Origin of the sequence: [Bacteroides] pectinophilus (genome assembly GCA_025146925.1) — a bacterium.
GTDB classification, from domain to species: domain Bacteria; phylum Bacillota; class Clostridia; order Lachnospirales; family Lachnospiraceae; genus Bacteroides_F; species Bacteroides_F pectinophilus.
In genome coordinates, this window is the sequence record CP102260.1 from 1,514,458 (window position 1) to 1,685,000 (window position 170,543).

The following is a 170,543-nucleotide window of genomic DNA, read 5'->3' on the forward strand; positions in this document are numbered from 1 at the left end:
AATGCCAAGACACAGCGTATTGGCGTATGCAATGCATGCGAGTCACTTGTTATACATTCAGCTGCAGCTCCTGTGGCTATACCAGCAATAGCAGACATACTTTCAAAAAGTAATGTGCAGATGCGTGGTGATGACAGGGCATGTGCCATTGACGCACGTCTTATACCTGCATCCGAAGAAGACTGGGGACGCGAATATCTTGATTATATAATATCAATAAAGACCGTTGACAGTATAGATGAGGCAATTGAGCACATTAACCGTTACAATACCGGTCATTCAGAGTCAATCATAACAAATGATTATAATAATTCGCAGAAATTTCTGAATGAGATAGATGCGGCGGCTGTATATGTTAATGCCTCAACAAGATTTACAGACGGATTTGAATTCGGATTCGGCGCTGAGATCGGGATAAGTACACAGAAGCTTCACGCCAGAGGTCCTATGGGGCTTAAGGCACTTACGACCCGGAAGTATATTATATACGGCAGCGGTCAGATACGCTAATTTAATAATCTGCATATATGATGTAATGTACGGAAGGGGGAACTTCAATGCTTCAGATAAATAACAGCAGTGAACTTCAATATTTCCTTGATGTTCTTGACTTAATCGGACAATCAACGGATGATTATCTTTATTTTTATGATCTTGATAGGGATTATTATGCCATTTCAGAGCGCGCAACAAGGGCATTTGCATTAAAAGATTCCAGATTCTACAATGCTTCTTCAGTGCTCGGCAATCTTTTTTATCCTGATGATGCTGAATATGTGCTTAAAGATATTGAACAGATACACAAAGGGATTCGTAAAGAGCATAATATTGAATATCGCTGGCTTGACAAATATGGTAATCCTGTATGGATTTGCTGCCGTGGTTCCGTTATACAAAAGGAGGACCATCCTGCATATCTTGTGGGAGTAATAACCGAGCTGGGAAAGCAGAACAGAATTGACAAGATAACAGGTCTGTATAACAGCGGTGTCCTTCGTGACAGAATAACATTCATGAGTGAAGTTGGAGAAAGTCTGGCAGGCCTTATGATTATCGGAATTGATAACTTTAAGGGCATTAATGACTGGCATGGTTCATCCGCAGGAGATGAGATTCTTTACAAAACTGCAAGATTTATTGAGTGTGCCATTAATGATGCAGTCGGCAATGCCGGTCAGGTATTCAGGCTGGACGGCGACATGTTTGCCATATTTACAATGGCACCGGAGATAACAGGCAATTCCGATGGCTTCAAAAAAATATATAAAGACATACGGAGCAGAGTTGACGCATATATGGAAGAATCTTCTTACAGATGCTTTTATACAATATCTGCCGGATCAGCAATATTCAATATAGCTTCAACAACAGCTGACAATGCTATAATGCGTGGAAAGTTTGCCCTTCACTGTGCCAAGCTTGCAGGCAAGAACAATTATGTAGCCTATAATGAAGAGGTTCATAATGAATATATAAAAAAGCTTGATATACAGGAAGAGTTAAGGCGCTCGATTAATAATGGCTTTGAAGGCTTTGAAATTTATTACCAGCCTATCGTTAATCCGGCTACCAATACACTTTATGGTGCTGAAGCACTCTTAAGATGGAACAGTTCTAAATATGGTTTCATCTCTCCGGCACTGACCATTCCGATTCTTGAGTCAAGCGGACTTATAATTCCACTTGGCAAATGGATTACATTGACTGCTGCCAGACAGTGTGCAAAGTGGCGTGAGACATATCCTGATTTCAGGATGAATATTAATCTGTCATTTGTACAGCTTCTCAAAAGCGACGTACTTCGTGACATGGTTGATAAGATTGACGAAGTTGGTGTACCACATGATAATATCGTATTTGAAGTAACCGAAAGCGGACAGCTTGAGTCCAACAAATATACAAGGAGTGTACTTGGAGGATTCTCAGACAGTAATTTTAAGCTTGCAATTGATGACTTCGGTACAGGATATTCTAACTTAAGATATGTCAAGGATATGATGTTCGGCCTGATAAAAATAGACAGGCTGTTTATTCAGAACATTGATGAGAATGAATACAATTATATGCTTGTAAAGCATGTAACTGACCTTGCGCACAGTCTTAATCTTAAGGTATGCATGGAAGGCGTTGAGACCTCTAAGGAGCTCAAAACTGTGATGAGTCTGAAGCCTGACTGCATACAGGGCTATTATTATGATAAGCCTCTGTGCCGCAATGATTTTGAATGCAGATATATGCATTATAACAGTCTTGTCAAAACTGTTATAACGGATGACCTATAATATTTAGAATGGATTTATTTAGCGATGGAAGATTTTAACAACTTACTTAAGGATATTGATTTATCAGCTGAAGCACCTAAGGAGGAGCCACAAAGACAGTATTATTACATGGCAAAGGCGCGGGAATATGTAAAACAATTGTCTAAGAGATTGGGCCATACGCCAACCTGCCATATTGCAACCTTTGGCTGCCAGATGAATGCCAGAGACTCTGAAAAACTCATGGGAATACTTGAGCAGATAGGATATGTTGCAGCAGATTCAGAGAATGCTGATTTTGTTCTTTACAACACATGTACCGTCAGAGAGAATGCTAACCTCAAGGTATATGGACGTCTCGGACACCTTGGTGCAGTAAAGCGTTCCAATCCCGATATGATGATTGGCATGTGCGGATGTATGATGCAGGAACCGGATGTTGTCGAGAAGATACGCAAGTCCTACAGATTTGTTGATGTTGTATTCGGTACACATAACATATATAAGCTGGCTGAGCTCCTTGTCAGCCGTTTCGAGTCTGAGGGAATGATTATTGACATCTGGAAGGATACTGACAAGATTGTTGAAGAACTTCCTAACGAACGCAGATTTTCTTTTAAGCAGGGTGTTAATATAACTTTTGGATGCAATAATTTCTGCAGCTACTGTATAGTTCCTTATGTGCGTGGACGTGAGAGAAGCCGTGAACCTAAAGACATCATAAGAGAGATTGAGTCACTTGTAGCTGACGGAGTTGTTGAAGTTATGCTTCTTGGACAGAATGTTAATTCATACGGACGCAGCCTTGAAACCCCGGTTACATTTGCACAGCTTCTTCAGGAGATAGAAAAGATTGACGGTCTTGAGCGCATCAGATTCATGACACCGCATCCTAAGGATCTGTCCGATGAGCTTATTGAAGTCATGAAGAATTCCAAAAAGATATGTAATCATGTACATCTTCCGTTGCAATCAGGAAGTTCCAGAATCCTTAAGCTTATGAACAGACATTACACTAAGGAGCATTATCTCGAACTTGTAGAGAAGATTCGCCGCGAGATACCTGATGTTTCCATAACAACAGATATCATTGTAGGATTTCCGCAGGAGACTGAGGAAGATTTTCTTGAGACTATGGATGTCGTTGAAAAAGCTCAGTATGAGAGTGCATATACATTTATATATTCCAAGCGTACCGGTACACCGGCTGCTTCAATGGATGGACAGGTTCCTGAAGATGTTGTTAAGGACAGATTTGACAGACTTCTTGAAAAGCTGTCAGGAATATCTGCAAAGCATATTGACAAATACGTTGATACAATTCAGGATGTTCTCGTTGAATCAGTCAATGACCATGATTCATCACTGGTAACCGGACGAATGCGCAACAATACGTTAGTACATTTTCCGGGAGAAAGCGGACTTGTTGGAAAGATAGTCAATGTCCATCTTACAGAAGGTAAAGGCTTCTATTACTTTGGAGAGTTAAGCGACAATTAGATTGGAGAATGCAATGCCTCAGTATACACCAATGATGCAGCAATATCTCGAAACCAAGAAAGAGTATAAGGACTGCATCTTATTTTACAGACTTGGAGATTTTTATGAGATGTTCTTTGATGATGCCGTAACTGCATCCAGAGAACTTGAACTTACACTAACAGGAAAAGATTGTGGACAGGAGGAACGCGCACCTATGTGTGGCGTTCCTTATCACGCTGTGGAGTCTTATCTTAACAGACTCATTTCAAAAGGTTACAAAGTAGCAATATGTGAACAGGTAGAAGACCCTAAGACTGCAAAAGGTATCGTTAAGAGGGAGGTTATCCGTGTCGTTACTCCCGGAACTAATCTTAACATGCAGGCTCTTGATGAATCGAAGAATAATTATCTTATGAGTATTGTATACCTTGGCGACGAGCTCGGTGTCTCTGTAGTTGACTTTTCTACAGGTGACTATTTTGTTACTGAAGTCAGCTCTGGCAATATTCTCATTGATGAGATTAACAAATTCGTTCCGTCTGAGATAATCATTAATGAGTATTTCGCAATGAGTGGAATAGACCTTGACCCGGTCAGGGAAAAGCTTGGCATATCTGTATCAGCACTCCCTAACTGGTACTTTGACGAATCGCTGTGCGTAAGAAAGCTCTGTGAGCATTTTCATGTATCAAGGCTTGACGGACTCGGACTTGCAGACTATTCAACAGGTATTGTCGCAGCGGGAGCACTGCTTCAGTATCTTCTTGAGACACAGAAGAATTCTCTTGAACATCTTACAACACTTATGCCTTACACAACCGGCAAATACATGCTTATTGACAGTTCTTCAAGGCGTAATCTGGAACTTGTCGAGACTCTTCGTGAGAAGCAGAAGAGAGGATCACTGCTTTGGGTGCTTGATAAGACAAAGACTGCTATGGGTGCAAGACGTCTGCGTGCGATGATTGAGCAGCCTCTTATCGACCACGATGAGATAATTAACCGTCAGGATGTCATAGCTGAATTCAATGATAATGTTATAACACGCGAGGAGATACGTGAATATCTGAATCCTGTATATGACCTCGAGCGTCTTATGAGTAAGATAAGCTGCCGCACCGCTAATCCAAGGGATCTGCTTGCATTCCGTTCATCACTGCAGATGCTTCCGTATGTAAAAGACCTTATCAAACCTTTTAATTCCGTGCTTATGCAGAAGATATATGAGAAGCTTGATCCTCTTGAGGATATTTATCAGCTTATAGACTCAGCAATAGTGGATGATCCTCCGATAGTACTAAGAGAAGGCGGTATCATAAAAGAAGGCTACAACGCACAGGCTGATGAGCTTCGCAAAGCAAAGACCGACGGCAAGACATGGCTTGCCGGACTCGAGGAGCGTGAGAAGGAGCAGACAGGCATCAAGAACCTGCGTGTAAAGTACAATAAGGTATTTGGATATTACCTTGAGGTAACTAATTCTTACAAAGACCTTGTTCCTGATAACTGGGTAAGAAAGCAGACATTATCTAACGCAGAACGATACACAACCGAGGAGCTTAAGAATCTTGAAGATGTAATTCTCGGAGCTGAGGATAAGCTGTATGCGCTTGAATATGATCTGTTTGTTGATGTCCGTGATAAGATTGCATCACAGGTTATGAGAATCCAGTCTACAGCCAAGGCTATCGCTGAAATAGACGTATTTGCATCCCTTGCTCTTGTCGCAGAGCAGAATAATTATGTGCGTCCCAAGATTAATGACAAGGGACTTATTGACATAAAAGATGGAAGACACCCGGTTGTTGAAAAGATGATAAGCAATGATATGTTTATTGCCAACGATACGCTTCTTGATAATAACGCCAACCGCATATCAATTATTACCGGTCCTAACATGGCAGGTAAATCAACCTACATGCGCCAGACCGCACTGATAGTTCTCATGGCACAGGTCGGCTCCTTTGTCCCGGCTTCATCTGCCAACATAGGCATTGTCGACAGGATATTTACAAGAGTAGGTGCATCAGATGACCTTGCATCAGGCCAGAGTACATTTATGGTTGAGATGACTGAGGTTGCCAATATACTGCGCAATGCAACAAGTAAGAGCCTTCTTATTCTTGATGAGATTGGCCGCGGCACAAGCACCTTCGACGGGCTGTCGATTGCATGGGCAGTTGTTGAGCATATAAGCAACAAGAATCTTCTTGGAGCCAAGACTTTATTTGCAACACATTATCATGAGCTTACCGAGCTTGAAGGAACGCTTGGCGGTGTCAATAATTACTGTATCGCGGTTAAGGAACAGGGCGATGATATCGTGTTCCTCCGCAAAATAGTAAAGGGCGGCGCAGATAAGAGTTATGGCATTCAGGTTGCCAAGCTTGCCGGGGTACCCGATTCTGTAATTGCAAGGGCGAAGGAGCTTGTCAATGACTTAAGTGATGCAGACATCTCGCAGAAGGCAAAAGAGATTGCACAATATGACAAGAAGAAGCCTGATGAAAAATATATCCGCAAGAACGAACTTGAAGTCAATCAGATGTCTCTTTTTGATACAGCAAAGGACGACGATATCGTGGATGAGATAAATTCACTTGATATAGGCAACATGACGCCTATTGACGCACTTAACACGCTTTATAAGCTCCAGAACAAGATTAAGAACCGCTGGGGAAGATAATGCAGACAGAAAGGAAGAACAGCAGTGCCTATTCAGATACTTGACCAGAATACAATCAACAAAATAGCCGCTGGCGAAGTAATAGAGCGTCCGGCATCGGTTGTTAAGGAATTAGCGGAAAATGCAATTGACGCCATGGCTACTGCCGTCACAATCGAGATAAAGGACGGCGGTATATCATTTATCAGAATAACCGACAACGGCTGCGGAATAGATAAAGGTGAGATACCGATGGCATTTTTACGCCACTCAACCAGCAAAATCAAATCCGTTGAGGATCTTATGTGCGTGCGGTCGCTCGGTTTCCGTGGTGAGGCATTGTCAAGTATAGCTGCTGTTGCACAGATAGAGCTTATAACCAAGACAAAAGAGGCATTTACAGGAGTGCGCTATGTAATAGAAGGCGGTAAAGAGCAGAACATGGAAGACATCGGTGCGCCTGATGGGACAACTTTTATTGTCCGCAATCTTTTTTACAATACACCTGTACGACGCAAGTTCCTGAAGACAGCCACAACCGAAGCCGGGTATGTAAGCGCTCTTGTTGAACACCTTGCATTCTCACATCCTGAGGTCTCATTCCGTTTCATCAATAATGGACAGAACAAATTATACACCTCCGGCAACGGCAGCCTTAAGGACATTATATACCATGTAAATGGCCGCGATATTGCCACTAACCTTCTTGAAGTCAGTGCGAAGACGCAGGATATTCAGATATCAGGCTTTATCGGCAAACCGATGATAAGCCGCGGCAACCGTACTTATGAGAATTATTTCATAAACGGACGTTATATCAAAAGCAATATAATAACACGGGCTATTGAAGAAGGTTATAAGGGGTACATAATGCAGCACCAGTATCCGTTCACAGCTCTGCATTTTACAATAGAACAGTCCATAATAGATGTTAATGTTCATCCGACCAAGATGGAGCTACGTTTTTCGCAGAATGAATTTGTATATGATTTTGTGCTCAATGCAATCAGGAATACTCTTTCCGGACGCGAGCTTGTTCCTGAAGTCCGTCTGAGCCGCAGTGAAAATGTACCTGTTAATAAGACACGTCCGGCTGAACCATTTGAAGTTAAGAGAATGGCTGCCGAAGCTGAAAAAGATAAAAAGAACAGTACTGCCGGATTAACTGCTGCTCTTGCAGCCACCGGACACACCCTGAGGCAGGCATATGTGTCAGATACAATCCGGCCAAAGCAGCTCAGGGAAGATCCCGCAGAATATAAAACAACTGCTGCAATTGAACCTTCCGCTGCACCGGCAGCCAGGCCGCCGGAAGCTCCGGTTACTGAGACGTTACAGAAGTCTGCATCCCCTGCACCCGAACAGTTATCTTTAATCACTCCGGATGATACCGCATCAATTCCAAAGCCTGTTCTTGTAGGGCAGGTATTCGATACATACTGGATTATCCAGTTTGAAGATAAGATGTTTATAATGGACCAGCATGCCGCACACGAAAAAATTCTTTACGAACGGACAATGCACAGACTTGAGAGCGGCAGCATAGATACGCAGATAATTGCTCCTCCTGTTATTCTCAGCCTTAATATGCGCGAAAAGGAAGTAGTTTCACAGAATATTGATATTTTCACGAGGCTGGGCTTTGAGATTGAAAGCTTCGGAGGCAATGAATATAAGGTTACAGGAATGCCGGCCACTCTGCCTTCACTTGATGACCGTGAGCTTCTTATGGATATCATCGATTCATTAATGGAGGAGGGCGGTGCTTCATCAAAGCCTGAGCTTATAACACAGCGTGTTGCTTCAATGTCCTGCAAGGCAGCAGTTAAAGGTAACATGAGGATGTCTTTTGCAGAGGCGCAGAACCTTGTAGAGGAATTAATGAACGCCGATAATCCGTATAATTGCCCTCATGGACGTCCTACGCTTATATCTATGTCAAAATATGAGCTGGAAAAGAAGTTTAAAAGAATTGTGTAACTTGTAAATAATGTATTTTTCGTAATACACTCCACTTATATACTTGTAATATAGTTGTGTGGGGTGTATTACTTATATGGCTTTAAATTATATTGATATTCAAATTGATATGAGGGAGTACATATGGGAAAAATTACTAAATCTACAAAAAGAGCCCCGCTTATTGCAGGTGTAGCCCTGTGTGTGGCCGGTCTGATATGCTGTATTATTTTTCTGGTGACATCATTCAAAAAAGCAGATCTGTCCAATGATATGACAAATCTTCAGAATTCCGCATCTGTAGCTGCATCTGAACCACAGTCTGTGCCTTCGATATTTCCAACAGCCAATGTTGATATTCCCCAAAAAAATCTTAACTTTAACGAACTTCAGAAAACCAATCCTGATATATATGCATGGATTTATATTCCCGGAACGTCAGTAGATTATCCGGTACTTCAACATCCTACAGATGATACTTTCTATCTAGAGCACAATATTGACGGCAGTGCAGGACTTCCGGGCTGCATCTATTCTGAACTTCTTAATGGTAAATCATTTGATGACAGGAACACGGTTCTTTACGGACATAATATGCGCAACGGAAGTATGTTTGCAACATTGCACAGATATGCAGATAAAGATTTTTTTGACACAAACAGATATATTTATATATACACTGAAAAAGGTACTTATGTTTACGAGATATTCGCTGCATATACCTACAGCGACATACATCTCTTAAAAGGTCTGGATATTACATCTGACGAAAAATTCGCAGACTATCTTGAGTCTGTTCTTGCAATCAGAGGTATGGGTAACAATATTGATAATTCACTCAATATAGATTCATCTGACAGGATAGTCACACTGTCAACGTGCACCAGCAATGATACCAGACGTTTTCTTGTACAGGGGGTATTGCTTAATGGAAGAGAAAGATAACAATACAAATGAATTAGAAGAGCTAATATTAGAAGAAATTGACATTAATGAAGATCCTGATGAGTCTGATGATTCCCAGAATCTTACTGATAAAAACTCTGCAGCGACAAGGAAAATTCTAATAATGATGATGACGATGATGATACACCTGTAACAATAGCTTCTAATACTACAACTCCTGTTGTAACACCTGCCACAACAACACCTGCTGTTGTGGCACCTTCAACAGCAACATCACCAAAGACTGGTGACGCATTTCCTTATGTTCTTGCACTTGCAGCAATGTGTTTCGCAGGTGCGGCATTATGCATCAGAAAGTCATCAATGACAAAGTAATTTATATACGATAGTTATAGCCGATTTCATTATAAATCACCCACCCGGATTAATGAGTGGGTGATTTTTCATATTTCCAATATATTATCAATTATGTAACAATTTTTTGTAAAAATTTGTTCACAAAAAATTTAAATTCTATTGAAATAAATATGCATTAATGATATGCTTGATGTAAATTGGGAATGATTATTGTGCAATTAGCACAATGACATCCACGGAAGGAGAGAACAAATATGAGGAAGATGCTCAAAAGAGGTGTTGGAATTGTATTGGCAGCAGCATTAGCAATTGCTCCATTGCCAACATTCAGAGCAGCACAGGCATTTGCCGCAGAAGGGATTTCATTTACTGAAGTTGGCGGCTATGCAGAGGGTGCTTATGCAGAATTTACTACAGGACTTTCTGCAAAGGGTTACAATGCATATGTTAAAAAGTCATCACAGGCTGATTCAGCATATGTGAAGCTTGATAATGAGCTTATACGTGTTTATCCGGATTATATCCGTGTAGATGCTGTAGGTCTTGAAGCAGGCGATTACGTTATTAAGATTGTTCCTGTGTATGGCGGAACAGAGAAGCCATCTGAAGCTGCAGCCACTGCAGCGCTCAGCGTGTACAGCCATGACAGAACCGGCTTTGCATGGGTTGATGGTACGGCATCAGGTGCATATAATGAAGACGGAACTCTTAAGAGTAATGCCGTTGTAGTATATGTGACAGAGGAGACAAAGGATACGGTATCTGCAACAGTCAGCGGAACAGTATGCTCAGGTGTACAGAATATTCTTACAGCATATAAGAAGGCAAAGACTAATGCAGCACCTCTTGATATCCGTATAATCGGCAATATTACAGATCCGGCTGTACTTGACAAGGGTGATCTTCTTGTAGATGGTGTACTTGCAGGTCTTACTATTGAAGGTATCGGTGAAGATGCAACAGCTAATGGCTGGGGTATCAGAATTAAGGGTTCGTCTAATGTTGAGGTCCGCAATCTTGGAATTATGAACGTCAACAGTGGTGAGGGCGACAATATAGGACTTCAGCAGAATAATAATCATGTATGGGTTCATAACTGTGATTTCTTTTACGGACATGCAGGAAGTGATGCGGATCAGGTTAAAGGGGATGGTGCACTTGATACAAAGACATCTACCTTTATAACACATTCATATAATCATTTTTATGATAACGGTAAATGTAATCTTCAGGGAATGAAGTCTGAGAAGGAGACTAATTATATTACATATCATCATAATTGGTATGACCATTCAGATTCACGTCATCCTCGTATCAGAACCTGTTCAGTACATAGTTACAACAATTACTTTGATGGCAACGCCAAGTATGGTGTAGGTGTAACAATGGGTGCATCTGCATTTGTTGAGAATAATTACTTTAGGAATTGTAAATATCCGGTGCTCAGCTCAGGTCAGGGTTCTGATAAGGTTACAGGCGGAACTTTCTCAGGTGAGACCGGCGGTATAGTTAAGACATTTAATAACTACATTGAAGGTGCTAAGGCATTTGTAACATATCAGGATAATAATACTGAATTTGATGCATATGCGGTATCATCAGCTGACGAGCAGGTTCCATCATCGGTTAAGACACTCAGTGGCGGAACAGCGTATAACAACTTTGATACTTCATCAATTATGTATTCATACACAGCACAGTCACCTGAAGATGCTAAGGCAGCAGTAGTTGCAAGAGCGGGACGTGTTAACGGCGGTGACTTTAAGTATGATTTTTCCGGTAAGACATATCAGCAGAAGGATGGCAACGGAGTTATGCAGACTGTAACTGCAGACGAGTACTATCATGTTGATGATGAGCTTAAGGCTCTTGTAGTTAATTATAAGACATCACTTGTGGCTGTAGGCGGTAACCCACTTGGTGGTGGCGGAAGCACAACTCCTGTTAAACCGACAAAGCCTTCAGAGTCAGAGACCAAGTCTACTGAAGCTGGGACTGAAGTATCAGGTTCTACAGGTTCAACAGACACAACAAAGCCTTCAACAAATCCTGGAACAACAACAGGAAGTTATGTACATAACTTTACTGCATCAGGTACAACAAGTTCAGTATATACAATAACAGGCAGCCTGGCTAATAAGGGCACCGTTAATTATGCAGGACTTACACTTTCTAAGTGCCTTAAGATGGAGTCTTCTACAAGTATTAAGTTCGCAACTCCATCATCAGGTAAGCTTATTCTTGTATTCGGTGGTTCAACAGCCGCTTCAGGAAAGGCAGTTAAGGTTAACGGAACTAAGTATACATGCGGTTCAGACGGAATTGCTACAATAGATATCAGCGGTTCTAAGGATATTACAATTACAAAGGGCGATTCAATAAATCTGTTCTATATTAATTATGTAACAGAGGGCTCTTCTGAGAATCCAAGCAATCCTGCTACCGAGCCTTCAACTGAAGCTCCTACTCAGAAACCTACACAGGCTCCTACCAAGCCGGCTGACAAGAAGAATGGTCTTCTTAAGAGTGACGATGGCAGCTGGTATTATTATGTTGATGATGCCATAGACACTTCAAAGACCGGTCTTGTTCAGAATAATGATGCATGGTGGTATGTCGAAGGCGGCAAGCTGCAGAGTGATTACAGGGGATTCGTTGAGAACAGTGCCGGTAAGTGGTATGTGGTAAATGGTAAGATTAATACTGATTTCACAGGTCTTGGCAAGGATGGTGATGACTGGGTATGCGTAAGGGCAGGCAAGGCTGACAGCTCATACACAGGTCTCGTTAAGAACAGTGATTACTTCTGGTATGTAAAGGACGGTAAGCTTGATACTTCTTATCTTGGTACAGTAACCAATGACGGAGGTACATGGTTTATTATCAACGGCAAGCTTGATACATCCGTAACAGGAATCAAGAGTGACAAGACTGATTTCTGGTATGTAAAGGGCGGCAAGGTTGATACAGCATTTGAAGGCGTTATTGAACAGGGCGGAAGCTGGTGGTATGTAAAGGATGGCAAGGTTGCCAAGGACTATAAAGGCCTCTTCACTAATGATGCCGGTACATGGTATGTTGCAGCCGGTAAGATTGACACTGATTTCACAGGTCTCGGCAAGGATGGTGATAACTGGGTATGTGTAAGAGCCGGTAAGGTTGACAGGACATATACAGGCCTTGTACAGAGTAGTGGAATCTGGTGGTATGTAAGTGATGGCGTACTTGATACAAGCTACACAGGCATCCAGACTAATGATGGTGGTTCATGGCTTGTAGTCAAAGGTAAGCTTAACACAGACTACACTGGAGAATACACTGTTGATTCTACAACTTACAATATTGTTAATGGTAAGGTAACAGATTAATAAAAATAAAGGAGAGGGTAAAATTATGAGAGCTAAGAAGTTCTTCGCTGCATTCCTTGCTACAGCACTTACTGTGTCAGGGTTTGCAGTAGGCTCTCCGGTTACTGCTAAGGCAGCATCGGCAGAGTTCACAAGTGTGGGTGGATTCAGTGAGACAATCTATGCACAGATATCTGGCGTTAAAGACGCTGATGTTACGGGTGTTTCCTACAGCGGAACAGCTTCCGGAGAACTTACGGGACAGGATCTTGAGTATCTTGTAAGAGACAAGAATGGAGGAGTGCGTGTCGACATTCCGGGAGTAAAACCCGGTACATATACACTCACAGTTACAACAAAGAGCGGGACTATCACAAAGAGCGGCATCAGTGTTGATGCACAGGACCGTTCAGGATATGCACATTTTAATTACACTGCAGGTGTAGGTGCATACAATGATGATGGTACACTTAAGGACAACGCCATTGTTCTTTATGTGACAGATGACAATAAGAACAGCGTTGAATTAACTTACGGCGGAACTACTGTTAAGGGTATCGGTAACATCCTTAACTCAGTAGGTAAGGAATGCGGTGAGGCAGGCCACGAAGGCCAGTGCAAGAAGACATCAGGCAACAAGACAATTTATGCAAAGGCCAACACAAACCAGGGTATCATCCAGAAGCTTGCGGAGAATAATGTACCGCTTGTTGTGCGTTTTATCGGAACGGTAAGCGACAGCGGTCTTTACAAGAGAGGTACTTTCAATGCCAGCACAGGTCTCATTGACGGACTTACAGCATATGACGGGGACGACTTCGGCGGTTCTGTAGGTGATAACGGACATATGGCACGTATCAAGTCAGGCAGGGATATCACTCTTGAGGGTATCGGAACTGACGCAACAATTGACGGATGGGGCTTCCATTTTATGGCGGAGAGTGCACAGCCTGACCTTGGCAAGAGCTTTGAGGTCCGCAATCTCAAGTTCATCAACACACCTGAGGATGCCATCGGCATGGAGGGTGTTCAGGCATCAGCCAATGTCAATTCAGATCTTTCAGCCAGCGTAGAGCACTGCTGGATACATAACAACGAGTACTACTGTCCGAGCATATCCAACCCGGCAGAATCGGATAAGTCAGAAGGCGATGGCTCAGTTGACTTCAAGAGAGGCCAGTACTTTACATGCAGCTATAACTACTTTGAGGGCTGCCACAAGACAAACCTTGTAGGTTCATCAGATTCCAGCCTCCAGTATAACCTTACATACCACCATAATTACTGGAAGTTATGTAAGGCAAGGGGACCTCTTACGCGTAATGCCAATGTCCATATGTATAACAACATATATGAAGGACAGACAGACTATGCAATGAATGTAAGAGCCAATGCGTACATTTTCTCAGAGTATAACCTGTTCTATATGTGCAAGAATCCACAGAGAGTAGATTCGGGTGCAATCAAGAGCTACAATGACTCATTCTCAAGCTGCATCAATGATATGGGCGGAACAGTAGTAGAGAATAAGACAGACCCGGTTGCCAACAGCTGTAAGTTCGCGGCAAAGGGAATTGACTACAGCAGGTTTGATACTGATTCATCACTTTCATATATCCCGACAGGCGATTATGAATTACAGACAAGCATTACAGAGGCACACAAGGCTATCGCATCCAGAACGGGCGTGCTCAAGGAGAACCCTGTAGCTGCCGGGGATGTGTCAATGTCTTCAATATCATATGTACCGAGTGGTGTTACGCCTGTTAATGTAACTGAACTGCCTTCAACACTGACACCCGGCAAGCTTAATAAGACAGTATATGCATTCACTGTCGGCGGTACGGTAGATGTGACAGTTAAGTATGCAGATGATACACTTGCAGGAACAGGTGCGTTGGTTAATGAAGCAGGAGAATGCTTCCTCGTTGCAAGCGGCACGGCAAGGAATCTTCCTGCCGGAACATACATTATCCAGCCATACAACTTCCAGCCGGGTGATGGCAAGACGATGCAGTCAGGAACATTCAAGCAGGTAACGATTGATTCACTTGAGATTACATCAAGTGATCCTAATGCTCATTACCACAAGTATGAGCTTGTTGAGACAATAGCTGCTACATGTACTTCTGAAGGAAGTAAGATTTACAGGTGTTCATGTGGAGATACCAAGACAGAGCCGGTTGCCAAGCTTGATCACACATATGGCGCATGGACAGTTACAAAGGAAGCAACAGAGACAGAGACAGGACTTAAGGTCCGCAAGTGTACTGTATGCGGATGTGAGGATTTCCAAAAGATTCCGGCTAAGGGAACATCAGGCGGCGGTTCTTCAGAACCGGCAGAGGCAGGTGCATATGCACACAACTTCACAACAAGCGGAACATCAAGTTCTGTATACACAATAACAGGCTCAACCACGACAAGCAAGGGAAGTGTGACATACGCAGGACTTACCCTTACGACAGCCCTGAAGATGGAGTCCAAGACAGGCATTACATTCACAGCTCCTTCAGATGGTAAGCTTGTCCTTGTATTCGGCGGTTCAACTGCTGCATCAGGCAAGACAGTCAAGGTTAACGGAGATAGGTATACATGTGGTTCAGATGGAATTGCTACAGTTGAAGTTAAGGCCGGAGAGGTTACTATAACAAAGGGCGATTCAATTAATCTGTTCTATATGAACTTTGAGGCTGACGGTTCATCGACAACGGATCCTACCGAACCTGCTAATCCGGATATACCAAGTGCTGACAAGAAGAATGGACTTCTTAAGAGTGACGATGGCAGCTGGTATTACTATGTTGATGATGCCATAGACACTTCAAAAACCGGTCTTGTTCAGAATAATGATGCATGGTGGTATGTCGAAAGCGGCAAGCTTCAGAGTGATTATAAGGGATTCGTCGAAAACGGTGCCGGTAAGTGGTATGTGGTAAATGGTAAGATTAATACTGATTTCACAGGTCTTGGCAAGGATGGTGATGACTGGGTATGCGTAAGGGCAGGCAAGGCTGACAGCTCATACACAGGTCTCGTTAAGAACAGTGATTACTTCTGGTATGTAAAGGACGGTAAGCTTGATACTTCTTATCTTGGTACAGTAACCAATGACGGAGGTACATGGTTTATTATCAACGGCAAGCTTGATACATCCGTAACAGGAATCAAGAGTGACAAGACTGATTTCTGGTATGTAAAGGGCGGCAAGGTTGATACAGCATTTGAAGGCGTTATTGAACAGGGCGGAAGCTGGTGGTATGTAAAGGATGGCAAGGTTGCCAAGGACTATAAAGGTCTCTTCACTAATGCTGCCGGTACATGGTATGTTGCAGCAGGTAAGATTGACACATCATTCACAGGTCTCGGCAAGGATGGTGATAACTGGGTATGTGTAAGAGCCGGTAAGGTTGACAGAACATATACAGGTCTTGTACAGAGCAGTGGAATCTGGTGGTATGTAAGTGATGGCGTACTTGATACAAGCTACACAGGAATCCAGACTAACGATGGCGGTTCATGGCTTGTAGTCAAAGGTAAGCTTAACACAGACTACACTGGCGAATACACTGTTGATTCTACTACATACAATATTGTTAATGGTAAAGTAACAGATTAACTCTATTGCCAAATAATAAGAGCAGCTCTATAATCTATATAGAGCTGCTTTTTATTTGTGCGCTCTGTATATTTATTTGCTCATAAATCAAAAAGATTGGATTACATTTTGCATGACTATATTACAGAATATACTTTTTAGTACTGGCAATGGATTTTCAGACATATTATGCTGTCGTACTTCCGGAACTGTTATCTGCAACAATTACTCTGCACATATGGGCAGAGCATCAGTAATTACTACAGATACATATTTTAATTTTTTTGATAGTTCTACATGGAACAGATACACCGGCTGCAGTCAGATAAGCTTAAATATACGCATAAAAGGTAAGGCATTAATAAGTATCTATGATGAGACTAATTCATGCCTGCAGACATTTGATGTTCATTCAGCTGACACGTATAATGGTGTTACAATTAAACCGGATACCGGTTGCGCACAGGGGCTTTATTTAAAAATAGAAGCTGCCGATATATGCGATATTGAAAGAGCGTTCTTTTATACAGATGATGACAGCGTTGCAGTCAATGACAGCGTTGCAGTCAATGATATTGAACTTGGCATAATAATATGCACATATAAAAGAGACGAATACATAAAGCATAATCTCAGGCAATTATATGAAAGTGAATTTTTCAACACTTCAAGTCCTTTATATGGCAGGATGAAAATATGTGTTGTCGACAATGCCTCTGAGCTTCCGTTATACGATGATAATAATATCTGCATAATTCATAATGTTAACAATGGCGGTGCCGGAGGATTTACAAAGGGAATTGAATATTTCAGGACTATCCCCGGTATTACCAATGTAGTATTTATGGATGATGATGTTGAATTTGTCAATGAGACCTTCTACAGAATGTATTCGCTGTTATCTCTGTTAAAGCCTGAATATACGGATGATGTTATTCAGGGAAGAATGTTCCGGCTTGACAACCGAATCATTCAATATACGGCCGGTGAGATATGGAATTACGGAGATATCAGGCATGTTGGATTTGATAAAGATATGTCTGACAGATCGTGCCTTAAAGACATGAATACATCATATGGAGAATATGCGGGATGGTGGCTTGCATGCTATCCGGTAAATTTTATTAAAAAAAATCTCCCTATCCCTTTCTTTTTGCATTGTGATGATGTAGAATATGGTATTAGGTGTGCTCGCAGGTTAATAATTCTTAATGGAATTAATGTATGGCACGAAACTTATGAATACCGGGTTACTCCGACTATAATTTATTATGATATACGCAATACACTTTTTGTTAACCACATGCATAATATGTTTGACGCCAATCTGGCTATACAGTCATGGAAAGACCGGATATCGTACTTTCATGTGCAAAAAGAATATAAGACTGAATATATGGCTATACGTGCAATGAATGATTTTCTAAAAGGCGAGCAGTGGCTTATGTCCGTAAAGCCTGAGAGGCTTCATCGGAAGCTGTGCAGGGTAAGGAGACTGTTCAGATTACACAATACTGTTTTCTGGCGTATTGTACAGCTAAAATATGCATTAAAATATAATATGAGGGAGAAACACAATGACGATACAGGAGCTGGCAATTCCACATGCTGATATATGTGACGAATTGAAACTCTATTTTAATGGAGGCAACTTCAGTATTACAGATAATACCATTGTAATAGATGCTAATGGTAATGTTGATACTGATACATACTTTAATTCATTTTCAATCAGAAAGTGGATGAAATATACCGAACTTAAGAACTTAACCTTGACTATTGACGTAGAAGGTGAATGTTCAATATATCTTTGTTATGCATGGATTGACAAAACTAACATAATCCGCAGGGCAGGAGATAATAAACCCGCATTTATCAAAGAATCATCCGCGCGCGAAAGCTTAACTCTTACATATCCTGATAATTCAGAGGGGACTATCGCTTATTACAGAATTGCATCTGAAAATGGTCCGGTAAGAATATATGCTGCCGGTTACAGTTCAGATTTGTCAATTACAAACGATGTCAAAGTTGCACTCGGAATATGTACATATAAACGTGAAGATTTTGTATATAAGAATATAGCAAGTCTGAAGTCTTCAATACTTGATAATGCATCTTCAACACTTTGCGGCAAGGTAAAGGTTATCATATCTGATAATGGCTGCTCTCTTGATAAGGCACAGATTTCAGATAAAGACATAACATGTGTGGATAATCTGAATCTTGGAGGAAGCGGCGGCTTTACACGCTGTATGATTGAAGCCAAGAAGCTCATGGTATCAGATAATATCACACATATCATTCTTATGGATGACGATATTGTATTTGACCCTCAGACGATTGAACGTACATATACATTGCTTTCACTTCTCAAGCCTCAATATTACAGCAACGCAATGATAGGCGGCGCCATGCTTATTCTTAACGACATGCCTAAACAGTTTGAGAATGCAGCCTTATATCATGGCGGAATGCTGAAGTTTGAGAATAAGAATATTGATCTGAGAACTATCCGTAATGTTCTTACCAACGAACGCCCGAAGGATGTTAATTATAATGCATGGTGCTATTGCTGCATGCCTCTGTCTGTAATAACCGATGACAATCTTCCGATGCCGTTTTTTATACATATGGATGATGTTGAATACGGTGTGCGTAATAAGTTTGAAGTCATTACAATGAATGGAATTAATGTATGGCATCCGTTTTTCCAGAATCAGCGTCCCGCATCAATAGTATACTATGATGTGCGCAACAAACTTATAACAATGGCAGAGCTGGGCGGCATGCATATAGAACGGTATGCATCATTCTACCTTGAGATGTTTCATAATTATATATTCAATTATGACTACAACAGGACAATTCTTGCCTGTCAGGCAATTCTTGATTTTTGTGAAGGGATTGATGCATTCAAGGCAGCAGATGCCCTTGAACTTCAGAGCCGGCTGTCCGGATATAACCAGCCGTGGCTTGATGATGACGATGGCAGTGTACTTGCAGGAATAGATAATTCTGAATCAGTCAATTACGTTTCTAAAAAAGGCCTTCTGATTAATTATCTGCTGCCTGCCAAAAAAGAGTCAATTACTGTCGATTGCAGTATTAATAATGCTTACCCATACAGAGCCAAGCAGCTTATTGTATGCAACCGCCGGCAGAATAAGTATTGCGTATACAAAAAGAGCCTGTTAAAGCTTATTCATGCAAAACATATGTGTAATAAAGCCAAGAAAGCCATTCGTACAACTATCCTTGACTCAAGCTGGGAATGGCATGACCGTATTGGTGAGATTACTAATATTGATTACTGGAAAAATTATTTAAAAATTAACTAACAAGGATTAAGGAGCTAATACACATGGGCAATAAAGTTTTGTCGGTTGTCATACCGGCATATAACATGGAAAAGTACATTAAACAGACGCTGGATTCACTCATATGCGATGGGTATATGGATAAGCTTGAGGTACTCGTCATTGATGACGGTTCTAAGGACGATACGGCAGCTATTGCCAAAACATACGAAGACAGATATCCCGGGACATTCAGAGTTATCTCAAAAGAGAACGGAGGTCATGGTTCTGCTCTTAATAAGGGAATAGAGCTTGCCACAGGCAAATATTACCGCCCGCTTGATGCTGATGACTGGGTTGATACTTCTGCATTAAAGGCTGTTATAGCTGAGATGGAAGCTCATGATGCGGATATGGTTCTGACTAACTTCAGGAAGGTCTATGAGAAGACGCAGAAGACAGAGAATGTCAGGATATCTAATGTGTGGAACCGCAAACAGATTGACGAAGGCAAAGCCGTGCCAAAGCCTGGTCGAAAAGTTCTTATATACGGACAGGTTTATGATTTTGATAAGGAATTATTTGATTATTCAAAGCAGTACCTTTTCCACTTTGTATCATACAGAACACAGATTCTCAAAGATAATAATATACGTTTTGACGAGCATGTATTCTATGATGATATGGAATATGACATATTCCCGCTTCCATATGTTAAGACAGTTCTTCCGATTGACAGGTATCTTTACCAGTACCGCCTTGAAAGAGAAGGTCAGAGTGTTGACCAGTCATCATTTGCCCGTAACAATAAGCACAGGCGTAAGATTGTGGAGCATATTACGGAATACTACGTTAAGAACAAAGCTTTGTTCAGTCCTAATGTATACAGCTATCTGAGAGAAGATATCCTCTGGAAGATAACAAGACAGTATGATATATATCTTACCCTCATGAAGAATAACTCGGAGACATGCAATGAGCTTATGGGCTTTGCAAGAACAATACAACGGATTGACGGGAATATATATAATGAGACATGCAGCCGTCGTATCAGGCTTATAATGAACAGTAACGGCATCCTCTTCCCGCTTATTGCAAGCCGCAGCATACAGCAGCTTAACTGGAAGTATAAGCTCTGGAAGAACCCTAATCCGGCTGCTAAGGCATGGACAATGGAATCAGATAAGCCTATGCACAGAATGATAACTCGCAGAAGAATATTAAAAGCGCTTCATCTGACATGGCTTAATAAGGATATGCGTAATATCAGCCGTTTCAAAAATATCCACAAGGGAGAACGCTGTTTTATTACATGTCCCGGTCCGTCTATGACAATAAAAGATCTCGAGCTTCTTAAAGATGAATATACAATAGGTGTTAATTCCATAACAAAAGCATATGCCTTTACTGACTGGAGGCCTACATATTATGCTCTCGTTGACAGCTATGCTTTTGGCAAGACTCTCAGTGAGAAAGAAGTACCCGGCAACACTTTCTGCCAGCGTGAAGCATTTTTCCACTACAGAGTTAATCCAAAGACCCGCAATGGCAGAGAAACTCACCTCTTAATTGATTATTCCAATCATCGTCCTGACTGGATGGCGAAGCACAGGATTAAATACAGTGATGATATGAGTGTATGCGCATATGACGGATTTACAGTTACCAACATGGCTATACAGCTTGCTATATATATGGGCTTCAGTAAAATCTATATAATCGGTGCTGACTGTGATTATTCACAGCCAAAGATACATTTTATTGAGGTTGAGGATGATAAAGACAAGATATCAGGCGGATGGCTCCCTGCTGCCAATGACCTTGGAATTGAAGGCTATAAGGCTATGAAAAAGTTTGCTTACAAGCACAGCTGTGAGATATATAATGTTACACGCGGCGGCAAGCTTGAAGTATTCTATAGAGACAATCTTGAAAGAGTGTTACGCAACAAATAATTAACGTCAGATAGGAGAATGTCATAATGAAGGTAGTATCATTTATTCCAATTAAACTTAACAACCAGCGTCTTCCGGGCAAGAATCTTCTTGACCTCGCCGGAAGACCGGTCTGCGATTATCTTTTTAATACAGTTGCAGGTATTGATGAAATCGACGAGAAATATGTATATTGCAGTGATGAAAAGATATGCCCATATATTCCTGATAAGCTTACTTTCAAGAAAAGAGATGCCCGTCTTGACGGATATCTGGTAAAAGGGCTCGAGATAATTGAAGCATTTGTAAATGATGTAGATGCAGATATATATGTTCTTACACATGTTACGCAGCCTTTCACAAAGGCAGATTCCATCCGCAATGCTCTTGCCAGGGTGGTCAGTGGTGAATATGATTCTGCATTCAGTGCTGTTGCTCTTCAGGATTATATGTGGTACAAGGGCAAGCCATTCAATTATGACCTGACTGATATAGTAAGAACTCAGGAGCTTGAGCCTGTATATATGGAGACGGGTGCATTCTTTATATTCAGGAAAGAAGTATTTACTAAGCTCCACAGAAGAATTGGCGAACATCCTTACATATATGAGATTGATCAGTTTGAAGCAGTTGATATCGACACACAGGAAGATTTCGATTTTGCAAAGGTAGTAGCTGAATATTTAAAACGCAATAACTAAAGGACTTTATAATGAAAAATATTAGCATATTAGACTGTACATTACGTGATGGCGGAAGAGTTATAAATTGTGAATTTTCGGACGACGAGATTCGTGATATCTCAAGAAGACTTTCCGATTCCAATATAGACATTGTCGAAGTCGGATTTTTAAGAGACAGTAAAAAAGTTCATTTTGAAGGAAACAGTACATTTTTTACAGACGTTAACCAGATTGCTCCGTATCTTGACAAGTCATCCGGCAACTGCATGTATGTAGCATTTATTGATTACGGCATGTTTGATTTTGATACTCTTGGTCAGTGTGACGGAACATCGGTTGATGGTATCCGTGTCGGTTTTACGAAGAAAGATTACTATTCTTCAAGAGATGACATTATCCGCTGCCTTAATATTGTAAAAGCCAGAGGCTATAAGCTCTTTGTCCAGGGTGTTAATTCGCTAAGTTACAGTGACAAAGAAATGCTTGATCTTGTCGACCTTGTGAATGAAGTGCATCCATACAGCTTCGGTATCGTAGATACCTATGGGGCAATGTACGAGGATGATCTCCAGCGTATATACGCACTTATTAATAATAATATGCACAAAGACATCTGCATAGATTTTCACTCACATAATAATTATCAGCTCTCATTCTCACTTGCCCAATCAATTATCAGACTGAGTGACAGTGTGCGCCATATCATCATCGATGCAACGCTTAACGGTATGGGCAAGGTAGCAGGTAACCTTAATACAGAACTTATAGTCGATTATATGGTCCGCAAGCTTAACTGCAATTATGACTTTGAGCAGATTCTTGACATAATTGATGACTACATCTACCCATATAAGGAAAAAGATTTCTGGGGATATTCTATTCCGGCACTTATCGGAGGAATGTATCAGTCCCACCCTAATAACGTGCTTTACCTTACAAACAAATTCAGGCTGCAGACCAAGGATATTAAGAATCTGCTTTCTATGATTGAACCTGCCAAGCGCACACGCTATGACTATGACAACATTGAGCGTATATATCTTGAATACAGCGGTAATAAGATAGATGATTCCGCAACTATATCAAAGCTTACACAGGAATTAGGGCAGAAAGAGATTCTGCTCCTTGTTCCGGGACACTCACTTGTTGAATATTCTGAACAGATAAATGGATATATAGCTGAACATAATCCTGTATGCATATCGGTAAACTTTGTCTCAGAATACAGTAATTATGCATTCTGGGGTAACTCAAAAAGATATGCTCTGCGTAAAAACAGGCGTCAGGGCGTTACGTCCATAGTAACATCTAACATTAATTCAGATAACGATACAGATATGATGGTTAACTACTACAGCCTGATTGACCGCAGATACGTTAATTATGAGAATTCAACCATAATGCTTCTTAACCTTCTTAAGAAGATTGCACCTGCCTGTATTACAATAGCAGGCTTTGATGGATTTAATGCCAGTCGTCATAATAATTACATTGATGACAGTTTTCAGAATGATCGTCATGCTGATGACTTTGAACAGCTTAATAATGAGCTTCGTGACATGTTAAGCTCATATGCCGGCTGTATGAGTGATAACTGCTCTGTTAAATCTATTACTCCGGGCATTATTACAGATATATTAAAATGAGAGGATTAACCATGAAAGATTCCAATATTAAGCTCCTGATTATGGATGTTGACGGAACACTCACTGACGGAAAAGTCTATATGTCCGAACATGGCGAACTGTTCAAGGCATTTGACATAAAGGATGGTCTTGGAATACACAATATTCTTCCGGCCAGCGGTATTACACCTGTTATAATAACAGGACGCCGCAGCAACATTCTTAAGCTCAGATGTGATGAAATCGGAATAAAGTATCTGTATCAGGGTGTATCCGACAAAACCGGAACTCTTGATAGTCTTTTATCAGAGCTTGCATTAGATTATTCTAATTGTGCGTACATCGGAGATGATATAAATGATCTTTCATGCATGCGCAAGGTTGCACTCGTTGGCTGCCCTGCTGATGCAGTACGTGATGTTATCAGTATATCCGATTTTGTTTCTTCAAAGAATGGCGGCTGTGGTGCCGTCAGGGATTTTATAGAATGGTTAGTTGAATAGGGGATTAACAATTATGATGGAAATATCAACTTTGGGTACAAAAATATGTGATGATGCCATACATTATTCAAATGGCAAAATCGTTAACAAAAACAGATTTGTTGAAATATCTCCATTTACACTGGCGGATGAATATTCATTTACAGAGTCTGACAATATAATTCCGGATATAGATGTGCAAGAGACAAATTCTTACCTTAAAGATATATTTTTAAAAGAACTTCATGGTGATATTGTAAAAGACCTTGTATCATCCAGTGCTGAATACATTGTTATCGATCTTCTTATCTGCAGATTGTTTTTTAATGAATTTACATTTGAAAACGGACGTACATTCCGAATAACATTGAGCTCTACGTGTCGTGCCAATCTTGATACATTAAGAAAATACCTTTGTGACAAGACAGGACTGGCAATCAGATCCGAGCGGATTATTAATCCTGCAAAGCTTAGTGAGGAAGAGCTTACAAAAGAACTGTTGAATTTTATCAATCTGCTCAGACTCAGATTTGCCGGAAAAAAAATAATATTATTAAATACGCGTGCAGTGTATCATTACCTGAATACAAAGCTTGAAGTGCTGCTTATTAATAACATTAATAATTGTGCCGATATGAACATTTTCTTCAAAAAATGCACGGATATATTTACAAAAAATTATTGCTGCACACAGATTGATATGCCTCAGAATCTCATATGTGACACACGCATAAAGTCAGAGCTTTGTTTTCACTATTCATACTATTATTATGATTATATAAATTCATGTCTTAAGTCAATTAACGGGAATACATATGATAATTCTCAGAAAGACACGCTTCTTAACCAATATGAGCTGCGCCAGCTTGCCGATATTGAAGACGGCTCCATGAAAACACTTGCTTCATTGACATTTTTAAGATATAAAGGACGAAAGTTAATACTTATCGGAGACAATCTTGCCTACGAATACTGGCTAAAAAAAATGTACGGCATTATTGTAGCAAAGCGCATACATTATACCGCTGAATCAACATTTGAATCAGTATATGAACAGCTTAATGAAACTGCTTATCAGTACAAAGATTATATATGTGTAGTTCCTCATATATATACAGGCACTGATGTGCTTAAAGCTGTATGGACATGTGGTTTTGCAATGCAGTCCGACTGTATAACAGCTATCCATCAGCCATACACACTTAAGAATTTTGCCGGAGAATACACCGATTGCTATAATAATCACATTTTGGCTGAATCTCCGGTTACTCTTGAAGTCAAGGGCAGTGGATCTCATGTGTCAATAGGACACGGTGTCCATGCATTTAATGAACAGCTGCGTTTTATAATTCTTAATGACGTTACTCTTGCAATTGGTAAAAGGACATTTACCTCTAAAAGCAAAGTTATTACATCAACTATTTATGACGGCGGCAAAGTTATAATTGGTGACAATGTTAATTTGGGCAATAATGTACATATAAGATGCAGTTTCTTCGACAATACCTATATCGGAGATAATACAGTAGTAGGTGATGATACAGTAATATTCAACGGCGACGGGCATGCAATAATAAGTGTTGACACCGGGGAGAATATTAACTATGACCTGAATAACTCACCAGAAGAAAAACATATTATAACAATTGGTTCTAATGCCACAATAGGAAAAGACTGCTTTGTTTTATCCGGTTCATTTATCTCTGATAAATCAATCGTACGTGACAAATCACTTGTGAACAAAAGGTTTGATTGTGCTGCATTAATTGCAGGCCATCCTGCACATCTTATAAAGAAGTTATAGAATTAACCGGGAGTGTATATACATGAAGATTGCTACTTTAGGCTCCAGAATTATCGATGACGCTGTTGTCAGTTCAAAAGCCGGGAATCATAATGACAATATTAAAAGAATCGTCGGAATCTCTCTCTTTTCTATTAATTCTGATTCTCTGTTAAATGAAAACGAGCGTTGGAATATCAAAGAAAAGAATTCATACCGCAAAAATATTTTAACAATGGATCTTAATAAGTCAATAATGCAGATTCTTGCTAAAACACGTTACGAACGTCTTTTTATCGACTTTGCTGACTCTGCCGGAGATATCTGGCAGTGTACGCTTACTGACGGTCGTATTTTCAGATGTACTTATAATGATATATTCAGAAATAATATTACATACATAAAAGAATCTATTATTGCCAAATCAAAATGTTCAATAAAAAATGAGGTTATTATAAAGCCTCTTGAATGGAACGATGCTGAGCTTACTGCCGAGGTTACAAGATTAGCTTCCGAATTCCTTGCTCTTGATGTATCAAGGACTGTTCTTTTCAATCCGTATATTCCATTCAGATATAAGGTTGATAATTCCATAAATAACAGTCCGTTTCCTCAAAAAGTATCTGACATTAATGCATTCTCTGAAAGGTGCTTTAAAAAGCTTTGTGATATAATGCATTGTCAGATGATTAACCGAACTGATTTTGTGCTTGGCGGTTCACGCTATAATGATGTAGGCGGACTTTCTTACACACAGGAATATTATGATTATCTCAACAGATGCGTAGATTCAGCACAGACGGCTGAACTTGAGAATACTTATATACATCAGCTTCAGTCATCTGTGGAAATGTGTTTATTAAATAATAATTCCAATAAAATAAAAACACTGAATGGCTCACGCAAATTAATTCTGATATGTGAATCAGAGGAAGTTTATGATTATTGCAAAGAAGAATTAGGCATACCATGCACTTCTTACATAAAGTATTCTGATGCCGTCACAAAAAAACAGTGTCTTTGCCACAAGCTTTCAAAACTGCATGGAAAATATGATGAATATTTTATAGTAATTGCGCACCTTACACGTGACAGCGCAATCTTGAAATTATTATGGGAAATAGGATTTACTCAGCCTTTTGGATGCTATGTGCCTTCGGTTGATGAGTTCTGTCTCAACAACTTTAAGGGCTCATTTTCTGATATTTACCACAACATGGCAACTATAAAAAGCGAACATGTTCAAGCCCATTTTTCTGCGCACGCTTCTGAGATTACAATACATGAAAACTGTAATTTTAACCAGCGTCTGCTTGCATTCGTTCGTAATAGCTCTGTTCTTACTTTCGGCAAAGATATAAGAGCTGATAAATTAAGCACATCCTGTTTTGACTGTTCAGAAATTTCAATTGGAGATAGTTCCACCTTTGCAGACAATTGCTTTATTGTGACAGGAACGCCATTTACTAATATAGATATTGGCAGGGACTGTATGTTCTCAAGTAAAATTACCTGTCTTGGCGGTGACGGACATGCAATATTCGACATTGATTCAGGAGATAGGATTAATCTGAATCCTGATAACGTCCGGTCAGGCAAACTCAGCATTAACATAGGCAGCCATGTCTGGGTTGGATATCAGGCATTCATTATGAGTGGTGCGGATATAGGTTCGGGCACAGTCATCGGTGCCCGTACACTTGTAAGCAAACCTATACCTAATAATGTTATAGCTGCCGGCAAACCTGCTGCCGTAATTAAAAAGGATGTTACATGGCGCCGTGATCCGTTCAGCCACAATATTTATGATAATCCTGATTCATTGGAAGCTGAATTTATAAAGAGGACGGGAGAGTAGATATAATGTCTGATTTAAAACCGATAATTTTAAAAGCGTTTGTTGGAAGCTATTCTGATGATTTCAATAATCAAATTGAAACAGGAATACCTATTGATATTAATATATATGGCAGCAATAATTCTGTTATTATTAATGGCAGCAATAAAAGTATTTCATATAGCATTACAGTCTGCAATAATACCAATATATCTATTGGATATAATGTCTTAACCAACATGAATCGCAAGCTTGAACTCGTTGCAGAAGATAACTCCGATATATCCATAGGAGATAACACTTCGTTTGTTAACGGGTGCAGATTTTTTGCTGGAAACAGCAGTAAAATATACATAGGACGTAACTGCATGTTTTCTACTGATATTCTTGTATCATGTAATCCAGTTATTGCTGAAATTACTTCATGCAATAATTCTATAAATGTGAATGATTATGTGTGGGTAGGATGGGGGGCATCGCTGCAGCAGGGCTGCAATATTAACAAAAGCTGTATTGTTGCTGCTCAGGCCGTTGTTGAAAATGAAGTTCCTGCCAACAGCCTTATAGCAGGAGACCCTGCTAAAATCATACGCAGCAATATTACATGGCATCGTCACAATATGGAATATAATATTAATGCCGTTTCGGCTGAATACAGAACTATATCAAACACTTAAGGATTAAACATGAAAAAAGCGCTAATTGTTGCCGGTGCCGGAGGATTCATAACACATTTTGAATTAAGCGACATAGATATTCTTATCGACATGGGATATCATGTCATATGTGCTGCTAATTTTGATAACCCTCTGTACGAATTTGATATTGATACACTTAACAGACGCAATGTAACCATTTATAATATACCTATGTCTAACAGACCGTCAGACATAGTCAGCCATGTCAGGTCTTTCTTCTGCCTTAAGAGAATCATACGCCGGGAGAATGTTGACATAATACACTGTCATACACAGGTGCCGTCAGCAATATCAAGAATGTCTGCAGGAAGGACTAAGGCCGGTATTATATATACGTCACATGGTTTTCATTTCTACGGTAAATCATCACTGACGGTAAGAATTATCAAATATATAGAAAAGAAACTGGCAAAAAAAACTGACTGTATTATAACTATCAATAATGATGATTACAATAATGCATTAAAGCTTGCCTCCGGAAGGACTATCGTAAGAAAAATTCCGGGAATAGGAATTGATACAGAGCGTTATATTCCCGCTGAAGCGTCAGGAAAGTCTGTACGTGCATCATCCGGAATACCTGATGGCGCATTCTATATAATCTCTGCCGGCATGCTTAATGACAATAAGAATCATATTACTGTCATAAAAGCAATTGCTGCGCTTGATAATCCGAATATATACTATGATATATTCGGTGAAGGACCTAAGCGCCCTGAACTTGAGCAGGCCATTGCATCGTATGGTCTTACCGGAAAGGTACGTCTGCGCGGATACAGAAGTGATATGTATAATTATTTCCCCGCAGCGGACTGCAGTGTTTTTGTTTCAAAACATGAAGGTCTCGGGATGGCTGCACTTGAGTCGTTATCATGTGGTATACCTGTAATAGCTACCAACCTGAGCGGTACGCGTGAGTATATTATTAACGGTACCAACGGATTCTTTATTGATGCATGGAATAATGTCAGCCAGCTTGCCAATATCATAGACAGCTGTTGTACTGACAGACGCATATTGAAGAATATGGCACATGATTGCCGTAAGACGGCCACAATGTTTGACATAAGCATTTCAAGAACAATTATGAAAGAAATATATAATGATATCGACAAACGAACGAAGCACAACCGGTACAAATAAAAAAATTTCTGTTATAATGGGTGTCTATAACCAGAATAATTTCCGGATACTTTTTGATGCCGTTAATTCAATATTAAACCAGACTTACAGTAATTTTGAATTTCTGATATACAACGATGGTTCCAATCCGGAAGTATCTGAAGAACTACTCAGGCTTTCCGGACTTGACAAGAGAATACGCATATTATCATCGGCTGAGAATCATGGTCTGGCATATGCACTTAATGTCTGTATTGACAACGCAGACGGTGAATATATTGCACGAATGGATGATGATGATATATCACTTCCGGACCGCTTTGAAAAGCAGATTAACTTCCTTGAGAATAATCCGCAGTATTCATGGTGCGGAACATCTGCATTGCTTTTTGATAATAGCGGAATATGGGGCAGGCGCATAATGGTCGAGATTCCTGAGGCTGCTGATTATCTCAGATATTCACCATATATTCATCCCTCCGTTATGTTCCGTTCAGATGCTTTAAGAAAAGCAGGCGGTTATCATTCATCCGTCAGGACATTGCGCTGTGAAGACTATGAACTTTTCATGCGTATGACTATGGATGGTTATAAAGGCTTCAATCTTCAGTTACCTCTTTTTATGTACCGCGAAGATATTAATAATGTACACCGCAGAAAGCTGCGGTTCCGTATTGATGAAACGCGGCTGCGGTTATGTTATTTCAGGAAGCTGGGCATTTTATTTCCTTTTGGCTGGATATATGTCCTGCGTCCGCTTGCAGGCTTTTTTATCCCGGATTTCTTATTACATCATATCAAGAGAAATGAGACAGCATAATAATGATTAATAATAAATACGAAAACATTTTCAAAAAAGACAGGATTTATTCCTCTATTTTTTCAGAGCTGGACACTAAAAGTTCTATAACAGATGAGCAGCGGTATTTTTTATATGCATTTGCACCGTCTGTTCTTGAATTTGCCAGATGGATACTTAACTCAGCAATGAATAATGGTCATAAAAGAATATACTTTCTCGCACGTGACGGATATTATCCATACATTGCTGCAACACAGCTCTGCCAAGCCATGGAATATGACATTGAATGCAAATATCTTTCATTATCCCGTTATTCTCTCAGAATTCCGGAATTCCATCTCATGAAGGAGCAGTGCGTTGATAGAATATGTCTAGGAGGAATAGATGTTACATTTGAAAAGGTAATGAAACGCGCAGGGCTTACGGATGCTGAATGTCTGTCAATAGCAAAAGAGTGTGGCTATAAAGATTCCATGCATGATATACTTTCTTACAGTACAATAATGGAACTCAAGCCGGTTCTTCGCAGTAATAAGCATTTTCTCAAAATGGTATACTCGCATTCTGAACATGCATATTCAGACACAATAAGCTATCTTAGACAGGAAGGGCTTTTTGACGGTCTCAGTTTTGCGATTGCAGACAGTGGATGGATTGGAAGTATTCAGCAGTCATTGAAGAATCTTATCCATTCTGTTAATCCTTCAATTAATTTTGAAGGTTATTATTTTGGCCTGTATGACCTTCCTGATAAGGCATCGGCCAGTAACTACCATGCTTTTTATTTTGGACCCGGTAATCATATTTTACGGAAAATGAGATTCTGCAACTGCTTGTATGAAGCAGTCCTTTCTGCGCCCGAAGGAATGACAGTTTCCTATGAGTGCACTGATAATACTTACCGTCCCGTACTGGCAGACAGGTTCAATGTTAATCATGATTTAATAAAATATAACCAACAAGCTTTACAAATGTTTCTTGACGTTGTAATATCCAAAAAGGAGTTTTTAAGTTACACATGTCCCAGCTTATCAGGCAGGCTTTTGGAATGCCTGATGGCATCACCCGACATTACTGAAGCGGCTTACTGGGGAAATCTTATATTTTCAGATGATGTTATTGACTATCGCAGCCAGCGTGTGGCAAGACCTCTTACAGATGAAGATATCAGAAATCAGAGAATATTCAACAAAATCCTTAATATGCTTGGATTAAAGCATGACACTATTCATGAGAGTGCATGGATAGAAGGCAGTATTGTCCTTGGGCATAATAGACGGACAGATATGCTTCATGCTCATATGTACAAATTTCTTGTTTATTTAAAAAAATATATAAAGTGGGTAATAAAGTAATGAAAAAAAGTGAAAGTCTCAAACAATATTTCTTTGTATTAAGGCAGCTCGTATCAAGAGAACTTAAACGCAAATACGCAAGATCATATCTCGGTATATTATGGAGCGTGCTCAATCCCATGCTTTCCATGGCTGTCCTGTCAATGATTTTTTCTACAATGTTCAAGAAATCAATTCAGAACTTCCCGATATATTATCTCACGGGATTAATAATATGGCAGCTTTTCAGCACTGCAACTTCAACGTCCATTACTACGCTTGTTGATAACAGGCAGCTGCTTCTCAAGGTTAAGCTGTCCAAGGAAACATTCGTACTCGCGCGTGTTTTTACAGCCGTTGCCAATTTCGGATATACATTCATCGCATACATAATTATGTTATTTGTATTCAAAATAAAATTTAATCCGTATATGCTGCTTTTACCGATAGATGTGATTTTTCTTACGCTTTTTTCAATCGGGATGGCATATATTCTTTCTACATGTTATGTTTTTTTTGCAGATATTAATCATCTGTACTCCGTAGTTCTCACATTGTGGATGTACATGAGTGCAATATTTTATCCTATTGATTCTGTTCCGGTATCTATGCAGCTTATTATTGGTTATAACCCAATGTTCTCGTATATTAATTTTGCCAGGGACTGTGTTCTCAATGCAAAGCTTCCGGATGCCACTGACTTTACACAGATTGCTGCGTGGGGAATCGTTTCCTTCGCTATTGGGACTTATGTATTTAAGAAAAATGAAAATAAAGTTATGCAGGTAAGCTGATCTGTAAATATTAAAGAGGAATAAAATTATATGGAAAACGAAAAAAAAGAGACTAAACCCGCAATTATTGTTAATAACGTGTCAATGCGCTTTAAGATATCAACAGGCAATGTATCAGGCCTTAAAGAATTCATTATAAATAAAATCTCCCACAAATCCACATATCGCAAGTTTTATGCATTGCGCAATGTAAGCTTTGAAGTAAACAAAGGAGAGGTTGTCGGTATAATCGGTACCAACGGCTCAGGCAAGAGTACTCTGCTTAGAATAATTTCCGGAGCACTTAAACCAACAAGTGGTAATGTCGTTGTTGACCGTCGTAAGATTCAGCTTCTTACATTGGGAACCGGCTTTGATTCTGAACTTACTGCAAGAGAGAATGTATACCTTAATGGAGCAATAATCGGATACAGCAAAGAATTTCTTGATGCCAATTACGATAAGATTGTTGAATTTGCAGAACTGCAGAATTTTATGGATGAGAAAGTAAAGAATTTTTCGTCAGGAATGGTATCAAGATTAGGATTTGCAATTGCCACTGCCGGTAAAAATGCCGATATACTCATCTTGGATGAAGTTCTCAGCGTCGGTGACGAATTTTTCAAAGAGAAGAGTATGAAGCGTATAAAAGAAATGATTCACAGCGGTGCTACAGTACTCATTGTCTCACATTCGCTCAGCACAATAAAAGAGAATTGTACGAAGGTTATATGGCTTAATAAGGGCAAGCTAATGATGATTGGACGTCCAAAGAAGGTCTGTGATGCATACAGCCGCATGAACGTCCCGGGTGCCATAAAGACAAAATCTGCCCGTAAAAGTGACAGCAGCAAAGCCGCGCAGAATGCAGCAAAGAAAAATGTCCAAAAAGCAGCTCAGGGCAGGGACAATCAGGGAAAAACTGTGCGCAAGCTTGGTTTTATAAAAAAAGGCAATGATTTTATACTTGTCAAGAATGGCGTCCCAGATCTGAAATTCACCGGACTCATTAACATATACGAAGCATGGTGGTATGTTGTGGAAGGCAGGCTTAACCTCGAATATACAGGTCTTGTATATAATGCCGGATTTTACTGGTATGTGTCACGTGGTAAGATTGATGTCACATTTTCAGGCAAAGTAATGCATGAAGGCAAGGAATATATTGTAAAGCTTGGAAAGGCTCTGGGATGATTGCAAAGATTAGAATATCTGTTTACAACCTTTTAGTTAACAGAAAAACCGGAATATGTAAACGCTACCATAAATTTCACGATAAAGCCCATGGAGTTAAGAAAATATTTTCATGGCTTTATCTTATTTGCCTTAATTTCTGCTATTATATATTATTCTGTCATTTTCTCGGTGATGACATACAATGTGCTGTATATGAGAGGAAAAAGCTGCTTATTGATAAAAGTGAATCCGAAGCAGCATTTGAAAGAATTATTCCGGCAGACAGACTTATTGAAAAGCTGTCCGCGTATGATATTGTATCTTTTGATATATTTGACACATTAATATTCAGACCATTTTCTGCTCCATCGGATCTGTTTTATCTGTTAGGCTGTCAGACACAGATGCTTGATTTTAAGAATATAAGAACAGCCATGGAATCCTCCGCACGATACAGAATGTATAAAAACTCCGGCACATATGAAGTTACAATATTCGATATATGGAAAGAGATTGAGGAACAGACCGGTCTTTCTTCATCATATTGGAAAGAAGAATTAGACCTTGAGAAAGAATACTGCTTTGCAAACCCATATATGCAGAAGGTCTTCAATTCCCTGATTGAAAAAGGCATAAAAGTTATTATAACATCTGATATGTATATTCCGTCCTCATACATGGAAGATCTTCTTAAGTCATGTGGCTATACCGGCTATGACAGGCTTTTTGTATCATGCGACCTGAAAAAGAGTAAGGCTGACGGACAATTATATACACACATAAGATCACTTTATCCCGGATCTTCATTAATACACATAGGGGACAACTACAAAAGCGATTATATAATGGCACATAAGCATGGTTTTGATACATTTTATTATCCCAATGTTAACGGTTCCGGCGAACGATACAGAGCTTATGATATGTCTCCTGTGATCGGCGGGGCTTACAGAGGGCTTGTTAATACCCATCTGTATAACGGAGCTCTTCAGTTCTCCCGTGAATACGAATATGGATTTATATATGGCGGATTATTTGTGACAGGCTATTGCAATTTCATACACAATTACGCTACTCATCACAGCATTGACAAAGTTCTCTTTCTTTCCAGAGACGGAGATATATTAAAACATGCATATGATATAATGTTTCCCGGAAATTCCTCAGTATATGTACACTGGTCAAGGAAAGCAGCGACAAAGCTCACAGCAGGAATCAACCGCTATGATTACATCCGCAGATTTTTGTACCATAAAGTCAATCAGAATATTCCTCTAAGCGACATATTTGCATCCATGTCACTTAGCAAAGATTTAACCGGTACATTTAACCTGAATACTGATGAATGCCTTACCAATGCCAATGTAGAAGCTGTCAGGCATATTCTTCTTGACAACTGGGATGCTGTCGTTGCTGAATACAAAACAGAAAGTAAAGCTGCCTCCCAATATTATAAAAATATTGTCAAAGGCTGCCGAAAAGTATGTGCTGTGGATATAGGATGGGCCGGAAGCGGTGCGGTTGCACTTAATAATCTTTTCAATAAAGAATGGGGCATTGATTGTGATGTAACCGGGATAATTGCGGGAACCAACACACTTTATAATACTGATGCAGATGCAGGAGAGCCGCTACTTCAGTCCAAAAGACTTGTGTCTTACATGTATTCCGCTTCATTCAACCGTGACCTTATCAAAAAGCATAACCCAAATCGCGGTTACAATCAATTCTGGGAGCTTCTGCTTGCTTCTACCGACAGACAGTGTACCGGATTCGGCTTTGACTCTGATAATAATGCCGTACCCCTCTTTGGCAGGTGCGACATTAATCAGGACGGCATACTAATGATACAGAATGGCATAATCGACTTTGTAAAACTATACGGCAATCATTTTGGAAATAGTTTTTTCTACAATATATCAGGACGTGATGCATACGCACCTATGCTGGCTGCAGCATCAGATAATGAGAAATATCTTCGCAGCATTTACAGCAATTTTAATGTTGAAGCCAATGTAATATGATTGAAGCAGCTGCCAATGAGCAGGAAAGGAGTGTACAATCTGATATGAATTTATATATGATCATCAAGCGTATATTTGATATTGTAATATCTGTATCTGCTCTGATTTTTCTGACTCCGGTATTTGCAGTAATTGCAGTTTTAATATACCATGAAGATCATGGAAAGATATTCTATACATCCAACAGAGTCGGATTAAATGGCAGGATATTCAGAATCTACAAATTCAGAAGCATGAAGATGAATGCTGACAATCTGGAAGATACTCTTAATGAGAACGAGATAGAGCAGTACTTTAAAGAATTTAAGATTGTTAATGACCCAAGGATAACACGCATTGGCAGGGTTCTTCGCAAGACCAGCCTTGATGAGATTCCGCAGTTTTTTAATATTCTTAAAGGTGACATGTCACTTATAGGTCCCAGACCTATACTAAAATCAGAGCTTAACAAATATTATCCGGCCAATCAGGATAAACTCCTAAAAGTAAGACCGGGGCTTACCGGCTACTGGCAGTCACACGGCCGTAATAATGTAAGCTACAAAAATAATGCGCGTCAGAATATGGAGCTTTATTATGTAGACAATTGTTCATTTATATTTGATATAATAATTTTTTTTGAAACATTCATAGCTGTTTTTAACACACGCGGAGCCAATTAGATTTGACCGCAGTTTCAGGAGCAACACATGGACACCAATTCATTGCAGATTATAGTAATAATAGTTATTGTGATACTTACGTGCATATACGTATATGTACGCAACAAAAAGAATGCTGCTGCCGCGATTGAGCGGCGGATAACAAAAGAATGGGGAAATATTCCTTCAAAAAAATATACTTCTGACAGTTATTCCAATATATCTCATTATTTTCGCAACAGTACCGGTGTTCCGGCTCATGTTATTGATGACATAACATGGAATGACCTTGGAATGGATGACATATTCCGCCTTATCAACAACACTTATTCGTCAACCGGTCAGGAGTATCTTTATAAGCTTTTACGCACTCCATGTGCTGAAGAAGAGGTCCTGAAGGAATTCGGAACTCTTGCAGACATTTTTGGAACTGACGAAGCACTTCGCAAAAGCATGCAGCGTGCCTATATGAAGCTTGGCACATCAAGAAATATCTCTGTTTCAGATTATCTTGAAGTAATAACCGGCCTTGAGCCCGAAAGTAATGCAAAACACTATGCCGGATGGGCTGCCATTACAGCTTCATTTGCACTTCTTGCCTTCAGTCCTGCTGCCGGAATAGCTGCAATATGCATCGTCATAGGATATATTGTTGTGTCATATTACAAATGCAAAGCGCAGATTGATCCATATCTTGCATGTGTCAATCATATATTAAAGCTGGACGAGTGTTCATCTGACGTGATATCCGTAATATCTTCACATGACGGGCTTGAAGATTACGTAACACAGCTTTCACAGCTTCACCACATAATGGCAGCAGACCTCAAAGGCTCAGGTATTCTTGGAGCATCCTCAGGTCTTGACGGTTCAGTTGCCGCCATGCTGCTTGATTATGTAAGAATACTGACACATCTTGATATTATCAGATTCAATAAAATGATTAAAAAAATTGCTCTTCATAAAGAACAGGTCTTCCTGATGATGGAGCTTCTCGGCAGACTTGAATCAGCCATTGCCGTAGCTTCCTTCAGGCAATATCTTGACAGTAATAACGGCTGGTGTGAACCCGGGCTTTCGCACAGCAGCATCAGGCTCAATGCAGAAGGTTTATATCACCCTCTTATAAATAATCCTGTTGCCAACTCCATTGATGAAGAACACTGTGTTCTTATTACCGGCTCCAACGCTTCGGGAAAGTCAACATTTCTTAAGACAATTGCAATAAATGCAATCCTTGCACAGACAATATACACCTGCACGGCGGCTTCTTATAGTGCCGGTTATTACCGTATATATTCATCTATGGCACTCAGGGATGACATAAGCCGCAGCGAAAGCTATTACATGGCTGAGATACGTTCACTTAAAAGAATAATGGATGCTGCCCGCCAGCAGGATTCATGCCCGGTTCTGTGTTTTATCGACGAGGTTCTGCGCGGAACCAATACAGTCGAACGAATCGCAGCATCCGCACAGATTCTTAAATACATGGCAGAACGCCGCGTCCTGTGCTTTGCAGCTACCCATGATATCGAGCTGACTGAGCTTCTTGAGAGCTGTTATTCCAATTATCATTTTCAGGAAGAGGTGCTTGATAATGATGTTAAGTTTAATTACAGACTGTATACAGGCAGGGCAGCTTCACGCAATGCCATAAAACTTCTGTCAATAATGGGCTATGATGATGCAATTATTGCAAGTGCGGAACAGATGGCATCAGACTTTATAAAAACAGGCAAATGGAGGAATATATGAATGTAACAATCTATACGGACGGTGCAGCCAGAGGCAATCCCGACGGTCCGGGAGGCTATGGAACGGTCATTCATTATGTCGACCCAAAGGGTGAACTTCATGTTCGTGAATTCAGCGCCGGCTACAAAAAGACTACCAATAACAGGATGGAGCTTATGGCTGCAATTGCAGGTCTTGAAGCTCTTACCAGACCATGTAACGTTAATCTTATATCAGATTCCAAATATCTTGTAGACGCATTTAACCAGCACTGGATAGAAGGCTGGATCAAAAAAGGCTGGAAACGCGGTAAAAATGAACCGGTCAAAAATGTTGACCTGTGGAAACGTCTTCTTGAAGCCATGAAGATTCACAATGTTACATTTACATGGGTTAAAGGACATGCGGGACATGAGATGAACGAACGCTGTGATGAGCTTGCAACAACAGCTGCCGACGGCAGTAATCTGCTGGATGACATAGCAGCCGAATGATAAATTGCTTGAAAATACATATAATGAGTGATAGAATAAATTAGATTGATAATGTATTTATGCGCCTTTGCGCAGAAATGAGGTATTTATGAATATATGGTCTGTGGCTTCGGCCTCAATGGGACCTGCCGTTTTAGCAGGTGATTTTATAGGTGAGTCAATTAAGTTTGTTATTTATCTTGCGGTTATCGTATGTGCATTTACTGCAGGTGCCAAGCTCCGCAAGCATGTAGATGCCAAGAAGGCATCCAAGTAAAGAACAGATTTTATTATATTTTGGAGGATTGTTAAAGTGCAGAAGTACGGTGTTAATGAATTGAGAAGAATGTATCTCGATTTCTTCGAGAGCAAGGGACATCTTAAGATGAAGAGTTTTTCACTGGTCCCTCATAATGACAACAGCCTGTTGCTCATTAATTCAGGAATGGCTCCTCTCAAGCCTTATTTTACAGGTCAGGAGATTCCACCAAGACGCAGGGTTACGACTTGTCAGAAGTGTATCAGAACAGGAGATATCGAGAACGTAGGTAAGACTGCAAGACACGGTACTTTTTTTGAGATGCTCGGTAACTTCTCATTCGGTGATTATTTCAAGACAGAAGCAATTCACTGGTCATGGGAATTTCTTACAGAGGTTGTGGGGCTTGATGCCAGCCGCCTTTACCCATCAGTATACGTTGACGATGATGAGGCATTTGACATATGGAATAAGGAGATTGGAATTGCTCCTGAGAGAATATTCAGATTCGGCAAGGAAGATAACTTCTGGGAACACGGTTCAGGCCCATGCGGTCCATGTTCAGAGATTTATTATGACCGCGGCGAGAAGTACGGCTGTGGTAAGCCCGGCTGTACTGTAGGCTGTGACTGTGACCGTTACATGGAAGTATGGAATAATGTATTTTCACAGTTCAACAATGACGGACACGGTAACTATTCAGATCTTATCCAGAAGAACATCGATACGGGAATGGGCCTTGAGAGACTTGCCGTTGTTGTTCAGGACGTAGATTCAATCTTTGACGTAGATACACTTCAGGCTCTCCGCAACAAAGTGTGCGAGATGGCCGGCGTAACATATAAGGAAGACGAGAAGACGGATGTTTCAATCCGTGTTATTACAGATCATATCCGTTCAGTAACATTCATGGTTTCTGATGGAATCATGCCATCTAACGAAGGACGCGGATATGTATTAAGAAGACTTCTCCGCCGTGCTGCAAGGCATGGACGCCTTCTCGGTATAGAGGGCAAGTTCCTTTCAAAGCTCTGCGAGACAGTAATTGAAGGTTCTAAGGACGGATATCCTGAACTTGATGAGAAGAAAGCTTTTATCTTCAAGGTTATTGATCAGGAAGAGGACAAGTTTAATAAGACTATCGATCAGGGTCTTGGAATACTTGAGCAGCTCGAAGCTGACCTTGTAAAGACAGGTAATAAGATTCTTTCAGGCGCTGATGCTTTCAAGCTTTATGACACATATGGATTCCCTCTTGATCTTACTAAGGAGATTCTTGAAGAGAAGGGCATCACAATAGATGAAGAAGGCTTTAAGAGTGCAATGGAAGAGCAGCGTATCAAAGCCCGTACAGCGCGTAAGACTACTAACTACATGGGTGCGGACGCTACTGTATATGATGAGATTGATCCTGCAATAACAAGCAGTTTTGTCGGATATGACAAGCTCACTAACCAGTCTAAGGTATCTGTTCTTACAACTGAAGAGAATGTTGTCGAAGCACTCTCTGACGGTGACAGGGGAACTATCGTTGTAGATGAGACAGTATTCTATGGTTCAATGGGTGGCCAGGAAGGCGACAGAGGTGTTATAACTTCTCCTGAGGGTGAATTCCGTGTAGATACCACAATTCATCTTAAGGGCGGCAGAATAGGTCATGTCGGCGTTATGACCAAAGGCATGATTAAGACCGGTGATACTGTTACTCTTACTGTTGATGCTCCGGCAAGAGCCGCAACATGTGCCAACCACAGTGCAACTCACCTTCTTCAGAAGGCTTTAAGGGATGTACTCGGAACACATGTAGAGCAGAAGGGTTCATATGTTGACCCTGACAGACTCCGTTTTGACTTTGCCCATTTCCAGGCTATGACACCTGATGAGATTGCCAGCGTAGAATCAATAGTCAATGAGAAGATTGCAGAGGCACTTCCTGTTGTTACTAATATCATGAGCCTTGAAGATGCCAAGAAGACAGGAGCAATGGCACTGTTTGGAGAAAAATACGGCGATAAGGTACGTGTCGTATCCATGGGTGATTTTTCAACTGAACTCTGTGGTGGTACTCATGTTGCCAATACAAGCAATATCATGCTTTTCAAGATTGTATCTGAATCAGGTGTTGCTGCCGGAATAAGACGTATTGAAGCTCTTACAGGTAATGGCGTTCTTGCTTATTACCGCAATATAGAGAATACACTTGCCGAAGCCTGCAGGACAGCTAAGACTGAACCTTCTCAGCTCATTCACAGAATTGCTTCAATGAATGACGAGATTAAGTCTCTTTCTTCAGAGAATGAGAAGCTCAAGGCTAAGCTTGCAAACGAGGCTGTTGGTGATGTCCTTGCCAATGTTCAGGAGATTGGTTCATTCAGGTTCCTTCCTGTAAGTGTGGCAGATGTAGACATGAACGGTCTTCGTACTCTCGGTGACAACATGAAAGATAAGATTGGTTCAGGTATTGTAATACTTGCATCCACACAGGGTGACAAGGTTAATATTATTGCAATGGCAACTGATGATGCAGTCGCTAAGGGTGCTCACGCAGGCAACCTTATCAAAGCCGTAGCTCCTATTGTTGGTGGCGGTGGCGGCGGCCGTCCTAATATGGCACAGGCCGGCGGCAAAAACCCGGCAGGTATCGATGAGATGCTTGCTAAGGCAGCCGAAGTTGCAGCACAGCAGCTTCAGTAAGGAATGAGGGATAATGGGTAATTTTGAAGCTAATGGAAATTCCGAGGTAGAAAGCCATATGAAGAAGCATCATTCTAAGTTAAGCACAGTACTTATTTCTTTAATCTTTGTTGCAGCAGCAATTGCATGGCTTATTCATGTACCGACCGGAATTCTGCTTACAATAATAGGCGGAATCGTATTCGGACTTACCTATAAGAATTGAATATTTTGCTTTTAAGAAGCTCATGCTCCGGCACTCCGGTGCGTGGGCTTTTTAATCATACATAACGAAATGGGGAACTATGCAGAGATTACTTATTACAAAATTCAACGGACAGACCCTGTGCGCTGTATGTGACCAGATGACAATACGTACAGTCCGGGTCATTGAGGATGAATCAATACTTGGCAATATATATGTCGGAAGAGTTGAGAATGTTGTCAATAATATAAATGCAGCATTTATTGAATATGCCAGAGGGAAAAAAGGTTATTATTCTCTTACGGATAATGAGCATCATATTTTCCTTAATCCCAAGAATAATGACAGGATGTGCATTGGTGACCTTGTTCTTGTACAGGTGTCAAGAGAGGGTGTCAAGACCAAGGAACCGACACTTACCGGCCGTATAGGCATAACCGGAAGATATTGCGCACTTACTCTGGACTGCAAATCAGAGAATTCGTCCGTATTTATTTCCAAGAAAATTACCGATGAAGACAGGCGGTCTTATCTCAAAGGAATTGTAAAAGATGCAATGAATAATGCATTGAATGCATACACAGCTTCATCGGTTAATTCCATACCGACTGCCTCTGACATGCATTTTAATATAATTGTAAGAACCAACGCAGAAGATGCTCCGGAAGAACCGGTAACAGCCGAAGTGTCAAGAATTGTAACAACAATGTGCGATATACTTAAAGATGCCGTTACGCGTAAAGGTCTCACAAGAATGTATTCTCCTGAAGAGAGCTGTCTGGAAGATGTGCAGAACATGCGTGCCACTAATCTTGAAAAGATAATAACAGATATTCCTGAAGTTTACGACTCGGTAAGACGGTATCTTGGTGAGAACGAACCGGGAGAAGCTGCCAAGCTTGAATTTTATGATGATATGCAGCTGCCTCTTAACAAACTTTACAGTGTTGAAAGTCAGATCAGTACCGCGCTTAACAAACGCGTATGGCTTCCTTCCGGCGGATATCTTGTTATCGAACCTACAGAAGCACTTACCGTAATAGATGTCAATTCAGGCAAATTCACCGGTAACCGTAAGCTGAAGGACAACACATACCTCAAGATTAACATGGAAGCTGCAGTTGAGATAGGCCGCCAGCTCATGCTGCGTAATCTCTCAGGCATTATTGTCGTTGACTTTATTAATCTTAATACATTTGAAGAAAAGAAGGAGCTTATGTCTTATCTTGCTGATATTCTTAAGGCTGACACTGTCCCCACAAGCGTCGTTGACATGACCAGGCTTGGGCTGGTTGAGATAACACGCAAGAAAATCCGCAAACCGCTTCACGAGGTAATTGCCAGTGCCCAGCTATAATATTTTTTACAGCCGCATCAGAAATTATTTTGACGGCAATGAATTAAGACTGAATATACTAAAAGCCATCTACCGGGTTATGCCCCTAATAACCGCTGCCACATATATAGCTGTGCTTGCGCTGCTTTTTGTCAGGCATGATGCACGGCTGATACGTGTCACCTGTTATCCGTGTATTGTGTTTGTGGCAGCTTCAATATTCAGGAAATGCTATAACAGGCCAAGGCCATACGAAGGAAATGATGCTATAATTCCGCTTATATCAAAAGATAAAAAAGGGCAGTCGTTTCCAAGCAGACATGCTCTGTCAGCAGCTGTTATTGCATCAGCATGCTTCTATGTATATGTGCCTCTTGGAATTATCATTGCGGTAATATCTGTTGTAATTGCCATCACAAGAGTAATTGCAGGCGTACATTATCCGTCTGATGCAGCCGGAGGACTCATAATAGGTTATGGTTTGTGCGCACTGCTTTTCCTGTACATATGAATGTGCATATTAATGAATGAATAATTTTATACAAAATTTTATCGGGAGGTACAACATTATGCATTCACCACTTGAGATTGCCAAGAATTATGTTGAGATAGGAATTCACAAAGTAAGAATGTCCGCATGGAAGATGCTTGTTCTCGGAATCTTTGCCGGAATGTTTATCGGATTTGCCGGAATTGCTTCCACAACCGCACAGGCAACCATAGAGAATCCGGCTATTGCACGCCTTATCGGTGCGTGTGTATTTCCTGCCGGCATGGCTATGGTTCTGATTGCCGGAAGCGAACTTTTTACCGGTAACAACCTGATAATACTTGCCTGTCTTGAAAAGAAAGTTACGGCCGGACAGATGCTTAAGAACTGGGTGACAGTATTTACCGGGAACTTTTTAGGTGCGGCATTCGTAGCTTTAATGGTTGTATATGGACATATTCCGGATCTTTATAACGGACTTCTGGCACAGAAGATGGTCGCAGCAGCAGTAATCCGCGTTAATGAGACATTTGCGGAAGCACTTATAAGAGGAATATTATGCAACATACTTGTGTGTATTGCAGTATGGGCTTCATTTGCAGCCAAGAAGGTGTCAGGCAAGCTGATGATGAGCTTCTGGCCTGTCATGATTTTTGTCCTGTGCGGCTTTGAGCACAGCATTGCAGACATGTATTTTGGCATGGCAGGGCTGCTGTGTGCGGGAGAATATTCAATTGCAGCTCCTGAGCTTACATTTGCATCATTTATACTTAAGAATATTATTCCCGTTACGCTTGGCAATATTATAGGCGGTGCCGGAATTGTAGGTGCCGGTTACTGGGCTATGTATCTTAAGCACACACCGGGCACAGACATATCTATTGAAAAGGAACAGGAGGAAATTGACATTGCGGAAGAATATTAAGACAGGAACATTTTATACTAAGTATACCAGGGCGGCTTCTATAACGCTCGCAGCCGGCTTAATTGTATCAGGTCTTGCCGGCTGTGGATTTTCCAACATTGATTCGGCGGCTACACAGCCCGGTAATACGATTGTATCATCTGAGACATCAGGTGTCGCAGATAATCTTACAACCGGCGTTACAGACCTGTCAGATAAGACCGGTGCTTCCATGACATCCGGTGCTGTATCATCACAGGCAGCAACGTCAGCAGCTAACCGTACAATGGGAGTGTGCGGGCTTTATATCTATGACGAGGCATCAGGAGCACGCCGATTTGTAGACAGAACATATGCAAGTACATGGGAGAAAGGCAGGGACATTATGTGTTTTGAGGTATTCAACACAAGAGAGGCCTCACTTCCCGGCAAGGTGTTCAAATACATGTGGGAGCCGGTATGGTTCACTCCTGATGACGCTGCAAAGTACAGAATAGGCTACGCGGTTGACTTTACACTCAAAGACGGAACCAAAATCCATAAGATGCTTATTGAGCCTGAGGATACACTTGAATATAAAAAATATATGGAATTCTACATGTATGACGATTATCACCAGACACCGGGAGTGTGGTACAGCCATGTTGAACAGTCTGCTTATAATTCCGATACAATACTTACATCCATTAAGTTTACTGCCGGTCAGGAATATGACAAAATAGACGGCAAAGTAACACTTACTGCATTTATATACGATCCTGCAGCAGGGCAGTTTGATAAAGCAGGCAATTATACCGGCAGCGTATATTACAGTATTGATGTGGTTAACAGATAATGAAAGACTTAACTAAAGGTAATGACATAAAGGTTATTATACAGTTTGCAATTCCCATTTTCCTTGCAAATGTCCTCCAACTCACATACAGCTTTGTTGATACACGCATGGTCGGAGAGTTCCTCGGTGACCATGCATTAGCGGCTGTGGGGCTGACCAATCCTCTCAACACACTTATTGTCGGGCTTCTTACAGGGCTGACCAACGGTTTTGCGGTAATAACGGCAAGATTTTTCGGTGCACACGATGAGAACGGTGTCCGCAGGGCTGCGGCTGCATCGTATGTGCTTGGTGTCATATGTGCTCTTGTACTGACTGTCCTGAGCGTAACATTTTTGTATCCCATGCTCCGCATTCTTAATACACCGGACAATCTTATTGAAGATGCGCACAGGTATATAGTCATCATATTTGCCGGAATGATTATATCTGTATTTTATAATGTATGCATGGGCATTCTCAGGGCTATCGGCGATACCGTTACACCGCTTATATTCCTTGCACTTTCGGCAGTTCTTAACATCGCCGGTGATTATATATGTCTTGCCGTGCTTGACATGAATGTCGAAGGTGCTGCTTATGCAACACTTGTCTCGCAGATGGCTGCAGGCATTGCATGTATTATCTATTCCGTAAAGCGCTATGAATGCATATGCTTTACATGGCAGCAGTGCCGTGTTGACAGTGTTCTCGCACGTTCAATGATGTCCTCAGGATTTTCGATGGGCTTCATGAACTCAATCGTGTCTCTTGGTACGGTATCACTTCAAGGCGCGATTAATACACTCGGAGACAGCTATATAGTTGCACATAGTGCCGCGCGTAAGATAACTGAGCTGTTTATGATGATATTCTCCGTGTTTGGAATGACTATGGCAACATTCTGCGGACAGAATATAGGTGCCGGCCGCACCGACCGCGTACGCAGAGGAATATGGCACAGCATACTTATCTCATGGGTATGGTGTGTTATGACAGCAACTGCCGCATGGCTTGCAGGACCATGGTTCATACATCTTGTTACCGGCAGCAGTTCTGATGAAGTGCTTGCAACCGGGGCTTTGTACTTAAGAGTCGACACTCTGTTTTATTTTGTTCCTGCCGTAATTGCGATTATCCGTAATGCAATGCAGGGAATAGGAGACCATTCAACGCCTATAATTTCAAGTACGATAGAGCTTATCGGCAAAGTACTGATTGCCATAATGCTTGTACCATATCTTAGATATACTGCAATCATAATAGCTGAACCTATTGTATGGATACTCATGGTCATTCCTCTGATTGTGCAGATACTCCGCAATCCTGCCTTAAAACCGGAATAAACATTCAGAAATCAGAATAAATTTTCAGGAACCTATTGACATTTGCAGAATGAGGATATATTATATTCTAGTGTGCCGCTCAGTGAGGTCATAAGTTTATGTATTACATATTGTATAAGCATAACACCGAAGCTGGCGAGTAAAGATTATAGGAGGTACCATATGTACGCGATTATTGCAACAGGTGGTAAGCAGTACACGGTTTCAGAAGGTGATGAGATCAGAGTTGAGAAGCTTGGTCTTAATGCTGGAGACACTGTAACATTTGACCAGGTTCTTTTCGTGAATGACGGTTCAGCTAAGGTTGGCGATCCTACAGTTAAGGGAGCTACAGTTACAGCAAGCGTTGTTTCAGAAGGCAAGGGCAAGAAGGTCATTGTTTACAAGTACAAGAGAAAGACTGGTTATCATAAGAAGAACGGTCACAGACAGCTTTTCACAAAGGTAAAGATCGAGAAGATCAATGCTTAATTGTCAGGTGATATATTATGATTACCGTTACAATCTGTAAGAATCACGATGGTGACATTACAGAGTTTGAAACAAGGGGACATGCCGGTTACGACGATTCCGGTAAGGACATTGTCTGTGCAGCAGTCTCTATGCTGGTCATTAATACAATTAATTCCATTGAAGCATTTACCGATACTGATATGGAAGTTGAGAGTAGAAGTGACGAAGATGATGCACTGATATCCGCTAAGGTTACAGGGCATATGTCAGATAAGACAGCAGTATTGCTTAAGGCTCTTGAGTTAGGTCTTACACAGGCAGCCAAGGGCAATCCAAAGTATATTTCGATTACATTTAAGGAGGTGTAACCAATGTTAGAATTAAACCTTCAATTTTTCGCTCATAAGAAGGGTGTTGGTTCAACAAAGAACGGCCGTGATTCTGAGTCTAAGAGATTAGGCGCTAAGAGAGCTGACGGACAGTTCGTACTTGCTGGCAACATTCTTTACAGACAGCGTGGTACTAAGATTCACCCAGGCGTTAACGTAGGCCGTGGCGGTGATGATACATTATTTGCTTTAGTTGACGGTACTGTAAAGTTTGAGAGATTAGGCAGAGATAAGAAGAGAGTTTCTGTTTATCCTGTAGCAACTAACGAATAATTAATCACAGATTCTTGATGGAGCTACAAGTCTTGAGTGTGTTCTTGAGATTTGTAGCTTTATTTGTATATTAAAATTGTTTTGATTTGAGCCGCATCCGGCGGCAGAATGGATTTGAAAATGTTTGCAGACAGCGTTAGAATATTTATAAAATCAGGCAAGGGCGGCGATGGACATGTATCTTTCAGACGTGAGCTGTTCGTGCCTGACGGTGGTCCTGACGGTGGCGATGGCGGACGCGGAGGCGACGTTATATTCGTAGTAGATAAAGGACTGAATACACTTGGTGATTTCCGTCATAATAAAAAATATATTGCAGAGAGCGGCGAAGAGGGCGGCAAGCGCAGATGCCACGGCAAGGATGGCGAAGATCTTATAATCAAAGTTCCTGAAGGCACTGTTATCAAAGATGACGCAACAGGCAAAGTAATCACTGATATGTCAGGTGACAACATGCGCGAGGTTGTTCTTCGCGGCGGACGTGGCGGCAAAGGTAACATGAACTATGCAACAGCCACAATGCAGGCTCCCAAGTATGCGCAGCCTGGTCAGGAGGCGCAGGAGATATGGGTGCGTCTTGAACTTAAGGTTATTGCTGATGTCGGACTTGTAGGATTCCCTAATGTAGGTAAGTCAACATTTCTTTCACGTGTAACTAATGCCCGGCCTAAGATTGCTAACTACCACTTTACAACCTTAAGTCCTAACCTCGGAGTTGTCGACCTTGACGGTCACGGCTTTGTAATAGCTGATATTCCGGGTCTTATCGAAGGCGCTTCTGAGGGAACAGGTCTTGGACATGAGTTCCTGCGTCACATAGAAAGAACCAAGGTTCTTATACACATGGTAGATGCGGCATCTACTGAGGGACGTGATCCTATTGAAGATATTAACACAATCAATGCTGAGCTTGAGGCTTATAATCCTGATCTGCTTAAGAGACCACAGGTTATAGCAGCCAATAAGACCGATGTAATCTACTCTGATGATGAGAATCCTGTAGACAGGCTTAAAGCAGAGTTTGAGCCAAAAGGCATAAAAGTATTCCCAATATCGGCAGTCAGCGGCAAGGGCGTTAAGGAACTTTTATACGCAGTTCGTGATATGCTCGACAGTATCGACGAAGAGCCTACTGTATTTGCAAGAGAATTCTTTACAGAAGACATTCTTGATAACCCTGATGAACCGTTTACAATCAGCCGCGGTGATGACGCATCATTTATCATCGAGGGACCTCGAATTGACAGAATGCTCGGATATACTAATCTTGATTCTGAACGAGGCTTTAATTATTTCCAGAAGTTCATGCATGAGAACGGCATAATCGAACAGCTCAAGAATATGGGCATAAAGGAAGGGGATACCGTTAAGGTCGGCGGATATCTTGAATTTGATTATTATGAATAATCAGAATACGAATAATTTCAATGACTTAATCAATAATGAAAGGAGAAAAATATGGCTACAGCAGCAATGACAAGTAAACAGCGCGCATATCTTAAAGGGCTTGCAATGACAATGGATCCTATATTCCAGATAGGCAAATCAAGCATTACTCCTGAATTTGTCAAAGGCATTTCTGAGGCTCTTGATAAACGTGAGCTGATTAAAATAAGTGTTCTTCAGAATTGTGCTGATGACCCTAAGGAACTTGCCGAGATTATCGCAGAACGAACACGTTCACAGGTTGTTCAGGTTATCGGTAAGAAGATTGTTCTTTACAAGGAAGCTAAGGAGAATCCTAAGATTGTGTTGCCTAAGAAGAAATAACAGACCAACCGGAATATTCGGCGGAACTTTTAATCCTATACATCTGGGGCATATTGCACTTGCCCGACAGGCTTATGAGGAGCTCGGACTTGACAAAGTAATCATAATGCCGAGCGGCAACCCTCCTCACAAGCAGGGACTTACAATTGCTTCAGAATATGACCGGTGCAATATGGTAAGACTTGCAATAGAAGATTACCCTTATATGGAATTTTCCGATTATGAGATTACACATACAGGATACTCATACAGTGCATTAACACTGACTGAATTTGCAAAGTATTATTCCAATATATATTTTATAATTGGGGCAGACTCGCTGTTTCAACTTGATACGTGGTATCATCCCGAGACAGTCATGAAGTACTCTACAATTGTGGCAGCTAACCGTGATATGCATGCCATAACTGAACTTGAGGCAGCCGTAAGCAGCCTGGAGCAGCGTTACAATGCCAGAATAAAGCTTATACACATGAATGATGTTCCTATAAGCTCAAGTGACATACGCAGGCGTATCATGTCCGGTATGCCTGTTGATGGCATGGTCAGCGCCTCGGTTGCACAGTATATAAAAGAACACCATCTGTATTCAGGCTCTGATATTCCCGAATAATGGAGATTAACATGAGATCAGAAGATATAGAATATATTACAGAAAAGCTTAAAAAGAAGCTTACCCCCGGGCGCTTCACACATACTATGGGGGTGGCATACACAGCTGCATGCATGGCAATGCGTTTTGGTGAAGACATGGAGAAGGCCTATATTGCAGGACTTCTGCATGATTGTGCCAAATGCATATCTGATGAAGAGAAAATCAAAAAATGTGAACAGAATGGCATCGAAATCAGCCCAAGTGAATATGCCAATCCGTCACTTCTGCATGCCAAACTTGGTGCATGGTACGCATGGAACAAATACGACATACATGATGAACAGATATGCAGTGCAATAAGGTACCATACTACAGGAAGACCGGCAATGACCAAACTTGAAAAAATCATTTTCGTTGCCGATTATATTGAACCTAACCGCAATAAAGCCCCTGATCTTGACAGAATACGCAATGTATGCTTTGAAAATCTTGATATGGGTGTTATGACTATCGCAGAAGCAACACTTAAGTACATTGAGAATTCCGGTGAAGCAATTGACAACATGACAGCAGATACATTTGAATATTACAGTAAGGCCGTTAATGGCAATATTGCCGGCACAGCCGATCAACAGTGAGGTGACAACATGGCAGAGAATAATTCAAGGGAAATGGCACGAATCGCAATCGAAGCACTGAGAGACAAAAAGGGTGAAGATATCCGTGTTATTGATATCAGCAAAGTAAGCGTAATCGCTGACTATTTTATTATCGTAAGCGGCAATAACCCTAATCAGGTTCAGGCTCTCGTAGATAATGTCGATGAAAAACTGGCCGAAGCAGGATATACAACAGATAAGATTGAAGGCTCACAGGGCTCTTCATGGGTTCTTATGGACTACAATGATATTATAATCCATGTATTTTCAAAAGAAGACCGCCTGTTCTATGATCTTGAAAGAATCTGGAGAGACGGAACAGCAATAGACGCTGATGAAATCTGATAAACATCTGCGGTAATTCCAATACATTAAAATCAAAGGCAGACTAGTGAAACTACTCACTGGCCTGCCTTTTACGCATTCTTATAAAATTATGAGATATGGAGCCTTATAAGTCCTATAACCTTGCCAACAATCTCAACATTGTCTACGATAATCGGATCCATAAAGTCATTCTCCGGCTGAAGTCTGTAGTGACCGTCTTCCTTATAAAACCTCTTAACTGTAGCCGAATCATCAACCAGAGCAACAATTACCTCACCATTATCTGCTGTCTGCTGGCGTCTTACTATAATCATGTCTCCGTCATATATTCCCATATTAATCATGCTGTCACCCTTCACATTGAGCATAAACGTCTCACTATTATTAAGGAATTCAGCAGGGATAGGAAAGTAGTTCGTAATATTCTCAACAGCAAGAATAGGCTGCCCTGCAGCAACCTGTCCTATCAAAGGAACATTAACAACCTCACGCCTTGTAAGATTAAAGTTATCATCAATAATCTCAATAGCACGTGGCTTAGTAGGATCTCTTCTTATGTAACCATTCTTCTCCAACGTCTCAAGATGTGCATGCACGGATGATGTCGACTTGAGATGTACTGCCTCACATATATCCCTCACCGAAGGTGGATACCCCTTGTTGACTATCTGATTCTTAATATATTCAAGAATCTCTGACTGCTTCGCTGTAATTCTGCCGTAAGCCATATGTATGAACCTCCACTTCACTTATAAATTAATCTCGAATTGACTGTCTGCAAATAATGCATATAAAACTTCTGAATATATAATAACATAAATAAATAAATTACGCAAACAGATATTCAGAAAATTTGTTCGGAATTTTTCCGGATATCTGTTGACAAACGAATGTTTGAATGTTAATATCAATCGTGTAAAGTAAGAACAGCTATTCGATATTATGATTACATTTAATATATGTGGAGGGATATACATATGAATAATTCAGATTACACAGGCAGCAATTCAGAACATACATATTCATTACAGGCTGATTCTATAACAAAGAGCAGTGCATCCATTCGGATAGAGCAGCGCAGAAGACGTCAGGCATTACGTCGTCGTACCAGCCTGGCAGCTCTTATATGTATTGCTGTCATAATAGCATCCCTTAGTGCTGTTATCGTTGAAGCTGCCGACAGCAACAGCAGTGCATTAACATCAGACACACGCTACTACACAAGCATAACCATTGAAAAGGATGACACTTTATGGAGCATTGCCAGCTTATATGCGCCGGAAGGTGTTGACACAGGCCGCTATGTTAATGATATCCGCCGGGTTAACAATCTTCACAATGATACCATAACAGCCGGATGCAGCCTTATTATATATTATTATGCCGGTGAATAACAGCATCTCCTATATACATTCGTACAATGATTATCTGCCTATGTGCGTGTATGCTTATGTGCAATACGTTCATCCCAGCCATCGAACGTACCGTTCAATATTGCAGTGAATATGCGGTCATGTGTGCCCGGTAAGTCTTTGTTGAGAGACTTTATAAGATTCTTGGCATATTCTCTTCTGGTCTCACCATCTGCAGGACACAGGTTTTTAACAACCGGAAGATTATATTTATTCCTGAAGCCTATAACATCAGCTTCATTAACATATATCAGCGGTCTTATAAGCGTTAGTCCTGAACGCTCAAGGTACGTTACTGGCGAGAACGTATGGACACGCCCCTCCAGAAGAAGCGACATCATGAATGTTTCAATAACATCATCTTTATGATGTGCATACGCTATTTTATTACATCCGAGTTCTGCCGCCTTCTTATTGAAAGCACCTTTTCTGAGCTTTGCACACAGTGCGCATGGATTGCTTTCCCTGCGTATATTATAGACGATATCATATATATCAGTATCTATTACAGTATAATTAACATCTAATTCATCACACAGTCTGCTGATAGGAGAGAAGTCCATTCCTTCTATTCCGGCATTAACCGTGACTGCCTCAATCTCAAAGTTGTTTGGATAGAATCGTCTTAACCCATGAAGCGCATACAGAAGTGTAAGGCTGTCCTTTCCTCCTGATATTCCGACTGCGATTTTATCTCCGGAGTTTATCATTGAATAATCGTCAACCGCTTTTCGTGTATAGCTGAGGAGCCGCTGTAATTCCATAGTATTTTACCTCTTTCAATATCTGTATAGTCAATAACTATCATTATATCAGACATCCTGCCAATAACTAGACATATCATGATTTTTTTGTTAAAATTTTAAGCACAACAGACGGTTATAGATAACCTGTTTACAAGATTGTTTACGAGTCAATTAACTCAGAATGGAGATTAACATGAATTTTAAAGATATGGACCTTGCCGATAACCTTATTACAGCACTTAACGCACAGAATATTAAGCAGCCTACCGATATACAGCAGCAGCTATTTGCCCCTGTATTAGATAACCGTGATGTCATAGGATGCTCCCAGACCGGTTCCGGCAAGACTCTTGCATACCTTATACCGCTTTTCTGCAAAATTGACGTTGCCGATACACATGTTCAGGCCGTTATAGCCGTTCCTACACAAGAGCTTGGCATCCAGGTTCTCCGACAGATACAGCTCCTTGCCGGGAATGCATCAATGGACATAAGAGCAATAGCACTTGTAGGTGAAGGCAATATATCGCGGCAGATAGATTCAATCAAGACCAGACCACAGATTATTGTCGGAACTACAGGACGTATATTGAAGCTTATTCATATGAAGAAGCTGTCTGTCCATAATGTTAAGACACTTATTGTTGATGAAGCAGATAAGATGCTCGCCAAAGATAATATTGACGGACTTACGCAGCTTCGCAGATCTTTAATGAAGTATACTCAGATAATAATGGTTTCTGCAAGCATGGACAAAAAATCAATCCAGGCAGCTTCAGCTTTTAACTCAGAGCCTGTAATTCTCAATATTAAGGCCGACAAAGCCATTCCGGGTACAATCAGGCATATGTTTATTATTTCTGACCGCAGAAACCGTATAGAGACATTACGAAGTGTCATTAACGCATTATCACCTAAAAAAGGAATTATATTTGCCAACACCGCATATGACCTTGAAGAAACTGTTAATAAGCTCGTATATCATCATTATAAGGCTGATATGCTTTATGGTTCCAATGACAAACTGCAGCGTAAGAAAGCCGTTGAAGAATTCAGAAGCGGAAAGATTAATTTCCTTGTATCAACAGATCTTGCATCAAGAGGTTTGCAGATAGATGGAATTGATGCAGTCTTTAATCTTAATCTGCCTGAGAATTCTACCGAATATCAGCACCGTGCCGGCCGATGCGGGCGCAATGGCATGCAGGGTGTGTGTGTATCTGTAATTACGCCTAATGAAGTTGACAAGATCAAAGCTTATCAGAAAGAATTTGGAATAAATATAATTCAGCGCCGGTTATTTAAAGGAAAACTTGTTGCAAAGTAATGCGCACAGGGATATAATTAATTTATCGTAGTCCAACTTCGTTAAACTTGAGTTTAGCGAAGTTGGATGTGTAGGAATGGAGATTACTTATTATGGCAGGGACATACAGTGAGCAACAACGCATTAAGTATACTCAGAAACTTAATGATATTATGGATATGTTGCCGGATTTCACAAGAGATTACTTTTTCAGCCTTGAATATACCAAACAGCCGCGTACTAAGGTCGCTTATGCTATGGATTTACGTGGATTCTTTGAATTCATAAGAGAACGCAAGTATAATTCTTACGAGAGTCTGAAGCAGATTACACTGGTAGATGCCGAGAACATATCATCAACTGATATAATTGAATATCTCAGACATTCACGCCTTTATGTAAAGAACGGACGTGAGGTTACTAATTCGGAACGTGCGGCTAAGCGCAAGTTATCCTCTCTCCGCTCGTTTTACGGATATTATAATAAACAGGGATTAATGAAGAAGAATCCGGCATTTCAGGTTGATATGCCCAAGATTCACGATCAGGCAATAACACGGCTTGATGTCAACGAAGTAGCTGAACTTCTTGATAATGTTGAATCCGGTAACAGGCTCACCAAGAATCAGCTTGCCGCACACGAAGAACTCAAGACGCGCGATCTTGCACTTCTCACTCTTCTTCTCGGCACCGGCATACGAGTATCCGAATGTGTCGGTCTTGACATTAATGATGTTGATTTTGATAATGACCGTATCAAGGTAGTGCGCAAGGGTGGTGCTGAGAGCTTTGTCTACTTCGGCGATGAAGTCCGGGAAGCACTGCTTGATTATATGGATGAACGTTCAACACTTCAGCCGGCTGCCGGGCATGAGAATGCATTGTTCATATCCCGTAATAACAAGCGCCTGTGTGTACGTTCTGTAGAGAATCTGGTTAAGAAATATGCCATGACAGTAACAACCGTCAAACACATCACTCCTCATAAGCTGCGCAGCACATACGGAACTAATCTCTATCAGGAAAGTAACGATATATACCTTGTGGCAGATGTCCTCGGTCATAAAGACGTTAATACCACACGTAAGCATTATGCGGAGATTGTAGATAATAACAGGCGTAAAGCCCGTAATATGGTTCAGCTGCGTGAGAATGGCGACCATTAGACTTAATAATAATATGCCGGGCTTCCAATGTCTTTTACCCTCCTGTGAGCAGACTCACATGGGCTTAGACCTTAAGAATCCCGGCATTATTTATTTAACATATAGCCTAATATACTGTCACATAGCTGTAATATGCAAGATTAGTGCCAAAATTATCTTTGAGATGATATATCAGGGTATATGTTCCCCTGACAGTAGTATTAACACTTCCCGTAACAGTTATATAATCAGTTATGTCATTACCTTCTACATCGACTGCTCGCACACCATTCCACATATTATATGATGAACCGACAGGTATTGAATAATCCTGAACACCCGTCATATAATCTATCTTTGTCTCTACCGGCTTGATATTAAGAGAAGTGTCTGTAGGGTCATATCCGTTGCTGTTACCGGCAGATTCCTTCTTAGGAAGTGCTATCGCTGGCACCTCACCACTCTGTTCATATACAGTAACCTTGGTATCGAGCGCACAGTTCTCAAATATCCATTGTGCATCCGACGATGCAAGATAGATTGAACCTACTGTTGCAGGATTGCCCAGATTATTATATGCTGTCATATTAAGTGCATTACTGTTCTGGCTGTAATACGGAACCGAATGTATATAGCAGTCGCTGCTTATTCTGGTTGAATACTGTCCATATCCTCCGCTTGCAAGTGCCCTCCACACATTCTTCTCATATGTCTTATATGTACCGGTCTCAACAGAAGGATTAACTGAGCAGCGGAATGTCTTATATGCACTCACTACATCTCCTGCCGCTGTAATCTTATATACCGTGATAAAGTTCTCACTTTTATTAACCGATATCGAATACAATTCATTCTGTGCCACAAATGTAGATGCTTCTGTGGGACTGTCGGACGGCAATGTTACATTGGCATCATTGCTGTTATCCCCTGATTGGTTATTCTGTGATGACATCATATTGGATATTGCGTCTGAATTGGCAAATGTAAATCCTATTATCACGGCAAGCACTGCCAGAAGAATTATATATAGTTTGAAATTCGTGTGCAGTATTCCATTTTTAAATCGCTTCCATCGCGAATTAGTTGTATAGTTCATAAAACTCCTGTTTTTAGACAAAATTTAAGCTATTTCACAAATCAATATAATGCAAAATAGCTCAAATTTCAAGTGTTTTCACCGTTTATTCATTATAATTTAAGGATATCATCCAAAACAGCACCAATAATTAAAAATTCTTCTCGCGTAAAGCAATAAAATCCTTGATCAGTTCAATTGAACCCTCAACTCCAAGCTTACCGCTGTCAAGGCAGAGATCGTAACTCTTTGCATCGCCCCACTTCTTACTTGAATAATAATTATAATAACTTGCCCTGCGCTTATCTTCTTTCTGGATCATATCAGATGCCTTAGACTCATTCAGCTGATACTTCGTCATGATTCTCTTAACTCTCTTGTCCATATCTGCCTTGATATATATAGACATAGCATATGGATTATCTTCAAGCGCATAATCTGCACAACGACCAATAATAACACAGGATTCACGCTCTGCAAGTTTCTTGATTGCATCAAACTGTGCCAAAAATACCTTGTGATTAATAGGCATATCCGAATATGATGAAGTATATCCAAGCGAATATGTATCCATTACAAGTGAATACAGAAAACTGTTTGTTGGTTTTTCATCATGATTCTCAAATAATTCCTTGCAAAGTCCGCTCTCCTTAGCTGCAACAGCCAGAAGTTCCTTATCATAGCACCTGATTCCAAGTTCCTTGGCCAGCTTCTCACCAATCTCTTTACCGCCGCTGCCAAATTGTCTGCCAATTGTTATTACTGTTTTACTATTCATAAGGATACCTCCTTTTCTACATAAAGTTCCTTTTCATGTTTGGTATTATAACACAATTGTCCGCAAATTTCTACACAAATTGCAATATTTGTTAAAATTTCTACATTAAATTTTCATGCAAAATGCATGATGGAATAGTAATTGCACCACGCCCCAGTGATATGCCGGTTATATCCAGCTCTCTGCCACTTTTTCCGGACATTAGTATATTCAGCGAGTACTTCTGCGCCATTGGAAAATATTTTTCATCAATTGCAAACACTATCCCCAATGCCTCTGCTGCCTCCAGGTAGTCTGTTAATCCATCCACTTCATTATATTGGTAATCTCTTCCGGTTATTCCACATAAAACAGCATTGGCAAATAGTTTGGGATGACATGACCACATATCAAAATCAGCTACTTTTATCATGCATCTTGATGGTAATTCATTAAGAATATACCGCGCCGTTGAACCTATGCAGGCAACGCTGCGCACATGCCCTTCAAGCCTTCTTCTCTCACTGTCAATCCTGTAATCCGGCCTATTAATATCCATAAAAAATTCCCCCTTTTACCGGAGTATGTCCAGTAAATGGGAGAAATATTCAGGCAATGGTGCCTCAAATTCAATATATTGATTAGTCCTTGGATGAATAAATCCAAGAACCCTTGCATGAAGCGTCTGCCCCTGCAGTTTGTATGGAGAAACCGCATTGGAGTATACATCATCTCCAAGCAGCGGATGACCGATGCTTGCCATATGTACACGTATCTGGTGAGTTCTTCCCGTCTCCAGCTGACATTCAATATGGCTGAACTTTGAAAAATTCTCAAGAAGCCTGTAATGCGTTACCGCACGTCTGCCATTATCGCGGTCAATTGCCATCTTCTTACGGTCATTGTGGCTCCTGCCTATAGGCGCATCTACGGTTCCCGACTCCTCATTAAACCGGTTATATACAATCGCCTCATACTTCCTTGTAATCGAGTGTACGCTCAGCTGTGCTGATATTGCATTATGTGCAAAATCATTCTTACATGCAACAAGTACGCCTGTCGTATTCATATCAATCCTGTGCACAATTCCCGGACGCATAACACCGTTAATTCCTGACAGGTTATCTCTGCAGTGATACATCAGTGCATTAACAAGAGTTCCGGAATAATGACCTGCCGCAGGATGCACAACCATGCCTTTTGGCTTGTTAATAACAATAATATCCTCATCTTCATACAGTATATCCAATGGAATATTCTCAGCCTCTATCTGTGGTTCCTTAATGTCAGGAAGCGTTATATCAATAATATCAGCCTTCTTCAGCTTATAATTGGCCTTTATGTTACAACCGTTTACAAGAACATTACCATCCTGTATAAGCTTCTGCAGATAAGATCTTGACAGGTCAGACAATTCTTCCCGTTCCTGTGCCATATATCTGTCGATTCTGCTTCCTGCATCAAGCTCGTCAACATTAATTAAAAAATGTTCCATCTTACGACAATCCTCTCTTATCTCTGCGGCTTTCCCGGAAGCAGATATGCAAAATCTCCATCCTTATACACAAACAGGAATACAATGATAAATAAAACCGTCGCAGCAGTAACATAGATGTCAGCTATGTTAAATACAGGAAAATCAATGATTCTGAAATATATAAAATCTCTCACATATCCATACATGCATCTGTCAATAAAGTTACCAAGCGCTCCGGCAGCCAGCAGTGTCGCTGCAATATTAACCGGAACATATTTTTTTGTAAATGGAGTCCTTATAATCACATATACAATGGCAATCAGCACAAGCACCGTGAGTACCGCAAAAAATCCCTGCCTTCCTTCCAGCATGCCCCATGCAGCACCTCTGTTCTGCAGATACGTCAGTTCCAGCACACCATCTATTATCCTGAATGCAGGCCTGTTCTTAAGCCCCGCTGCAGCGAGATACTTCGTATACTGATCCACAGCAGCAAGGATTGCCGTAACAGCTGCAAATATAATTATCTTAATTCTGTCTTTCATGTCATTTTCCATCACTTACAATTATTCAATTATGCCATTGAGAGCCTCAAGCATCTCCGCATCAGTCACAGTCGTATCAAGAAATGCATGCCCAATGCTGTCGATAAGCACAAACTTAATCTTACCGGCATCCATCTTCTTATCGCTCTTAGATACAGCTACAACATCAGAGGCCTCTATTCCCGTAACGCTCATCGGGAAATCATACAGCTTAAGCATATCAACCGCATCATCTATATCCTCATCCGATATAAGTCCTCTTGCATTGCTTATCTTAAGTGCTGCGAGCATACCAAGTGCGACACACTCTCCATGATACAGGCTGAAATTCATAAGCTTCTCTATTGCATGTCCAAGTGTATGTCCAAAATTAAGCAGTGCCCTGTCACCCTTCTCAGTAGGATCCTTCTCAACGACTTCTCTCTTAATATTGCAGCTTCCCGCAATCATATATTCAAGTGCATCATAATCCAGAGCCTTTATTGCATCTACATTGTCACGAAGCCATCTGTAGTATGCAGAATCCTTAATAAGACCATGCTTTATAATCTCACCGAAGCCGGAATTGAACTGTCTCTTATCCAGCGACTTATGTACAGACATGTTCATATATACAAGCTTAGGCTGATAGAAAGCGCCAACCATATTCTTATATCCTCTGAAATCAACTCCGGTCTTGCCTCCGATACTTGAGTCTACCTGTGCGAGAAGCGACGTAGGTATCTGTATAAATGATATTCCGCGAAGATATGTGGCTGCCGCAAATCCAACAAGATCACCCGTTACGCCGCCACCAAGAGCTGCAAGCATATCCTTACGGTCAAACTTATTCCGTATAAGGAATTCATATACATCCTGTACCGTATTAAGGTTCTTATTGGCCTCTCCCGCTTCAAACGTATATACATATATACTGTTACCTGTCTTCTCAAGTTCTGCCTTCACTGCATCTGCATACAACGGTCCGACATGGCTTTCAGTAATTATACATATGCGCCTGTTCTTAATTCCAAGCTTTTCAACAGCTTCAGCCAGCCTTGAAAAATCCTTTTCAATAACAATATCATATATCGGCTCATCCGCTGTATTGTGTACTGTAATTAATCTGCTCATAATAATCTCCGTTCTGTTAATATGACAAACGGAAATGAGCCATTAAGGTTCATTCCCGTCAATAACTTCTATATGTATAACCTAATTAATAATCAAGATTCTGAGAAGTAACCTTATCTCCAAGTGAAGATGCGAAGTTAATCTCGCTGTTTATAAGGTCTGATAAATCTCCCGAAACACTGACATTAGGAGGTGTAATAATAAATATTCCTCCTGTTATCTTCTGAAGATTGCCTTCCATTGAATAACTTGAACCTGCCGAAAAATCAATAATTCTCTGAGCCACTTCAACTCTGACGCCCTCAAGATTAAGTACAACAGCCTTGCCATCCTTAAGCGTATCTGTAATCTCTCTTGCATCTTCTATAGACTGTGGTCTGATTACACACACCTCAAGCCCACTTCTTCTTGATGACTGCATAGGAACTACCTTATCCTTGCGTCCTCCGAACCTTGACGATGACTTATCTGTATCATCCGAATCATTAGCTCTTCCATTAAACAGAGATGCTCTTGATGACTTCCTTGGCTCATCATCATAGAAATCATCAACGTCATCGTATGCTTCCTCATCATTCATATCATCATCATAGTAATCGCCGCCGTCTAATCCCAGCTTACCAAGAATCTTATCAAACATTATACATCCTCTTCTTTCATTTATATATTGTAATCGCGATGTCCGAAGATGGCTGTTCCTACACGTACATGTGTAGCCCCCTCTTCAACTGCGACAACATAATCATTAGTCATTCCCATAGACAGAAAATCCATATGAACATTATCTATGTTTTTGGCGTTAATGTCAACAGATAAATCTTTCAATTTTTTAAAATATTGACGATTATCTTCAGGGTTATCTACAAAAGGAGCACTTGTCATAAGACCTTTTATATTAATTCCGGGAAGTTTGCTGATCTGTTCAACGAACTGCCCGACATCCTCTGTATAAAGACCGAACTTTGACTCTTCTTTCGCCACATTAACTTCCACAAGGATATCAACAGCAACATTCTTTTTTACAGCTTCCTTACTGATCTCTTCGGCAAGTCTTACCGAGTCAACAGAGTGGATCATCGCAACATTATCAACGATATATTTAACCTTGTTACGCTGCAGATGGCCTATCATATGCCAGTTTATATCACCCGGAAGAACTTTCTGCTTATCATTCATCTCCTGGACTTTATTTTCTCCAAACTCTCTTATTCCGGCAGCATATATCTGTTCAATGTCACTTACCGGCTTCGTCTTACTTACGGCAATAAGCGTAACATCTTCCGGATTACGTCCTGACCTCTCACATGCCTTTCTTATATTCTCCTGAACCTCATGAAGATTATCAGATAACATTTTATCAGCCTCCTAATAAATCATTTCATTCTCGTTTACATTGGATCCTTCAAGGATTATATGGTCATATACCGATATGCCGTACGATGTTCCCTTTCTGACAATACAATATTCCGAGTTCTGTTCCACAATCTCTATTGTCCTGAATATCGTGTAGCCGGTATTGGCACAGTATACGCCCTGAAGTGCTGCTTTTGTCCCGACAGTATACCTGTCCCGTGAATCAGTCTGCAGAATTGTATCGCCCTGGCCAAAAGAGTTCATGTCAACATAACACATATCGTCCTTTACCGCATATATATCAGCCGCAATGAATTCGGTAACCAGCTCATTGTTTACATAATGTTCACAAAGGAAGCCATATGTGCTTGTGTTACCTCCCGTTGTCATATATGACTTCGGTATCGTATAAAAATCTTTTTCAACAATTGAACTCAGAGGTATCTTAAGTCCGTTAGACGCAGATGCCTGAATCTCTATATCAATAAATCTGTCAGTGGCATACCTTATCATATACTTATCAAGTGAAAACCGTCCAAGAATAATATCATCTTTTTTAACGATGCTAAATGGCACCTCCGCCGTTATGTTGTCTTTTACAAAACGTATCTGAAGACTGTTCCTGCCGTTAAGCTCATATTTGTCGATGTCGCTTTGTGTAAGCTGGATATATATATACCAGTTCTCACTTGTAACCATCTTGTATGCAGGATTACCCGACACAATAATATCCTGCGACTTTAGGTTGTTTTTATTGTATTTGTCCTTTTTGAATGTATCCTTAGATATGTCATTCTCTGTAAGCGATTCGTATCCGTCAATTGAATATACGACAATTCCGCTTGTGTCTGCATGTATCGTCTGAAATAGATTCTGGCTGCCTGTACTGCTTATAATAGAGTCGAGATTCGACATGATATTCTCATTAATTGACTGAAGCACCGTAGAATTGAGGTCAGCCTTCAGATCATATACAGCACTGAAATTATCTCCAGAATAAGCAGTCTTAAATGAATTAAGCGTGGACTTTATAATCTTAAGATTCTCATCCGATAATGAATTAGAATCAGAATTAGATGCATCTGCAATAAGCTGTGCAACTCTTCCGGTCTCATCCACCGTGTAAACTATATCACCGACTTTAGCCTTAGTTCCTTCTCTCATATAATAATTAACATTGCCATTATATGCAGAATTCATAATCGATTCCTGCCTAACAGCAATGCCAGAGAATACCGTGTTTGCAGTAAGTGTTCCCGTATTAACGACATATGTCTGGACCTTACGTCTTGTCGCATACAGCCATACGAATGCAATCACATATATTAATACAATTATAAATATTATCAGTGCAGCTTTTGGCTTCTTTCTGAACTTCACAACATTGCCATTGCTTCTTGGCTGCCTTGATGCCATACCATACACCATCCCTTACTGATTACTGATATATCTCACGCCACTCCATATCACCTCTGTCGAGAGACTTGATAAGAAGCTCTGCCGTTGCAAGATTAGTTGCAAGCGGAATATTATACATATCACAGAGCGTAAATATATTATTCACATCAGGTTCATGTGACTTAGGTGACGGATCACGTAAGAAGATCACAAGATCTATATGATTATGTTCAATTTCAGAGCAAAGCTGCTGGTCACCGCCAAGATGTCCTGCGAGAAACTTGTGAACGCTAAGATTAGTTGCTTCTTCAATAAGACGCCCTGTTGTTCCCGTTGCAAATAACTGATTCTTGTTGAGGATGCCTCTGTAAGCAATACAAAAATTCTGCATCAGTTTCTTTTTTGAATCATGTGCAATTAGCCCGATATTCATCAGTGTTTTCCTCCATTTTCCACAGGACGGATTAAGCGTCTGTTTTATTATTTATTAAAATCAAGTACCGCATCTTCATCAACAGCATTGCGCTGCAATGAGATATTAAGTATAATTCCCATGCATATAGCAAGACTCATAAGTGAACTGAGCCCGTAGCTTATGAATGGCAGCGGCAGACCTGTATTAGGCAGAATCAGTGTTGTAACACCAATATTAATAAAGCTCTGGAATGCAATCCAGGAAGCTGCCCCGCAGCATACAAGCCGTCCTTCAAAATTCCGTGCCCTTACGGCTGCATACAGGCATTCACCTACAATCCAGGACAACAGAAGCACCGTAATAATAGAACCTACGAATCCAAGTTCTTCCCCAATTACCGAGAAGATAAAGTCTGTCTGGGCTTCGGGAATAAGACCTGCATTCTTGACTGAATTAGGATCATCATTATTAAGTCCCTTACCGGTAAGCTGCCCCGAACCAATAGCACGTACTGAATTCTCCTGCTGATAACGGTCATCCTCGTTCTCCTGTGCATCAGGATTCTTGAATGCAAGAATACGGTTAACCTGATATGGCTTGAGAAGCTTCTGGTTAGGAGTCTGTATATAGACAAACAGTGCAAGCACTATAGGAACCATAATCAGCAGCACTGTCAGCACTTTTTTGTAATCAATTCCGGCACAGTACAATACTGAGCATATTATAAGGCAGATGAGCAGTGTCGTTGACAAATCCGGCTGTGCAAATACCATTCCTACGGGAACAATAAGTGAAGCTGCCAGTATTCCAAGGAACTTCCAGGTATTAAACCTGTCCTTGAACATTGATATGACTTTTGCCATAAACAATATCAGAAAAAGCTTGGTGAACTCTGAAGGCTGCAATGTAATCCCATCAGCAATCTTAATCCATCTTGTTGCACCTTTTCCATTATGTCCAAACACCAGAACTGCACCGAGCAGCGCTATATTGACTATATATATAAGCCAGAAATACTTAAGTATCCAGTTATAATCAATAAATGATATTATAATCATCACAGCAAAACAGCCCGTTATACCTATTGCTTCTTTCATTGTATAGCTTGGCTTGGCACTGTTTACAAGCAGCAGCCCAAACAGCATCGTTGCAAGGATTGCTGCCGCCAGTCTGAAATTATAATAGCGCAAAGAATATTTCTTAAACATTAAAAATTACTCCGACTTCTGACCCTGACCCTTCTTCAGGTCTCTGATTGGAATATTAGCATATAATGCAGGAACCGAACCGTTATTATTCTCTGATTCAGTCTGCGTAATCTGTATATCCAGCCCCTCAGCGTCAATGATCATGTACTTTGATATTACTTTGATAATATCGTTTTTGATCATTTCCATAACTTCAGGAGAACAATTCGCACGGTCTGAGACAAGCAGGAGCTTAAGTCTGTCCTTAGCTACATCGCTTGAACTTTTTTTCTTAAATAAATCGAATACACTCATAACTTCTCCTTTATGTATATACAGCTTACTTCTTGAACAATGCTGATATCTTCTGCCATACGCTGCTCTTCTCATTAAGATCAAGCAGTGGAACTTCTTCACCGAGGATTCTGTGGCAGATATTCATATATGCCTGTCCGGCAAGACTCTCATCACCCACAAGAGGTTCACCATTATTAGTTGCAACAACGATATGCTCATCATCAGGAACAGCACCGATAAGATTAATTGAAAGTATATCAACAACATCATCAATTGACATCATATCGCCTCTTGATACCATATCCATACGGATTCTGTTAACAATAAGGTCTGTTCTCTTCATTGATTCAGCCTCAAGAAGACCTATGATACGGTCGGCATCACGGATTGCCGAGACCTCAGGAGTTGTTACAACAAGTGCACGGTCGGCGCCTGCAATTGCATTCTTGAATCCCTGTTCAATACCGGCAGGGCAGTCAAGTATGATATAATCAAACTCTTCCCTGAGTTCATCAGTCAGCTTCTTCATCTGCTCGGGTGTAACAGCATTCTTATCTCTTGTCTGTGCTGACGGAAGCAGATAAAGGTTCGGATAGCGCTTATCCTTTATAAGCGCCTGCTTAACACGGCAGTTGCCCTCGACAACATCTACAAGATTATATACTATTCTGTTCTCAAGTCCCATAACGACATCAAGATTACGAAGTCCTATATCCGTGTCGATAAGAACTACTTTCTTATTAAGCTTGGCAAGTCCGGTTCCGACATTGGCTGATGTAGTTGTCTTACCAACGCCGCCCTTTCCGGATGTAATAACGATAACTTCACTCATTTGGGTTAATCCTCCTGTTTAAATCATATGCGTATGTCTGCAAGGACATCGCGCTCGAGTTTTTCTATGTAAATGTTGCCCTCATCAACGTATGCAATACGCGGCTCATGAGTCTTGTTCTTTGCGCTATTACTTCCGTCTGAGCAGCGGGCAATTACATCTCCTATTTTAATCTGCATAGGCTCCATATCAATCGCCACGACGAATGCATCCTCATTACCGTCAGCTCCTGCATATATATTGCCTTTAAGTGAACCAAGCACAATCACATTGCCCTTGGCAATAACTTTGCCCCCGGGATTAACATCGCCGAGAATTATTATACTGCTCTCCGATTCAAGAATCTGACCGGAACGCAAAGTCCCTTTGTAAAACTGTCCGGTACTTGCAGCCATATCATCAAGCTTTGCCTCTACAGCGTGCTTGAAGTACGCATCTTTAAGTTCATCATTGTCAATGACACATACTATATTGATGTCAGATACCTCTGATATGATATCCAGAAGCTGTCGCTGCTGTTCATCATTAAGGCTTCTTCCCTCAAAAGATATTGCCATATTAGCTTTATCGAAGAATTTGGATGCGCCTGAGAACTTGTCCCTGACAGCTTCCTTAAGTTCATCAAAGGATACACTGTCATCAAGCACAACTACTATTCCGTGCTTGCTTCCTTTGATAACAACCGAATTATTCACCATTATCCACCTCGATATTTATTTTAACCTGCATACGTTAAATTTTAGCATAAATCACACTCAAAATCCATACAAAACTGCGTGAATTTTCGCATTTTTATACAAATTACTTGTCTAATCCCCAATATATTTTGTATATATCAGAGGTAAGCTTGGCAGCATTACTTGAAGCATATCCGTTAGGAATCAGAACCGATACAGCTACCTCAGGATTATCATACGGCGCATAACTTATAAATGTTATATGGTCAGCCTTGTTCGTATTCTCCTGTGCGGTACCTGACTTTCCGGCAGCCTGATAAGGAAGTCCCTTAAATGACGCCGTATTCTCAATCACGAGACGCATACCCTGATGAACAGCATTCCACGTAGATGAACTTACATTCATCGTATTGGAAACAACCGGTTCATTATCACGTATAACATTTCCGTTATAATCCGTTATCTTTGATACAAGTGTAAAATCGTGGCATACGCCTGATGTTGCAAGTGTCGATACATATCTGCACAAATTGATTGCCGAGTATGCATGTGTACCCTGCCCGATTGCTGATGCAACTGCATCCCTGTCAGACGGATGCGGATCCATCTCATATATCTCAACACCTGACTTTGTCGCAAGTCCGAGCTGCTCTGCATAATTCTTAAGCAGATCCGTTCCCTTTGTGCTGTTATAAGTTCCTCCTGATTCCATGCCAAGTCTGTGTCCTACAGTGTAGAAAAATACGTTACATGAATCACGTATTGCCGTCGAGACATTCTCGGCGCCATGAGAGCGCGGATATATCCAGCACTTTGGAGAAGGAGTAACTGCCGTATACTGTCCTGTACATACAATTGACTCACCCGTACTTATCACTCCCTGTTCAAGTCCCGTAATCGCCGAACATGGCTTAAAGATAGAACCCGGTGCGGTTCTGAGTGATGTTGCCTTATTAATAAGCGGCTTTGCCTTATCATTACGCAGCTGCTCATAGTAATCCTTATCGACAGTTCCTGAAAGCCGGTTATTGTCATATCCCGGATATGATACAAGTGCAAGCAGCTCCCCTGTATCAGGGTCTGCAACAACTGCTGAGCCGGAACACGGTTCAAGCGCAAGCTGTGCCGGAGTAATCGTCTTCTCAGTGATTGCATTTATCATGAAATCATATGCAGACATTCTTCCCGACGAAAGCCCTTCATAAGCACTCCCTGATGGTTCAAGAACCCCCTGTTCATAAAGCATCATGCAGACTTCCCAGCCCGATATACTTCCCGATGAAATCATATATCTGTATACCTTTTTACCGAATCCGGTATCATTACTGATATAATTGGAAATATATTCCAGCAGCGAATCATATGCCTCCTGAAGACTCGAATACTTCTCAGCCGTAAGCTTATCCATATCAATCCAGTTCTTGGTAAGCGCATATGTCAGAAGCTCCTTAAGACTGATTGACTCATTCTCATCCCAGTTGACATATACAGAATCATTGGTATCCATATTTTCAGTATTAATTATTCCATTATCAACAAGCACATTCTTATAAATGTAATAAATATAGACTTTCATCTCATCAGAGAGCTGTCCGTATGCTGTAGGTGAATCCGTAAGTTCGTTCATGACAGACGATATCACACTGTCCTGTCTTGTCTCAAACTTAGACTGGATTCCCTGTGCTATTGATGAATCAGACTGGGCTATCTTCTTGATAGATACAATATTATTATCAATCAGTGCAAAATAGACAGACTTAATCGGGATGAATATATCCTCTACCGAACCTGTATTGGAATTATATGTTATAGTCGTATCACCTGCCGTTATCTTAGACAGAAGAATCTCAACCAATTCATCTTCAATTGCATTGTAGACATCTTTCTGAAGCTGTGAATCAATAGTAAGATAGACATCGTGACCGGTCTGTGGCTGTGTATTATCTACGACTTCCGTAATACGGCCTACGCTGTCAACATATACCTTCTTACTTCCCTTTGTTCCCTGAAGTTCAAGTTCAAGAGCCTGCTCTATTCCTGACTTACCTACAGTATCATTCGATTCATACTGCTCATTCTGTGCCTGAAGTTCCTCAAGCTCACTGGATGATACATTACCTGTATATCCCAGTATATGTGATGTATATACACTGTCGACATACTTGCGGATATATTCTTCTTCAACACTTACACCGACAAGGTCTCTTGACTTCTCAAGGATTGCCGCTACAGTTGCATCAGACACTTCATACGCGATTGTAAATGTCATATATCTTGAATATGAGTTAGCAGCCATGTGTCTTCTCAGATTAATAATCTCAAGCTGATGGGCAAGCGGATAATCCTGCGATACCTCATACCTGTCACGAAGGTATTCATACACAGCATCAGCCGTTGCATTACGCTGTTCATCCTTAAGTGCACTTATTGTCTGTGCACCGTATATATCTCTTAAGAATCTGAGAAGTGCATTATCAGATTCCGTAAATTCAAGATGTCCGTCCAGATTAATTGCAATTGGGAGATCATTGGTAACAGAATCCCCATTCTCCTCAATTATATCAATTGTCTTATTGATAACTTCATTGATAGACTGATTCTTAACCTTATTGGATGTATAAGTTCCGCTGTCGCTTATCTTTACAGAGAATGCAAGATCATTATAAGCAAGAAGATTACCGTTACGGTCAAAAATCCTGCCACGTGTGGCAGGAACACTCATTGTCTTCTCCTGTGAATCCGTTACCGATTGTGCGTACACATCACCGTTAACTATCTGCAGTGAGAAGAGACGAACTAAAATTGTTACAAAAAGAAGGATAAATACCAAAACCAGTGGCAGAAGCCTTGACTTTAAGAAACTTAGAATGTACTCAAATATTTCCCTGATCATACTCTATAGCTCTCTTTCTTTCCTTACCCTCAAAATGTCTGTTAAGGGATACAATTATCCTGTATATCGCAATCGTGACAATTACCGTATATACAACCTCCGGCATTATAAAACGCTTAAGATAATACAGGACATCAAGTTTATTGTGCAGCAGGAAATTAACCACATATGACAGAAAACCATATATAAAATCACCTGCCCCTACCATAGCGATAGGCATTAAAAATTCCTTCTCCTCATATTTCTGGTAGAAACATCCGGCAAAATACCCGATAAACATCATTGCTATTGATGAAAGCCCGATTATGCTGTAGCTGAACAAATCGTATATTATTCCGCACACAAATCCCGTATATATTCCTTCTGTCTTACCATTAAGAAATCCGAACAAAACCGGAATGATTATCAGAAAATTAGGTGATATGCCACCTATAGCCAGCACTCTTCCGGCTGTACACTGAAGCACATAAAAGACAATTATCAGAAGCAGCTCACATATTTTTCTTTTCATGTACCGACCTCACTCGCCAATCTTAACTTTCTTTTCCCTGATTACAAGTACTTCCTGAAGATGTGCAAAATCAACAACCGGAACAAGGTATCCCGACTGTGTAAGATTATTGGAATCCGATGTTACGTCCTTTACATATCCTATAAGTATTCCCTCGAGGTAGTCATTACTTATGTTGGATGTAACAATCTTATCCCCGTCACGGATTACAACATCCTTCTTAAAATACTCAACACGAAGAAGCCCTGAATCCATAAGCTTTATATCGCCGTTGACAATGCAGTTGTCTCCGGTATCTATAAGCATGCCGCTGACCTTGCTGCTGTCATCTATAATTGAATGAACAGTTGCATAATTCTCGCCGACATCAGTTACAATGCCGACAAGTCCGCCTCCTGCAATAACATTCATATCAGTCTCTATTCCGTCACGGCTACCTTTGTCTATTGTAAATGTATTGAACCAGTTATCGCTTCCCTTGCCGATTACACGAGCACCGACCTTAGTGTAGCCCGGATACTTCTCATCAAGTTCATAAAGGTCACGAAGTCTCTCCAGTTCATAACTGTCCTGCTTAAGCTGGTTATTCTCCTCTACAAGGCTGTCGACCCTGTCCTGAAGCTCTTTGTTCTGGTCTATTACCTCTCCAAGTTCCTTCATCGTCTCAGCCTTATCGTAAGTCCACAAGCCGAGATTGTTCATTCCTTTCTGCAGAGGAATTACAACAGCCGATACAACAGTCCGTATAGGTGATATAAGGCTGTCCGTAAAGAATGACGCACCTACAAACAGAAAACATACCACCGTAAGAATAACCAGAATATATTTAGGTGTAAAAAATGTACTCAGTTTCTTTCTCATTGACAAACACCTGCTCTAAAATTAATTATTCGTAAATCTTTTCCTGTGGTGTATATGCAAGATGTCTGAACTGAGGGTTATTAACGACGCCCATAAGTCCGCGTACAACACTTTCAGAAGGATTCTCAACTATATTGACATTGAGATTGGTCTCTTCCTTGATAAATCTCTCAAGGTTGCTTATGTTAGATGTACCGCCTGTAACATAGATACCCATATTAATAATATCCGCTGCAAGTTCAGGCGGAGTTCTCTCAAGAATGACTTTGATTGAATCCATGATTGAGTGAAGCGGGTCGACAATCGCATTATAGATAATATCAGAAGATATATCCACACATACAGGGAGGCCTGATACTATATTACGTCCAAATCCCTTTGCAAATGACTCATCAACCTGTACGGCGCTTCCAAGCTGCTTCTTAAGATTCTCAGCTGTCTTGCTTCCGATTACAAGATTATAATACTTACGTACAGTTGTTATAATACTGTCATCAAGCTTGTTACCGCCAATCTTGACTGACTTGCTGAGCACAATGCCTCCAAGTGAGAGAACTGATATCTCAGTTGTGTCAGCGCCGATATTGACAACCATAACACCTTTGGCAGCAGTTACATCAATCCCCGCACCTATAGCATCAGCAACCGGCTTATCAACTATATAAACATTCTTTGCCTTAACCTTGGCATCAACAACTATCTCATAGAATGCACGCTTCTCAACTTCAGTAATATCTGTCGGAACAGCAATATAGAACTCCGAAGGACCCGTAAGCTTCTTGCTCTCACTCTGCTTCTCAGTAAACTTCTCAAGAAGTGTCTGCATATTCTCGATGTCTGCAATAACGCCAAACTTAACCGGATATGATACAACTATATTATCCGGTGCCTTCTCATACATCTCGAACGCTTCATCACCGAATGCAAAAATCTCAGTCTTATTGGCTATTGCAATTATATTCTTCTCATTGAGAATCTTATCCTTATCTTTTGAGAACATCTTAAAATTGCTTGTTCCTATATCAATTCCGTATACACCTGCCATCTTAGGCTCCTTTCAATTTTTGAAATTTTATTCATTAAGATTCATAAGTCCGCTTTCCTTAAGGCTTACGAATCTATTATCACCAATAATAATATGGTCAATAAGCGATATTCCTAACATCTCGCCGGCAAGCTGCACCCGCCTTGTTATAGCAATGTCATTACTGCTTGGCTCTGCATCACCGCTCGGATGATTATGCAGCATAACGATAAATACCGCACCGGCTCTTAACGCTGCAACAAATATCTCTCTCGGAGATACTATTGATGCATTAACGGTACCTGTTGAGATAATCTCATCCTTAATCAGCCGCAGCTTTGTGTCGAGCATGACAAGTACAAGCCTCTCGCATTCCGCATGACGCAGGTCTTCCATATAATAATCCGCGATTGATACGGGATTCCTGAAATCAAGCCGCCTGTATGCACACGATTTGGATATCCTGCGTGACAGCTCAATTACAGCCATAATCTGTAATGCTTTCACACTGCCTATGCCACGAATTGATACAAGGTCTTCATACCCTATCCCCGTAAGCCCCGCAAGGTTCGTACTTCCCGATCCGTTGCATGCCATATCAATAATGCCGGCAGCAAGTTCAATTGAACTTATCCCCGTTGTTCCTGTCTTAATTATAACTGCAAGAAGTTCTGCATCAGACAGTGCACCTGCTCCGTATAACATAAACTTCTCATACGGACGCATTGATGCCGGAAGGTCTTTGGTACGCCTGTTCTTCAGTCCCGTGTTATCATATACACTATTCATTCCTTATGCTAAAGGAAACAAAATCCGGTTAATTCGTTATACAGTTAATATCAACTATACAAAACGGTATATGACTGCAGCAATAATTATTCCGACAATACTTCCGATAGTAATCTTAATCTTGAGACCGAATGTTATAATAAGCACTCCGAGATCAAGTGTTGGTGCCGGGTCAGTAAATCCGAACGTCTGACCATAGCTGAGCCATCCAAGTGCCGGAATTCCGGCCGTAAGCTCGCTGATAAATCCACCGATTACAATACCGGCAAGAAGAAACAAAAATAATGCCCAGTTATTTTTGCCACGTGCTATGTTGCTCATGTCATTCTCACCTCATAACATAACTGCCTCACAAATGCAGATGCCGCATCAGCCACACCCTGCTTTCATTTGGCGCATCTAACAGTATAGCATATTATGCGTAATGTTGACAAGAAATAATCAGCTTTATAATAAACACATAATACCCGGCTATATCATTTTAATCAAGGAGTCCTTTAAGAAGATGAACGCGTATATATCCTTCCTCCGGATTCTTCTCCAATATACACTGCGGTATTGAAGGAATAAGAACTTCCTTACCGTCATTCATTCCAACCACATAGACATCATTGGCCCCCGTCTGCATAATATCCTTAAGCACACCAAGCTCCACACCTTCATCAGTCACGACCTTAAGTCCAACGAGATCGCATATAAAGAACTCTCCATCTTCAAGTTCAACTGCATTTTCTCTTGTAACAAGCAGGTCTTTTTTTACAAACTGCTGTATATCATTTATATTGTCATACCCTTTGAACTTGAGAATAACAAATTGTTTGAAGTACTTAACGCCTTCAATCTCAAGCTTTACAGGCTCTCTTTTCATATCAACAATAACTTCTTCAAGATAATCGAATCTCTTCGGATCATCTGTTGTCGGAAATACCTTTACTTCGCCGCGTATTCCATGTGTCGATGTTATTACGCCTACACGTAATGTCTGCTCCATGTATCCTCCATAAAATTCGAACCCCGAAAACAATGCTTTCGAGGTTCTTTCATAAATTCAAAGTACATTGCCGTTATACAATCTCGACAATCACTTTCTTGTCAGTCTTAGATGCTGCAGCCGTTACAACTGCACGAATGGACTTTGCGATTCGTCCCTGCTTACCGATAACTTTCCCCATATCTGACGGAGCTACCTTAAGCTCAACAATAAGAGCCTTATTCTTCTCTGTCTCAGTTACAACAACTTCATCAGGATTATCAACAAGTGCTTTAGCGATAATTTCAACTAATTCCTTCATACTTCCTCATTTCCGTCTGCGGTTGCAGACTGTACGGGATTAAGAGACACGGTCATTGCACTAAGGTACTCAGATCTTAGTGCGATAACCAATAATCACCCAAAAGTCTCTTGGATTACTTCTCAATTCCGGCAATCTTAAATACTCTTAAGACACCTTCTGTAGGCTGTGCACCGTTAGCAAGCCACTTCTTAGCTGCCTCTGCATCAATGTTAACCTTGCAAGGATCGTAGTTAGGATCGTAAGTACCGATTTCATCGATGAATCTTCCGTTACGTGGTGATCTTGAATCTGCAACGATGATTCTATAGAATGGAGACTTCTTCTCACCTAATCTCTTTAATCTGATCTTTACCATTGTAATTCACCTCCTGATATTTTGCTAAAAATGTATTATGCTAAAAAGGCAATTTGAATCTGCCCTTTTTACCACCGAATTGTTTCATCATGCCCGGCATCTGCTTCATCATCTTCTTCATCTGCTCAAACTGCTTGACTACTCTGTTGACTTCGCTTATGTCAACTCCCGCACCTCTTGCGATACGGTTCTTTCTTGACGGATTAAGAATGTCCGGTCTGCTGCGCTCCGCATTATTCATCGAAAGGATGATTGCCTCAGTGCGCTTAAGATTCTTCTCTGCTTCATCCATGTCTACGCCGTCTGTCTTAATCTTGCCGGCAAATCCCATGCCCGGAAGCATATTCATGATTGACCCGAGTCCGCCCATGTTCTTAATCTGACCCATGTACTCAAGATAATCATTAAAGTCAAACTCCGCTTTGCGGAGCTTCTTCTCCATCTCAGCCGCCTTATCGGCATCTATCTGTGCCTCAGCCTTCTCTATAAGCGAAAGCACATCGCCCATGCCAAGTATTCTTGATGCCATTCTGTCAGGATGGAACTGTTCAAGATCTGAAAGCTTCTCCCCCATACCGGCGTAAAGAATAGGCTTGCCTGTCACGGCTTTGATTGAAAGGGCGGCACCGCCTCTGGTGTCACCATCGAGCTTAGTAAGAATAACTCCGTCAATTCCAATCTTCTCATCGAATGAAGACGCTACATTAACTGCGTCCTGACCTGTCATCGAATCGACAACAAGTATCGTCTGGTCAACTCCTACGCTGCTCTTTATATTCTGAAGCTCAGTCATCATGTCTTCATCTACATGAAGACGTCCGGCTGTATCCAAAATAACAATGTTATTCCCGTTAGACTTAGCATGTTCAATTCCTGCCTTGGCTATGTCTACAGGATTCTGGTTCGTTCCCATGGCAAAAACAGGAACTCCCTGCTTCTCACCATTAATCTTAAGCTGTTCAACTGCCGCAGGTCTGTATACATCACATGCCACAAGAAGCGGCTTCCTGCCCTGAGCCTTGAACTTGCCTGCCAGCTTGGCTGTAGTGGTTGTCTTACCGGCACCCTGAAGACCTGCCATCATGATAACCGTAATCTCTGAACCGCTCTTAAGAGCAATCTCTGTAGTCTCTGAACCCATGAGCTTAATCATCTCTTCATTGACTATCTTGATTACCATCTGTCCGGGTGTAAGGCTCTCCATTACATCCTGACCGATTGCACGTTCCTCAACCGACTTAACAAACTGCTTGACAACTTTGAAGTTAACATCCGCCTCAAGAAGTGCCATCTTGACTTCCCTGAGTGCAGCCTTAACATCACTTTCGCTTAAGCGGCCCTTGCCACGGAGGTTTTTGAAAATGTTCTGTAATTTGTCTGACAAACTGTCAAAAGCCATCTAAAGCCTCCTAAAAAATCTTCAACATGTCATTGGAAATCTCATCAATTCTTCTCACACACTCGGAGTCACCCGTGTCGAAGAACTTCTTGGTAAGATCATTAATCTCTCCTACCATCTTCTTTGCATCCATAAACTTCTCCACGAGATGAAGCTTATCTTCATAACCTGTAAGAATAGCATTGCAGCGCTTAATCAGGTCATGCACTCCCTGTCTTGAGATGTCATACTCCTCAGCGACCTCACTCAGTGAATAGTCGTTAAAGACAACATCCGAATATACAGCCTTCTGATGCTCTGTCAGAAGTTCTCCATAGAAATCATATAACAATGTCTGCTCAAGAATCTTTTCCATAACAAATGATATAATACAATAGTGTCAGCAAGCTGTCAAGTATTTTTTCTTGACAGCTTTATTTTTATTCCGAGCGAAGTGCATCTATAGGGTTAAGCTCACTTGCCTTCCTTGCAGGCACCCATCCGAATATTATTCCTATTGCGGCTGAGAAGCCTACACCAAGTATGATTGCTCCGGGCTGGATTACAAAGTCAATCTTTATCAGGACTGCTGCCACATATGATATCAGCAGCCCAAGCCCCACGCCTATTATTCCTCCAATCATCGAAAGGAATATTGATTCAATCAGAAACTGCATCTGTATCCTCTTAGGCTCAGCGCCGAGTGCCTTGCGCAGACCTATCTCCCTGGTACGCTCAGTAACCGATACAAGCATCATATTCATGATACCTATTCCGCCGACAAGAAGTGCTATTGACGCAATGCCTGCAAGCATCGTAGTCATCATGTTCTGCATGGAACGCATAGTATCAAGAAGCGAATCCATGTTAAATATGCTGTAACTGTCATCTTTGTCATTGAACGCCTGATTAAGTACTTTTTTCAGGTCATTCGTAACCTGGTCAGAGAACTGTGTATCTCCTATGTAGATTTCAATGCTGTTAATGTTGGCACTTCCTGTCATCTTAAGCGCATTCTTGTAAGGGATCTTAACTGTTCCTCCGTCACTTGATGTCGTCATCATTGTTGACATAAGATTGGCATCATCTCCCTCAAGTCCTACAACCGTATAAGTATAGCCTCCGACTTTAAGTTTCTTACCGACCGGATTCTCACCGAAGAAAAATCTCTTGGCACAGTCCTTATCAATGACACATGTATACACATCACCTGCCATCTCCGCATGTGTCAGCGCACGGCCTGATATAATATTGTTATTATTCAGGAAATACGTTCCGTTCTTGCCTTCTACGTTAATGTCATCAACCTCGCCGTTACGTGCGCCCTTGCTTGTTGTGGAGACCGTAGGTGATACACCTGCGACATTGTCAATCGCTTCAATCTTAGCTATGTCGCTGTCTGACAATCCGGTCTTAAGCGACGTACCCGTTATTGATACAACCAGCTTGCCTGCGCCAAGATTTTCAAACTGCCCCATTACATTATCAGATACACCCTGAACTATTGTAATAAGGGCAATTACAGCCGTAACACCGATTATTATACCAAGTGTTGTAAGGAACGAACGCATCTTGTTGCCCTTTATATTCTGCATCGACATCCCGATGCTCTGCTTTAAAATATCCATATTGCTCCTTATCGTAAATATATTATGCAAATATATTTGTCAGCTTCAGTCATTACGCATCCTCAACTACACCTTCGCTTATATTACCGTCAAGTATTCTTACTATTCTCTTGGCATGCTGCGCAATGTGGACATCATGCGTAATCATTATTATGCATCTGCCTTCGTCATTCAGTTCATGAAAAAGCTCCATAACCTGCGCTCCCGTCTTCTGGTCGAGAGCACCCGTCGGCTCATCTGCAAGAAGTATTGTCGGATTGTTCACTATCGAACGTGCTATGGCAACTCTTTGCTGCTGCCCTCCTGACATCTGATTAGGATAATGATCCATCTTGTCTTTGAGGCCTACTTTTTCAAGCACCTCCATTGCACGCTGCTTACGTTCCTTCTCCTTAACATTGGCATATATCATAGGCAGCTCAACATTCTCAAGTGCCGTCTGTCTCTGAAGCAGGTGAAATGACTGAAATATAAATCCAATCTCCTTACTGCGTATGTGCGCAAGTGACTTCTCGTCCTGGTCAGCAATCTTACGTCCCGACAGTATATACTCACCCGAAGTCGGAACGTCCAGACATCCGATAATATTCATAAGCGTAGACTTACCTGAGCCTGATGGTCCGAGAACAGCCAGGAACTCCCCCTCTTCTACCGTAAGGTCAATTCCCTTAAGCACTCTTGATATTTCATCACCCATGACATATTCCTTCACAATGTTCTTCATTGTAAGTATTTCTTTAGCCATAATCAAATCTCCGTTTACTTATTTTGATGTGCTGCTGCCTGAATCTGTAGAAACACTGCCTGCGCTTACAGAGCCACCATACATATTCATCATCATATTCATCATCTCGCTCTTTGCCTTTACAGTATCACCTTCATTAAGTCCGTCTTTTATCTCAACATAAGAGCCATCACTTGCCCCTGTTGTTATATACTTTTTCTCCTGTGATTTACCCGAACCGACAAGTACATACGGCGTATTGTCGCTCTCGTAATACAATGCATCCATTGAAACTGAAAGTACATCCTTAACATCGTTATTTTTAAGCTTTACTTCTACTGACATTCCCGTTCTGATATATGAATCTGCCCTGAATTCAACGTCAGCCGTAAAATATGATACGCCCTTCTCTACAGTTGCTTTCTTTGATACATTGGTAATCTTACCCTCATAATCTCTCTTAAGAGCATCAACGCTGATTCCTACATCAACGCCATCCTCTACTCCAAGTATGTCATACTCATCAATCTTGATCGATACCTGTACCGTAGAATAATCAGTCACCTCAGCAACTGCCTTGGCTGTTGAGAGTGTGTCTCCCACCTTGACATTAAAGTCAGTAAGCGTACCGCTTATAGATGCCTTAATCTTATAATCTTCAAGCTGTGTATACAGATTATCAAGTTCCAGCGCCGCTACATTGTTATTGGACAAAGCCTCAACCTTTTCAGCTGCATTGGCATATGTCTGAAGAGTCTGGTCTGCCGCAACAAGTGCTGACTCATAGCTCTGCTGTGCCTGAAGATAAGACTCATGCCTTGAATTAACCGCATCTTCATACTTGCTTAAGTTAGTATTAACCGTATTAAATGTGCTAAGATAGCTCTTATACTGGTTATCATAGCTTAACTGTGCATTATCAACAGCAGTCTGAAGCGCATCCCTCTTAGCCTCAAGCATCTCTACATTCGCTTTTGCGCCTGCAAGTGAAGCTGCATTGGCAGGTGACGGATCTGCATCATATGCATCCTCGGCGTTAGATACGCCCTTCTCACACCCACGTATATCCGCTTCATTATCGTCATAATTCTTTTTAGCCTGTTCAAGCGCCGCCTTAACGCTCTCAAGCTGGTTACCGGCAGCAATCATTGATGCATCTATATTATTATCCAGTTCAAGCTTTGCACGGTTATAATCAGACACTGCCGAATCATAAGCAGTCTTCGCATTATCAAGTGCAGCCTTCGCCTGATTAATAGTTGCATTGTCTCCGTTATCTATTGAATTCTTATAATCCTCGTAAGACTTCTTAGCATCACGTATTGCATAGTAATTAGAAAGTTCAGTATTGGACAGTGATGCCTCCTTAAGCGCTATATTCTGGCGTATAGTCTTATCATCTATCTGGGCAAGCACATCTCCGGCCTTAACCTCATCGCCTTCCTTAAAATAAACCTGCGTAACTTCCCCCATAACCTTAGGAGTTATAGTCACATCATCTACTGCCTCTATATTACCAGTAAACGTGTGATATGTAACAATATCTCTCTTCTGTACCTTCTCATCAACGTACATCTGGTCTGCAGCCTTACCGCCTCCGACAACTGAAGCAGCAATAATTGCAATTATTACCACAAGTACAATTGCGAGTTTCCAGTGCTTTTTAAGTGTTTTAAGTATTTTCTTCATATACCGCTCTCATGTCAGCCCTGACAGCCTTCACAAATTCCTTTCTTCAAAATTATTTTGATAATATTAATATTATACTAATTCTTTTATAATGGCTAGTAATATATCGATTAAATATTTGTTAACAATTTGCAAATTCTTTAATTACTCCCGCACAAATCAAAAAGGCCACAGCTATATAACGCTGTGACCCGTCTTGTTGTTACATACAAGTTATATGCTTCGTTTTTACAGATTAGTCTTTACAAGCCTTGGACGCAGACCGCCTTCTTCAAGCTTCTTGATAATCTCGTCCTTATGGTCATGTCCGAATGCCTCGATTGTAAGTCTGAGCTCAACCGCCGCATTACGATTGATGCTTACGAACTGGTTATGCTCAATCTTAATTACATTACCCTTAGCATCAGCAACAATCTGTGCAACACGTACAAGTTCGCCCGGCTTGTCCGGAAGAAGCACTGATACAGTGAATATACGTCCACGCTGGATAAGACCATGGCTTACGATAGATGACATTGTTATAACATCCATGTTACCGCCGCTTAAGATTGAAACAATCTTCTTGTCCTTAACATCGATATGCTTAATTGCAGCAACTGTAAGAAGTCCTGAATTCTCTACTACCATCTTGTGATTCTCTACCATATCAAGGAATGCATCGATAAGCTCGTAATCCTCAACTGTAATTACCTCATCAAGATTCTCCTTAAGATATGGGAACAGCTTCTTACCAGGTGTCTGTACTGCAGTTCCGTCAGCTATAGTATTAACCGACTTAAGTGTTGTCACTGTATTCTTCTTAAGTGACTCCTGAAGACAGTTAGCTCCGGCAGGCTCTACACCTATTACCTTGATATGGGGATTAAGAAGCTTGGCAAGTGTTGAAACGCCTGTTGCAAGTCCGCCTCCGCCGACAGGTACAAGGATGTAATCTACTGTAGGAAGCTCCTTGATTATCTCCATTGCAATTGACCCCTGACCTGTTGCAACAGCAAGATCATCAAATGGATGGATAAATGTAAGTCCCTGCTCCTTAGCCATCTTAAGCGCATATTCGCAAGCCTCATCATATACATCTCCGTAAAGGACAACCTCTGCACCATAGCTCTTCGTGCGGTTTACCTTGATAAGTGGTGTTGTTGTAGGCATTACGATAACTGCACGGCAGCCATATATCTTAGCAGCATATGCAACACCCTGTGCATGGTTGCCCGCTGATGCCGTTATAAGTCCCTTTGCGCGCTCTTCGTCTGTAAGCGTGCTTATCTTGTAATACGCTCCACGCACTTTATATGCACCTGTGTACTGCATGTTCTCCGGCTTAAGATATACCTTATTGCCGCTCTGCTTACTGAAATATTCGCTGTATACAAGATTAGTCTTAAGTGTTACCTCCTGTACTTTTTCAGCAGCTTCTTCAAATTTTTCAAGTGTTAATTTGTCCATACTGGCCTCCATTATTATTAATTAATCATCTTCCCCTTCAGGTACATCAAAGATGGCGTTGACATAATCTTCGGAATTAAACTTCTGCAGATCTTCAATATGCTCTCCCACGCCGATATATTTGACAGGCACGCCAAACTCAGTCTGTATCGCGATAGCTATACCTCCCTTGGCAGTTCCGTCCATCTTGGTAAGGATTATTCCCGTTATATCCATTACGTCTTTGAACTCACGCAGCTGTGATAATGCGTTCTGTCCCGTTGTTGCATCAAGGACGAGAAGATTTTCCCTGTAAGCATCAGCATACTCCCGTTCAATGACTCTGTCAATCTTACGGAGCTCTTCCATAAGATTCTTTTTGTTGTGAAGACGTCCGGCAGTATCACACAGAAGAACATCCGCTTTTCTTGCCTTGGCTGCGGCAACCGCATCAAATATTACCGCTGCCGGGTCAGAACCCTCTGACTGTGCGATTATATCGCACTGACTTCTGTTAGCCCATTCTGTAAGCTGTTCGATGGCAGCAGCACGGAACGTATCGGCTGCCGCAAGAATAACCTTCCTGCCCTGTCCTCTCAAGTGTGCCGCAATCTTGCCGGCAGATGTTGTCTTACCGACTCCGTTAACACCGATAAGAATAATAATCGACTTGCGGTTTTCAAAATCATATGCGTTCTCACCAAGATCCATCTTCTCTTTGATTGTATCAATAAGAAGCTGCTTGCAATCAGCCGGATTCTTCACTTTGTTCTCATGAACCCTCTCTTTGAGTTCCTCAAGTATCTCCTCTGTTGCACAGACACCTATATCGCCCATTATCATTGTCTCTTCAAGTTCTTCGTAGAAATCATCATCTATCGAAGAAAATCCTGAAAAAATTGCATCCATTCCTGATGTTATATGGTCTCTGGTCTTAGTAAGCCCTTCTTTTAATTTACTGAATAATCCCATACATGTCCTCATTTCTCATTTTACTGTTTTCTGTCAGAAGCATCCAGCTCATTCTCAATAAGGTCAACCGACACAAGTGTTGAAACACCTTTTTCCTGCATCGTTATACCATACAGCCTGTCAGCCGCTGCCATTGTACCACGTCTGTGAGTGATTACGATAAACTGTGTATGCTTTGTCAGCTTATGCAGATATGAAGCATATCTGTCTACATTAGAATCATCAAGTGCGGCCTCAATCTCATCGAGAAGGCAGAATGGCGACGGCTTGAGATTCTGTATTGCAAACAGAAGTGAGATAGCCGTAAGTGCTTTTTCACCGCCGGAGAGCTGCATCATGTTCTGAAGCTTCTTTCCGGGTGGCTGTGAGATAATCACAATTCCTGCCTCAAGAATATCCTCTCCTTCAACAAGTTCTATCGTACCGCGTCCACCGCCAAACAGTTCCCTGAAGACTTTGTCGAACTCTGTCTTAATCTCTTCAAATTTAGCTTTAAACTGGATTCGCATTCCGTTATCAAGCTCATCTATTACAGTCATAAGACTCTGTTCTGCCTTAATGAGATCATCATGCTGTGTACTCAGGAAAGTATAACGCTCATTGACATCCTTATACTCTTCGATAGCATTTACATTGACATCACCAAGCGCACGTATCTGTGCCTTAACTGATGCAATTGTCTTCTTGATTGACGCGAGATCCGTCATCTCAGGGTCTCTCAGCTGTGAAGCCGAACCATATGTAATCTCATACTCAGACCACATGTAATCAACAAGTCCGTCTTTGGCAGCTTCAAGCTTTTCCTTAGCCGCATTAAGTCTGTAGCACTCTTTGTCAAGTGCACTGATAGTATTAGCGAGATTCTCTCTCTTATCAAAAAAGGTCTTGTTCTGCTCCGAAACTTCTGCACGCTTCTCTCGCAAAGCCGCAATACTCTTCTCGCACTCTTCAATCTTAGTCTGTGCAGCCTCAATTGCAGCCTTAGTCCGGGCAATCATATCTTCCTTGGCCTTAATCTCATCAGCCGTATTGGCAAGCTGTTCGTTAAGCCCCTTCTCCTCATTTTGGAGGTTCTCAATATCCCACTCTATTCGTGTTATATTCTCCTGAAGATATGTATCCTTTTGCTGAAGTGAATTGAACTGTACATGTATGCCTTCTGTTCTGGCAATATGTCCAGTTTCTTCATTACGCTTCGCTTCAAGCCGGCTGTTAAGCTCTGCAGCCTTTTCCTGTGCAAGCGTATTCTTATCATCAAGCGATGCAAGACTGCTTGTTACATCCGACAGTCCGCCTCTGATATCCTCTATCTGCTTATCAAGCTTTGCAGCCTCAGACGCACTTTCCTGATATGACGCAATAATCTCATCACGTTTCTGTGATGCCTGTTTATAATTCATCTGTGCCGTGTTATAAGCAATCTGCTGCTCGCGCATTGACTTACCCGCAGCTTCGTTATCCTCGCGGATTGATGCAAGTTTCTTACGTGTATCGGCAAGCTCGCCTTTCAGCTTATCAAGTCTGTCACTTATCTGTGCTGCAGAAGCCTTAAGCTCTTCAATCTCCCTGCGCCGTCCAAGAAGATTGCTCGAATTGCGGAAAGCACCACCGGTCATGGAACCGCCCGGATTAAGCTGTTCACCTTCAAGTGTAACTATTCGCAGTGAATATTTATACTTTCTTGCAATTGCGAGTGCATTATCAATATTATCTACAACGAGGATTCTTCCAAGCAGGTAATTAACAAGATTCTCATATTCAAATGATACTCTCACAAGCCTGCTTGCTATCCCGACAACGCCTTTCTCATTAAGGCATGCATCCTTCTCAAGAGTATTGCGCCCTGATATTGATGACAATGGCAGAAATGTTGCACGGCCAAACTTATTCTCCTTAAGGTATGCGATAAGTCCCTTGGCAGTCTGTTCATTATCAGTAACAATATTCTGAATTGTACCGCCAAGTGCAGTCTCAATTGCGACTTCATACTGCTTCTGCACCTTAATGATATCAGCCACAACTCCAAGTATACCGTCATTATCAGCCTTGCGCTCCATGACCTTTCGTATGCTGTTGCCATATCCGTCATATCTTTCAGCAATATTGCGGAGTGATTCAAGTCTTGATCTCTCGCGGTGATACTGCTGCTGTGTCTTATCTATCTCTGATGTAAGCTCTGATATCTTCTCACGGCATGAAGCTATTCCCGCCTCATATTCTTTTATCTGCCCGGTAAGTGAATTGACTTTATCCTGTATAAGAGACGCCTCATGTGCATATCCGTTGATAACTCCAATCTGTACGCTCTCATCACTCTTTCCCTGAATAACCCTGCTGTTGAGTTCTGCCCTTCTGATATTAATCTGCTCAAGCATCGTCTCGTAACGCTGGTTCTCAGTCTTTATATTACTCTTCTCATTGAGGATGTCATACATCTCATTCTGTGCAGCCTCAATCTCTGCCGTAAGCCGTGTTATCTCGTCAATGATAACCTTATGCTCATTCTCACTGTTATCCTGCTTAAGCTTTATCGCATCAAGTTCTTTGGCAAGCTCTTCGCGGTCTCTTAAAAAACCTGATTTCTGTGTCTCAAGACGTGCACACTCCTGATGAATTACGCCTATTCTGTCATTGTAATGTGACTCGTTGCTGCGTATAGTCTTAATCTGCTCACTCATTACATTCATCTGTCCGTTAAGGCGTCCCTTTTCGACGTCAGTTTCGGACTTAAGCGACATCTCATTCTCTATCTCAGTCTGTAATTCTGATAATCTCTGCTCTGCAGCCTCATATTCAGCTTTTGTGCTCTCATATTCCCTGTTCGACTTATCAAGGTCGTCTGCTGCTATAGTAAGCTTATTATCTATATCTGTCAGAGTTGCCCTTGTTGATTCCATCTCAAGGAGAAATGCATTAATATCATTAGTCTTGAGATTCTCCTTAAGCAGAAGGTACTGGCGTGCCTTCTCAGACTGTTTCCCGAGCGGTCCGACCTGCTTCTCAAGTTCCGACAGAATATCATTAACCCTGACAAGGTTAGCGCGCTCATTCTCAAGCTTCTTAACGGCAGCAGCCTTGCGCCTCTTGAACTTCACAATTCCTGCCGCTTCATCAAAAAGCTCTCTTCTTTCTTCAGGCTTTCCACTTAAGATTTTGTCAATCTGTCCCTGACCAATGATAGAATAGCCTTCCTTACCGATACCCGTATCATAGAAAAGTTCGGATACATCCTTCAGCCTGCATGTATTACCGTTGATCATGTATTCACTCTCACCGGAGCGGAACACACGCCTTGCAACAACAACCTCATCATAGTCAACAGGGAGTGCATGATCGGAATTATCAAGTGTGATTGCCACATATGCAAATCCAACCGGCTTACGCATCTGTGTACCGGCGAATATAATATCCTCCATCTTAGTTCCACGGAGCTGCTTGGCACTCTGTTCACCAAGAACCCACCTTACGGCATCGGCTACATTACTCTTACCGCTTCCGTTAGGGCCTACAATTCCGGTAATTCCGTTATTAAATTCAAAAACTATTTTGTTGGCAAAAGACTTAAAGCCCTGTACCTCGATACTTTTTAAATACATACTTCCCCCGATGTCTATTTTCTCAGTCTTAATATGGCATCATAGGCTGCCTGCTGTTCGGCAGCTTTCTTATTATGACCGCTTCCATGTCCGAGGACTGTGGAACCGTCGAGCACCTCTGCCGAGAATGTCTTACTGTGCTCAGGACCTTCCTCGCCTGTGATCCTGTACTCAGGCGTCTTATTGTCAGCCTGAAGAATCTCCTGAAGAATCGTCTTGCTGTCATAAAAAAGCTTCTTATTATCGAGGTCATTAAGTACATGTGCCATTATAAACTTCTTTGCAGGCTCAAAGCCTCCGTCAAGGTAAATGGCTCCTATAACCGCCTCAAGTGCATCAGAAGTTATCGAATCCCTCTGTCTTCCTCCTGTTGCATCTTCTCCTTTGCCAAGCATTATATACTTCTGCAGGCTGATATCTCTGGCGCAGAATGCAAGCGACGGCTCACAGACCATGCTCGCACGGAGCTTGGACAATGAGCCCTCGTTAACATCCTTATGTTCATTAAAAAGATATTCACTGCTCACAAGTTCAAGCACGGCATCGCCAAGGAATTCAAGTCTCTCATTATTCCCCGTCTTATTTATGCGAAGCTCGTTGGCATATGAACTGTGAGTAAGGGCATGCTTAAGCAGTGATACATCATCAAAGCTGTAGCCCATCGCCTGCTGCAGCTCATTCAAATCAGTACTATGATTCATAATTCCACCGTCTCTCATTTTTAAATGAGACTGAGCAAAGATACTCAATCTTTGCCAGTCTCATAACACCACATCTATCTGATTATGATTAGTTAAGAGCTTTCTTAATCTGCTCAACAGCATCGCCGACAGTAACAATCTTCTCAGCTTCCTCTGTAGGTATCTCTATATCAAAAGCTTCTTCTATTCCCATGATTATCTGGAATACATCAAGTGAATCAGCTCCAAGATCATCTACAAATGTTGACTCCATTGTTATTGAGTCAGGGTCTGTATTAAGAACCTCCGCAATAATAGCCTGTAACTTTTCAAATTCCATAATTATCTAATCCTCACTTTCCGAAAATCTCATTCATCTTATCATTAATTGCCTGCTCTTTGAACTTCCTGCACTGAAGTATTGATGTAGTTACTTCCTTTGCCTTGGCGTTACCATGTGTCTTAACCACAAGGCCTTTAAGACCAAGCATCGGTGCTCCGCCATACTCAGATGCATCGAATGACTTAAGTGTAGACTTAAGTGCATCCTTTATAAGGAGTGCTCCAATCTTTGACTTAAGGGATGACATAAGTCCCTTCTTAACTGACTTAATCAGTACCGAGCCGACGCCCTCATAGAGCTTAAGAATAACATTACCGACAAATGCATCACATACGATTACATCTGCACCGCCATTAGGTATCTCTCTCGCTTCAATACTTCCGATAAAATTAATATCTGGACATTCCTTAAGAAGCGGAAATGTTTCCTTAACAAGAGCATTGCCCTTCTCTTCCTCAACACCGACGTTAACAATCGCAACTCTTGGATTCTTAACCCCCATCACATTCTCCATGTAGATAGAACCCATTCTCGCCCACTGTACAAGGTGTGATGAGCGTGCGTCAACATTGGCTCCGCTGTCAAGCAGAAGACTTACGCCTGCTGCAGTAGGTATAAGAGGTGCAAACGGCGGTCTCTCAACACCTTTGATTCTTCCGACTATAGTCTGTCCGCCTACAAGTATTGCTCCTGAATTACCGGCCGACACAAATGCATCTGCCTCCCCGGACTTAACAAGTCCAAGGGCCTTAACTATCGAAGAATCCTTTTTCTTGCGGATTGCATTGACCGGATGCTCTCCCGTCTCGATCACTTCCGTAGCATTAACTACTGAAATCTGTTCCCTGTTATAGCTGCAGGATGAAAGAAATGCATTAATCTTCTCTTCCTGTCCAACCAGACACACATGAATGTCCGGAGCTTTATTAACGGCATCTATAGCACCCCTGATCATCTCATCAGGTGCGTTATCTCCGCCCATAGCGTCAAGCGCTACATTGACCGTATCAGCCATATAATCTCCATTCCGCAGGCACTGATGTGCCGCATTACATAAAAACTCACTTATAAAATATACTATATTGAGCCTTCAAAATCAATAGAAACAGACTCATAAGCTAAAAAAAATAAGGTTCCCACCGAAGTGAAAACCTTATTCTATAAACATTAATTACTCTGCAACAGAGACAACTTCCTTCTTGTTGTATGAGCCACAAGCCTTACATACTCTGTGAGACATTGTTAATGCACCGCACTTGCTGCACTTAACAAGATTAGGAGCTGACATCTTCCAGTTAGCTCTTCTCTTATCTCTTCTTGCCTTAGATGATTTATTCTTTGGACAAATTGACATTGTTACACCTCCTTACGATTGTTAAAAATATCTTGGATTACTGACATTCTTGGATCCAGGGAACTCCTGTCACAACCACATTCGCCATGATTAAGATTAGCACCACAGCGAGGGCATAAGCCCTGACAATCAGGTCTGCAAAGAGTCTTCGCAGGAAGATTAAATATAATCTCCGGATATACCAGTTTGTCTATATCAAGGTCATGGCCATCCATGAAACTCTGATCTTCGACTTCTATCCCTTCTGAATCCGATACATCCGCGATAATTACACGGTCAATCGTAAAATCAATGTCAGTTCTGACATCCTCCAGACATCTGTCACATGGAACTGCCAATGCAATATGTACATCAGCATGTATCGAAACCTTGCGCTTACCTGCATTGGAAGCTTCCAGAGTAAAAGGCTTTGCCTCAACTATAGGATATACTCCCGCAGAGCACTTGAATTCGTTCATATCCAATGTAACTTCATATGTTCTGGAATCGCCTTCGTTGGATAAAAGCTCTGATAAATTAATTAGCATATCTGCTCTCCACACACATTTTGTTATTATATACAAGATGTAGTGTTTTGTCAATAAAAATTATTTACTTTGTCAAATTACCACACCGGAAGCTGTATTATTACTTTACAAGAGCAAGTGTCTCTCTTGCAATTGCAAGCTCTTCGTTAGTTGGGATTACACAAAGCTTAACCTTAGAATCAGGTGTAGAGATGATTCCTTCAGTTCCGCAGGCCTTCTCACTTGCTGCCTCATCAAGCTTAACACCGAGGTATCCAAGGTACTTGGCTACCATCGGACGAAGCCATGCAGCATTCTCACCAACACCTGCTGTAAATGTAATGGCATCAACACCATTCATTGCAGCTGTGTAAGCACCGATGTACTTAGCAACTCTGTAAGCATAAGCTTCAAGTGTAACCTTGGCAATCTCATTACCTTCGTTAGCTGCGGCATTAAGATCTCTGAAGTCACTTGAGATGCCGCCTGACATACCAAGAACACCTGACTTCTTATTAAGAATGTTAAGCATCTCACTGATTGTAAGGTTCTCATGATTGCAAAGGAACTCAAGGATTGCAGGATCAAGGTCACCTGATCTTGTACCCATGATAAGTCCCTCAAGAGGAGTAAGACCCATTGATGTATCTACACACTTGCCGCCGATTGAAGCAGAGATTGAAGCACCATTGCCAAGGTGGCATACGATAACCTTAGCTGTCTTAGGATCAAGGCCGGCAAACTTGATTGTCTCCTTAGAAACAAAGCTGTGGCTTGTTCCGTGGAAGCCGTATCTTCTTACGCCATACTTCTCATAGTACTCACGTGGAATAGCATAAAGATAAGCCTTAGGCTCCATTGTTCCGCCGAATGCTGTATCCCATACTGCTACGTTAGGCTTGCCAGGCATAGCCGCCTCAACAGCCTCAATACCGATAAGGTTAGCAGGATTATGAAGAGGTCCGAGGTCGAAGCATTCTCTTACAACCTTCTTAACATCCTCTGTCACAAGACATGACTCAATATACTTCTCACCTGCGTGAAGTACTCTGTGTCCTACCGCTGCTATCTCATCTGTAGACTTGATAACACCGTGCTCTGCATCCTGTAAAGCATCAAGCACAAGCTTAACAGCAATGTTGTGATCCTTCATAGGAGTCTCAACAACATACTTGTCCTTGCCGGTTGGCTTGTGAGTAAGAATAGATCCATCGATACCGATTCTCTCTACAAGACCCTTTGCAATTACACTCTCATCATCCATGTTGATAAGCTGATACTTAAGTGAAGAACTACCACAGTTTAATACAAGAATATTCATATTTAATAAAATCTCCTTAAAATGTTGATAAATATCTGTCTGCTTATGTAAGTAAATTATGCATTCTGAGCCTGAACAGCTGTCATAGCTACTACACCAACGATATCGTCAGCGAAGCATCCTCTTGAAAGGTCATTAACAGGCATTGAAAGACCCTGAAGAACAGGACCGTAAGCACCTGCCTTAGCAAGTCTCTGAACAAGCTTGTAACCGATGTTACCGGCCTCAAGGTTAGGGAATACAAGTGTATTAGCCTTACCTGCAACAGGGCTCTGTGGGGCCTTAAGTGCAGCAACCTCAGGAACTAAAGCAGCATCAAGCTGAAGCTCACCGTCAACAGTGATATCAGGATACTTCTCCTTGGCAATCTTAACTGCATCTGCAACCATAGTTACTCTGTCATGCTTTGCACTGCCATATGATGAGAAACTGAGCATAGCAACCTTAGCATCCTTACCTACAAAGCTCTTGAATGAATCAGCTGAAAGCTTAGCAACCTCAGCAAGCTTCTCTGAATCATAGTCAGGGCTTACTGCACAGTCAGCAAATACGAACAGACCATTCTCACCGTACTCACAGTCCGGAACCTCCATAAGGAAGAATCCTGATACTGAGCTGATGCCCGGCTTTGTCTTAAGAAGCTGAAGTGCCGGACGAATTGTATTACCTGTTGAGTGACATGCACCTGATACAGCACCGTCAGCGTCTCCGCACTTGCACATAAGACATGCATAGTACATATAATCCTTCTCCATCTGCTCCTTAGCAAGCTCCGGAGTCATACCCTTCTTTGCTCTTAATTCTACAAACTTATCAATATATTTCTGCTTATTTGGATCATTGAAAGGATCAACGATTGTTGCACCTGAGATATCAAATCCCTCGCTGTTCTTAGCAATCTCTTCAGGAGTACCGATGATTATAAGATTAGCGATACCCTCCTTAAGAATCTTCTCAGCTGCCTCAAAAGTTCTTCTGTCCATAGACTCCGGTAAAACGATAGTCTTCTTGTCAGCCTTTGCTCTTTCCTTAATCGTGTCAATAAATGCCATGATCGTGATGCCTCCTTAAAAGTTATAATAATAGTAATAATACTGTCATTATAGTACAAAAAATTATTGTATACAAGCCATTATCCAAAAAAATACATTAATTTGCCTGCTAACTTTACCACTGACAAAACAATAAAAAGCGTATCTTCCATACGAAGATACGCCTGTAATTCACACTCTGCATACAAAACAGCCTTATTCATATAATGCAAATGCGGATGGCGGGACTTGAACCCGCACGATGTCACCACCGGCAGATTTTGAGTCTGCTGCGTCTGCCATTCCGCCACATCCGCAAGAACATTACACATTCTACCATATAGGGAATTAAAATGCAAGAAAATATTCAGACCATATTTTCCTTCCTCTACCACAGCGGCGGCAGTACATTATACACCCCATATCCCGCTATTCCCATAATCGCACATATAATATATATAACCAGCAGATGTACAGGGTAGAACGCATAGAAGAAATACTTCAGGTTTATGCCTCTGTTTTTATTGTATAATGCTATAGGTATGAATGCTAACGATGCGCTTATCTCCCACGCAAATGATACTGCTCCTGCAATAATCTGTCTCTTCTTATCAAATCTTGTCCAATACAGAATCATAATGCAGACAACTCCTATCGCAGCATAGTCCGTTCTCAGCACATATGATACATACATTCCTGCAATCATAATCAGAAATTCCAGTACAGGCTTAAGTCCAACAGAAATGCGTTCTGATTCTTCCGACATATCACATGCCCACATGCAGATAAGCCCTATAAGTAATGTAAAATACACATTCTGCGCCGATGTATCAACAATTCTGCCGCTTACAAACAGATCAAAAGGTATCTCCGATATAAGTGCAAATACAAAAAGGCGGGTGGCATATTTTTTGACATTATGCGTATGCATAAAGCCTTCCACGAGAAGGAAGCAGAATATCGGGAATGCAAGTCTTCCGATGTATCGCATAACTGAATACACATTATATACGCCGCCCGAATATATCCCCTGCATCGTTATTATTCTTCCGAGAATACCTGCACCGATATGGTCTGTAAGCATCGTGATTACGGCTATAATCTTGAGCGTACTTCCGCTTAATCCCTTACAATTATTCATCACCGATAATTCCCTTCAGATGTTCTATATATGCATTCTTCACATCCTGCGGTGATGCAATGCGCACTCCGCTTCCAAGCCCCACAAGCCATCCGAAGAACTGCTGGCTTACCGTAACCTTAACATGTGCTGTAAAATGCTCACCGTCATCCTTAAGCACATGCACATCCTTGCCAAAGCGGTCAATAATGACACCGATAAGAGAATTACTGCATCTAAGCGTAACATTTTTCTCAACGCCGCCAAACATTCCAAAAGTCTTTTTCCCGAACTGTGCCACATCAAAGTTGTCAAAAAGCTCCGCACCATTACGCGGTATTTCTGTAATTCTTATATCAATCATCTTGTCTACACGATAATGACGTATCTGTTCATTATCCTCGTCATATCCTACCAGATAGTAATTCTCATCATCCCACACAAGCGCCCATGGGCTTACGTTATATTTTCTTTTGTTGTGGCGCGGTTCAAGCTTTTTCTCAATCGTCCACTCGGTGTACATGAACTTAATCGCCGAATTGGCTGCTATGGCTGTATGTATCTTATCAACATTGTAATATATACTCTCATTCATAGTCTTTGGCCTGTTATTGACATATACCTGGCGCTGTAATTGTCCGGCCTCATAATGACTTGTCAGTCCTTCCAGCTTTTTTATCAGTTCCTGTGACTTCCTGGCTGTGATAAACTTCGATGACTGGACAGAATCCACCAGCAGCTTAAGCTCGGCAATTTCAAACTCTCTCTTGCCAAGATAATATCCTGACGGACGCATCTTTTTATAAATGATATCCATTCCGTACATCTGAAGGCACTCAATATCATCATACATACTTTTACGCTCGGCATTAACACCGTAACGTGCGAGTTCCTCAATAAGGCCCGGCATTGATATCGGGTGCTTCTCATCTGTCTTTTCATTAAAAATCTTGATCAGGTACAGAAGCTTCATTTTCTGATTTTGTGATTTTGGCATATGCATCTCCCATTCCGGCTTACATTCATTATCATCCGGTTCATTCTAAAAGCTTTTAAGCGGATCGCTTCCGTCATCGACCGTATTCTCTATCTTCCTGATTACAACATAATATCCCGCTTTGTCATTAATTTTTACATAGGCCCTGTCGCCAGCTTTATGTCCCATGAGGGCACTTCCAAGCGGTGAATCAATACTGATGAGATTCCTGAGGGAATTGCTTCTCACAGTTGTAACAATCTTATATGTATCCTCCTCATCATCCTCCTCAAAATATACCGTAATCGTATTGTTAAGTCCGACCTCGTCATCATTGGATTCATCTGATATAACCTTTGCCGTCTTAATCATTCTTTCCAGATATCTTATTCTGCCCTCATTCTTATTCTTGTCACGCTTCGCCGCATAGTACTCAAAGTTCTCACTAAGGTCGCCCTGCGCACGTGCATCCTTAACCGCTTCAATCGCATCCTTACGGACAACAAGCTTACGGTACTCTATCTCCTCTTCCATCTTCTTAATATCCTTGGCAGTCAGTTCATCATACATATATCCGTCCTCCATTCCGCATACAAATCAATAACCAAAATTCGGACAGGCTCATCAAAGCCTGCCCGAAGCAATTAAATATAATAATCTTCAGATTCTGTTACATTGACTTATAAAGCTCTTCATATTCCTTAGCCGACTTGCTCCATGAGAAATCAGCCTGCATTGCACGGTCAACAATCTTATTCCATTCGCGCTTATGACCGTAATACACACTCTTGGCATAATTGAATACTCCAAGCATCTCATGCGCATTGTAGTTAGCAAACGAGAAGCCCGTACCTGTGCCTTCATACTCATTATACGGTGCAACAGTGTCCTTAAGTCCGCCTGTCTCACGTACTATAGGCACCGTTCCGTATCTTAAGCTCATAAGCTGGCTGAGTCCGCACGGTTCAAACAGCGACGGCATAAGGAACGCATCACATGATGCATATATACGGTGTGACATCTCTTCAGAATAATAGATATTGGCAGATACTCTGTTACCATACTTCCAGTCATAATGACGGAACATATTCTCATACTTTTCTTCGCCCGTACCAAGAATTACAAACTGCACATCCTCAGCGCAGAGCTGATCCATAACGCACGCAATGAGATCAAATCCTTTCTGGTCTGTAAGTCTTGAGACAATACCCACAAGGAACTTATTCCTGTCAACTTCAAGTCCAAGATCCTTCTGAAGTGCAACCTTATTCTTCCACTTCTCCTTGCGGAATGTAACCTGATTGTAATTAGCTGTTATTGCTGTATCCGTCTCAGGATTATACGTCTCATAATCTATGCCGTTAACAATTCCTGACAGGACATTGGAACGTGCTCTCATAAGACCGTCAAGCTTCTCACCGTAGAACGGTGTCATAATCTCCTGTGCATATGTAGAACTTACCGTAGTAACACGGTCAGCATATGTAATTCCGCCCTTGAGATAATTAGCATCACCATAAGCTTCAAGCTTGTCCGATGTAAAATAATACTTGTCAAGTCCGGTAATATCCATTGTCTTCTTAAGATCCCACACACCCTGGAACTTAAGATTATGTATTGTAATTACAGTCTTAATATTGCTGTAATACTCTCCGCTGTTGAATCTGTCCTTAAGATATACAGGAATAAGCCCTGTCTGCCAGTCATGGCAGTGAATGATATCCGGTTTGAACCCAATTACAGGAATTGCAGATAAAGCCGCCTGACAGAAGAATGCAAACTTCTCAATATCTTCATGTATGTAGCTGTAAGGCTTAGGACCTCCGAAATAGAATTCATTATCTATAAAATAGAACTTTACGCCCTGATATTCCATCATAAATACTCCAACGTACTGTGAGCGCCATGCAAGATTAATATAAAAATGATCCAGATATGTCATCTGACTCTTATATTCTTCCTTGATGCACACATACTTAGGAAGTATAACTCTTACGTCAAACTCATCCTTATTAAAATACTTAGGCAGTGAACCGACAACATCTGCAAGTCCTCCTGTCTTGATGAATGGAACTCCTTCTGATGCAATGAACAGAATATTCTTCATGTAAGTATCCCCCTGTCTTAATATTACCAGTATCTCCTGATACCTGTTATTGTCATAATATTTGCTGATGCAACCTTAACGACATCTCCCGGTACGGAAGCATGTATTATCTGGCCTCCTCCTATATATATTGCAACATGGCCCGGATAACATATAATATCTCCCGGAAGCGCATTGGAAAGATTCGTGCCTACATTCTGACCTCCATATGCCTGTGCACCGCTTGAACGTGACAGCCCGATTCCAAACTGTCCAAATACATATGATGTATAGCCTGAACAGTCAAATCCTCCCGGTGCTGCTCCACCACTTCTGTATGGTGTTCCAAGATATTCGTATGCCTTCCTTACTATCGCTGCGCCAACCGATGTATCACCTGTTGATACATAAGTACTCTTAACCGAAGAAGCACTTGCTGCAGCACTTCTCGCCGCAGCTGCAGCAACAGCCCTGCTTAACTGAGAATCAAAATCCTTCACCTTCTTCTCAGATTCCTGAATAGTCGTATAAAGAAGTGACTGCTTGCTGGTAAGGTCATCCTGTGATGCCTGAAGAGTCTTCTGCTCTTTTTCAAGCTGTGCCTTCTGTTCCCTTATAGATTCAGAAGTACTGACCATCTCGTCAAGCTTGCCCCTGTCGTAATCATACACCTGCTGCATATATTCAGCCTTGTTAAGGACCTGGCTCATATCCTCTGCAGTAACCAGAGTCTCAACAAGTGAAGCGCTCTGATCTTCGTACATATACTTAATCCGCAGCTTCATGTCCCTGTACTGCTGCTTCTGAGTCTCCTCGGACTGCGCAAGCTGCTTTGAAACCTCATCTATTCTGGCTGCTGATTCAGCCATCTGTGTCTCAAGGTCATCCATCTGCACAAGAAGATATGAAAGTTCATTCTGGAGCTGGTCAACCTCATTCTGTGCCTGCTGCTTCTTCTTGTTAAGATCTGACACATCATCTGCGAATACTGTCATGACTGTCATGCTTGTTATCAGCATAACTGCCGCTGTTGTCTTAAAAAATTTACGAAACATATTGTATCAATTACCTCTTTAGAAACAATTTTTGCGTCTATGCGCAAATACGGAATGCACAAAAAATATGTGCCGGCATGCATATTAATGCCGTGAAGCCTGAATACATGCTTATTGGTACATTATAGTATATGTTGCGCAAATATTCAACCTTTCATTTTATGCCATATTCAAGCCTTAATTTATCCGATATGAGAGCAATGAACTCGGAATTAGTCGGCTTTCCTTTTCCGGTATTTATTGTATAACCAAACATTGAATTAAGTGTGTCCGTATTGCCGCGGTTCCACGCAACTTCGATTGCATGCCTTATTGCCCTCTCAACACGGCTTGGTGTTGTCTGGTATTTTTTGGCGATATCAGGATAGAGTATCTTGGTTATACTGTTTATGATGTCACTGTCATTGACAGCCATTATTATTGCATCCCTCAAGTACTGATATCCCTTTATATGCGCCGGTATTCCTATGTCATGGATTATGCATGTAACATCATTTTCCATGTTGCCCGTAACTGAATATGAATCCCGCGGCCTGCCGTTGTGCTTTACGGATGGTGTACCTGATATCCGGCTCTCTCCCGATATCCCGGTATGTACAGGATGCTTTGGCGCGTTGCCGTTGACTGCCTGCCACAGGTCATGCAGCCTTCTTACAAGAGCATGATTATCAAACGGCTTCATAAGATAATAGTCCGCCCCAAGTCCGAATGCCGACTCCGTCATACTCTCGTGTCCGACAGCACTAATAATTATAAATGCCGGATGTTTTTTGAGTGAAGTATCACGGCTTACCTGTTCCATTACCCCAAGTCCGTCCATCTTTGGCATTATCATATCAAGCAGGACTACATCCGGCTCCTTATCACGTATCATCTCAAGTGTCTGTGCACCGTTTCTCGCTGTACCTACAAGATTAAAATCTTCGTCGTTTTCAATAATGCTGCTTAACATACATACAACCGCATCGTTATCATCCGCAACCGCAATGTTGAGATTCTTCATAAAATTTCCCCCATATCTGATTTTCTGACAACATTGATTATACGTTCTCAAAATGTCTGCTGCAACAAGTGTATAATGCAGTATTCGACAAAACAATTTCCTTTATGTTGTGACATATTGCCAGTTTTTTTAACGCATTGCAGGCACATAATAACACCAAAAGGAGGTTATATTGTCATGCATAATTCATCTTCACGCCTGCATAGAAGCAGGCATTTACTATACAAAGTATTATTTATACTGACAGCCGCCATTTCAGTATATGCTGCCGCATTCACATTATCCGCATCAGTGTCAGACAGACTTCCTGCGACTATATGCCTGCGTGAAAACGAAAGCAAGACAATAGATTTTGACATCCCCATGACAGCCAGCATGGAGATAATGCAGAGTTCATCTGTCAGCAATGTATCTGTCCGGAATGTAAAAGCAGTTAATTTTCATGAACCGGTGTCATTTATTGCCGGTGAGGCCGGTGAATACCACATTAACGTCAAATTGATGGGACTATTTAATATTAAGACCGTCCATGTTAATGTCCTGTCAAAAAGCTCTCTTATTCCATGTGGTTTCCCTGTTGGAATATATCTTAAGACCGACGGAGTACTCATCGCGGGCACAACAGAATTCACAGACATTAATGGTCAGACTGTCATGCCATGTGCCGGTCTTGTAAAAACCGGCGATTATATAGTAAGTGTGAACGATTCAGCCATAACTTCAAAATCAGAATTCATGAGCTGCGTTAATTTATGTAACGGTTCTCCTCTTGTTCTCGGAATAAGGCGCAGTTCGCCTGCAGGCACAGATACCGTATACGTTCAGATTACACCGCAAAAAGATACCAAAGGGGAATATAAGACAGGAATATGGGTAAAAGACGATTCGCAGGGAATAGGCACCCTGACCTATATAGCACCGGACAGCAGCTTTGGTGCACTCGGGCATCCGATAAGTGACACCGACTCCGGCTGCATGCTTGCAATCAGAAGCGGTGCGCTGTACAATGCAAGGATTCTGTCCATTGCAAAGGGGCAGCGTGGTAAACCCGGGGAATTCATCGGTTCAATTAATTACAACGAATCAAACCGTATAGGAAACATTACAGATAACCGCAATAATGGCATATATGGATTTATCGACAGTTCAGATACACTTATATCTCAATACGGATTAAAACAGATGGACATAAGCTTCAAGGAAGATATAGAAAAAGGAGAAGCATTCATACAGACATTTGTATCCGGCAGATGCGAATTATACAGAATAAGCATTGATGATATCAGTTATAATGACAGCAGCAACCGTAACATAACATTCAGTGTTACAGACAAAAACCTTCTTGATATTACCAACGGAATTGTGCAGGGAATGAGCGGCTCGCCAATTATCCAGAACGACCGGATAATCGGCGCCGTCACTCATGTGTTTGTAGACGATTCTACATGCGGATATGGAATATTTATTGAAAATATGCTTAACTGAAGCAGCCGGCACTGCTATCAGCGGTGCACGGCACTCCGCATCTCACTTGCATTAGCCATGACAGCTTCAGTAAGTTCACTTCCGCCCAGAAGCCTTGCAAGTTCGCACACGCTTTCCTGTTCGTTAAGCCTCTTTATTGTTGTTGTAGTTCTGTTATCGGAAGCGGACTTTTCAATCATAAAATGTGTATCCGCCATAGCTGCAATCTGTGGAAGATGCGTAATACAGATTACCTGGTGCGACGCTGCAATGGAATGCATCTTAACAGCTACCATCTGTGCAGTACGCCCGCTTATTCCGGTATCAATCTCATCAAATATAAGACTGTCAATATCATCTTTTTCTGCCAGTGCAGACTTAATTGCAAGCATGATTCTTGACATCTCGCCGCCGGATGCAATCTTTGCGAGCGGCTTGAGGTCTTCACCCGGATTAGTTGCTATCATAAAGCAGATAGAATCATATCCGTTGGCTGTAACCGATGATCTTCTTGTGAATACAGCTTTAAACCTGCTGTCAAGGAAATTAAGTTCCTTAAGTGCAAGCGCTATGTCCGATTCAAGTCCCAAGGCAGCCTTTTTCCTGCACTCACTGAGACTTCCGCACATCTCATTCAGTATTACAAGTACTCTGTCAAGTTCAGACTTAAGTTCAGACTTTCTCTCATCAAAGTTCTCATACTCATCAAGCTTTCTTCTGCATTCTTTGCCGTAAGAATTAACTTTTTCAATTGTATTACCATACTTCATCTTAAGTCCGTTAATAAGGTCAAGGCGTTCCCGCGTCTCCTCATACACAGCTTCGTCAAAATCAAGACTGTCCATGTAAGATGTAAGATCCCTGCCGAAATCCTGTGTAAGCGAGTCAATCTCTGCAAGCAGCGTATGCAGGCCTGATGCTTTCCCATCAAGTGCCGCAACCGTCTCCATGCATCTTAAGCTCCGTCCGATGAGCGTTCCTGCCGTATCTTCTTCGCCTTCGTTCATCATCGTATTAATACCTGCAAGCTCACCCATTATCTTCTGGAAATTACTCATTCTTCTGAATGTGCTCTCAAGCTCTTCATCTTCTCCCGGCTTAAGTGCGGCATCTTCAATCTCCTGCACTTCATGAGCAAGGAAAGCCGTCTCACGGTTTCTCGCTTCATCATCAATATCAAACTCAGCATATGCTTTTCTGAGTCTGTCATACTCTGCATATGCCGAAGCAAGCTCTGCCTTAATCCTGCGCGCATCATCATCAAGGAACCTGTCAACAAGCTCAAGATGTCTCTCTTCGTCAAGCAGTGACTGATGTTCATGCTGCCCGTGAATATCAATGAGCAGCGATGCCATTTTCCTTACAAATGCAGCAGTGACCGTAACCCCATTGACCTTGATAACGCTTCTTGACGGCATTATCCTGCGTGATATTATGACATCACCTCCGTCACAGTCTTCAACTCCCAGCTCCTTAAGGCACTTTAACCTGTTATCATCATCAACGTGAAATGTAAGCTCTGCGAGTGCATACTCCGCCCCCTTACGGATTATGTCAGCAGATACTTTGCCTCCGAGTGCAGCATTGACCGACCCTATAATAATTGATTTACCTGCACCGGTCTCTCCCGTAAGGATAGTAAGTCCTCCGGTAAGATCAATGTCAGCTTCCTCGATAAGTGCCATATTGCGGACATGAAGATTGACCAGCATTGAATCCCCCCTATCTTTGTATTATGCGTTTTAACTTGTCCATTACTTTGAAAGTATCATCAACAGTGCGGATTGCACACATGATAGTATCGTCTCCGGCGATACATCCTACGATCTCGTTCCAGTCCATTGCATCAAGTGCTGCCGCTACAGCCATTGCCATTCCTGAAACAGTCTTTATGACAAGGATATTCTGGGCCATGTCCATTGAGACAAAGCCCTCCTTAAGAACACGAATGAATTTGTCATTCTTCTGAACGTCAGTTATCGGTGAAGCACTGTATCTTTGCTTTTCACCGTCACTTCCAACCTTGAACAGACGTAACTCCCTTATATCACGTGAAACCGTCGCCTGCGTAACACTGAATCCTGCAAGCTCAAGTTCTTTTGCAAGCTCTTCCTGTGTACATACAGGCTTATTGCGTATTATCTCAAGAATCTTCTGGTGTCTCTCTGACTTCATTACACTCTCCAAATCTATAACATATATAATTAATTATTCATCTTTCTTCTTACAATCTGAAGAAAACTCTGCTTTGTCGTCTTTATAAGGCGCACCTTGTTCTCCAGCTTTGTGATTACAAGCTTATCACCCGTTATCATCTTGCAGAACAGCTCGCCGTCAAATGAAGCCACTCTTTCCTCTTCAAGTCCTTTGTTATCGCTCATCTCAATGACTATTGAATTGTCCGCTCCGAGTACTATACTTCTCTTATTAAGTGTATGCGGGCATATCGGAGTTATCATTATTATCTCGGCATTAGGCTGTACAATAGGACCGCCTGCTGACAGACTGTATGCCGTTGAGCCTGTTGCTGTAGATACAATCACACCGTCAGCCGAATAAGAATTGAGATATTCAGCGTTGACAAAGACATCAAAATCTATTACACGGAGAATTCCGTTACGGTTAATCGTTATATCATTAAGAGCCGTATTCTCATAGATAAGCTCTCCATTGCGATATACATTGCCCTTGAGCATCATTCTTGTATCAAATTCATACTCGCCGCGTATTATTGCCCCAAGCGCTGTATACAGATCTTCTTTTTCTATATCCGTAAGGAAGCCCAATGTTCCTATGTTAACACCAAGAAGCGGTATATCCCTAAGGTGCAGATCCCTTGCAGCCTGTATGAGCGTACCATCACCACCAAGGACGATAACACACTCCACATCCTGCGGAATCAGATCCGCATTGGTATAACGGTACTTAGTATATGTAAGATCTTCCGAAGCATCCTGACACGCACAGTTCATTCCGAGACTCTTCAGATAATTCATTACCTCATGGGTAAATGAATAATCAGGATCTTTTGCCTTATTCGTAATAATGTAGAAATTCTTCATTCTTTAACCACCCACAATATATAGCATCATAATCGGGGCTTCTGCCCCAGCATCTATCAGTCTATAAATAATTTACAACACTTCATGTGCTTTTTCAACTATTTCATCAATGTTAATGTCCGGTGCATCATACACACCATCCATATGTTTCTGAAGGTGCATAAGATACTCAATATTACCCTCAGGTCCCTTCACAGGTGAAAAGTCAAGATTAAGCACTTCATAATGATTATCAATTGCAAACTGCATCACGCGTTCAATAACCTCCCTGTGAACGGCTTTATCACGCACAACACCATGCTTTCCGACCTGCTCACGCCCCGCCTCAAACTGCGGCTTTATAAGACATACCACCTGTCCGTCATCAGTAAGAAGATTATATACAGGCACAAGTACTTTTGTAAGCGAGATAAATGATACATCTATGCTTGCAAACCTGATTCTGTCTGCAATATCATCAGGCGTGACATATCTTATATTGGTCTTTTCCATGACAACAACGCGTTCGTCCTGACGGAGCTTCCATGCAAGCTGTCCGTTGCCTACATCAACAGAATATACCTTAACGGCACCATTCTGCAACATGCAGTCTGTGAAGCCACCCGTAGATGAGCCGACATCCATGCATACCTTGCCTTCAAGCGTAACATCAAAATTATTCATCGCTTTCTCAAGCTTAAGTCCTCCGCGGCTTACATATCTGAGTGTGCTGCCTCTTACCTCAATGGATACACTCTCATCAAACTTCTGACCGCATTTGTCCTCTTTGCTGCCGTCAACATAGACTATGCCTGACATAATAATGGCCTGCGCCTTGCTTCTTGTCTCGCTTAAGCCTCTGTTAACCATAAGTACGTCTAATCTTTCTTTCATCGCAAAACCTCATATCATATATCTTATATCTTCAGCTTCATCCGTTATTCTTCATATCTGCTATAGTTTCCATAATCCTGTCAAACACAGCCTCAGCATCAATTCCTGCTTCATGCTTAAGAATATCAACATTGCCATGTTCTATATAATCATCAGGAAGCGCAATACCCAATGTTCTTATATTAAGACCATTCATCTGTGTATATCTGCTTACTGCCTCTCCGAACCCGCCTGTATATACATTCTCTTCCAGAGTAACAAGCAGCTCATGCTCATCAGCAATATCACATATCATATCTTCATCGATTGGTTTAACAAACCTTGCATTAACTATGGTTGCATCTATATTATATTCCTTAAGACGTTCACCTGTCGTAAGTGCTGTCTCCATCATATTGCCAACTGCCATCAGGCATATATGGCTTCCTTCATGAATAAGTTCGCTCTTACCGTATTCTATCGGCTGGGCGTATTCTGAAAGCCCGGTATATGCACACCCTCTCGGATACCGTATTGCTATCGGTCCGTAAAAATGTTCCAGAGCGAACTCAAGTGCATTTTCAAGCTCCCATCCGTTCTTAGGTGCTATTATAGTCATATTGGGAATTACCGACAGGAATGACAGGTCAAATATTCCCTGATGCGTCTCTCCGTCACTTCCCACAAGTCCTGCCCTGTCTATTGCAAACACAACATGGAGCTGCTGCATACATACATCATGAAGTATCTGGTCGAATGCTCTCTGAAGGAATGATGAATATACCGCAAATACCGGTTTCATTCCGCCTGCTGCAAGTCCCGCCGAGAATGTAACCGCATGTTCTTCTGCAATCCCGACATCAAAAAACCTGTCCGGAAACCATTTTTTGAACTTGTCAAGTCCCGTTCCATCCGGCATGGCCGCAGTTATAGCAACGACCGATCTGTCATTCTTTGCTATATCACATATCTTTCTTGAAAATACAGCCGAATAGCTCTCGCCCTTTCCAACCGACAGTGATTTCCCAGTCTTTATGTCAAACGGTCCTATTCCGTGAAACCTGCTCGGATTCTTCTCCGCAGGTGCATAGCCATGACCTTTCTGCGTAACAACATGGACAAGAACAGGTGAATCTACTCTCTTTGCTATGTTAAATATCTTAATAAGCTTGTGTATGTTATGCCCGTCAACAGGTCCGAGATACTGTATTCCCATATCTTCAAATATCTGCCCCGGCACTATAAACTGCTTTATATTGCTTTTTGTCTTTTTAATCTTCTCTACAAGTGCGTCACCGTTAGGAAGCTTGTGAAGAGTATTCTTGACATCCTCCTTAAGGTCATAATAAGAATATGAAGAACGCACGTCATCGAGAATTCTTGATATACCGCCTACATTCTCGGATATGGACATCGAATTGTCATTAAGGACTATAATAAAATTCTTCTTAAGAGATGATGCATTATTAAGTGCTTCATATGCCATTCCTCCGGTGAGCGCGCCATCTCCTATGACAGATATAACGTGGTAATCTTCACCTGTTATATTGCGTGCGCTTGCATATCCGAGACCTGCCGATATTGACGTTGAACTGTGTCCTGTGTCAAATGCATCATAATTGCTTTCATTACGCTTAGGGAAGCCGCTCATGCCGCCATATTTGCGGAGCTTGTTGAACTGATTCTTGCGTCCGGTCAGAATCTTATGCGTATATGACTGATGCCCCACATCCCATATAAGCTTGTCCGTCGGAAGGTCGAATACAATGTGCAATGCCATTGTAAGCTCGACAACACCGAGATTGGATGCCAGATGACCTCCCGTCTTACTTATGCTGTCGATAAGGAACTGGCGTATCTCCTGTGCAAGCTGCTCATATTCTTCAGGATCTATTCTTTTGATGTCATTAGGTTTGTTTATCTTATCAAGAATCATATTAACCCTCATTCTTGCCTTTTACTATTAATTGTTACGGTGTATCATGTACTTCACGAGGTCTGTAAGGAAGCCTTCACCGCCTATACTGCATATGATATCAACTGCTTCATTGGAAAGCTCTGCAACATCCGATACTGCCTTGTCCATTCCGTAGAGTGTAACATATGTCGTTTTGTTATTCTTCTCGTCACTTAATACCGGCTTGCCTATGACTTCTGCGTCTCCTGTAACATCAAGAATGTCATCCTGTATCTGGAATGCAACTCCGACAAGGTCTCCCGCTTTCTCAAGCTTTGCAGTAACCTCATCTGGAGCGCCTGCAAGTATTGCCCCCGCCATAAATGCTGCTTCAATAAGTGCACCTGTCTTAAGCCTGAAAATGTAATCAAGCTGTCCGGCATTCATCGGCATGCCCGTGAGCTTCACATCAAGTGTCTGCCCGCCAACCATGCCATATATTCCTGCCTTTCCTGCAATCACCGACGCTGCACGTATACTGCGTTCCCTGTACGTATCAGTCATATCACATGCTGCCCTCAGCATAGTCTCGTAAGCATAATTAAGAAGCGCATCACCGGCAAGAATCCCCATATCTTCGCCGAATGCCGCATGCGTTGTAAGTTGGCCTCTTCTGTACATGTCATTGTCCATTGCCGGAAGATCGTCATGTACAAGCGAATACGTATGTATGAACTCAAGTGCCGCCATAAACGGATGAAGGACCTGCGCTGCACATTCTTCACTGCCCCCGCACAGCTTATATGCCTCAGACATAATAAGCGGACGTATACGCTTGCCTCCTGCCATAACACTGTAATTCATGGCTTTCTCAACTTCACATGACATAGTATCTTCCGCCGGGAGAAAGCCTTTTATAATATCATTAATTGCTTCTGCTTTGTTATTAAGCATATCTTTAAACTGCATCTGAATCACCCTTGTCTTCATCAAGCACTATTATCTGTTTTTCGACCTTATCAAGCTGCTGGTTACAGCTTTTGATAAGCTTCATGCCCTCGTTATATTTTTTAAATGAGTCATCAAGTGAAAGCGCACCGCTCTCAAGCTGTGATATTATCTCGTCAAGCTTTGCAAATGATTCCTCAACAGTTGCTGCTTTCGCCATCTGCTAACTCCTTTCATTACTGTCAGCTGCTGAAACTTCCGTTACACATGCCGATATAATTCCGTCAGTAACATTAACCCTGATATTATTGCCGGGACTGACATCGCCGATACTCCTCACAGGACGCCCGACATCATCTTCAACATATGCATATCCGCCTTTAAGCGCCGTAAGCGGAGACAGCCCATGAAGCTTCTCTGCCTTAATTGCAAGTTCATGCCTCTTAAGTGTCACAACCGACTTGATTGCCCTGTTAAGCCTGTCCTCATAATCAGCTGTAATCTGTCTGTTTTCATTAAGCTTTGACTCCGGACTCAGATACTTAAGCTTTGCTGCTCTTTGTTCAAGCATCATGCGCATACGCTCAAGCTTATAATTCATTGCACTGTTAAGTCCGGACCTGTACTGTTCTATCGCTCCTTCAATTCCGGTAATGTCCGCAACTGCAAGTTCTGCCGCAGCTGATGGTGTAGGTGCCCTCATATCTGCAACAAAATCAGCAATTGTAAAATCAGTCTCATGTCCTACCGCTGATATAATCGGTGTAGCTGCGTCAAATATTGCCCTTGCCACACATTCCTCATTGAACGCCCACAGATCTTCAATCGAACCGCCTCCACGTCCCGCTATTATTACATCAAGCCCCATGGAATCAAGCCTGCGTATTCCTTTTACAATGCTGTACTTTGCTTCATCCCCCTGGACTGTTGCAGGATACAGTATAAGCTGAACATACGGATTACGTCTCCTTGATATATTAATAATATCCTGGATTGCAGCTCCTGTTGAAGCCGTAACTATTCCTATCTTCCTTGCAAATGCCGGAATCGGCTTTTTATATTCCTGCGCAAACATTCCCATCTCTTCAAGTTCTGCCTTCAGCTGCTCGAACCTTCTGTAAAGATCTCCCATACCGGCAGCCTCTACAGAATTAACATAGAGCTGGTATCTTCCGTCACGTTCATATATATCAATTCTTCCGGACACATTAACCTTCATGCCGTTCTCAAGCCTGAACCCGACATTCTTCGCATTCCCCGCAAAAAGGACAGCCGCAATAGTGCCGGTCTCATCCTTAAGTGTAAAATATATATGACCTGACGTATGATATTTGCAATTGGAAATCTCGCCCCGGACAATTACCTTATTAAGGACAAAATCCTGCCGGAACATATTCTTTATATATAAATTAATCTGTCCGACTGTATAGGCTCTCATAAAAGCTTGGCCAGTATTCCGTTAACAAATGCCGGTGATGTGTCACCGCCGTATACCTTTGCAAGTTCTACTGCCTCATTAATTGCTACATTAGCCGGAATATCATCATCATAAAGCAGCTCATATACTGCAAGTCTTAGAATTGTGAGTTCAACCTTACCCATTCTCTCAAGCTTCCATCCTTCTGATACGGATTCAAGCTTTTTATCAATCTCAGGAAGCAGTTCTACTATGGCAGATACTCTCTTCTCCATATATCCGCGCTCTTCATCAGTTATATTGTCTATCGTATCAAGATAGAGTCCGTCCTGACTTGAAATTTCCGAAGAGTCATGGAACTCAACACGGAAAAGCATTGAAAAAATGTGCTTTCTGATAGTATGTCTTGTCATCTTAATCTCCATTCCCGCGCATCTGCTGCGCTGTTATTTGTCATTACTTCCTGTCACTTATATTATCGCAAAAAGGACCGCTTCACCCAATATGCGTGCAGCAGTCCCTTTAATACATTACTTAATATTAATCGTTCTTGTCAATGTCCACGCCTGCAATTCTGACATTGACGTCTGTTACATCAAGTCCCGTCATTGTCTCGATTGCTGATTTTACTCTGTCCTGTACCTTCGCACATACATCAGGAATTCCATAACCGTACTTAAGGTGAAGTGTAAGGTCAACACTCACGCTGGATTCACTTACGAATACCTTAACGCCTTTTGAAAGGCTCTTCATACCAAGTCTGCTGACAATCTCATTAGTAATATTGCCTGCCATCGATGATACGCCATCCACTTCTGTTGCCGCAAGTCCTGCAATAATTGCTACAACTTCATCTGCAACGCGTACCTCTCCGATGTTCACACTCTCATGTATTGTATATGATGTTCCTTTATCTTCAAATTCCTTAGTCATTCCAATACCTCCTCACACGGATATTATATACTTTTCATAATGTACTTATTATACTAGCAAATTCTAATTATTGCAAATACTAATTGTAATACGGTCCGCAGATACGCCTGATTTTCTTTTGACAATATCTTCTATCTGTGCTTTTTCACTCTCTGTAAGAGATGTTCGGTTCACAACGACATCTGCGCTTCCGTCAGATATGGATACCACGGAATCCGCAAAGCCCTTTGCCTCAAGGAGAAGTTCTGCTGCCATCTCCTTCTCCGCATAATCCGCAATTGCCGATATCTGCTTTACTGCCGTCTGACGTGCCGATTCGGAAAGCTTTTCATTATTCACTATTTCAAGAAGACTCTCCTTATTCTTGGCACGTATCTGTTCTCTGTTAAGCTTCGCCTCATTTATAATGCTTCCGGTAACCGTAGAGGATGTGAGCACTGCTGTTCCCGGCTCAACTATCGAATCATCCTCTATAACATCCGTATCCCGGTTCTTACTTATATCATCTGCTGAGACAGTCTTTGCTCCCGCACCTTTTGCGTCAAGCATCTCTCTGAGATTGCCGGAATAATTAATGTACCCGGCAACAGCAATCATAACTGCAAGCGCTGTTATAATAACCTGATTCTTACCAATAGACTTCTTCAATTTCATTACATCTCCTTTAGAACTTATTATGTTCGTCAATTCTATTTATTCATTCTGAGCACCTGAATCCTATGTACAGGAACATTAAGCAGAGCCTGCGCCGCTGCCGTTATGGATGATACCACCTCCGGATTATCTGCTCCCTGCGCTATAACGACAACTCCCTGTGCCTGTGGCTTTTTTTCCTGAATGACGTAAGGACTGTCCGTCCCCTGCTTTCCGTCTGTCAGATAACTCTTTGACGCAGAATACTCACGCGTATCTCTTGTTCCCCCGCTGCTGTCAGTTTCCTTAACCGTATTTTCCGACACACTTCCTTCTTCCGCCAGTACCTTTTCAGATGTCTCCTGAAATGTAATCATCACCTTCACCTTTCCGGCTCCGCTGATACTCCCGATAAATTCTTCAAGACGTTTCTCCGTGTATTCCTCATAATCATATACTCCACCCTGCGCCTCATATTCCGTACCATCAGAAGCACCTTTGGACGAAGCTGTTTTGTTCTGCGGAACAAATCCCAGCACAAGAAGAATCAGCGCTGCAATTATGAGAATGAATTTTTTCATTCCTATATTTTTAAGAATATTCTCTTTTATCTGATTTAATGATAACTTTTCATATTTCATACAAATCCCCCATTTTTGCAGGCACCGCAGACAGCTGTTTTATGGCATCTTAAGTTTGTACGCATGCCACGGTTACCTTTTCACTCTCAATGCCAAACTGTGACGATATATATTCCCTGAGTTCTTCACACTCTTTGTCAGCCAACGGCACATCGGATTTTTTGTTTATATTAATACTTTCAACTTTGATTGTATCATTTCTGCATTGCGACACCGTCGTATATACAGACTGTATTTTCCCGAAATCCGGGCTGTCTTTATCCAGGCAGATGTCTATCTTACAATCCTGTACATAAAGTGCATATTCCCATGCCTTTGTATCAATCATTTTTTTGAGTTCATCCATATACGGTTCTACAACTGTATTGCCGTCAATGCCTGCTGCCATAGTCCACATCTTCATGTCTGATGTATAAGCATTGCCAAGTTCCCCTGCAAGTGATGATGCCAGGTCAAATCTGCTTCCCGCAAGCGATATCAACGGTTCCGCCACAATTAATGCAAGTATTATGCCTGCAAACATTTTTACATGTTTCCTGCACGTCTTACCCGGTATCACAGCGACAAATATATCCGTCATTATGTAGAATATTACTATGCGCCGAACCCATTCCATTATGCTTTCAGTCATTGTCACGCTCCGTTTCCGGCAGGATTAGTCGATATACATATTATTGCAATTATAATAAATACGGTTGCAAGCGAACTTGCAACGAGTGACAGCATAAGCCGCATGGCATCAGCAAATCCCGTTATCATCTCAGCAAATTCCCTGCCGCACATTGGCTGCGTAAATGCCCCAACACATCTGTACGTCACCGTAAACATGGCAAGCTTTGCAACCGGGGCAGCGCATATTGTAACTATGACAATAAGTGACGCTGCACCCATCCCGTTTTTTATCAGTGCGCCTGCACCAAGAAGTACTGATGAAAGTGTGCTTACTCCGCCGCCAATCCCCGGTATCAGCCCTACCGCCCGCGTAAGAACACCCCTGTTCACTCCGTCTGCCATCGGTGCCACCATGCCCTGAATCAGATTTATTCCGATAACGGCTGCCATCGAGCTTTTTATTATCCATTTCAGGACCGTCATAATAAGTCCCGCTATTTTATCAAGTCCTCCTCCGGTTATCGCATCCGCAGCCATAATCATTACATATATGCTGCCTCCCGTTATGACCACATCCGAAAAGACATAATTAAGCACAAGCACCGCAAGCATAACGCCTTCCGAGAAAGCCGCTGCACTAAAATTGCCGCTGCATAACGCTACGCATGAAAGATATGCCGGCATAAGCATCTTAATAAATCCTGTGACACTTGCCAGCACGTCATATGCAATCCCGGCAGTACACGTATATGCTGCAGCCATAACAGTTACCGCTGCTATCCTTGACAGCTTTTTTCCGGTATCTGATACTGATGAATCTGCAAATACTGATGCAAAATTGGTGAAGAGTGCGGTAAACACTGCGATAATAAGTATCTGGCAGATACCCGTGACATTTTCTCTCAGTTCTGCGGTTGCTGCAATAACAATCCGGTTCCACAGCTGCGGAAGTGAATCAGCCACGCCGTTGCTTATGATGCTTCTCACAAGTGTTTCAAAATCAAGCCCGTCCACCTGTGTGTCGACAGATGACAGATTATATTTTTCAAGTACATCTAATACAGACTTCATAATGCAAGACACCTCTCTATCGAATCAACAAGTGCCATAATAACCGGCATTCCCGCTGCTATAACTGACAGCTTTCCAAACATCTCAACCTGCCCTGCTATGGCGTTGTAACCGCAGTCTTTGCATATTCCCGATGTTATTTCTGCAATATATGCAATCCCGGCCATCTTAAGCAGTATACTTATGTATTCCGATTTGATTTCCGTAAGCTTCTGCAGCCGTTCAAGAAGCTGGACAATCGTCTCTATACGTGCAATGCAGCATGCTGCAACTATTATTCCGGCACACAGCGGTACGAATATTGCAAACTCTGATTTTATCTGCCTGAGCATAAGTGCCACAATACATGCCCCCACTGCTGCCAGTGCAATTCTAAGCATACTCCGCCTCCTGTTCTGATAACTTTAAACCCAGTCAGAGTGAAAAAAGTTTTTTAATTGTTTCAAACAGATCATATATGTAAGGAACAATCCATAAAAGCACAAGCAAAAGCCCTGCCAGACTTACAAGGAATGCCTGCTCGTCCCTGCCGCTGTGTTTGAGCACCTGATTGATGACTGATACCAGAATACCGACCGCCGCTATTTTAAATATAAAATTTATATCCATCACAGACTCCATTTTTAACTAATCATTTTATATAAGGATTATGCATACAAATGCACCACATGCAATACTCAGCGTCTTCGCTGCACGGCACTGATTGTCCACATGTGCTGCCGCATCGGATATCTGTGTTTCAAGCACTGACATATACAGGCGGATTGAATCTGTCTGCATCTGTGCATTAAGATAGCCAAGGCTTTTTCCGAAGTTGTACAATTCTGCAATATCCGTATCTGTAAGATGCAGACTTCCTTCATGCCTATTTACGCAGCTGTCCCATATGTCAGATGCACGTTCCCCTTGTGCCTGACTTACAAGGCGCGACATATCCGCAAACATTTCCGATATCTCCTTATCAATACATCTTGCTGATGCCGCCTCAAAGCACTCAGCAAGTGCTGATGATGAATACGCAATCTCATTGTTAAGAATCATCATGCACCTTCGCAATGCATCAAGCTCAAGAAGTCTTTTTCTGTAACCGCAGGCAATCTGTCTGCCTGTAAGTACGGCTGATGCCATAACCAGCGCCATTCCACATATTTTCAAAAAAATATGTATCACAGAACCACCTCCTCTTCGATGCTTCCCGCGCCGCTGCTTCTTCCAAGCGTCACTATTCTTTTAAATACATTCATTGCAAGGAGTTCTGCAAACTGCGGCTTCTGCCTGAGCTCATCTGCATTATATGCGTGTGCCGTAGCTATAATGGAACATCCGCAGTTCATGACATATCTGACTGCTTCTATGTCATCCGGTGTGGCAATCTCATCAACCGCAATAACGCGGGGTGACATTGAACGTACAAGCATTACCATGCCTTCTGCTTTGGGGCAGCAGTCGAGCACATCCGTTCTTATGCCAAGATCATTCTGCGGTCTTCCGTTGTAACATGCTGCTATCTCTGAGCGTTCATCAACGACCCCTACCGTCTGGCCTTCATAGTAGCTGTTTCCATTGGATATCTGCCTTATAAGATCGCGCAGCATCGTCGTCTTGCCGCATCCGGGCGGTGATATGATAAGTGTATTTTCTATTTGGGTACTGTTATGAATAAAACCATAGACAGATGCAGCACAGCCCCTTATCTGATGTGCCACACGTATATTAAAAAATGAGATGTGCTTTATCGTTTTTATTTTGCCGTCCTGCATGACCATCTTACCGGCTAGTCCTACCCGGTGTCCGCCCGGAATCGTTATAAATCCCTGGCGTATATCATCCTCATATGCATACAGTGAGTGATTGCTTATAAGCTCTAACGCTTCTCTCATATCCTCAGGCGTTACAATGCACTGCTCCATAAGAATCTCAGTATTATCATATCTCAGTATCAGTGGCATACCTGTGCGAAGATGTACCTCTTCCAACCTGTCATATGATATCTGCTGTCTCAATATTGTGCTTCTGACATTCTGTGGAAGCACTTTTGTTATTTCGGAAATTCTGTGATTGTCCATATGTCCCTCCCGTTCTTTTTAGCATTATATGAACGGGAGAGCTATGGTATTACATGAAATTTAAAGACGTTTAAGAACTTCAAGAAGATAATCCCAGGTTCTCTTTGCAGACGCAATATCGAGTCTTTCCTGAGGTGTATGGATATCAAGTATATCCGGTCCGAATGACACGCAGTCCAGACCTCCTGCCTTTGCTGAGAGTATTCCGCATTCTACTCCCGCATGTATTGATTCTACTTTCATATCCCTGCCAAACATGTCATGATATGTCTCAATCATGCACTGCCTGAGCTTTGAATCAGCTGCATACTCCCATGCCGGATATCTTGCAGATATCTCACATTCTGCGCCGAATGCACCGGCAACACACTGCATCTTCGTCTCAAGATAATCAAGTGAAGATTCTTTTGAACTTCTGAGAAGATATCCTAGTTCAAGCCTGCCATCAGAATAATTCATCACACCAAGATTAAGTGATGTTTCAACCATACCCGGCATATCATGACTCATTGCGATGACTCCGTACGGAAGTGCCGTGATAAATGATGCAATACGCTGTGTCTGCCCTGCCTGTGTAACTGTCCCGTACTGTTCCGTCAGACCATTGTTATCAAGCTTCTCCAGTCTTACAGATAATCCATGGTCAGTACTTCTGTATTCATCCTTTATAATCTGTGTGAATTCATTCAGCGTGCCCTGAATCTTTGCGTTTTCCCCTGCATCGCAGCATACAACTGCCTGTGACGATGTAGGAATCGCATTGTCCTTGCGTCCGCCGCTAAGTTCTGCAATGCCTGTATCTGCATCCCCGGCAAGCATCAGAAGAAGCCTTGCCATAAGAACATCGGCATTAGCACGCCCTTTGTCTATCTCGCATCCTGAGTGTCCGCCGGTAAGACCGTCAATCGTTATTCTGTAAAATACGTCGCTCTCATCAGGCTTATGCGTGCCTGCATCAAGCGTGCACGATACATGGCTTCCTCCGGCACAGCTTGTAAGTATACAGCCTTCTTCCTCAGAATCTATATTAAGCAGCATATGTCCCTTAAGCATTGAGATATCAATGCCGCCTGCGCCCTCCATGCCGGTCTCCTCACTTACAGTGAACACAACCTCAAGACGCGGATGGCTTATACTGTCAGATGCAAGTATTGCAAGTGCATATGCAACCGCAATACCGTCATCTCCTCCAAGCGTTGTACCTGTTGCATGAAGAAATCCATTATCTATAGCCAGTTTAAGTCCATCTTTTCTGAAATCTATCTCTGTGTCAGCCGTCTTCTCACAGACCATATCAAGATGTCCCTGAATTATCACAGGTTCATGGTCCTCATAGCCTTCTGATGCCTCTTTTATTATAATGACATTATAAAGGTCGTCCTGATAGTATTCCAAGCCGTGTTCTTTTGCAAAACTGACGCAGTAATCACTAAGCTGCTTTTCATTATATGAGTCATGTGGGATTGAACATATCTTCTCAAAATATTCAAAAACCACTTTCGGTTCAAGTCCTTCTGTTACTCTCATAATAATCTCCATTCCGCAGGCACAATGTGCCGGAGGAATCGCGAGCCAAATGTCAGATTTGGCTCTGCGATAAATGCTATTTGTGGCGCCTGCAGCACAAATAGCTGTGTGAAAAATCAGATATCAATCTGTATTTTTCACACTAATCTCCATTCCGCAGGCACAAAGTGCTCTTAACTAAAGAGCGCCCTAAGTATGATAAATATAAATACTATGATAAATATTATCGTCCCCGACTTTCCCTCTGACTTCCTGCCGTTTTTTGGTTTCATCATAGTCATAGGTGCAGGCCGGTGATATTCATCGTGCCCCTTTGTAAAATCATCTTCATCTATAATAGTCTGCAGAATTCCGGGTGAAATTATACCCTGAGGAATTATCTCACCCTTAAAACTGTTGGACTTCATCAGCCTTATAAGCTCGCCTGTAGTTCTGTCATACATTGGATGCGTATCCGGCACTCTTGTCCTGTCAATAATATATTCCCATACAGCCGGGTACAGGTCATCTATATTCTTAAGTGTATTGGTAAGCTTCAACGTGAATGCAGCCTGCCTTAAAAGATGCATATACTCAGGTTTGTTGAGCAGATATCTCCATGCTGACATATTATTCTTTGTAATGTCATGTGTATAGACACGTTCAAACTGTCTGAAGAAATCTGCTGATTTATCTGATACGACACTGTCATCCTGTTCCGACATATATCTTGCAAGCGCCTTGTCCTTATAAGTACTGTTCTGCATCTGCTGATGCTGTTCAGGTACTGATGTACGCTGTTCAGGTATTTTTGAACATTGTTCAGGTATTTTTGAACATTGTTCAGGTATTTTTGAACATTGTTCAGGTATTTTTGAACATTGTTCAGGTATTATGGTACGCTGTTCAGGCATTACGGTACGCTGTTCAGGCATTGTGATGCGTTGCACCTGCGCCATAACAGGTTCGGCACCATAGAATACATCCTGCTTAACTCCGCCATACTTCTGCAGATTGGCAATAAGCTTTTTATTCTGGGCCGCAAAACCATATACCTTAAAATGCTCAATAAGATATTTCCATATATTATCATCAAGTCCGCTTACATTACTCATGTAACTGTCAAACTCTGTGATAAATGAATCAGTCCTCTGTAATGTCCTGTAATCGGAATCATCAATAACACTCTTCCATACCGCGTGTGAATTCTTAAGTTCACCGGAACATATATTGCCGATTATTATCATGAACTCATCAAGATATCTGTCATCGTTAAAATTAAAATCGAGATCCTCAGCCCTCTTTCCGTCCTTAACCGCAATCATTCTGGCTGCTTCCCTGAGTGCTTCCTTATATGTAACATACAGCCTTCTGTAGTCCGACGGATTGCGTTCCGGATTTATGCTGATAACCTGCTTTGTAAATGCTTCATTTATCGTTTTATAATCATCACACGGCTCAATTTTGAGCATTTTCCAATCTGTCATACTGTCTACCCCTCATTATCCGGTACAATCACCTTCGTTCCGCTTATTCCAAACACCTCTGTTGTTATAGTAGAAGATGTTCCGTCAAGCGTCTTCCATTCTATCTCCCATCCGTCAGAATCAAATCCTTCTGTTCTTATAAGTGAAGCAAGAACATCATACGGCATATTGGAACAGTATTTTACATGTTCGCCGAATGCCAGCTTAGTAAAATCAATATTCTCCGGATCCTTCACGTGGCATGCCACAAAATAATTGACATCTGTACCTGTTATATCTTTAAGTGCCTGCGGTATATAATTATAATCCCCAAGCATAAGATAAGCTATCGGTTCCCTGCCTCCGGTACCGTCAGTCTTAATATTAACAAGATACTGTGACGGTATTGTCGTTACAACGGCTTTTTTGGCATTCATGTCTATCGTAATGACCTTATTAACTTCACTCTCGCCAAATGACTCTATGTCATCCGCAGACTTTGCAGCCGCAACATAGAACGAGAATACACTGTTGTCTTTTGGTGCGGTCCACGCAGATATATCGCTTTCAAGCTCATAGCTGTTAAGTATTCTTGTACGTGTATTAAACTCAGGATATACTTTCTGCATTACAGGTCTGAACGCCTCATTAAAAATGATTGCGCCCACCTTGCCTGAAAGCAGTGCATCAACAGTATCCTTTACAGTCTCATATCCTTTAAGTGCCGGACGGAACTGTGCATCTTTAGTAAGCTCAATAACTGCACGGTCTGTGAGTGAAACATCTGTTGACTCATTATATCCGTATATAAATGAATATGTCGACGAAAGTGCTTTTGCATCATTCTCCATAAGTACAAGTACCGAAAATGTGTCCTTCTGTTTCGACACACCGCTGCCTCCGCTTATTACAGCCGCTGTATTATTGGAAAATATCATCAGCATAATCGCTACAGCTGCCACAATTACCGTACATACATAGCCCGTTTTGTGGAATCTGATAATTCCAGCCACAAAAGCTGCAATCACGGCAGCTGTCAGTACAGCCGCCAGTGTTGCATACATTCTTAATGGAATTATGCCAAGTCTGCATATCCTTACAGTCATAAATGCAATCGCTGCAAGCGCAGCGATACTAAGCACAATCTGTATGGTTATGCCTGATTTCTTCTTTGATGCTTTTTTTGATTTATTATCTGCCATATTCCACCTGCTGTTTTACTGTAAATATTCTATATTAGTTCTTAAAGCTGTGTATAGGAGCCGGAATTCTTCCCGCTCTGTTCACGAGCCTGCTGCAGTCGAAGTTATTGACCGGCATAATAGGCGCATATCCGAGAAGTCCGCCGAATTCTACCGTATCACCTACTGTCTTTCCTACTACCGGAATAACTCTTACAGCTGTTGTCTTCTGGTTAACCATTCCGATTGCCGCTTCGTCAGCGATAATACCTGAGATTGTTGTTGCCTTTGTATCTCCCGGAATTGCAATCATATCAAGCCCTACCGAACATACGCATGTCATAGCCTCAAGCTTCTCGATTGTAAGTGCTCCCGCAAGTACTGAATCAATCATTCCCTGATCTTCACTGACAGGAATGAATGCACCGCTGAGTCCTCCTACATATGAAGATGCCATTACACCGCCTTTCTTGACCTGATCATTAAGCAGGGCAAGTGCTGCTGTTGTTCCCGGAGCACCGGCACGCTCAAGACCAATCTCCTGAAGGATATCTGCAACACTGTCACCGATTGCCGGTGTAGGTGCAAGCGAAAGGTCGATTATGCCGAACGGTACACCGAGTCTTTTTGATGCTTCCTGTGCAACAAGCTGGCCTACTCTTGTAATCTTAAATGCTGTCTTTTTGATTGTCTCGCAAAGCACCTCAAAATTCGCGTCACGTACGCTCTCAAGTGCATACTTAACAACCCCCGGTCCGCTTACGCCGACATTTATAATGCAGTCTGCTTCTGATACACCATGGAAAGCACCTGCCATGAACGGATTATCGTCGGGAGCATTACAGAGTACAACAAGCTTGGCACATCCGAGAGAATCCCTGTCTGCCGTAACCTCAGCTGTCTCCTTGACAATCTCGCCCATAAGCTTAACGGCGTCCATATTGATACCTGTCTTTGTTGAACCTACATTCACCGAACTGCATATGAATTCAGTCTGTGCAAGTGCCTGTGGGATTGAACGGATAAGAAGCTCGTCACTCTTCGTCATGCCCTTAGAAACAACCGCAGAATATCCTCCAAGAAAATTAACGCCCACAGTCTTAGCTGCACGGTCAAGTGTCTTTGCAATTGTCACATAATCCTCAGGTGTATGGCATGCACTTGCTCCAACCATAGCAATAGGAGTAATTGATATTCTCTTATTAACAATTGGAATTCCAAACTCTTTCTCTATCTCCTGTCCTGTCTTAACAAGATCTTTTGCGCATGTTGTAATCTTATTATAAATATTCTCGTTAAGCTTATTGAGATCTGAATCAGCACAGTCAAGAAGGCTGATACCCATTGTTATAGTACGCACATCAAGATTCTCCTGCTGGATCATCTTGTTAGTTTCATTTACCTCAAATACGTTAATCATTGTATGTATATTCTCCTTAATTATTATGTGCTTCTGATTCCATGCCCACTTAGATTCTATGCATCATGTCAAAAATTTCTTCACGCTGGCACTTAATTGATACGCCAATATCCTCACCGGCTTTATCAAGTTCAGCCTGCATCTCGTCAAAAGACCTTTTTGAAGCACTCATATCAACAATCATCATCATATTGAAATAGCCTGACACAATTGTCTGTGAGATATCAAGAATATTAACTCCTGCATCAGCAAGATATGTACATACTCTTGCGATAATTCCTACTGTGTCCTTGCCTACTACTGTTATTACTACTTTTTTCATTTTTGGTATCCTTCCTTTTTGAATTTATACTTCAATAATATCTGATGGGCAGCTTCTGCCTGCAACTTCCATCTTGAAGTCACCTGCCTTGTAACCTGTATCGCCCATGTCTATTTCAAGCCGCACAGTTTCGTATGCCAGCTCTGCATAGTTATTTTCTTTGCTCAGATGTCCAAGCATTATTCCCTTAAGCCTGTCATTGAGCAGCTCCCCTAAGAGCCTTCCCGATGATTCATTGGAAAGATGTCCCTTATCACCGAGGATACGCTGCTTCAGATAATACGGATAACTTCCAACCTGAAGCATTCTTACATCATGATTAGCTTCGATAAGAAGCGCCTCCATGTTCTTCATATTAGATATGACATAGTCGTCATACTTGCCAAGGTCAGTTACAACCCCCATGTGATGCCCGTCACATTCAACAGAATATGCATATGGCTCATTGGCATCATGTGATACCCTGAACGGATGAACTGTGAGGTCATTAATCTTAAAATCCCTGTCGGCTTCAACACTATGGCACAATCCTTCAGGCATCTTGCCAATCGAACTCTGTGCAAGTATTCCGTCTATTGTCCCTGCCGAAGCATATATCGGAACTTCATCCTTACGCGATACAACGCCCAGTCCGCTTATGTGGTCTGAATGTTCATGTGTCACGAGGATTGCAGATATATCCTTAATGTCAATGTCTGCCTTATGTAATCCTTCCACGATGCGTTTGCGGCTAACACCGGCATCAATAAGTATATGTGTATTATCAGAGCCGATATAGATACAGTTACCACTGCTTCCACTGGCTATGCTCATCATCCTCATGTCTAATCCTCTCATTAATGTAAGGCTGCTTACTACTGCCAGTATAACTCAACATTATCACCGTCATTAAGCGGTCCCATGTAGTCACCGGCTACGCCATTATGCTTAAGCACGATATTACCACCTTTTTGAGGCGAATTCAAATCAAATTGATAGAAATCAAACAAATCTACCAGCACATATTTTTTCTTGCCCGATAACTTAACAGGTTCTGAATTAACCGTAATATATATATCATGCGCAGCTTCCGGTTCTGCGGCTTTTTCTGCGGCATTTTCTGCGGTATTTTCTTCACAATATTCATCTGCCGCAGCTGCCTCTTCTTGTACTGCCGCATAAGCTCCAGCTGCTTCAACTGCCGGTTCCTCATCTGCAGCAGCCGTTCTGACTGTAAAATTCTCATATACCTTTGTATCTGCATCTGCAAGCACATTATTAACATAAACATCAAAGCCGCTTATATCAATGTCGAGGAATTCAAACAGCTGTGCAACAGTATAATAATTCTCCATTACAATGTCATCGCCCTGTCTGATGTCATAGAACTGTGACTGTAATTCCCCGTTAACATATGCAAACCTTGGGCAGAGCACCGTCTTATCATTCACAACGAGCTTGACAGTCGAATTGAATTCATCGAGCTGTCCTATAGTTATTGCTCCCGGTTCTCCCATCGTCGATTCTGTTACATATATGCTGTCATTACGTGCAATAGGAGCATTAAGATTGGCAGGTCTGCCGTTAAGCGTCACAACTGCCGCTTCTCCCATTCTTCCCCTTGCAAGTCTTGCATTGCCGTTAACCGTGAATTCAAGTGCCTCGCCGCGTCTTGGGAAAAGCTTCTCATTAGGGAATCCGACCTGCATTATTGCATCCACAACAGTAAGATGATTATTGTCATACATCTTAAGTCTCTGGTCGTTAACACTTACAAACATGAAATTATTTTTCTGGCTGTAATAATTCGTGCATATGCCGACAGGAGTCACAAAAAGTGCATCCTTTTTATAATTATCCACATCAAAGTCAACTGAGGTAAGAACCTCTTCTCCACGTACTGCAACTCTTTCCTTAGGAAGCTCAAGCTTCTCGGCAAGCATATCGGAATATCCCGCCATCTTGCCGCCTCCTCCTACGAGGAACACGGCATTGGCAGGCTTGCCGCCGTTAATATCGCGTATCTTCCTTGCCGTTTCCTCAGCAATCTTCATCATTGCCTCAGATGCAATATTGCGGATTGTTTCCGCCGGAACAGTCTGTGAGAGCCCCATAATATCTTTGTATGTAACCTTGCCATTCTTCTGGCTTGCCTGAACCTTTATCTGCTCTGCGGTATTAAAATCAACAAGGCATCCTCTTGCAACCGCTTCTGTAATCTCATCTCCTGCATAAGGAATCATTCCGTATGCAACAATACTTCCATCCTTAGTTATACATATATCAGATGTACCTGCTCCAACATCAACAAGCGCAATATTAAGAAGCCTGTAGCTCTCCGGTATAGCAATATTGATTGCCGCAATCGGCTCGAGTGTAAGGCTTGCCACCTGCAGACCGGCGTAAGAGACAGCCTCATAAAGTCCGTCAACAACTTCCTCAGGAAGAAATGTTGCAATAAGGTCAACCCCTATCGTCTCAGCCTTATGTCCTTCCAGATTATTGATATCATATCCATTGAGTCTGTATCTTACAGGTGTATTACCCACACAGAAGAACCGTGTCTGTCCGCTGCTGCCGTTAATCTCATTATGTGCTTTCTCGACAGCAAGCAGATTGAGTGAGTATATGTGTTCCTGCGTAACTCTTGTCTCTTCCTCAAATGTATATTCTGCCGATACATTCAGTGTCCGCAGCACTCGTCCGGCTGCTGCTATGCATACATCCGTAAGCTTCATGTCAAGCTGACGCTCAAGGTCATTCTTAACACTTCTTATTGTATCACCTACTTTGTATATATCGTGAATCTGTCCGTCAATCATTGCCCTTGTATCATGTTCCCTGCATGCCATGGCGATAACCATGAACCTGGACTTATTCATATATCCAACGACACCTACAACATTACGTGTTCCTATATCAAGTCCGAAGACGAGATCATCCCTAATCTTTTCTACATTAATCATAATAACCGATAATCTCCTTTAACTGCCCAAGTGTCATCTGTTCATCATGTGAATTGTCTATCACACGGCTGCAATGGCTGCGGAACTGTTCATCTGACAACTGGCTTGCGAATACCGAATCAATTTTTTCATCCGAATACCCACGGCTTGACTTAAGCCTTTCCCTTCTTGTTTCTTCATCAGCATATATATACCACAGTTCATCACATATAATGTCATAATGATCTTCTATAAGAAGTGCCGCCTCAACAAATACATAATCATATTTTTCAGCACACCTTATCCTTCCGATTTCTTCGGTGATGTATTTTTTAACAAGCGGATGTACTATTCCATTGAGAACCATCCTCTTATTCTTATTGTTGAACACTATCCCGGCAAGCTTTGCCCTGTTGATTGGAGAACCCTGTTCACCGGGATTATCAAGAATATCCTCTCCAAATATCTCAACTATCTTAAGATATGCACTGTTACCCGGCTCCATAAGCATTCTTCCAACCTCATCTGCCTCAATTACCGATGCATTAAAGTTCTCTTTTATCAGCCTGAGCACCGTTGATTTGCCGGCACCCACGCCTCCGGTTATACCAAAAACGTACATTGTAACGACCTCCATCACTGCCATTCTTAGTGTGCTTCCAGCCAGTCATGGCCTTCCTTCACATCAACTTCGAGCGGCACTCTTAAACTGGCTGCATTCGTCATATTATCAATGAGAATCTGTCTTACAGCATCCACCTCATCCTCATATGTCTCAATAAGGAGTTCATCGTGCACCTGAAGTATCATCTTTGACTTAAGGTTATTATCCTTAAGCGCACGGCTTACATTAATCATTGCTATCTTTATTATATCTGCCGCAGAGCCCTGAATAGGTGAATTCATCGCAATTCTCTCACCAAACTGTCTCTGCATGAAATTACTTGAATTAAGCTCCGGCACAGGCCTGCGTCTTCCGAACATAGTTGTCGAATATCCATTCTTCTTTGCACTTGCAACAAGTCCGTCTATAAATTCCTTTATATGCGGATATGTAGCAAAGTACTGTTCGATATATTCTGAAGCTTCCTTTCTGGATATGCTTAAGTCCTGGCTGAGGCCGAATGAACTTATTCCATATATTATTCCAAAATTAACTGCCTTGGCATTACTTCTCTGTGTCCTTGTAACCTCATCAAGCGGAACATGGAACACCTGTGATGCAGTAATTGCATGTATATCCTGTGCGGTATTATACGCAGCTATAAGCTTATCATCCTGAGACATATGTGCAAGAATCCTGAGCTCAATCTGCGAATAATCGGCATCAAGGAATACACATCCCGGCTTTGGCACGAATACTTTTCGTATCTGTCTTCCAATCTCCATTCTTACCGGAATATTCTGAAGATTCGGTTCGGTACTACTTATTCTCCCCGTAGCAGTAATAGTCTGGTTAAAATGTCCGTGTATTCTTCCGTCCTCAAGTATATACACTGCAAGGCCGTCTGCATATGTTGACTTAAGCTTGGTAAGCTGCCTGTACTCAAGTATCTTCGCAACAACGGGATATTCCGGTGCAAGCTTCTCGAGTACGTCTGCTGCCGTCGAATATCCGCTCTTTGTCTTCTTACCGCTCGGAAGCTTCATATCTTCAAACAATACAGTTCCAAGCTGCTTTGGAGAATTAATGTTGAACTTTGTCCCTGCCAGCTCATATATTGTGTTCTCAAGTTCTGTAATTCTTGTTGCAAGCTTGTCACCGTACTCCTTAAGCCCTTTGGAGTCAACCATTATTCCCTCGCACTCCATGTCGTACAGCACAAATACAAGCGGCATCTCTATATCATCAAACAGATGCTTCATCTGCACTTCATCAAGCTTTACACTTATCACGTTCCATGCGTGTCTTACGCAATATGCCTCCATGCATGCAAGTCTGGCAAGTTCTTCACTCTTCACCATTGATGCCTCTGCGTATGACATCCTGCCTGTCAGCTCATTCCTGTTAGGCAGAAGCATATTGAGATAATCCCTTGCAAGCTCATCATAGCTGTAGCTTTCCTTAAGGGGATTAAGAAGATATGCGCCAAGTCCGGCATCAATAAGCTTTGGATATACCTGTCTGTCTATTGCCGGGAGGACTGACTTAATATTAAGTCCCGCAATGCAGTCACATACAGCAGCCATATCCGTTATCTTTGCTTTGAGATAATCCTCTGTAACAAAGCCCTGAACCGGTATGTAGCATACACTGTTATCTTCATGTGCCAGCGCAGCACCTGATACACATCCATCCTCATACAGCAGCTTCAATCCGATGCAGCCGCCAAAGTCTGCACCTGCGAAGTATTCTTCAACTTCTCCGAAGTCATCTATAGTCCTGAACTTATCAAATATCTCAGGTTCTCTTGTCGTCGTTGCGGCATCAAACTTCTTGAGCAGACTCTTGAAGTTATATCTCTTGAACATCTCATATGCCTTATCAGAGAACATGTTATCAAGTGTTGCACTATCAACATCATATTCAACCGGTGCATCAATGTCTATAGTTGCCAGCTTCTTGCTAAGAAGCACCTGATCATAGTTATCAGCAAGTGAATTCCTTGCCCTGTTAGGTGTAACCTCATCGATATGGTTATACGCATTCTCCACTGAACCGAACTTCTGTATAATTGCTCCTGCCGTCTTCTCACCTATTCCCGGTGCTCCCGGTATATTATCTGATGAATCTCCCATAAGAGCTTTCATATCAATGAACTCGGCAGGTGTAACTCCGTACAGTGCCTCGACATCACATGCATTATAGTTTTCTATCTCAGTAACACCTTTTTTTGTCTTTGGAATACGTATCATTATATGTTCAGTAGCAATCTGAAGAATATCCCTGTCTCCGGATACTATTGATACATCAAGTCCGTTCTTTTCACTATGCTTTGCAATTGTACCGAGGATATCATCAGCTTCATAGCCTTCTTTCTGGACAATCTCTATCCCCATAGCCTCAAGAACCTCTTTGATAAGCGGTACCTGCTGTCTTAATTCTTCGGGCATCGGCTTTCTTGTGCCTTTGTACTCTGCAAACATCTTATGCCTGAACGTAGGTGCGCTCATGTCAAATGCAACTATAAGGTGCTCCGGCTTCTCCTCATCAATTATCTTAAACATGATATTAAGGAATCCGTATATTGCATTGGTATGAACCTCCTGCGCATTGGTAAGATCCGGCACCCCGTAGAATGCCCTGTTCAGAATACTGTGTCCATCTATTAAAACTAACTTTGCCATTACATCCTCACATTAAAAATATTATTGTTACTACATGAATACATTCGAAAAAATATAGAAAACTGCCATAAGAACGACGCAGAACTGGGCAATAGCAAACAGACATCTGTTATAGTAATCATTGCGTTTTATCTTATCCAGCTTTGAGGCTGCCTCACGAAGTCTGTATGTAACAAGAGCCTTAAAATCATACGAATTAACCAGACGCTGTACTGGTATCGGCTGTGATGCAATCTCTTTATCCATAATCTCATCATCCGACAGTGCATACTTCATAATATAATATATCTCATATTCTTCCTGACAGTCCAAACAGCCTGATACATGTTCAACGAATCTGCTCATTGTATCGATATCAAGCTGTTTTTTGTCAAAGGCATCTATCATTTTACGAAAATCTTTACATGTCATACTTTCCATACTATCGTGCTTCTTTGTGCTCATTGTGTTGTCGTGCACATACGCCCTATATTGCAAGTGCTATCTCCATCATATCGGTAAATGTTGTCTCTCTTTCTTCGGCAGAGAGTTCCTCACCGGTAAACAGGTGGTCTGAAACCGTGAATATGCCAAGCGCCTTTTTGCCAAAATATGCCGCATTCATATAGAGTGCCGCGCATTCCATCTCTGTTGCAAGCACACCCATATTCTTCCATCTTGTGGCATACTCACTGTCAACATGATAGAACACATCTGTAGAAAGCACATTGCCTACCTTAACCGGAATATTCTTCTGTTGTGCAGCCTCCACTGCCGCACTGAGCATTCCATAGTCTGCAGTCGGTGCGAATGTTCCACCCAGTCTGTACTGGCTTGCATAATTGGAGTCTGTTGAAGCCGCCATTGCAATAATTACATCCCTTACATGCACATCATCTGCATATCCGCCTGCTGAACCGATTCTTATAATTCTGTCAACGTCATACTCCGAAAAAAGCTCGTAGCTGTATATTCCCATGGAAGGCATACCCATTCCGCTTCCCATTACAGATACTTCTTTCCCTTTGTATGTTCCGGTATATCCGAACATATTACGCACCCTGTTAAAGCATACCGCATCTTCAAGAAAATGCTCTGCGATAAACTTTGCTCTCAGCGGATCTCCCGGCATGAGAACCGTCTTTGCTATATCACCTTTTGATGCACTGTTATGTGGTGTTCCCATATACGCTACCCTCCGATTCTGCAGAAGCTTAAGCATCCGTACATTGCAACGCTTCACACTGCAAATTAATATTTTTATCATATCATTTTTTTACTAACTTGTAAATGTTTCAAGGAAATCATACAGTTCTTCCGCACTGTCTACCCTCATTTTGTTCATTACCTTTTCCTGCACGCTCTGCGGCAGCTGCGTAAGACGTATATCAGTCCTGTCATAAAGTGTACGCCCGTTATCAAGGTATATTACAAGCACGCCCTTTTCCGCTACAATATAATATCTCTGTGGAAGATTTTTTGCACTGTATGTCTTGCGGATTGTCACCGACTGCTTCGTGAATTCGACCAGTTCACATGCAATCAGTCCATGTGCCTTATCATTCACCGAAGGATTAAGCATATAATCCTGAAGCGTCTCTATAAGTTCATGCCTTGTAAGTCCAAGATAAGCAATCGGAATTGTATTGGTCTGTGTCTTTGATGTCTTTTTGTCAATATCATAAATTTCTATATTAAGTGATGTTACATTCGACACAATAATCTCATCTGAAGCATCTGCTGCCTGTGTAGGAATATCTCTTACAAGAAAGCTCTCCTTGTCATTGGCTGAAAAATTATAGCTCACCATATAACCCGCAAAGAACAGGCTGAGCATTCCACATACGCAAAGACATATTTTATTATACCGGCTCATTTTCATACTGCACTGCTTTCCGCACATTCATAACATGCGCTTTTTTTGGGACACAATGCGTAAAAAGGCACAACACAAAGTGTCATGCCTTTAGTATTAACTATTTGCCGGAATTCATACTATCCGAATTAAATGAATATGGCAGCAGCTCTGCCAATGTGTATACATGAAAGCCGCCATCCTTTGTCTCGAGAATTATCTGCGAATCTTCATCCATGAATTCGCTCATAACCTGCCTGCATATTCCGCATGGAAATGTCTCATTCCCACTCGTTGAACATATAGCTATCCGGCGTATATGCCGTTTTTTGTCAGAGATACATCCGGCTATTGCAACGCGTTCGGCACATATCGATGCACCGTATGATGCATTCTCAATATTGCATCCGGTATATACCGTACCATCCTCTGCAAGCAGTGCTGCACCAACACAGAACTTTGAATATGGTGCATATGCATTGAGCATCGCATGTCTCGCCTCATCTAGAAGTTCAGTCTCTGTCATAAATTCCTCCTTTTGCAGGCTTCAACGTATCATACTTCGTTTTACGGAAGCACTTCCACATTATCTTTATATCTTTCTTCTACATAGCAGATAAATGTCTTACCCTGATTAACCGTAATCTCTTTGCCATCAGCGCCATAATAATATGTCTGTCCGAATTCTTCAAGCTTCCACCATGTAACAGGGACTGCATATCCGTCAGTTATATAGAGGGCCATTCCTGCATCTGAATTAACATAGTCAGGTGTTCCGTCAACATAATCACCCGTAACATACTTCACAAGGATATTCTTAAATGCAAGCTGTTCGCCCGTCTCTTTGTCAATATGTGCATCACCGAACTGATAACGGTAATAAAGCCCATCCTCGGCATTATACTCAAACCACGGCTTATTGTATGGATAGCCCGGAACAAACTTATTACACTTCTGTGCAATAGGATCCCCGGAGAGGTCTATATCATTATTATCATCAGTATTGAACTGAAGAGGTGAACGGTATCCTTCAGGATATGTTGTAGGATATCCTTTGGCAGCCACACTGTCCATAATTCCCTGCCATGATGTGTATGCATTATGCGGGGCAACTCTGTCAGTGCTTCTGTAGAACCCACAATATACCATTCCGTCGAGTGAATGCATCTTGTCCATCTTAAGATACTCTTCAGCAAGATCTGAATATCCAAAATGTACATATGTCGCCTCATACTCCTTGGCAAGGAACAGATAATACAGACGGCAGCTTCTTACAGGTCCTATCTTAACAAGATTGTCTTTATTCTCAAAGAATGCGCAAAGTCTTGTAATTCCACCTTCAACAAGTGATTCAAATACTATATCCGCATAGCTTATTGATGACTGTGGTATTGCATCCTTGATGTTGCTGTACATTACACATACAGGTGAATTGTTGGCAGTATCAGCAGGCACCCACTTGCCAGTAAGCATGCTTCTTGCTTCATTCGGATGTGACGCATCAGTTGTAGCAGGTTCTCCCTTGGCATCCGTATTGGCATCAGCCACCTTGCTCTCATTCTGTGACGGCAGTGTATCTGTTGTTGAATCACCACCCTTACCGCATCCTGCAAGAGTTCCCATCGACATTATCAGTGCAAGTGACAGCGCCGCACACTTTTTAATTACCCCTTTTCTTCTCATATATTGTCCTCCATTCTTGTTATTCCAATATTAAGCAGTATCTGATTCTGCTTGTCCTCCATTACCTCTGCCTCATCCGGCTCCATATGATCATATCCGAACAGATGCAGCATGCTGTGTGCCACAAGGAATGCAAGCTCACGCTTTACACTGTGTCCATACTTCTCTGCCTGCTCCATAACTTTCTCTACCGATATAACAATATCACCGAGCAGAAGTTCTCCCGTGTCAGGGTCAAAATAATCCTCTACAGGAGAATCCTCAAGGAATGCAAAATCTGCCGGTGCCTCATAATCAATCATCGGAAATGACAGCACATCGGTAGGAGCATCAACTCCCCTGTACTCGCGGTTCGTCTCATGTATAGATTCATTGTCAGTTAGCAATACATTAACCTCAACCTCGTATGGGCATTTTTCGTAATCGCATGCCTGCGTTATAACTTTATTAATAATCTCTTCTTCCGGTATCTCCGGTACTATCCTGATATCTGTCTCATAATCAATATTAATTGTCATAATTCCTCCGACGCCTGTCGTCCTTCTTATTCTTGTTGTATACAGCTCCGTTAGCTATTCTCTTCTTGCGAAGCTCTTCTTTTTCTTCATATGTCTCATACGCCTTAACAATCTTCTGGACAAGCGGATGTCTTACAACATCCCTGTTATCAAGCTTCACTATTCCTATCTCATCAACACCGGCGAGCACCTTAAGTGCAACATCAAGTCCTGATACCGCATCCTTGGGAAGATCCTTCTGTGTCTGGTCTCCGGTAACTATTACCTTGGAGCCGAAGCCAATTCGCGTAAGGAACATCTTCATCTGTGCAGGAGTTGTATTCTGTGCCTCATCAAGAATAATATACGCATTATCCAGCGTACGTCCTCTCATGTACGCAAGAGGCGCAACCTCGATAAGTCCCTTCTCCATGTTGGCATTGAATGATTCAGGTCCCATAATCTGAAACAACGCATCATACAAAGGTCTTAAATACGGATCCACCTTGCTCTGCAGATCTCCCGGAAGGAAGCCGAGCTTCTCACCCGCCTCGATTGCCGGTCGTGTAAGGATTATTCTTCCTACCTCATTGTTCTTAAATGCATTAATTGCCATAGCCATTGCAAGATAAGTCTTACCCGTTCCGGCAGGCCCTATGCCGAATACTATCATCTTATCCTTTATCTCATTGACATAATGCTGCTGTCCAAGAGTCTTAGGCTTGATAGGCTTGCCTGCAATAGTCCGGCATACTATATCCTTATCAAGTTCAACAACAGCATTCCGGCGCTCTTCCATCGCCATTGCAATTGCATAATCCGCATTCTGTTCAGTAACCACTCCGTTGCTCTGTGACAGCTTAAGCAGTGACTCAAGCACTCCAACAGCCATGCTGACTGAATGCTCATCACCACTCACATGAACCTCAGAGCCTCTTGTAATTATACTGACTTTCAACGCTCGTTCTATCTTCTTGGCATATTCATCAAATCTGCCAAATACATTGACACTGTGTTCGGCAGGTATACTAATCAACTGTTCTGACATCACAAGATCTGCGCTCCTTAAATGGCATTACTACGTGAATGCTTCCGCTCATGCCTGCATTCACATCTGTTATGTCTATTTTAACACTATCTGACACTATTTGGATACCCTCTTTCTTCAATTTATTCAAATAATTTTCGTAATTGTCAGTCAATATCTGTGTAACTTCTTCTTCACTGTGCATTCCGTCTTCGGTTATGTATTCGTATATAATTCTGCGTCCCGCACACACCGGAAGCATAAAGTCCTTTGTAAGCCTCAGTCTGCCAATTTCGGTAACGACATCGTACTTTTCGTAATCCGCCGGAATGAGCCCCAGTTCAGCCACATTGCCCATCACATTGATAACGTGGTGTGTAACTTTCTTTCCCGTATATATCTTACACTTATATCCGCGCTGTACTGTATTTTCATACTGTATTGACGTCCTTACCAGTATATCCGCATCTGCCTGTACATAACAGCTGTCCGTCGGCTCTTTTGCATCGTTATACAGTACTATCTCCCCGCTCACGAGAACATCTCCTGTCTTTACTTCGTCTCCCTTCTTGACAAGCGGTGTTCCGCACCTTGTTACAATGCTCTCAACCACTCCGTCAGACGATGCAATAATATCCGAAGGGCTTTTTGCTTTCCCAGCAACGTTGTCCCCGTCATTTTCCTTAATATGCACTATAAGTTTTGTTCCGCTTTTTTCTGCTGATACCCATGTAATATCATCAAAATCCTTACGTATCTTCTGCTCAAGGCTGTCACACATTACTTTTGACATTCTGCACCCCACATATACATCATTTCCCTGAAGGTAAGAAACTATTACATTATCCGTGTAATAGCTGTTTCCGTCAACCTCTATCTCCCATACAAACATCGACATTATCTGCAGAAGAGACGCTGCAAGCAGCATCCCCGCCACAAATGAATAATGTTTTCTGTACCTGAACATAAAAAAAGGAAGCCCTGTTTTTCTCAGAATAACAAGCTTCATCCCACATTTTTTCAGAGGTTCCTTAAGCTGCAGATAATCTGCCGCTCCGATACTGAACTGACATCCTTTATCTGTTTTCGTAATATCCCATATGCGGATTTTTTTCATTCTGCACAGATTAAAAAAACGCTCCGGAGCCGGATTATCTGTTGACACAAGAACTACCCCACGCAGATTTCTAATTACACAACGCATCTTAATTCCTTTCGTTATGGTATTACGCTCTCGATAAAACCTGTTATATGTATCTCCTCTTCATTGTAATATTCTATTGTAAGACGCTTTCCGCTGACGCTTACACACCCCTTCTTGGTCCTCATCTTAACAAATGTATCGCTGTATTCAAGTATCGTCCTGAAGTTCTCAATGTGAACTTCCCTGCATCCGATAATCGTTATGACAGGCATGCCAAGCACCGCATCCTGTGACAGATGAAGTGACTCCCTGATTCCCATTAATACACCTGCTTTCATTATGTATATGTAAATATATGCCTATCAAATGTACATAATTCCAAAAAAATAATCCGAAAGCCACTCACATGACCTTCGGATTATTATTAGTTAGAATTAATTATACTTGCGCTTTCTCGCTGCCTCAGACTTCTTCTTACGTCTTACGCTTGGCTTCTCGTAATGCTCTCTCTTACGGATTTCCTGCTGAATGCCTGCTTTTGCACAGTTTCTCTTAAATCTGCGTAATGCGCTATCTAAAGTCTCGTTCTCTTTAACGATTACGTTTGACATTGGCTCGCCCTAACCACCCTTCTGCTGCTGAATTGTGCACAACAATACCAAGGGTACTAATTTATTGCACAATGAATAGTATAACATATTTTTCTCATTCGTCAAGGAAAATATTCATATTATTTTTTACAATGTATAAAGCCGGTCTGTACCGGCATATCAGCGGTTAGCAAGCTCTTTAACTATGTCTTCCCATGTCAGGCCTTTGAGCGACATAAGAACCATTACATGATATAAGAAATCTGCTATCTCATACTTAGATTCTTCAGGATCCGGATTCTTGGCTGCAATTACTATCTCAGTAGCTTCTTCTCCAACCTTCTTAAGAATCTTATCTATTCCCTTGTCGAACAGATAATTAGTGTATGAGCCTTCCTTAGGATTAGCCTTACGGTCTTCAATAACAGCCATTACGTCATTGAATACCTTAAGCGGATTGACCTGTGTATACTCGGTTGAGACCAGATTGCGGTAGAAGCAGCTTCTGTTACCTGTATGGCATGCTGCGCCTATCTGCTTAACCTTGGCCAGAAGTGTATCGTTATCGCAGTCAATCTCGATTGAACGCACATACTGGTAATGTCCTGATGTCTCGCCCTTTACCCAGAGCTGCTGTCTGCTTCTGCTGAAATATGTCATCTTACCTGTTGCAAGAGTTGCATTATATGACTCTTCATTCATATATGCCACCATGAGTACCTCATCAGTCTTATAATCCTGTACAACAACAGGAATAAGTCCCTGCTCATTAAGCTTGAACTGTGCAAACGGTATTGAGCTTTCAAATGTATTCATTACAATTCCGGCTTCTTTAATCGCCTGCTTTGCCTCCATGAATGAGAAGTCAACGCTGCTGATTACAGATCCTGACACGCCTGCAACCTCAGGCTGTGAAAGTTCCTTTATTATATCTGTTCCGTCATTGGACGATGCAAGTTCTACAATTGCGGGAATTCCTGATGACTTGGCAGTATCAGCCTTATCTTTATCTGTATCTGATACAAATATACATGACAGTTCATTATCCTTTGCCATATCGATTGCATCTGCATCCGCACCCGTGTACCAAAGACCAAGCTTGTCATTGCCAAAACGGTCCTTAACTTCTTTCATCATAAGGAGATTAGATTCCTTGGCATCCTCAAGAAGCACTGTTGAGACGCCTGCATAAAGGTACTTCTTTACATCCTCAACACGTCTTATGTTACCTGATGCATACATCGGAATATCAATAAGCTTTGATATCTCTCTGAGTATTCCGATTGCCTTATCATGTGATTCGTCATCATATGAAAGATCTATTACAATCAGTTCATCCGCCCCATTCTCGCTGAACTTAGAAGCCACCTCAACAGGTGAGTACCTTGCATCAATAGGTACTCTGCACTCTGCTGATGTATAAGCTTTCTCATTCTTAAGATATATTATTGGAATAAGTTTTTTGTACGACATGTCTGTAACTACCTTTCTTCAAATTCATCAACCGCTTCTTTTAAGTTGATACGCTTTTCATATATTGCTTTTCCTATTATTGCACCATGTATTCCGGCATTCTGTATATTGCGCAGATCATCCATTCCGGATACTCCGCCGGATGCTATAATGTCAATTCCTGTCTTGTCTGACAGAAGCTTTGTCTGCTCAACATTAGGTCCCTGAAGCATTCCGTCCTTGGATATATCAGTATACACGATTGTCTTAACGCCCATATCCTTCATTGCAAGTGCCATTGAAAGAGCCGTCTTATCGCTTAACTTTTCCCAGCCTTCTACAGCAACATATCCGTCCTTGGCATCAACGCCGACAACTATATGCTCTGCTCCGAACCTCTCAATAGCCTCACGTATAAACTCAGGATTCTCAACTGCCTTCGTTCCTATTATAGCCCTGTACACTCCAAGTTCAAGAACTTCTTTTATATTCCCGAGAGTTCTTATGCCTCCACCCAGCTCAATAGGTATATTGACAGATGAAGCAATCTTTCTTATAACCTCAGCGTTAACCGAACGCCCCTTAAGCGCTCCGTCAAGGTCTACAACATGAATAAACTTTGCTCCGGCCTTCTCAAATTCCTTTGCAATCTCCCATGGTGTATCTGAATACACATTAACATTATCAAAAAGTCCCTGTGTCAGTCTGACACACTTGCCGTCCTTAATATCAATAGCAGGATATAATCTCATTAATCCGAATCTCCATTCTGTATTCTATAACGTACCCTTTGTTGACAGTACACTCTTAATTCTTGAATCTCTCATCGTAGCTTCATCAAGCGCCTTTGCAAATGCTTTAAACATGCCCTCAATTATATGATGGTCATTACTTCCCGCCATCTGCTTAATATGAAGGTTCATTCCGGCAGCATATGATATTGCATAGAAAAATTCCCTTACCATCTGTGTATCAAAATATCCAACCGAATCCGATGAGAATTCACCGTCAAACACCAGATAAGGACGTCCTGACAGATCTATTGCACACAGTATAAGCGCCTCATCCATCGGAAGAATTATGTCACCGTAACGTCTGATTGACTTCTTATCTCCCACAGCCTTGCGGATTGCCTCTCCGAGCACAATTCCCGTATCCTCTATCGTATGGTGGCAGTCAACGTAAAGATCTCCCTTTACGTTCATCTGCAGATCAAAAAGTCCATGCCTGGCAAAACTCTTAAGCATATGATCAAAGAAGCCTATTCCCGTATCTACCGATGCCTCGCCTCTTCCATCTATCTTAAATGTACACTTAATCTGTGTCTCATTTGTATTACGTTCCACAGTTGCAGTTCTGAAATCTGATGACATATCCTGTTCCTCCGTGTCAGTTAACTATTCAAATCTTACATGTATTGAATTGGCATGTGCAGTAAGCTTTTCTGCCTTTGCAAATGTCTCAATATCCTCATGGATAGGCTCAAGGGCTTCTCTTGAGTACATAATGATGCTCGATTTTTTAATGAAGTCATCCACACTGAGCGGTGAGAAGAACTTGGCAGTTCCATTGGTAGGAAGTACGTGGTTAGGTCCTGCAAAGTAATCACCAAGCGGCTCTGAACTGTATTCCCCAAGGAAAATAGCTCCTGCATTCTTAATCTTTGTCATTGTATTGAACGGATCCTTAGTTACTATCTCAAGATGCTCTGATGCAATCTCGTTAGCCACATCAATTGCCTCTTCAAGATCACTGGCAACAAGTATATATCCGTAATTCTCGAGTGACTTCTCAATTATCTCACGGCGAGAAAGCTTAGGAAGATATCCGTCAATCTCTGCCGATACCTTATCTGCAAGCTCATCACTTGTAGTTACAAGTATTGCAGATGCCATCTGGTCATGCTCTGCCTGTGAAAGGAGATCCGCCGCAACATAATGTGCATTGGCTGTCTCATCTGCAATAACCATAATCTCACTAGGACCTGCTACAGAGTCAATGCTTACATGCCCGTATACTGCTTTCTTGGCAAGTGCTACATATATATTGCCTGGTCCGACAATCTTATCAACCTTAGGAATTGACTCTGTTCCGTATGCAAGTGCAGCTATAGCCTGTGCTCCACCAACCTTATAGATTACATCAACACCTGCTTCATTGGCTGCAACAAGTGTCGCAGGATATACCTTTCCGTCCTTTGCAGGAGGCGTTGTCATTACAATCTGCTCTACTCCGGCTACCTTAGCAGGAATAATATTCATAAGAACTGATGACGGATATACAGCCTTGCCTCCCGGTACATATACACCTACTCTTGAAAGAGCTGTTACCTTCTGTCCAAGCATTGTTCCGTCCGGCTTACTGTCAAACCAGCTGTACTGCTTCTGCTTCTGGTGGTAATCCCTGATATTTACAAGTGCCTTACGGATAACCTCCACGAGCTTCTCGTCAACAAGTGTATAAGCCTCTTCAATCTCTTCCTTAGTTACAACGATATTGTCCGCATTAATATCCGCCCCATCAAATCTCTTTGTGTAGTCAAATATTGCTGCGTCCTTATTCTTCTTAACATTCTCAAGAATCTCATTAACAGCACTCTCAAACTGTCCATAGCTGTTAGGACTTCTCTTAAGAAGATTCTCCAGGATATTATTCTCACTTTCCTCTGTGAGTTTTATTTTGCGCATCTTAGCCTCCTGCCCTGACGATTATACATTGTGTGCAATGCACTGTTATGAATTATGCTGTATGCATTATGTTATATGCATTATGCTATATGCATTATTATGCATTCTTCTCGTCAATATATTTTCTTAATCTTGTAATGATATCGTTAATACGCTCATTCTGCATCTTCATGCTTACTTCATTAACAACCATTCTTGCAGATAACGGACATACCTCCTCAAGTACCGTAAGTCCATTCTCCCTGAGTGTGGCTCCTGTCTCGACTATATCGACAATAACCTCTGACAGCCCTACGATAGGTGCAAGCTCTATTGAACCGTTAAGCTTGATTATCTCAACCGTCTGATGTTTCTTATTATAGAAATAATCCTTGGCAATATTAGGATACTTTGTCGCAACTCTGATAAGTTCATGGTGCATTAGAAGCTCCCTTGCCGACTGCGGTCCGCACACGCACATCCTGCAGTTGCCGGTCTTAAGATCAAGAACTTCATAGAGCTTGCGTCCCTCTTCAAGTATCGTATCCTTCCCAACAATTCCTATATCAGCAGCTCCGTACTCCACATATGTAGGAACATCCGTTGCCTTGGCAAGGAAGAATCTGAGCTTAAGATCCTCATTAGTGAATATAAGCTTTCTTGAGTTCTCATCCTTCATCTCATCGCAAGTAATCCCTATCTCTTCAAATATCTGCAATGTCTTCCTGGCAAGTCTTCCCTTGGCAAGTGCAAATGTTATATATCTGTCGTTACCCATAACAACCTCCATCATAGCGCATCATGCGCTGAATTCTTAAAGCAATTTTAAAACATCCTGTGCTGCAGCAGTCTTAATATCACCTGACGCAAGATTAAGGATTCTTACATCCTCACCGTCTGTCATTGAGATAATATCCGTAATATCCGATGACTCTGCATATGCCCTGCACTCGCTGTCATCAATTGACCTGCTGCATAACATGCTGGCGCTGACTCCTGCATTGCGCAGCTGTGCTGCAAGCTTTACCGCTCTGCTCCACTGTGAAGGCGTGTGAAGTATCATTACTCCGTTCCTGTCGCAAGGTATCTCTATCTTCTGGCGTTCTAACGCTACCATAAGCTGGTCGGCCGTGAGTGAAAATCCGATTGATGCCTTATCACTTCCGAACTGTCCTATAAGCTTATCATAACGTCCGCCCTTGACTACTGCATCCCCCGTACCGTATGTATATCCGTTGAATATAACTCCGGTATAGTACTTATGCTTACTGAGCATTCCAAGGTCAAATGTAATATATTTGTCATATCCGTTCTGTGCAAGCATTCCATAAAGTTCCTCAAGATATGCAATAGCTTCAAGTGCTTCTTCATTACTTGTAATAGAGCGTGCCCTGTCAAGTACTTCAACTGAGCCAAAAAGCTGTGGCAGAACAAGGAGTGTATCGGTAAGACTGTCATCAAGATTCTGTGATTTCAGAAGTTCCTCTACTCCGTAAAAATTCTTATTAAGCATAAGCTCAACAAGCTCATCTTCCGTATCTGTATCTATTCCTGCTTCCTTAAGAAGTCCTCTGAAGAACTGGACCTGTCCTATCTCAACCTGAAATTCCTTAAGTCCCGAACTCAAAAGAGAATCAATCACCATAGAGATTATCTCTGCATCGGCATATATTGACGAATCTCCGATAAGCTCTGCTCCAATCTGTGTTGTCTCCTTGAGACGTCCCTGATAATTATGATTGTTAATAAATGTATTGCCGATGTAGCACAGCTTAAGCGTCATATTGCTGTCACCATAATACTTGGCAGCAGTCCTTGCAATCGAAGGTGTCATATCAGGACGAAGCACAAGTGTATTGCCATCCCTGTCAAAGAACTTGAACATCTCGTTAGATGCCACACTTCCTCTCTCCTTATTGAACACATCAAAGAATTCAAATGTAGGAGTAGATATGTCATTATAGCCATATGACTTCAGGACATCATGAATCCTGTTCTGGACCATAAGCTTTCTGGCACATTCTCCGTTATAAATATCACGTACACCTTCAGGTGTATGAAGCAGTCGTTCCTTTTTCATAAATCTCTCCTTACGCTATGTCACTTTAGCGTGGTAACGTGTTATCGCGCTAGAATGATTAGAATTATATAATAAACATGAACTTATGTCAATGGCTTTATATCTCTCCATGAAGCATCTCTTTATATATTATAAATCTGTTGTGTCCTTTTTCATTGGCAATCTCCAGTGCTCTTCTGGCTTTAAGAATCATCTTGTCATAATCCTTGCCGTTGAACGGATAGCGGGAAACGCCTATTGAAAATGTAATCTTATCATTGTTAAGCAGCATGTATCTCCACTTAATCATGGTTCTGAGAGATTCGATAAATGCTCTCGCATTAACTTCAACATTGATATCCCTTACGGCAATATAAATTATATTATTATCATCTGCACCGGCAACACCTCTGCACCATACCTTATCCCTGCACATATCAAGCACAAGCCTGAACGTGTCATCAGCGGCTTTTTTGCCGTACTTTGCCGCCATCTTAGCAAGTTCGTCAATCTGCAGAAGCATAAGCATCATCTCACCGGACGGAGTATATGTAATGCTGTCCTTAATATACTTAAGCACACCGGTGCTTGTCAGATTACGGCTTTCCTTATCATTACCAAGAAGATTCTTTGAGAATGATATTCCCTCTTCAAGCACCTTAATAGTTCCTACTATTCTTGTCTTTTTTCCTTCAAGATAATAAGTACTTCCCTTGAATTCAATGAGACCGCTGCTCAGTATACTGTATTCCGATGAATTAACGTGAAACTTATGTACAAATCTTGCCGAACCATTATCTATATCCGAACACAGTGCTTCAAATTCAGCCTTCTCATCATCAGGAATAATTCCCGGTGCCCTGTACTCTGCTGCTATATCAACAAGCGGTCTTGTATCAACGACAGACATCTCATCATCTATAAATCTGTATATTGTAACGTCTCTCAGCCTGCAGTCAATTGCATATACCAGCTCTCCTTCGAGTGAAAGCAGATGACTGTATTCATTAATCATCTGACGGAGATTCTGATTCTGATGCTTAAGTGCCTGTATATCATTAAGCTTAAGTTCAAGATATTCATATGCAGATTCTTCATCGGCATCATCAGTCTTATTGCCACGCAGCTCCCCCCGTCGTATCTCGGCCATAATCCATCTGTATGAATTATCAACACGGCGCATACGCAGAACCATTGTCTTGGATGCATTGGTCTTAAGTGAATTAGCCACCTCTATAAAATCGTCAAGATCAACCTGATGTATTACATCTGTTATTGTATAATTTCTCGCAATACCTGCAAATCTGTAATAACTTTCATTAGCAGATACAATCTCAAAATTAACATTAATAATTGCCCAACCATCAATCAGTTCGTACTTCTCAATATAGTTACTTTCCATAGCTGTCCCTCACATCAAGATCTTTCTGAAGCATTTCAATATAATGAACCATTATACCATTATGCGAACGAATTTTAAACTCTTTATTTATCTCTTCATAAGTAAAGCTCTTTCTCCCGCCATCTCTGGCACGTTTCCAGAACCGCATGACATCTGAATACGGAATGTAATATGTCTCATTACGCATCACAAAATCAGCAATGATAAATGTAATCCCGCCCTGCTTCTCAAAATCGCTCATGAATTCAATCTGATGCTCATGGATATTCTGAATCGGGAATGTATCTGACGCACATTCTTTGGCATCAAAGCATACCGGAATTCCCTGGACAACACCTATATAATCCACCGTACTCTTCTGGTTAAAATATGCCAGGGTAATCTGCCCGGTGCCTTTGTCCATCTTCACCGGGGTAATCGGTGTCGGAACCTTCTGTATAAGTGCCAGTCCTGATGTTCTGTATCTGTCATTGCTATGATTAATCAGCTCTTCTAATGTAGAGCCTCTAAGTCCTCTTGAATTCCATGTTCCCATATATGTTCACCTTTGAGTACCCTGTCAAACTCCTTCGGAATATCCGTTCTGACACACAGCCCTCTTTGCGGATAATCAAGCTCATACGCATGCAGCATCTGGCTTTTTATATGATATTGGTCTGACATTCGTTTATTAATCTGCCTGCTGCCATACTTCACATCACCGGCAATCGGATGCCCAAGCGACGCAAGATGCGCCCTTATCTGATGTGTACGTCCGGTTATAAGCTTCACCTTAAGAAGGGTGAAATTGTCATTAGAAACAGCCGGAATATATTCCGTTTCAATATTATTGATCATGTCAGCCTCTGCATTATCCATGGCTTCCTTATAATCTGCATATATCGTGGATTTGTTAGTCTTTTCATCACGTACAAGATAGCCGCTTACTCTGCTGCGTTCATTAATCCGTCCAGCAACAACACATATATAATACTTGTGGAGTGTTCTGTCCCTGAATGCTTCTGACATCTCCTGAAGTCCTTTTATTGTCTTGCCCGCAACAACAAGTCCGCTCGTATTACGGTCAAGTCTGTTACAGATACCGGGTCTGAATGTAATAAGATCTTTCTGCGTAAGACTTCCCGTATCAAGAAGGTACTCCGTTACATATTCAACAAGCGACTTATCACCGGCTGATGCCTTCTGTGAGAGCATTCCTGACGGCTTGTCTATGATAACAATATCTTCATCCTCATACATAACTTTCAGCTTTATCTTATCAGGGACATCCCGGTGTGTTGTATCTTTTTCGGCCGATGTGAACTTACGAAGAGTTTCATCAGAGAAAAATATCTTAATTCTGTCGCCACCAGCCAGCTTTTCATTACCGTTACACTTTGTGTCATTCAGTGTTATATTTTTTTTGCGGAGCATCTTATATATAAAGTTCTTCTGCGCGTTGCACAGATATCTTTCAAGATATCTGTCCAGTCTCAGCCCTGCCTCGCGTGAAGATATAACAAGTTCTTTCATTGCACCTCTCCATTTTATGTGATTACATACACATGCAGCGTGCCGATTCCCATATCCACTGCATGCGGTCCGATTCTTCCTTCGTAAGCTTTGTCTCCCTGCTTTCAGACATAAGCTTTACTTTTTTGATGAACTGATTCTCATCATTATATAATGATACTGTAGCCGAAAGCCTTGCCTCTTTTATGTACTTTTCAAGATCTGCCTTAAATCTGCCTGCATCTGCTTTTGCATCTGTTGTATATGCACACACTGCATGAGGTGTTATGACAAGTGCCGTAACATATGTTGCCTTTTCTCTGGATGTGAATAAGCACTCATATTTGTGAAGGAATTTGTCATCTGCAGCTTCAATTCTTTCATACAGTTCATCACTTACCGGCCGGCATGCTATGCACATAATCAGATCTACTGCAAATTTGGCTGTCGGCAGCACCATGAGTATCGCCATCACAGTCAGCAGATTATTGCGCGTCTTACACAGTATAAGTCCTGTCACAAAGAACGCCGCAACAATGGCAAGTCCTATTGATACAGCCACAATGTACATGGTCTTTCGTGCCTTAATGTACCCTGGTATTCCTTTTTCTCTTCTTCCCTGTCTTTTCAAATCTTTCACCTCTTGCTGCCATCTTACGCGGTGGAATGAGACAATGTCTGTCAAATCCTATCAGGTCACTTCTTCCGTTGGAAAGCAGCGCTTCCTTTACAAGTTCATAATTCTCCGGATTGCGGTACTGGATAAGTGCACGCTGCATCGCCTTCTCATGCGGACTTCTCGGTGTGTACACTTTCTCCATTGTACGTGGATCATATCCTGTATAATACATGCATGTAGACAATGTTGACGGGGTCGGATAAAAATCCTGCACCTGTTCAGGTATGTACCCCATATCTCTTACATACTCAGCAAGTTCAATTGCCTCTTTCATAGTCGAACCCGGATGCGATGACATAAGATAAGGAACAACAAACTGCTCCTTGCCTGTCTTTTTGTTAATCTTTGCATACCGGTTAAGGAATGCCATATATACATCATTAGAAGGCTTTCCCATCATCTTAAGTACGTTATCGCTTATGTGCTCCGGAGCCACGCGGAGCTGCCCGCTTATGTGATTCTCGCATAATTCCCTTAAGAACGTATCATCACTGTCAGCCATAACATAATCAAATCTTATTCCCGACCTTACAAATACTTTCTTGACCTTAGGAAGCTTACGCAGCTTACGCAGCAGCGCCACATAATCCTTGTGGTCTACTTTCAGGTTGTTACACGGTTTTGGAAACAGACACTGTTTTGAAGGGCATGTACCATATCTGAGCTGTTTGTCGCAGGATGTATGCCTGAAGTTAGCAGTTGGGCCTCCTACATCATGGATATATCCCTTAAAATCTTTTTCCTCAGTCATATGCTTTGCTTCATTAATTATGCTTTCATGGCTTCTCGTCTGGACTATGCGTCCCTGATGAAATGTAAGGGCGCAGAAACTGCATCCGCCAAAGCATCCTCTGTTGCTCGTGAGACTGAACTTAATCTCTGACAGTGCCGGTATCCCACCATCCTTCTTATACACCGGATGATAATCACACATATAATCAAGTGCATACACATCATCCATCTCCTGCTGTGTAAGCGGATACGCCGGTGGATTCTGAACCACATACATCTTGTTCTTAACTTTTTCTACAAGTATCTTTGCAACAAACGGATCCGTATTGCAGTACTGGCTGTAGAAGCTGTGTGCATACTGTTTCTTGTCCGTACTCACCTCATCATACGATGGCAGTTCTATATATTCCTCGGTTATATTATCCGTCGAATCAGTACGGTAAACGGTTCCTCTTATATATGTTATATCTTTTACATTAATTCCGGCATCCAGTGCATCTGCTATCTCTACTATTGAATGCTCTCCCATTCCGTATGATATCAGGTCTGCTCCCGAATCAATCAGTATTGAATGCTTAACCTTGTCCGACCAGTAATCATAATGTGACAGTCGACGCAGACTCGCCTCTATTCCTCCGATAATTATAGGTACATCCTTATATGTCTGCCTTATAAGATTGCAGTATACAACCGTTGCATAATCCGGCCGAAGCCCCATTCTGCCTCCCGGTGAGTACGCATCCGTATGACGCCTTTTCCTGGAAACGGTATAATGGTTAACCATTGAATCCATGTTGCCGGCGCTCACAAGGAAGCCCAGTCTCGGTCTTCCAAGTATTGTAATGCTCTCCCTGTTCTTCCAGTCTGGCTGGGCAATAATTCCAACCCTGTAGCCGTGTGCCTCAAGTATCCTGCTTATTATCGCCGGTCCAAACGATGAATGGTCTACGTATGCATCCCCCGTGATATACACAAAGTCGCACTCATCCCAGCCCCTCTTTTTCATATCGCCCTTACATATGGGCAAAAAATCATGTATCATCCTGCTCCTTATTTTTGTACATTCTTATCCTGCACAAATAACTCTTCAAATGAATCTATATAATAATCCGCAAGCCTGCGTTTCTCGTCATCGGTATCTCTGGAAAATTCATCATATACCGCACATGTTGTCATTCCGGCTGATATGCCGGCCTGTATTCCTTTGACAACATCCTCAAACACAAGACAGCTGCATGGAAATACTCCCATATTCTCCGCTGCCGTAAGATATATCTCCGGGTCAGGCTTGCCATGATTGACATCACAGCCAGTCACAACTGCCGCAAACATATCTGCTATTCCGTGTGCATTAAGGCATTCTGTAACCAGTTTTCTCGAATTGCTTGTTGCAATTCCGATTTTGATTCTTCTTTTTACAAGCTCATCAAGAAGCATCCTTGCATACGGCTTCAGTTGTAAGCTGTTGGCATACCTGTCAAATGCCATATCGTTCCACAACTGTGTTATCTCTTCAGTCGATTCAGGAAGATTAAATGTCTCTTTGAAATAAACCGCTGTCTCATGTATGCTCATTCCTTCCACATCCTGTGTCATCGACTTTGGTGCGGTAAGGTTCCTGCTTCCAAGGAATTCCTCATCAATGTCCTTCCATACATGCATACTGTCTATCAGTGTTCCGTCCATATCGAATATGACACCCTTTATGTCCTTAAGTACTGTGTCGAGGCTGACAGCTTTTGAGTTCTCATCTGCTGCTTTTATATTGCAATTTGTATCCATATCATTAACACCTCTCAGATTATCTGTCTCGCTGTCTGTAAGACGGCGGTACTGCCCCGGCTTCAAATCAAAATCAAGCTGCAGCGTTCCCATTGAGATTCTCTTAAGATATGTTACACGGCAGCCTGCTGCCATGAACATCCTCTTTATCTGGTGGAACTTTCCTTCGCTTATCGTTATAACAGCTTCATCTGCTGACATTAACCTGAGCTTTGCCGGCTTTGTATGATAGATTTCTTTCGGATTATTATCAACCTCATCATCTGCACATTTGGCAATATTGATATCAATTCCTTTTGCAAATGATTCAACCGTGTTATCAGCTATAATGCCCTCAAATCTCACATAATATGACTTATCTACATGCTTTCTTGGACTTAGCAGCTTATGCGCCAGCTCTCCGTCATTAGTAATAAGCATAAGTCCTTCGGTGTCTTTATCCAGTCTTCCCACCGGAAAAAGATCCCTGCAGATGTTATCAGTAATCAGATCAACAACCGTCTGTGCCTTGGGGTCATTGGCTGCTGACAGTACTCCTTTTGGTTTATTGAGCATAAAATACTCGAACTGAGTATAACCGATGATATCACTGCCAACCATAATCTTATCCCTGTCCGTGTCCACTTTGACATCCGGCTTTGTCACCGTTACACCGTTGACACTTACCAGCTTCTTCCGTATCTGTTCTTTTACCTGACTGCGTGTTCCAACCTGCATGTCAGCAAGATATTTGTCCAGTCTTATATTAGCCATACTCTTTCCTACATCATTCTCCAGCCTGCAAGGTACTTGTTCTTGAGTGTACCATTGGCGAGTTTTCCCCATCCGAGCGGATACCCGTCAACACACACAAGCTGCCATCCGCTCTGTCTTACTACGCCGCAGCTTTCGGGGTCTATCTGTATAGTCTCACCCTTAAGGTATCTGATTACATTCTCATCGTCAGACTTAAGGTCAACCGCTGATACATACTGATCTTTTCTGAGTACCATTGCAAGTGCCTGGCTTGGCTCAAAGCGGTTTTTCTTAATCTCTCCGAGAAGAAGTCCCGTCCTCATAACTCTTAAGCCTGCCGTATTGCCGGCCTGTTTAGGAAGGATGAATACCCTCTCATCCCTTATACTGATATCTGCTGTATCTACAGGATATGTTATCTCATCAAGGAATTCCTGAAGTTCTTTTGGAATCTTCAATCCGCGTGAAGGTGATGAAGGAATAACCGATGCACCATCCGAACCATCCTTCTTTATCAATGCGACAAAATGCCCTTCACCCGCCATTCTGTGCGGCCATATACGTACAGTCTTAGACATCTGCATGTCTCTTTCCTGTCCGTCATCCTCATAGCCATGTGAGAATCCTTCGTATGGTTTAACATCAATAAGCTTAAGTTCAGGACATTCATTGAGAATATATCTGATACTCTCCTCATCCTCAAGTTTGGAGAATGTACAGGTAGAATACTGCATTATTCCGCCCGGCTTAAGCATCTTTGACGCAGCCAGAAGCACTCCCTTCTGAATCTCATGATAGAATTCCGGTCCGTTTTTCTCCCAGCTTTTTATAAGCTTATTGTCCTTACGGAACATTCCCTCACCCGAACACGGAGCATCGATCATAATCTTATCAAAGAACTCCGGATAATATGATACCAGTTTCTTCGGGTCTTCACTCATAACAAGCACATTGGGAATTCCAAACACCTCAATATTCTTAAGAAGTGCTTTGGCTCTTGAGTTGCTTATATCGTTAGTGACAAGCATTCCTGTGTGGTTAAGCTTTGCTCCAAGCTCTGTTGATTTGCCTCCCGGCGCGGCACACATATCAAGTATAGCATCATCTTCATTAACCGGCAGAACATTAGCCGGTGTCATTGCACTCGGCTCCTGTATATAGTAAAGTCCGGCATAGTAATACGGATGTTTGGCCGGCTTATCATTCTCACTGAAATAAAATCCATTCTCTATCCATGGAATCGGCTTTAATTCAAAAGGTGAAATCCTGAGAAACTCCTCAGGAGTTATCTTGAGCGTATTAACGCGCAGTCCATAATATCTGCTGTCATTAAAGCTGTCAAGATATGCGTCAAACTCATCACCAAGCATATCCTTCATTGTATCCAAATACTTCTGTGGTAAATTCATATAGTCTCCATTCTTACGCAATTCAAACGCATTTAATCATTATATTATAGCATATTCACTGCATTAATGTATAGAGCGTAATACCCCATATATACTGATAATATGTGTACTGATAATATATGCACTAATAATCGTAACGCGGAACGCTCTTTTCATAATAGCGGAGAAAACTGTATGGATTAATTCCTATCTCTTCGCCATTATTATAGATATACATTCCATAATGCAGATGCACGGGAAATTTGCCTTTTGTACCCTCTACGGCACTGTATCCGGTATCTCCCATCATACCGAGAAGAGTTCCCGGATTCACACGGCTTCCTTTTTCTATTCCCTGTGCATAAGAATCCAGGTGTGCGTAGTAATAGTATACTCCGTTATCTGACATGACTCCAATTCTGAATCCGCCTTTTTCAAGCCATCCGATATTGGTAACCGTCCCCTCTGTTGCAGCAATAACAGGCATCCGGCCCCTTATATTGTCAATCGACATTAAGTCTGTTCCTTCATGTGTCCTCCTGCCTCCGTATTTACGTTCATTGCCCCATGAATTAACGTAACTTATCCATTTTTTATGACTGTCGGTTGATAATGGCACAGGGAAAAATGCATTTTCCGAATCTTCAATCAGTGCATCATAATATGATGCCATGCCGTCAAATTCCTCCGGGCAGAAACGGTACATTCTGCGAATGAACAACTTTACATCTCCCTTTGCTGCCAGAGAGGCATCCTGTGCCGTAACCGAGTAATGATTCATCAGCATCAGTGCAGCCGCTATCTCTCCCGCCTTAATATTCCACTCATCTGCAAGCCTCACTATAACTTCTATGCTGCCCTCGCCAAAATCCATTTTTCTGAACTCATTATTATCAGCTCCTACTATATCAGCCGGAATATATGACAGGTCATATACACATATATACCGGATAATGCTGACCATGACAGCCATTACAAGCAATATCGTTGTAAGTGCACGAAGGGTTCTTATTTTTTTAATATATTCCATATTTTGAATTATTCAGTAAATATGCTCATATTATATTATGCAGCATCAATACCGTTTGTGCCTGCAGAATGGAGATTAATATGCAGTCTGGCATCTTATCAAAAAATATATGGAAAATCACTATGCTTCTTGTGTTTGCAGCTTTTGTTGCTGCTCCGTACATAACACTCCAGGGTGCGGTAAAAGGTGTCCGGTTATGGTTTAATACCGTACTTCCAAGTATGCTCCCATGCATTATTATTTCCAATCTCATTATAAATGCATACGGACGCTCTTTTAGATATCCATGGCTCTACATAATTATCACCGGACTTTTCTGCGGTTATCCGATGGGAGCCAAAAGCTGCACCGATCTGTATGGCCATGATTATAAAAATGCGTGTATGACACAATTTCTTCTTGCAGTCTGTAACTATTCCAGCCCGGCATTTATCACGGGTTATTGTATAGCCCAGACACTTATTATGAAAGAACATACGCTCCTTATTCTTGCCATTTTATATATTCCGGTCATATTATTCCTTGCTGTCGAACTTATCGCACACAGGGACTTTTACTTCAGAAGGCCTTCCTCCATTGATATTCTTCATAATACCACTGCCAAAAGTACGGCAGTCTTATCTGATGCTGCCCATATGCCTGATGTCCAATGTGTCGATGATGCCATAATGAACGGATTTGAGATAATAACAAAACTTGGCGGGTATATAATACTTTTCACAATATTCTCCGAATTCACCGCGTCGCTCCCTGTCGGACGCGGCTTACACCTTGCCATATGTGCTGTATCTGAAATAACAACCGGCACTGCGGCTGTCTGTGCAGCAGACATATCCGCACAGATGAAAGTAGTATGTGTATGCACGGCAATCGCTTTCGGGGGATTATCATGCGCCGCACAGACATGCAGCGTTATATCACATACTTTTTATTCCATAAAAAAATACACATACCACAAGCTTAGCATGGCTGCAATCACAGCCATTGTTGCCGTAATATGTGTATATGTATTCATGTGATGATTACTGCTGTACATCCTGTGCATCAGACTCAGGTTCACTCTGTCCTCTGAGTTCATTGCGGTTGTTGACTACAACATGAAGAGTATCATTAAGCTTAGACATAAGGCTTCCATACTGCTCCTTATTAGTCTCAACAGAATGTTCGATTATCTGCTGGAGGCTTGCAAGCATCTGATCCGTGTATGCAACTGCCGCACTTCTCATCTCATTGGCTTCCGCTGCCGCACGGTCAACAATCTCCTGTGCCTGATTCTGGGCTGCCTGTATCGTCTGGTCAGCCTGCTCATATGCACGCTGCATAATCTCATGCTCATTAACAAGCTCATCCGTCTGGATCTGTGCCTTGTCAAGAATGCTTGCTGCCTGCTCTCTCGCATCAGACAGAATTGCATCCTTTTTTTCTATAAGATTCTTATATTTGGTAATCTCCTGAGGCAGCTTTCTTCTAAGTTCACCAAGATACTCCTCAAGTTCATCCTTGTTGGCTATAATCTTAGAACCCGAGAATGGATAAGGCTTGCAGTTATCTACATACTCTTCGAGCTCTGACACAATCTGTTCTATTCTGCTCGTCATAATCTCTCCCTTCCAAATTACTTTGTAATGCCATATTTTTCGTATATTCTCGGAATAACACATTCCGGTACAAACTTATGAATATCTCCTCCATACATAGCCACTTCTTTGACTATGCTTGAGCTTAAGTATGCATACTTAAGGTTCGTTGTAAGAAATATAGTATCCATATCCGGATAGACTGCATGATTAGTCTGTGCCATCTGAAGTTCGTATTCAAAATCAGTTATGGCACGCAGTCCCCTGATAGTGACATCTATTCCGTTCTTCTCCATAAAATCAACAAGAAGTCCTCTAAAGCTTACTACTTCTACATTCGGAAGATGGCTCGTGACTTCATTTAACATATTAACACGTTCATCTACAGAAAACAATGGCGATTTGGTATTATTGTTAAGCACACCGACTATCAGATGATCGACCATCTTGGCTGACCTTTCGATAACATCAAGGTGTCCCAGCGTTACGGGGTCAAAGCTCCCCGGATAGATTGCTTTTTTCACGTTATTCTCCGTTCCTGTCACTATTTACAAAGATATGTTTATTATTCTTATAGTTCTTCTGCTTAACAAGCATATATCCCAGTGACTCAAGATATGAAAAATCTGTCTCTAATGATGCTTCGATAACTATAAGTGTATATTCATCAAGTATATCACTATTTTTAAGTGCTGCGAGCACCTGTTTTTCGTATTCATGGTTATATGGCGGATCCATGTGTATAACATCGAATACACCCTTGCCCGCAAGCCTGTTGATTGCCGTAAGTGCATCGCATTCCATAACAGTTGCATTATCTGCCAGCTTTGTGAATGCAAGATTCTGCTTTATACACGCTGCAGCCGCTTTTGAATTCTCAACAAATACAGCACTTGCCGCGCCTCTGCTCAGGGCCTCGATTCCAATTGCACCGCTTCCTGCAAACAGATCAAGGAACTTTGCGCCGGGAACATCAGCCTGAATCACATTAAAAAGTGTCTCTTTAATTCTGTCCTGCGTAGGTCTTGTCTCAAGGCCTTCTATTGATCTGAGCGGCATGCTTCGTGCCGTTCCCGCTATAACTCTCATATTTTTTCTCCATTCCTGCCTATTTTCACACTATTCCCAAATTTCTAAAAATATTTTTCAAGCTCAGCCCTTGCATTAATCCCAAGTTTTCTGAACACAAGCTTCATCGTTGACTTAACCGTACTCTCTGCTATGCACAGGACATCTGCTATTTCCTTATTGCTAAGCCGCCTTGCTGCCAGCTTTGCGACATCAGATTCTCTTGCAGTGAGTCCATAGTTGGAGCTCTCATCATAGCTCTTGGCTATGGCACGTACTGACCTGTCGTAATTTCTGTTCATTTTTTTGATATTTTTAATAAAAGGTGTCTTCTCAGAAGAGAAATGCATCATATTAAAAATCGGCTCCAGCATTGAATAATTCTCTACAAAAGGCATGCATATCATATCGCTGTAAGAAAGCCCTACGGCTATATCAAGGAAATAAACAGCTTTCTGTTCATTGCCTGTCTTAAAGTTTGATATTGCAATATATATATATGTATATATCTTGGATACCGTATAAGATGCAGCCTCTGCAATTCCGATAAACTGACCACTCACAGCCTGCATATGGTGATATTGTTCATCAAGCAGAAGGAACCTTCCATATACAATATTAGCAAATGCCAGCGTTATAAAATTGGAATTGTTCTCTATTGTCCTGTCATCTTTGAGCCACGATGGTATTCTGTCCTTACTGCCTATAAGCGCATACATGTATCCCCTGCAAAGTTCAATCATCCTGGAGTACATATGCTCCTGATTTCCTGCCTGTGCCGCTTTCTTTCCAAAGAATTCCATTCGTCCCGCAAATGAAAGTGCATCCCCCGTAAAAAGTGATATTCTTGTAAGAATCAGATTTGCTGCCAGAAACACGCTGATCTGATTACGGCTGTCTGCAACATACATTGCTTTAAGCGAAAGGATCTCTGCTCCCTCAATATCCCCCCGAAGATACAAAAGCTCTGCCTTGGCAGCAATCTCGAATCCTTTGCCGTGCCCGTCTGTCAGTCTGTAATAAAGCGGGGCAATGTCCTCCATGAACTTTATCTCACTGTCTGCTCTTCCCGGTTCGTTATGATACAGCATAAGCATTGATGGAGTACCATAACCAAACGGTATTCCATCATACAGACGTCCGCTCGAACGCGGTTTCTTATTGATTATGCTGTCAAGCTTCCTGCCCCCTCTGCTATATTCACCAAAATGCAGAAATGCATCAACATACGTAAGGTCTGCTATCTTTGAATCTCTCTGGCTTTCGCTGAGGCTCTCATCTGCTTCAATATCCGACTTCATAGTCTCCATAAGTTCTTTGCTCAATGGATTCTCATTATAAAGAAACATAATTATTACAAGCGCAATTGCGAATTCATAATCACCTTTATCAGCAATCTTAAAATAATTATGTGCTGCAGCAAGAAATACCGGTTTGTTAGCCTTTATTACATATGGAAAAAGCCTGTTCAGATCCGACTTTGCAGTAAACATCTTCTGATATACGCCTGCCCTGTGATAACAGCTGACAGCTTCAAAGAAATTACCTGTCTCATTATACAGATCTCCGACCGAACTGAACATGCTGTTGCGTTCAGCGACCGGTATATCATTAAAGTCTTTTTCAAGATATTTTCTTATAAGTGGATTCATCGAATATACTCTGTCAATGCTGTTATATCTCACAAAGATATTATCCTCAATATAACTCTTCGCAAGTTCCATTGACATATCATTCCATGCAGCTGCCTGTGCAAGCGTAAATGACTCAAATGCACTCATCTTTACAAGGAACATCTTTTCATCTGCAGGCATCGAAAAAAATATCTCATTATTGATAAATGTATTGGCCCGGCTCGTTATATTAAAATTATGTGATTCCTTATATTGCATCAGCTGGAATGACACTATTATCGGCCATCCACGGCTTACCGCATATAATTCCGATGCCTGGGTCCTCGTGATTGTAATTCCGTTATTACGGAAATACGTCCTTATGTCCTCTGCATGAAGTGAAAAATCATCATCGTTAATGTAATTAACCCAGTTACGCACAATCAGTTTAAGCGAATAAGGGTCAAGATGATTGCCCGTGATAAATATGGCATTCATCTCAACATCATCATTATCCCTTAATAAAAAGAAAAACTTATTAATAATCGGACCGTCTATAACATTATAGTTGTCAAATACAAACATCAGCTTCTGCCGGAACTCAAGTGTAGCTATGTAATCGGCAGCGTGCATTGCATCCTTTATATCTTTCGGAAATCCGCACTCTATCAGCGGTGCCGCATCAACATCACATGCCTCTGCGATGACCTCACAGAATTCATTCCAGAAAAGTTCTTTTGTAGTGTCGCAGTTCATCCATTTTACATCGTATGCTGCGTTCCTTAAGTAATTCCTGATTACAATTGTCTTGCCGTAACCCACAGGTGCATGGACAAATGTAAACTTATTATTCCTCGTATTCGTCAGCTTCTCTTTGAGCCTGTCCGATATATATATATTATTAGTAGTTCTGATTGCCATTTTGCATTATTCTTCCCATGGGAGTTCCGAATTTTCTATTGTCTTGTCCCTTAACATAAGCTCCATAACAGCATCAGCCGCTTTCTTATCATCAAACAGGATATGGTTAACCTGCTCAACAATAGGCATGCTTACATCATATTTTTTTGCAAGCTTCAACGCTGCCCTGGCTGAATATACTCCCTCAACTACCATCTGCACTTCTTTCATTGCTTCATCTGCCGTATATCCCTTACCTATGAGAATACCTGCGCGTCTGTTACGGCTGTGCATACTCTCACACGTAACTATAAGATCGCCTATTCCCGAAAGTCCTGAGAATGTCTGTGGCTTGCCGCCCATCTTTACTCCGAGTCTTGTTATCTCTGCCATGCCTCTTGTAATAAGGGCTGCCTTAGTATTATCACCATACCCCAGACCGTCAGCCATGCCTGCTGCAAGAGCAATGACATTCTTAAGCGAACCGCCAAGACAGATTCCAAGCATATCAGGGCTTGTATATACACGGAACACATTACTCATGAATACATTCTGTATAAACTCTGCATTGGCCTTCTTACGTGTACCAACCACACATGTAGTAGGGATTCCCCTTCCAACCTCTTCAGCGTGGCTCGGTCCCGAAAGAACCGCAACCTGTGCCTGTGGAATCTCATCTTCTACCACATGGCATAATGTCTCAAGTGTAGTCTCCTCAATTCCCTTGCCGACATTGACAATAATCTGGCCTTCCTTTACATGAGGACTCATCATATGTGCGGTACTTCTTGTATACGGAGATGCAACAGCAAGTACCACAATATCAGGGTCTGCAAGTACCGCCTCAAGATTATCGCTGAAGACTATGCTCTCCGGAATCTTCACTCCTGGAAGTGACTTAGTATGCTCTCTCTTTTCATTAAGCATCTTAATCTCATCCTTGAGCACTGACCATACAGTAACCTCATGTCCGTTATTGTTAAGCAGAAGTGATATCGCAATCCCCCAGCTCCCAGCTCCTATAATACTAACCTTAGCCATCTTAATCCTCGTTCCTCCAAGCTTTATTATGCTTTATTTTTATGTCCAATCTTACGCTCTGTTCCGGTCATAAGTCTCTTAATATTAGCTCTGTGTCTGATAAACGCAAGTGCAGTTATTATAAATGCAATTATATATGCCTCTGCAAGATGCTCAGGAAGCACATTGAGCATTCCCAGCTGTCCGAACACAACAAATTCTATAAAGAAACCTGTCACCATTACAAGTGAGCCAAGTGATACATATCTGGATACAAATGTCACAATCATGAATGTTGAAAATGCGAGCACCGCAAGCATCCAATTGTACGGAAGAAGTGAAAGAATAACTCCCGAAGTTGTGGCTATTCCCTTACCACCGCGGAATCCCAGATAGAATGGAAAATTATGTCCAAGTATTACACCAAGTCCCGCATAGAGCACCAGTAGAAATTCAATATCAGGATGCTTTACTCCAAACAGGAAATGAATAAGTATAATGCAGAGAACTGCCTTAAGTGCATCACCGAAATATGTTATAAAGCCTGCCTTCCTGCCAAGTGTTCTCATAACATTAGTTGTACCTGCATTGCCGCTTCCGTACTCACGTATATCAATATGATTCAGTCTTCCGTATATATATCCTGTCTGGAAAAGTCCAAACACATATCCAATTACCAAGCAAATTATTCTTTCCATAATCAGGCATCCTTCTCCTTGCGTTCACGTATTATGAAATGCAGAGCCGTACCTCTGAATCCGAATGTATCACGTATTCTGTTCTCTATATATCTTGTGTATGAAAAATGCATAAGCTTCTTGTCATTAACAAATATTACGAATGTAGGAGGTCCTACCGCAACCTGTGTAATGTAGTAAAGCTTAAGTCTCTTACCCTTATCCGTAGGCGGCTGCTGCATTGCAACTGCTTCAGTCAGAATCTCATTAAGCACACCGGTCTGCACTCTCATAGTCCTGCTGTCGATAATCTCATCAATAAGCTCATATATCTTATTGAGTCTCTGTCCCGTAACTGCTGACACAAAAAGAATCTCCGCATATGGCATAAATGAAAGAACATCTTTAATCTTCTTCGTATGTTCATTCATAGTCTTGTCATTCTTCTCAATTGCATCCCACTTATTAACGGCAACAATAATACCCTTGCCACGCTCATGCGCAATACCTGCAATCTTGGCATCCTGTTCGGTAACACCCTCTGTTGCGTCAATAACAATAATTACAACATCGGCACGTTCTACTGCGCTTACAGTTCTGATGATACTGTATCTCTCAAGTTCTTCCTTAATCTTATTCTTACGTCTGAGTCCTGCCGTGTCAATAAATACATATTCTTTGCCGTTGAACTTAACGTCCGTATCAATTGCATCTCTTGTTGTGCCCGCAATATCAGATACAATTACTCTCTGGTCTCCGGTCAGCTTGTTGATTATTGATGACTTGCCGACATTAGGCTTACCTACTATGGCTATCTTAGGGCGCTCATCCTCTTCCTCATCAGCACTTCCTTCAGGAAAATGGCTTATAACCTCATCAAGCAGATCGCCTATTCCAAGCTGTGACTCTGCTGATATAGGCACAGGATCGCCTATTCCAAGATTATAGAATTCATACACATCAGGCATAAACTTTTCAAAATTATCTACCTTGTTGACAACTAAGATTACCGGCTTGCTTGAACGCCTGAGCATATCAGCCACCTTGGCATCTGCATCTACAAGTCCCTGCCGCACATCAGTAATAAACATAATTACATCTGCCGTATCTATGGCAATCTGTGCCTGCTCTCTCATCTGTGAGAGGATAATATCCTTTGAATCAGGCTCAATACCGCCTGTATCAATCAATGTAAATGACTTGTCCAGCCAGTTCACATCTGCATATATTCTGTCTCTTGTAACACCCGGCGTATCCTTGACAATTGATATCTTTCTTCCGGCAAGTACATTAAACAGTGTTGATTTGCCGACATTAGGTCTTCCGACCACGGCAACTATCGGTTTGCTCATATCTATCTATACCTTTCTTTATTAATACTGATCGATATGCTGAATCTATTGCTAAATCTAAACATACGATTAAATAATATCATACAAAATTGATTTTTGCAAAATATTATGCTATATTCGGAATATATTTGTATTTCATTATTTGAGAGGACTTAACAAAATATGCATTATAACAGAATAATAAAAACAGCAGCCGGTTGTCTTGCCGCCGCTGCCATAACACTTGCATCATTAATGACGGGAAGCGTAACAGCCAGCGCAGCTGACTCTTCTTCCGCAGCTTCCGCATCCGATGAAGCCTCCGGCTCCGGAGAATACACAGATTATACATTTGCACAGATTAATACCAGAATCCGTGTTCCAAAGTCAATGATAACATTCACCAACAGCGTAACATCTGCCGACCCGAACTTAAGCAGGATTAATGCTTCTGCTGACCAGCTCAGAATAATGTTCGACAAGAATAATCTTTATCTTGAGGCAATGCCTGAGAATCTCTCTTATGAAGTAATCCTTGGTGGTGTCAAGAAAGATGGGCTTAAGAATTACAGTGATATGTCATCTGATGAGCTTGCTGAAGCCTTTGAAGAATATGAGAACCACTGCAGGCAGGCCGAGTATGACACTGTCTACTCCGTATCCCGCTACAATGGTCCTTCAGGAATATATTTTGTTGCTGACTTCTGTACAACAACCGATGAGACAACCGTATATTCCCGCAAATATTATACGATAGCCGAAGGCTGTGAGATATCAATAGCTCTCCAGACCAAGCTTCCGAGTGCGGGTGATCCTAACGATACAACAACTTATATATTCAACGAAGATGCAGCCGGTGTTGCAAAGGATATAGTCGACAACGTATCCTACAGCCAGATGAAAGAGCATTTTACTGATACTTCTATGTTCTCGGAGCTGTTCGGATATGTTCTCGGAATCGTTGTCACAATCGGAGGTCTTGGTCTGATATTATGGCTTCTCATTAAGACAACAAGCAAGCCTAAGAAAAAGTTCTGATTAAGATCTTTCTTAATCATCTTAATTCAAGAAATGCACATAAGCCGCCACGTCTGCCTCCTGATGCCCTGTGAGAATACAGGAAGTCAGGATTGCAGCAGGTGCATATGTCAGTCACATTTATATTATCTGCCGGTATTCCCGCATTCACCATATTAGCCACATTAGCCGCATGAAGATTCAGGAGATATTTGTGTTCTTTGTTAATCATACCCTTATCAGTCAGTATATCTTCTATCTCTTCCGCCGAGTACGCAGCTTTGAACTTATCCGCCACATCCCCGCTTACCTCATAGCAGCTCTTACAGATGCTTGGACCGATAAATGCAATAATATCTTCAGGCTTTGTTCCGAATTCACTTCTCATAAGACTGACCGTCACCTGTGTAATGTTACCTACGGTTCCACGCCATCCCGAATGTGAAAGTCCTATCGCCCGGTTCTTCGTATCAACAAAATACAGCGGTACACAATCTGCATACGTTGTTACAAGGCACACTCCCGGTTCATTGGTTACAAGCCCGTCAACATCATTAAACCGCTGCGGTTTCGTGACACCATTGCCGCAGTCAGCCCTGCCGACACGGATAACATTAGTTGTATGTGTCTGCATTGAATAGACCATATTATCAACATCAGTTCCCGTTGCCTCTGCATACAGCCTGAAGTTGGCAAGCACATTCGCCTCGTCATCTCCCCTTCCAAAGTTGAGATTCATCGAAGACCATATTCCCCCGCTCACTCCTCCAAGTCTCGTCGAAAATGAATGTTTAACATACTCAATATCCGCAAGTGCACGGCTCTGGATGTATGCCACACCGTTGGTGTTACGGATAACCGTGGTGTTTGATGGATTTATATATTTTATTGCAGGAATTTTATTCATAGCCAGTCTCCATTCCAATCTCACACATATTCAAATGCATTCTCAATATGTTCAATCTCATTACCGTCAATCGCAATAACATCAAATCTGCACTGTATCCCCTGCGCGCAGCCATGATATGCATAATAGTGCATTGCCGTGCGGCAGATTCTGTGCTGTTTGCGCAAAGTAACTGCTTCAAGTGCACTTCCGTAGCCGGTACCTCCCCGGTATTTGACTTCACAGAATATGAGCATCCCGTCCTTAGATGCAATAATGTCTATCTCACCCGCTCTGTCAGAATAATTGCGCTCAAGAATCCTGTATCCTTTTGAGATAAGATACTTTGCCGCAAGTTCCTCATATTCTGCTCCCCTCTGTCTTTTATTTATCATTTTTTCTTTACCTTGGCTCTTAACCTGTCCATATCATCAACAAACACGAGTATCTCTGCCACAACTCCGTACAGTTCGGGAGGAATCATATCACCAATCTCAAGCTTGGCAAGTGTTGACGCAAGCTTATTGTCCTGATATACCGGAACATCCGATTCTTTTGACTTTTCAATAATCTGGTCAGCAAGATATCCCCTGCCGCTTGCAATAATTCTCGGTGCCTGTTCACCGGCTTCATATGACAGTGCCACGGCAACCTTATTACTGTTATTACTGTTATTGCTGTTATTCAGGTTATCATCCTTTGGATTATTCATCGGGCTTCTATCCATACCTATGCCTTTCTGTCAAACACAAACTGGGTTGTCGGTGCCATCTTAGGAACATCTGCATCAACAAAATCCTGCACAAAGTCAAACTGCTCCTCCGGCTCCCTGACCTTCATGTCAAAATGGCAGTTAAGACCGAGTTTCTCAAGCCTGTCGTTAAGCTGGTCAATATGTGCATATACAAAATCAAGCATCTCTTCACTCTCAAGACAGAAATTAGTCGACACATTCTTTCCCTTAAGCTTTACATATATATCCATAGGTCCGAGATGTTCCATATCAAGATGCAGCAGTGCACTCACGTCATCGCCCTTCTTTGCAAGCTTTTTCTTATTGGTGAATACATACAGCTCTCCATTGGCATTATTCTCCGAGAACCTAACAGGCATCTGAAAATAGGTCATGTTGCGGTTCAGGTCATTCATGAACTCAACATTATTTCGTATATTATTAAGAGCCTTGGAAAGCTGTGAGTCCTGCTTTTCCTGTGTTTTTTCCCCCAGTGCATCAGCAAGCTTCCCTGCATTATTGCGCACCTTCTCATAAAATTCACTTATTGCATCCTTCTTTTGGATATCTGAGGGTGACAGGCGCATGGTATCGCGCATAACCATTCCGAACATCTCTTTATAGCCATCTGATGACAGGAGCTTTGACAGCTTCTCTGCGTCAACATCTGATGATGACATCATGCCGCTTAGCGTGTTCATGAATTCCTGTGCGGTCATCTGACCATCAGCAAGCCCCTGTGCCAGATTCTGCGGTATGCTTCCGAATGTATCCTCAATCATTCCTGCAAGAGCATTCCTTGTCTCAGCATTAACCAATACTCCAACTCCCGTATTCTTGTAAGCTTCGGCAGCCCCGGCCTGTGAAGCCTCCGTCTGCGCTGTACCTGAATCTGCATCTGCATTCACCACATGTACACTTCCGTCTGCATTCTGACCATACAGGATATCGGTAACGGTCTGCATAAGCTGTGCCGCCTCTGCTGAACCCTGCCCCGACGCAATCTGTGAAAGCCTGTCGGCAATCCCGCTGCCAAGCGATGAGATATCATCTGATATGCTGCTCTCATATGAGCTGTAGGCTTCAAACTGCCGGATATTCTCCTGTGTCACAGGGATTCCAAGCTTATTAAGCCTTACAAGCGTATCCGTCCCCGCATCAGGATACTTTGCCGCAAGCTTCGCCATGTCATTAAGCGTCTGTGCGCTGATTGACATATTCTGATTGAGCAGTTCATGAACCATCTCTTCATTAGCAGGTATATCTGCAAGTCCTGCTGCCTCAAGTGCCTTAGCTGCAATATAAGATGACTGCATATCCTGTGCCATAGGCTTAAGCAGGACTGTATTGCCGTTATTCCGGGTTACTACAAATGTAAGGTTCTGTCCCGGTGTAATATTATTAACCTGATTCTGCAAAGACGCACTGAGCTGTGAACCATCCGCAAGCTTAATTGTAACAACTCCGTTGTCAAGTGATGCCACCTCTCCAGAGAACGCATCCCCCGTCATAAGATTCCTTATATCGGTCACAAGCTTTGACGCATCAGAAGAAGTCACCGAACCTCCGGGACGCACTGCACTTACATGTACATTGCCCGATGCATCGGCATTAACCCCTCCCTGCGCCTGTCCATTGTACATCTGCCTGTCATTATGTCCATTGACATTAATCATTATCTTCCTTTACTTTCTGTTAAACCTCTTTAACAAAGTTCTTAATAAATGTATGTCTGTGAATCGGTGATGGGCCAAACTCCTTAAGTGCCGCAATATGCTCTTTCGTTCCGTATCCCTTGTTGCGTGCAAAACCGTATTCCGGATAGATGCTGTCATAATCTGTCATCATGGCATCCCTCGTTACCTTTGCCATAATGCTTGCAGCACCTATAGTTATACTCTTAGCATCGCCCTTTATGATCGGAACCTGCCGTATATCAACCTGCGGAATCGTAACAGCATCATTAAGCAGTATGTCAGGCACAACGCTCAACTTGCTGATTGCCATACGCATTGCCTCATATGTAGCCTGAAGAATGTTAATCTCGTCTATACGTTCAGGCGATGCAATTCCTATTCCAACGCTTACAGCTTCTCCGGATATAACCTCATACAGCTCATTGCGCTTCTTCTCACTCAGCTTCTTGGAATCATTAATATACAATATGCGGCAGCCCTTCGGAAGTACAACCGCTCCTGCCACAACCGGTCCTGCAAGCGGTCCTCTTCCCACTTCATCAATTCCGCATATATACTGGCAGTAATCGTATTCCTTTTCAAATTCACAGAGTGCTTCTATTCTCTCACGCTCTTTTTCAAGCTTTGCCTGTCTTTTTGCCTCATCCATTAAGAATGTCTCCATCTTCCGGACGCTCAAGCGATATCCTGCCAAGACGTCCTGCTCTGTAATCATCAATTATCATATCAGCCGCTTTATCAGTATCAGGCTCTCCGCCCTTTCTTATACAGCTTCTTGCCACTGCCGCCTTTGCAAGGATATCATGCGGCGCTTCCTCTGCTGTCTCCTCAATTCCATATCTTGACGCAAGTGTTCCTGGATAATCACTCTGAAGAATCTTAATCAGTGAACATGCAAGCTCATCCATATGAAGAATCTCATCATTGATTGAACCGATAAATGCGAGGTTCATGCCAATCTTCTCGTCATCGAACTTAGGCCACAGAATTCCCGGTGTATCCAGAAGCTCAATCTGTTTACTGAGTGCAATCCACTGCTTGCCCTTGGTAACCCCCGGCTTGTTGCCAGTCTTTGTACATGCCTTTCCTACGATTGCATTGATAAATGTTGACTTGCCTACATTAGGTATTCCGACAACCATACAGCGCACCGGGCGGTTCTTTATCCCCCTGCGTCTGTCTCTTTCAATCTTTTCTTTGCATGCCTCAAGAATCATCGGATTGACATTGCGTATTCCGGTTCCGTTCTTCGCATTAATCTTAAGCACAATGAAGCCCCTGTCAGTAAAATATCTGACCCATTCATCATTAACTTTATCGGATGCTAAGTCACATTTATTAAGAAGTATCATTCTTGATTTGTTAACTGCAAGAGAATCAATATCAGGATTACGGCTGCTCAAAGGAATTCTCGCATCAACTATCTCAATAACGAGGTCAATAAGCTTGATATTCTCTTCCATCATTCTCTTTGCCTTGGTCATATGACCGGGATACCACTGGTAGTTCATCATCTGCTCCTTTTCTCTATATAAATTTAAAATCTCTGAGCGGTGACATTACAGCCCACACGCTTCCGATAATATTATCTCTCTTCACCATTGCTATATTGGAAAATCTGCTGTCCTCACTGTTGTTACGGTTGTCACCCAGTACAAAATATTCATCCATTCCAAGTATGACAGGTTCTGCAGCAAGTCCCGCCGTAAGTATGTCTGAATCTACGACATCATCCTCAAGCTGCTTTCCGTTAATATATACCTTACCGTCTTTAATCTGTACTGTCTCTCCCGGCAGTCCTATGACACGCTTCACATATATTCTCGATGAGCTTACTCCTGATGCTTCAAATGCTATAACATCATACCTCTTTGGCGATGTAAATGCATACGGCAGCTTGTTAATAAGCACCGTCTGTCCGTTGCTAAGAAGGTCATTCATCGAATTACCTATAATATGTGCCCTTGTACAAAGAAGTGCCATAACCATATACGCTGCACATATAACAATTATCGTGTCAGCAATCAGTTTTGCCATCCGCTGAAGTGTCGTATTCTCTTTGTATCTTCTTCTGAAACCGCTCATAGCTTTGTCCCTCTCTTATATTACAAAAAGGGACAAATACCCGTCTTAAGTATATGTCCCTTTTCAGTCTGCCTCACGCAGACACTTATTAATAAAATCCGGCAGGAATTATCTCGTTACACGTTCCTTAACCTTAGCGCTCTTACCTGTTCTCTCTCTTAAGTAGTTAAGCTTTGCTCTTCTAACCTTACCATGACGAACAACCTCAACCTTCTCAACGATTGGAGAATGTACAGGCCATGTCTTCTCAACGCCAACGCCGTTAGAATTCTTTCTTACTGTGAATGTCTCGCGAACGCCTGTTCCCTGTCTCTTAAGAACAGTACCCTCGAATACCTGGATTCTCTCTCTGTTGCCTTCCTTAATCTTAGCTGATACTCTTACTGTATCACCTACGTTGAACTGTGGAGCCTCTGCCTTAAGCTGTGCAGACTCGATTTCCTTAATAATTTCGCTCATGTGTGACCTCCTTAATAATCTTGATGTTCGTAATACTTGCGTAACAGAGGACCATCTCTTCTTTTCACAACTATTCTAAAATAACATATAGAAGTCTGTTTTGCAAGCATAATTTTGCAAATATCTCTGTTCCGTAACTCTATTCCCTGAACTGCAGCTCATACAGATGCCTGTATATTCCAGCTTTGGCTATGAGTTCATCATGTGTGCCTTCCTCCGCAATTCCGTCATCAGTAAGCACAAGTATTCTCCCCGCATTCTTAATTGTTGACAGTCTGTGCGCGATGACAAGCGTTGTTCTGTTCTTTGCAAGCTTCTCAAGTGACTCCTGTACAACCTTCTCACTTTCATTATCAAGTGCTGATGTTGCCTCATCAAATATAAGTACCGGAGGATTCTTCAAAAATACCCTTGCTATTGAAAGTCTCTGTTTCTGGCCTCCGGACAGCTTAACGCCTCTCTGCCCGATATCGGTATCATACCCGTCCGGAAGTGACATGATAAATTCATGTGCATTGGCATTCTTTGCCGCCTCAATAACTTCTTCCCTCGTTGCATCAGGCTTTCCATATCTGATATTCTCAAATACAGTTCCTGCAAAAAGATACACATCCTGCTGCACTATTCCGATATTACCGCGCAGGCTCTTAAGCTTAATATCCCTTACGTCAGTACCGTCAAGCTTAACACTGCCTTCTGTAACATCATAAAATCTCGGTATCAGGCTGCAAAGCGTTGTCTTGCCCGCTCCCGAAGAACCTACGAGTGCTGCATATTCACCCGCACTGACCTTCAGATTAATATGATTGAGAACCGTCTGCGTATCCTGTTCATATTTGAATGATACATCATCAAATTCAATCTCACCGCGTACATTGCTTATAGTCTTTGCATCCGGTCTGTCTGCTATGTCCGGTTCAATATTAAGTATCTCCATGAACCTCTCGAAGCCCGAATAACCGTTCTGGAACTGCTCAGTGAAGTCAATCAGCGTCTTAATCGGGTCTGTGAATACATTAATATATAGGATAAATGTAACAAGGTCTGTAATGCTCACAAGCCCCTTCTTAATGAATACAGAGCCTGCAATAATTACAACAACCTGAATCATTATTGTAAATGAGCTGAGTCCGGCCTGATATCCGCCCATGTATCTGTAGCTTTCTCTTTTGGCTGCAAGAAATCCGTTGTTGCCTATTGCAAACTTCTCTTTTTCAATATCCTCATTGGCAAAAGACTTAACAACACGCATTCCCGACAGATTATCTTCTATCTGCGCGTTAATTCCCGCAATCTCTTCCCTGTTGCGTCTGAATGCACGTTTCATCTTCCTGTTGAACACATATGCATACACAAACATAAACGGCACCAGTGCAAATGCAGCAACCGCCAGATACGGGCTGATTGTCATAAGAATTATAAATGCACCGGTTATCTTAATAAGAGATATCACAATATTCTCAGGACCGTGATGCAGAAGCTCGCTTATGTCAAACAAATCCGTTGTGATTCTTGCCATAAGCTGTCCGACCTTCTGATTATCAAAGAATGAGAATGAAAGCTTCTGGTAATGTGCAAATACCTCCGCACGCATATCATACTCCATACGTGCTCCCATAACATGTCCGTAATTGGATATAAAGAAATTACACCAGCACTGGACAGCAACGAGCACAACCATTAGCACTCCCAGCTCTGCAATAGTCCTGAATGCCGTTGCATCATCATAATACAGAACCGTTGATGTTATATATCTTATTATTATGGGAATCGAGAGTGCTACAGCCGCAGCACCGAATGCGAAGAACATGTCTGCAATGAACACATTCATGTACGGCTTATAGTACGAAAACATTTTCTTAAGATTCTCTCTCATCGCAATGTCACCACTCCTGCATCAATCATCTTCTGAAGGCTCATCATAATACCAAGCTTTGCATGGTACCATGTAAGTCCGCCCTGGAAGAATACTGAATATGGCTCTCTTAACGGACCATCTGCACTGAGTTCGATTGATGAGCCCTGTACGAATGCACCTGCTGCCATAATGACCTCCGAATCGTACCCCGGCATATCCCATGGTTCAGGAGTAACATAGCTGTCAACCGGTGCTGCTGCCTGAATACCCTTGCAGAATGCGATAAGTCCCTCGGCAGAGCCAAGCTCAATCGCCTGAATGATATCAAATCTCGGCTCGCTTCCGTTAGGAATAACCTTAAATCCGAGCCTTTCATACAGATTAGCCGCAAATATTGCTCCCTTAAGTGCTCCTGCAGTAACTACCGGTGCCATGAAAAGTCCCTGAAAGAATGACTGGTTAACTCCAAGCGTAGCACCAACCTCCTTGCCAAGTCCCGGAGATGTAAGCCTGTAAGCTGCCTGCTCAACATACTCCTTCTTACCGGCAATATATCCTCCGCACGGAGCAAGTCCGCCGCCCGGATTCTTAATAAGAGAACCGACAATCAGGTCAGCCCCGACATCACTCGGTTCTATCGTCTGTACAAATTCTCCGTAACAGTTGTCTACCATGCATATTACATCAGACTTTATTGATTTTATAAATGCTATAAGCTCTCCTATACGTTCTACCGAAAGTGTCGGTCTCTGCGCATAACCCTTAGAACGCTGTATCGTCACAAGCTTTGTTCTCTCATTGATTGCCGCCTTTATTGCATCATAATCAAAGCTTCCGTCAGGCTTAAGATCTGCCTGTGCATATGTTATTCCATACTCGGCAAGGCTTCCCTTGGATGGTCTTATTCCTATAATCTCATCCATAGTATCATATGGCTTGCCGACAGGTGACATAAGCTCATCTCCCGGTCTTAAATTAGCTGCAAGTGCCACATTAAGTGCATGCGTTCCACATGTAATCTGTGGTCTTACCAGTGCATCCTCCGTATGGAAGATATCGGCATATACTGCCTCAAGCGTCTCACGGCCCGCATCATTATATCCGTAACCGGTTGTTCCGTAGAGATGCTCTGCTGATACCCTGTTCTTCTGCATTGCTGCAATAACCTTCATCTGGTTATACTCCGCAGTCTCATCTATGGCATCAAATCTCGGCTTAAGACTGTCAGCAATCTTCTTTGAATAATCAAGAAGCTCCCTTGAAAGCCCCATAGACTCATACATTTTTCCCATATTTTCTAACTGTTCTGCATTCATTACAAATTCTCCATTCCTGTTCTAACTGCAATTAATTTTAACGCAATCACTTTTCATGCAATCACTTCTGACGCAATCACCTTTCAATAATTCCTTTATCATGCAATTTATTAATCATAAAGTCAAGTATCGCTTCGTCATTACCAAAATCCTGCCGGTTCACCCATGTCACATCACGTTCACGCCTAAACCATGTAAGCTGTCTCTTGGCAAAATGTCTGGTGTCACGTTTTATTATATAAACAGCCTCTTCAAGAGTACAGATGCCATCAAGATAATCAAGAACCTCCTTATAGCCGATTCCCTGCATAGATACATATGAACGGTCATACCCCATGTCTCTTAGCATCCTCACCTCATCAACAAGTCCTGCTTCAAACATCTTATCAACTCTTGCATCAATTCTCTTATACAGCTTCTCTCTGTCATCATTAAGTACAAAATATACAAAATTATACGGCGAACTGTTATTTCTCTGTTCTTCATTATGTCTGGATATCGGCTCACCGGTCTGGTAGTAATATTCAAGTGCCCTTATAACTCTTTTAACATTATTAGGGTGGATGTTCTCTGCTGATACAGGATCCACTGCTTCAAGTTCCTTATGAAGCACTGCCTGTTCTCCGGCTTCTGCCCTCTCCTGCAGCTTCGCGCGGTACGCTTTTGCTTCTTCATTGCCATCAATATCTGTCTTATTATCTGACGCGGCATCCGCTGCAGAATCAAAATCCACGTCATACAGTACCGATTGTATATAAAATCCGGTTCCACCCGCAATAATCGGTATATGTCCTCTTGCGGTAATCTCTTCTATTGCCTGCTTTGCCCCTGCCTGAAACTTAACTATATTAAATTCTTCGTCAGGCTCATATTCATCTATAAGAAAATGCCTTACTCCCTGCATCTCTTCCGGCATAATCTTAGCCGTTCCGATATCCATATGCTTATATACCTGCATCGAATCGGCGCTTATTATCTCTCCACCGATACGTTTTGCAAGTTCTACCGATGCTGCCGTCTTACCGACTGCCGTAGGTCCCGTAAGGATTACAAGATTCATCATATCTCCGTTTCTGCCCGTTTTCCAGGGCATCTCAGGTTTGTGCGGGCACAAATCCTGCGTGTGAAAAATCAGATATCAATCTGTATTTTTTACACTAATCTCCGTTCCATATTCAAAAAATTCCCTCTGAAAGCTGCCTGTAATACAACACATCTTCCAGAGGGATTGATAATCAATAAATCTCTATAATTGATTAATCCTTATAAGTAATTAGCCACGAATCTTCTTAACAAGAGCTACAGCCTCTGCTGTCATATCCTTAATCTTGTCAAACTCGCCAGCCTTGATAAGGTCACCCTTAACCATCCAGCTACCACCGCAGCAGAAGATCTTGTCGCACTCAAGGTACTCTGAGATATTCTTTGCGTTGATTCCGCCTGTAGGCATAATTCTTACTGTTGTGTAAGCTGCACACATAGCCTTAATCATCTTAAGTCCGCCAGCTGCCTCAGCAGGGAAGAACTTAACTCTTGTAAGACCACGCTTAACTGCCTGAGCAAGCTCTGATGGTGTTACGATACCAGGAACAACCTCAATATTCTTTGAAATACAGTAATCTACGATCTCAGGATCGAATCCAGGGCTAACGATAAGTGAAGCGCCTGCTGCTACTGCACGGTCAACCTGCTCTGTTGTAAGAACTGTACCGGCTGCAAGTACCATATCCGGATATGCCTCATGCATAAGGCGGATTGACTCCTCAGCTGCTGCTGTACGGAATGTAACCTCTGCACATGGAAGTCCACCTTCATATAATGCCTTAGCAAGTGGAAGTGCATCCTTAGCATCGTTAAGAACTACTACAGGAATTACTCCAAGCTCTTCAAATTTGTCTGCCATTGTACTCATAATAATATAAGCTCCTTTCTTATACCGCTCTCTTATTGTGGACGAGCGGTCTTCCTCTTCTCACTATTATATACATTTTTCAGAAAATTGGAAGAGGTAATTTTACTTTTGTCGGCTTTTATATGCCTTTTGCCGGCATTTTGATTACTTCTTCATTACAATTGCGTAATTACCGCTGCAGGGTATACATAAAACAATTTGTTAGAGACCCCTGATAATAATCCTGCCTCCGCATCTGCATCTGTAATTCTGAGGTCTTGTAACTACCTTGCCGGCTCTTTTATAGCCCTGTGACCTGCCGCAGCTCGTACATGTCGCAATATACTTTACCGGCATTGTCCTGCGCCTGCTGATTGCATTTCTGCCGAATGAACCATCACCAGTGCCACCAGCAATGTCAGATGCTCCGGTTGATGATTCAAGCCCATCAATCCCCTTTTCTTCGGATGATGTAACACGCTTGACATTATAACCATACTTCTCATTAACAATTGATGCATACCTTTTCCAAAGAGCACTGTGATTCATGCATCCTTTACATGTATGAATCACTTCATGCATCAGTGTATTCTTAATACTAGATTCATCAGTACCAATCAGCCTTGTCGTAACTTCTATTCTATATACTGTGGATGCTGCAGACCGACTGATAACTGCCGTACATCGTCCCCAAAAAGACTTTGCCCTTGTATTAATAACAACCTCCGGCTCTATCGCCTGTATTGGGATTCCGGCAGCAACTGCTTCTTGGATAACATCTTTAAGGCAGCCATTCAAATACTTCCGAAGCTGCTCATTGCATTCATGTTTTTGTCTGTACATGCTGTTAAATTCTCTCTAAAATCGCTGACTATAAAATCGCTGACTATTCCGTATAAAATCTTATAAAACATTCTACTGCAAAAAAATCGCTAAAGCTTCGTAAAAGCCTTAGCGATATATTTTAATTAACAGGGGTGGAGAGAATCGAACTCCCACCAAAGGTTTTGGAGACCCCTATGATACCACTTCACCACACCCCTATGAAGTAATTGACCCTTCAAAACTGCACATTAAATTATCTTTTACATCCCTTACCTTCGGATAACTCCTCAGGCACTCTCTTTCTATCCGTTTCTTTCTTCGGTTAAGCCCTCGACCTATTAGTACTGGTCAACTGAATACATTGCTGTACTTACATCTCCAGCCTATCAACCTTGTCGTCTTCAAGGGGTCTTACCTGATTACTCAGTGGGATATCCCATCTTGAGGGGGGCTTCACGCTTAGATGCCTTCAGCGTTTATCCCTGCCCGACTTGGCTACCCGGCCGTGGCATTGGCATGCCAGCCGGTACACCAGAGGTCAGTCCGTCCCGGTCCTCTCGTACTAAGGACGGCTCCTCTCAGATATCCTGCGCCCGCGCCGGATAGGGACCGAACTGTCTCACGACGTTCTGAACCCAGCTCGCGTACCGCTTTAATGGGCGAACAGCCCAACCCTTGGGACCTACTCCAGCCCCAGGATGCGATGAGCCGACATCGAGGTGCCAAACCACTCCGTCGATGTGAACTCTTGGGAGTGATAAGCCTGTTATCCCCAGGGTAGCTTTTATCCGTTGAGCGATGGCAATCCCACTTTATGCCACCGGATCACTAAGTCCTACTTTCGTACCTGTTCCACCCGTCGGTGTCACAGTCAAGCTCACTTCTGCCTTTGCGCTCTGCGAATGGTTTCCGTCCATTCTGAGTGAACCTTTGAGCGCCTCCGATACCCTTTCGGAGGCGACCGCCCCAGTCAAACTCCCCGCCTGGCATTGTCCCACCGCCGGATCACGGCGGCTGGTTAGAAACCTAGCAATGCAGGGGTGGTATCCCAACGCCGGCTCCATGACAACTGGCGTCATCATTTCTCAGCCTCCCACCTATCCTGTACGTGCAATGCCAGATCCCAGTGCCAAACTAGAGTAAAGCTCCATGGGGTCTTTCCGTCCTGGCGCGGGTAGCCAGCATCTTCACTGGCACTTCAATTTCACCGGGTGCATTGTCGAGACAGCGCCCAAATCATTACGCCTTTCGTGCGGGTCGGAACTTACCCGACAAGGAATTTCGCTACCTTAGGACCGTTATAGTTACGGCCGCCGTTTACTGGGGCTTAAGTTCGATGCTTCGTTTCCTGACATCTCCCCTTAACCTTCCAGCACCGGGCAGGCGTCAGCCCATATACTTCACCTTTCGGTTTTGCATAGACCTGTGTTTTTGCTAAACAGTTGCTTGGGCCTATTCTCTGCGGCCACATTGCTGTGGCACCCCTTCTCCCGAAGTTACGGGGTCATTTTGCCGAGTTCCTTGACAATGCTTCTCCCGCCGGCCTTAGGATTCTCTCCTCATCTACCTGTGTCGGTTTACGGTACGGGTACAATGGACACTATAGCGGCTTTTCTTGACGGCAGGCTCCGGAACTTCGCTACTTTTGTTTCGCTCCTCTCACCGCTCTGGCTTGCATGCGGGTTTTGCCTCGCATACGCCTCCTCGGCTTTCACCGGGCTTTCCTTTCCCGGCTTTCCTTTACCTCCCGTGTCCCCACAGTTCTGATCCATTGCAGTACAGGAATCTCAACCTGTTGTCCATCGGCTACGCGTCTCCGCCTCGCCTTAGGCCCCGACTTACCCGGGGCAGATCA

165 protein-coding genes, 2 tRNA genes, 1 rRNA gene and 2 pseudogenes (2 of these 170 only partly in view) are annotated in these 170,543 nt (G+C 41.9%); 49 read left to right on the forward strand and 121 right to left on the reverse strand.

The features are described from left to right. From NQ488_07060 to rsfS, 43 genes and pseudogenes are all read left to right on the forward strand, one after another. On the forward strand, positions 1–510 hold the 3' portion of the coding sequence (locus NQ488_07060) for a glutamate-5-semialdehyde dehydrogenase (protein ID UWN97051.1). Its footprint begins 735 nt before the window's first position; 510 of the gene's 1,245 nt are visible here — the last part of the coding sequence; its start codon lies beyond the left edge, outside the window; the stop codon is at positions 508–510. A gap of 47 nt (positions 511–557) precedes the next feature. Further along, the gene (locus NQ488_07065) at positions 558–2,282 is read left to right on the forward strand and encodes a GGDEF and EAL domain-containing protein (GenBank protein ID UWN97052.1); all 1,725 of its coding nucleotides are present in this window, start codon (positions 558–560) and stop codon (positions 2,280–2,282) included. A 24-nt stretch (positions 2,283–2,306) separates the two neighbouring features. Further along, positions 2,307–3,761, forward strand: a complete 1,455-nt coding sequence (miaB, locus tag NQ488_07070) for a tRNA (N6-isopentenyl adenosine(37)-C2)-methylthiotransferase MiaB (GenBank protein UWN97053.1) — start codon at positions 2,307–2,309, stop codon at positions 3,759–3,761. Positions 3,762–3,774: 13 nt separating this feature from the next. Beyond that, positions 3,775–6,429 carry a DNA mismatch repair protein MutS gene (gene mutS / locus NQ488_07075; GenBank protein ID UWN97054.1) on the forward strand — a complete coding sequence of 885 codons (2,655 nt, stop codon included), beginning with the start codon at positions 3,775–3,777 and terminating at the stop codon, positions 6,427–6,429. 24 nt (positions 6,430–6,453) lie between these two features. Beyond that, positions 6,454–8,388, forward strand: coding sequence for a DNA mismatch repair endonuclease MutL (gene mutL / locus NQ488_07080; GenBank protein UWN97055.1), 1,935 nt, complete (start codon positions 6,454–6,456; stop codon positions 8,386–8,388). Positions 8,389–8,511: 123 nt separating this feature from the next. Further along, positions 8,512–9,312, forward strand: a complete 801-nt coding sequence (srtB, locus tag NQ488_07085; GenBank protein ID UWN97056.1) for a class B sortase — start codon at positions 8,512–8,514, stop codon at positions 9,310–9,312. Beyond that, a complete protein-coding gene (locus NQ488_07090; protein UWN97057.1) occupies positions 9,296–9,466 on the forward strand; it encodes a hypothetical protein in 171 nt (56 codons plus the stop codon). Before srtB ends, NQ488_07090 begins: the two co-directional genes overlap by 17 nt. A gap of 418 nt (positions 9,467–9,884) precedes the next feature. Continuing rightward, positions 9,885–12,998 (forward strand): polysaccharide lyase, encoded by a 3,114-nt coding sequence (locus NQ488_07095; protein UWN97058.1) that lies wholly within the window; start codon positions 9,885–9,887, stop codon positions 12,996–12,998. A 25-nt stretch (positions 12,999–13,023) separates the two neighbouring features. Continuing rightward, positions 13,024–16,596, forward strand: coding sequence for a polysaccharide lyase (locus NQ488_07100; protein UWN97059.1), 3,573 nt, complete (start codon positions 13,024–13,026; stop codon positions 16,594–16,596). Between the two features lie 217 nt (positions 16,597–16,813). Next, a complete protein-coding gene (locus tag NQ488_07105; protein UWN97060.1) occupies positions 16,814–18,187 on the forward strand; it encodes a glycosyltransferase in 1,374 nt (457 codons plus the stop codon). Beyond that, positions 18,153–19,916: a glycosyltransferase gene (locus NQ488_07110; GenBank protein UWN97061.1), complete on the forward strand. Its 1,764-nt coding sequence runs from the start codon at positions 18,153–18,155 to the stop codon at positions 19,914–19,916. The genes NQ488_07105 and NQ488_07110 overlap by 35 nt, the downstream gene beginning before the upstream one ends. Before the next feature lie 23 nt (positions 19,917–19,939). Beyond that, positions 19,940–21,829, forward strand: coding sequence for a glycosyltransferase (locus NQ488_07115; protein UWN97062.1), 1,890 nt, complete (start codon positions 19,940–19,942; stop codon positions 21,827–21,829). Positions 21,830–21,855: 26 nt separating this feature from the next. Continuing rightward, the gene (locus NQ488_07120) at positions 21,856–22,509 is read left to right on the forward strand and encodes an acylneuraminate cytidylyltransferase family protein (protein ID UWN97063.1); all 654 of its coding nucleotides are present in this window, start codon (positions 21,856–21,858) and stop codon (positions 22,507–22,509) included. An 11-nt stretch (positions 22,510–22,520) separates the two neighbouring features. Further along, positions 22,521–24,137, forward strand: coding sequence for an aldolase catalytic domain-containing protein (locus tag NQ488_07125; protein UWN97064.1), 1,617 nt, complete (start codon positions 22,521–22,523; stop codon positions 24,135–24,137). A gap of 11 nt (positions 24,138–24,148) precedes the next feature. Then, on the forward strand, positions 24,149–24,619 hold the full coding sequence (locus NQ488_07130) for an HAD-IIIA family hydrolase (protein ID UWN97065.1): 471 nt from the start codon (positions 24,149–24,151) through the stop codon (positions 24,617–24,619). Positions 24,620–24,632: 13 nt separating this feature from the next. Beyond that, the gene (locus NQ488_07135) at positions 24,633–26,402 is read left to right on the forward strand and encodes a hypothetical protein (protein ID UWN97066.1); all 1,770 of its coding nucleotides are present in this window, start codon (positions 24,633–24,635) and stop codon (positions 26,400–26,402) included. A gap of 22 nt (positions 26,403–26,424) precedes the next feature. After that, positions 26,425–28,239 carry an acyltransferase gene (locus NQ488_07140; protein ID UWN94378.1) on the forward strand — a complete coding sequence of 605 codons (1,815 nt, stop codon included), beginning with the start codon at positions 26,425–26,427 and terminating at the stop codon, positions 28,237–28,239. A 5-nt stretch (positions 28,240–28,244) separates the two neighbouring features. Beyond that, the gene (locus tag NQ488_07145) at positions 28,245–28,895 is read left to right on the forward strand and encodes a hypothetical protein (protein ID UWN94379.1); all 651 of its coding nucleotides are present in this window, start codon (positions 28,245–28,247) and stop codon (positions 28,893–28,895) included. A 9-nt stretch (positions 28,896–28,904) separates the two neighbouring features. After that, positions 28,905–30,059, forward strand: a complete 1,155-nt coding sequence (locus tag NQ488_07150; GenBank protein ID UWN94380.1) for a glycosyltransferase — start codon at positions 28,905–28,907, stop codon at positions 30,057–30,059. Then, positions 30,019–30,858, forward strand: coding sequence for a glycosyltransferase (locus NQ488_07155; GenBank protein ID UWN94381.1), 840 nt, complete (start codon positions 30,019–30,021; stop codon positions 30,856–30,858). The genes NQ488_07150 and NQ488_07155 overlap by 41 nt, the downstream gene beginning before the upstream one ends. Before the next feature lie 2 nt (positions 30,859–30,860). Then, positions 30,861–32,195: a hypothetical protein gene (locus NQ488_07160; GenBank protein UWN94382.1), complete on the forward strand. Its 1,335-nt coding sequence runs from the start codon at positions 30,861–30,863 to the stop codon at positions 32,193–32,195. Beyond that, positions 32,195–32,968, forward strand: a complete 774-nt coding sequence (locus tag NQ488_07165) for an ABC transporter permease (protein ID UWN94383.1) — start codon at positions 32,195–32,197, stop codon at positions 32,966–32,968. Before NQ488_07160 ends, NQ488_07165 begins: the two co-directional genes overlap by 1 nt. An 84-nt stretch (positions 32,969–33,052) precedes the next feature. After that, positions 33,053–33,742, forward strand: a pseudogene (locus NQ488_07170) (ABC transporter ATP-binding protein). Positions 33,743–34,137: 395 nt separating this feature from the next. Next, positions 34,138–36,147, forward strand: a complete 2,010-nt coding sequence (locus NQ488_07175; GenBank protein ID UWN94384.1) for a hypothetical protein — start codon at positions 34,138–34,140, stop codon at positions 36,145–36,147. 44 nt (positions 36,148–36,191) lie between these two features. After that, on the forward strand, positions 36,192–36,809 hold the full coding sequence (locus NQ488_07180) for a sugar transferase (protein ID UWN94385.1): 618 nt from the start codon (positions 36,192–36,194) through the stop codon (positions 36,807–36,809). Between the two features lie 27 nt (positions 36,810–36,836). Further along, entirely contained in the window at positions 36,837–38,546 is a 1,710-nt protein-coding gene (locus NQ488_07185; protein UWN94386.1) for a hypothetical protein, read from the forward strand. Beyond that, a complete protein-coding gene (gene rnhA / locus NQ488_07190; GenBank protein ID UWN94387.1) occupies positions 38,543–39,019 on the forward strand; it encodes a ribonuclease HI in 477 nt (158 codons plus the stop codon). The genes NQ488_07185 and rnhA overlap by 4 nt, the downstream gene beginning before the upstream one ends. A gap of 88 nt (positions 39,020–39,107) precedes the next feature. Further along, on the forward strand, positions 39,108–39,275 hold the full coding sequence (locus NQ488_07195; GenBank protein UWN94388.1) for a hypothetical protein: 168 nt from the start codon (positions 39,108–39,110) through the stop codon (positions 39,273–39,275). 36 nt (positions 39,276–39,311) lie between these two features. Then, the gene (gene alaS, locus NQ488_07200) at positions 39,312–41,951 is read left to right on the forward strand and encodes an alanine--tRNA ligase (protein ID UWN94389.1); all 2,640 of its coding nucleotides are present in this window, start codon (positions 39,312–39,314) and stop codon (positions 41,949–41,951) included. 13 nt (positions 41,952–41,964) lie between these two features. Next, the gene (locus NQ488_07205) at positions 41,965–42,156 is read left to right on the forward strand and encodes a TIGR03750 family conjugal transfer protein (protein UWN94390.1); all 192 of its coding nucleotides are present in this window, start codon (positions 41,965–41,967) and stop codon (positions 42,154–42,156) included. A gap of 79 nt (positions 42,157–42,235) precedes the next feature. After that, entirely contained in the window at positions 42,236–43,492 is a 1,257-nt protein-coding gene (locus tag NQ488_07210) for a ribonuclease E/G (protein UWN94391.1), read from the forward strand. Next, positions 43,479–43,982 (forward strand): phosphatase PAP2 family protein, encoded by a 504-nt coding sequence (locus NQ488_07215; protein ID UWN94392.1) that lies wholly within the window; start codon positions 43,479–43,481, stop codon positions 43,980–43,982. Before NQ488_07210 ends, NQ488_07215 begins: the two co-directional genes overlap by 14 nt. Positions 43,983–44,040: 58 nt before the next feature. Further along, positions 44,041–44,886 (forward strand): formate/nitrite transporter family protein, encoded by an 846-nt coding sequence (locus NQ488_07220; protein UWN94393.1) that lies wholly within the window; start codon positions 44,041–44,043, stop codon positions 44,884–44,886. Next, complete coding sequence (locus NQ488_07225; GenBank protein UWN94394.1) at positions 44,870–45,700, forward strand: hypothetical protein; 831 nt, start codon at positions 44,870–44,872, stop codon at positions 45,698–45,700. Before NQ488_07220 ends, NQ488_07225 begins: the two co-directional genes overlap by 17 nt. Next, complete coding sequence (locus tag NQ488_07230; protein UWN94395.1) at positions 45,700–47,025, forward strand: MATE family efflux transporter; 1,326 nt, start codon at positions 45,700–45,702, stop codon at positions 47,023–47,025. The genes NQ488_07225 and NQ488_07230 overlap by 1 nt, the downstream gene beginning before the upstream one ends. Before the next feature lie 162 nt (positions 47,026–47,187). Further along, positions 47,188–47,496: a 50S ribosomal protein L21 gene (gene rplU, locus NQ488_07235; GenBank protein ID UWN94396.1), complete on the forward strand. Its 309-nt coding sequence runs from the start codon at positions 47,188–47,190 to the stop codon at positions 47,494–47,496. A 17-nt stretch (positions 47,497–47,513) separates the two neighbouring features. Then, entirely contained in the window at positions 47,514–47,846 is a 333-nt protein-coding gene (locus NQ488_07240) for a ribosomal-processing cysteine protease Prp (protein UWN94397.1), read from the forward strand. A 3-nt stretch (positions 47,847–47,849) separates the two neighbouring features. Further along, positions 47,850–48,140 (forward strand): 50S ribosomal protein L27, encoded by a 291-nt coding sequence (gene rpmA / locus NQ488_07245; protein UWN94398.1) that lies wholly within the window; start codon positions 47,850–47,852, stop codon positions 48,138–48,140. Between the two features lie 120 nt (positions 48,141–48,260). Next, positions 48,261–49,547, forward strand: coding sequence for a GTPase ObgE (gene obgE / locus NQ488_07250; GenBank protein ID UWN97120.1), 1,287 nt, complete (start codon positions 48,261–48,263; stop codon positions 49,545–49,547). Between the two features lie 66 nt (positions 49,548–49,613). Then, on the forward strand, positions 49,614–49,910 hold the full coding sequence (gene yhbY, locus NQ488_07255) for a ribosome assembly RNA-binding protein YhbY (GenBank protein UWN97121.1): 297 nt from the start codon (positions 49,614–49,616) through the stop codon (positions 49,908–49,910). Continuing rightward, positions 49,888–50,523: a nicotinate (nicotinamide) nucleotide adenylyltransferase gene (gene nadD / locus NQ488_07260; protein ID UWN94399.1), complete on the forward strand. Its 636-nt coding sequence runs from the start codon at positions 49,888–49,890 to the stop codon at positions 50,521–50,523. Before yhbY ends, nadD begins: the two co-directional genes overlap by 23 nt. Positions 50,524–50,534: 11 nt before the next feature. Continuing rightward, positions 50,535–51,143: a bis(5'-nucleosyl)-tetraphosphatase (symmetrical) YqeK gene (gene yqeK, locus NQ488_07265; GenBank protein ID UWN94400.1), complete on the forward strand. Its 609-nt coding sequence runs from the start codon at positions 50,535–50,537 to the stop codon at positions 51,141–51,143. A gap of 9 nt (positions 51,144–51,152) precedes the next feature. Beyond that, positions 51,153–51,509 carry a ribosome silencing factor gene (gene rsfS, locus NQ488_07270; protein ID UWN94401.1) on the forward strand — a complete coding sequence of 119 codons (357 nt, stop codon included), beginning with the start codon at positions 51,153–51,155 and terminating at the stop codon, positions 51,507–51,509. Positions 51,510–51,598: 89 nt separating this feature from the next. On the opposite strand, the gene lexA is transcribed toward rsfS, so the two are convergent. Then, on the reverse strand, positions 51,599–52,219 hold the full coding sequence (lexA, locus tag NQ488_07275) for a transcriptional repressor LexA (protein ID UWN94402.1): 621 nt from the start codon (positions 52,217–52,219) through the stop codon (positions 51,599–51,601). A 249-nt stretch (positions 52,220–52,468) separates the two neighbouring features. Here lexA and NQ488_07280 point away from each other — a divergent pair, with 249 nt between their 5' ends. Further along, a complete protein-coding gene (locus tag NQ488_07280; GenBank protein UWN94403.1) occupies positions 52,469–52,885 on the forward strand; it encodes a LysM peptidoglycan-binding domain-containing protein in 417 nt (138 codons plus the stop codon). Between the two features lie 38 nt (positions 52,886–52,923). On the opposite strand, the gene NQ488_07285 is transcribed toward NQ488_07280, so the two are convergent. Continuing rightward, positions 52,924–53,667: a tRNA 2-thiocytidine biosynthesis TtcA family protein gene (locus tag NQ488_07285; GenBank protein UWN94404.1), complete on the reverse strand. Its 744-nt coding sequence runs from the start codon at positions 53,665–53,667 to the stop codon at positions 52,924–52,926. Between the two features lie 175 nt (positions 53,668–53,842). On the opposite strand from NQ488_07285, the gene NQ488_07290 reads away from it, so the two are divergent. Beyond that, positions 53,843–54,976, forward strand: a complete 1,134-nt coding sequence (locus NQ488_07290) for a DEAD/DEAH box helicase (GenBank protein UWN94405.1) — start codon at positions 53,843–53,845, stop codon at positions 54,974–54,976. Between the two features lie 92 nt (positions 54,977–55,068). Then, positions 55,069–56,121 carry a tyrosine-type recombinase/integrase gene (locus NQ488_07295; protein UWN94406.1) on the forward strand — a complete coding sequence of 351 codons (1,053 nt, stop codon included), beginning with the start codon at positions 55,069–55,071 and terminating at the stop codon, positions 56,119–56,121. Between the two features lie 106 nt (positions 56,122–56,227). Here the strand turns inward: NQ488_07295 and NQ488_07300 are convergent, their stop codons facing one another. From NQ488_07300 to spo0A, 45 genes are all read right to left on the reverse strand, one after another. Further along, complete coding sequence (locus NQ488_07300) at positions 56,228–57,196, reverse strand: DUF5011 domain-containing protein (GenBank protein UWN94407.1); 969 nt, start codon at positions 57,194–57,196, stop codon at positions 56,228–56,230. A 130-nt stretch (positions 57,197–57,326) separates the two neighbouring features. Continuing rightward, the gene (locus NQ488_07305; protein ID UWN94408.1) at positions 57,327–57,953 is read right to left on the reverse strand and encodes a cytidylate kinase-like family protein; all 627 of its coding nucleotides are present in this window, start codon (positions 57,951–57,953) and stop codon (positions 57,327–57,329) included. Between the two features lie 100 nt (positions 57,954–58,053). Continuing rightward, complete coding sequence (locus tag NQ488_07310; GenBank protein ID UWN94409.1) at positions 58,054–58,491, reverse strand: hypothetical protein; 438 nt, start codon at positions 58,489–58,491, stop codon at positions 58,054–58,056. Between the two features lie 15 nt (positions 58,492–58,506). Further along, positions 58,507–59,427 (reverse strand): RluA family pseudouridine synthase, encoded by a 921-nt coding sequence (locus tag NQ488_07315; protein ID UWN94410.1) that lies wholly within the window; start codon positions 59,425–59,427, stop codon positions 58,507–58,509. A 17-nt stretch (positions 59,428–59,444) separates the two neighbouring features. Then, a complete protein-coding gene (gene lspA, locus NQ488_07320; GenBank protein ID UWN94411.1) occupies positions 59,445–59,954 on the reverse strand; it encodes a signal peptidase II in 510 nt (169 codons plus the stop codon). 21 nt (positions 59,955–59,975) lie between these two features. Then, entirely contained in the window at positions 59,976–61,067 is a 1,092-nt protein-coding gene (gene aroB / locus NQ488_07325) for a 3-dehydroquinate synthase (GenBank protein ID UWN94412.1), read from the reverse strand. 85 nt (positions 61,068–61,152) lie between these two features. After that, entirely contained in the window at positions 61,153–61,707 is a 555-nt protein-coding gene (locus tag NQ488_07330; GenBank protein ID UWN94413.1) for a cell division protein SepF, read from the reverse strand. A 20-nt stretch (positions 61,708–61,727) separates the two neighbouring features. Then, positions 61,728–62,420, reverse strand: coding sequence for a YggS family pyridoxal phosphate-dependent enzyme (locus NQ488_07335; GenBank protein ID UWN94414.1), 693 nt, complete (start codon positions 62,418–62,420; stop codon positions 61,728–61,730). A gap of 12 nt (positions 62,421–62,432) precedes the next feature. Beyond that, the gene (locus tag NQ488_07340) at positions 62,433–63,836 is read right to left on the reverse strand and encodes a hypothetical protein (protein ID UWN94415.1); all 1,404 of its coding nucleotides are present in this window, start codon (positions 63,834–63,836) and stop codon (positions 62,433–62,435) included. A gap of 22 nt (positions 63,837–63,858) precedes the next feature. Next, positions 63,859–64,251 (reverse strand): methylglyoxal synthase, encoded by a 393-nt coding sequence (locus NQ488_07345; GenBank protein UWN94416.1) that lies wholly within the window; start codon positions 64,249–64,251, stop codon positions 63,859–63,861. A gap of 47 nt (positions 64,252–64,298) precedes the next feature. Further along, entirely contained in the window at positions 64,299–65,441 is a 1,143-nt protein-coding gene (locus tag NQ488_07350; GenBank protein UWN94417.1) for a rod shape-determining protein RodA, read from the reverse strand. Between the two features lie 6 nt (positions 65,442–65,447). Further along, positions 65,448–65,735 (reverse strand): cell division topological specificity factor MinE, encoded by a 288-nt coding sequence (minE, locus tag NQ488_07355; GenBank protein ID UWN94418.1) that lies wholly within the window; start codon positions 65,733–65,735, stop codon positions 65,448–65,450. A 25-nt stretch (positions 65,736–65,760) separates the two neighbouring features. Next, positions 65,761–66,549, reverse strand: coding sequence for a septum site-determining protein MinD (gene minD / locus NQ488_07360; protein ID UWN94419.1), 789 nt, complete (start codon positions 66,547–66,549; stop codon positions 65,761–65,763). 23 nt (positions 66,550–66,572) lie between these two features. Continuing rightward, the gene (gene minC, locus NQ488_07365) at positions 66,573–67,247 is read right to left on the reverse strand and encodes a septum site-determining protein MinC (protein UWN94420.1); all 675 of its coding nucleotides are present in this window, start codon (positions 67,245–67,247) and stop codon (positions 66,573–66,575) included. 103 nt (positions 67,248–67,350) lie between these two features. Beyond that, the gene (locus NQ488_07370) at positions 67,351–70,119 is read right to left on the reverse strand and encodes a penicillin-binding transpeptidase domain-containing protein (protein UWN94421.1); all 2,769 of its coding nucleotides are present in this window, start codon (positions 70,117–70,119) and stop codon (positions 67,351–67,353) included. Further along, positions 70,100–70,630, reverse strand: a complete 531-nt coding sequence (gene mreD, locus NQ488_07375; protein ID UWN94422.1) for a rod shape-determining protein MreD — start codon at positions 70,628–70,630, stop codon at positions 70,100–70,102. Before mreD ends, NQ488_07370 begins: the two co-directional genes overlap by 20 nt. Positions 70,631–70,639: 9 nt before the next feature. Continuing rightward, the gene (gene mreC, locus NQ488_07380; protein ID UWN94423.1) at positions 70,640–71,491 is read right to left on the reverse strand and encodes a rod shape-determining protein MreC; all 852 of its coding nucleotides are present in this window, start codon (positions 71,489–71,491) and stop codon (positions 70,640–70,642) included. Positions 71,492–71,516: 25 nt separating this feature from the next. Then, the gene (locus tag NQ488_07385) at positions 71,517–72,536 is read right to left on the reverse strand and encodes a rod shape-determining protein (GenBank protein ID UWN94424.1); all 1,020 of its coding nucleotides are present in this window, start codon (positions 72,534–72,536) and stop codon (positions 71,517–71,519) included. A gap of 27 nt (positions 72,537–72,563) precedes the next feature. Beyond that, positions 72,564–73,304: a DNA repair protein RadC gene (gene radC, locus NQ488_07390; GenBank protein UWN94425.1), complete on the reverse strand. Its 741-nt coding sequence runs from the start codon at positions 73,302–73,304 to the stop codon at positions 72,564–72,566. 54 nt (positions 73,305–73,358) lie between these two features. Beyond that, entirely contained in the window at positions 73,359–73,625 is a 267-nt protein-coding gene (locus NQ488_07395) for a DUF4321 domain-containing protein (protein ID UWN94426.1), read from the reverse strand. A gap of 160 nt (positions 73,626–73,785) precedes the next feature. Continuing rightward, positions 73,786–74,295, reverse strand: coding sequence for a ribosome maturation factor RimM (gene rimM / locus NQ488_07400; GenBank protein ID UWN94427.1), 510 nt, complete (start codon positions 74,293–74,295; stop codon positions 73,786–73,788). A gap of 73 nt (positions 74,296–74,368) precedes the next feature. Continuing rightward, complete coding sequence (locus NQ488_07405) at positions 74,369–74,596, reverse strand: KH domain-containing protein (GenBank protein ID UWN94428.1); 228 nt, start codon at positions 74,594–74,596, stop codon at positions 74,369–74,371. A 115-nt stretch (positions 74,597–74,711) separates the two neighbouring features. After that, entirely contained in the window at positions 74,712–74,954 is a 243-nt protein-coding gene (gene rpsP, locus NQ488_07410; GenBank protein UWN94429.1) for a 30S ribosomal protein S16, read from the reverse strand. A 40-nt stretch (positions 74,955–74,994) separates the two neighbouring features. Then, the gene (ffh, locus tag NQ488_07415; protein ID UWN94430.1) at positions 74,995–76,353 is read right to left on the reverse strand and encodes a signal recognition particle protein; all 1,359 of its coding nucleotides are present in this window, start codon (positions 76,351–76,353) and stop codon (positions 74,995–74,997) included. Positions 76,354–76,363: 10 nt separating this feature from the next. Continuing rightward, positions 76,364–76,708: a YlxM family DNA-binding protein gene (locus NQ488_07420; protein UWN94431.1), complete on the reverse strand. Its 345-nt coding sequence runs from the start codon at positions 76,706–76,708 to the stop codon at positions 76,364–76,366. 64 nt (positions 76,709–76,772) lie between these two features. Continuing rightward, complete coding sequence (locus NQ488_07425) at positions 76,773–77,960, reverse strand: ABC transporter permease (protein ID UWN94432.1); 1,188 nt, start codon at positions 77,958–77,960, stop codon at positions 76,773–76,775. Positions 77,961–78,012: 52 nt separating this feature from the next. Beyond that, a complete protein-coding gene (locus tag NQ488_07430) occupies positions 78,013–78,693 on the reverse strand; it encodes an ABC transporter ATP-binding protein (protein ID UWN97122.1) in 681 nt (226 codons plus the stop codon). Between the two features lie 30 nt (positions 78,694–78,723). Beyond that, positions 78,724–80,373, reverse strand: a complete 1,650-nt coding sequence (locus tag NQ488_07435) for an efflux RND transporter periplasmic adaptor subunit (GenBank protein ID UWN94433.1) — start codon at positions 80,371–80,373, stop codon at positions 78,724–78,726. 228 nt (positions 80,374–80,601) lie between these two features. Further along, positions 80,602–81,819, reverse strand: a complete 1,218-nt coding sequence (gene ilvA, locus NQ488_07440) for a threonine ammonia-lyase (protein ID UWN94434.1) — start codon at positions 81,817–81,819, stop codon at positions 80,602–80,604. 21 nt (positions 81,820–81,840) lie between these two features. Next, complete coding sequence (ftsY, locus tag NQ488_07445; protein ID UWN94435.1) at positions 81,841–82,770, reverse strand: signal recognition particle-docking protein FtsY; 930 nt, start codon at positions 82,768–82,770, stop codon at positions 81,841–81,843. A gap of 20 nt (positions 82,771–82,790) precedes the next feature. Beyond that, on the reverse strand, positions 82,791–86,366 hold the full coding sequence (gene smc / locus NQ488_07450) for a chromosome segregation protein SMC (GenBank protein ID UWN94436.1): 3,576 nt from the start codon (positions 86,364–86,366) through the stop codon (positions 82,791–82,793). 14 nt (positions 86,367–86,380) lie between these two features. After that, positions 86,381–87,067 carry a ribonuclease III gene (gene rnc, locus NQ488_07455; GenBank protein UWN94437.1) on the reverse strand — a complete coding sequence of 229 codons (687 nt, stop codon included), beginning with the start codon at positions 87,065–87,067 and terminating at the stop codon, positions 86,381–86,383. 88 nt (positions 87,068–87,155) lie between these two features. Beyond that, on the reverse strand, positions 87,156–87,386 hold the full coding sequence (gene acpP, locus NQ488_07460; GenBank protein UWN94438.1) for an acyl carrier protein: 231 nt from the start codon (positions 87,384–87,386) through the stop codon (positions 87,156–87,158). Between the two features lie 13 nt (positions 87,387–87,399). Beyond that, positions 87,400–88,404 carry a phosphate acyltransferase PlsX gene (gene plsX, locus NQ488_07465; GenBank protein UWN94439.1) on the reverse strand — a complete coding sequence of 335 codons (1,005 nt, stop codon included), beginning with the start codon at positions 88,402–88,404 and terminating at the stop codon, positions 87,400–87,402. Between the two features lie 156 nt (positions 88,405–88,560). Beyond that, the gene (gene rpmF / locus NQ488_07470) at positions 88,561–88,743 is read right to left on the reverse strand and encodes a 50S ribosomal protein L32 (protein ID UWN94440.1); all 183 of its coding nucleotides are present in this window, start codon (positions 88,741–88,743) and stop codon (positions 88,561–88,563) included. A gap of 2 nt (positions 88,744–88,745) precedes the next feature. Continuing rightward, positions 88,746–89,270: a DUF177 domain-containing protein gene (locus NQ488_07475; GenBank protein UWN94441.1), complete on the reverse strand. Its 525-nt coding sequence runs from the start codon at positions 89,268–89,270 to the stop codon at positions 88,746–88,748. A 100-nt stretch (positions 89,271–89,370) separates the two neighbouring features. After that, on the reverse strand, positions 89,371–90,570 hold the full coding sequence (locus NQ488_07480) for an acetate kinase (GenBank protein UWN94442.1): 1,200 nt from the start codon (positions 90,568–90,570) through the stop codon (positions 89,371–89,373). A gap of 56 nt (positions 90,571–90,626) precedes the next feature. Continuing rightward, entirely contained in the window at positions 90,627–91,622 is a 996-nt protein-coding gene (gene pta / locus NQ488_07485; GenBank protein UWN94443.1) for a phosphate acetyltransferase, read from the reverse strand. Between the two features lie 213 nt (positions 91,623–91,835). Further along, positions 91,836–91,918, reverse strand: a tRNA-Leu gene (locus NQ488_07490). A 71-nt stretch (positions 91,919–91,989) separates the two neighbouring features. Further along, positions 91,990–92,742 (reverse strand): conjugal transfer protein TraX, encoded by a 753-nt coding sequence (locus NQ488_07495; protein ID UWN94444.1) that lies wholly within the window; start codon positions 92,740–92,742, stop codon positions 91,990–91,992. Then, positions 92,735–93,718 carry a WYL domain-containing protein gene (locus NQ488_07500; GenBank protein UWN94445.1) on the reverse strand — a complete coding sequence of 328 codons (984 nt, stop codon included), beginning with the start codon at positions 93,716–93,718 and terminating at the stop codon, positions 92,735–92,737. The genes NQ488_07495 and NQ488_07500 overlap by 8 nt, the downstream gene beginning before the upstream one ends. A gap of 45 nt (positions 93,719–93,763) precedes the next feature. Then, positions 93,764–94,267: a transcription elongation factor GreA gene (locus tag NQ488_07505; protein UWN94446.1), complete on the reverse strand. Its 504-nt coding sequence runs from the start codon at positions 94,265–94,267 to the stop codon at positions 93,764–93,766. Between the two features lie 100 nt (positions 94,268–94,367). Further along, on the reverse strand, positions 94,368–95,804 hold the full coding sequence (gene glgA / locus NQ488_07510) for a glycogen synthase GlgA (GenBank protein UWN94447.1): 1,437 nt from the start codon (positions 95,802–95,804) through the stop codon (positions 94,368–94,370). Positions 95,805–95,827: 23 nt separating this feature from the next. After that, positions 95,828–96,838: an NlpC/P60 family protein gene (locus NQ488_07515; protein UWN94448.1), complete on the reverse strand. Its 1,011-nt coding sequence runs from the start codon at positions 96,836–96,838 to the stop codon at positions 95,828–95,830. 154 nt (positions 96,839–96,992) lie between these two features. Beyond that, a complete protein-coding gene (gene spo0A / locus NQ488_07520) occupies positions 96,993–97,841 on the reverse strand; it encodes a sporulation transcription factor Spo0A (GenBank protein UWN94449.1) in 849 nt (282 codons plus the stop codon). 177 nt (positions 97,842–98,018) lie between these two features. Between spo0A and spoIVB the strand changes: the two genes are divergently transcribed. Continuing rightward, complete coding sequence (spoIVB, locus tag NQ488_07525; protein ID UWN94450.1) at positions 98,019–99,326, forward strand: SpoIVB peptidase; 1,308 nt, start codon at positions 98,019–98,021, stop codon at positions 99,324–99,326. Between the two features lie 17 nt (positions 99,327–99,343). Here the strand turns inward: spoIVB and recN are convergent, their stop codons facing one another. From recN to NQ488_07785, 52 genes and pseudogenes are all read right to left on the reverse strand, one after another. Further along, positions 99,344–101,017 carry a DNA repair protein RecN gene (gene recN / locus NQ488_07530; GenBank protein ID UWN94451.1) on the reverse strand — a complete coding sequence of 558 codons (1,674 nt, stop codon included), beginning with the start codon at positions 101,015–101,017 and terminating at the stop codon, positions 99,344–99,346. Between the two features lie 10 nt (positions 101,018–101,027). Further along, positions 101,028–101,480: an arginine repressor gene (gene argR / locus NQ488_07535; protein ID UWN94452.1), complete on the reverse strand. Its 453-nt coding sequence runs from the start codon at positions 101,478–101,480 to the stop codon at positions 101,028–101,030. Positions 101,481–101,509: 29 nt separating this feature from the next. Then, positions 101,510–102,367: an NAD(+)/NADH kinase gene (locus tag NQ488_07540; protein ID UWN94453.1), complete on the reverse strand. Its 858-nt coding sequence runs from the start codon at positions 102,365–102,367 to the stop codon at positions 101,510–101,512. Positions 102,368–102,439: 72 nt separating this feature from the next. After that, the gene (locus tag NQ488_07545; GenBank protein UWN94454.1) at positions 102,440–103,240 is read right to left on the reverse strand and encodes a TlyA family RNA methyltransferase; all 801 of its coding nucleotides are present in this window, start codon (positions 103,238–103,240) and stop codon (positions 102,440–102,442) included. A gap of 37 nt (positions 103,241–103,277) precedes the next feature. Further along, positions 103,278–105,155: a 1-deoxy-D-xylulose-5-phosphate synthase gene (dxs, locus tag NQ488_07550; protein UWN94455.1), complete on the reverse strand. Its 1,878-nt coding sequence runs from the start codon at positions 105,153–105,155 to the stop codon at positions 103,278–103,280. A 27-nt stretch (positions 105,156–105,182) separates the two neighbouring features. Further along, on the reverse strand, positions 105,183–106,085 hold the full coding sequence (locus NQ488_07555) for a polyprenyl synthetase family protein (protein UWN94456.1): 903 nt from the start codon (positions 106,083–106,085) through the stop codon (positions 105,183–105,185). Beyond that, the gene (gene xseB, locus NQ488_07560) at positions 106,075–106,284 is read right to left on the reverse strand and encodes an exodeoxyribonuclease VII small subunit (GenBank protein ID UWN94457.1); all 210 of its coding nucleotides are present in this window, start codon (positions 106,282–106,284) and stop codon (positions 106,075–106,077) included. Before xseB ends, NQ488_07555 begins: the two co-directional genes overlap by 11 nt. A 3-nt stretch (positions 106,285–106,287) precedes the next feature. After that, positions 106,288–107,502, reverse strand: coding sequence for an exodeoxyribonuclease VII large subunit (gene xseA / locus NQ488_07565; GenBank protein ID UWN94458.1), 1,215 nt, complete (start codon positions 107,500–107,502; stop codon positions 106,288–106,290). Beyond that, positions 107,499–107,894 carry a transcription antitermination factor NusB gene (gene nusB, locus NQ488_07570; protein UWN94459.1) on the reverse strand — a complete coding sequence of 132 codons (396 nt, stop codon included), beginning with the start codon at positions 107,892–107,894 and terminating at the stop codon, positions 107,499–107,501. The genes xseA and nusB overlap by 4 nt, the downstream gene beginning before the upstream one ends. 127 nt (positions 107,895–108,021) lie before the next feature. Next, the gene (locus NQ488_07575; protein ID UWN94460.1) at positions 108,022–108,414 is read right to left on the reverse strand and encodes an Asp23/Gls24 family envelope stress response protein; all 393 of its coding nucleotides are present in this window, start codon (positions 108,412–108,414) and stop codon (positions 108,022–108,024) included. 63 nt (positions 108,415–108,477) lie between these two features. Next, positions 108,478–109,068, reverse strand: coding sequence for a SpoIIIAH-like family protein (locus NQ488_07580; GenBank protein ID UWN94461.1), 591 nt, complete (start codon positions 109,066–109,068; stop codon positions 108,478–108,480). A gap of 35 nt (positions 109,069–109,103) precedes the next feature. Next, the gene (locus NQ488_07585; GenBank protein ID UWN94462.1) at positions 109,104–109,688 is read right to left on the reverse strand and encodes a stage III sporulation protein AG; all 585 of its coding nucleotides are present in this window, start codon (positions 109,686–109,688) and stop codon (positions 109,104–109,106) included. A gap of 49 nt (positions 109,689–109,737) precedes the next feature. Continuing rightward, on the reverse strand, positions 109,738–110,319 hold the full coding sequence (locus NQ488_07590; protein UWN94463.1) for a stage III sporulation protein AF: 582 nt from the start codon (positions 110,317–110,319) through the stop codon (positions 109,738–109,740). Positions 110,320–110,321: 2 nt separating this feature from the next. Further along, positions 110,322–111,371 carry a stage III sporulation protein AE gene (locus NQ488_07595; protein UWN94464.1) on the reverse strand — a complete coding sequence of 350 codons (1,050 nt, stop codon included), beginning with the start codon at positions 111,369–111,371 and terminating at the stop codon, positions 110,322–110,324. Next, positions 111,368–111,751, reverse strand: a complete 384-nt coding sequence (locus NQ488_07600; protein UWN94465.1) for a stage III sporulation protein AD — start codon at positions 111,749–111,751, stop codon at positions 111,368–111,370. Before NQ488_07600 ends, NQ488_07595 begins: the two co-directional genes overlap by 4 nt. A 34-nt stretch (positions 111,752–111,785) precedes the next feature. After that, entirely contained in the window at positions 111,786–111,980 is a 195-nt protein-coding gene (spoIIIAC, locus tag NQ488_07605) for a stage III sporulation protein AC (GenBank protein UWN94466.1), read from the reverse strand. Positions 111,981–112,007: 27 nt separating this feature from the next. Continuing rightward, the gene (locus tag NQ488_07610) at positions 112,008–112,541 is read right to left on the reverse strand and encodes a stage III sporulation protein AB (protein ID UWN94467.1); all 534 of its coding nucleotides are present in this window, start codon (positions 112,539–112,541) and stop codon (positions 112,008–112,010) included. Further along, positions 112,538–113,437 (reverse strand): stage III sporulation protein AA, encoded by a 900-nt coding sequence (spoIIIAA, locus tag NQ488_07615; GenBank protein ID UWN94468.1) that lies wholly within the window; start codon positions 113,435–113,437, stop codon positions 112,538–112,540. The genes NQ488_07610 and spoIIIAA overlap by 4 nt, the downstream gene beginning before the upstream one ends. A gap of 60 nt (positions 113,438–113,497) precedes the next feature. Then, positions 113,498–114,964 (reverse strand): aminoacyl-histidine dipeptidase, encoded by a 1,467-nt coding sequence (locus tag NQ488_07620; protein UWN94469.1) that lies wholly within the window; start codon positions 114,962–114,964, stop codon positions 113,498–113,500. Between the two features lie 173 nt (positions 114,965–115,137). Then, entirely contained in the window at positions 115,138–116,430 is a 1,293-nt protein-coding gene (locus NQ488_07625; protein UWN94470.1) for a hypothetical protein, read from the reverse strand. A gap of 5 nt (positions 116,431–116,435) precedes the next feature. Beyond that, a complete protein-coding gene (locus NQ488_07630; protein UWN94471.1) occupies positions 116,436–117,611 on the reverse strand; it encodes a hypothetical protein in 1,176 nt (391 codons plus the stop codon). Between the two features lie 34 nt (positions 117,612–117,645). Next, positions 117,646–119,010, reverse strand: coding sequence for a PFL family protein (locus NQ488_07635; GenBank protein UWN94472.1), 1,365 nt, complete (start codon positions 119,008–119,010; stop codon positions 117,646–117,648). A gap of 49 nt (positions 119,011–119,059) precedes the next feature. After that, on the reverse strand, positions 119,060–119,332 hold the full coding sequence (locus tag NQ488_07640) for an ACT domain-containing protein (GenBank protein ID UWN94473.1): 273 nt from the start codon (positions 119,330–119,332) through the stop codon (positions 119,060–119,062). Positions 119,333–119,356: 24 nt separating this feature from the next. Continuing rightward, the gene (locus tag NQ488_07645) at positions 119,357–120,154 is read right to left on the reverse strand and encodes an MBL fold metallo-hydrolase (GenBank protein ID UWN97123.1); all 798 of its coding nucleotides are present in this window, start codon (positions 120,152–120,154) and stop codon (positions 119,357–119,359) included. 32 nt (positions 120,155–120,186) lie between these two features. Further along, entirely contained in the window at positions 120,187–122,277 is a 2,091-nt protein-coding gene (locus NQ488_07650; protein UWN94474.1) for a cell division protein FtsA, read from the reverse strand. Further along, complete coding sequence (coaE, locus tag NQ488_07655; protein UWN94475.1) at positions 122,270–122,878, reverse strand: dephospho-CoA kinase; 609 nt, start codon at positions 122,876–122,878, stop codon at positions 122,270–122,272. Before coaE ends, NQ488_07650 begins: the two co-directional genes overlap by 8 nt. A gap of 26 nt (positions 122,879–122,904) precedes the next feature. Beyond that, positions 122,905–125,544, reverse strand: a complete 2,640-nt coding sequence (gene polA, locus NQ488_07660) for a DNA polymerase I (GenBank protein ID UWN94476.1) — start codon at positions 125,542–125,544, stop codon at positions 122,905–122,907. Between the two features lie 30 nt (positions 125,545–125,574). Then, positions 125,575–125,964 carry a hypothetical protein gene (locus NQ488_07665; GenBank protein ID UWN94477.1) on the reverse strand — a complete coding sequence of 130 codons (390 nt, stop codon included), beginning with the start codon at positions 125,962–125,964 and terminating at the stop codon, positions 125,575–125,577. A gap of 46 nt (positions 125,965–126,010) precedes the next feature. Further along, positions 126,011–126,709 carry a purine-nucleoside phosphorylase gene (deoD, locus tag NQ488_07670; GenBank protein UWN94478.1) on the reverse strand — a complete coding sequence of 233 codons (699 nt, stop codon included), beginning with the start codon at positions 126,707–126,709 and terminating at the stop codon, positions 126,011–126,013. Positions 126,710–126,802: 93 nt separating this feature from the next. After that, entirely contained in the window at positions 126,803–127,399 is a 597-nt protein-coding gene (locus tag NQ488_07675) for a hypothetical protein (protein UWN94479.1), read from the reverse strand. 100 nt (positions 127,400–127,499) lie between these two features. Then, the gene (gene cdd, locus NQ488_07680; protein ID UWN94480.1) at positions 127,500–127,904 is read right to left on the reverse strand and encodes a cytidine deaminase; all 405 of its coding nucleotides are present in this window, start codon (positions 127,902–127,904) and stop codon (positions 127,500–127,502) included. A gap of 41 nt (positions 127,905–127,945) precedes the next feature. Further along, on the reverse strand, positions 127,946–129,061 hold the full coding sequence (locus NQ488_07685) for a DUF3048 domain-containing protein (GenBank protein ID UWN94481.1): 1,116 nt from the start codon (positions 129,059–129,061) through the stop codon (positions 127,946–127,948). Further along, positions 129,058–129,579 (reverse strand): rRNA maturation RNase YbeY, encoded by a 522-nt coding sequence (gene ybeY, locus NQ488_07690; protein UWN94482.1) that lies wholly within the window; start codon positions 129,577–129,579, stop codon positions 129,058–129,060. Before ybeY ends, NQ488_07685 begins: the two co-directional genes overlap by 4 nt. After that, on the reverse strand, positions 129,569–130,606 hold the full coding sequence (locus tag NQ488_07695; GenBank protein ID UWN94483.1) for a PhoH family protein: 1,038 nt from the start codon (positions 130,604–130,606) through the stop codon (positions 129,569–129,571). Before NQ488_07695 ends, ybeY begins: the two co-directional genes overlap by 11 nt. Next, a complete protein-coding gene (locus NQ488_07700) occupies positions 130,587–131,789 on the reverse strand; it encodes a sporulation protein YqfD (protein UWN94484.1) in 1,203 nt (400 codons plus the stop codon). Before NQ488_07700 ends, NQ488_07695 begins: the two co-directional genes overlap by 20 nt. A gap of 14 nt (positions 131,790–131,803) precedes the next feature. After that, on the reverse strand, positions 131,804–132,049 hold the full coding sequence (locus tag NQ488_07705; GenBank protein UWN94485.1) for a YabP/YqfC family sporulation protein: 246 nt from the start codon (positions 132,047–132,049) through the stop codon (positions 131,804–131,806). A 114-nt stretch (positions 132,050–132,163) separates the two neighbouring features. Beyond that, positions 132,164–132,340, reverse strand: a complete 177-nt coding sequence (rpsU, locus tag NQ488_07710) for a 30S ribosomal protein S21 (GenBank protein UWN94486.1) — start codon at positions 132,338–132,340, stop codon at positions 132,164–132,166. A gap of 159 nt (positions 132,341–132,499) precedes the next feature. Beyond that, positions 132,500–133,792, reverse strand: coding sequence for a bifunctional phosphoribosyl-AMP cyclohydrolase/phosphoribosyl-ATP diphosphatase HisIE (hisIE, locus tag NQ488_07715; GenBank protein UWN94487.1), 1,293 nt, complete (start codon positions 133,790–133,792; stop codon positions 132,500–132,502). Between the two features lie 8 nt (positions 133,793–133,800). After that, positions 133,801–134,523, reverse strand: a complete 723-nt coding sequence (gene hisA, locus NQ488_07720) for a 1-(5-phosphoribosyl)-5-[(5-phosphoribosylamino)methylideneamino]imidazole-4-carboxamide isomerase (GenBank protein UWN94488.1) — start codon at positions 134,521–134,523, stop codon at positions 133,801–133,803. 24 nt (positions 134,524–134,547) lie between these two features. Beyond that, complete coding sequence (gene hisB / locus NQ488_07725) at positions 134,548–135,144, reverse strand: imidazoleglycerol-phosphate dehydratase HisB (GenBank protein UWN94489.1); 597 nt, start codon at positions 135,142–135,144, stop codon at positions 134,548–134,550. 24 nt (positions 135,145–135,168) lie between these two features. Further along, a complete protein-coding gene (gene hisD, locus NQ488_07730; protein ID UWN94490.1) occupies positions 135,169–136,458 on the reverse strand; it encodes a histidinol dehydrogenase in 1,290 nt (429 codons plus the stop codon). A gap of 97 nt (positions 136,459–136,555) precedes the next feature. After that, positions 136,556–137,215 carry an ATP phosphoribosyltransferase gene (gene hisG, locus NQ488_07735; protein ID UWN94491.1) on the reverse strand — a complete coding sequence of 220 codons (660 nt, stop codon included), beginning with the start codon at positions 137,213–137,215 and terminating at the stop codon, positions 136,556–136,558. A gap of 36 nt (positions 137,216–137,251) precedes the next feature. Next, positions 137,252–138,517: an ATP phosphoribosyltransferase regulatory subunit gene (hisZ, locus tag NQ488_07740; GenBank protein ID UWN94492.1), complete on the reverse strand. Its 1,266-nt coding sequence runs from the start codon at positions 138,515–138,517 to the stop codon at positions 137,252–137,254. Positions 138,518–138,614: 97 nt separating this feature from the next. Next, the gene (locus NQ488_07745) at positions 138,615–139,898 is read right to left on the reverse strand and encodes a diguanylate cyclase (protein UWN94493.1); all 1,284 of its coding nucleotides are present in this window, start codon (positions 139,896–139,898) and stop codon (positions 138,615–138,617) included. Then, positions 139,888–140,433 carry a Holliday junction resolvase RecU gene (locus NQ488_07750; GenBank protein ID UWN94494.1) on the reverse strand — a complete coding sequence of 182 codons (546 nt, stop codon included), beginning with the start codon at positions 140,431–140,433 and terminating at the stop codon, positions 139,888–139,890. The genes NQ488_07745 and NQ488_07750 overlap by 11 nt, the downstream gene beginning before the upstream one ends. Next, positions 140,391–141,410 carry an RluA family pseudouridine synthase gene (locus tag NQ488_07755; GenBank protein ID UWN94495.1) on the reverse strand — a complete coding sequence of 340 codons (1,020 nt, stop codon included), beginning with the start codon at positions 141,408–141,410 and terminating at the stop codon, positions 140,391–140,393. The genes NQ488_07750 and NQ488_07755 overlap by 43 nt, the downstream gene beginning before the upstream one ends. 22 nt (positions 141,411–141,432) lie before the next feature. Beyond that, complete coding sequence (locus tag NQ488_07760; protein UWN94496.1) at positions 141,433–142,020, reverse strand: hypothetical protein; 588 nt, start codon at positions 142,018–142,020, stop codon at positions 141,433–141,435. After that, entirely contained in the window at positions 141,974–143,842 is a 1,869-nt protein-coding gene (locus NQ488_07765) for a YgiQ family radical SAM protein (protein ID UWN94497.1), read from the reverse strand. Before NQ488_07765 ends, NQ488_07760 begins: the two co-directional genes overlap by 47 nt. A gap of 8 nt (positions 143,843–143,850) precedes the next feature. Continuing rightward, complete coding sequence (locus NQ488_07770) at positions 143,851–144,462, reverse strand: HAD family phosphatase (protein ID UWN97124.1); 612 nt, start codon at positions 144,460–144,462, stop codon at positions 143,851–143,853. 147 nt (positions 144,463–144,609) lie between these two features. Continuing rightward, a pseudogene (locus NQ488_07775) lies at positions 144,610–145,335 on the reverse strand (rRNA pseudouridine synthase). Positions 145,336–145,343: 8 nt separating this feature from the next. Beyond that, positions 145,344–146,726 (reverse strand): RsmB/NOP family class I SAM-dependent RNA methyltransferase, encoded by a 1,383-nt coding sequence (locus NQ488_07780; GenBank protein UWN94498.1) that lies wholly within the window; start codon positions 146,724–146,726, stop codon positions 145,344–145,346. 124 nt (positions 146,727–146,850) lie between these two features. Next, a complete protein-coding gene (locus NQ488_07785) occupies positions 146,851–147,735 on the reverse strand; it encodes a M23 family metallopeptidase (GenBank protein ID UWN94499.1) in 885 nt (294 codons plus the stop codon). A gap of 80 nt (positions 147,736–147,815) precedes the next feature. On the opposite strand from NQ488_07785, the gene NQ488_07790 reads away from it, so the two are divergent. Then, positions 147,816–148,754 (forward strand): hypothetical protein, encoded by a 939-nt coding sequence (locus NQ488_07790; GenBank protein ID UWN94500.1) that lies wholly within the window; start codon positions 147,816–147,818, stop codon positions 148,752–148,754. A gap of 3 nt (positions 148,755–148,757) precedes the next feature. Here NQ488_07790 and NQ488_07795 read toward each other — a convergent pair whose 3' ends face one another. From NQ488_07795 to der, 7 genes are read right to left on the reverse strand one after another with little or no spacing between them, the layout of a single operon-like run. Further along, positions 148,758–149,333 carry a vacuolar family H+-ATPase subunit H gene (locus NQ488_07795; GenBank protein UWN94501.1) on the reverse strand — a complete coding sequence of 192 codons (576 nt, stop codon included), beginning with the start codon at positions 149,331–149,333 and terminating at the stop codon, positions 148,758–148,760. A gap of 17 nt (positions 149,334–149,350) precedes the next feature. Beyond that, positions 149,351–149,836 carry a pantetheine-phosphate adenylyltransferase gene (gene coaD, locus NQ488_07800; GenBank protein ID UWN94502.1) on the reverse strand — a complete coding sequence of 162 codons (486 nt, stop codon included), beginning with the start codon at positions 149,834–149,836 and terminating at the stop codon, positions 149,351–149,353. A gap of 1 nt (position 149,837) precedes the next feature. Further along, positions 149,838–150,401 carry a 16S rRNA (guanine(966)-N(2))-methyltransferase RsmD gene (rsmD, locus tag NQ488_07805; protein ID UWN94503.1) on the reverse strand — a complete coding sequence of 188 codons (564 nt, stop codon included), beginning with the start codon at positions 150,399–150,401 and terminating at the stop codon, positions 149,838–149,840. 44 nt (positions 150,402–150,445) lie between these two features. Next, entirely contained in the window at positions 150,446–152,914 is a 2,469-nt protein-coding gene (locus tag NQ488_07810; GenBank protein ID UWN94504.1) for a LuxR C-terminal-related transcriptional regulator, read from the reverse strand. A 6-nt stretch (positions 152,915–152,920) separates the two neighbouring features. Further along, the gene (locus NQ488_07815) at positions 152,921–153,934 is read right to left on the reverse strand and encodes an NAD(P)-dependent glycerol-3-phosphate dehydrogenase (GenBank protein ID UWN94505.1); all 1,014 of its coding nucleotides are present in this window, start codon (positions 153,932–153,934) and stop codon (positions 152,921–152,923) included. A 26-nt stretch (positions 153,935–153,960) separates the two neighbouring features. After that, positions 153,961–154,611 carry a glycerol-3-phosphate 1-O-acyltransferase PlsY gene (gene plsY / locus NQ488_07820; GenBank protein UWN94506.1) on the reverse strand — a complete coding sequence of 217 codons (651 nt, stop codon included), beginning with the start codon at positions 154,609–154,611 and terminating at the stop codon, positions 153,961–153,963. Positions 154,612–154,613: 2 nt separating this feature from the next. Then, complete coding sequence (der, locus tag NQ488_07825; GenBank protein ID UWN94507.1) at positions 154,614–155,942, reverse strand: ribosome biogenesis GTPase Der; 1,329 nt, start codon at positions 155,940–155,942, stop codon at positions 154,614–154,616. A gap of 162 nt (positions 155,943–156,104) precedes the next feature. Between der and NQ488_07830 the strand changes: the two genes are divergently transcribed. After that, a complete protein-coding gene (locus tag NQ488_07830) occupies positions 156,105–156,959 on the forward strand; it encodes a hypothetical protein (GenBank protein UWN94508.1) in 855 nt (284 codons plus the stop codon). Between the two features lie 16 nt (positions 156,960–156,975). Here the strand turns inward: NQ488_07830 and pgeF are convergent, their stop codons facing one another. The 15 genes from pgeF to NQ488_07905 all read right to left on the reverse strand — a co-directional run. Next, on the reverse strand, positions 156,976–157,845 hold the full coding sequence (gene pgeF / locus NQ488_07835; GenBank protein ID UWN94509.1) for a peptidoglycan editing factor PgeF: 870 nt from the start codon (positions 157,843–157,845) through the stop codon (positions 156,976–156,978). A 20-nt stretch (positions 157,846–157,865) separates the two neighbouring features. Further along, positions 157,866–158,216 (reverse strand): YraN family protein, encoded by a 351-nt coding sequence (locus NQ488_07840; protein UWN97125.1) that lies wholly within the window; start codon positions 158,214–158,216, stop codon positions 157,866–157,868. After that, complete coding sequence (locus NQ488_07845; GenBank protein ID UWN94510.1) at positions 158,216–158,536, reverse strand: EscU/YscU/HrcU family type III secretion system export apparatus switch protein; 321 nt, start codon at positions 158,534–158,536, stop codon at positions 158,216–158,218. The genes NQ488_07840 and NQ488_07845 overlap by 1 nt, the downstream gene beginning before the upstream one ends. Positions 158,537–158,553: 17 nt before the next feature. Beyond that, positions 158,554–160,233 carry a flagellar hook-length control protein FliK gene (locus NQ488_07850; protein UWN94511.1) on the reverse strand — a complete coding sequence of 560 codons (1,680 nt, stop codon included), beginning with the start codon at positions 160,231–160,233 and terminating at the stop codon, positions 158,554–158,556. Between the two features lie 19 nt (positions 160,234–160,252). Beyond that, on the reverse strand, positions 160,253–160,918 hold the full coding sequence (locus NQ488_07855) for a ribonuclease HII (GenBank protein ID UWN94512.1): 666 nt from the start codon (positions 160,916–160,918) through the stop codon (positions 160,253–160,255). Further along, positions 160,896–161,765: a ribosome biogenesis GTPase YlqF gene (gene ylqF / locus NQ488_07860; protein UWN97126.1), complete on the reverse strand. Its 870-nt coding sequence runs from the start codon at positions 161,763–161,765 to the stop codon at positions 160,896–160,898. Before ylqF ends, NQ488_07855 begins: the two co-directional genes overlap by 23 nt. A gap of 16 nt (positions 161,766–161,781) precedes the next feature. Further along, complete coding sequence (gene lepB / locus NQ488_07865) at positions 161,782–162,339, reverse strand: signal peptidase I (protein UWN94513.1); 558 nt, start codon at positions 162,337–162,339, stop codon at positions 161,782–161,784. Positions 162,340–162,447: 108 nt separating this feature from the next. After that, positions 162,448–162,798, reverse strand: coding sequence for a 50S ribosomal protein L19 (gene rplS, locus NQ488_07870; GenBank protein UWN94514.1), 351 nt, complete (start codon positions 162,796–162,798; stop codon positions 162,448–162,450). Between the two features lie 139 nt (positions 162,799–162,937). After that, the gene (locus NQ488_07875) at positions 162,938–164,674 is read right to left on the reverse strand and encodes an ABC transporter ATP-binding protein/permease (GenBank protein UWN94515.1); all 1,737 of its coding nucleotides are present in this window, start codon (positions 164,672–164,674) and stop codon (positions 162,938–162,940) included. Further along, positions 164,671–165,948: a methionine gamma-lyase family protein gene (locus NQ488_07880; GenBank protein ID UWN97127.1), complete on the reverse strand. Its 1,278-nt coding sequence runs from the start codon at positions 165,946–165,948 to the stop codon at positions 164,671–164,673. The genes NQ488_07875 and NQ488_07880 overlap by 4 nt, the downstream gene beginning before the upstream one ends. A 100-nt stretch (positions 165,949–166,048) precedes the next feature. Then, positions 166,049–167,035, reverse strand: a complete 987-nt coding sequence (gene miaA / locus NQ488_07885) for a tRNA (adenosine(37)-N6)-dimethylallyltransferase MiaA (GenBank protein ID UWN94516.1) — start codon at positions 167,033–167,035, stop codon at positions 166,049–166,051. A gap of 210 nt (positions 167,036–167,245) precedes the next feature. Continuing rightward, positions 167,246–167,884: a bifunctional 4-hydroxy-2-oxoglutarate aldolase/2-dehydro-3-deoxy-phosphogluconate aldolase gene (locus NQ488_07890; GenBank protein UWN94517.1), complete on the reverse strand. Its 639-nt coding sequence runs from the start codon at positions 167,882–167,884 to the stop codon at positions 167,246–167,248. A gap of 201 nt (positions 167,885–168,085) precedes the next feature. Continuing rightward, positions 168,086–168,706, reverse strand: coding sequence for a SprT-like domain-containing protein (locus NQ488_07895; protein ID UWN94518.1), 621 nt, complete (start codon positions 168,704–168,706; stop codon positions 168,086–168,088). Positions 168,707–168,835: 129 nt separating this feature from the next. Next, positions 168,836–168,906: transfer RNA gene (locus NQ488_07900), tRNA-Trp, on the reverse strand. Between the two features lie 100 nt (positions 168,907–169,006). After that, positions 169,007–170,543: ribosomal RNA gene (locus NQ488_07905) — 23S ribosomal RNA — on the reverse strand; it runs 1,353 nt beyond the window's last position.

What these genes read in the sequence shown, in the direction of transcription:
- NQ488_07620 (UWN94469.1), bottom strand. Translation starts at nt 114,964, where the DNA reads ATGAGAGTAACAGAAGGACTTGAACCGAAAGTGGTTTTTGAATATTTT.
- NQ488_07705 (UWN94485.1), bottom strand. Translation starts at nt 132,049, where the DNA reads ATGGGAATCAGGGAGTCACTTCATCTGTCACAGGATGCGGTGCTTGGC.
- NQ488_07555 (UWN94456.1), bottom strand. Translation starts at nt 106,085, where the DNA reads ATGCAGTTTAAAGATATGCTTAATAACAAAGCAGAAGCAATTAATGAT.
- minD (UWN94419.1), bottom strand. Translation starts at nt 66,549, where the DNA reads ATGAGTGAAGTTATCGTTATTACATCCGGAAAGGGCGGCGTTGGTAAG.
- NQ488_07295 (UWN94406.1), top strand. Translation starts at nt 55,069, where the DNA reads ATGGCAGGGACATACAGTGAGCAACAACGCATTAAGTATACTCAGAAA.
- NQ488_07370 (UWN94421.1), bottom strand. Translation starts at nt 70,119, where the DNA reads ATGATCAGGGAAATATTTGAGTACATTCTAAGTTTCTTAAAGTCAAGG.
- der (UWN94507.1), bottom strand. Translation starts at nt 155,942, where the DNA reads ATGAGCAAACCGATAGTTGCCGTGGTCGGAAGACCTAATGTCGGCAAA.
- rnhA (UWN94387.1), top strand. Translation starts at nt 38,543, where the DNA reads ATGAATGTAACAATCTATACGGACGGTGCAGCCAGAGGCAATCCCGAC.
- NQ488_07590 (UWN94463.1), bottom strand. Translation starts at nt 110,319, where the DNA reads ATGACTGAAAGCATAATGGAATGGGTTCGGCGCATAGTAATATTCTAC.
- NQ488_07500 (UWN94445.1), bottom strand. Translation starts at nt 93,718, where the DNA reads ATGCCAAAATCACAAAATCAGAAAATGAAGCTTCTGTACCTGATCAAG.
- rsmD (UWN94503.1), bottom strand. Translation starts at nt 150,401, where the DNA reads ATGAGAGTTATAGCGGGAACGGCACGAAGCATGCCGCTCAGATCAATA.
- ftsY (UWN94435.1), bottom strand. Translation starts at nt 82,770, where the DNA reads ATGGGATTATTCAGTAAATTAAAAGAAGGGCTTACTAAGACCAGAGAC.
- polA (UWN94476.1), bottom strand. Translation starts at nt 125,544, where the DNA reads ATGGCAAAGTTAGTTTTAATAGATGGACACAGTATTCTGAACAGGGCA.
- NQ488_07345 (UWN94416.1), bottom strand. Translation starts at nt 64,251, where the DNA reads ATGAATATCGGGCTAATTGCACATGATTCAAAAAAGAAACTGATGCAG.
- NQ488_07895 (UWN94518.1), bottom strand. Translation starts at nt 168,706, where the DNA reads ATGTACAGACAAAAACATGAATGCAATGAGCAGCTTCGGAAGTATTTG.
- NQ488_07695 (UWN94483.1), bottom strand. Translation starts at nt 130,606, where the DNA reads ATGTCAGAACAGTTGATTAGTATACCTGCCGAACACAGTGTCAATGTA.
- spoIIIAC (UWN94466.1), bottom strand. Translation starts at nt 111,980, where the DNA reads ATGGATATAAATTTTATATTTAAAATAGCGGCGGTCGGTATTCTGGTA.
- NQ488_07815 (UWN94505.1), bottom strand. Translation starts at nt 153,934, where the DNA reads ATGGCTAAGGTTAGTATTATAGGAGCTGGGAGCTGGGGGATTGCGATA.
- NQ488_07155 (UWN94381.1), top strand. Translation starts at nt 30,019, where the DNA reads ATGATATCGACAAACGAACGAAGCACAACCGGTACAAATAAAAAAATT.
- NQ488_07145 (UWN94379.1), top strand. Translation starts at nt 28,245, where the DNA reads ATGTCTGATTTAAAACCGATAATTTTAAAAGCGTTTGTTGGAAGCTAT.
- rpmF (UWN94440.1), bottom strand. Translation starts at nt 88,743, where the DNA reads ATGTCAATTTGTCCAAAGAATAAATCATCTAAGGCAAGAAGAGATAAG.
- hisB (UWN94489.1), bottom strand. Translation starts at nt 135,144, where the DNA reads ATGTCATCAGATTTCAGAACTGCAACTGTGGAACGTAATACAAATGAG.
- minE (UWN94418.1), bottom strand. Translation starts at nt 65,735, where the DNA reads ATGAGTGTATTCGATTTATTTAAGAAAAAAAGTTCAAGCGATGTAGCT.
- obgE (UWN97120.1), top strand. Translation starts at nt 48,261, where the DNA reads ATGTTTGCAGACAGCGTTAGAATATTTATAAAATCAGGCAAGGGCGGC.
- NQ488_07280 (UWN94403.1), top strand. Translation starts at nt 52,469, where the DNA reads ATGAATAATTCAGATTACACAGGCAGCAATTCAGAACATACATATTCA.
- NQ488_07850 (UWN94511.1), bottom strand. Translation starts at nt 160,233, where the DNA reads ATGATTAATGTCAATGGACATAATGACAGGCAGATGTACAATGGACAG.
- hisIE (UWN94487.1), bottom strand. Translation starts at nt 133,792, where the DNA reads ATGTCGTACAAAAAACTTATTCCAATAATATATCTTAAGAATGAGAAA.
- NQ488_07195 (UWN94388.1), top strand. Translation starts at nt 39,108, where the DNA reads ATGAATATATGGTCTGTGGCTTCGGCCTCAATGGGACCTGCCGTTTTA.
- aroB (UWN94412.1), bottom strand. Translation starts at nt 61,067, where the DNA reads ATGAGCAGATTAATTACAGTACACAATACAGCGGATGAGCCGATATAT.
- deoD (UWN94478.1), bottom strand. Translation starts at nt 126,709, where the DNA reads ATGGGAACACCACATAACAGTGCATCAAAAGGTGATATAGCAAAGACG.
- xseB (UWN94457.1), bottom strand. Translation starts at nt 106,284, where the DNA reads ATGGCGAAAGCAGCAACTGTTGAGGAATCATTTGCAAAGCTTGACGAG.
- nusB (UWN94459.1), bottom strand. Translation starts at nt 107,894, where the DNA reads ATGACAAGACATACTATCAGAAAGCACATTTTTTCAATGCTTTTCCGT.
- NQ488_07205 (UWN94390.1), top strand. Translation starts at nt 41,965, where the DNA reads ATGGGTAATTTTGAAGCTAATGGAAATTCCGAGGTAGAAAGCCATATG.
- NQ488_07675 (UWN94479.1), bottom strand. Translation starts at nt 127,399, where the DNA reads ATGAGCCGGTATAATAAAATATGTCTTTGCGTATGTGGAATGCTCAGC.
- NQ488_07600 (UWN94465.1), bottom strand. Translation starts at nt 111,751, where the DNA reads ATGCTTAGAATTGCACTGGCAGCAGTGGGGGCATGTATTGTGGCACTT.
- NQ488_07785 (UWN94499.1), bottom strand. Translation starts at nt 147,735, where the DNA reads ATGGAATATATTAAAAAAATAAGAACCCTTCGTGCACTTACAACGATA.
- NQ488_07315 (UWN94410.1), bottom strand. Translation starts at nt 59,427, where the DNA reads ATGGAACATTTTTTAATTAATGTTGACGAGCTTGATGCAGGAAGCAGA.
- NQ488_07220 (UWN94393.1), top strand. Translation starts at nt 44,041, where the DNA reads ATGCATTCACCACTTGAGATTGCCAAGAATTATGTTGAGATAGGAATT.
- NQ488_07685 (UWN94481.1), bottom strand. Translation starts at nt 129,061, where the DNA reads ATGAGAAGAAAAGGGGTAATTAAAAAGTGTGCGGCGCTGTCACTTGCA.
- miaB (UWN97053.1), top strand. Translation starts at nt 2,307, where the DNA reads ATGGAAGATTTTAACAACTTACTTAAGGATATTGATTTATCAGCTGAA.
- spoIIIAA (UWN94468.1), bottom strand. Translation starts at nt 113,437, where the DNA reads ATGGACAATCACAGAATTTCCGAAATAACAAAAGTGCTTCCACAGAAT.
- NQ488_07780 (UWN94498.1), bottom strand. Translation starts at nt 146,726, where the DNA reads ATGAATTTACCACAGAAGTATTTGGATACAATGAAGGATATGCTTGGT.
- NQ488_07115 (UWN97062.1), top strand. Translation starts at nt 19,940, where the DNA reads ATGGGCAATAAAGTTTTGTCGGTTGTCATACCGGCATATAACATGGAA.
- yqeK (UWN94400.1), top strand. Translation starts at nt 50,535, where the DNA reads ATGAGATCAGAAGATATAGAATATATTACAGAAAAGCTTAAAAAGAAG.
- miaA (UWN94516.1), bottom strand. Translation starts at nt 167,035, where the DNA reads ATGATGAATCTTGTAATCCTTACGGGACCTACGGCAGTCGGTAAGACG.
- NQ488_07880 (UWN97127.1), bottom strand. Translation starts at nt 165,948, where the DNA reads ATGGGAAAAATGTATGAGTCTATGGGGCTTTCAAGGGAGCTTCTTGAT.
- NQ488_07180 (UWN94385.1), top strand. Translation starts at nt 36,192, where the DNA reads ATGAATTTATATATGATCATCAAGCGTATATTTGATATTGTAATATCT.
- NQ488_07495 (UWN94444.1), bottom strand. Translation starts at nt 92,742, where the DNA reads ATGAATAATTGTAAGGGATTAAGCGGAAGTACGCTCAAGATTATAGCC.
- NQ488_07770 (UWN97124.1), bottom strand. Translation starts at nt 144,462, where the DNA reads ATGCATGTATGGAAGGACATTGATGAGGAATTCCTTGGAAGCAGGAAC.
- lexA (UWN94402.1), bottom strand. Translation starts at nt 52,219, where the DNA reads ATGGCTTACGGCAGAATTACAGCGAAGCAGTCAGAGATTCTTGAATAT.
- NQ488_07595 (UWN94464.1), bottom strand. Translation starts at nt 111,371, where the DNA reads ATGAAGTCTGTATTAGATGTACTTGAAAAATATAATCTGTCATCTGTC.
- NQ488_07335 (UWN94414.1), bottom strand. Translation starts at nt 62,420, where the DNA reads ATGTTATCTGATAATCTTCATGAGGTTCAGGAGAATATAAGAAAGGCA.
- rpsP (UWN94429.1), bottom strand. Translation starts at nt 74,954, where the DNA reads ATGGTAAAGATCAGATTAAAGAGATTAGGTGAGAAGAAGTCTCCATTC.
- rpsU (UWN94486.1), bottom strand. Translation starts at nt 132,340, where the DNA reads ATGTCAAACGTAATCGTTAAAGAGAACGAGACTTTAGATAGCGCATTA.
- rplS (UWN94514.1), bottom strand. Translation starts at nt 162,798, where the DNA reads ATGAGCGAAATTATTAAGGAAATCGAGTCTGCACAGCTTAAGGCAGAG.
- rpmA (UWN94398.1), top strand. Translation starts at nt 47,850, where the DNA reads ATGTTAGAATTAAACCTTCAATTTTTCGCTCATAAGAAGGGTGTTGGT.
- NQ488_07165 (UWN94383.1), top strand. Translation starts at nt 32,195, where the DNA reads ATGAAAAAAAGTGAAAGTCTCAAACAATATTTCTTTGTATTAAGGCAG.
- NQ488_07875 (UWN94515.1), bottom strand. Translation starts at nt 164,674, where the DNA reads ATGAGAGAGAATCTTAAGAAAATGTTTTCGTACTATAAGCCGTACATG.
- rplU (UWN94396.1), top strand. Translation starts at nt 47,188, where the DNA reads ATGTACGCGATTATTGCAACAGGTGGTAAGCAGTACACGGTTTCAGAA.
- NQ488_07290 (UWN94405.1), top strand. Translation starts at nt 53,843, where the DNA reads ATGAATTTTAAAGATATGGACCTTGCCGATAACCTTATTACAGCACTT.
- NQ488_07630 (UWN94471.1), bottom strand. Translation starts at nt 117,611, where the DNA reads ATGGCAGATAATAAATCAAAAAAAGCATCAAAGAAGAAATCAGGCATA.
- NQ488_07210 (UWN94391.1), top strand. Translation starts at nt 42,236, where the DNA reads ATGCAGAGATTACTTATTACAAAATTCAACGGACAGACCCTGTGCGCT.
- cdd (UWN94480.1), bottom strand. Translation starts at nt 127,904, where the DNA reads ATGACAGAGACTGAACTTCTAGATGAGGCGAGACATGCGATGCTCAAT.
- NQ488_07135 (UWN97066.1), top strand. Translation starts at nt 24,633, where the DNA reads ATGATGGAAATATCAACTTTGGGTACAAAAATATGTGATGATGCCATA.
- argR (UWN94452.1), bottom strand. Translation starts at nt 101,480, where the DNA reads ATGAAGTCAGAGAGACACCAGAAGATTCTTGAGATAATACGCAATAAG.
- yhbY (UWN97121.1), top strand. Translation starts at nt 49,614, where the DNA reads ATGACAAGTAAACAGCGCGCATATCTTAAAGGGCTTGCAATGACAATG.
- NQ488_07645 (UWN97123.1), bottom strand. Translation starts at nt 120,154, where the DNA reads ATGAGGATGATGAGCATAGCCAGTGGAAGCAGTGGTAACTGTATCTAT.
- smc (UWN94436.1), bottom strand. Translation starts at nt 86,366, where the DNA reads ATGTATTTAAAAAGTATCGAGGTACAGGGCTTTAAGTCTTTTGCCAAC.
- NQ488_07755 (UWN94495.1), bottom strand. Translation starts at nt 141,410, where the DNA reads ATGAAAGAACTTGTTATATCTTCACGCGAGGCAGGGCTGAGACTGGAC.
- NQ488_07830 (UWN94508.1), top strand. Translation starts at nt 156,105, where the DNA reads ATGCATTATAACAGAATAATAAAAACAGCAGCCGGTTGTCTTGCCGCC.
- minC (UWN94420.1), bottom strand. Translation starts at nt 67,247, where the DNA reads ATGGTGAATAATTCGGTTGTTATCAAAGGAAGCAAGCACGGAATAGTA.
- NQ488_07640 (UWN94473.1), bottom strand. Translation starts at nt 119,332, where the DNA reads ATGAAAAAAGTAGTAATAACAGTAGTAGGCAAGGACACAGTAGGAATT.
- hisA (UWN94488.1), bottom strand. Translation starts at nt 134,523, where the DNA reads ATGAGATTATATCCTGCTATTGATATTAAGGACGGCAAGTGTGTCAGA.
- NQ488_07890 (UWN94517.1), bottom strand. Translation starts at nt 167,884, where the DNA reads ATGAGTACAATGGCAGACAAATTTGAAGAGCTTGGAGTAATTCCTGTA.
- NQ488_07100 (UWN97059.1), top strand. Translation starts at nt 13,024, where the DNA reads ATGAGAGCTAAGAAGTTCTTCGCTGCATTCCTTGCTACAGCACTTACT.
- lepB (UWN94513.1), bottom strand. Translation starts at nt 162,339, where the DNA reads ATGAGCGGTTTCAGAAGAAGATACAAAGAGAATACGACACTTCAGCGG.
- NQ488_07575 (UWN94460.1), bottom strand. Translation starts at nt 108,414, where the DNA reads ATGACTAAGGAATTTGAAGATAAAGGAACATCATATACAATACATGAG.
- NQ488_07505 (UWN94446.1), bottom strand. Translation starts at nt 94,267, where the DNA reads ATGTATGATGAACTGACTGCCAAGGATATTAAGAAGATGGAAGAGGAG.
- NQ488_07765 (UWN94497.1), bottom strand. Translation starts at nt 143,842, where the DNA reads ATGATACATGATTTTTTGCCCATATGTAAGGGCGATATGAAAAAGAGG.
- ffh (UWN94430.1), bottom strand. Translation starts at nt 76,353, where the DNA reads ATGGCTTTTGACAGTTTGTCAGACAAATTACAGAACATTTTCAAAAAC.
- mreD (UWN94422.1), bottom strand. Translation starts at nt 70,630, where the DNA reads ATGAAAAGAAAAATATGTGAGCTGCTTCTGATAATTGTCTTTTATGTG.
- glgA (UWN94447.1), bottom strand. Translation starts at nt 95,804, where the DNA reads ATGAAGAATATTCTGTTCATTGCATCAGAAGGAGTTCCATTCATCAAG.
- spo0A (UWN94449.1), bottom strand. Translation starts at nt 97,841, where the DNA reads ATGAAGAATCTCAACATTGCGGTTGCGGATGATAACGATGCGGTTGTA.
- rsfS (UWN94401.1), top strand. Translation starts at nt 51,153, where the DNA reads ATGGCAGAGAATAATTCAAGGGAAATGGCACGAATCGCAATCGAAGCA.
- NQ488_07300 (UWN94407.1), bottom strand. Translation starts at nt 57,196, where the DNA reads ATGAACTATACAACTAATTCGCGATGGAAGCGATTTAAAAATGGAATA.
- NQ488_07285 (UWN94404.1), bottom strand. Translation starts at nt 53,667, where the DNA reads ATGGAATTACAGCGGCTCCTCAGCTATACACGAAAAGCGGTTGACGAT.
- NQ488_07515 (UWN94448.1), bottom strand. Translation starts at nt 96,838, where the DNA reads ATGTTTCGTAAATTTTTTAAGACAACAGCGGCAGTTATGCTGATAACA.
- NQ488_07385 (UWN94424.1), bottom strand. Translation starts at nt 72,536, where the DNA reads ATGGCAGGTGTATACGGAATTGATATAGGAACAAGCAATTTTAAGATG.
- NQ488_07185 (UWN94386.1), top strand. Translation starts at nt 36,837, where the DNA reads ATGGACACCAATTCATTGCAGATTATAGTAATAATAGTTATTGTGATA.
- ybeY (UWN94482.1), bottom strand. Translation starts at nt 129,579, where the DNA reads ATGACAATTAATATTGATTATGAGACAGATATCAGGATAGTACCGGAG.
- NQ488_07175 (UWN94384.1), top strand. Translation starts at nt 34,138, where the DNA reads ATGATTGCAAAGATTAGAATATCTGTTTACAACCTTTTAGTTAACAGA.
- NQ488_07845 (UWN94510.1), bottom strand. Translation starts at nt 158,536, where the DNA reads ATGAATAATCCAAAGGATGATAACCTGAATAACAGCAATAACAGTAAT.
- NQ488_07700 (UWN94484.1), bottom strand. Translation starts at nt 131,789, where the DNA reads ATGCGTTGTGTAATTAGAAATCTGCGTGGGGTAGTTCTTGTGTCAACA.
- radC (UWN94425.1), bottom strand. Translation starts at nt 73,304, where the DNA reads ATGAATAGTGTATATGATAACACGGGACTGAAGAACAGGCGTACCAAA.
- pta (UWN94443.1), bottom strand. Translation starts at nt 91,622, where the DNA reads ATGGCATTTATTGACACGATTAAGGAAAGAGCAAAGGCTGACAAGAAG.
- NQ488_07665 (UWN94477.1), bottom strand. Translation starts at nt 125,964, where the DNA reads ATGGAAAGTATGACATGTAAAGATTTTCGTAAAATGATAGATGCCTTT.
- NQ488_07150 (UWN94380.1), top strand. Translation starts at nt 28,905, where the DNA reads ATGAAAAAAGCGCTAATTGTTGCCGGTGCCGGAGGATTCATAACACAT.
- NQ488_07310 (UWN94409.1), bottom strand. Translation starts at nt 58,491, where the DNA reads ATGGATATTAATAGGCCGGATTACAGGATTGACAGTGAGAGAAGAAGG.
- NQ488_07425 (UWN94432.1), bottom strand. Translation starts at nt 77,960, where the DNA reads ATGGATATTTTAAAGCAGAGCATCGGGATGTCGATGCAGAATATAAAG.
- NQ488_07650 (UWN94474.1), bottom strand. Translation starts at nt 122,277, where the DNA reads ATGATTAATGTAGAAAAGATTAGGGATGATCTCGTCTTCGGACTTGAT.
- NQ488_07750 (UWN94494.1), bottom strand. Translation starts at nt 140,433, where the DNA reads ATGGGAACATGGAATTCAAGAGGACTTAGAGGCTCTACATTAGAAGAG.
- NQ488_07635 (UWN94472.1), bottom strand. Translation starts at nt 119,010, where the DNA reads ATGATTAACGTATTTGAGGTAAATGAAACTAACAAGATGATCCAGCAG.
- NQ488_07120 (UWN97063.1), top strand. Translation starts at nt 21,856, where the DNA reads ATGAAGGTAGTATCATTTATTCCAATTAAACTTAACAACCAGCGTCTT.
- NQ488_07350 (UWN94417.1), bottom strand. Translation starts at nt 65,441, where the DNA reads ATGTTTAAGAAATATTCTTTGCGCTATTATAATTTCAGACTGGCGGCA.
- NQ488_07305 (UWN94408.1), bottom strand. Translation starts at nt 57,953, where the DNA reads ATGAATAGTAAAACAGTAATAACAATTGGCAGACAATTTGGCAGCGGC.
- NQ488_07090 (UWN97057.1), top strand. Translation starts at nt 9,296, where the DNA reads ATGGAAGAGAAAGATAACAATACAAATGAATTAGAAGAGCTAATATTA.
- hisD (UWN94490.1), bottom strand. Translation starts at nt 136,458, where the DNA reads ATGCGCAAAATAAAACTCACAGAGGAAAGTGAGAATAATATCCTGGAG.
- ilvA (UWN94434.1), bottom strand. Translation starts at nt 81,819, where the DNA reads ATGGACAAATTAACACTTGAAAAATTTGAAGAAGCTGCTGAAAAAGTA.
- ylqF (UWN97126.1), bottom strand. Translation starts at nt 161,765, where the DNA reads ATGAACTACCAGTGGTATCCCGGTCATATGACCAAGGCAAAGAGAATG.
- spoIVB (UWN94450.1), top strand. Translation starts at nt 98,019, where the DNA reads ATGCATAATTCATCTTCACGCCTGCATAGAAGCAGGCATTTACTATAC.
- NQ488_07475 (UWN94441.1), bottom strand. Translation starts at nt 89,270, where the DNA reads ATGCTAATTAATTTATCAGAGCTTTTATCCAACGAAGGCGATTCCAGA.
- xseA (UWN94458.1), bottom strand. Translation starts at nt 107,502, where the DNA reads ATGAGAGCCTATACAGTCGGACAGATTAATTTATATATAAAGAATATG.
- NQ488_07480 (UWN94442.1), bottom strand. Translation starts at nt 90,570, where the DNA reads ATGAATATTCTTGTATTAAACTGTGGTAGTTCTTCACTTAAGTATCAG.
- lspA (UWN94411.1), bottom strand. Translation starts at nt 59,954, where the DNA reads ATGAAAGACAGAATTAAGATAATTATATTTGCAGCTGTTACGGCAATC.
- NQ488_07420 (UWN94431.1), bottom strand. Translation starts at nt 76,708, where the DNA reads ATGGAAAAGATTCTTGAGCAGACATTGTTATATGATTTCTATGGAGAA.
- NQ488_07095 (UWN97058.1), top strand. Translation starts at nt 9,885, where the DNA reads ATGAGGAAGATGCTCAAAAGAGGTGTTGGAATTGTATTGGCAGCAGCA.
- hisZ (UWN94492.1), bottom strand. Translation starts at nt 138,517, where the DNA reads ATGAAAAAGGAACGACTGCTTCATACACCTGAAGGTGTACGTGATATT.
- NQ488_07795 (UWN94501.1), bottom strand. Translation starts at nt 149,333, where the DNA reads ATGACGAGCAGAATAGAACAGATTGTGTCAGAGCTCGAAGAGTATGTA.
- NQ488_07545 (UWN94454.1), bottom strand. Translation starts at nt 103,240, where the DNA reads ATGAAAGAAAGATTAGACGTACTTATGGTTAACAGAGGCTTAAGCGAG.
- NQ488_07330 (UWN94413.1), bottom strand. Translation starts at nt 61,707, where the DNA reads ATGTTTGATAAGATTCTTGGTAAGCTGGGATTAGACGGCGGCGATTAC.
- rnc (UWN94437.1), bottom strand. Translation starts at nt 87,067, where the DNA reads ATGAATCATAGTACTGATTTGAATGAGCTGCAGCAGGCGATGGGCTAC.
- NQ488_07125 (UWN97064.1), top strand. Translation starts at nt 22,521, where the DNA reads ATGAAAAATATTAGCATATTAGACTGTACATTACGTGATGGCGGAAGA.
- NQ488_07790 (UWN94500.1), top strand. Translation starts at nt 147,816, where the DNA reads ATGCAGTCTGGCATCTTATCAAAAAATATATGGAAAATCACTATGCTT.
- NQ488_07140 (UWN94378.1), top strand. Translation starts at nt 26,425, where the DNA reads ATGAAGATTGCTACTTTAGGCTCCAGAATTATCGATGACGCTGTTGTC.
- NQ488_07540 (UWN94453.1), bottom strand. Translation starts at nt 102,367, where the DNA reads ATGAAGAATTTCTACATTATTACGAATAAGGCAAAAGATCCTGATTAT.
- NQ488_07160 (UWN94382.1), top strand. Translation starts at nt 30,861, where the DNA reads ATGATTAATAATAAATACGAAAACATTTTCAAAAAAGACAGGATTTAT.
- dxs (UWN94455.1), bottom strand. Translation starts at nt 105,155, where the DNA reads ATGATTCTTGATAAGATAAACAAACCTAATGACATCAAAAGAATAGAT.
- NQ488_07110 (UWN97061.1), top strand. Translation starts at nt 18,153, where the DNA reads ATGACGATACAGGAGCTGGCAATTCCACATGCTGATATATGTGACGAA.
- NQ488_07585 (UWN94462.1), bottom strand. Translation starts at nt 109,688, where the DNA reads ATGAAATATGAAAAGTTATCATTAAATCAGATAAAAGAGAATATTCTT.
- NQ488_07580 (UWN94461.1), bottom strand. Translation starts at nt 109,068, where the DNA reads ATGAAATTGAAGAAGTCTATTGGTAAGAATCAGGTTATTATAACAGCG.
- acpP (UWN94438.1), bottom strand. Translation starts at nt 87,386, where the DNA reads ATGGAATTTGAAAAGTTACAGGCTATTATTGCGGAGGTTCTTAATACA.
- NQ488_07435 (UWN94433.1), bottom strand. Translation starts at nt 80,373, where the DNA reads ATGAAGAAAATACTTAAAACACTTAAAAAGCACTGGAAACTCGCAATT.
- recN (UWN94451.1), bottom strand. Translation starts at nt 101,017, where the DNA reads ATGCTGGTCAATCTTCATGTCCGCAATATGGCACTTATCGAGGAAGCT.
- mutS (UWN97054.1), top strand. Translation starts at nt 3,775, where the DNA reads ATGCCTCAGTATACACCAATGATGCAGCAATATCTCGAAACCAAGAAA.
- pgeF (UWN94509.1), bottom strand. Translation starts at nt 157,845, where the DNA reads ATGAATAAAATTCCTGCAATAAAATATATAAATCCATCAAACACCACG.
- NQ488_07405 (UWN94428.1), bottom strand. Translation starts at nt 74,596, where the DNA reads ATGAAGGAATTAGTTGAAATTATCGCTAAAGCACTTGTTGATAATCCT.
- NQ488_07625 (UWN94470.1), bottom strand. Translation starts at nt 116,430, where the DNA reads ATGACAGATTGGAAAATGCTCAAAATTGAGCCGTGTGATGATTATAAA.
- NQ488_07230 (UWN94395.1), top strand. Translation starts at nt 45,700, where the DNA reads ATGAAAGACTTAACTAAAGGTAATGACATAAAGGTTATTATACAGTTT.
- NQ488_07745 (UWN94493.1), bottom strand. Translation starts at nt 139,898, where the DNA reads ATGGAAAGTAACTATATTGAGAAGTACGAACTGATTGATGGTTGGGCA.
- mreC (UWN94423.1), bottom strand. Translation starts at nt 71,491, where the DNA reads ATGAGAAAGAAACTGAGTACATTTTTTACACCTAAATATATTCTGGTT.
- srtB (UWN97056.1), top strand. Translation starts at nt 8,512, where the DNA reads ATGGGAAAAATTACTAAATCTACAAAAAGAGCCCCGCTTATTGCAGGT.
- hisG (UWN94491.1), bottom strand. Translation starts at nt 137,215, where the DNA reads ATGGGTAACGACAGATATATAACATTTGCACTTGCCAAGGGAAGACTT.
- plsY (UWN94506.1), bottom strand. Translation starts at nt 154,611, where the DNA reads ATGGAAAGAATAATTTGCTTGGTAATTGGATATGTGTTTGGACTTTTC.
- NQ488_07855 (UWN94512.1), bottom strand. Translation starts at nt 160,918, where the DNA reads ATGGAGACATTCTTAATGGATGAGGCAAAAAGACAGGCAAAGCTTGAA.
- NQ488_07340 (UWN94415.1), bottom strand. Translation starts at nt 63,836, where the DNA reads ATGGCATCAAGGCAGCCAAGAAGCAATGGCAATGTTGTGAAGTTCAGA.
- NQ488_07130 (UWN97065.1), top strand. Translation starts at nt 24,149, where the DNA reads ATGAAAGATTCCAATATTAAGCTCCTGATTATGGATGTTGACGGAACA.
- NQ488_07810 (UWN94504.1), bottom strand. Translation starts at nt 152,914, where the DNA reads ATGGCAATCAGAACTACTAATAATATATATATATCGGACAGGCTCAAA.
- plsX (UWN94439.1), bottom strand. Translation starts at nt 88,404, where the DNA reads ATGGCTGATACGGTCAATGTAGCGCTTGACGCTATGGGCGGAGATAAC.
- NQ488_07240 (UWN94397.1), top strand. Translation starts at nt 47,514, where the DNA reads ATGATTACCGTTACAATCTGTAAGAATCACGATGGTGACATTACAGAG.
- NQ488_07395 (UWN94426.1), bottom strand. Translation starts at nt 73,625, where the DNA reads ATGAGCAACATAGCACGTGGCAAAAATAACTGGGCATTATTTTTGTTT.
- NQ488_07065 (UWN97052.1), top strand. Translation starts at nt 558, where the DNA reads ATGCTTCAGATAAATAACAGCAGTGAACTTCAATATTTCCTTGATGTT.
- rimM (UWN94427.1), bottom strand. Translation starts at nt 74,295, where the DNA reads ATGGAGCAGACATTACGTGTAGGCGTAATAACATCGACACATGGAATA.
- NQ488_07105 (UWN97060.1), top strand. Translation starts at nt 16,814, where the DNA reads ATGGGCAGAGCATCAGTAATTACTACAGATACATATTTTAATTTTTTT.
- coaE (UWN94475.1), bottom strand. Translation starts at nt 122,878, where the DNA reads ATGTACGTTTTTGGTATAACCGGAGGCGTGGGTGCCGGCAAATCAACG.